The following is a 202,209-nucleotide window of genomic DNA, read 5'->3' as shown; positions in this document are numbered from 1 at the left end:
TAAATCTCACAAGCTTTTTCTAATCTTTTTTTTTGAAAATTTCTTTTCTCTCAATTAGTCTTCTTGTCAGTATTTCTGTGAACGTCTGCGTTGTTGCGGGTGCAAAAGTACACAACAATTCCAGTTGCGCAAGCTTTTTAATCCCCTTTTTTTAATGTTTTTTCTCCCTTTTTCTTAATACTCTGATAACACATACTTTACAGATCACCTTTTTTTGATTCTGTGTACGATTTTTCTTGTCTTAGATGTGATTTTGGTAATTTTTGCCCGTTTTACGGGTGGTGTTTTATGCTTTTTCTCACTTTGCTTCGCTTTATTTAGTGTTTTCGGTTCTTCTCTTCTCTCGTTTTAATCTCGCAAAGGCGCTAAGTCGCTAAGTTTTTCCTTTTCTTTCTTCTGAAAACTCACTCCCTAGCCCCGATAGCAGCGAAATCCTTTTTGTTTTGGGGTTCAAAACAAAAAGATTGAAGTGGATAGCGGGATCTAGCTCCTTATTATTATCAATACTCAATATTAAAATTACAAATTACAAAACATAAAAGGCTTCGACTTCGCTCAGCCGCACATCTTACTCTTATATATTATATATGCATTCAAAAACAAACCCGACAGGTTTTGAAAACCTGTCGGGTTGGAAATGTGTTTTTACTACTATATATACTAGTAAAGAAAAACTATACTACCTATATATTATTAGAACTTCGAACTTCGCTTGGTAAGCTTTCTATACTTATATATAATGTATACTTAAAAACATACTTTCTAAATTCCTTATAACCTATTTTACATCAAACCATAGTTTCGTTGTAAGCAAGTCTTTTCCTTGAACGGATACTGCTGCCTGATAGCTATTACCATTTAATGATTGTTCTGTACCCGGATAAAAGAAACGGGAAGGTATTTGTCCGTCCAGAACTGTAGCTGGACCCGCTTTCAATACTGGATAATCTAATCTTCTCCACTCAACGAAAGCGTCAAGACCTTGTCCGAAGAGAGCTATCCATTTTTGAGTTCCGATAGATTTCGCATAATTTGTTGCGTCATATTTTACAGTTGTCTGATTAAGATAATTAGAAATTATTGTTGCATCTGTTACTCCAAATTGGTTGAACGATGCTGTAATTGCACTTTTATACAATTGTTCTGCATCTCCTGAAATATAACCACGAGCTACTGCTTCTGAAAGATTGAATAATGTTTCAGAATAAGAAACAATTACAGCCGGCGATGTCGAAGTCAGGAAATAAGTCCCCGGTTTTGACGTTTTAGCAAATCCCTGACTATTGGCATCACTATTTGATAATCCATTAGCTCCTCCAACATATTTACCTACACTTGCATCTGATGGTAACTGAGCATAGACTGGCAAACGCGGATCTGATAACTCATTTAATTTATCGACCATTGTTTTTGAAATACGGAAATCATCACGGGTTTCAAACCAAGCCGAAGCCGGGTTTTGCTGAGGAGAACTAATATAAGTAAACTTAAAGGTTTCACTATTACTACTAATTACTCCTGCCGCATCGTTTGTAGCATCAATCGCAGCTTGTTTTGCTAAAGCCGGTTCTTTGTCTGAAATTCTCAATGCTATACGCAAACGAAGTGAATTTACCAGTTTTTTCCACTTTGCAATATCACCCTTGTAAACTAAGTCACCCGTTACAGCACCATTTGCTGAATTTAATAAAGATTGAGCTTGCTTCAAATCTTCAAGTAATCCTGTATATACTTCCTTTTGAGTATTATATGCCGGTGTTACTTTTAGACCTGCTTCTTTATAAGGAATACTTCCATAAGCGTCAGTCAATAATAAGAATGTCCATGAACGTAAAGTAAGTGCAATTCCTTTATAATTTGAATTTGCCTGTGCTTCAGGGAAATTTATAATTGTATTCAAATCTGTAATTAAAGTTGCATATCCTGTATTCCATAAAGAGGTAAAAGAAGTATTAGATACATCATACCTGTCTGGCTCGGTATATTGAATTTTTGCCCAATGCTGAACAAATAACAAAGAAGAGTTAAAATTATTATCTGCTCCCCAATATAAATCGGCTCCTTGCTTTAATGTTCCTGTTAACAGGTAAGGTGCCAATGGCGTTTCAGTTGCATTTGGATTTTTATTAATATCGTCCAGTGTATCATTGCAAGAAGCGAGTGACAATGCAAACAGCGTTATATAGACTATTTTTTTTATCATGATTCTGTGTTTTTAAAATTTAAGATTAACATTAAGGCTAAAATTCCTTGTAGTTGGCAAAGCTAAACTCTCCAAACCTTGTGCATTTCCGGTATTGAAGGCTGTTTCAGGATCAATATTTGGTGCATCTTTATAGATAAAGAATAAGTTACGACCCACTGCCGTAATACTTGCTCCATCTAATCCTAGTTTTTTAGCAAATGATTTATTTAAATTGTATGCCAATTTTATTTCTCTCATTTTTACAAAAGTCGAACTATAGATATAAGCTTCACTGATATTATATGATGCTTTGTAATATTCCTGTGCAGTAATCAACTGAGTATTTGGAGTTCCATCGGCATATACACCTTTAAAAATCATTCCATCATCATATACCGTCACCCCACTTGGAGCAGTTCCTCCTGTTACCAATGTTTTCGGATTAGTAGTATTGTTTGCCGGATAATAGTAACTTAATCCACCATTGGCAGCATCACGTCCTGGCATAGTTTGCTCTAATACACCAGTATAATTTCCTGTTCTATTTGTTCCTGAGAAAAGTTCACCTCCCACGCTTGCATCAATCAGGAATGAAAATTCAAGATTTTTATACGTTAATGTATTGGTCAAACCTGCTAAATAGTCCGGAGTATAATGTCCTAATATTTTCTTTTGCGGATCAGCTTTTGGTAAACCGTTTGCACCTATTACTATATTTCCACTTGCATCACGTTGATATGCTGTTCCGTAAAGTGCTCCGTAAGCCTGACCGACAGATGCCAATACATCAACCCCTCCTGAAGAACCAATTGTATAGTTTTGAATCTGTTTATCATAATCAAGAATTTCTACTTTACTAATATTCTTTGAATAATTCACCGCTACATTCCATTTGAAATCCTGAGTTTGAACAGGGTTTCCGTCCAATTGAATTTCTACACCATGATTGTTTATTTTACCTGCATTGATTAATTGTGTATTGTAACCGCTGGCAGTCGTTGTTTTTATTTCCAGAATCTGATCTAAACTATTGGTTTTATAATAAGCAAAATCAAAATGCAATCTGTTTTTCCAAAAAGAAGTTTCTAATCCAAATTCTGTCGAACGGGTTGTTTCCGGTTTCAGATTCTCATTTAGTTTCTTTTGAGAAGAAGTTTGAATAGGATTTCCGTCGAATGCGGTTTGGAAATTATAAACTGTTGCTAATTGATACGGATCTGCATCATTACCAACTTCAGACCATCCACCACGCAATTTTAAGAAATCCAGCGTATTGCTTTTTAAATTCAAAGCATCAGATAATACTACACTACCATTAACAGAAGGATAAAAATAAGAGCGGTTACTGCTTGGCAAAGTTGACGACCAGTCATTACGAGCAGTCACATTTAAAAAGGCATAATTTTTATACCCAAATTGTGCCGAAGCATAAGCACTATATACTCTTAATCTTGATAATGTATTTGATGATGTTAACGGATCTCGCGAATTGGTCAGTGTATATAAATCAGGCACAGCCAAACGTGGTGCTTTTTGATAATTGTTTGCATCGCTATGATTACGGATGTTAAATCCTGCAAGTGCATCGAGACTAAAGTCATCGTTTAATTTCTTTGTATAAGTAAAAATACCTTCTGTATTTTGCTCATTAACTGTATACGCATCTTCAGCATATGACCCAAATGGAGTTCCATTTGTACCGTACTTAATAGTATACTTTCTACGATCATTATAATAATCAACTCCGGTACGGAATTTAAAATTAAGTCCCTCAGCAAGCTTTGCATCTAAATGGATATCTCCTATTAAACGATTACGCTGCTGACTTGTCGTATTATAATACGCATTCCAATATGGATTGCTATAATAACTATTGTTCCAGTTTCTGTTCCAGTCATTATTAAGTTCATTGATATCTACCTGACGACCGAACCAAAGAAACTGAAGCATTACTCCTGCAGCACGACCACCCGACGGACCACCTGGCAGAGCCGGAGCATTGGTAACTATATAATTTGCATTTACACCAACTTTTACACTTTTAGATATTTCGTAATTCGTACTAATGGTAAAATTTGTTTTGTTTATCTCACTATTTGGTACTGTTCCTGTTTGCTTTTGATTGTTTACTCCTAAACGAAAATCTGATTTCTCATCTGATTTGGCCACAGAAATACTATTATCAAAAGTAAGACCTGTATTAAAAAAGTTTTTTACATTATCCGGATGAGCTACAAAAGGCACTGCCTGACCATTTGAATAAAATTGAGGAATAAGACGACCGTCTAATTTTGGTCCCCAGCTTTCATCAACTCCATCATTAACCCCTCCTCCTTTACCATCTACGTAACTAAATTTTCCGTTTGATCCTTGTCCGAATGAATTTTGGAAAGAAGGCAAAGTAGCTACCTGAGAAAGTGTTATACCAGAACTAAAACTTATGCCAAGTCCTTTTTGACCTTTTCCTGATTTTGTTGTGATCAAAACAACACCATGTGCAGCACGAGAACCATAAAGAGCTGCCGCATTAGGGCCTTTCAATACGGTCAAAGTTTCAATATCCTGCGGATTTAAATCAGCAATTGCATTTCTAAAATCACGAGTAGCTCCACCGGTACTCCCTAATTGTGAGTTATCTACCGGAACTCCATCTACCACAAATAACGGCTGATTATTTCCTGCAATAGAAGTTTCTCCACGAATAATTATACGTGAAGATCCCATATCTCCCTGCGAGTTCGTAATACGTACTCCCGCCAGTTTACCTGTAAGACTATTTAAGAAATTGGATTCTTTTGTATTTACCAAATCTTTATTTTTAAGTGACTGAGTCGTATATCCTAAAGATTTTTTTTCTTTTGAAATACCCAAAGCCGTAACCACTACTTCTGAAAGTGCGTTCTGCTCTTGTGTAAGGCTAATTTTAATTGGATTTTCGTTTACTACAACTTCTGCTTTCTTATACCCAAGATAACTTACTATTAAAGTATAAGGAAGTTTCTGTCCTGTCTGGAAAAAGAATTTCCCATCTAAATCTGTTACAACTCCGTGCGTTGTCCCTTTAATATTTATAGAAGCACCTATAATAGGCTCTTTTGTTACTGCATCAACTACAGTTCCCTCAAGTTTGGACTGGATTAGTGGTTTCGTCTCTTGCGCGCTAACTCCAATGGAAATCAACAAAATACATAACCACGTATATCTTTCTAATTTTTTTTTCATTACTTTGTTTTAGTTTAATAAATAAGGCAAGCCAAAAAAGGATTTCGTCCACTTTTGCTTCCCTTTCAGAGATGTACAATTTATTTAAGCTTCATCATTTCTGTTCCCGCAGAAATGGTTTTTATCTGCTACACATTCGTTTTATCATTTTCATTTATTTTGGATTATTATTATTTGATTTGGTCTTTATAAGATTTCAATTACCATGCTTCATGGATTGGGTTTAGCAAAATTTTCAAGAATTAGAGAGAGAGGATTTTGAACTATAACAAGCCGTAAGTCAAATAATTCCAAAGATCTGCTTGCTTTCACTTGCTTAAATCTTTCATGTTTTTAAATTCTACTAATTTGATAGAACAAAAGTATATTAAAAATATGAACTCAAAAATTTTAATTAATTTTTTTGCAAAAAAAATGTTAACTAAAATTTTTAGCCAACTTTAATTTTCTAAAATTAAGATAGTTACCCTTTTTCAGTTCTTTTCTTAAGATGTAAGAATTTTTCTAAGTCTTAAAGACTGAATTAAAAAATAGACCACTTTTAAACTCTATTGCTTGTAAAAAAAGCTAGATTATCACGGAATCATTTTACAGGATTTTTTCAAAGCTATTCGTCCAGAAAACAGAGTAAGTTTTCACATTTAGCATTCCATTTTTGAATGTATTCTATAAAAAAACGAGTAAATTTGCGCACCTTAAATCCCCAAAAATCATGAATCAAAAAAGAAGTTATCTTCACTTATTCGCCTTACTAATGATGTTGTTTTATACATCGGTTTCTTATTCACAAACGCCAACCATTAAAACTGAAAATCGCTCTAAACTTTTTGAAGAAAGCACCACAGACAGTGAATACTTAATCGCTATCGAAAAAGTAGCAGAAGTATTGGAGTCAGCTGCTAATGATGCCGATTTTGACGGAACTACATTCCATCTTTTTGGTGATATTAAAAGAACGCAAAGCAAACTTGATTTGATTCTGGCAAGTTTAAAAGGAGCTAATCCAAATGTGCGCAATCAACAAATGTATCGTGTTGTTCTGAAAGAAATTGAACAGGAATTAAACGAACAGAATACAGCCATCAATTCTCATAATGCTAATCTTGAAAAAATTAAAAGCAGAATTATTGACCTGCGCAAAGACAAAACTTTATTTACGCTATTAAAGGATACTATTCGCAGAAAGCAATTTAAAACCGAATTAGCTAATCTTAAAAAAACCTATTTAAAAACAGACAGTCTGATGACCAAAAATCAGGGCGTTTTAAATGACAAAAAAAGATTGACTGTTGAACACAAAATTGATGTATCTAATGCTTTGGCAACTGTAGAAACAAAGCTTGAAAAATCGGGAATCAGTATTTTAAAAAAAGAATATCCTTCAATATGGAATGCTGATACAGCTACTAAAAAAGTGGTGTCGCAAAACATTAAGTCAAAAATTATTATTGAAGAAAACATTGCAGCTTATTATTTGAGCTACAAATCCGGAGGCTTAATTACACTCTTATTTTTTATGGGGCTATTGGCCTGGTACATTTATCGTAATTTAAAATACTTAAAGAGTAATGGCCATTTGGAGAATCTTTCGCTTTTTAACTTTAAATATTTAAATAGAGGAGTAATTTTACCTGTAGCCGTTATAGGTTTAAACATAGCGGTTGTAACAAATTTGTATGCTCCTGCTTTATTTCTTGAATTATTACAACTATTACTTCTTGGTGTTTTAACTGTAATTTTTAAAAAGGACTGGTCAGGAAATTCTATGCGAAATTGGATTTTGCTTTTAGGATTGTTTACCGCACTTTGTTTTCTGGATCTTTTTATTGGCGTTGGATTGCTTCAACGTTGTTCTTTTATTGTCATTAATATTTTTGGTATACGATATGGATTGGTTCAGATTAAGAGTATGAAGGATCAATTATATATTAAAGCTTTTTTTAAATGGGCAAGCAACATTTTTATTGTATTGAATGTTTTATCCATTCTTTATAATATTTTTGGAAGAGTCTCTCTTTCAAACATGCTCACTTTAACTGCTTTTATATCTCTTACTCAGATTGTGGCATTAAGTGTTCTTCTTAAAATAATTTTAGAAATTATACTATTACAAATCTATACGACCAGAGTAAAACGCGGTATCGAAAAAATATTTGATTACGAGAGCTTATCCGATACACTAAAAAAACCTTTCATTATTATAATCAGTTATATGTGGCTGGTTGTAATTGCATCCAATTTAAATATTTGGGAATCTTTAAGGACTTCCCTGACTACTTTGCTCGATCGCCCTAATACTGTCGGAAGTATAACCTTTACATTAGGTAATATTGTTTTATTTTTTATAATTATTTGGGCTGCCCATTTATTACAAAAATATGTTGCTTACTTTTTTGGAGAAATTGATGATGAAAATGAAGAAAACATCAACAAAAGACAACATTCTAAATTATTAATCACAAGACTTCTGGTATTAATAGTGGGATATCTTTTAGCGGTTTCAGCTTCGGGAATGCCTTTAGATAAATTAAGTATATTATTAGGCGCTTTGGGTGTGGGTGTTGGACTTGGGCTTCAAAATGTGGTAAACAATTTTGTTTCAGGTATTATTTTGATTTTTGACAAACCAATTCAAATTGGAGACGTGATTGATATCAGTTCAGAATCGGGACGCGTAAAAACTATGGGATTGCGTACTACAAAAATCAATGCTCCAAACGGAGCGGAAATTATTATTCCGAATGGTAATTTATTATCTCAAAATATTACCAACTGGACTTATACTGATAATTATAAACTTGTAGATATTGCTATCGAAATCAATGGCGATGTAAATCCGGATGATATTAATGCCATTATATTATCTGCATTGAATAGTATGGATATGGTAAATAACACAAAAACACCACAAATATATTACAACTCTATTTCTGAAGGTAAATTTAAGCTGCAAATCAAATTTTGGTGTAGTATTTACAAAACAGAAGAAACTGTAAGCACTGCTAAACAAGTTTTGTTTAGTAACTTTAAAGCTAAAGGTCTTACTTTTTTAACCTAATCAACAAAGTAATCTTTAAATGATTTATTGCTAAAATAAAAAATCCAAATTCCAATTTAAACTTGGAATTTGGATTTTAAATATTGAGATTTATAAACGTTTAGTCTAAAACAAAACTTACACTAACATTTGCCGTAATTTCAATTTCTCCAATTGCTAATGTTTCATTTGAAGCTCCCATTGCATCTGAACTTTCTTTCATTCTCATAGCAGCATACATTGGCTGTGGATGATACACTTGCGAATTATCTGAAATTACAAAAGCTTTACCTACTTTTTGACCTAATACAGAAACATAATCATCTGCTTTAGCTTTAGCATCTTTCATCGCTAATTTTCTAGCTTCAGCCTGTAATTGTAATTCTTTAGATGATTCAAAAGATACTCTGTCTATACGGTTAATACCTTGTTGCACTAAACCTTCCATTAATTCGTCATATTTAGACAAATCTTTTACTACAATTTCTACTGTTTGCGTAGCATTATAAGACGTTTTCTTTTTCTCATAATCGTACTGAGGATTCAATGCTACTTGTTTTGTTTTAAAGTCTGCAGTTGGAATATTCATTTTTTTAATGAATTTTAAAACCGCATCCATTTTTTCGTCGTTTTGCTTTTTGACGTCTTTAGCATTATTCCCTTTTGTTTCAACTGTAGCCGAAATACAAACCTGATCAGGTGCTACTTTTACTTTTCCTTCTCCATTAACATTAATTAGAGGTATTTGCTTTGTTTCCTGAGCGTAAGACATAGTCATAAACATGATTGTTAAAAATAATACTACTTTCTTCATTTTTGTTATATTTAAGTTATTTGATAAGCATCTTTCAAAAGTTATGCCAACCTTATAATTTCCCCAATTTAGCCAGAACAAAAAGTATAATTATTGGAATCGCCAACAGAATAACCATCGAACTATGATCTACAATTAAGGATGGCTCTTTTACTAAAGTTATCAAATACCCTCCTATAGCGCCTCCAAAGTGTGCAGTGTGACCAATATTGTCATTTTTGGCTTTCATTCCGTAAATTGAATACAGTAAATATAAAATTCCAAAAAGATATGCCGGTATCGGAATTACGCCAAAAATTCCCAGCGTCATACCCGGTTCTAGTAAAATGGCAGAATACAAAACTCCAGTAACTGCACCGGAAGCACCGACTGCACGATAGCTATAATCGTTTTTATGAAACATTAAAGTAAGAAGATTTCCGAAAATAAGACTTCCAAAATATATTAGAGCAAAAGAAAACTCTCCCATCCATTGTGTAACAACGGGTGCAAAACACCAAAGTGTAAACATATTAAAGATCAAATGCATTATATCAACATGCAAAAAACCAGAAGAAAGCATTCTTACTTGTTCTCCTGAACGAATACTCCCAATATGAAATTCATATTTTCTGAAAAATGCGTAATCATTAAACCCTTTGTAACTTATAAGAGCGTTGGCAACTATAATCCCAATTAAAATGGTATTCATAAAAAATATTTATTGTGAAATGTAAATATAGTCATTCTTAAACACAAGTTAGCAAGAAGCCAAAATATCGCTGGTTATTCATTTTTCTTTTATATTTGTAAAAAAAATTACATGCAATTTCTCGTTTATATTTTAGCCTATCCTTTTCTTTGGCTTATCTCCATACTTCCATTTAGAATATTTTACTGGTTTTCAGATTGCGTATATTTTCTGGTATATCATGTTATTGGCTATCGCAAAAAAGTGGTTCGTGAAAATCTTGCACTTGCGCTACCACACTTAAGTGATCAGGAGAGAAAAGTCGTTGAGAAAAAGTTCTACAGACATATGTGTGATATGTTTTTGGAAATGATAAAAACTATGAGCATTTCTCCTGAGGAAATGGAAAAAAGATTTCATGTTACCAATATCGATTTGGTATTAGATTATGCACAAAAAGGGAAAAGTGTTATTCTTATGGCTTCGCACTATGCGAGTTATGAATGGATTATGACAATTAATCCTAAAGTTGGATTTCAGGGAGTTGCCGTTTATAAAAAAATTGCAAATCCTTATTTTGATAAATTGATTCGAAAGATTCGTTCAAAATACAAAACTGAAATGGTTGAGACCAAAAAAGCAATTCCAACAATGGCTCAAAATCAGCGCGATGGTGTTTTGAGTATGTATGGTTTAGCAAGTGATCAATCGCCAAAATTGGATCGAATTTTTCATTCAGGTAAATTTATGGGTGTTGTAGTTCCGGTGCATACGGGAGCCGAAATGCTGGCAAAAAAATATGATTTGTCTGTTATAATGGTAAAAGTAAAAAAACTAAAAAGAGGATATTATGAAGCAACATTTATTTCTCTTGCTGACGATCCCAAAGAATATAATGATTTTGAAATTACAGAAATGTATTTAAAAGAAGTCGAAAAACAAATACTTGAAGCTCCTGAATATTATTTATGGACGCATAAAAGATGGAAACACAAAGTGGAATAATCTCCTCTTCAAATAACTACAAAAAAAGCCTCTTTCGATATTTTCAAAAGAGGCTTTTGTATTTAAAATCAGTAATTAAATTCCTGCAATTACTTTTATTTCATCAATAATTCGTAATGCTAATTTATCTGCAGCATCTTGCGAAGGCGCTTCAGTATAAATACGAATAATTGGTTCTGTATTTGATTTTCTTAAATGTACCCATTCTGTAGCAAAATCAATCTTTACACCATCAATTGTCGAAATATCTTCGTTTTTGTATTTATCTGTCATTGCTGCTAAAATTGCATCAACATCAATTTGCGGAGTCAATTCAATTTTATTTTTGCTCATATAATATTCCGGGTAAGAAGCTCTCAAAGCAGAAACTGACATTTTTTTATTTGCTAAATGCGTTAAAAATAAAGCCACTCCTACCAAGCTGTCTCTTCCGTAATGCAATTCAGGATAAATAATTCCGCCATTACCTTCCCCTCCAATAATAGCATTATTCTTTTTCATTAATTCCACTACGTTTACTTCTCCAACTGCACTAGCTTCGTAGTTCCCTTTGTGTCCAACAGTTACATCACGCAAAGCACGAGATGATGACATATTCGAAACTGTGTTTCCAGGAGTTTTACTTAAAACATAATCAGCACAAGCAACCAAAGTATATTCTTCTCCAAACATTTCTCCGTCTTCGCTGATGAATGCCAAACGATCAACATCCGGATCAACAACAACTCCTAAATGCGCTTTTTCTTTCACAACCAATTCAGAAATATCAGTTAAATGCTCTTTTAATGGCTCCGGATTGTGAGGAAAATGTCCGTTTGGCTCACAGTACAATTTTACAACTTCTACGCCCATTAATTCTAATAGTTTAGGGATAATAATTCCTCCTGATGAATTTACACCATCAACAACTACTTTAAATTTAGCCGCTTTTACTGCATCAACATCTACTAAAGGTAAATTTAAAACCTCGTCGATATGAATATCCATATAAGCATCATTCAAAGTGATTTCGCCTAAACTGTCAACATCCGAGAAATCGAAAGCTTCTGCTTCTGCAATTTCCAGAATTTTTGCACCGTCGGCACCACTTAAAAACTCTCCTTTTTCATTTAGTAATTTTAAAGCATTCCATTGTTTTGGATTATGAGACGCTGTTAAAATAATCCCTCCGTCAGCTTTTTCCAAGGGAACCGCAACTTCTACCGTTGGAGTTGTAGAAAGTCCTAAATCAATTACATTTATTCCTAAACCAATTAAAGTATTAACCACCAGATTATGAATCATTGGTCCGGAAATTCTTGCATCACGACCAATTACAACCGTTAATTTTTCTTTTTTACTATTGCTTTTCATAAAAGTTCCGTACGCCGATGCAAATTTTACTGCATCTACAGGAGTCAGGTTATCTCCTACTTTACCTCCAATTGTGCCTCTTATACCTGAAATAGATTTTATTAAAGTCATTTTTTTGAGTTATGGTTATTTGAGTTACAAATATAGAAAAGTTACTAAGATACTAAGTAGCTAAGGTTCTAAGATTTTTAAAGATTAAGTTTAAAGCTATCTGTCATTCTCTAAAAACGATGTCAAAAAGTTTTCATACTTTTACTAAAATAAGCTTACAGTCTTGATTGTTTAGTAGGTTAAGAATAAAAAAACACTTTGCTAAAATAACTTAGTCTCTTAGCTACTTAGAACCTCACTAACTTAAAAAAAATGAATTTCTTAGCCCATATATATCTTTCAGGTGATAATGATCTCATAAAAATTGGCAATTTTATGGCTGATGGCATTCGTGGTAAACAATTTGAACATTTTCCTAAAGATGTACAAAAAGGTATACTCCTGCATCGTTTTATTGATACTTATACAGATTCTCACGATGTTTTTAGACAAAGTACCAAGCGTTTACATGAAAAATACCATCATTATGCAGGCGTTATTGTAGATATTGTTTATGATCATTTTTTAGCCAAGAACTGGTCTAAATATTCTGATGAAAATCTGGAAGATTTTGTTAACAGATTTTATAATTCTTTGGATGAAAACTATTCTATTTTAACTGAAAAAACGCAAGGTCTAATGCCTGTTATGACCCGAGAAAACTGGCTTTTTAGTTATAGAACAACAGAAGGAATTCAACATATCCTGACACAAATGGACCGAAGATCAAAAAATATTTCGAAAATGCAGTTTGCCACAGAAGAGCTAAAAGAATTTTATACTGAATTTGAACAGGAATTCACCCTCTTTTTTGAAGATATCCAGAAACAAGCCAAACAAAAATTACTTACCCTTTAGAGTCTACTTGATTTTATCGAACTTAATATTGTGTACTTATGAAGAAAATTACCTTATTATTCGCATTTATCACTATTTCAGGTTTTGCACAGCAATCTGCAACCCCAACAGGATTGGTTGCTTCAAAAGCGATGGTAGTTTCGGCCAGAGCCGAAGCATCAAAAATAGGAGTTGAAATCATGAAAAAAGGCGGAAATGCTTTTGATGCAATGGCGGCAACAGAACTGGCTCTTGCAGTTGCCTATCCGTATGCAGGAAATATTGGTGGAGGTGGTTTTATGGTATACAGAAAAGCAAATGGCGAAGTTGGCTCTCTTGATTATCGTGAGAAAGCACCGCTTGCCGCAACAAAAGATATGTTTTTGGACAAAGACGGAAATGTAATAAAAGGAAAAAGTACAGAAACAGCTTTAGCAATTGGAGTTCCTGGAACAATTGCCGGCGTTTTTGCAGTGCATAAAAAATTAGGTTCCCTGCCAATGTCAGAAATTCTGAAACCTATTATTGCTCTTGCAGAAAAAGGTGTTATTGTAACTCAAAAGCAACAAAAACAACTTGAATCGTATCATGATGCTATTGTAAAAATAAATGGTCCGAATACTTTAATGGCCGGAAGATTTAAAGAAAATGATACTATTAAATATCCTGCACTTGCCCAGACTTTAAAACGAATTCTTAAAAATGGAAAAGATGAATTTTATAAAGGTCAAACTGCAAAAACATTAGTTACTTATCTTCAGAAAAAAGGCGGAATCATTACGCTTAAAGATTTGGCTGCTTATGAGGCAAAATGGAGAAAACCTCTTCAATTTGATTATAAAGATTTAAAAGTTACATCAATGGCACCGCCAAGCAGTGGTGGAATCTGTTTAGCACAAATCATGAAAATGATATCGCCTTTTTATCTTTCAAAAATGGGACATAACTCAGAACAATCAATTCAGGTAATTGTTGAAGCAGAAAGAAGAGCTTATGCCGACAGAAGTCAGTTTTTGGGAGATCCTGATTTTGTAAAAATCCCCGTAAACGGACTTTTATCTGATACCTATTTAAAAGAAAGAATGTCAAATTTCAATCCCGAAAAAGCGAGTCTTTCTTCAGAAATAAAAGAAGGAAAAGTAACTTACAACGAAAGTACAGAGACAACTCATTACTCCATTGTTGATCAATTTGGAAATGCCGTTGCAGCAACTACAACCATTAATGATGGTTTTGGATCAAAATATTATTGTGATGAATTGGGCTTTTTCCTAAATAATGAAATGGATGATTTTAGTGCCAAACCAGGCTCTCCAAATATGTTTGGTTTAGTTGGAAATGAAGCTAACAGCATTGCACCACAAAAAAGAATGCTTAGTTCTATGACCCCAACTATTGTGGAGAAAAATGGCGAATTGTATATGGTTGTTGGTTCACCGGGTGGCTCTACAATTATTACATCGGTTTTGCAAGCTATTTTAAATGTTTATGAATATAATCTGAGCATGCAGGAAGCAGTAAATGCACCACGTTTTCATCATCAATGGTTACCTGACTTAATTACTTTTGAGCCTAATGCTTTTGATAATATTACTATCGATAAACTTAAGGCAAAAGGTTATTTAATTAATGAAAAAACAACTCCGGTAATTGGAAAATTAGACTGTATTTTAGTCTTGCCAAACAAAACTCTTGAAGGTGGCGCGGACTTTAGAGGCGATGATACTGCTGCCGGTTTTTAATTTTTACTAAAGATTTGTACAGAAAATTATACAATTTCGAATGTTAAAACCTAAATTTGCATTATCCCTAACTTTTTACAAACAGAATGCTAAAGAAATATTTTAGAAAACTGGAAAGCATTATTGCTTTGGCTCAGTCTTTAATGACACCAAAGCAGTTTATTTTTTTATCAAGCGTGCTTATCGGAATTTCATGCTCATTGGCGGTAATCGTTTTAAAAACTTTTGCTCACAGCGTTTTTTCTTTCGCAACTTATATAAACGGAATTTTAAAATTAAGTTTCATCAACAGTATTTTACCTATTATTGGTATTGTGCTTACTGTTTTTGTTATTGACAGAGTACTTAACGGAACTATTGAGAAAGGAACTTCACAAATTTTGTATGCTGTTGCAAAAAAGGCCAGTATAATTCCCAGAAAACAAATGTATGCTCAAATTGTAACGAGCTCCTTAACTGTTGGGTTAGGAGGTTCTGCCGGTCTTGAAAGCCCTATTGTTGTTACGGGTGCAGCATTTGGATCTAACTTTGCTCAAAATTATAAATTACAATATAAAGACCGAACTTTACTTATTGGCTGTGGTGTCGCTGCCGGAATTGCAGCTGCTTTTAATGCTCCAATTGCGGGAGTTCTTTTTGCCATAGAAGTTTTACTGGTTGATGTCAGTATTTCTGCTTTTACCCCTATTATGATTTCAGCGGCAACCGGAGCCTTAGTTTCAGCTATTGTTTTAGATGAAACGATTTTATTGTCTTTTAAGAAGCAAGAAACTTTTAATTATCATAACATTCCTTTTTATGTAATTTTAGGAATATTAACTGGTTTTATTGCGGTTTATTACTCCAGAAATTTCCAAAGAGTGGAGCATTATTTTGCTCAGTTAAAAATGGGACCTTATAAAAAAGCATTAATTGGTTCTTCGTTATTAGCACTTCTTATTTTTGTTTTTCCAACCCTTTTTGGTGAGGGTTATGAAAGCATTAAAACACTATCAGAATCAGACCCGGGGCAAATACTTGATAATACATTATTTGGAGATTTCAGAAATAATCAGTGGGTTTTACTTCTATTTGTTGGCTGTACCATGATGGTAAAAGTGTTTGCATCCGGACTAACTATTGGAAGTGGAGGAAACGGAGGTAATTTTGCACCGTCTTTATTTTTGGGTTCTTATTTAGGTTTCTTTTTCTCGAAATTCGTTAGTATGATTGGTTTATCAAAATTACCAATCAGTAATTTTACAATGGTAGGAATGGCCGGAATTTTGAGCGGATTGTTTCATGCTCCGCTAACTGCTATTTTCTTAATCGCAGAGATAACAGGAGGTTACGGACTTATGATTCCTCTTATGATTGTATCTTCAATAAGTTTTGCAATTTCAAAACGTTTCGAAAAATATTCGCTTGATGTTAAAAACCTCGCTAAGAAAGGTCACGCATTTACAAGCAATAAAGATTCTAATATTCTATCTACTTTAGATATTGATTCTATCATTCAATGTGATTACCTAACAGTTCATCCCGAAGAAAACTTAAGTAAATTAGTTGATCTTATTTCACATTCCAATCAGGTTGTTTTTGCTGTCGTTAATAATGAAAAAGATCTTGTTGGTGTAGTACACTTTAATGATATTCGTGAAATTATTTTTAATGCATATCGTGTAAAATATACTCTGATTAAAGATGTTATGAAAACGCCACCGGCAACCATTTCATCGTATGACAGCATGGAAATTGTAATGAGTAAATTCGAAAAATCAAAATCAGCTTTTCTGCCTGTTTTACGAAATGAAAAATATTACGGCTTTATTTCCAAATCAATAGCACTTGAAGCCTACAGAATGAAACTTCGTTCCATGACAATTGAATAACCTTAATATCGGATAAGTTAAAAATTTTATTTATCCGATATTAAGAAGTACCTTTGGGGTCTAATGTGGAATATAGACCTAACATACAGAACAGAATTTCAATCAACATTTGACAGATTGTACCAAAAAAGGCTTGATTTGCAAAACAGCAGACCATTGCCCAATATCGCTTTGCATAAAATCAGAGAAAGTCTATCTCTGGAATGGACTTACAATTCAAATAGTATTGAAGGAAATACTATGAGCTTGCGTGAAACACAAATGGTCATTCAGGAAGGAATTACCATAAAAGGAAAATCACTTCGCGAGCATTTTGAAACCCATAACCATGACAAAGCCATTGATTATTTATATTCAATTGTAGATGATAACTATAAACTTAGAAGCATTGATATACTATCGCTTCATGGTTTGGTATTACGTTCCATTGAAGATGATTTTGCAGGAAGAATAAGAAACGGTGGTGTTCGAATTTCAGGAGCCAATTTTATGCCCCCAAATGCCAATAAAGTATCCGATTATTTAGATGAATTAATTGACTTTATCAATACAAATCCGTTAGGTTTAAATGATATAGAACTGGCAACTATTTATCATCACAAACTCGTTTGGATACATCCATTTTTTGATGGAAATGGCCGTACAGTGCGTTTGAGCATGAATTTGTTATTAATGCGTTGCGGGTTTCCGCCGGCAATTATCCTTAAAAACGACAGGAAAAAATATTATGAAGCGCTCAATCAGGCAAACAATGGCAATTATCAAAAATTAACCCTTTTGATGTGTCAGGCTTTAGAGCGTACTTTAAATATTTATTTAAATGCGATGCCAGGAAGCAATTATGATTTTCAGCCTATCATCAATATTGTAAGTGAACCAGAATCTCCATATAGTCAGGAATATGTTAGTTTACTTGCCAGAACCGGAAAAATAGACGCATACAAAGAAGGACGAAACTGGTTTACAACCAAAGAAGCTATCGAAGAATATATGGCAACCCGAAAAAGAAAACGCTGATAATCATCAGCGTTTTTTGTTACTATTTGTAACATAAACTTTTGCGATCGAGCACAAAAAGAACAAATCAAAGTGGTAACTTTGCGTTTTGCTCAAAATTATGCTAGATAAAGACAATACTATTGAAGTTCTTGGTGCAAGAGTTCATAATCTAAAAAATATCGACATTTCTATTCCGCGTGAAAAACTGGTTGTAATTACTGGTTTATCTGGTTCGGGAAAATCTTCTTTGGCTTTTGATACCATATATGCCGAAGGACAGCGTCGTTATGTTGAAACTTTTTCCGCTTATGCCAGACAATTCCTTGGTGGCTTAGAACGTCCTGATGTAGATAAAATTGACGGACTTTCACCAGTAATTGCAATTGAACAAAAAACAACCAGTAAAAGTCCCCGCTCTACAGTTGGAACAATTACTGAAATTTACGATTTCCTTCGTCTTTTGTACGCTCGTGGTGCAGATGCATACAGTTATAATACAGGCGAAAAAATGGTTTCTTATTCTGATGAGCAAATTAAAGATCTTATCATTCAGGATTATAATGGGAAACGCATTAATATTCTTGCTCCGGTTATTAAAGCCAGAAAAGGCCATTACGCCGAATTATTCCAGCAAATTACCAAACAAGGATTTTTAAAAGTTCGCGTAAATGGTGATGTGCAGGATTTAGTTTCGGGAATGAAACTGGATCGTTATAAAACCCATGATATCGAAATTGTTGTTGACAGAATGCAAATTGAAGATACTGCCGATAATCAAAAAAGATTAGCGGAAAGTATTAATACTGCAATGCATCATGGCGAAAATGTACTGATGATTTTAGATCAGGATACTAATGAAGTGCGTTATTTCAGTAGAAATTTAATGTGTCCTTCAACAGGAATATCGTATCAAAATCCGGAACCGAATTTATTTTCTTTTAACTCACCAAAAGGAGCTTGTCCGCATTGTAATGGATTAGGAACTGTTCATGAAATCAATGTCAAAAAGATTATTCCAAATCCTAAATTATCGATTAAAGCTGGCGGTTTTGCTCCACTAGGCGAATATAAATCTTCATGGATTTTCAAACAATTAGAAACCATTGGAGAAAAATTCGGTTTCAAAATAACCGATCCGATTGAAAAAATTCCGGAAGAAGCCATGACTATGATTTTACATGGCGGAAAAGATAAGTTTACAATTAGTTCTAAAGATCTTGGCGTAGCGAGAGATTACAAAATAGATTTTGAAGGAATTTCGAATTTCATTAAAAATCAATATGACGAAAGTTCTTCTACAGCTTTAAAGCGCTGGGCAAAGGATTTTATGGATGAAATAAATTGTCCCGTTTGCGAAGGTTCACGTCTTAAAAAAGAAGCTTTATTTTTTAGAGTTAATGAAAAAAATATCACCGAATTGTGTGATATGGATATTTCTGATTTAACAGCCTGGTTTCAGGATTTAAATAGTCATTTAACCGATAAACAACTTTTAATTGCTTCTGAAGTTGTAAAAGAAATCAAAGATCGCTTAAACTTCCTGATGAATGTAGGTTTGAATTATCTGGCTTTAAGCCGAAGTTCAAAATCACTTTCCGGAGGTGAGGCACAGCGTATTCGTCTGGCGACACAAATTGGTTCGCAATTGGTTGGTGTTTTATACATTCTGGATGAACCGAGTATTGGTTTACACCAAAGAGATAACGAAAAATTAATTCATTCACTTGAGCAATTACGTGATATCGGAAACTCAGTTATTGTTGTTGAACACGACAAAGACATGATTGAAACCGCAGATTACGTAATTGATATTGGTCCAAAAGCAGGAAAATATGGTGGCGAAATTATTAGTATCGGAAGTCCTGCAGAAACGCTGAAATCGAATACAATTACCGCTCAATATTTGAATGGTAAAATGAAATTAGAGATTCCAAAAGAGAGAAGAAAAGGAAATGGAAAATCATTAAAACTAACCGGAGCAACTGGAAATAACCTGAAAAACGTTTCAATAGAAATCCCTTTAGGCCAATTAACTTGTGTTACGGGAGTTTCAGGTAGCGGAAAATCGACTTTGATTAATGAAACGCTCTACCCTATTTTGAACGCTTATTATTTTAATGGCGTAAAAAAGCCTCAACCTTATAAAAAGATTGAAGGTTTAGAACATATTGATAAAGTAATTGATATCGATCAAAGTCCGATTGGGCGAACTCCACGTTCAAATCCGGCAACTTACACAGAGGTTTTTACTGAAATCCGAAATCTTTTTACGATGACTTCTGAAAGTATGATTCGTGGTTACAAAGCAGGTCGTTTCAGTTTTAATGTTAAAGGCGGACGTTGCGAAACTTGTGAAGGCTCTGGAGTAAGAACAATCGAAATGAACTTTTTACCGGATGTTTATGTAGAATGCGAAACGTGTCAGGGAAAACGTTTTAACAGAGAAACTTTAGAAATTAGATATAAAGGAAAATCTATTTCAGACGTTTTGGATATGACGGTTGATGAAGCGGTTCCGTTTTTTGAAAATATACCTAAGATTTACAGAAAAGTAAAAACCATTCAGGATGTTGGTTTAGGATATATAACACTTGGACAACAAAGTACTACACTTTCTGGAGGTGAAGCGCAACGTATTAAATTAGCTGGAGAATTATCTAAAAAAGATACCGGAAATACATTTTACATCCTTGATGAACCTACAACAGGTTTGCATTTTGAAGATATTCGGGTTTTAATGGACGTAATTAACAAACTTGTTGATAAAGGAAATACAATTCTGGTTATCGAACATAATATGGATGTAATTAAACTTGCCGATTACATTATAGATATTGGTCCAGAAGGAGGAAAAGGTGGCGGACAATTGGTTGCTAAAGGAACTCCAGAAGAAGTAGCAAAAAACAAAAAAAGTTATACGGCTAAGTTTTTGAAAAAAGAACTTGAGTAAAAATTATATAACGGGATAATTTTTCAATTCATCCCGTTATTATTTTAAGAGAATCAACAGTTCTTACTTCTTTTACGTTTTATTTTCGACGGATTGAAATTCGTTGAAGATTTTGGCGTGTCTATAATTAAGTCCCATTGAAACGATACATTTTTTAATAGATTATTCTACTTTTTAATCAATTGATACTGAATCAAAAACTAAAGAACGGTAATAATTGAATGTTACATTTAGATTATAAATTCCCTTTTTTGTAAGAGTTCTGGAAAAAAGAGTTAATTTAGCCCCCGCTTTTTTTACTAAAATTAAAAAAAAGATACTTCAATTAAACTCATTTGTTTAACTGAAACCAACTGCCCTAGCCTTGATGGGAACGGCATCTCACGATTTAGAAAAACAAGGCTTTTTAGCCGTAGTTTTTGTTTATCGGGAATATAGTGGACAGCAGGATTAGCTCCTTAAATCTAACTATACGTAATAATGACAGCTTAATAAAATAATAAATTAAAATACCTAAAATGAGATTAGAAGATTTTGATAATGATGAAGACAAAGTAATTCAGGACAGTTTAAAACAAAAAACCTGGAATGAAATTAGAACCAATGACAGCTGGGCAATTTTTAAAATTATGTCTGAGTTTGTAAACGGTTACGAAAGTATGGGACGTATTGGCCCATGTGTTTCTATTTTTGGATCGGCACGTACAAAACCAGATGATAAATATTACTTACTGGCTGAAAAAATTGCTTTTAAAATTAGTAAAGCAGGATATGGTGTAATTACGGGAGGAGGCCCGGGAATTATGGAAGCTGGAAATAAAGGTGCACATTTAGGTGGCGGAACTTCTGTTGGTTTAAATATCGAATTGCCTTTTGAACAGCATTTTAACCCATATATTGATCATGATAAAAACCTGAATTTTGATTATTTCTTTGTGAGAAAAGTAATGTTTGTAAAGTATTCTCAGGGGTTTGTGGTTATGCCTGGAGGTTTTGGAACTTTAGACGAAATGTTTGAAGCGATTACCTTGATTCAGACTAAGAAAATTGGAAAATTCCCAATTATATTGGTTGGAGTTGAATTTTGGTCAGGTTTATTTGAATGGGTAAAAACAGTTTTGGTTGAAAAAATGCACACTGTAAGTCCTGAAGATTTGAACTTATTTAAAATTGTTGACACAGAAGACGAAGTAGTTGATGTTTTGGATAAATTCTACAAGAAATACGATTTAAGTCCAAATTTCTAAAATACATATTAAACCACGTAAGTGCTTTAAGTAATTTAAATAGAGAGCAAAATAACTTTATTTACAAGTACTTACCTCACTTATATGGTTAAAATTTAAGAGCTGTTTTTTAAAACAGCTTTTTTTATGCTATTTTTACAAAAACCGAATCAATATTTTAATCGTAACTTTAGATAGATTTATAATTTTTTACGCCATTATTTGAAATCAATTTACAAAATTATAATCCTATGCGTTGTTTTATTACACTCAATAAAACAATACGCACAACATCAGTCAAAGATGGATGTGGCGGTAAATCTTGAACTTAAAACATTAAATGTAAAACAAGATATTACCTATTACAATACTTCTAATGACAGCATAGATTCTATTGTTCTGAATGATTGGAACAATGCTTTTTCTAATAAAAATACACCTTTGGCGAAACGTTTTTCTGATGAGTTTTACCGAGGATTTCATTTAGCAAAAGAAACGGAAAGAGGAAATACAACTATTTTAAGTCTGACCGATTCAAATTTCACAGCACTTGAATGGGAAAGAACAGAGAAAAATCCTGATTATATTACCGTAAAATTAAATCGAAAACTGCAACCGGGCGAACAAATCGATTTGCATATTACTTATATTCTGAAAATTCCAAGTGATAAGTTTACCCATTATGGTTTTAATGCAAATGGAATGAACTTAAAAAACTGGTTTTTAAGCCCTGCCCGTTTTGAGGATCACAGTTTTATTAAATACAGTAATTTTAATCTTGATGACATTGCCAATGCCGTAATGGATTATGATGTTGAAATAAAAGTTCCGAACAGCCATTCTGTGACAACAGATTTAAATTCCGTTTCAAAAGACATATCAAATTCAACTTTTACCAATTATTTATTTTCAGGAAAAAACAGAACCGATTTTAGTTTAATCATTGAAAAACAAAATAATTTCAGGAGTTACGACAATGGGACAATTGAAGTTTTATCTGATTTGAAGAATAAAAAAATCAGTGAAATACAAAAAGCAGTTGTTATAGACAGAGTTGCAAAATTTGCTAATGATTTTATCGGTCAATATCCGCATCAGAAAATTACAGTTTCGCAAGCAGATTATGACCGAAATCCATTCTATGGATTAAATCAGCTTCCTTCATTTATCAGTCCATTTTCAGATGAGTTTATGTTTGAAATTACTTTCTTCAAAACGTATCTGAATAATTATCTAAAGAATAGTTTGCGACTGGATCCACGAAAAGACAATTGGGTTTATGACGGGATTCAGATTTTTGCCATGATGAAATATATGGAGGAAAATCATTTGGATGAAAAAATGTTGGGAAGACTTTCTGAAATAAAACTCTTTAAAAGTTATAATATAACCAATCTGACTTTTAATGAGCAATACAGCTATTATTATATGTTAATGGCTCGTAAAAATCTAGATCAGCCTTTGGGAGACCCAAAAAATACTTTGATAAAGTTTAACGAACAAATTGCGAGTAAATATCGTGCAGGTTTAAGTTTAAGCTATCTAGATGATTATTTAAATCATAATATTGTTCCGGAAAGTATTTCTGAATTTTATAATCTGAATAAAACAGAACAGACAAACCGTTATGATTTTGAAAATATTCTAATCAAAAAATCTCCAAAAAACATCGACTGGTTCTTTAAAACTATTATTGATTCACGAGATATTATTGACTACAAATTTGGGCACGTTTCCCGAACGGCTGACAGTGTTCAATTTTCTATAAAAAACAAAACCGGTATTTATGCTCCAATTCCAATTTATGGTGTTAAAAAGAAAGAGGTTGTTTTTAAAAAATGGATTGAGCCAACAAAAGCGGATTCTGTTTATCAATTTGACCGAAAAAATGCAGATAAAATTGTTATTAACTACGATAACGAAGTTCCCGAATTTAACCAGAGAAACAACTGGAAGTCTTTAAAAAGCATTGCAATTACCAATCGTCCGATAAAATTCAATTTTGCAAAAGATTTAGAAGATCCTTATTACAATCAGATATTATACATACCTACATTAACGTATAATTACTATGACGGTTTTACTCCCGGAATTCGTTTTCACAATAAGACGATTCTGGACAAACCTTTTAATTTTGATATCAATCCTGCATATTCAATTAAAGCCGGAACAATATCTGGTTCTTCGGCTTTTTCATGGAGTCAGTATTATCGCAATAGTACACTTTATAATGTAAAATATTCTATTAGTCAAAATTATTACCATTACGCTCCAGATGCTACTTATTTACGTTTAAATCCGATGGTTCAGTTTCGCATTCGCGAAGAAAACTTCAGAGACAATAGAAAGCAGCTTATTTTATTACGACAGGTTATTGTAAACAGAGAAGAAAGTGACTTTATTACTGATAATTCTAAACCTAATTATTCTGTTTTCAATGCCCGCTATTCTAACACAAAAACAGAATTGGTAGATCATTTTAGTTTTATGACTGATGTACAATTTTCCGGTGATTTCGGAAAATTATCCGGTGAAGTAGAATACAGAAGATTATTTGAAAATAACAGAAAATTAAATGTGCGTTTATACGCCGGAAGTTTCTTGTATAATAGCACTAATTCAGATTATTTTAGCTTTGGTTTAGACCGACCAACTGATTATCTTTTTGATTACAATTTTTACGGAAGGTCTGAAAGCACAGGTTTCTTTAGTCAGCAATATATTATGGCCGAAGGAGGTTTTAAATCAAAACTAGAACCAGCATATGCCAATCAATGGATGGCAACTTTAAATGGAAGCTATGCCATTTGGAACTGGATTGAAGTTTATGGCGATGTTGGTTTCTTAAAAAATAAGCATCAAAAAGACTTTTTTGCCTACGACAGCGGAATCCGTTTAAATTTGGTTCAGGATTACTTTGAATTTTATTTTCCGGTTTATTCGAATAACGGATGGGAGATTACTCAAAATAAATACAACGAAAAAATTAGATTTGTTCTCACTTTCTCACCAAAAACATTAGTCAATCTTTTTACTCGAAAATGGCTTTAATCGAATAAATTTTAGAAAAAACCTTGAATTATTCTCAGTAATTTTAAAATTTAAACAACAATAACATAAATAAAATACGTAGTTTTTTGAATTTAAATACAAATAATTAAATTATATTTATTTTAAAGAATTATGATTATTGATTGTTTTTAAGTAATTTCGCAGTCTCAACATGACCCTACAAGATTATGATAAAAGAAAAAAACAATACTACTTTAACATTTGAAGATTTCAAAACTGAGGTATTGAACGACTACAGAATTGCAGTAACTAGCCGTGAATGTAGTCTTTTAGGTCGTAAAGAAGTACTAACTGGTAAAGCCAAGTTTGGAATCTTTGGAGACGGAAAAGAAGTACCGCAGCTTGCCATGGCAAAAGCCTTTAAAAATGGAGATTTCCGTTCCGGATACTATCGTGATCAGACTTTTATGATGGCGATTGGAGAATTGACTCCAAAACAATTTTTTGCTGGTTTATACGGTCACACCGATTTAGATTTTGATCCAATGTCTGCGGGAAGACAAATGGGCGGACACTTTGTAACGCACAGTTTGAACGAAGACGGATCATGGAAAGATTTAACAAAACAAAAAAATTCAAGCTCAGATATATCTCCTACAGCCGGACAAATGCCTAGATTATTAGGTTTGGCTCAGGCTTCAAAAATTTACAGAAACGTTGACGGAATTACCATCAAAGACAAATTTACTGTAAATGGAAACGAAGTTGCATGGGGAACTATAGGAAATGCAAGTACATCTGAAGGTTTGTTTTTTGAAACTATAAATGCTGCCGGAGTTTTACAGGTTCCAATGGTGATGAGTGTTTGGGATGACGAATACGGGATTTCTGTACATGCAAGACACCAGACAACAAAAGAAAACATTTCTGAAATCTTAAAAGGATATCAAAGAGATGAGGATGCAAAAGGTTACGAAATTTTCAGAGTTAAAGGTTGGGATTATGCCGAACTGGTTTCTACTTATGAAAGAGCCGGAGCTATTGCGCGTGAAGAACATATTCCGGTTTTAATTCACGTAAATGAATTAACTCAACCTCAGGGACACTCTACTTCTGGTTCTCACGAACGTTACAAAAATGGAGAAAGACTGGCTTGGGAAAGAGATTTTGATTGTATCCGTCAGATGCGTTTATGGATGATCGCTATCAATATTGCATCTCCTGAAGAACTTGCTGAAATTGATTTTGAATTAAAGAATGAAGTAATGCAGGCTAAAAAAGAGGCCTGGAACTCCTTTATTAATCCAATTATTGAAGATCAAAAAAATCTTCTGGCTTTATTAGAACAAATTGCAGAAGCAAGTATCAACCATAAAGACAGAATTAAAAAATACATTTCTGAATTAAATGCTATTAAAGCGCCTTTAAAAAAGGAGTTACTGGTTTATGCACGTAAGATTTTACGTTTCATCGAAGTTCCAAATAGCAAGACTTTATTAGCGGACTGGATTACCAATTATATTGAAATTACGCAGCCGAAATTCAGCAGTAATTTACACTCTGCTTCAGATAAAAATGTATTTTCTGTAAAAAAAGTACTTCCTGAATATGGTGAAAATACAAAACCAGATTCTGACGGTCGTATGATTCTTCGTGATAACTTTGATGCTTTGTTTTCTAAATATCCTGAAACTTTAATTTTTGGTGAAGATGTTGGAAACATTGGAGATGTTAACCAAGGTCTGGAAGGAATGCAGGAGAAATACGGAGAGCTTCGTGTTGCCGATGTTGGTATTCGTGAAGCAACCATATTAGGTCAGGGAATTGGAATGGCATTAAGAGGTTTACGTCCGATTGCTGAAATTCAATATTTAGATTATCTATTGTATGCTATTCAGATCATGAGTGACGATTTAGCTACATTACAATATAGAACTGTTGGAAAACAAAAAGCACCATTAATCATCAGAACACGCGGACACCGTCTAGAAGGTATCTGGCATTCTGGTTCACCAATGGGAATGATAATCAACGCTATTCGCGGAATTCATGTTTTGGTTCCAAGAGATATGACTCAGGCTGCAGGATTCTACAATACACTTTTAGAGTGTGATGAACCGGCTTTAGTTATTGAATGTTTAAATGGTTACCGCTTAAAAGAAAAAACACCTTTGAACTTTGGTGAATTTAAAACGCCAATTGGTGTTGTTGAAACATTAAAAGAAGGTACCGATATTACTTTAGTTTCTTACGGTTCAACTTTAAGATTGGTACATCAGGCAGCAAATGAACTTTTAGACTTAGGAATTGACTGTGAAGTTATTGATATTCAATCTTTACTTCCTTTTGATGTAAATAAAGATATTGTAAAAAGTATTGCAAAAACAAATCGTCTTTTAGTAATCGACGAAGATGTTCCTGGTGGAGCTTCTGCTTACATCATGCAACAAATTCTTGAAGAACAAGATGCTTACAAATATCTTGACAGTAAACCGCAAACTCTTGCTGCAAAAGCCCACAGACCAGCTTATGGAACTGATGGAGATTATTTCTCTAAACCTTCTGCCGAAGATATTTTTGAAAAAATCTACAGCATGATGAATGAAGTTAATCCTTCTAAATATCCTAGTTTATATTAAGGATTTAGTTCGATTGTAAATATAAAAAAGCTCCAAAATTTGGAGCTTTTTTTGTGATTTAACGCAAAGTTTGTCATTTCGACGTGAGGAGAAATCTAATTATCAAGCATACTAATACTATAAACAAGTTTTTTATCTCTAAAAACAAGCATATCAGTTGAATTCTTTCTCTTCACCAAACTATCTCCTGAACTCAATTCAACATTACTTTTCGGAAAGAAATTTATCATTTCATTTCCATTAGAGAGTTTAACTTTTGGTGTCATATGATTTGACTTATCGATATATTTATCAATTACAATTGTCTCAAATTCTTCATTTAATACTTCATCTATTTTTTGATTTTCAAAATATCCAAAACCATTCAATATAAAAATGAAAGCAAAAACAAAAACCAACATAACAACAATAATAATTTTGTCTTTTTTACCTAAAATTTCCTCCAATCCGTCCATTTTCTAAATTTTGATTAAGACTTAAATTATAAAAATATTGAAAATCTTTGTAGAATTTCTTGCGAAGATTTCTCCTTACGTCGAAATGACACGAAATGCGTTTAATATTAAAAATCCGTTTTAAAACCGCGCTTTCGCGAAAGCGAATCCGTTTAATCCGCGTGCTATTTCACGCAATCTATCTAGAAGCCAAAATAGCCCTCGCCTTTTCTAAATCTTCAACCGTATCAATTCCGATTCCAACGTGCGTTGTTTCAACCATTTTGATGCGTTTTCCGAATTCTAAATAGCGTAATTGCTCTAGCTTTTCAGAAGCTTCCAAAGACTTCATTGGCAGACTGTAGAAATCCAGCAAAGCCTGTTTTCTAAAAGCATAAATTCCGATGTGTTGGAAATATCGAACGCCAACATCTTTATCTCTTGGATACGGAATCACTGATCTTGAAAAATACAAAGCAAACTGTGATTGGTCTACCACAACTTTTACATTATTAGGATTATTGATTTCTTCTTCATTTGTTATTTCACGCATAAGCGAAGCCAAATCAACCTTTTTCTCCTTATCATTTTTAAAAACAGACAAAACTTGTTCTAATGGTGCGGCTTCTGTAAAAGGTTCGTCACCTTGCACATTTACTACAATATCAACATCGAGATTAGCAATTGCTTCTGCAATACGGTCACTTCCTGATTCATGTTCTTTGATACTCATAATTGCTTTTCCGCCATTCGATACAATTTCATCAAAAATCAAATCAGAATCCGTTACAACAAACACATCATCAAATAAATTTGTCGAAACCGCAGCTTCGTATGTTCTTAGAATTACCGTTTTGCCTCCCAAATCCTGCATCAGCTTTGCAGGAAAACGTGTTGAAGCATATCGCGCCGGAATAACCGCTATTATTTTCATTATAAATCAATTTTTAAAGTCAAACAAATGTAAGTATTCAAATCTTAGATAAAAAACATAATTCAAATAGATCGTTACAAAACTGATTGGCAGCATTTTAAAAAATACATTATATTTATAAGAAAAAAGAAGCCATGAAAAAAGCATTGATTTTATTATTGTTTTTAGTGAATTTAGGTTTTAATTATTCGGCTTTAAGCCAAAATAAAAACAAAACAATCAATGCATTCTCAGACAGACTTTTTAGCGGAAAAGGATATCAGCCACTGGCAGATTTAAAATGGAAATTTAAAACCAATGGCAAGATTTTTTCTTCTCCTATTGCTCAAAACGGAATTGTATATATCGGAAGTGAAGACGGTTTCTTTTATGCAATTGATGAGAAATCCGGTAAACAAAAATGGAAGTTTAAAACAAATGGAGCCATTCATAGCTCTGCATCCATTTCTGAAAACATCCTTTATTTCGGAAGTTTTGACGGGTATTATTATGCCGTAAATGCAACAACCGGAAAGCAAATCTGGAAATTCAAAACCAAAGGTGAACACTGGTACAGAGAGGTTGGAATGTGGGGAATGAAACCAAATGACATGCTAATGAACGATTTATGGGATTTTTATTTATCATCTCCTGTTATTTTCAAAAACAACACTACATCCTTGACCATTTTTGGAAGCAGCGACGGAAATATCTATGCAGTAGATTCAAAAAATGGTGCTTTAAAATGGACTTTCAAAACCCATGAACCGATTCATAGTACTCCTGTTATCGAAAAAGAAATTTTTTATTTTGGCGGATGGGACGGGATTTTCTATGCTTTAAATTGTAAAACAGGAAAAGAAAAATGGCGCTATTCAACTGACGTTAAAACTGGTTTTAAAGGCATTCAGGCTTCTGCTGTAGTATCAAATGGAATAGTTTATTTTGGAGCAAGAGATCCTTATTTATTTGCACTTAATGCTGATACCGGAAAATTAGCTTGGAAATACAATGCTGAAAATTCATGGATTTTGAGTTCGGCGGTTGTAAAAGATAATACCATTTATGTTGGAACTTCTGATACATACGCATTATTAGCGCTTGACGCGAAAACAGGAAAGGAAAAATACCGATTTAAAGGAAATGGCTATATCTATTCTTCACCAGCAATATCAGGAAATACAGCCTATTTTGGGGATTTTACTGGTAACTTTTTCGCTTTAAATCTACTTTCAGACGGAAAAGAATCCTCTTTTGTAAGTACTGAGAACCGAGAAAAATATGCTACCGAAATCCTCAATAACAACCATCTTGATTTTGCACATGCTTCTAAAGATGCAGATTTAACGATTTATCCCGAAAACCTTAAAGTAATGGATGAATTTTATAAACTGGGACCAATTGTTTCCTCACCATTTATAAATAACAATACTGCTTATTTTGGTAGTGCAGATGGATATTTGTATGCTTATAATTTGAAAGGTGAATAATTCTATTAGTGAATCTCTGTGGCAGAATTGCTACACAATGTCACGCAAAGATTTTCGCAGAGATTCACTAAGTTATAATTACATTATTTTTACTGAGGTCATACTTTATGAGTCTACTAATAATTTATTATTAAACAAATCTAGCTCATCGGTAAAAACCTTCTTGCCTTATCTATTAAGACAAAAAATTAAGCCAAAACTGTAACACGAAGATAAGTTGCGGGAATTGATGTAGAATTTTTGTCATCACTTTGGTTTTGGCTATTAACTAATCCTTCAAGTTTAGCATACAAATCCGAAGTTTTTCCATTTTGTTCAGCAGCCTCAAAAGCATTCATCGTTGGGCCATAGAAATTTTTTAATCGATTTAGCCACTCCGAAGGTGGAAATGCAGCTTTAAACGTAAAGGTATCTCTTTCAAAAGAAATATTTTCTTTAGGAACACCCGCATTTGTGAATCTTTCAATTACGTTATCCTCAATACCCCAAAGCATTGGACTTACAAAACCTTCAGGAGGCGGAGGTGTAAATTCAGAACTAATTTTCAAAATTTGTGCAATCAACGTTGGATCTCCCGGTATCCAATTACCCATAATAATTTTACCTCCAGGTCGTGTGACACGCACCATTTCTTTAGCAACATCAAAAGGCTTTGGTGCAAACATTGCCCCAAAAATACTCATCGTAACATCGTAAGATTGATTTTTTAGTTCATTTAAATCAGTTGCGTCACCTTCTTGAAATACAATATTAACCAGTCCTTCTTTTTTTACTCGAAGATTACCAGCTTCAACTAAATTTCTTGCTATATCAACGCCTAAAACATTGGCTCCTAATTTTGCTGAAGGTATTGCGGTAGTGCCATCGCCACAGCCGAGATCTAAAACGTTAAGATTTTCTCTAATTCCAATTTTGGCAACCAATTCCGCACCACTTTCTCTCATAGATTCTGCAACGCGCGTAAAATCGCCTTTTTCCCATAATGCTTTGTTTGGATTCATCTTAGTTTTATCAGTGATTATAGTGCTGATGCCGCACTCTTACTTAATTTGTAAACATCTTCTATCAATTTTTAAATTATCACCAGTTAATCACAAAAGGCATTTAAAAAAACTACTTAAAAAGAAGATATAAATCAAACAATCAACTGACAAACAATTACTTATGTAAAAATAAACAAATTTTAACGAAACATTTTACTACCTCACCAAATTTATTTTTTAAACAAATTTTGTAAATTATAAACTTAGACCATTATAACATAAATGGAAAACAATTGGGAAAACTAAAAACAAATACTATTATAGTATTTTTACCGAAGTCATACTCAACGAACCTGCCAAAAGTTTGTCATTAAACAAATCCAATTCATCGGTTTTATCTTTTAAACCTAAAGTATACAAAAGTGGCAAATAATGCTCTGGGGTTGGAACAGCTAATTGAACGGCTTTATTCATTTTTTCGAAATCAATCAAAGGCTGAAAATTTCCATCTAATAAATAATTATTAACGGTTTCGCGTGCTTCTATCGCCCAATCGTAACCATAATTATCTTTATCGAAATTTCTGAAATCTACCATTCTAAGATTATGCACAATATTTCCGCTTCCAATAATCAGAACACCTTTATATCTTAAAGATTGTAATTTCTGCGCCAATTCAAAATGATATTGCCCTGATTTAGTGTAATCAATACTCAACTGAATTACCGGAACATCTGCATTGGGATACAGATGTTTTATAACACTCCACGCACCGTGATCTAAACCCCAATGTTCATCTAAATCAACCAATACAGGATCTAATAACTTTTTAGTTTCCAAAGCCAGTTCTGGACTTCCTTTTGCCGGATATTGTACATCAAAAAGCGCTTGCGGAAAACCTCCAAAATCATGAATGGTTCTTGGCATTGCCATAGATGTAACTTTTGTTCCGTTTGTAAACCAGTGTGCCGAAACACATAATATGGCATTTGGCTGGGGTAAAGTTTTAGCCAAATCTCGAAAACCAGTCACAAACTGATTTTCTTCAATTGCATTCATTGGGCTGCCATGTCCTAAAAACAAGACCGGCATTTTATCTGTATTCGAAAACGAAGATGAAATCGAATGTAAGTCGTTTAGTGTTGTCATTGCTTAAAATATTTTTTTGCCACGAATTTCACGAATCAGCACGAATTTTTTAAGCTTTCAAATTAGTGGAATTTGTGTAATTCGTGGCGAAAAGTCTTATTCCTCAAAACTCTCGTCTTTAAATCCTATCAAATATAACTTATTTTTAGCACGTGTCATAGCAGTATAAAGCCATCTGATGTAATCGCGATCGATTCCGTTTGGCAAATAAGGCTGCTCAATAAAAACCGTATTCCATTGTCCTCCCTGCGATTTATGACAGGTTATTGCATACGAGAATTTAACCTGTAATCCGTTGAAATATTCGTTTTCTTTTACCTTTTGAAATCTCTTATATTTAGTCGGTTCATCTTCATAATCTTTCATCACTTCTTCGTATAAACGATTCGATTCTTCGTACGTTAAAGATGGAGATTCGCTTTTTATAGTATCCAAAAGCAATACCGTTTCAAAAGGTTTTTGATCCGGATAATCGACCATTCTGATTTTTACTTTAGCAAAAGTAAATCCGTATAATTCTCTGATTCCGAACATTTCCAGAACTTCAATAATATCTCCGTTGGCAATAAATCCGGCTTCGTCTGTTTCTTTCAGCCAGAAATAATTATTTTTTACCACCATCAAAAAATCACCAACCGAAAGTTCGCTTTCTTTAAATAAAATTCGGGTTCTGATTTGTTCATTATACTGATTTGCTCTTTTATTAGATCGAACAATAAAAGCAGTGTCTTCAATACTATAATTACTATAGGCTGTATTTATGGCATCCTGAATATCGTATCCATCTGTTAATCGAACAATATCTTTAAACTTTTTTACATTGAATTTAAACTCTGTAATAAAACTTTCTTTCAGCAATTCACGTAATTCTGTTGCATTATATAAAATCCCGGAACTTTCTTCCTGACGCATTACTTCGTCTAGTTCTATATGTTCTATTTCTTTATCATAATGAACTCCAAGTGTCTGAATATCCAACGCCGGACTAATATCTAAATTTACCGGAGGCAACTGAGCTGTATCTCCCAAAAGTATCATTTTACAATTAGTTCCAGAATACACATAATTGATCAGATCATCCAACAAAGAACCACTGTCTAAAGTGCTATCTGAAATCATCGAAGCCTCATCGACGATAAACACCGTATTTTTATGTTTATTAACCTGTTTGGTAAAAGCCACTCCTCCGCCCGATGACTTTTTAGGAAAATAGATCTTTTTATGAATTGTAAATGCCGGTGTATTCGAATAATTGGCAATTACCTTCGCCGCTCGTCCTGTTGGCGCCAGCAAAACAAACTTTTTATTAATATCGCCAAGATTATTTACAATGGTAGAAATGACGGTTGTTTTTCCCGTTCCTGCATATCCTTTCAATACAAAAATCGTATCGTTTTGAGGTTCGGTTAAGAAAATAGCAATTTTTTGAAAAAAAATATCTTGTTTGTAAGTTGGTGCAAAAGGAAATCTTTTCTGTAAAGTGCCGTAAAAAGATGCTGAATTCATAGGATAAAGTTGTGATACAAAGTTCGGCTTTTTTAATGGCAATTACAATTTAGAAAATCAATATCAAATTTCAATGGCAATTTCAAATTTCAAATTTCAATAACAATAACAATTTCAATAACAATTTCAATAACAATTTCAATTTCAATAACAATTTCAATGGCAATGAAAATATCAAAAACCAAATCAAACATAGACGTGATATCAGTTCATTTAATACACACACGTAACTTTAATTACTTACATCACTTATATGGTTTTAAAAAATTAACGCTAACACAACTTCTTGTTAACTTCACTGTAAAATTGTTTTTTGAAATTGCAATTATATTTGTTGCTTTTTAATTTGTAAGTTTGTGGTCGCCTTAAATTCTTTCTTGATTCAAAACAGGTAACGAATTGTAAATCAAATATGTCATTGCAAAATACTAACATCACTTCTAAAAATTACAAAAAGCTTTCCATTCAGGTTTCCCTGACCGGATTTTCATTTTGTTGTTTTGATACTTTAAATAATGTTATTACCTCGTTTAAAGAAATAACTTTTGATACTTCAAATAAAAAAATTGAAGATTTATTTAGTGAAGCTTTCAAAAATAATCCTGAATTAAAAAGCACTTACGACGAAGTACTGGTTATTCACGACAATAATCTTTCCACTTTTGTCCCAACTGCTTTATTTGATGAAGATTATCTCGGAAGTTACTTACAGTATAATACAAAGGTATTTGAAACCGATTTTTTTACTTTTGATCACATTTCCAACTATCAAATGAATTCTGTTTACATTCCGTATGTAAACATCAATAACTTTTTGATTGACAATGTTGGCTCTTTTGATTATAAACACGCCAATAGTATTCTGGTCGAAAAAATTCTGGACAACTCCAGAAATAATGACGAAAAGAAAATGGTTGTCAACTTTAAATCCGGTCATTTTGAAGTGATCGTGGTTCAAAATCAAAAGTTATTATTATTTAATTCTTTTGAATATCAAACTCCCGAAGATTTTATTTACTACCTACTATTTACTGCCGAACAATCGAATTTAAACCCTGAGATTTTTCAACTCGAATTATTGGGCACGATAGACCAAAACGATCCGTTTTATGCCATTGCATACAAATACGTTCGTAATATATCTTTTATGGATATAAGCACTTTACAGCAAAAAAACAGCTTCTCTACTGCAGAAAACAAAAAACATTATATCTTATTCCAATCATGAGAATTATTTCAGGAAAACACAAAGGACGTCGCATTTTTCCACCAAAAAACCTTCCTGTTAGACCCACAACTGATATGAGTAAAGAAGCATTATTTAATGTTTTGAATAATCATTTTAGTTTTGACAGTTTAAAGGTTTTGGATTTATTCTCGGGAACGGGAAACATTAGCTTTGAATTTGCTTCACGTGGAAGTGCACCAATAACCTCTGTTGATGGTGATTTTGGATGCGTGAAATTTATCAAACAAGTTTCATCAGAATATGATTTTGATATTGCTGCAACAAAAAGTGATGTATTTAAATTTCTGGAAAACTGCAAAACAACTTACGATATTATTTTTGCCGATCCGCCTTACGGTTTAGATCAGGCAACGTTTGAAAAAATTGTTCTGACTGTTTTTGAAAGAGATTTACTTGAAGATGATGGAATGATGATCATTGAGCATTCAAAATATACCAAACTGGATCATTTGAGTAATTTTTCATTTCAAAAAAGTTATGGTGGTTCTTATTTTAGTTTCTTCGAATTAAATTCGACAGATGACGATGAAGAATTACCTCATGATGTTTCTAAAAAAGAAAACGAAGAAGATGAAGGATAGTTTTAAAAAACAATTTTTTGAAATTCCAAATTCCAATATTATAAAAATGCAAATCCCAAATTCCTCCCGATGCGTCGGGATTGAAATTTGGGATTTTTTTTATTGCTTTTTTTAATGCAGACCTTAAAAACATAGCCCAAGGTTTCAACCTTGGGTACACAAAGAGAAGAGATAATCGTTGCGAATCCAAGGTTGAAACCTTGGGCTATATTTTAATATTGTGATTTTAAACAGTTACACTGTTTCTATTTTTATCTAATTCTATTTTCATTCTCATCAACCGTTTTCTCTTTAAATTCACTCTCTTTTATTTTTCCGAAAGTATATCGTATTGCAATTGAAATTTCATTGGCATCAACCAAATATCTTGATTTTGAACTTATACCACTTATGGTAAACTTTTCGGCATAAATCGTGTTTTTAAAAACATCATTGTAGTTTAAAGTACAATTCCAATCCTTGCCAAAAGATTTTGCCAGAGACATATCAAAAATAAAATTGGCTCTTCGCTCAAAAACACCTTCTTTTTGTTTTGTCATTCCCCAAAAAGTAAAAGCAAATGTAAAATCTTTAGGAAGCTTAAAAGTGTTGTTTGAATAATAATACAAATAAGGTTTTGAGGAATTATACAATGCAGAATCGTCTTCGATTTTATTCTTTATAAAAATTAAGGAATTTGTTGTTGTCCAGAATTTATACGTGAAAGGCAAAGTAAAATCAATATTTATACCTGTTTCTTTATCAAAATTAAGTTCGGTAAAAGTCATAATATTAGTTTGACTATCATATATAAAATCACCATAAACCGGATTTTTATTTTGATAATAAGTGATTTTCACTGATTTATCATGATACTGAAAAGCCGTAGAAATCTCATCAGTAAATGTTGGATTTAGATTAATATTACTGCCATAAATAAAATAAGGATTTATATAAGTTGCAATCTGGCTTAATGAGGAATAATTTGGCCTTATAATGCTTTTGGCATAATTTACAACAATACTTTTAGTACTGTCGATTGGAAATGTCAACTGCGCTTTCGGAAAAAGATTCGTGTAATTTTTATCGATTGAAGGCAAAATATCCGTCAAAAACTTTCCTTTAGCTTTGGTATTTTCAAGTCGTAATCCAACGGAAAAATCAACTTTTTTAATCTTTCCGGAAAGCTGCGTATAAGCTGCCAGATTTGATTCTTTAAAATCATAATTAAAGCCGGTAGTTTCATTATTTTCAAAATCAAAAATATCAGTATCCGATTTAGAATTGGCTTGTAAATAAAGTCCGCCATATTCGAGATTCATTTCATTTTTAAACTTTTTTTCTAAATCAATTCTTCCGGAAAAAACATCAACATTAAATTTCTGATCCCGATTTTGCGACAATTCAAATTCGGTTTCATTAAAATTATTCTCTACCAAACTCAATAAATGCTGATTGAAATTAGAGTATTGAAAACCTGCGAACAATACAGTATTTATTGATTTTATCTTTTTGGAATAATTCAGAAATGAATTTACAAAATTCTTATTACTAGAATTATCACTAAAAGTAAAAACATTATTTATTTCACTCTGATTTTGATTAAAAGTAAATGTGTTGATATCAAAAGTATCGCTTTGCAGTCTTCCGCTCACATTCACAGAGAAATAATCATCTTCATTAATTTTATAGAACAAACCGCCTCCAAAAACATATTTATTTCTTTTAGTATTGGCCGTAACATCATAATTAGAAACAATTGAGGCTTCCGGAATCTGATACTCAATACTGTGATTTTCCCACGGATTAAGACGATTGTAATTAAAATTGGCTTTCCATTCTAATTTACCTTTTTTAAAACTGGAATTAAATCCCAAGTAATTATTGTAATTCTTCTTAAAAGAAGCCACCTCAGAAATTTCAGTTCTAAAACTGTCTTTTCTGCTTAATTTTCTTGTAATTAAAATCACGGCGCGGCCTTCAGCTTCATATTTAGAAGATGGATTCTGGATAATTTCAATTGTTTTGATATCGGCGACAGCCAAAGCATTTAAATCGTTCATTTCTACTTTTTGACCGTCAATATAAATCAACGGATTTCCTTTTCCGACAATTGAAATTTTTTCACGATCTGAACTAACCAAAACTGTTGGTAATTTTGCAAGTAAATCTAAAGGATTTGGAATTGTATTGTAAACAGAATTGGCGACATCAACTTTGATATTTCCATTTGAGTTTGTAAAAGTCTTTTTATCCTGATTGATTACAACTTCGTTTAATTCATTTGAAATAGAATCTTTTGGAGTCTCATCTTGCGCATTCGAAACAAATGACAAGAACAAGAAAAGTAACGTAAGAAAAAGTTTTGTGGGCAGATAGTTCATATTCTGAAAAGAAATTTTGATTAACAATGCTGCAAAAATGGTTCGAAAAACTAGTTTTGAAAGTTAATTGAAGGTTAATGCAGCGTTAATCTCTATTTTGATCCTTAAAAGCAGTATTTTTGAAGTGGAAATTAATGACAAAAAAGGGCCACAGATTTTACGGATTGAACGGATTTGTGCTGGCTGTTGATTATTTTTTAAATGTAATTGAAAAGTAAGCTGTGCAAATCAGCCTGATCCACGTTATCTGTGAGCTGTAATTTTAAATAAATGAAACAAAGAATCAATTTATTAATCGCATTTTCTGTTGTAGCGCTTGTTGTGTTGACGACGGTACAATGTTACTTGGTAAAAACGACTTACGATTATAAAGTGGCTCAGTTTCATACTCAGATAAAAAATGAAATTGCTCAGATTACTAATAATTACAGTGATATTGATTCAGTATTGGTTGCAAAAAAAGAAGCACTTTACAAGAAACTATCTGAAAACTACATTCTTGGCAAAAACACTAAATCTGACATTAAAAACGGACTTCTTGAAAATGAATATGAAAGTGCACTGACGCAGAAAATTAAGCAAAAATTTGAACGCGATTTACCCAACTTCAAAATTGACTTTGCCATTGTACTTAATAAATTTATTCTGTACAAAAACACAAAAAAAGCCGATACCATTTTCTCCGAAAAACCTTTTATCCAGAATAAATTATACGGCAATCTTATTTCATTAAATCATGCTTTTTTAGTTCGAAATTATGTCGGAACCACAAATGGAAGTTTCGAAAATCAGGATTATAAATTACTCACCGAAGACTCCATGTACGTCTCGGTTATCGATTGGGAAATGATTATTTTGAGGCGAATGACCTTTATTCTGATTCTTTCTCTATTCTCGATTGTAACTTTAATTAGTCTTTTTGTCATCGCCATTAAAGCTTTAATAAAACAGAAAAAAGTTAGTGATGTAAAAACCGATTTCATCAATAATATTACACACGAACTCAAAACGCCTTTGGCTACTTTGGGTATTTCAACTAAGATTTTAGGTCAAAAAAGCATTCGTGACAACGACGACAGTTTTAATGCCATTGTCAATACGATTTCACGCCAGAACAATCGTCTTCAGAATTTGATTGATCAGGTTATGGCAAATTCATTAGCCGAAAACGAAATCGAATTGCAGAAAGAAAAAATTGAAACAGAAGATTTCCTGCTTTCCATTGTAAATGATTTTAAAATTACGTTTCCGAAAATCCATTTAAGAACCGATTTCCAAACTACAAAAACCATTTTAGCACTGGATAAATTCCATCTCACAACAGCTTTTTTGAATGTATTGGAAAATGCTGTAAAATATGGTTCCAAAACAATTACAATCAAAACCAGAATTATTGAGAATCAATTTTCTATTAGTTTTGAAGATGACGGAATTGGTATTCCCAAAAACAAACAATCGTTCCTTTTCGATAAATTCTATCGTGTTGAACAAGGAAATCTTCATAACACAAAAGGCTTAGGTTTAGGATTGTATTATGTTAGTCAGATTGTAAAAGCGCATCAGGGCTCTGTGTATGTTAGCAGTGATTTAGGAAAAGGAGCTCAGTTTACTATTTTATTAAAAGTTTAATTACCTTATTTTGAAAAAATTACTTTTAGCCGAAGACGATTTCGATTTTGCTACCATTTTAAAACAATATTTAGAATTGCACCAATTCGAGGTAATCTGGGCAGAAAATGGCGAAATAGCTTTAGACTATTTTAAAAACCAAACTTTTGATATTTGCATTTTTGATGTAATGATGCCCAAATTGGACGGATTTTCATTGGCCGAAAAAATAATTGACATCAATCCTGACACTCCCTTTATTTTCTTAACAGCAAGAAAGTTAAAAGAAGACAAAATTATTGGTTTAAAACTTGGTGCAGACGATTATATCGCGAAACCTTTTGAAGTCGATGAATTAGTTTTGCGTTTACAGAATATATTAAAGAGAATTGAACAAAAAAGAAGTCTCGAAGGAAATAATATAATCGAAATTGGTTCGTATATTTTTGATAACGAACGTTTAACTTTAAATAATAAAAATCACGTTCAGCAACTCACAGAGAAAGAAGCTACTCTTATTGAATACTTATATCTCAACCATAATCAATTATTAAAGAGAGATCAAATTTTAATGTCTGTCTGGAAAAAAGACGATTATTTCTCAGGAAGAAGTATGGATGTTTTTATCAGCAGACTTCGGAAATATTTTAATTCTGATCCCAAAATTAAAATTGAAAGCGTACGCAATATTGGATTGGAATTTAAAATAGAAAAATAAACTCCTGCAAATCTTATAATTTAGCAAAACAATTGTGTAACAACATTTTGACCGTTCAACAATAAATTTGTTAGAGAAATTTTAAATCTAACAATCATGAACCTAAAAAGATTTTTCGGAGGATTACTTACAATGCTCGGAATAGCAGGACTAATCTATACAGCCGTAATTTTTGCCGGCACATCAGGAGAAACAAGAGATATTAAATCTCTGATTATTTATGGGATTTTAGGAATTGTATTCTTTATGTCCGGAATTAGTTTAGTTCGTGCAACAAAAGACGAATCTTAGTTAACTATTAATCGTCAATTTATCTAAAACCAATTGATACGTTGGCGTTTCAACTTCATATTTAAGACCCTCGTTAACAACAAATTCTGTTAACGATGCTACTTCAATACTACGCCCTGCAAGCAAATCACGATGCATTGATGACGTTGTTTCCGGAGGCGTTTTTTCTAGTTTTAAAATCGTTTGCATTATAATATCTTCAGGAAGCTTCAATCCTTTTACGGCTGCCAGCATTGTAATTTCATTCATTAGTGAAACATATATCTGCCTGCCTTCCTGACTTTCCAGAATTTCACCAATATTATAATTTAAATAACATGTTGCTGAAGCCAGTACAGAAATAAAAACAAACTTTTCCCAAACCGTATCTTCTATATCATCGACCAGATAACTGTCTATCTCTGCATTTTTAAAAATAGCCTGCAAAGCTTTCATTTTGCTCATTGAAGCTATTTCTGAACCAAAAAACAATCGTTGTAATGATCCAACATTATTGATTACTCCTGGCGATTCTATCATTGAAAATATATAAACACAACCTTGCAAAACTTCATTGTCAGGATAAATTGTACTGATACGCTCTGTTGCATCAACACCATTATATAACGGAAGAATAACAGTACTTTTTTTAATGCATTTTGCTAAACCTAAAAGGCTTTCTTCAATATCGTACGTTTTGGTGGCACAAATTAAATAATCTAATTTGCCAATTACATCGGGATCGTTTGAAACAACTTTCGGAAAAACTACAGTTTCAGATACTTTCGTAATTATTTTCAAACCCGATTCTGAAACTATTTTAAGAGTTTCTCCGCGTGCAATAAATACAATTTCTATCTCTTCAGATTCCTGATAGGCTTTCGCCAAAAGTCCGCCAAAAAAACCTCCAACACCTCCAAGACCCAAAATACCAATTCTTGTTTTCATAACCATTTTATATTTTTTTCTAATGAAATCAAAAACACATTACTATGAGTTTTAGTATTCATTATACTAAATTCAGTTTCATAAAAATTAGAGAGAAGAATTATAAAGCATACTAACAAACTTCATAAATACATAAAAAAAGCAGACCTGTAAGCCGGATTCTGTTCTTGTCTCATTTTGCAACGAGACAATACCTTATCATTTATCTAGATTCCGAATTACTTCGGAACTCAAGCTACCTACCCTTCAACAACGGACGAGAAGCCCTTAAATGCTGATATACTTGGTATTTCACCGCATAGAGTTTACCTGGTTTCACTACAGCATTACCTGTACATACTTTCTGTTGCACTTGTCCTTGCCTCATTTCTAAGACCGACGGGTGTTACCCGCTATGCTTCTCTATGGTGTCCGGACTTTCCTCCCTCCCGATGAATCGGGACGACGATAAGGCGGTCTGCGGTGCAAAAGTAAGGTTTTATGAACTAAGAATAATGATTTTAAATTTCCTATTTTATGAGTTTTATCATAACGTTTTAATTTTAAATTAGTTATCTTTAAAATTCTATAATTTTTAAATTCAGTTTATTATGAAAAGAATGTATCATTACGCAACTGTCTCAAAGGCTTTAGATCAATTGAATGAAAAGGGATTTACATGCGATTTTAATCGAAATGCAGATGTAATTAAAAAAAATCCTGAGAAATTTGAAATTGTTCATGTGTATCGATACGAAGGGGATTCGGACCCTGGCGATGAGGCAGTTGTATACGGAATTAAGTCGACTTCTGGCAAGAAAGGAGTTTATGTTGCTGGCTTTTCAGCCGATTCAGATCAGGAAACAGCAAAATTTTTATTTGATTTAAGCATTAGAGGAAGATAATTTTAAGGAGCCGGGAACCTGCTGTCCGCTGTATCTTTTGCAGTCTCGTTAGAAAAAAACGAGACCACAAAAGGATGCCGCTCCCATCAGGGCTAGGGCAATCGGTTTCAAAAGAAATAATCTTTTCCAAAATCAGGTAAAACAAATGAGAACAAAAAATTATTCAATAATCTATGTCATTTCAACAAATTGAAATTTACAGCGTAATCTATTCTTTTGTTGAAATGACATAAAATTAGAATAAAAATTTCTTCACAATGTTGTCCCTCCATCAACAATAATTTTTTCATTTCTTAATACCAGCGATTTGTCCGAAATTAAAAATTCCAAAACAGGTGCAATATCATTCGGTTTTAGAATGCGGCCAATTGGAGAATTTTCAGAGAAATGAGTTAACAAATTTTGAATCGCTTCATCATTCATCCCTGATTTTTGCTGAATTGGACTTTCCGTAACTCCCGGACTTAAAGTATTAACCCGAATTCCTTTTGAAGCCAATTCTATATTAAAAACTTTTGCAACACTTTCAAGTGCCGCTTTACTTGCCGTATAAACACTTGTATCTGCAAAAGCCTTAAATACAACAATTGAAGTATTTAAAACTATACTTGATGGATTATTTAATAATGGAATAAATTTTTGAATCATAAAATAGGAACCTTTAAAATTAATATTCATTGTTTCATCAAAAATTTCCTCTGTAGTATTTTCCAAACTAGCCGATTTAAAAATTCCTGCATTAATAAATAAGCCGTCAATTCTATTAAATCTCACCCTGACTTTTTCTACCAATTCATCGATCTCAGACAAATTAGAAACATCAGAAACTATTCCCGTTGCACGCTGATTTAGTTTTTCTAATGCATTCACCATATTGGTTTGCGACCTTCCTGTAATTATAACTTCATATCCATTATCCAACAAATATTCTGCACAGGCAAAGCCAATTCCAGTTGTTCCTCCGGTAATAACTATAACTTTTTTCATTTCGTTTTTATTAAATTTCGTACAAAACTAATTACTTGTTATCTTTACCACAAGAACGTACCAGAAAGTAAGTTACTTACCAAAACAACGGAATTGCTTCAATCAAAGCTTAAACAAATGGAAAATTTTGAAAAAAAATATGAAAAGGCTACAGAATGTCCCATAACAATTTTTATGGATAAAATTGGAGGAAAATGGAAGCCTGTTATTGTTTGGCTTCTGCTACTAAATGGAACTATGCGTTTTAACGAACTTGATAAAGCCATTAGCGGGATTACTCAAAAAATGCTTTCTCAGCAATTAAAAGATTTAGAAAATGAAAATATTATAAATAGAATTTCTTATCCCACTGTTCCTCCAAAAGTAGAATATACCTTAACAGAAAAAGGAAAAACACTATCTGAACTTTTGCAAGGTATTATGAAATGGAGTAAAAGTAATTTAATATAGATTTTGGGGCTACTGAAAAATGTTCTCAAAAAAAAGCCTGTCATTTTCAGACAGGCTTTCCATAAACAACATAAAAATAAAATTACGCTGTAGGTATTTTCAACTTCCAACCTGGCTGAATCACATCAGGGTTTTTAATAACGTCTTTATTAGCTTCATAAATCGCCTGCCATGAAACTCCGTGTGCTTTTCCGATTTTTGATAATGAATCGCCACTTACAACAGTATAATCAGTCGTAACTCCTTCTGCTACTTCAATATTCATCACAACATCAGCAGATCTAAATTCAGGATCCAGCTTTCCGTAAAGATCCCAAAGTTTTTCTTTATCCTCTGCCGATTTTGCTGTACCATCAATATACAATACATTATCCTGCTCTCTAACCTGCAAATTAGCTACGCCCAAATTAGCAGCTGTATTGGTTAACTCGTTGTATTTATCTTGTAAACTCATAGCCTCTTATTTAATAGTTAATTTGTTTTCAACTTTTTTAGGTTTCAATTCCTGTATGCTTTTGATCAAATTAGGCAATTGGCTTTTTTTGATATCTCCGGTAAGTGTTACAACACCATCTTTAACTGAAGCCGTTACGCCACTGTATGTTTTTACCACCTCGCCTACAGAAGTATTCAAAACACTATCAGCATTAATTTCAACCGGAGCTGTTGTTGCAACAGGTTCAGGAGCCTGAATTTCGCAGTTGTTTACCACAGATTTTACACCTTTAATTCCTTTAGCGATGTTCTCACAACTTTCTTTGCAAGCAGCATCTTTACAAATACCAGAAATAGTGGCAACACCATCCTTCACCGTAACTTCCATTCCGGGCATATCACCCATTTTTGCAGCAATTTCCTTTTGAATATCTGCATCTTTAGGACCACAAGCTACTAATGTTAAAGCAAGGCTCATTCCTAATAAAATTGATTTGATTTTCATAATGATATTTTTTAAATTAATTAATCCTCTAATTTAACGAATAAAACAATTAAATATTACAAAATAATCCTACAATTTTAAATCTTATTAATTTCTTAAAACCAGCGTATAAAAAAACCTTAAACTTTTCAATTTAAGGTTTTAGTAATTATACAGATTTCAAACCATCTGCAAACCATTATTAATGAGGCGAATAATTAACTTTCGTTAAAACCCGATCTTCAATATTCCCCACTACATCACCATATTTTGCTGTGTATTGTTTCTTAATATCTATCCATTCCTGATCTTTTTTAAAATCTTCCCACGCTTTTTTCATTGTGGCTTCATCCTGCCATTCCAGAAAATAGACAAACTCGGTTTTCTTATCTGATTTTGACTCATAAATCGAAATGATCTTAAAGTTATATTTCTTCATAATGCGCATAGCATGATCCCGAAAACGTTCATGAAATTCTTTTTTATTATTCTCAAAAATCTCATAAATACGCAATTGAAACACCGGACTTGTCTGAGTCGCGTTTTGCGCTTTTACAGCAAATGTTGTGAGTAGAACTAAAATTAAAAAACATTTCTTCATAACTTATAATTTTTAACTTCCCATTTTACCATATCGTTGTTGTTCAGAAAAATAAATTATGATCGTTTTGCCATTCTTTTTATAAGGGTAAAACAATTCATAGTTTCCATTATGAGAACTGTATCTGAACTCGTTACTGTTCTTCTCAAAAACAGTATTTAAATATACTCTCTCTTCTTTTGTTGTTTGATAAATATATTCTGCTTTTTCAGGTTTTATAGTATCTTTCAGGTTTTCGCGATAATATTCATTAAACCCTAAATAAACCGGCGATCCCTTTATAGAGTCTTTTACAATTAAAGTTATACTTGGAAAATTTTTATCAGTATCTGATAATACTTTTAAAATTTCAGCAGTTTCTTTGATGTATTCTTTTGTAAAGGAATAATTAACCAGTTTCTCACTGTTGGATTTATTTGATTCGATAATAGATTTTGCCGACTCTACAAGCATCTTTTCTTTTTTGGAAGAGGTTAAATAATTACCGCCAAAAAGAACAATTAATATTAAAGGAAAAATCAAAATCAGCATCACAATTTTAAGTTTACCCGATTTCTGATTTAGCGTTTCCTGATCTTGTTTTTCGGCAATTCGGGTTAAATTGAACATTAAATTAAGAATCAAAGAACCGGTCATTAATGCTAAAATACCAACAACACTGAGATAGAATGTTTCAGTCATATTTTCCCTGAAAACTTTCAATCCAAATACTTCAATTGTGATAAACGTAAATACCCAGTAAACTAATAAAAGTATAGACGTAATTCCAATAATATTACTTAATCTCACAATTTGTTTTGCATTCATTTTCTGTAAATTTCTATTAATTATTTTGAAATAAAACTACTACTTTTTTTCGCAATTCAATCAAAAATATTTTTTTCTTTCTACAATTCAACCAGTTAAAAATCTTTCAATTTTTAAATTTTTAAATCATTAAATTATACTCTATATTTGCTATCGAATAAAACAGAATATGGAACAATTTGTAGTATCGGCTCGTAAGTATCGCCCGCAGACCTTTAAGGATGTTGTGGGTCAGAAAGCCATTACCAACACTTTGTTGAATGCTATCGACAGTAATCACCTTGCTTCGGCTCTTTTATTCACCGGACCGCGTGGAGTTGGTAAAACAACCTGTGCACGTATTCTGGCGAGAAAAATTAATCAACCCGGATATGATGATCCAAATGAAGATTTTGCTTTTAACGTTTTTGAGTTAGACGCTGCTTCAAACAACTCGGTCGATGATATCCGTAACCTTATCGATCAGGTTCGAATCCCGCCACAAACGGGGCAATATAAAGTATATATCATTGACGAGGTTCATATGTTGTCTTCAGCCGCTTTTAATGCGTTTCTGAAAACATTAGAAGAACCACCAAAACATGCTATTTTTATATTAGCAACAACAGAAAAACACAAAATTATTCCGACGATTTTATCTCGTTGTCAAATTTTTGATTTCAAAAGAATTACAGTAAAAGATGCCAAAGAACATTTGGCTGATGTTGCTCAAAGTCAGGGAATCAATTTTGAAGACGATGCACTGCACATTATTGCTCAAAAAGCAGATGGTGCAATGCGTGATGCGTTGTCTATTTTTGACCGTGTGGTTTCGTACTGCGGAACTAATTTAACGCGTCAGGCTGTAACCGAAAACCTGAACGTTTTAGATTACGAAACCTATATTGCGATTACCGATTTACTTTTAGAAAATAAAATCCCGGAACTTTTACTGGCTTACAATGATATTCTTGCCAAAGGTTTTGACGGACATCATTTTATTGCCGGACTGGCTTCTCACTTTAGAGATTTATTAGTAAGCAAAACTCCGGCAACAATCGCTTTGCTTGAAGTTGGAGAACAAGCGCAACAAATGTACGGTGTACAAGCTCAAAAATGTTCGCAGGACTTTTTATTAAAAGGGATTGACATTGCCAATGACTGTGATTTAAAGTACAAATTAAGTCAGAATCAGCGTCTTTTAGTTGAATTATGTTTGATGCAATTGGCCTCTATCAACTTTGATGGAGAAAAAAAAAAGCTGAGCAATTCATAATTCCACCCGTTTACTTTAAAAATGGAAGCTTTTCTATTGTTGAAGTAAAAACTCCCACCTCTAAAACTGAGAATCCAAAAGAAGCAGAAACAACTTCATCAAAACAAGAAATTTCAAATCCTTCATCAGAAACTGGGTCTTCTCAAAAAACTGAAATAGCACCACAAGTTGAAACTCCCGAAACTCCAAGAGTTCAAATTGGCGGTGAAGCAAAGGTTTCAGCATTTTCTTTAGCAAGTATCCGCAAGAAAAAGGAATTGGAAGAACGCGGTAAAACTTACGTTAAACCTACTTCTGAATTGCCTACTGAAGAATTTAATGAAACTGATATGCGTCTTCAATGGAACAAATATGCTGAACGTTTAGGACAAAAAGGATTAAGAATCATGGAGTCTTTACTTTTAATTAACGACCCGACTCTAGATGGAACAAAAATCACTTTAGAACTTCCAAATGAAGGTTCGAAGTTAGATTTTGAAAGTCAGCTTAATGGACTTTTAGGGCACTTAAAAGGACATTTACATAATCACGATATTACTATTGAAATCATTGTAAATGAAACAATTGAAACAAAAAGAAGTTTAAACGATCAGGACAGATATAATCGTTTACTTGAAATCAATCCAAACATTGAGCTTTTACGCGCAACATTTGGACTCGATTTACAAGCTTAATTGTTTTTTTGCTCGAATTTCAACAATTCTAGCAAAATTTATTTACACACTTTTCATCCCTTTTTTTAATTCACAGAATTACTAAACTCGTTCCTCAAACTGGAATACTAAATAAATGACCTTATTTATTTCGAAAGCCAAAATCATACACCTTATCGAGCCATTTTTTCCTTTGGTTTTCATCGGCCGTTTTTATAACCCCTATATAACTAACTTTTACTGGTTTTACACCGCAGAATTCCAAAGTTGACTTTTTTAATTGATTTACGCTTGGTCTCCCAAAAAACAATCTGTAATACCAACCCGGCTGATCTAAAGTAGTAATAATATGTGCGGTTTTTCCTTTGAGTAATTTATCCCACCAAACCGAATTTTCTCTGTATTGAAAAGCCATACCGGGTAAAAATAAACGATCAATAAATCCTTTTGTAATGGCAGGAAGTCCGCCCCACCAAACCGGATGAATCCATACCAAGTGATCGGCATTTTTTATTTTTTGCCAGGAGTCTAGTAAATCTTGTTCTAATTCCGTTCGTTTTTGATATCCATATTGTAAATTCGGATTAAACTTTAAATCGGCTATAGTAATGGTTTCCACTTGTGCTCCAGATGCAATTGCACCATTTTTATACGATGCTGCAATTCCAAAATTAAAACTTGCGGGGTTTGGATGTCCGTTTATAATCAGTATTTTTTTCATAGTACTATTTGCTTATTTTAAGATTGATTGTGCTGTAACTATTTAATGCCTCGTAAATTTCTTCCGGAGAATGTATTTGATGACTAAAATAAATTCCGTCATACAAAATTCCCTCCAGCATTCTTTCAATATGCAAAACAGTAGAAAATGCAGTTAATTCGGCCTGACCTTTTAAACTTTGAAGACTAATTCGCTTGGTTTTATCCTGAGTTTTAATTACCACCTCAAATGCAGTCTGGTCACCGTTTCCACTGGAGCCAAACAACAATTGTCTTTCTCTTAAAAACATGATATTAAAAATCTTAAGCGATTGAAAATAACCCATTAAACAGGTTATAAATTTAGAATTGTATGTCACCTTTACAGAGACGGTTGGTATTTTTTCGATTTGATTTAAAATAAACAAATCCGGAACATCTAAATTATATACCTGACGATATCCGATTTCAAATGAAAAATTAAATCTTTCTGAATTCAAAAAATGTTTGACTTTTTGTGGCCTGTTGTTTTTATAAACAATGAATGGCTTACATACATTTTCGGCTAAAAAATTGGCTGAACTTTTCCCAGCCTGATCTTTTACAGAATAATAGATATAAATATTGGTTTCCTGAATTTTATTTTTTTCCGGTTCAGCAAAATCGACCAAACTACCAACAATACCGCCCATCCAGCCGGAGCTAAAAACAATACGGCTTTCTGCTTTTGGCATTTTTGTTTTAGCAAAATCATATGCAACAGTTAACTCCGGGGTTGGTTTTGTAATATCTATATAATCAAGTTTGTTTTTTATTGCAAACTCTAAAATTTCGTTATTACTATCTTTTGTACATAATACAATCAGGTCAATTTTGTTGGTTGTAATAGTATCAAAAGTTCTTGGATTGGTTACATCAATTACTAAACTGTTAGTAGTTTTTCCCGATTGGCGACTTCCTATAAAAAGATTAAAATCAGGATTTCTTGCTTCAAGAATACGCAATATAACTTTGCCAACTAATCCGGTTCCTCCGATTACTAAAATATTTTTTCTCATTATTATATATTGTTTTCAGCAAAAATAATGAGGTAATAGCTTTAGATAACTGGACAAATGTCCTATAAAATCGCTTTACGAATCCGGCTTAAATGTCTTGGCGTCACGCCTAAATAGGAAGCTAAATATTGCAACGGAATTAACTGCAAATACTTTTGATGGTTTTTATAAAGTTCTTCGTAACGCTGTGTTCCTGATAATTTCTGAAATGAAATCATGCGTTTCTGAAGTGTTACATATTCCATTTCAGTTAATTTACGACCGATTTCCTGCCAGTGTGGTCCCAATTCATAAAGTTTTAGCAAATTTCCACGGCTTAAAACTTCTAATTCTGTATCGGCCAGAGCCTGAATGTTTTCTTCGGCAACATTCTGGGTTATAAAACTTGAGAATGAAGCCATAAATTCGTTTTCGAAAGCAAAACAATTTGTGATTTCATCTCCCTGATGATTGAAAAAACAGGAACGAAGAATTCCTTTTTTAATAAAGTAGATCTCTTTACTAATCTGATTTTCTTTTAGTAAAAGTTCGCCTTTTTTGAGTGTACGGGTTGTAATTAAATCATCTAACTGATCTAATTCGTTTTGAGGTATGATTTGAATAGACTGAAATACAGATTTCATTTTAGGAAGGATTATTCTTTTGAGGCAAAAACGCGTTCGATTCTTTTATCAGGAATAAGCCATAACATTGCTACGGTAAAATAAGCTGCACCCGAAATCCAAACATTATAAAACGAAAACACTATTCCTACTATATACAAAACAGAAGAAGCATTTCCTTTAACATCCTTACCAATTGCTTTAGAAATGACTGAGTTTTTACCTTCGCTAACAATAATTGTTCTTTGCAGAATAAAATAAGTGATTGAACATAAAAGCAATACAAATCCATATAAAGCCATAGAGGCTTTTGCGAAAATATGCTCACCCATCCAACCTGTAGCAACGGGAATTAAAGACAACCAAAATAGCAAATGCAGATTTGCCCAAAGTATTTTTCCGTTGATTTTAGTTAGACTATGAATTAAATAATGATGATTGTTCCAGTAAATTCCAACATAAATAAAACTTAAAACATAACTCAAAAACTTAGGAATAAGCGGTTTTAAATCGCCAAACTCATGTCCCTCGGGCACTTTAATTTCTAAAATCATGATGGTAATAATGATTGCTAAAACACCATCACTAAAGGCTTCGAGTCTGGTTTTATTCATTTATTATTTGTTTTAATTATATATTCATTCAAAAAAGTTAGCCACAAATTTCACAATTCATAAAATTTGCGGCTGAAAATTTAAATTTTACCGTAGTACATTGCTTTTACAATACCATCAGAAAGTCCGATTTTTGGAACATAAATCTGGCGTGCTCCACTCCACTTCATCGCATTCAGATAAATACGTGTAGCGTGAATAATAACGTCAGCACGGTCAGAGTTTAATCCTAATTCGGCAATTCTTTGCTCGTAACTCAATGAGTTTAAGAACGCATATTGCGAATTGATATAAATATATGAAAGTGGTTTTTCCTGTTGTTTTCCGGACATCTTAAATAACTTATTGATGTTTCCTCCAGAACCAATCAGAGTAACCTCATCATAATCTGCTGTGTTGGTTTTAATCCATTTTTCGATTTCATCCCAAACAACATCGCAAACCATATTATTAAGCAAACGAACGGTTCCGGCTTTAAAAGATCTTGAATTAATCATTTTTCCATCAGAAAACAGTGTAAATTCTGTACTTCCGCCACCAACATCAACAAAAAGATAGGTTTCGTCTGTTTTTAATAAATGATGTAAATCTGTAGACGCAATAATAGCGGCTTCTTTTTTCCCATCGATGATCTCGATTTTAATGTCGGCTTTTTTCTTAATCAAAGCCACTACTTCTTTTGCATTATACGCTTCACGCATTGCCGAAGTTGCAAATGCCATGTAACGCTCTACTTTATGTACTTTCATCAAAAGATTAAATGCTTTCATTGCATCTATCATTCGATCTGTATTTTCTGCTGAAATTTCGCCTACTGTAAAGGCGTCTTGTCCCAAACGAATTGGCACACGCACAAGCGAACTTTTATTAAACTGCGGTTCTTTTCCATCCTGTTCTACAACATTGGATATCAGAAGCCTCATGGCATTTGAACCGATATCTATTGCTGCAAACTTCCTTATATTAATCATGCTCACTTATGATTTGAAATTGGTTTTTAATTTTTTACTTTTTGCGGAACCTGTTCCATTATCTCAATCTTATTTTGATAATATTTGTAGGTTTCAAATTGCGCTCTAAATGGGGCATGATGATTTCGAGGCTTATATTTATTATCTAATTTATAAGAATGGTATCTCACTTTAACATTCCCTTTCCATGCAATATTAAAATTGTCTATCAATTCTTTTTTAATTTCATGGTCGTATATCGGGCAGGTTACTTCTACTCTTCCATCAAGATTTCTGGTCATAAAATCGGCAGATGAAATGTAAACTTCGGTTAAACCTGCATTTCCAAAAATATAAACTCTTGAGTGTTCCAGATAATTATCTACAATACTAATTGCTTCGATGTTTTCACTCATTCCTGGTATTCCGGGAATTAAAGAACAAATTCCTCTTACCTGAAGCTGAATTTTTACACCGGCATTACTTGCTTCGTATAATTTATCGATCATTTTAAAATCAGACAAACTATTCATTTTAAGTTTGATATGCGTTTTTCTTCCTGCCAATGCATGAAGAATTTCACGATCAATGAGTTTGATAAATTTAGTTCTTGTATAATGAGGCGATACAATTAAATGTTTGTATCTGTGAACTCTGTAATTGATATCAAAAAATTCAAATATTTTAGATACATCTTTTAAGATTCCCTGATTGCAGGTAAAAAGTGTAACGTCTGTATAAATTTTTGCTGTGGCTTCGTTGAAATTTCCTGTTGAAACAAATCCGTAACGGCGATTCTTACCTTCTTCAAGTCTCTCGATAACACATATTTTACTGTGCACTTTAAGACCTTTAATTCCAAAGATTAACTCAATTCCTTCTGTCTGCATTTGCTCTGCATACGAAATATTTGAAGCTTCATCAAAACGCGCCTGAAGTTCGATCTGTACTACTACTCTTTTACCATTTTTAGCCGCATTAATCAATGAACTGATAATCTGAGAGTTCTTTGCCAGACGATACAATGTAATTTTGATGCTGGTTACTTTTGGATCCAGAGCGGCTTCACGTAAAAACTTAGTTAAATAAGCAAAGGACTGATATGGTGCGTGTAATAAATAATCTTTTTTACTGATTTTTTCCAGAATACTTCCGTCCATACTTAAACCCGGAACTGGTAAAGGTTCGTTTGGTTTATAAAGTAAATCGTAACGTCCTAAATTTGGGAAACTCATATAATCACGTCGGTTGTGATATCTTCCTCCGGGAATTATACTGTCTGAATCAACAATTTTCATTTTATCCAAAAAGAACTGCAATGTATCTTCTTCAATTAAATTATCGTAAATAAAACGAACAGGTTCTCCAATTCTTCGGTCTTTTACAGATGAAGATATTTTCTCCAGCATACTTTTACTTAAATCGCTATCAATATCTAATTGCGCATCTCTTGTAATTTTGATCATATGCGCCGAAACACTTTTAAAATCAAAAATATTGAAGATGTTTTTTAGTTTATAACGAATTACATCATCAATTAAAATAACATACTGTTTGTCATCTTCTGATGGAAGTACAACAAATCTATTGATGGTTTTAGGAATCTCGATTAATGCATAACGAACCTCATCATTTGCGAGTTCCAAACGAACTGCCAAATATCCTAAAGTATCTTTTAAAACGGGAAAAACCGCCAGATCATTCAAAATAATCGTCACTAATTCAGGGCTTAACTTCTGCATATAGAAGTCTTTAAGAAAAGCTTCCTGACTTTTTGTAATTTGATTTTCGTTTATAATGAAGATATTCTCGCCTTCCAGTTCGGCTTCAATATTTCCTAAAATACGTAAACTTTCAGATTGTTGCTGAATTACGATTTCGGTAATATCCTTAATTAACTGATGGGCAGAAATACCTCCTAAATATTTTTCGCCAGAAATACCCGAGAGACTTAATCTTCGAATGGCGGCATATCGAACTCTGAAAAACTCATCTAAATTGTTTGAAAAAATTCCAACAAAACGCAGTCTGTCTAAAAGTGGAACTGTGTTGTCTGCTGCTTCCTGAAGCACTCTTGCATTAAACGCTAACCAACTTTTTTCTCTATCGATATATTTCTGTTCGTACACTTTATTTATTTTAAATCTTTGGGGAAAATTGTTTTATGTGTTTTGCCTTTATTTAATGTGTCCCAGCTCTCCGAATCAAATTGAAGCGATACAAAACCTGAAGTCGGGACGTTTTCTATAAAAACATCCCCAAATTTATTAACAAAATTTGTAATAGCCTCGTTATGTCCAAAAAGAATAACGCTTTCGAAACTATTATCACACGATTTAATAACTTTTTCGAGTTGTTTTTCATCAAACGTATAAAGATCATCTTTGTAAATGATGCTTTCAATGGGGTATGAAATATTTTGGGCAAAAATAAGTGCAGTTTCTGAAGCTCTTGCTGCAGAGCTACTCCATATTATATAGGTTTTAGGAAGATATTTCGAAATATGTGAAGATACTTCATGTGCATCCAGAATACCTCTTTTCATTAAAGGTCTGTCAAAATCTTTTAAAGGAGCTTCCCAACTTGATTTTGCGTGTCGTATTAAAATTAAGTTTTTCATAAAAAGAGATGATTTAAAAATAAGTACACTTGCTGAAAATATTTTCTAAGTTCTAATTTACAAAAGAATTTTTAATACTCCTCATTTTTTTAATTCTGTTAACATTATATGAAAATTTTAACAAGAATATAGAATCCTCAAAAATTTAACAATCTCAAAAAGTCCAAAACCCACTTTTTATAAATTGTGTACTTCATCTATTAAATCTGTCAGTTTGTCGATATTTTGCAAATTTGCAAAATTTTAACCAAATACTTGATTATTAATCATTTACACCCGATTAAAAACTGCGAATTTGATCAAAAAAGGAAGAAAAATGCTTCTTCAATTTTGCAAAAATCGGTCAAAAAAAGTTTTTTTTGAGGCAATATTTAGCAAAAAAAGAGTAGTTAAACGAGTTTTTAGGTTAGTTACAGAGAAAAAAAATCAATTAGGAAAACTCTAATATAATTTTGATTCTGTTAAAATTTCATAAATACTACAAAACTAAATCTTAAGTTATGAAAACTAAATCTACTCTTGAAAAAGCAGTAAAATTTGTAAACAATTGTAAGTACATTTTTTCCTTTAGAAAAAACATCTTTCAAAAAAACATTTTCACCATACTGTTTTGTTTGCTTACAACTGTTTCATTTGCTCAATCTGGTTCCTGTAAGGCTACTTTGGTTGTAGAGAATAATGGAAACATTAGGAATACTCCACCAGACGGAACTTACTACTCTATGATCCTGACCAATAATGGCTCATCGACCGACACTTACGTTTTATCTGCAAAGAATGTTAACAGTACTTGCAGTAATACAGACGGAAGCAGCACTTCGGGAAATATTGTCGTTGGTACCGATTTTATCGATTCAACCAAAAGTACTATCAGCGAGATTACTTTAAATGCAGGTGAATCTGTGAATTTCTACATTCATATTACGATTCCTGCAAGTGCTCCTGTAGAAAAATGGTCTTGTAATCAAATTACTGCAACCTCAAAAAGCTGTACCAACTATTCTGTTGACAGTCTTTTACACACTTTCGTCATTAACCCGGCTAATGATTAACAACAGATTAAGTATTCCCTTAAAATAATTTAAAATGGAAAAACTATTACTCTCTTTCAGCAATAATTTACGAGACATAAAAAAAGTATACTTTGCTGTATTCTTTTTATTTTCGACATCTTTCGTTTTAGGTCAGGCTCCGAGTGTTACTACGAATAAAACAATTACAGCAAATGCGACTAATTGTGGGGTTATAGACGTAAAACTGGATATAACCGGTGCAAATCCTTCTGTACGAAATTCAGATATAATATTGTCAATTGACGTCTCTGGTAGTATGGGGTTTACCATTACTGGTGATATGAAAACATCAATGGATTATGCCAAAGAAGCTGCTCTCGCTTTTGTTGATCAGGCTAAAGCCAATCCGCAAAACAGAATTGCGATTGTGGCTTACAGTACTACTGCTTCACTAAAAATAGGACTTACCTTTCTGGATCTTAATGGCGTAAATGCAGTAAAAGCGCAAATAAACGCTTTGCAACCAACAAACTCAACTAATATTTATGCGGGTATTAAAAGAGCAGAAACGGAACTGGAAGCCAATGGCAGATTTGACTGTAGCACCGGTAGAAGTATTATTCTTCTAACTGATGGGGTTACAAATGTAACCGGTAACAACGGAAACACAGACTGTGATGTTGCTAAAAATTCTCAATGCGTTACAGACGCCATTAATGCAGCAACAGACGCTAAAGTAACTACTAAAAATAGTGTCGTATTCAACAATCAGGTTTTTGCAGTTGGTTTATTTGGAGGTATCTCCGGAAATATTAATACAGAAGGAAGTGACAGAAATGTGGCTAAATATACGCTGGATAAAATTCAGGGAAGTGAAGCTTCTATTACAAACAGCGGTGCCAATTTAACTGCTATTTATAACCAGATTGCGACTCAATTATCCTGGGTGGCTCAAAGTCTGATTGAAAAAGAAACGGTTATTGCCGGCTTTACTATTAGCGGAATTACTACTACCAAAGGAACAGCTTCAGCAGCCGGTCAGGTGATAACCTGGAATACTGACTTCTTAAATGCTGAGAAAATAACGCTAACGTATCAATTAACTCCAACCGGAAGTGCTTGTGGAACTCAAACAGTAAGTACCTCAACTTTAAACTACAAAAACTCATCTTGTAGTGATGCATCAACAGCAATAACTTCTCCAAGTTATTTTGTACCATGTGCTCCAACAGTTACAGGGGTACTTAATGCTTGCGGTACTACAACATTAACAGCAAATACAAATGCTACTTCACCAACTTATGTTTGGTACAAAGATAATGTTGTGATAAATGGTGAAACAAATTCAACATTGGTAGTTACTGTATCTGGCGCTTATAAAGTAAAAGTTAAAAACGGTACTACTAATTGCGAATTAACCTCTGCTCCTGTAAATGTCACCATAAGTCCGGCTGCTGCCCTTGTAGCTCCGCAGGATGCGACCATTGAAGGATGCAGCACTGCAGCTATTACAGGCTTGGCTTTTAAAACTACAGATACAACTATTACACTGGCGCAGTTAACTACTGCCGGAGGTTCAATTTCCAATAGCGCCAACATAGGTAGTTACACACTATCTTACAGCGATGTTGCAACTGGAACCTGTCCAATAGTTGTAACCCGAACTTTTAAAGTGGTAACAAGCTGTGGCACTATAACAAAAACACAAACGATAACAGTTCAGGACAAAACTGCTCCAACCTGGACAACAGGTGCAACTGCTCTTAACGTAACTTTAGAATGTACCGATTCTGCTGGTTTAGCGACCGCTCAGGCAAATGCTCCGGTAGGAACTGATAATTGCGGAGGAACAGTAGCTTATACTAAATCCAGTGGTACGTTTCAGGTTAATGCCAATTGTGCAAGCGCGGGAACATATACCAATACCTGGATTGCAACAGATGTTTGTAATAACTCTTCAGCAACTTTCACTCAGATAATTACTATTCAGGACAAAACAGGTCCTACATGGACAACAGTTGCCGGTGATCTTAATGTAACTTTAGAGTGCACCGATTCTGCAGGACTAACTGCAGCACAAGGTAGTACTCCAGTAGCAACCGATGGCTGTGGAGGAAATGTATCTTATACTAAATCTAGTGGAACATTCGTAGTAAATGCCAATTGCGCAAATGCAGGAACATACACTAATACATGGGTAGCTACAGATCGTTGCAACAACACTTCTACTACTTTTACTCAGGTTATTACAATTGAAGACAAAACAGGGCCTAACTGGACAACTGCCGCAGGTGCGCTTAATGTAACTTTAGAATGTACCAATTCTGCCGGATTAACTGCTGCACAAGGAAGTGCGCCAGTAGCAACCGATGGCTGTGGAGGAAATGTATCTTATACTAAATCTAGTGGAGCATTCGTAGTAAACGCTAACTGTGCAAATGCTGGAACTTACACTAATACATGGGTAGCTACAGATCGTTGTAGCAATACTTCTTCTACTTTTACTCAGGTAATTACAATTGAAGACAAAACCGGGCCTAATTGGACAACAGCTGCAGGTGCGCTTAATGTAACTTTAGAATGTACCAATTCTGCCGGATTAACTGCTGCACAAGGAAGTGCTCCAGTAGCAACCGATGGTTGCGGAGGAAATGTATCTTATACTAAATCTAGCGGAACATTCGTAGTAAATGCTAACTGCGCAAATGCTGGAACGTACACTAATACATGGGTAGCTACAGATCGTTGCAACAATACTTCTACTACTTTTACTCAAGTAATTACAATTGAAGATAAAACTGGCCCTAAATGGACAACTAGTGCAAATGCATTAAATGTAACTTTAGAATGTACTGATTCTGCCGGATTAACTGCTGCACAAGGAGATGCTCCGGTTGCAACTGATGAATGTGGTGGAAATGTATCTTATACTAAATCTAGCGGAACATTCGTAGTAAACGCTAACTGTGCAAATGCGGGAACATACACTAATACATGGGTAGCTACAGATCGTTGTAATAATACTTCTACTACTTTTACTCAGGTAATCACTATTGAAGATAAAACTGGACCTAAATGGACAACAGCTGCCGGTGCACTTAATGTAACTTTAGAATGTACCGATTCTGCCGGATTAACTGCAGCACAAGGAAATTCTCCGGTTGCAACTGATGAATGTGGTGGAAATGTTACTTATACTAAATCTGGCGGAACATTCCAGGCAAGTGCAAATTGCGCAAATGCAGGAACATACACTAATACATGGGTAGCCAAAGATCGTTGTAACAACTCTTCTACTACTTTTACTCAGGTTATTACAATTGAGGATAAAACTGGGCCTAAATGGACAACTAGTGCAAATGCATTAAATGTAACTTTAGAATGCAGCGACACCAACGCATTAAACACTGCACAAGGAAATGCTCCGGTTGCAACTGATGAATGCGGAGGAAATGTATCTTATACTAAATCTAGTGGAACATTCGTAGTAAATGCCAATTGTGCAAATGCGGGAACATACACTAATACATGGGTAGCTACAGATCGTTGTAACAATACTTCTACTACTTTTACTCAGGTAATTACAATTCAGGACACTACTGCTCCAAAATGGACAACAGTTGCCGGTGCTCTTAATGTAACGCTACAATGTAGTGATACAGAGGGATTAGATACTGCACAATCTCAAACTCCTGTTGCAACTGATAATTGCGGAGGAACTGTAACTTATACCAAAACAGCTGGTCTATTACAAAGAGGAGCTTGCGGAAGCACAGGAACTTATACTAATACATGGGTTGCTAAAGATGTTTGTAACAACACTTCAACTGTATTCACACAAGTAATTACAATTCAGGATAGTGCAGCTCCAAAATGGGTTACTATTCCTGGCACTCTTAATGTTACATTACAATGTAATGATACTGTAGGTTTAAATGCCGCTCAAAATCAGGCACCAACTGCAAGTGCAAATTGTACCGTAGTTACTTATACTAAAACAGAAGGTCCATTTGTACCATCACAAAATTGTGCAAATGAAGGAACTTACACCAACAGTTGGATTGCAAAAGACGATTGCGGAAATACCACTTCCTCTTTTACTCAGGTTATAACTATTGAGGACACTATTGCTCCAATATTTACCGGAGATCTTCCATCTGACATTACAGTTTCTTGCGACGCTGTTCCGGCAGCTGCTACACTTCAGGTTTCTGATAATTGCAGTGAAGATTTACCAATTGTATTTTCTGAAGTAAAAAGTGATGTTAAAAACGAATGCGGAACAGAATATACTTTAACTCGTAAATGGACAACCAGCGATTGTGCAGGAAACACTACTACACATACTCAGGTTATTATCGTTAGAGATACAACTCCGCCAACTGGAACTGCTCCGGCTGATGTAGCAAATCTACAAAGCATAGCTGATATTCCACCAGCAAATCCGGCAGACATAACAGATGAAGCCGATAATTGCAACGGAACAGTAAAAGTTACTGTAAGCGACTCTGATAACGGAGCAAGCGGTTGCGACGGAAATGCGTACATCTTAACCAGAACTTATACATTAACAGATTGCGCAGGTAACAAAACAGAACTTGTACAAACCTTTACTGTAGATAACAAAGTTTCTGTGTCTGGAGTTCCAACAAACGTATCTTGTCTTGACGGAACAGACGGTTCAATCTTAGTAACAAGCAGTCCTGGTTCTACAGTTGTAATCACAAATGCTAATAATGAAGTTGTCGGAAACACCAATTTACCAGCAGGAACTTATACACTTACTGCCACATCATCTGTAAACGGTGACGGTCAAACATGTACTGCAACTGCAACAGTAACTATAACGCAACCAAATTATAAAGTTAAAATATCCGGACATATCATTAATGTAGATACTAATACTCCAATTGCAAATGTTCCGGTTACATTAATACCACAAGGTACAACACCTGGTCCAATATTAATTCGTATAACTGGTGCAGATGGAGCTTACAGCTTCTCTGGAATGGTTGCAGGAGATTACTTAGTTCAGGTTCAGGATGCCAACTTAAACAGTGCCTATCAATTATATCCTGTAGACTCAAGTTTATTCTTTACCACACTTGAAGAATGTAAATTCCAGGTACACGATTTCTTATATGGAAAATCAGACCTACCGGTTTTAGGAGATTATGTTTGGTATGACACTAATAGTAACGGAATTCAGGATGAATGGTATGATGCCAATAATGATGGTGTTGTAACTAAAAATATTCCGGACAGCGAAGGCGCTATTAATTACAGTCAATGGGAATGGCTTGACCTTAATGGTGACGGAAGTTACACAGGTCCGCAAAACGCAGGTGAATTAAATGCCGGTGGATTCGGAAATGCACTTAGCCCTAATGTTTTTGTTGATGGTCCAAACGGATATCATGCTGAAGTAATTATTGGAATTCAGGGATTCTGGAGAAACAGACCAGAAAGTGCAAATCCTTATGGCGAATACAAAGTAAAATTGGTTAAAGATGCCAACTTTGATGCTGCTGCAGCTGCTATAGGAGCTACAGGACTAGTTAAAGTATTACCATCAATTACAGATAGAAAAATTACCTCTAAAACGGGTAAAACACAAATGCATACGGTATGTACAGTTACCAGTGCCGACGGATATATTGTAAATGTAACACCAGAAGATTTGGTTCATTTAGATATTGACTTTGGAGTAAATTGTAAAGACTTCAAAGATATTGTTGCCAATGATGACAGTGCAGGGCCATTCCCTGGAGTGAATCATACAACACCAAATGTATTGAATGTATTAACAAATGATACACTTGAAGGCGCACCAATAACAGCACCGGAAGTAATTATAACTACAGTAACTCCAAATGAGTTCTTACAATTAAACCCTGATGGTTCTGTAGATATTTTACCAAATGCTCCTGTCGGAACATTAACAATGGTATATCAAATTTGTGAAGCCGATGCAACTTCAAATTGTGATACAGCAACTGTAACCATCACAATCGAAGCTCCAACAATGACTGTTACTGCAACATCAATTTGTGTTAACGACGTTCCTTACCTTGATTATGTGGTAACTCCGACAAACTTTACTCCAATAAATGGCGTAACAATTGCCTGGGCAGACAGTAACAACAATGTGGTAACCACAATGACAGATTTACCATTAAGCGGTAGAGTATTATGGCCTGGAGCTGTAGTAGATCAGGCAGGAAATGGTGTAGACTGGCCAGGATGGGTATTCCAGGATAATAAATGGATTCAGGCTCCTGATGGATTTGAAGGACTTCGCCCAACAGCAAACGTGACTATTTCTGTTAATCCAAGTGAAACAATAACAGTAAATTACCCACCAGCTGATCCATTCTGTATCGCACGACCAACATTTGAAATTTTAGCCAATGATGATAATGCAGGCCCGGTTTCAGGACTTCCGGGAATACCAAATGTTATAAGTGTATATACTAATGATACCTTAAATGGTGATCCGGTAAATCCAAGTGATTTAACATTAACCACCGTTACACCAGATCCAAAAGGAGCTCTTACTCTGAACCCTGACGGAACGGTATCTGTAGCACCAAACACACCAAACGGTACTTACACACTTACATACCAAATTTGTGAAAATGCCGACGCTGGAAACTGTGACACTGCAATTGTTACCGTAATTGTATCTGATCCTCTTATTGCCGGAGATGACACTTATGATAATATTGGATGCGGAAGATTTGGATTGGTTGGAAATGTTTTAAGCAATGACGTTAAAGGCAACGTTCCGGTAACTCTAGAACTAGTCAACTTTACATTGCTTGTAGCAGCTGAAAACAGCAATACCAAAACAGATCCAAATATAACTGTAGACGCATTAGGAAATGTTAGAGTGCCAAGTTTAACTCCTGCGGGAACTTATAACTACACCTATCAAATCTGTGACAAGTTAAGTCCGGAAAGTTGTGCAATCGGTAAAATTACCATAATTGTAGCACCAAATGCCATTACCAGAGTTCAAAGCACATCATGTACAGACGACTCAACACTGGTTGACTTACTTGCACTGCTACCTGCAGATACACCAAGAACAGGAGTTTGGGTTGATACAAACAATACCAATACAGTGCAAGGAAATGTTTTCAATCCATTTGGACTTGCTCTTGGTACTTATTTACTAGAGTACAGAATAAGTGATGAAAATTGCCCAAGAACTGTAGCTGTAAACATGACTGTAAATGATGACTGTAAAGTATTAGAGTGCGGAAATGTTGTAGTACATAATGCATTCTCTCCTAATGGAGACGGTATAAACGATGTATTCGTAATTGATAGCATCGGTGACCTTACCTGCTACCCTGGTAATACTGTTGAAATCTATAACCGTTGGGGAATATTAGTATTTGAAACTACTGATTACAACAATACAACGAATGCTTTCGACGGAACTTCAAGAGGCAGAACTACTGTAAAACAATCTGACGGATTGCCTACAGGTACGTACTTCTACATTGTTACTTACAAATCTTTAGACGGAAATAATGTAATTCACGAAAACAAAAAAGACGGATACCTCTATCTTTCAAAATAAGTAAAAACTGTAAAGGCTGACATAAGTCTCAATATATCAGCCTGTTACAGAAAAAGAACAAGAAAAATCCTTAAATTTGAGAAACACAAATTTGTAAGATTTTTAGAGGCTTTCATTAATAAATAATCAATAGTAATAATTGAAATAATAAATATCTACTATGAGAACAAAATTATTTTACTTCGTCATTCTGTTTGTAACAATTGCAGGTCATGCGCAGCAAGACGCTCAATATACGCAATACATGTACAACACAATAAACATAAATCCTGCATACGCAGGTTCTCGTGGAGTTTTAAGTGTATTTGGTTTATACCGTACACAATGGGTTGGACTTGATGGCGCACCAGAAACAAGCAGTTTCTCTGTAAATACACCAATAAACAATAGTAATCTGGGTGTAGGAGCTTCATTGGTAAATGACAAAATTGGACCTACAAATGAGAATAATATTTCTGTAGACGTATCTTACACAGTACAAACATCTGCAGATTTCAAACTGTCATTTGGTATCAAAGGAACAGCCAATATATTCAATCTGGACGTAACCAAATTAAACCCTTCAGATCAGGGAGATCCACAATTTCAGGATCTGGACAACAAGTTTACTCCAAATGTTGGAGCCGGGGTTTACTGGCACTCAGACAAAGCATACCTTGGTTTATCTGTACCTAATTTTATCGAAACAAATCGCTACGACGATAATGATGTCGCTATTTACAAAGATAAAATCAATTACTATTTTATGGCTGGTTATGTATTTGATCTTGATAAATATCAATACTATAAATTCAAACCTGCTGTTTTAACTAAAATGGTCGAAGGAGCACCATTACAAGTTGACCTTTCTGCCAATTTTATGTTCTACGATAAATTTATGGTGGGTGTAGCTTACAGATGGAGCGCTTCTTTAAGTGCTATGGTTGGATTTCAAATCACAGACGGTCTTTATTTAGGTTATGGTTACGATCGTGAAACCACAAACTTAAATAATTATAACTCAGGATCTCACGAGATATTCCTGCGCTACGAGTTCTTCAAAAACAATGGTAAAATTACTACTCCTCGTTTCTTCTAAAAATAATTATTATGAAAAATTGTATTTTCCTTTGCCTAACATTTATAAGTGTCTTTTCATTTAAAAGTTATTCGCAGCAATCAAAAATAAATGCTGCCGATAAAAAATATGACAACTACGCTTATGTTGACGCGATAAAAACGTACGAAAAAGTAGCAGAAAAAGGGTATAAATCTGAGGACATGTTTAAAAAACTTGGAAATTCTTACTATTTTAATTCTAATTTTGAAGGTGCTGCAAAATGGTACAACGAACTATTTGCCATGAATACTGAAGTAGAACCTGAATATTATTACAGATATGCTCAGTCCTTAAAATCAATTGGCGACACTTCTAAAGCAAATAAAATTCTTGATGAATTTGATGCCAAGTTCAAAACAGACAATAGAGCAAAACTGTATAAAGAAGATGTAAACTATCTGGATCAGATTAAAGCCAATTCAGGACGCTATAAAATTCAGGATGCAGGCATTAACTCCAAATATTCCGACTATGGTTCCTTTGTATACGACAATAAACTATATTTTGCCTCTGCCAGAGATACAGGGAATTTCTCTCAGAGAAAACACAAATGGACAGGCGAATATTTTACCAATCTTTACTTTGCCGATATCGATCAAAGCACCAATACACCTTCTAAAGTAAATAAAATCAAGAATGCTCTGAACACCAAATTTCATGATGCTTCTCCGGTTTTTACAAAAGATGGTAAAACAATCTACTTTACAAGAAATAATTTTTTAGATGGAAAAAAAGGAAAAGATGATAACAAAGCTACTTTAGTAAAAATATATAAAGCCACCAATGAAAATGGAAAATGGACCAATGTAACGGCGCTTCCATTTACAAGTGATAAATACAGTACAGCACATCCGGCACTTAGTGATGATGAAAAAACACTTTACTTTGCCTCAGATATGCCCGGATCAATTGGACAATCTGACCTTTACAAAGTAAGTATAAACCCGGACGGAAGTTTTGGAACTCCCGAAAATTTAGGAGCTGGCATTAATACCGAAGGAAAAGAAACATTCCCGTATCTTACCAACGATGGCGAAATTTACTTCGCCTCAGATGGTCATCCGGGACTTGGAGGTCTGGACGTTTTCGTAGCAGAGTTTGATCGCAATGGCAAAATAGGCAATATCCAAAACCTTGGTGCCGATATCAATTCTCCTAAAGATGACTTCGCTTATATTATTGACCCTACGACACGACAAGGTTATTTTAGTTCAAATAAAGATGGCGGACTTGGTTCTGATGATATTTATACCTTCCTTGAAACAAGACGTCTGAAATGTATTCAGGAATTAAACGGAACGATTACCGATATTGATACCAAAGAACCGCTGCCGGGAGCAAAAGTTTCGCTTTATGATAATCAGGAAGTTTTGAGCACCACTATTGCTGACGGGTCAGGAAATTATGTTTTACCTGTAGAATGTGGTAAAACCTATAATGTAAGAGCTGAAAAAGAAAATTACGAAACCAAAGAAGTGAGCGTAACCATCGACAAAACTTCAGGAAAAACAACTCAGTCCCTTGCATTGGCTAAAAGCAAATGTCGTGTAACAGTTGGTGATGATCTTGGAAAATGCTTCGGTATAAAAATGATTTACTTCGATCTTGATAAATCAAACATTCGTCGTGAAGCTGCTTTAGACTTAGAAAAAATACTGGCAGTAATGAATGATTATCCTGGAATGAAACTTGATATCCGTTCACACACAGACAGTAGAGCAACACATCAATACAATGAAGCCTTATCTGACAGAAGAGCAAAATCTACTATCAAATGGTTAATAAGCAACGGTATTTCTGCCAATAGATTAACTGGAAAAGGATACGGCGAAACACAACTTGTAAACAGATGTTCTGATGATGTACCGTGTACCGAAGAAGAACATCAAATGAACAGACGAAGTGAATTTATAATCACTGCGCTTTAGTTAATTACACAATCATTATAAACCATAAAAAGCTGTCTCTCAGGGCAGCTTTTTTTATACAAAAAAATCGTTGCATTCCTAAGAATTACAACGATCACTAAAAACCAACCAGTCTTTAAATTAATATCTTAAATTTTGACAAATATATTAGTATAATATTTTTTACCTGTTTTAGCATCAACCGTAACAGATAAACCAAAATGCGTAAAGTCTCCTTCGATATTTTCTTTGTGTCCCGGGCTTTCTAACCAGGCTTTCACAGCAGCTTGAGACGTTTTGTAGTTATAAGCAACATTCTCACCTACTTTTTTGGCACCAAGAACTTTAATCATATTATCAGAACGGGATACAAAATCATTATGATCGACAACATTATTCGCAATCATATAATCGTTATGCTCTTCACATTTAAAAGAAATATGGTTTATTCTTTGCAATGCATTAAGACCAACACTTACGCGGTAATCATTTATTAATTGCATCGTTTCGACCTCAGAATCATTATAAGAATAGTCTTTTACCATAGCTTCAGTTGAAGCAGTATCAGTAGTAGAACCTTCGGCAGTGTCAGCAGAACATGCGTTCATTGCGACTAAAATCGCAATGAACAACATGGTGCGCATAATCTTTTTCATAATCAACAGCATTTTAGCGGTTTAAAGTAAATGTTGGGGCAAATCCTTTAAATTTATTTTTAAATGAATAGTTTTTGTTTTTCTATTTCAAACATATTCATTTTACCGTTAAACTACAAAATTAATCGACGAACTACACGTATTTTTTATTTTAATATAGAATAATCTTACATTTTAAGAAGATAGACGCTCAATCTTCCACGAAAAGTCAGATTGGCTTGTATAACGTATTCTGTCATGCAGTCTGTTTGGCCTTCCCTGCCAAAATTCAACCTGCAATGGAGTCACAATAAATCCTCCCCAGTTTTGTGGTCTCGGAATTGATTTTCCTTCAAATTCAGCTTCCAGCTTCTTTAAGTTTTCTTCTAAAAAATCTCTCGACGGAATCACTTCACTCTGATGCGAAACAATTGCACCTAACTTACTTCCATCCGGACGCGAATCAAAATAACCATCTGAAATATTCTCAGAAGTCTTTTCTGCAATACCTTTAATAATTACCTGACGTTCCATTTCCTGCCAGAAAAAAGACAAACACACATTTGGGTTATTGGCAATCGCTTTTCCTTTTTCTGAATCATAATTGGTGTAAAATATAAAACCTTCCTCAGAAAATTTCTTCAGCAAAACAACACGCGATTTCGGAAAACCATCCAGCCCAATCGTCGAAACTGTCATGGCATTTACTTCACCGCTTCCTCCAAAATCTTCCACTTCGTGAAACCAACGGTTAAAAAGATTAATTGGATCTTCCGGAATATTGGTTTCCAGTAATTCACTTTTCTCGTAAGATCTTCTATAATTGCTTAAATCATTCATTTTTTAGACTTTCTTAGATTGTTAGACTTTCTTAGATTTTTTTGTTTGCTTCGCCAGTTCGGCTTTCAGCCTCGGGTCAGGTTTAAAGTTTCAAGTTTTAGGTTTTTCACGTTGTCATCCTGAGCGATCCAGAGTCTTCGGGAGAAGGACTTTTGTTACAGGATTTAATTTTCAAACGAGGGCTTCGACTACGCTCAGCCTGACAATCCAAAAAAACTTAGAACCTCAGCATCTCAGAACCTTAGTCTCTTTTAAAATCAAAATTCAAAACTCACTCCATCATTTCCTAAAAGTACATTTGGGAAAACTTCCAGAGCTTCTTCTTTAAAACGTTCAATACCGTCATATCGTGTAGAATAATGCCCTAAAACCAAATGCTTTACATTTGCTTTTAATGCTATTCTTGCCGCTTCTTTTGCCGTTGAATGCAATGTTTTTTGTGCCAGTGCAGCTTCCGCTTCCAAAAAAGTAGACTCATGATACAGCACATCCACATCTTTGATTATCGGTAGTACAGCTTCGTGATAAACAGTGTCAGAGCAAAACGCATAACTTTTTGGCTTTTCAGGATCAAAAGTAAGAAGCTCATTTGCAATTACAGTTCCGTTATCTAGTGTAATATCACTTCCGTTTTTTATCTTTTGATAATAAGCAACGTGAATATCATATTTCTGAACTGCTTCAACATTTAGCTTTCTTTCATCCGGTTTTTCTTCAAAAAGATATCCATTAGTATAAACGCGATGTTTCAGCGGAATTGTCTTTACAATCACTTTTTTATCTTCAAAAATAACTTCACTTTCTTTAGACTCTAATTCGTGGAAAAACAAATTATAAGTCGTCCAGGATTCCGTTAATTTTAACTGAAGAAGAATAAGTTCTTTGATTCCTTTTGGCCCATAAATATGCAAATCGGTAGTTCTTCCCAAAAGAGAAAAAGTCGAAATGGTTCCAATTAATCCATACAAATGATCCCCATGAAGATGGGAAATAAAAATGTGGTTAATTTTTGAGAATTTAATTTTGTTCTTTCGAAGCTGAACCTGTGTTCCTTCCCCGCAGTCAATTAAAAATAAACGATTCTTAATTTCTAAAACCTGCGCAGTCGGGTTAGTAATAGTTCTGGGAGTAGCGGCATAACAGCCAAGTATTGTTAGTCTCAATTGTTTATTCGTTTATTTGGTAAATCGTTTAATCGTCTAAAATTAAATCAAATCGATTAAACGGTTGAACGAATAAACAATTAAACCAATATTTAAAATCCGAGGTCTCTTTCTATTTCTTCCATTTCGATAATATCGTGTGCTTCCAAAAGTGACGGAACCACCAGTAATTTATCTGAAATAGCATTAAAATCAAGATCAGAAACAACAATTACAAACGACTTTTTTGCTTTTTTCTGTGCCTTTGAAAGAGGAAGAAAAAGTTTCAAATCTTTTTCTGTCAATGCAGCATCCGAAGATAAATCGATTATAATATTGTGTTTTTCAAAGGTTTTAATTTGTTGCGTTACTTTTTCCAAGAAAGCATTTACATCTCCTTGAGTATCTTTAATAGTAACGGTATGTCCTTTTTGATCTACTTTCATTTTATAATAAGTGGGGCTTATAATTTATACAGCTAATGTACGAAGTTTTTTTATTTGTTGTTTTTAGTTTCAGGTTTAAAGTTTCAGGTTTTGTGTACACACAGTTTGTCATTTCGACGTAAGGAGAAATCTCACTAGAAACTCCGCAAAGTATGAGCCAATCTTTATCGACAAACAAGTGCGATTTCTCCTTACGTCGAAATGACAAACGTTACGCAACTTGAAACCCGAAACTTGAAACAAAAATCTATTGTATTTTCGAAGCCAATAAATAAATTACCGCCATTCTAATCGCTACACCATTTTCAACCTGATTTAAGATTACAGAATGATCAGAATCAGCAACTTCAGAAGTAATCTCTACTCCTCTATTGATTGGTCCCGGGTGCATGATTACAATTTCTTTTCCTAGCGAATCCAAAAGCGGTTTATCTACTCCGTATTGTTGTGCGTATTCACGAGTTGATGGGAAGAAGTTTACATCCATACGTTCGTTTTGTACACGAAGCATATTTGCAACATCACACCATTCTAAGGCCTTTCTTAAATTCGGTTCGACTGTAACACCAAGCGATTCAATATATCTCGGAATCAATGTTTTTGGTCCACAGACTTTTACTTCTGCACCTTGCATTTGCAAAGCATATATATTGGATAAGGCAACTCTAGAATGCAGAATATCACCTACAATAACTACTTTTTTTCCGGCAACATCACCTAGTTTTTCTCTAATAGAATAACTGTCCAATAAAGCCTGAGTTGGATGTTCGTGCGCGCCGTCGCCTGCGTTTACGATACTTGCTTTGACATTTTTAGATAAAAAATAAGCCGCTCCGGGATTGGAGTGGCGCATTACAACCATATCCACTTTCATCGAAAGGATATTATTAACAGTATCAATCAGGGTTTCTCCTTTTTTAACCGATGACTGAGCTGCAGAAAAACTGATCACATCAGCAGATAAACGTTTCTGCGCTAATTCAAAAGAGAGTTTGGTTCTGGTACTGTTTTCGAAGAAAATATTGGCAATGGTAATATCTCGTAATGAAGGAACTTTTTTAATCGGTCTATTAATGACTTCTTTAAAATGATCTGCCGTTTCAAAAATCAGGTTAATATCATTCTCGTTGATATATTTGATTCCTAATAAATGATTTACGCTTAATTCTTTCATCTTGTGTGTTTATATATTTTGTTTAATCGTTTATTTCTAAAATCGTTTAATCGTTTGGTTTTTCCGATTAAACAATTAACCGGTTAACCGATTAAACTAATTTGTCACTAAGTGAACAACATCTTCACCATCATTTTCCTGCCAGCTTACAATTACTTTTTCGCCATTAATAGCATCTACCTGACGACCGCGATAATCGGGCTGAATTGGTAAATGACGGCTAAAACGTCTGTCTATTAAAACTAACAATTCAATTTCTGAAGGTCTTCCAAAAGATTGAATGGCTGTTAACGCAGAACGAATACTTCGACCGGTAAACAATACGTCATCTATAAAAATGACTTTTTTGTCTTCGACTATAAAATTGATTTGAGTTTTGTTGGCTTCAAGTGGTTTTTCTGTACGACGAAAATCATCTCTAAAAAAAGTGATATCCAAATAACCCAAAGAAATCTCCGGAACCTGATATTCGTTTTCTAATATTTGTTTTAAACGTTCTGCCAAAAAAACGCCTCTTGGCTGAATTCCCACTAAAATAGTATTGGAGAAATCAAGATGTTTTTCGATTAACTGACAAGCCAAACGGTGAAGTATAATAGTAACTTCTTTTGAATTAAGTAATACTTTCTGGCTCATAATTAATTGTAATGATTGGTCGGGCAAATATACGGAATCTGATTTTATTTGTTGGGGTGTTGGGGTTGGAAATATTTTTTGATTAATATCGTACTTTTAAGGTTTATTACTAACTTTTTGTAATTTATGAGATTAAAATATATTTTAGCTAAACAAAGAGATGATTTTGCATTTATAAAAAACATTAAATTTAAAACAAATTAATTGTGAACAATCTTTAAACTAATCCAAACATTTCAACGTAATTTTTATGAAACAAATATTACTATTATTACTCATATTTCCCTTTTACTTATCTTTCTCTAACTCAACCCCTAACGTAACAAAAAAAGAAACTACATTACAAAAAGTTGAAATTATTAATAAGTCATTTGACCAATTAGTCGAAAAACTAACTAAAGAAAAAGAAGACAATAATTCCATTTGGAATATTATAGGTCCCTTATTAATCGGATCTGCACTTACATTAGTTACACAGTTATTAATTGATTCATGGAAAAATCGCAAAGAAAAAGTGATAAACCAGCAAAAACTTATTTCTAGAGGACGTGCAAAAACTTATTTAATAGTCCAAATTTTAAAAGATTTGGCAATGTATAAAGTTCATAAGCAATATTACTTAAGGGCGTATCAAATTGGTAATGATGAAGATGATTTTAAAAAACATTATGAAAAAGGGCAACAACAAAGAGAAACGGAAACAAAATTGGATGATAATATTGCTGAATACTTCCAAATTGTTACTGAATATGCAATCTTAACAAAAAACATAGATCACTTTCAAGAACATTTTCAAGACATTTTTAATTTTCACCATGCCAAATCTTCAAAATTTACAAATTGCCAAACATTGACTCAACTTACAGCTGAATTAGAAACTGAAGAAATTAATTTGAATAACAAATATTTAAAACTAATCGAAATATTGGAAAAAATTCAAAAAGCAATGAAATAAATTTCCCCTCTAAATTATATTTCATCTCCAAATCCTAAAACATTTCCCAAAAATTCTGTAACACATTTCCCTGATTCCTGAAGTAATTTTAATACTGAATTTAAAAACTCAGAATCATGCAAAATAAAATACTAAGATTGTTAATGGTATTTGTAATACTGTTTTCATTTACAAGCTGCGAAGTTATAGGAGACATTTTTAAAGCCGGAATGGGATTCGGGATATTTATCGTAATTTTTATTATTGCGATAGTTATTTTCATCATTGCCAAGGTTTTCGGCAGCAAATAATAAAATAAACAAATAAAAAATCCCAAATTCCAATTTAAACTCGGAGTTTGGGATTTTTTTTATGGATGTTGAACTTTGTCAAAGTTTAAAACTTTGACAAAGTTGTAAGATCAAAATTGGAATTTTTGGAATTTGGGATTTTTATAATTGGAATTTTAAATTTTAAAGATTGTACATCTTTTTTCTTTGTTCCTGAATTTTTTCATCATCAAGATATTCATCAAATGTCATGTAACGATCGATAACTCCGTTTGGCGTTAATTCTACAATTCGGTTACCTACAGTTTGAGCAAACTCGTGGTCATGTGTTGTAAAAATCACAGAACCTTTAAAGTTTTTCAAAGAGTTATTGAAAGCTGTAATAGACTCCAAATCTAAGTGATTTGTTGGCTCATCAAGCATTAAAACGTTAGCACGCTCCATCATCATTCTAGACAACATACAACGTACTTTTTCTCCTCCTGATAAAACTCTTGATGTTTTTAAAGCTTCTTCTCCAGAGAAAATCATTTTTCCTAAGAAACCTCTAATAAATACCTCATCACGCTCTTCTTCCGTTTTAGCATATTGACGTAACCAATCTACTAAACTTAAATCATTTTCGAAAAAATCGTGGTTTTCTGCTGGTAAATACGCCTGGTTTGTTGTAATTCCCCAGTCAAAAGTTCCAGAATCTGCTTTTTGTTCGTTGTTTAAGATTTCGTAGAAAGCCGTTGTTGCACGAGAATCTTTAGAGAAAAGAACGATTTTATCGCCTTTTGCCATATTCAAGTTAATATCTTTAAACAAAACTTCTCCATCTACAGATGCAGATAGGTTTTCTACGTTTAAAATTTGATCTCCAGCTTCACGATCCTGATCGAAGATAATCGCAGGGTAACGACGGCTTGAAGGTTTGATTTCAGAAATATTCAATTTAGAAATCATTTTTTTACGAGAAGTTGCTTGCTTCGATTTCGCCACGTTTGCACTAAAACGACGAATAAATTCTTCCAACTCTTGTTTCTTCTCTTCTGCTTTTTTGTTTTGCTGCGCACGTTGTTTTGCCGCCAATTGGCTAGACTCGTACCAGAACGTATAGTTTCCTGAGTAGTGATTGATTTTTCCGAAATCAATATCAGAAATATGTGTACAAACCGCATCTAAAAAGTGACGGTCGTGAGATACCACAATTACAGTATTTTCGTAGTTTGCCAAGAAATTTTCTAACCAAGCGATGGTCTCAAAATCCAAGTCGTTGGTAGGCTCATCCATAATCAATACATCAGGATTTCCGAAAAGTGCCTGTGCCAAAAGCACACGTACTTTCATTTTTCCTTCCATATCAGACATTAATGTATAATGATCTGATTCTGAAATTCCTAAGTTAGACAACATTGCCGCAGCATCAGAATCGGCGTTCCATCCGTTCATTTCTTCAAACTGAACTTGAAGCTCCCCTATTCTATCAGCGTTTTTGTCGTTGTAGTCTAAATAAAGTTCATCCATTTCTTTTTTAACAGCGTACAGAACTTTATTTCCCATCAAAACCGTTTCCAAAACCGTATGTTCATCAAACAAGTTGTGATTTTGGGTTAAAACCGACATACGTTTTCCCGGTTCTAAGTGAATATGCCCGGAAGTTGGGTCCATATCACCTGAAATGATTTTTAGAAAAGTTGATTTTCCAGCACCATTGGCTCCAATAACGCCGTAAATATTTCCGTGAGTGAATGTGGTATTTACTTCGTCAAACAAAATTCGTTTGCCAAATTGAACTGATAAATTATTGACTGTTAACATGAATGTCTTTTTAATTAATTTGGTGCAAAAGTAAGGAAAAAGGTTCAGAGTTGCAAAGGTGCTAAGGTGCTAAGTTTTTTTATTGTTAATAGTGTTTCTCGCAATCCCGATATCTATCGGGAGCGAAAACGCAAAGTTTTTTTTAAGACAAGTATTATCACACAAACTTGTCATCCTGACGAAGGAAGGATCTTCGTAAGTATCTCCGTAATAATAAGCCAATCTTTGTAGAGTTTCTAGTGGAGATTCCTCGTTCCTCGGAATGACAAAAAATGGGGCTACTTTGCCTGAAAACATTGCGATTTTATTCTTAATAGCTATTGAAATAAAAGATTAAAATTCTACTTTATACCTATTATTTTACCCAATCTTGTCATTTCGAGGAACGAGAAATCGCACACGGGATTTCGCAAAGTTTGTCGCCAATCTTTGTAGAGTTTCTAGTGCGATTTCTCCTTCGTCGAAATGACAAAAAACGGGGTTACTTTGCCTAAAAACGTTGAGACTTCATTCTTAATAGCTATAGAAATACAAAATTAAAATTCTGTTTTATAATTATTATTTTACCCAATATTGTCATTTCGACGAAGGAGAAATCTTCGCAAGTGGCTCCCTACAGAAATGTCGCCAATCTTTATGGAGTTTCTCGTGGAGATCCTTCCTTAGTCAGGATGACAAGATTGTGTTGAATTGCAAAATGTAAATACTTTGTCGAGTTTCTCGTGGAGATTTCTCCTTCGTCGAAATGACAAAAATGGGGCTACTTTGCCTGAAAACTTTTCGACTTCATTCTTAATAGCTATCGAAATAAAAGATTAAAATTCTACTTTATACCTATTATTTTACCCAATCTTGTCATTTCGACGAAGGAGGAATCGCACGCGGGATTTCGCAAAGTTTGTCGCCAATCTTTGTAGAGTTTCTAGTGCGATTTCTCCTTCGTCGAAATGACAAAAAATGAGAAAACACCTAACTTTTTGCATCTAACATTTAACTATTTACAACTTACTTTCTTTCGCCAAAGCCACTTCTAAACTTTCAAAATTTGGAAGCACTTTAGAAATCATACCTTCTTTGTTTAAAATAAAATGTGTTGGGAATGAATTCAACTGTAAAGCATTATTCATGTATTCTTTCATGTCTGGAATTACAGAATATGAGAGTGGTTTTCTTGCCAGAAACGTTTTTAACTGCTCTACGGAATCTTCGGCTAAACTCATGAAGACGATATCTTTTCGGTCTTTGTATTCTTCGACTAATTTATTTACCTGCGGAAATTCTCTGATACATGGCGTGCAATGAATGTACCAGCACTTTATAACAATGATTTTTCCTTTCATTGATTCATTCGTAACCAAATTTCCGTTTAAATCTTTAAATGAAAATTGCGGAAATGCCGTCCCTTCCATTTTAAAGTTTTTATAAGCATCAAAACCAATTTGGTTAATGGTTGCTTTTATGCTGGTATCTGTTTTTGGCTGAATTTTGAATAGTTTGTAAACATAAATATTCGGCTCAGATTTTAATCGGACTGGAATGAAGTTTCCGTTTGCAAGCTGATCTAAAAATGTTTCTTTTGAGATTTCTTTTGAAAGAACATCCAACGCCGTAAAATCTCTTGAAAGCATAATGTTTTTGCTTTGATAAACAGACCAATCACTAAAAGTTTTTTGAATTTGAATTGGATCTACTTCGGGATTTCCGAGTTTATTTTGAGCTGTGCTTATTGTGAATATGAAAAGAAGTGTAATTAAACTGATGAATTTCTGCATGGATTCTGAAACAATTGTATTTGAATTCAAAAGTAGTGAAAGTTTTTTTAACCGCTAAGGTGCTAAGGTTTACGCAAAGTTCGCTAAGGTTTTTTCTTTATTTGGATTGAAGACTGAGCAATTCAGTAAGTTCAATATCCAAAGCATTTGCAATTCTAATAAGTGTTTTTATACCAGTGTTTATTTTAGCCCTTTCAATTCTACCAATCTGATTTCTTGGAATACCACAATAATCAGCTAATTTCTGCTGAGATAATCCTTTTTTTTCACGTAATTTCTTAATGTGAATCCCAAGATTTGTAATAAAAACTTCTTCTGAAATATTCATATTTCAAAAGTCATAATATTTTTTTTGAAACATGACACAAATTTGTGTCATAAATAATATATTTGTAAAAAACATAAGATTATGACTACACAAAACCTTTCAAATGAAATTCAGACTAGATTAAACAATCTTTTTACAGATGAAATTGATTGTAAAGAAATGGCAAAAATGATACGCGAAATAAACTACGCGCTTTCATTATCTACCATGCGAGATCATGAAAACATAAAATCTGAAATAAAGAATATTGATGATAATTTTTACTGGCTCAATAAACTTGCAGAAGTTTTAGACCCCTATTTTGAAGTTTAAAATTAGAATTTGTTACAAACAAAAAAAACCCGACAATAAAATTGTCGGGCTTATAATGCGTTCCCCAAGGTGAAAACCAAATAACAAATCACCTCAGTTTGCGCATTTATTCGAAATATAAAATCAGATTAAAAAATAAATAACCAAACTCAATTTTAACCTCCCCAATTTTTTATTTCTAAATTTTGCATTCATCGTACTAAAACCTTAGTTTAAAAAGTTCATTACTTTGAATGATTTTTTGTGTCCTGCTTTGTCAGTTACAATAACTAAAAACAATTGTTTAGTTGAGAAACTTTGATTGTAAAGCACTACTTCTTTATTATTTTGAACGTTTCTGTGACTTGCTACAGATTGTCCGATTGTATTGAATACTTCAACCTGAGCAATATCTTCAGAATCGTTTGTTACAGACAATGCACTTCCTTTAAAGTAAGCTGTTGTAACACTGCTGTTTGAAGAAATATCATCTAGCGCTAATGTTTTTGCTGCTGATTGCGAAGCAAAATAAGCGGCATAGGCTTTAGACAATTCAGATGAATTACCACAAGAAGATGCATCCCAGTTTACCGACCAAGTCATTAAACCTCTTAAAGAAGGATATGGTCCGCCTGGCTGCATTGTGTATGTTCTTCCTGTAAAAGTAGTTCCGGTTCTTAAATAATGCATGGCATTAATTCCTTCTGTCGGAGTTAAATAACCGCTACCTGCTGCACTTGGACATGCTGGTAATGCAATAAGAACTTTTGAAGCTGGTAAGCCATCAAAATGCATTCCTGTTGTACCAATGTTATACCCTTTTATAACCATATCGGTTAGGGCTGTAACCATGTTTGATTTTTTAGCTGAACCATAATATTGGCCATCTAATCCGTTTTCTCCACCTGTATTATACAATTGTACTGCTAACAAATCCATTTCATTACGTAAGTTTTGAATAATTGGCAAGAAAGAACCAAAAGTATCTGTATAAGTAGAATATCCACCTTGTACATATTGTGTTTCCGGAGCTGCAGTTAATAAAAAGCCAGGGCCATAGTATGCTTTTAATTCTTTGAAAGCATCTACTACGTTCTTTAATCTTGGATAAGCAGAAATACCCGCATAAGAAATATCTCTTAAACCTCCTGCATTAAAATTCATCGATCCGCCTTCAAAATCAATATCAACTCCATCAAATTGATACTCGTCAATAATCGCTTTTAAACCATTTACAAAAATATTTTTTTGCGTTACATTGTCTAAAACAACGTGACCGTTTTGACCTCCGATAGAAACAATAACCGGAACTCCACTATCTCTTAATGATTTGATATCATTTTTCAACAATTGCTTATTGAAAACGCCATTGGTCAAATATCTAGTATCATTTGTAGTTAATACTGGTGTATAACCATCACGATTAACAGTTTCTACGAAAGAATAATCAACTACGTTAAACTTACTTCCCACCATTTGAGAAAAATATAAAAATGGTGCACCTGTATTTTCCCAGGAATGTGCGTATCCTAAAAGAACTTTAGATGGAAGCGGAATGAATCTGTTAGTACTTACAGTCGCAATTTTAATTGTATTGTTTAATGTAGTTACGGCAGCTTTATTATCTGTTGCTTTTATTACAACCGGATAATCCTGATAAGCAGTTGGTGTAAAATTATACGAATAAGTATTATTTGTTCCTGCTGTCATATTATATGTACCTCCGTTTATTGTAATTGTAACTCCTGAAACCGTTCCGTCGCTATCAACAGCGGTAACTGAAATTGGCACAACCTGAAAAGTACTTTGGTTTACAGTAGTATTTGATGGTGAATTCCAAGTAATTACTGGTAACGAATTTGGGCAATTTGCACCAGAACAAGTTAATGTAAAACTGTATGTTTTTGAATCTGTTGTTCCGTTTGATGCAGTAGCTGTAACAGTTAACGTATGAGAAAGCGAAAACTGATTTGCAACTGGTGTCCAAACTGATGTATAAGTTCCTGAAGAATTTGTAGCACTTATAGTTTGTCCATCTAAACTAAATACAACAGATGAAATTGTAGTGGCATCTGTAGCACTTAATCCAACACTTGCAACAAAATTAATTGCCGATCCTAAATTTATAGCAATCGCAGATGCTGTTGGCGCTGTAATGGTAACCACTGGTTTAGTCGCAACCACCGCTTCTCTATTAAAATTATAAACTGTTGGAGTTGTTGGAACTGCAAAGTTGGCTAAGTTATTTGGATAATAAGTCACGTCGCCATTTTCCCATCCATTTAGTTTCAAACTTAAAATTTGTGTATAACCCGCTACAACTGAATTATCGAAAGTATAATTTCCTGATGCATCTGTTACTGCCAGAACGCTTTTCCAGTTGTGTGTGCTATCTGTCCAAGGTAAAACGATTTCTACTTTTGCACCAGAAACAGGAGTAGTTCCGTTTTTAACTGTTCCGCTGATTAGGTTTGTCGCTGCCGCTAATGCAACTCTTGCCGTTGAAGTTGTATTAAAATTGTAAACGGTTGGAGTTGACGGAACAGGAAAGTTTGCCAGATTGTTTGGGTAATAATTTACTTCTCCGTTTGACCAAGTGTTTAATTTTAAACTTGTAACAGTAGTATAACCGTCTGTAACAGAATTATCAAAACTGTATTTTCCTTGTGCGTCAGTAGTTGCAATTACACTTTTCCAGTTGTGTGCATTATCTGTCCAAGGTAAAACTAGCTCTACTTTTGCTCCCACAACAGGAGTTGATCCGTTTTTAACCGTTCCGCTAATTTTACTTGTCGTTACAATAACGTCTTGTGCGAAGTTTAGTGTTTTATTAGCATTCAGATTAGAATAAACTGTTGAAGCCGGTGTAAAAGTTTGTCCGCTTAAAGCCGCTGTTACTGTATAATTTCCTGCAGCTGGTAAACTTAATGAATAAGTTCCGCTTGCATTTGTTACAGCAGTAATATTTCCTCCTGTAGAAGATGCTGTAACTGTTACGCCAGAAACCGGAGTTGTAGTATTCAAAACTGTTCCGCTTACTGTATAATAAACTACTGCTGCACCTTGTGTGAAATTCAACGTTTTATTTGCACTAATTGCATTATAAACTGTGGAAGTTGGTGTGTATGAAAATCCTGTTTTTGCAGCAGTAATTGTAAAGTTAAGACCCGCTGTTAAACCTGCAATGCTATAAGCACCACTTGCATTTGAAACCGCAGTTAAAACTGTTGAACCTGATGTTGCAGAAACTGTAACTCCAGATACTGCAGTTGTTCCGTCAAGTACAGTTCCGCTTACGGTGTAAGTTGGCTGTGATCCGTTGATGATAACTGCTGTTTGATTTTGAGTAACATTTATTAATGTTACCGGAGTAAAAGTATAACTCGCTTTTGCAGCTGTAAGATTATAATTTTGTCCAGAAGTTAAATTATTGAAAGTAAAGTTACCAGTTGTTGAAACCACTGTTTGCAATACCGTATTTGCAGCATCACGTAATTCTACTGTAACATCTGTAACTAAAGCTGATCCGTTTTTTACAGAACCAGAAATACTTACTGTTCCCGGAACAACGCTTCCAAATGAAGTATCAACCTGAGTTAATAATGAATTTGGAATTGAACCTCTTGTATCCTGAGACAATTCCCAAATCATACCTCCCCCAAGGTTTTTTGATTTAATGTATTGTACTTTTAAATCCATTGACTGCTTATCTTCATAACTGATAAACTGTTTTAAAGTAGCATTATATAAGTAAGGAACTTTTGTAGTATTGTCAAAATAACGAACCCATCCTGCCGAAGCAGCACTTGCTGTTACCTGCATTGTATTTGGATCTAAGTAAGCATGTGAGTTGGTAACCGGATTTCCGACTAAATCACAAATCTCGATACTTCCCGATTTTTCACAAGCTCCGGCACCATCCCATGTTCCTGTTGGATTTTGTGGATTTGTACATCCTCCAACAATATCTCTTGGAGCCGAAACGAATAATCCGTTTGTTGAGTTAGTAGCAACGTGATCGAATTTTTTTCCATAAAACGGTAATCCCATGATTAATTTATTTGCAGGGAAACCAATTACATTTAAATATTGATTAGTTAATTCGTCCAATGATTCTGATTGTGTTGCACCATACAACGGATCATTTGGATTTCCACTTGCGTATAAAGGAGCATTATAGCATGTTTTGTCATACCAGTTTCCTCCAAAATCATATCCGAAATAAGTGATATAATCGCAGTAAGTGGAAATATCTTCACTCATTCCGTATTGTGCTCTGTTATTTGGTCCTAAATACTGTTTAGAAACATTTCTAACATTGTTTCCTGCAGCAATAGTGATTAATTTATTTGGCATTGCCTGACGCATTGCTTTCAATAAAAGCACTAAATTTTTGTTGTCATCCGGACTGTATTTTTGTGGAGGAACAGGTGCTCCATTCACAATTTCAGTACCGTCGGTTCCGCCAGAAAGAGGATATTCCCAATCTATGTCGAAACCATCAATAAAAGGATAAGTAACAATAAAGTTTGCCATATCTGCTGCCAAAGCTGCTCTTGCAACCGGGCTTGCTGCGATCGGAGAAAGATCTTGGCCTTTTGTCCATCCGCCTACAGAAATTAAAACTTTTAAATGTGGATACTTTTCTTTTAATTTTTTCAAATCATAAAAGTTACCTTTAACAGGAGCATCCCAAGGAATTCCACCTTCCATATGCTCAAAATCGGCATAGGTATCCAGGCATTTTAACTTTGTATTCTCGGGATGAGCGGGATCGTAAGTTGTCCCGTAAAAAGAATAATTTAGATGCGTCAATTTACTTCCATCTATCTTCGGAACATTGAAATCCCGGGCATAAATAGACCATTGAGCATAATACCCCACTACTTTTTTTCCGTGAGCCGGCTGGGCTAACGCGAGTAAGGGAAACAGTAACAAAAAGAGCAATCTGTAATAATGTTTCATAATTAATAAATATTGGTTAATAGAAAATAAATAATTGGGCCACAGCTGCTAAAAAAGCAACCGGGTTTCGCTCAATCGCAAATTGGAAGTCTGCAATCGACTGGAAATAAACTCAAATTACATTCTATAGATAAATATTACTATTACTAACTAGTCATAATCAATAGCAAATAGTCTTGGTTAAATATTTATTTATAATTTTTTCAAAAAATTAATATAAAATACGCAAGCAGATAAATTTGGGGATAACTCATCAATCTTAAATACTTTTTTTGTCATGTTTTTTTATTCTTTCTATTTGGTTTTAAAGGGTTATTACTATGGTTATTTGTGTTCTAAAATTATTTTTTCTTTTAAAATCGGGTTTGATTTTTTTTGTGTTTTGTTAAAATTATCTCTACCAAAAAACTCTGGTAGAGATAAATTAAATTCAGATAATCTAATCACAAAACTTACTAAACATCACTAACTCAAACCAAATTTTATAATAGTTTTTTCAGGCTTTTATAAACTGCCAACTCAACATCTGCATGCTCTTTTGTATTGCATTCTTCAATTAAGTTTTTCAAATCATCAACTTTTAAAGTTGTTTTATTGTCTAAAACCAGTAGCATTTGTTCTGATGCATTACTTATTTTTTTTGCTAATGGAAGAACTGGCTGTACAAGCGGTGCATTTGCACTTAATTCATTTAATTCTTTATTTAAAGCAATCCACTTATTGAAAAATGCTGCTACTTTAGCTTTATTTTCCGGCGTTTTACTGCTTAAATATTGTGCTACTGCATCATCAAAAGCAAGTGCATCTTTTGCATCTGGTCCGCAGGCATCAGCAAAAAGTGTTAATGGAGAATACATTTGATATTCTGTTCCGCCTTTGTTACGCGTATATCCTTTTAATGGTTCGCAAACATTTGAAAATTCTTCTAAGGCATTAATCTTTTGGTTATTTGCAATATTTCTTAAAATCACTGCTTTATTACGAATATGTGTTAATCCCAATTCCTCCAATCTGAATGAATTATAATCCATACGTTTACGCATACTGGCAATATCAGTAATATCTTCTGCCGACCAAAGTCTTTCTGCAATTGCAGCGGTTCTTGGCCAAACTCTTGAATCTATCGTTGTTGATGATGCAAGCTCTGTCCACATTGTAGCTTCTCCGCCTAAAATTCTAGCCTTTTCTTCAGCTGATAAAGTAGCTCCTTTTGGCATTGGGTCATTTAAATAATGACTTTCAACCGGATACATTAAATCAATATAATAACCGTTTGACAGTACTGTTTTATACCCTTTTTTCACTGCATCAACCAACGATTGTCCTGCAACAACTCCTTCATTTGGTCCTCTCCATGAATGGATAATAGCATCTTTTGACATGTTTTTTGTCAAAATCTCTTCCCATCCCATTAATTGTTTTCCGTGTTTTTTAAGCATCGGCACCAATTGCATCGTAAAATAAGTCTGCAATTCGTGGTTTGTAGTTAAATTATTTTTCTTTTTAAACTCCTGAATTTTTGGATTTGCATCCCAGTCTTTTCCTTCGTTTTCATCTCCACCAATATGGAAATAAGCTCCGGTAAATAATGGACAAACCTCATCAAAAATTTCGCTTAGCAATTGATATGTTTTAGGATTTGAAGGATCTAATGTTGGCGAAAAAATACCTGCATTTCTTTCAATTCCATAGGTAGATATTGCTGTACCCTGAATATTTTTTTCGGAAGTTCCTCCAGTCAATGTAATTACTTTACTTCCGATTTCCGGATATGCTGTAAGTATTGCCGAACCGTGACCAGGAACATCTATTTCGGGAACTATTAAAATACCGCGCTCATCGGCATATTTTACGATATTTTTAATTTCCTCTTGTGTATAATACATTCCATCAGACGCTAATTGGATTAGCTTCGGATGCTTTTTCATTTCAATTCTCCATCCCTGATCATCTACTAAATGCCAGTGAAAAACATTCATTTTCATTGCTGACAGTCCGTCAATGTTTCTTTTGATAACATCAATTGGCTGAAAATGTCTTGAAGCATCAATCATTAAACCTCTCCAGGTAAATCTTGGAAAATCTGAAATTTGAGAAACCGGAAAATAAAATGATGTATTGTTATTCTGCAACATTTGCAATAAGGTTTCAAGACCGTGTAAAGCCCCTAAATCGCTCGTTGCATTTATTGTAATTTTGTTTTGTTTAATATCTAAATGATAACTTTCATCTTCATATAGACCAATTTTTCCGCTTTTAGTACAGTTAATCTGAAGTTCTGCTGTTGGTACTTCATTTAATTTTTCGATAAAACCTTGTTCAAAAAATATACCTGTCCTGCCATCTAAGCGACGTAAAAAACGAGTTACTCCTCCATAAATTCTTGGATTTGGGTTTCCGGTAATGTTAACTTTAAAATTTTTGGTTAAAGCAAAATTCCCATCGTTTAAAACAACACTTTGAGGCCACGGCATAAGATTTAATTGCTCTTTTTGAATTTGAGCATTAGATGTTAAACCCGCTAATAGTAGGACAAATAAATATTTCATTTTAGTTTTTTTGTAATGATGTTATCCTGAGACAACATTAATAAATAGATAAAAGAAACTCAGAATGATCTCTAGTGATTCCTCACTAATCGCTATAAATCAATCTGAATTTTGCATATGATTCGCCTCTAACCCCGAATCATAAAATTATTTTAGTAATCAAAACGTTTAAAGGCTTCGATTGCTTCGTATTCTGCAAGACCTAATTCATCATACAGAATTGCAGTATTTTTATTTCGGTCTTCTGCACGTACCCAAAATTCTCTTGAATCATTTCCTTGAAACATCACTCTGTCTTTTTGAGACTGGTGGTATAAAATTGCATGACGTTTTAGTAATACTTCTGATGGAGAAAGCGGCACTGCCATATCAATTTCATTAATATCCCATTCCTGCCATGCTCCACGGTACAGCCACAACCAACAGTCATCCATGTATTTTTCATGCTTCAATTCTCCCATTGCTGCGAAAATTGCATTCAGACAAACTTCATGTGTTCCGTGCGGATCTGCAAGATCTCCTGCTGCAAATACCTGATGTGGTTTTATTTTAGCAATAATATCTTTTACAATTGCAATATCTTCCGGTCCTAAAGGATTTTTCTTCACCTGTCCGGTTTCATAAAACGGAAGATCTAAAAAATGTGTTTTTTCATCTGTTAATCCAATGTATCGGGTCGCCGCATAAGATTCTCTTCTTCTGATAAGTCCTTTTAATTTTCGAACTTCTAAAGAATCAATCTGGTTTCCTGATTTATTGTTTAAGAATTTAATTACTGATTTGAAGTTAATATCTGCCACAGCTTCGCCAACAAAATCGTTGCTTACTTCTGCAAATTTTAATGCCTCATCATCTGTAACTGCTATATTTCCGGAGGTCTGATATACTACATGTACATCGTGCCCTTGTTTTATCAATTTTGAAAAAGTTCCTCCCATAGAGATAACATCATCATCTGGGTGCGGACTAAAAAGAATGATTCTTTTTTTAGCAGGATTGGCTCTTTCCGGACGATGCGAATCGTCAGTGTTTGGTTTTCCACCCGGCCATCCTGTAATGGTATGCTGCAATACGTTGAACATATTAATATTCAAATCATAGGCAGAACCTTCTTGTGCCAAAAGATCAGACATTCCATTGTTGTTGTAATCTCTGTCTGTTAATTTTAATATCGCTTGTTTTGTTTTTTGGCACAACCAAACAATCGCTTTACTTTTTAATTCTTGTGTCCAAATGCATTCTCCTACTAACCAAGGTGTTTTAAAACGTGTTAATTCTGACGCTGCAGACTGGTCTAAAACAAAAGTTGCATTAGGATGATTTTGTAAAAATGTTGCGGGAACTTCTGAGCTTATATCTCCCTGAACGGTTCTTTTAATAATTTCTGCTTTGTTTTGTCCCCATGCCATCAATACAATCCTTTTGGATCTCATAATGGTAGAAACTCCCATTGTAATGGCTCTTTTAGGAACGTTGTCTATACCATTAAAATCTGATGAAGCATCTACTCTTGTAATATGATCTAGAGTAATAATGCGAGTACCTGAGTTAATGTGCGATCCAGGTTCGTTGAAACCTACGTGACCTGTACGACCGATTCCTAATAACTGAAAATCTAATCCTCCTGCACTTTTAATATTCATTTCGTAATCGATACAATATTGATTCAATTCATCAATAGAAACTGTACCATCAGGAATATTAACGTTTTCAGGTTTAATATCAATGTGATTAAAAAGATGCTGATGCATGAAATAATGATAGCTCTGATTGTTTTCTTTTGACATTGGATAATATTCATCCAAATTAAAAGTAATTACATTGCTAAAGCTCAACCCTTCTTCTTTGTGCATTCTAACTAATTCTGCATATACTTTTATTGGTGAAGAACCCGTTGCTAAACCTAATACGCAAGATTTGTTTTTCTCTTGTTTAGATCTGATCAATTGCGCAATTTCCTGTGCTACAATTACTGAAGCTTCGGCAGAATTTTTAAAGATTTCATTATGAATTTTTTCAAATCTGGTCTCTTCAAATTTTCCAGCGCTCTTATAACTAATATCAGGTTTTATTTCTAAAGCACTTTTCATTTCTTTTTGGTTTTTTGGTATGTACAATTTTGGTTTTTTAAAATGGTATAAGCAATTTGCACTGCTTATACCATTTACTAACCAAACTTAAATATTCTTGTAATCTCTCTATTATTAGAATTTATTAACTCCAGTATCCCACCAAAGTCTTGTTGCTCCAGTATCAACTCCTCCTAAAAGACTCACACCTTGTGCATAGCCTGCTGGGTTTGAAGTTTTCTCATTTACATAGAAATTCAATCTTCTAACAAATGTACCATCTGGAATTTTTCCTCCAGAGAAGTTATTTGCAGGTAAAAATAATTTTGGATATCCAGTTCTTCTTGTTTCAGCCCACGCTTCTTGTCCGTCAGGGAAAATAGCAATCCATTTTTGAGTAATAATTTTTTGCAATTTCACTTCGTTAGACGCAGCATCAGACCATTTTACTGTTACCAAATTTTGTGCAGCAATATTATTTGTAGCATTTAATGGGTCTGTAAAAGCAGCTGGTAATGCAACATCATCATTAGTATAAGTTGATGCGCTTCCTGCACCAAGTTGTGCAAATGAAGTTGCAATTCCTGACTCATAAAATGATTGAGCAGATCCACCAACATTCCATCCCTTTAATGCTGCTTCAGCTTTCAGGAAGTGAGATTCAGATGCATTAAACCAAGGAATCATGTCATTTTCTACAATAGGTCCAACTTTAGAGAATAAATCTGCTTTAGCTGTTCTATAATCGGCATCAACAATAGATCCCATTCTAATACCTTGGTAAATACCTCCGGTACCTGTGTGAAAGAAAGTTGCTCTTCTTGGATCATTATAACCATTCATAATAGAAGTAATTGCTCCACCTGCGTTGATATCTGCCCAAGGACCTGTATAAGTTTTAACAGGGTGTTCAGCTAAATAAGCCATATTCTCAAGATTTGTTGTAATTACACCATAACCTGCAAGAGCTGCTTCACCTTCTGCTTTTGCTTTAGCCGGGTCTACGTTAGAAATTCGCATTGCTAAACGCAAACGTAAAGAGTTAGCAAATTTTAACCAATTCAATACTTTACCTTTAGCTGTAGTACCATCTGTTGGATCATTAATATCTGTGAAGAAAGTTACGTTTTCAGCTTTCTTATCTGGATCTGCAGCAAGTTCTGCAGCAATTTTAGTATTTAAAATATCTACAGCTGTTTTTAATTCAACAAAAAATTGATCATAAACTGCTTTTTGAGAATCGTAAGGAGTTGTTCCGTCAGGGTTTCCAAAACCGGAATATACAATTGGTCCGTAATAATCAGTTGTTTTATGCATTGCATATACTTTTAAGATTAAAGACCAGGCATAAAACTGAGGATATTTTTCTTTTGTTAATTTCTCAAGATTATAAGCATTTACCATTTCTCTTTGATACTTCTGAACCCATTCAGCACCATTCCAACCATCTAGTAAAGCATAGGTAGAGTTGTTTGCATTACCTTCAAAATCATGAGGCGTCCCCATATATCCCGAAAAGATATCTGCATTTAAGTTAAACTGAATATCTCCCTGCCAATCATCTGCAACCAGGATATACATTCCTCTTTGCATTGTTTTAAGAGGCGCCTTTACCTGATTAAAATCCTGTTCTATCTGACCGTTACTAAAACCAGTCTCGTTAGTATTTATATCCTCAAAGTTACTTGTACAGCTGGCAAATGCAAGAGCTAAAGCTGAACCAAATATTAATAATTTATTTTTCATCTGTGAATTTTTATCGTTAATTAAAATCATTTTTATTGATTTATAAGCCAACCCATTTAGGGCTAAATTGTTTGTTGTTTTACATTTTTCTACATTCAATCAACAAACAAGATTCTCTTACAACAACCAAAAGGTTTTGTCCTTTTATTATATTATTTAGAAAGTTAAATTTAAATTAACACCAATACTTCTTGTTGATGGAGCACCAAAAATATCAACACCTTGTAATCCTTCTCCAGAACTTAATGTTACGTTTGGATCAAACGGAGCATCTTTGTAGAAGAAAAATAAGTTTTTACCAACAAGTGCAAGATTCACTGATTTAAAGATTGTTTCTTTACTGAAGTCGAAAGTATATCCTAATGAAAGCTCACCTAATTTAACATTTGTTGCTTTGTACATATACTCTCCAGTAGCACCAGCTCTATCTCCAACTGAACCGTAGTACTTTTCTGCAGTCATTACAGTTACCGGATTTCCTTTATCATCAATTGCGTTTACTTTAACTCCTCCAGCATCTCTTGCATCACCTGACGCTTTAGATACACCATAAGAATCCATCATAGCCTCAGTTAAACTCATTACATTACCACCAAATCTACCATCAATAAGTACATTTAAAGTTAATTTTTTGTATTTGAAAGAGTTTGAAAAACCTAACATGAAATCAGGGTTTGAACTTCCCATGTCTACCCAGTCCGTTTTTTGAGCTACAGCTGCAGCTCCAGTACCAGCAAGTAGCATTTGACCTTGTTCATTTCTCAAAATATTCTTCCCTTGAATTGTCCCGAATGGTTGTCCTTGTTTCATAACATATCTGTAACTATTTGGATCTCCATTAGTCAAGATAACTGTACTAACATCTCCATTTGCACCTGTACCTAAATCAAGTACTGTATTTTTGTTTGAAGCATAATTTAATCCTAGATCCCAAGAGAAGTTATCATTTGCAATTGCTTTAGCAGTTACAGAAATCTCAAAACCTTTATTTTCGATACTACCAGCATTAAATGCATAGTTTTGATATCCAGTAGTATTAGGAATTGGAGCCGGAGCAGTAATTAATTGATTTTTAGTTTCATTTCTGTAGTAAGTAAAATCAAATCCTATTCTATTATTCAAGAATCTCCACTCTGTACCAAATTCGTAAGAGTTTTGCATTTCCGGTTTTATAGAAGTTCCTGGTTTTGGACCAACATTTGGAGCTGTCACAATACCACCAACCAAAGTATTTACTGGTGTAGTTAAAAAAGGAGCAACATCATTACCAACCTCAGCATAAGAACCTCTTACTTTTGCATAACTTATTGCCTCTGGGAATGTTACCATTTGACTTAAAATAGCTGACAAACCTACAGAAGGATAAAAGAAGCTTAAATTATCTGTATTAACCAATGTTGATGACCAGTCATTTCTTCCTGTTACATCAAGATAAACCATATCTTTATAACCAATAGTTGCACTTGCAAAAACAGACTGAACTTCTTTTTTACCACCAATTGTGTGTGCATTTCTTTCAGCAGATACAAAGTTACCAGTATTAAACCAGTTTGCATTTACTAGGCCATTTTTTTGACCTGAATCACTTACAAAAGCATCATTAATTGTAGATTTTGTTAAACTCGTACCAACCGTAGCACTGAATGAGAAATCATCGTTGAATTTTGTATTAATAGTAGCGATTAAATCACCATATAACTGATAACTTTCACTATCTGAATAGATGTATCTACCTGTAGACGGAGCCAATGTTTCATTTGTTCCTGCATACATTCTTTTATCAAATGTATTATACAATCTGTTATAACCTCCTCTGGCTTTTACATTTAACCAGTTGTTTGCTTTATATGTAATAGCAGCAGAAGTAATTAATGATTGATTTTTATCGATAGAAGCGTTTCTGTTTAAAATCCAGCCTGGATTTTGAATAATATCTGAAGTCGCTGATGGCCATCTTTGAGTCATTAAGTTTCTAGAAGGATCAAACACTTCATAATTCTTGTAGTAATCATTAAAATCGTTACCTCTTGGAAACAAATAAACTCCTGTTAATGGGTTAAAATATAATCCATTTGTTGGCTTATTATTGATCTTTTGTTCAGCATAAGATAATGAAGCATCAACAGTTACTTTATCATCAAACAATTTAACACTTTGACGAAGTGCAATATTATTTTTCTTAAACTCGTTTGTTGGTATTACTCCATCAACGTTAGTGTTTGCGTAAGTAAGGCTAGTTGTTGCTTTCTCATTACCACCATTTATTGAGACAGAGTTAATCATTGTTACCCCAGTATTATAAAAACCTTTAACATGATCAGGAGAATTTTTTGCTGCTCCCCAAGATTTATCAGATGCGCCATCTGCACCATAATTAGTTTGAAATTCCGGTAAAGAAACTACATTATCTACAAATACACTTGCATTATAATTAGCTGTTACTTTTCCTTCTTTACCTTTTTTAGTTGTTATTAAGATAACACCATTTGCTCCCTGAGAACCATATAACGCAGAAGCAGAAGCTCCTTTAAGTACTGTCATAGATTCAATATCATCTGGATTCATCATTGAGATTGCATCTCCACCATCTCTGTTACCTCCGGCTGTATCACCAAAAACCTGGTTTGCCATAGCAGAAGTAGAGTTTAATAACGGAATTCCGTCAACAACATATAATGGCTGATTGTTTGTAGCAGATGAGTTACCACGAATAGTTACTTTTACTGCACCACCAGCTCCAGCAGAACTTTTTCCAACAATTAAACCTGCAACTTTTCCAGATAAACTATTCATTAAGTTGGCATCTTTAACTCTTGTTACCTCTTCACCTTTTACTTCTTGCGCAGCATAAGTAAGCGTCTTTTTTGATCTTTTAAGACCTAAAGAAGTTACAACAACTTCATTTAATGCATTAGATGCTGCCGGAATCATTTTTACATTAATTGTAGTAGCATCTCCTACAACTATAGATTGTGACTCAAGACCTACATAAGAGAAAACCAATGTTTGTCCTTTTTGTGCCTCGATTGTGAACAATCCGTCAAAATCAGTACTAGCCCCTTTTTGACTTCCTTGTACCGCAACAGATGCGCCTGGCAACGGCATCCCATCAGAACCTGTAATCACACCTTTAACATTCTTTACCTGAGCAAGCGAAACCTGCGCAGTAAAAACAATCATAAAGATTAAGAAAATTTTTTTCATGTTTATTTATTTTGTTAGTTATGGTGTAAATTTATTCTTAAGGGATTGTTAAAAAAAATAATTTATACAAACAGCTTCAAACTTTAAACAAACGACATAAAACATTCAATAATGCGCGTTACGAAAACGTTTTCAAATCGATATATTTTTATTTTTTAAGCATTATTCAATATTATATTCAACAAATCCACTTATTTAGTGAATATAATAAAATTTCACAACTACTTACAAAACAACCTTTTAGCAAAATAAAAAGCATCAATAAACGCTTTTAAATGATTATTTTAACAAAACATTAGTTCTATACTCCTTTTAACTTTTGCAGATTATTTAAAAATAAATGTCGTTGGTTTAAATATTAATTATTGCAGAGGCCTGTAGTTTTAATTTTCATCGAATTAAATTTTTTATGAATAACTTCTAAAAGAGAATATTCATCAAAAGAATCCTGAGCGAGTTCCCAAATCATAATTCCTCCGGTATTTTGTACTGCATATTCTACCTTTTTAGAAATTGTTGGTCTTCCGTTATAATATATCTTTCCTAATTCATCAAGATCAGCAAATTGTTTTCCTATTTCTACAATTTGTCCGTAAGTTGAACTTGTAACATCAGGAAATGTGAAATTATAACCATAAAATGGTACACCAAGCGTCAGTTTTTCACTGGGAACGTTTTGCATTTTGTGCCAAAAATCAATTCCATTAACGGCAAAATCAAAAGAGCTATGCTGGCCAGGGTTGTTTGGTGTCCAGGGCCCAGTGCTGTCATAAGCCATAATATTTAAAAAATCAAATGCATCCAAAGCTGTTGTACTGATGTTTTCAAATCTGGTAGTATTAGGCAATGCCGCCGTCATAATTTTTTTATGTTCTGAAAGACTTTTTTTTAATTCAATTACAAAATCACTATAACCAATTGTTACGGCATTCCATTCAAGATCTATATCAACACCATCTAAATGATGAAGCGCAACAAAATTTATAATATTCTGAATTAAAACTGGTCTGTTTTCTGGTTGATCTATAAGCCAAGACCAATTTGAGGCCTGTTCTTCTGAAATTACGCCTCCTGCCAAAGAAATACTTATTATAATATTAGGATTGGCCGATCTAGCATATTTAACAAGAGCATCAATATCTCCCGTAAAAATGATATTTCCATTTTTATCAGGATTTGCAAAAGCAATATTGAGATGTGTTAATTTGCAAAACTGAATTGAAGTCATTTTACTAAAATTATCCACCGATAAATACCCCACTATTCTAGCCGTTTTTGGCTTTAAATCTGTAACATCATTTCCTTTTTTAGCAGGACTACTGTAAACTGATAATAGCGAATTTATAAAGAAAAGAATGCCTAATAAGGCCTTATTACTGATCATAATTTTTAATTTTAATTAGATTGAAATAATACCGTATTAGGCATAGCTTTATTTTGAGATTTTACGTTAGTTTACATCCCACCAAACTTTATTTGTCCATTCATTCTTACCTCCCATTCTATCTAAAGCTTCCTGGAAATTCGCTCCATTTTTCTGCGCTTCATCATTTGGATAGTATAAACGTGTTGGAACAACTCCGCCTGTTTCTGAATCAGGATTTGTTATTGGTAATAATTTAGGGAATCCTGTTCTTCTCCAGTTTGAATATGCTTCGATACTGTTTAACAAATAAGTAACCCAAAGCTGCGTTGCAATTTGTTCTTTTTCTTGTCCGGCAACTAAAGGTTTGCTGTTTAAATAAGTATCTATTGCTCCTTGAGTTGGCAAAGCTGCCCCATAAATTACAAGTTGTCTGATCCCCGCTTCAACTCCTTTTTTATAATAATCGGCTGCAGAACCTGTAACCCATCCTCTATAGGCAGCTTCAGCCAACAATAATTGTGATTCTGAATAACTAACATGTAAAAAAGGAGTTGTTTTTAATTTTAAATATGGCTGAATTCCTGAAATTGCAGTAGATCCACCTTGCATTTCCCATTGAAAAACTCCGGGAGTATTTCCAACATATAATTCCTCTCCAGGAGCAGGAGCTCCTCCATTTGCTCCTCCTGTTTTAGGAGTTGCAAGCATTGTTAATCTAGGATCGCCATTGTTTCTTAAAAAATCGATCATCAGCGAACTGAAGTGATCTCCATTTTCGTTTCCGATAAAAGCATAGGATAATCCGTTTCCTCTAAAATCAAGTGCTCCCGGAGTATCATTAAAAGGATAATCCAGACATTTCATCAAACAGTTATCAGCATTACTTTCAAAAACACCATTTTGAAAGGCAGCTTTTGCTTGCTTTTCAGCTTCTGCCGGACTTACTTCTGAAATTCTCATAGCAAGACGCAAGCGCAAAGTATTGGCCAGTTTTTTCCATTTTGAAATATCCCCATTATAAAACTGATCTCCTTTTACCGTACCGCCACCATCATTTAGTTGAACAAACGCTTCTTCCAACTCTTTAAAGAAGGCATTGTAAATATCTTGCTGCTTGTCATATTTAGGGGTTACAATTCCTTTTGAGAAACCTAAACCAGCTTCGGAATAAGGAACATCTCCATACAAATCTGTAATACGCTGTGCAATCATCACCTTCATGATTTTTGCTACGGCATTCATGTTTACAAGAGCCGGATCTTTAGATGTATTTTCAATAATATCAACTGCGCTTTTTAGTTCATTAGCATATCCATTTCTCCATAAAGCGGTAGCATAATCATCATTTTTTTTGAATTTACTTCCAAATTCTGTCACGTTCCATGCTCCGGCATAATGTTGCACAAATCCTCCGGAATAAATCAAATTAGCTCTCCATTGATAATATCCATCACCAGACAAACACAATTGGGTAAAGGTTAGTTGTCCTGCAGGATTCGCAGATAACGCAACCGGATCTTTCTCCAGTGCATCAAAGTTTTCTGTACAGCCTGATAACGTAAGAACTACTAATGAGGCTATTATAATTTCTTTAAATTTCATAATTTCTTTTTTTAGAATGTAATTTTAAGATTAAAACCATATGATCTTCTAAATGGCAACGAACCATATTCAAAACCTTGTCCATTTCCTGAGGTATACATAGACTCCGGATCAATGTTTGGTAAATCTTTATTGATAGTGAATAAGTTTCTGGCAAATACCGACATATATATGGAGTTGATTTTTGCTCCCTCAAAAACACTTTTTGGTATTTGGTATCCTAAACTTACTTCTCTCAATTTCACATAAGATGCATCATAAATAAATGGTGCCGGTGTATTGTTAAATACAGAATTCCAATAATCTTGCGGATTTACAGGAGTTGTATTTTTTACATACACAGGATTAGCTTCTGTTCCTGTATTTACTACTCCGTTTGCCACGTAACCCGCTGTAGGAATCCAGGTTGCCTGACTGAAATTAGGATCATTTGCAACAGCCTGTGCTCTTGCTTCATTGTAGGCATCTCTTCCTTCTGTAGTAACATCAAGAAGTCCTTTTTGTGCAGCTAAAGAGTTTGTCATAGAAAAAACATCCATTCCAAATTTCATGTCAATTAAAAATTGAAGCGTGATGCCTTTATAAGAGAAACGGTTTGTTAAACCTGCTGCCCAATCCGGAAGACCTTTTCCTAAAGCCACTTTTGTATCTGTGTAAACAGGAAGTCCATTTGCTCCAACAATCATTTCTCCAGAAGGCGATTTTTGAAAATCTTTACCTATAATAGTTCCGTATTGTCCTCCAACTTGCGCAACAATCGCCGCACCAGCCCAACGAGCTTCAGAAATAGTATAAGTATCAATTTGCGGATGCAATGAAAGAATCGAGTTTTTATTTTTAGAAAAGTTCAAATCAATTCCCCATTCAAAATCTTTTGTTTTGATTGGTGTTCCTGATAAAAAGATCTCAATACCTTCATTACGAAGTTTACCCGCATTTACAGAAATAAACTCATATCCGGAAGTTGCAGAAGATGGTAAATCGATTGTCTGATCTGAAGTATCTTCACGATAAACTGTAATATCTGCTTTTAATCTGTTTTTGAAGAAAGCGGTCTCCAATCCAAACTCAATTCCGGTTTTTGACTGATAAGTTAAATTAGGGTTTGGTGCCGAAGTATTTTTAATGTTTACAACACTACCTCCATTATAAGAAGAGTATGTGGTATAATTTAAAGCATTTTTATACGCTCCCGGTGCATTTGAAACTTCTGCCCATGATGCTCTGAATTTTCCATAAGAAAAAGTATCGCTTTTGATATTAAATGCATCAGAGAAGATAAAACCTAATGAAGCTGCCGGATAAAATGCATCTTTATTAATTACACTAAACCAATCATTTCTTCCTGTAAATTCTGCATACAAATAACCTTTATAATCAAATTTTGCAGAACCATAAACTGAATTTGTTCTTGTTCTGGTATCTTGTGGTGCATTTTCTGTCTGATTAGAAAAATTACTGATATACTCCGTTCCCGGCTCGATAATATTGGTTCCGAATCTTGAACTTTGCTCTCTTCTAAAATCTCTTCTGCTTGCTCCTAATATTCCTGAAAATGTAACATCCTCAGACAATTTAATACCTGAAAATGTTGCAATCAAGTCCGTATTCATTTCAGAAACCTTAATATCTTCAAGTCCAAGATAACCACTGTCTCTTCCTGGCCATGTATTTCCCCAAGCCATAAAATCCTTAGAACCAAAATTATAAGTATCTAAACCTGTTCTAAACGTCAAAGCAACCCAATTTTTTAGCTGATAAGTTCCTGCAACATTTCCTGTAAAACGATTTTTTCTGCTTGAATTATGATTCTCATTTACAACCCAATACGGATTCAATGAATATACATTGTTATTCCATGGGTACATTGAACCATCTTCAGGATTAACAGAGTTTTTAAGCCATGCCTGATCAATATTTGGCGCCAAACCACTTAAAGAATATCCAACATTATTTGGCGAATCTCCTAAACCTGGTCGGTTATCTGTGTTTTCAACCATATAATTTACGTTTGCATCCAAAGTAAATTTCTCAGATTTAATAGTCGCATTCAAACTGGCATTGTTTCTTTCTAAACCTGATTCTGGAATTACGTCATCATTTTTAAGATTATTAAATCCAAAGCGAACAATTGCATTCTCACTTCCTGCAGAAAGAGAAATCCCGTTTGATGTCGTAAAGCCTGTTCTAAAGAAATCCTGAATATTGTTATTTACTTTAGCATAAGGCCTCATAGAACCATCAAATATTTTTACTTGCTGACCAACGGCATCTGAAAATTTAGGTCCCCATGCACTTGTAGTATATTGATAAACTTCGGCAGGAGCTTTATTAGGATCTGGTAAAATTCCGTTTGATCCTGTTCCGTATTCTGTCTGGTAGTCATTGTATTTGGCGTTTACTCTGTCAAAACTTACACCGCTGGTTAATTCGACCTGTAATTTTCCTTTGCTTCCTTTTTTAGTTGTAATTAAGATTACACCATTTAACGCTCTGGAACCATATAATGCTGCCGCTGCTGCACCTTTAAGAACCGTAAGACTTTCAATATCATTTGGATTAATACTCGAAATACCATCTCCGCTATCTCTTCCATCAAACCATTTACTTGTTGCTGCATTATCATTAGACAAACCTGAATTATCAATAGGAACACCATCAACAATATAAAGTGGCTGGTTACTCTCACCTATACTTGATATACCTCTAATAATAACTCTTGTACTTCCTCCTACTCCTGTTGCAGGAATCGATACATCAACACCGGCAACTTTACCTGATAACGCCGTTGCTACATTGGTTGTGATTACTTTATTCAGCTGATCTCCTTTAACATCCTGAACCGCATAACCCAGTTCTTTCTTTTGTCTCTTGATACCTAAAGCAGTAACTACTACTTCGTTTAGATTTTGAGTATCTTGTGACAATACAACATTCAAGGTAGTTGAACCTGCCACAGTTACAGCTTTAGTTTTAATTCCAATATACGAAAATACAAGCACATCTCCTGTAGAGGCCTGAATCGTATAGACTCCGTCAAAATCAGATTGGGTAACCGTTTTTGTACCTTGTTTTAGTACACTAACTCCTGGCAACGGTAATCCGTTTTCATCGCTTACCAAACCTTTGATCGTTTTCACCTGTGCATTCAAGTGCGAGGCGAGAAAAATCATAAAGATTAATACAATTTGTTTCATTATTTTATGTTTTTTTTTAGTTATGTGATAAATATATTGTTAATATTATCCTAAATAAAACAATTTATACAAACAGCAAAAAACTATAAACCAACAACACAAATCATTCAACATTATGTTTTACGAAAACGTTATTTTCAAAAAATAAACCATAATTTCACTTTTTTTGTATTTTTTTATTCAAAAGAATTGCGTTTTAACCGCTAATTGTTTAAAGTTGCACAATATTTAAAGCATATTACCCCAAAAAAAAGCTAAAAACCAGTAAACCAAGTTGAACGAAATTCAAAAACTAAAATTCAATATTAAACTTCAAAATCATGTTTGGTTTTGGGGTAGTTATTTTACTTTAAATTTTTTAAGGTGGGGAGCTTACTTTAACGATTATGCTTATTCATTCAAATCAAACCTGATCGAATTTTCTCTGCATATCCCTTTAGTCTATTTCAATCTTTTTGTTTTAGTTCCCAAATATGTATTAAAACAGAAATACAAAACCTATACATTTTCACTTTTACTCAGTCTGTTTGCTATTTATTTAATTAAAACAGCACTTACCTTTTATATTATATCCGAAAATATCTGGCCGGAAGCTAATCGCGAATACCATCCCTTTGAGATTAATCATATAGTAGCTGTTTGTATTGGAGAATTGTATGTTCTGGCAATGGCATCTTCTGTTTATCTTACTTTGACATGGTTAAGAGAAAGAGAACGAAATCGCTCATTGAGAGAAAACCAATTTAAAATCAAACTGAAATATCTGGAAAATCAAATCCAGCCACATTTCTTCTTTAACACCTTAAATAATCTATACGCTTTATCTCTGGAATCATCAGACAAAGTTCCTGATGTAATCATCAAACTTTCAAACTTGATGGAATATGTATTGTATGATGTAAAAGGAACAAAGTTTGTTCCGCTTATTAAAGAGATTGATTACATCCAGAATTATATTGAAATAGAGAAACTTCGTTTTACTAATGTCGAAGCGAGAATTAATGTAGAATCAAGCATTGAAGATATTGTAGTGCCCCCGCTGATTTTTATTTCACTTGTTGAAAACGCCTTTAAACACGGTGGATTAAACAATCAAAACTTAAAAATAAAAATCAATTGTAAAGTTATTGACAATAAACTGTTAGATTTTGAAATCCTAAATAATTTTGTAATTTCACAAAATCTTAATTCAAAAGGTGGAATTGGATTAGTCAATACAAAAAAAAGATTGAAATTAATTTACAAAAATAATTTTAGCTTAAAATCCAGTACTAAATTAAATTACTATATAATCCGTTTGCAAATACCTATTCATAATGAAGATTAAATGCGTATTGATTGATGACGAACCTTTAGCTATCAAAGTCCTGCAAAATTACTTTGTGAATTTTACAGATTTTGAAGTTGTTGCCACATTCAATAATTCTTTAGAAGCACTTGATTTCTTAAACAGCACTCCTGTAGACGCTGTCTTTTTGGATATCAACATGCCTATGATGACAGGTTTTGAACTGATTAGCTTAATCGAAAACAAAACTAAAATTATTATTACAACTGCTTTTAGAGAATTTGCTGCAGAAAGTTATGATCTCGATGTTTTAGATTATTTAGTAAAACCAATCCCACTGCCAAGATTTATAAAATGTATTAATAAAATTACCACAGAATTTAATCTCAAAAACAATATAAAAGTTGAAACTGCCAAAGGTGATTCTCATATTTTTATCAAAGTAGATAAAAAGATGATGAAAATTAATATTGAAGAAATTTTATTTATCGAAGGAATGAAAGAATACATAAAAGTAGTTACTCCCGATAAAACCTATATCACACATAAATCTTTAACTTCTCTATCTGAAGAATTGCCAGCCGATCGTTTTTTACGCATTCATAAATCTTATGTGATTGCCCTGAATAAGGTAAAATCAATAGAAGGAAACCGCATTCAGATACAATCGTACACTATTCCGATAGGCAGAAACTACAGCAAGGATGTAAAAAATAAAATTCTGGAATAACCCTCGTCGATAATCCCATTTTCTAACTAAGTTAAAACTAACACATTGTTGAAAAAATAATGTCGTTGGTTTAAATTTAACATTATTTGTGCCTTTTTATTTTTTTTTGATATTCGTAACAAATATATTTACGGTCTTCAAAAAACAATAAAATTAAAAAATTAACCTTATTACAATTATGAGTTCAGAAAATGTACAAACCAAATGGGGGCAGTTTATCTCCTTGATAATCGTCTTCTTTTTTTGGGGTTTTGTTGGTTCTGCCAATGATATCCTGATTCCAGTATTCAAAAAAGTATTTACTTTATCACAAGTACAATCACAATTAGTAGCCTGGGCATTTTATGCGGCATACTTTGTAGGGTCAATTATATTCTTTTTAATATCTCTAAAATCAGACGTTTTACAAAAATTCGGATACAAAAAAACACTTTCTGCCGGATTACTTCTTTCTTCGCTTGGTTCGTTTTTATTCGTTCCTGCTGCGACAATGGAAAGCTTCCCATTCTTCTTAACAGCTTTATTTACTGTAGGTTTAGGGTTTTCTATTCAGCAAATTGTTGCTAACCCGCTAGCCATTAAAATGGGAAGTCCAAATACCGGAGCTCACCGTTTAACTTTAGCCGGAGGTGTAAACTCTTTCGGAACTACTATCGGCGCAATCTTATTAGGAATTGCATTATTTGGAATGGGCGACAACAAAAAAACAAACCTTTCTTTAGAAGACATCAAATTACCTTTTATCATTTTAGGTCTTGCGTTTATTGTAGTGGCAATCTTCATGTATTTTTCTAAAATTGAAGATCCTGCAAAAGCAGATGAGGAAGAAGCTCAAATAGAGCACAAACACAATAAATTCAGCATTTTAGATTACCCGCAACTTTATTTAGGTATGTTAGGAATCTTTATCTATGTTGGAACCGAAGTTACAATCATTAGTAATTTACCTGCTTTATTACACACAAATGAATTTGGAAACGTTTTAGAAGATGCTATTGCTCCTTTTATCGCTTTATACTGGGGAAGTTTAATGATTGGCCGTTGGAATGGTGGTGTTAACGTTTTCAACACTTCAAACCTGATCAATACAGCTTTAAAATTCATTGTACCAGCTGTAGCATTTGGAGTAATTATTGGAGCTAATATTTTTGCTGCACATGATGTTCGATCATTCTACATTTACCCAATCTGGATTTTATTATTCATTGCAGTAAGTTTTGTAGGCGGAAAAAATGCTGGGAAAACTTTAATGCTTTTCGGAATATCAGGTTTAGTAATGATGGTTGCCGGATTAGTTTATCCAAATCCTGAAATTGCTAAATTCTTCTTTATCTCTGGAGGTTTATTCTTATCTATCATGTGGCCTTCTATCTTCGATTTAGCAATTGCTGGTTTAGGAAAAAACACAGGAAAAGCATCATCTTTCTTAATTATGATGATTCTTGGAGGTGGAGTTATTCCGTTAATCCAGGGAAGTATCTGTGATATCGACTCAACAAGTCCGGGTGGAATATTCGGAATTAGCTGGACTCACTTTTCTTACATCGTACCACTTCTTGGTTTTGCTTACTTAGGATTCTACGGTTTCTATTGCCCTAAAATCTTAAAAAGACAAGGAATAAGTCACGTAGAAAGCGAAGGCGGCGGACACTAAAAATAAAACATAAAAAAAACTCCCATTTAATAAATGGGAGTTTTTTTTTATAAGTAGACCATCTAAAAACTTAGCTCCTTAGCATCTTAGAATCTTAGCGACTTTACTTAGCCTCAATAATATTACTCAAATTCTTCTTAAAAACAGCCCTGTTTTGATCCGAAATCTTATAAACAACTTCTTTGTCAGCATGAACAACGACTTTGTCAATATTAGCTTCTAATAAAGCTTTGGGATCTTTTATTTTTAAAGTACACGCTCCATCAAAAAAACCGTCATCTTCAATTATTTTTCGCGCTTCAATAACAGTTCCATCTGTCAAAACAGCAGAAATCTTCATGGAATCATTTAAAGTTTTAGAATAAAAACCATCCATTACCAGTAACAAACGGTAATTATTTTTCATTTCCGGCCCCTTAAACTCATGGCGCGTAATATTATATCGCAACCCTTTTGCCAAAGTTTGAAATTTCACGGTGCAATCCAGCTCGTAAGTAGCCACATCACCAGCATCATTTACACTTGTCAAAATCTTGGCCGCTTGTGCATTTATAGACAGACTTGCAGCGAAAAACGAAACTAAAACCAATATAATTTTCATAAGCTTTTTTTTTACGTTCACATAAAAGTAAAAAAAAAATCGTCTTTTTTCAATAAAAAAAAGACGATTTGAAATTATAATAACTTGATTCTTATTTATTTCCTTTTTCAAAGTCAGCAACAAACTGTGCTAAACCGATATCAGTCAAAGGATGTTTTAATAAACCATAAATAGCAGAAAGTGGCCCTGTCATAACATCTGCACCAATTTTAGCACAGTTTACAATATGCATAGTATGACGTACAGAAGCTGCTAAAATTTGAGTCTCATAACCGTAGTTATCATAGATCTCTCTAATTTCCTGGATTAAGTTTAAACCATCTGTAGAAACATCATCTAAACGACCAATAAAAGGAGAAACATAAGTTGCACCCGCTTTTGCAGCCAATAAAGCTTGTCCTGCAGAAAACACAAGAGTTACGTTTGTTTTAATTCCTTTGTCTGAAAAATATTTCGCAGCCATTACACCTTCTTTCGTCATAGGTAATTTTACAACGATTTGGTCGTGCAATTCAGCCAACTCCTCACCTTCTTTAATCATTCCATCAAAATCCAAAGCATTCACTTCAGCACTTACATCACCTTCTACCAGATTACAGATATCAACGTAATGCTTCAAAATGTTGTTTTTTCCGGTAATTCCTTCTTTTGCCATCAATGATGGATTAGTGGTTACACCATCTAAAACACCTAAAGCCTGCGCTTCTTTAATTTGAGCTAAATTAGCTGTATCAATAAAAAATTTCATAATCTATATATTTAATTGTGTGTTGAAAAAATTCGGTGCAAAATTACAAAATCAATACCAATAACAATTTCAAAATCTAAAGCATTTTGACAATTATGTGTAAAATCTTGTTATTGACACCATTTTTAAAGTTTATAATGATTCATTAACATTTTCTCGTACATTTTATCCGGCAGCGCACGCTTTAAAACAATTGAAAATTTCTGCATAAAAGCACCCACTTTATAATGCACTTTTGGTTTATTGGTCTCAATAATTTTAAAAACAGCTTCAGCCATTTCGTTCGGGTTACTTCCTGCATCAACATGATCATTCATGGTAGCCAAAACATCACCGTAAACCTTTTCATAAGCCGAATCTTTAATAACTGGCGCATGATAACGTCCAGCCGCAATATTCGTTGCAAAATCCCCTGGCGCTACATTTGTAATTTCAATACCAAAAGATTTAACTTCCATTCTTAATGCTTCAGTAATTAACTCCAAAGCCCCTTTTGATGCTGAGTAAACACTTCTGTAAGGAAGCCCCATATAACCGGCAATTGACGTGATATTAATTATTAAGCCCGATTTTTGATTACGCATTTGTGGTAAAACCGCTTTCATAACCTCGATTGGTCCAAAAAAATTGGTTTCAAAATTATTCCTGATTTCCTCTGTCGGAATTTCTTCCAAAGGTCCTGTAATTCCTACCCCGGCATTATTAATAACAATATCTAATCTACCGGAAGTTGTAATAATTTTTGCAACCGCATTTTTGATAGATTCAGCGTCTCGGACATCTAAAGCAACTAAAGGAAAAACTGAATTTAAAACTTTCTCCGGATTTCTACTTGTTCCGTAAACAACAAAACCTTTCTGATGCAAAAATTCGCCAATAGATTTTCCAATTCCTGAAGATCCTCCGGTAATTAAAACGACTTTACTCATTCTTTTTAGTTATAAGTTATAGGTGATGAGTTATAAGTTCTTGGGGATAATTTTATTTTTGAGCAGAACACTCAATTTGCAACTTCTAACCAATAACATTTAACTTCTGATAAGTCCAAAAATAAAAAAATCTCCCCGAAGGAAGACTACTTTTATATGAATTCTAAAAAAAGAATTTATGTAACAAAAAAAAAAAAAAAAAAAAATGGCAAGCGACCTACATCGCACCGCTCAACCACGTACCCTTGCTATGTTCCCATCCTGGGGGAGTCTGCAGGAGCTGGTCGTGTAGGACTTGCCGGTGCAAATATACAATCTTTTTATATTTTTGCAAGACCTTTGTTGCAATTAAAATATCGTCGTATATTGGCTTATTCAAATTTTACACTATGAAAAAACATAACTTCTTAGCTTTCATTTTATTAGGAATTACATTAATTGGATGTGGAGATAAAAATAAAGGTGAAAATTCTTTATTTACTATAGATGATTCTGCTTTTCCTGCCCATCTTACGCAAAAAGAAGTGCTTTCAATCGGAATTTTAAACCCAAATTCGAAAGAAATCGACAGCGTTGTCTACTTCGTAAACGATCAAAGAGCCGGAAGCACAAAAGGCGCTCAAGATTTTAGATTTGAATTATTAGATCAAAAATTAGGTTATCAATACATAAAAGCTTCTGTTTATTTTGGCGGAGATTCTTCTGATGCTACTAAAAGAATTGAAGTGGTTTCGGATATTGAACCTAAATTATTAAAGTATAAAGTTGTAAACACGTTTGCTCACGACAAAAAAGCTTTTACAGAAGGACTGGAATTTTACAATGACACATTATATGAGAGTACCGGACAGGAAGGCGCTTCGTTTATAAAAAAATACGATTATAAAACTGGTAAAGTTTTCAAGCAAATTGACCTTGATCAGCAATACTTTGGAGAAGGAATTACATTTATTAATGGTAAATTATTCCAGTTAACTTATAAAAACAAAAAAGGTTTTATCTACGATGCAAAAACATTAAAACTTGAAAAAACCTTTGATTTTGAAAAAGATATCGAAGGATGGGGAATGACAAATGACGGAAAACACATTTACCAGACTGATGGTACTGAAAAAATCTGGAAAGTAAACCCTTCTACTCAAAAAATGATTGATTATATCAATGTTTACTCTGGAGCTTCAAAAATTAAAGCAGTTAATGAAATCGAATGGATTAATGGTAAAATTTATGCTAATGTATGGTTTAAAGATGCTATTGCAGTTGTAAATCCGGAGTCTGGTGCTGTTGAAGGAATTTTAGATCTGTCTGGTTTACGAAAATCCATGACTGACATTACAAAAGATGATGTTTTAAATGGAATTGCTTACAACCCAAAAACAAAAACCATTTTTGTAACTGGTAAAAACTGGAGCAAGATGTTTGAAATTACCGTTTCAGAATAAATCAAAAACAAATAATTTTACGAATTTCACAAGTTTCACATAATATTACGTGATAATTTGTGAAATTTGTGTTTTTAAACCTATCTCATAAAATAATGATTACTTTAATTACCAACATACAAGAATTGCTTCAGGTTCGTGAAACATCAATTCCTAAAGTTTCAGGATCAGAAATGGCCGTGCTTCCAACGATAAAAAATGCTTTTTTAATTTTAGAAGATGATTTAATTGCTGATTTTGGCTCGATGGACAATCTTCCAAAAATAAATGCCGATAAAATTATTGATGCAACTGGTCGGGTAGTACTTCCAACATGGTGCGACAGCCATACTCATATTGTGTACGCGGGAAATCGTGAACAGGAATTTGTAGACCGAATTAATGGTTTTACTTATGAGGAAATTGCTAATCGCGGTGGTGGAATTTTAAACTCTGCCAAGAAACTAAACGAAACATCTGAAGAAGAAATTTACGAGCAATCTAAATTGAGACTAGAAGAAGTTATGCATCTGGGAACCGGAGCCGTAGAAATAAAATCAGGCTACGGATTGACTATTGAAGGCGAAATGAAAATGTTGCGCGTTATTAAAAAACTGGCAGAAAATTATCCAATCTCGATTAAAGCTACTTTTCTTGGTGCACATGCTTTCCCTACACACTACAAAGAAAATAAAACAGGATATATTGATGAAATTATAACTCAAATGATTCCTGAAATAGCAAAAAACAATTTAGCTGAATATATAGATGTTTTCTGCGAAAGCGGCTATTTTTCTGTAGAAGAAACAGAAAAAATCATGCACGCAGGAATTGAAGCTGGTTTAAAACCAAAAATTCACGTGAATCAATTCAATTCTATTGGCGGAATTCAGTCCGGAGTTAAATTTAAAGCTCTTTCTGTTGATCATTTAGAAATTATGACACCGGAAGATATTCAAGCCTTAAAAGGATCAGAAACAATGCCTGTTGCATTACCTTCTTGTTCCTATTTCTTAAGTATTCCATATACACCGGCACGAGAAATGATAAAAGCAGGTTTACCTTTAGCTTTGGCAACAGATTTTAACCCTGGCTCTACTCCATCGGGCAATATGAACTTTGTTGTTGCTACAGCTTGTATCAAAATGAAAATGACTCCTGAGGAAGCTATTAATGCAGCCACAATAAATGGCGCGTATGCTATGGGAATTTCAGCAACTCATGGAAGTATTACAAAAGGAAAAAAGGCCAATTTAATCCTAACTAAACCTATTTCTTCTTACTATCAAATTCCTTATGCTTTTGGAAGCAATTTAATTGAAAGTGTTTTTATTGAAGGAGAAATTTTAAAATAAACAAAAACATATATTCATAAAAAAAGGTCTGTGAGAAAATCACAGACCTTTAATATCAAAGTGGTATTATTATCCTTTTGGCACTACTTATCTTAAGCTGAAACTAGTTTTAGAAACTACTTCATCATTATCAAAAACATTGATATAATAAGTTCCTTTTTCGAAATCTTTACCAATTAAATCTTCTGAAACATTTACAGATTTGTTTTCATATTTAACTGTAGTTTTAAAACTGTAAGTTAACGTATTATCACCAAAAGTTTCCGTTTTCTTGTCACCTAAGACATTGTTTTTGCTATCGATAACCTGTACATAATACGTTTTATCTCCAGATTTAGCAATTTGGTTTTCAGCAATTGTAAAACTTACTTTCAAGACATCAGCACGACTTGCTTTATCTGTTTCAATTTGCTTTCCTGAACCTTTTACTTTGTAAGCTATAGTTTTAGTATTTAAAACTGATAACTTAGACCCTTTTTCTACTGTTTTTGCCAGCTCTTCGTTTTGACCTACTAATACTTCATTGTATTTTTTAGACTCTCCTAAAACTACAATAGTACTATCTCTCTGAACTGTTAAAACTCCATTTTGTTTTTTCAATTCGTCGTTTTCAGCCACTAACGTTTTCATTTTACCCTGCATCGCCTGAACTTGAGATCTGTATTTAGATACATCTCCTTTTGATTTGTTCAAATCATCCATTAAAGCCACTACTTTATCTCTTTCCTGAATCAATTCATCAGACATTGAAGTATTTTCAGCAATTGCAGCATCATAAGTTGCTTTTAATTCCTGCAAATCTTTCATAACAGATTCTTTTTCTGTCATTGTTGTTGTCAGTTCAGTTTTAACCACTTCTGTATCAGAAGATAATTTAAAAATATACACTAAGCTACCAATCAGTAGGACTGCTAAAACGGCAATTATAGCCTTTAGACTTGAGTTGTTGTTCTTTGGGTTTTCCATATTGAATAATTTTCTTTAAAAACAAATTTAAGAATTAATATATCCTAATAACGTAAGTTGTTACAATTATATTATTTTTGAGCAATAATTTTTTTTTATGGATAAACTGATCCCTTTTACTGTAAATGATTTAGCAAAAGTTACCAATCACAGAAGTGGTGAAATAAAGTTTGGTGAGAAAATGATTGTCATTCCTAAAGGAGCCGACAAAATCAAATTCTTAACCGAAAGTGAGGCTAAATACGTGCTCTTAGGAATTCCTGAAGATATTGGCGTGCGTGCCAATTACGGAAGACCTGGCGCTGCATCGGCATGGGAAAGCGCTATAAAGAGCATTGCCAACATTCAGCATAATCGTTTTTCAAAAGGAAGTCAGATTATAGTTTTAGGACAAATCAATGTATCTCAAGAAATGAAAGATGTCGAAAATCTTGACTTTAATGACATTGATGATCGTTCTAAATTAAGCCAATTGGTTGAAAAAATTGACAAAGAAGTTTCTCATATTATCTTTACTATTATAAAAGCAGGAAAAACACCTATAATTATTGGCGGAGGTCATAATAATGCCTACGGAAATATTAAAGGATCTGCACTTGCCAAAGGAAAACCTATAAATGCCATTAATTTTGATGCGCATTCTGATTTTAGGATCCTAGAAGGACGCCACAGCGGAAACGGCTTTTCATACGCTTATGAAGAAGGTTTTTTAAAAAAGTACTTCATCTTCGGTTTACATGAAAACTACACATCAAAAAGCGTTTTAGATATTATTAAAAAGCTTGAAGATCGCGTTCGTTACAATACATACGATAGCGTAAACATCCGTAAAGAAAAAGATTTTGACAGAGAAATGGCTCTGGCTTTAGAGTTTATAAGAAGTGATTCTTTTGGAATTGAAATTGATCTGGACGCTATTCCTAATATTGCCAGCAGCGCCATGACTATTAGCGGTTTTTCTGTAGAAGAATTACGTCAGTTTATATCCTTTTTCGGACAGCACAAAAATGCCACCTATTTACATATTTGCGAAGGGGCACCAGATTTAGCGGATTCTCCAAACAATAATTTAATTGGAAAATTAATTGGATATCTGGTAACGGATTTTATTAAAGCCAACAACGAAAAGGTTTAACTACATTAAAACACAAGAGACTGAAAATCAATAGTTTTTCTAAATAAACTAAATTTCAATTAAAGGATTAACCGAATAAACCTATCTTTGCACAGAATTTTAGTACTTAAAACTAAATTCTTAATTCCTAAGATATGTTATTCGAAGATTTATCACTTTCAAAAAGTATACAAAAAGCTGTATTTGAAGAAGGCTACTTAAACCCCACTCCAATTCAGGAACAATCTATTCCGATCATTTTATCGGGCAGAGACTTAATTGGTTGTGCACAAACGGGTACCGGAAAAACTGCTGCATTTGCAATTCCAATTATACACCAGTTACACCGAATTGTAGGTTCGTCAAAAAAAGCAAAACAAATTCGTGCACTTGTTGTAACACCAACACGCGAACTTGCGGTACAAATTGGAGAAAGTTTTGACACTTATGGTAAATATACCAATTTAACGCAGTTGACCATTTTTGGAGGTGTTTCTCAAAATCCTCAGGTTGAAACCTTAAAAAAAGGAGTAGATATTCTAGTGGCAACACCAGGAAGATTACTTGATTTACACAAACAAGGATTTCTTGATTTTGACCACTTGCATACTTTAGTTTTAGACGAAGCCGATCAAATGCTTGATATGGGATTCATCAACGATGTAAAAAAGATCGTAAAGCTAACACCAAAAAACCGTCAGACTTTATTATTTTCTGCAACTATGCCAATTGCTATTCGCGAACTGGCTGAAATGTTTTTAAAAGATCCTGAAAAAGTTGAAGTTTCTCCAGTATCCTCAACAGCAGAAAATGTAGAACAACGCATTTATTTTGTAGATAAAACAGAAAAAAGAAACCTGCTTTATCATTTGATTAAAGAAGAAAATCTATCAAACGTTTTGGTTTTTTCAAGAACAAAACATGGAGCAGATAATGTTGTAAAAGCACTTCGTAAAAAAGATATTCCGGCTGAGGCAATTCACGGAGACAAATCACAAAACGCAAGACAACGTGTTTTAGACGCGTTCAAAAATAAAGAAGTTGGTGTTCTGGTCGCTACAGATATCGCAGCAAGAGGAATTGACATTGAACAATTACCTTATGTAATCAATTTTGATTTACCAAATATTCCGGAAACCTATGTACACCGTATTGGCCGTACAGGACGTGCAGGAAATGGTGGTATTGCAATTTCTTTTTGTGGAAAAGATGAACATCCTTACTGGAAAGACATTCAAAAACTAATAAAAGTGGATGTAAAAACTATTACAGATCATCCTTATCAATGGCATCAGGGAAGTCCGGAAGCCGGAGAGAAACCTAAAAGCTCAAACAGAAGCGGTGGCGCTCATAAATCGAGAAAATCAAATGCTTCTAAACAAAATAAAAAACGCTGGTATTAACCAGCGTTTTTTGCTTCTTCTATGAGGTAGCTTATAATTTTAAACAACTTAACCGGCTCAAATGGTTTAATGATAATATCATTTATTCCCGAGGAAATGGCTTCGTCTGTAATTTCATCTTTATCAAAAGCTGTCAATGCTACAATTGGAGTTTTAATTCCATTAAGACGAATTCTTTTTGTGGTTTCAAATCCATTCATTAAAGGCATATTTATATCCATTAAAATAAGATCAAAATGCTCCTTTTCCAGAATTTTTAATGCTCCGTAACCATCATCAACAACCTTACAGATATAATTATTTTTCTCAATAATTTTTTTTGTTACTAATTGATTAATGAGATTATCTTCGACAATTAAAATTTTATGAACTTCATTTGAAGTCAGATCAACTTCAATTTCATCTATAATTTTTTTAGTTCTCGCAGGGTCGTGTTCAAAAGGAATAACAAACGAAAATGAGGTTCCCTGACCCAAATCACTTTCAAGGGTAATTGTACTTCCAAAAAGCCCTAACAATCTCTTTACAATACTTAATCCCAGTCCGGTTCCCTGATAATCTTCATCTTTTCTGCCAACCTGAACAAATTTTTCAAAAATCTTCCCCTGATCTACAATTGCAATTCCCACTCCATTATCCTTAATCAAAAAATCAAGATAATGATTTTTCCCTACTACATGACTAAGAACGACCTTTACTTCAACTTCGCCGTCTTTTGTGAATTTCAGTGCATTACTAACTAAATTCATCAAAATCTGAGCTAACCTGAGTTTATCTCCGATCAGATATTCAGGAATTTCCGGATCGACATAAACATTCATTTTATTATTATTCTTCTGAGATAAAAATGAAAGTGAATTTTTGATCATCGTAATTTCATCTGAAATATTAAAAGTCAGATTTTCCAGAACAACTTTATTTTCTTCTATTTTATTAATCTGTAAAATATCATTGACAAGTGACAATAAATATCTTGCAGAAAATTTCAATGAACTCAGATGCGGACTTCTTGATAACTCTTTATGCTCCTCAAGCAACATATTTGTTATTCCGACCACACCATACAAAGGCGTACGCAATTCATGACTTATAGTCGAAATAAACTGCGTTTTAAGCAATGAGGCTTCCTCTGCTATTTCTTTTGCCTTTAGCAGCTCTAAATTGTGTTTCTTTTTAAATCTGATATTCTTGATTAGGGTTACAATCAAAAACAAAAGAATAAGTGAAATAAGAATAAACAGAATTACAATAATTCTTGATTTTTTTAAACTTTGATATTGCGAAATTTTCTCGTTCTCAATTTTATCAAGCTGTCTTTTATATTCATCAAGTTCAAGGTTAAAACCGGCTGTTGATGCTTTTTTTATTTTTTCGAGATTATATAATTCTTCTGTAATCCTGTTATAATCAGTAAGATTCTGATAGGCTTCCTTATACTTTTTAATTTTGGTCAGGAATTTAGAATATTCCAGATGCGCATAAGACAAGTCCGATTTTTCATCGCCACTATTACCTGCTGCAATTGCATTCAAAAAATAAGTATTGGCTTTATCATTTTCGTTCAGATAACTCGCATACATACCATTAAGCATCTGCACAATAACTTTTGTAGAGTCTCCACCATATTTTTCACTATTGCTGGTAATAAATTTTAAATAAGGATATCCTTCTTTAAAATTCCCAACATCAAAATAGGCCCAGGCAATATTTACGTTTGTAAAAAAAACCTGGCTCGGGTCATTAATTTTCAGACCGTATGCAATCGATTTTTTATAATAATGAATACCAATGTCAAATTGTTTCTTTTCAAAACAATACATGTTCCCCAGATTATTATAAATATTATATTTTATCGAATCATTGTCTGTCTTATTAGCATAGATTAAACTTTTCTGATAAAAAAAGATGGCTTTATCAACTTCAATTAATTCGTTGTAATTAGCCGCAATAATGGTATAGGCGCGCGAAATTAAAGCATTTGCTTTGATAGCTGTAGCAGAGTTTAAAGCTACACGGGAAGTAATTAGGGATTTTTCATAGTACGCCTCGCGATACTCTTGTAATGCCTGTTTTACAAGCTTGTCCACTTTACCTTCAGATAATTTTTCAGACTGCGCTGTGGCCGAATTGAAGTAACAATTCAGAACTATGAATAATAGAAAAAAAATCCGCATTCGGGGCATAAATCGGGAAATTTCTCAAATATACACTTAAAAATAAAAAGAAGCTGTATTTCATTTAAAAATACAGCTTCTTTAGCATTTGTTTATTCTTTTCAACCTAATACAAATCAATCAGATGACTTATATTAATTATATCTATTCCTGTATTTCGGTATTAATCTCTTTATCATTCTCCCATTGACCAACAACCGAAGTCGCCAAAGCATTACCTAAAACATTGGTTGCACTCCTAAACATATCACAAAAATGGTCAATTGGTAAAATTAGCGCAATTCCTTCAACCGGAATATCAAACATACCACAAGTAGCTGCAACAACAACCAAACTTGCTCTTGGCACCCCTGCAATACCTTTACTCGTTAACATTAAAACCAAAAGCATTACCATTTGAGTACCTATATCAAGGTGAACACCATAAAATTGTGCAATAAAAATACTGGCAAACGTCATGTACATCATACTTCCATCAAGGTTAAATGAATATCCTAATGGCAACATAAATGATACAATTTTATCTTTTACACCAAATTCTTCTAATTCCTCAGTCAATTTAGGAAAAACCGCTTCACTACTTGTTGTTCCAAAGGCAATTGCCAATGGTCCAGTGATACGTCTTAATAATTCAGTCATTCTTCCTTTTAAGAAAATATATCCAACTGCAATTAAAACCACCCATAATGTACTAATTCCAACTAAAAATGAACCGAAAAATTTAAAGTACGTAATAACCAATTCCTCTGCATCTCTAATAGCAAAAACACCTGCAATGGCTCCAAATACTCCAATTGGAGCGAAGTTCATTACATAGTTTACCATTTTTAAGACAATATGCGAGGCTTTATCTAAAGCATTAATAACTGGTTTAACCGGACTTCCTAATGAAGCTGCAGCCAATCCAAAAAAGATAGAAAAAATTACAATTTGTAAAATCTCATTGGTTGCCATTGCTTCAAAAATACTTTTAGGAACAATATGCTCTACAAAGTTTTCTACAGAAAGCGTTTTGGTTTTTGCAGTCACTTCAGATGCAGCAGCCATGTCAACATGATCTAATTTCAGACCTACTCCGGGCTGTAAAATATTCACATAAAACAAACCAATTAATAATGATATAAATGATGCAGTAAAAAACCAGCCTAAAGCTTTTCCTCCAATTCTACCTACTGTTTTTATATCTCCAAGTTTGGCAATTCCAACAACTAACGTAGTGAATACTAAAGGAGAAATAATCATTTGAACCAATCGGATAAAAATGGTTGCCAGCATTTTTATTTTATTACTAAACGATTGTGCTGCCTCCGGCGAAATATAATTATGTAATATGATTCCTAAAGTGGCACCAAGGACCATAGCGATAATAATCTGGCCTGTTAATCCTGAAAGAAATGATTTTTTTTTGGTTTCTGTAACTTGCATTAATTTTCTGTTTTAAATTAAAATATTAAGACCCTCACTGTCTTAATTTTTATTAATATGTTTTGTTGATTAAATAAAAATCAGCCAAAACAATCGCTGCCATTGCTTCAACAATTGGCACTGCGCGAGGTACTACACATGGATCATGACGACCTTTACCCGTCATTGGTGTAATATTTCCTTTATTATCTAATGAATCCTGAGTCTGCATAATAGTTGCAACAGGTTTAAAGGCTACTCTAAAATAAATATCCATTCCGTTGCTTATTCCACCCTGAATTCCTCCTGAAAGATTTGTTTTAGTAGTCCCGTCAGGATTATATAAATCATTATGTTCACTTCCTTTCATTTCAGAACCAGAAAAACCACTTCCGTATTCAAACCCTTTTACGGCATTAATAGAAAGCATTGCTTTTCCTAATTCGGCATGTAATTTATCAAAAACAGGTTCGCCTAAACCAACCGGAACATTTTGAATAACGCATGAAACAACACCACCAACAGTATCTCCCTGTTTGCGGATATCACGAATATATTCTTCCATAATCGCAGCCGATTTTTCGTCAGGACAACGAACCGGATTACTTTCTATTTTTGAAAAATCTAATTCCTGATAAGGAGTATCTAAATGAATTGGACCAACAGAAGAAACGTAGGCATTAATTTTAATTTCTGGCAGCATTTGTTTTGCAATTGCGCCTGCTACTACTCTGCTTGCTGTTTCGCGTGCAGAACTTCTTCCTCCACCTCTATAGTCGCGGAAACCATATTTCTGATCATACACATAATCAGCGTGGCTTGGTCTGTAATTGTCTTTAATATGAGAATAATCGTCAGACTTTTGATTGGTATTTGGAATAATAAACCCAATTGGAGTACCGGTTGTTTTTCCTTCAAAAATCCCAGATAAAAACTGAACCGCATCCGGTTCTTTTCTTTGGGTTACAATTGCTGATTGTCCCGGTTTTCTTCGGGACATTTCAACTTCAATCGCTTCTAAATCAAGTTGTATTCCTGATGGACAACCGTCTATAATTCCGCCTAAAGCTTCACCATGAGATTCTCCGAATGTTGTAACTCTATATAATGTGCCGTAGCTATTTCCCGCCATGTTATTTGTTTTAGCAAATGTAAGTTTTATGAATTAAATTAAAAAATATAAAATTGTGATTATTAATTAAAGCTTAAACAGTTCAAAAATCATAATTTATTAAAATTGAGCGCAAATTGATAACCATTTGATAAAATAAATCTGAAAGGAGTTTCATTCATTTGCTAAACTTCAAATCAGTAAAAATTGAAAAAAAGAAACGTCGAGTTGGTCATTCTTTCAGATGTTCACTTAGGGACCTACGGAAGCCATGCCAAAGAACTAAACAACTACCTATCAAGCATTAAACCTAAAACATTAGTTTTAAATGGCGACATAATTGATGCCTGGCAATTTCGAAAATCTTATTTCCCAAAGGCTCATTTACGCGTTATACAACGCATCATCGGAATGGCATCTAAAGGAACAAAAGTCTATTATATTACCGGAAACCACGATGAGATTCTCCGAAAATTCAGCGATATGAATCTTGGGAATTTTTCACTTGTTGATAAATTAGTTTTAGAATTAGACGATAAAAAAGCCTGGATTTTTCACGGAGACGTCTTTGACGCTTCTGTACAACACTCCAAATGGATTGCAAAATTGGGTGGTTTAGGCTACGATTACTTAATATTATCCAACCGATTTGCAAACTGGTGCCTTTCTAAATTAGGACGCGAACCTTATTCTTTTTCTAAAAAAATAAAAGCCAGCGTAAAAAAAGCGGTAAAATTTATTTCTGATTTTGAGACCACAGCAACAGATCTTGCCATCGAAAAAAAATACGATTATGTAATTTGCGGTCATATTCATGAACCAAAAATTATTACCAAAGAAAACAAATACGGATCAACCTTATATCTGAATTCAGGTGACTGGGTTGAAAATTTAACTGCTTTAGAATACCACAAAAAGCGCTGGAAACTATATTCTTATGCTGAAAGTAATTTTACCGAAGAAGAAAATTTATTTGAAATGGAAGATAATCTAACCTCTCAACTACTTACTTCAATTATAGCAAAAAACAAATTATAATTCAACTGAAAGCCCTGAGCGCCAGATTTTATAGGATTTAGTCGATTTTTTTCTACTTAGAAATGTGAATTATATAACAATTTTCAAAAATTTTATACGTTATATACATAACTGTAATAATACATTTGAAAAAAATTAATTTAACCATTTTTATGAAGAAGATAATAGTATCTGCCATTATGCTTTTTGGTTTTGCATTTACGGCACAATCACAAGAAATTTCAAAAAACGCTTTAGGATTACGTTTAGGAGACAACAACGGATTTGGGGGTGAAGTATCATACCAATTAGGACTGAACCAAAAAAACAGACTTGAATTTGATTTAGGCTGGAGAAACAGCAGCGACGTTGACGCAATTAAAGCTGTTGCACTTTACCAATGGGTTTGGAACATTGACGGAGGATTTAACTGGTACGCTGGTGTTGGGGGTGGTTTAGCTGCCTGGGATCACGATTATTACAACAATAATTACAAATACAACGATAGCGGAACTTACGTTTTTGCTGCTGGAGATATTGGTATCGAATATAGATTTAAAGAAGTGCCAATTACACTTTCATTGGATGCAAGACCTGAAATTGGTTCTGGATATTATGATGATGACAATTTTGGATTTGACGTCGGATTTGGAGTTAAATTCAGATTCTAAATAAAAATAAAAAATAATTGTAAAAGAAAACCTGTCGCAATAACGACAGGTTTTTTTTTATCTAATTTAAGGAATTACTTAATAATAATCTCTTTTTTAGAATGTATTCTAACCACTGTATACGGATAAGTAATCACCTGCATTACCATTGCATCTGCAGCGGGATTGTTTTCTTTAACCGTAATAATAATATTCTTATCTGTTTCTTCAACTTTTTCTATACCAATAGTATAACCACCGGTATTTTTTTCGCCCATATTCAAAATAACATAATTAGAATTACTTATGTTATCCTGTTTCATTTTGTCGGCCAAAAGCGGGTCGTTTTCAAGCATTTTGATTTCATTTGGTTCTGTCAAAATCTCAAAAAACTTAATATTTCCTCCACCATCAGTTTGCTCTGTCAAAACTTCATACAAAGCAGTAGAACTAGTTGTTTTCTTAGCTCCGCAGGAAACCAAAACAAAAACTATTAAGATCGAAATTAATTTCTTCATTTAGATAAAATTTAAAAAATTATGATTTTAGTTTTTGTAGTCATCAATTGCTCTTTGATACAATGCCTCATACTTTGGAAGTATATTCTTAATATCAAACTTCTTGGCAACTTCTAATGCGTTTCTTTTAAATTCAAGCAAAGTTTCATCGTCTTTCAGAATTTTAATTGCGTTTGCAGCCATTTCTTCAACGTTTCCTACATTGCTTAAATACCCCGAAACACCATCAAAATTAACCTCCGGCAAACCACCTGAATTACTTGAAATCACAGGAACACCAAGCGCCATCGCTTCTAAAGCTGCCAAACCAAAACTTTCCGTTTCAGAAGGAAGCAGGAATAAATCAGTCATGCATAAAATCTTATCGATTTCATTACTGTTACCAAAGAAAATTACCTTGTCGTAAATCCCTAATTCCATACATAAAATTTCTGCCTTTTCTTTTTCCGGACCATCACCTACCATCATTAACTTAGCCGGCATTTCTTTCTGGATATTATAAAAAATCTTAATAATATCCGGAATACGTTTTACCTTTCTAAAATTACTGATATGAGTAATAATGCGTTCATTTTCTTTCGCCATCACATAACGATGACAAGGAGTATCTACATCTTTCTTAACTTTATCAAGCTCGATAAAATTCGGAATCACCTTAATTTTATTCTTGATTTTAAACAACTTCAAAGTATCATCTTTCAAACTTTGAGAAACCGAAGTCACATAATCTGATTTATTGATACTAAAAGTTACTGCAGGCTTATAAAAAGGATGATTTCCTACCAGCGTAATATCGGTACCATGAAGCGTCGTAATCATCGGAAGATCTATTCCTTCATTTTTCAGCATTTGCTTCGCCATATAACCCGCATAAGCGTGCGGAATTGCATAATGCACATGAAGTACTTCAATCTTATATAATTTCACCATATCAACCAATTTGCTCGATAAAGCCAATTCATAAGGCTGATAATGAAAAAGAGGATATTCAGGAACGTTTACTTCGTGATAATGAACATTTGGATTCAAAAGTGCCAACCTAACCGGCTGACTATAAGTAATAAAATGTATTTCGTGTCCGCGTCTGGCTAATTCAAGGCCTAACTCAGTGGCTACTACCCCACTACCACCAAACGTTGGATAACAAACTATAGCTATTTTCATGGATTAAATTTAATCTTACGAAAATACTCAAAAATCGTGGTTAAATAACCCTTTAAATTGTTAGATTTTTGTAAATATTGGATTCATCAGAGTATTAGATTGTTAGAATTCGAAACAAAAAATATTCTAACTTTTTATAAGGAGCACAAAAATCTGTTTTCAAAAGAAGTTCCGTCCCGCTGTCCGCTATATCTTTTATGGTCTCGTTAAAGAAACGAGACCATAAAAGGATGCCGCTTCCATCGGGGCTAGATAAGAAGATTTTATTTTCAAAAGTGAGTTTTTCTTGTTCTTTGTCATTCCGAGGAACGAGGAATCGCACTCGCTTATCGACAAAGAGAAGCACCAATCTTTGTCGAGTTTCTGGTGCGATTTCTCCTTACGTCGAAATGACAAGATTGCCATAAAACCAGAAACAATACAACCAAAAAGGACGCGAACGTAAATCCTATAACGTTCCTCTTTTTTCTAATTTTTTCACACATAACAAACCTGACAGGTTTTAAAAACCTGTCAGGTTTCAGACGTAAAAATTGAAACTTGAAACCTGAAACAAAACAAAAAAGGCATAAAACCTAAGTTTCATGCCTTTCAATTATACTAAAAATTTCTCTTAGAAAAATCTGCTGTGCCAACTATCGGCAGCAGGAACTTCCCACGATTCATTAAATTCCTCAATATTGTTTACAAGATTATTAAAAACAATCGTATTCTCAGATACCGATTTATCTTTAACCATCTTTTTAAAATCAATTAATGGCTTATGTGCAATATGCTCACCAAGTTTAAAAGTAACGTTCATTTTATCCAACAAATCAACATCATACTTTTTCTCCAAACTCTGAATAAATTCTACTGAACTATCAATAGAACATCCAGTTGCAGCCTGTACTTCCTGATTTACAGCTAATATTATAAAACGGTTGTATTTCAACAAAAACGAAGCTTCAAGACTTGTTCCGTGAGCCGCCCATTCTTCAACAAAAGCTTTTAAATCATTTTCAATTTCAGAAAATTCCCCATCAGAAAACTTTCTGTTCGATTGGTAAATCCAAATTCTTGATTCACCAGGTAAATTTTCAAAAGGTATATACATTTTATTTTTTTGTTTTTTTTTGTTTCAGGTTTAAAGTTTCAAGTTAAAAAACTCTGAACCTTTTCATCTTTGTTACTTTAAACCTCAGATTATAAATCTTGTGCGTTTGCAATTAATTCTGCGATATCCATTACTTTAACAGAGCCTTCTTTTTCCTGATGTTTAATACCATCGGTTAACATCGTATTACAGAACGGACAACCTGCAGCAATAATATCCGGTTTTACTTCCAGTGCATCTTCTGTACGAAGTACGTTTACTTCTTTATTTCCAGGTTCTGCATCTTTAAACATTTGTGCTCCTCCGGCTCCACAGCATAAACCGTTTGCTTTAGAACGTTTCATTTCAACTAACTCAACATCCAGTTTCTGAATTAAATCTCTTGGAGCTTCGTACACTTTATTTGCACGTCCTAAATAGCAAGGGTCGTGAAAAGTAATTTTTTTACCTTTAAACTGTCCGCCTTCTACAGTCAGTCTTCCATCATCAATCAATGATTTCAAAAATTCTGTATGATGAATAACTTCATAATGTCCACCTAATTCAGGATACTCATTTTTTAAAGTATTAAAACAATGCGGACAAGCCGTAACAATCTTTTTAGCCTCATATGCATTTAATACCTCGATGTTCATCATGGCCTGCATTTGAAACAAAAATTCATTTCCGGCACGTTTTGCAGGATCTCCGGTACAACTCTCTTCAGTACCTAAAACCGCAAATGAAACATTGGTACGATTTAAAATACGTACAAATGCTTTAGTAATTTTTTTTGCTCTATCATCAAAACTTCCGGCGCAACCAACCCAAAATAAAACTTCCGGTTGTACTCCCTGGGCTAGCATTTCAGCCATTGTTGGCACTACTAAACTTTCTGACATTTCTCTCACTTTTGTTAAATCGGCAATCGTTTTTTATCAAAGAAGAACAAAAACCAAAACCGAAATTATTTTTATTTAATCGATTAAACGGTTAAGCAACTAACCAATTAAACTTTTTTAATTCTCGTTTTTCCAGTTTAAACGGTCTTGTTGGCTGTATTGCCAAGGCGCTCCGTTATTTTCAATATTAGTCATCATTGCATTTAGTGACATAGGAGCAGCACTTTGTTCCATCACCAAATAACGACGCATATCCATAATAATAGACAACGGACTAATATTTACAGGACATTCTTCTACACAGGCATTACAAGATGTACAAGCCCACAATTCTTCTGGTGTAATATAGTCGTTTAATAATGTTTTATTATCCGGAACAAAAACACCTTTATTGGTATCAATATTTTTTCCAACTTCAGTCAGACGATCTCTTGTATCCATCATAATTTTACGAGGAGACAATTTCTTTCCTGTTTGATTTGCCGGACATGAAGACGTACAACGTCCACATTCTGTACAAGTATAAGCATTTAATAACTGAACCCAGTTTAAATCCTGAACATCGCTTGCTCCAAACTTAGCCGGTGCAGCATTTTCATCTGCTGGCGGAGCAGCAGCAAAAGGATCTGCATTTGGATCCATCATTAATTTCACTTCTTTGGTAACTGACTCCAAATTATCAAACTGACCTTCCGGTTTCAGGTTTGCAAAATAAGTATTCGGGAACGCTAAAAGAATATGCAAGTGCTTTGAAAAATATAAGTAGTTCATAAAAACTAAAATACCTACAATATGCAACCACCAAAATACTTCAAATAAAAGTCCAACTAATTCACTAGAGGTACCATTAAAAATTGGCGCCAAAAATTGACTTATTGGATAACTTCCCGCTTTATGAAAATGAGAATATCCGCCTGGAACATTTTGTAAATGCAAATCAGATGCATTCATTAATAAAAACAAAATCATCAAAACGGTTTCGAAATACAAAATATAATTTGCATCACTTCTCGGGAATCCGTCTAAGTCTTTATTAATAAAACGCTTTAGTCTTATTACATTTCTTCTAATCCAGAAAACAACTACAGCAAAAATTACCAGAATTGCCAATACTTCAAAAGAAGCAATCAGAATATCATAAACTACACCCAGATAAGGTGCGAAAATTCTATGCGTTCCGAACAATCCATCAATAATGATTTCAAGTAGTTCAATATTAATAATTACAAAACCTACATATACAAAGATATGTAGTATTCCGGCAACAGGGCGTCTCACCATTTTTGATTGTCCTAGAGCAATCAATGCCATGTTTTTCCAACGAGCTTTCGGATTATCTTTTCTATCAACATCAACTCCCAAATTAACGTTTCGGATGATTTTTTTTACGCTCGCTGCAAAAAAACCAAAACCTACTACAAGAAGTATGGCGAATAAAATATTATCTAAATAACTCATTCTTATTATTTTTTAGTATTTGAATTAGTATCTTCTGCAGGTGCTACATAAGGTTTGTTTTTCTTTCCGAAAAGCGAAACGTTTACATAACGAGTTGGATAAAGACGAACATCCTGCAATAATAACTCTAATTCTTTTGAAGTCTTAGCCAGATTATTATATAAAGCATCGTCATTTAATAATTTTCCTGCTGTACCTTTTCCTGAATTCAGATTAGTCATTAAACCATCAACTTTAGCTAAAGTCTGGTTTAAACTACGTACTGTTTTTCCTAAATCGGCTTTGTTTAAAGAATCAGATATTTTATTAAAATTACCCGTCATTTTATTCAGGTTTGTCACTGCGCTATTAATCTGACCTTTATTAGTATCTAAAATAGAATTTAAACTACCTGAAGCTTTATGGAATTGCTCCATTGTCTGACTCAACTCAGCTATCGTTTTCTTTAAGTTTTCCTGTGTATTCTTATCCAGTGTATTGTTTAATCCCGTAACAAGATTATCAATATTTAATAGCATTTTATCCAGTTTTTGCTGAATTGGCTCAATTTTACCTCCTAAAGATTCTGTTAATCCAAGTTCAACAGATCCTGCTAATGTCTGACCATCAACTATAGGGTCTTTATCTGCAAGATTTGGTATAATTTTAATTTGTTTCCCTCCAATTAAGCTTGGAGAATATAAAGCAGCCGTACTTGTTTTTGAGATTGGAAAATCTGTTTTTAACTGAAGTTCAACTAATAATTTACCTGTAGTTTCATTAATTGTAATCTTATTAACCTTACCAATTGACAATCCGTTTATGGTAACCGGTGCCGAAGATCCTAAATCTTCAACATTATCGTATTCTACATATAATGTTTTATAATTTGTAAAAAGGTCTCTGCCTTTTAAAAAACTATAGCCCCAAATAAATAATAAAATTGCCGCGATGACTAAAATAGCCGTTTTAATTTCTCTTGTTAGTTTCAAAATTCTAAGTGTTTGTACAAAAATAATATAAATATTCGAACTTGTGACTTTTATTTAGTCGCGTCCTGGATACTGATTTTTTCTCCATCTTTAGTTGCAATTAAAAATGCAGCACCATATCCTTTACCTTTAGCTTCTTGCAAATATTTCTTTGCTGCTTCGTAATCTGAAGTTTCCTGATAGAAATATTTATAAATATTATTCTCATAAAGCATCGTTACGTTTTTTAAACCTTTGAAGTTTTTTGGGTCCAAAGGGGTTTTCTTGATACTTGCAATAAGCTGTACTTTAAAAAACGTTCCTTTTACAGCATTTTTAGCTGCTGTTGTCGGCTCTGTAGCTTTTGGCTTTTTAGGAGTTGATGTATCTTTTGCTGGTCTTACATCTGCCAATTCCGGAACTCCTGAACCAAAATATTCGCTTTTATAACTTAAAATAGCCTCAGCAATAGCTTTTGCGATATCATCTTGTCCTTCTTCCGAATTCAGAATATTTCCTTCCGTTGGATTTGAAACAAACCCTGTTTCAACTAAAACCCTAGGCATATAAGCTTTATGAAGTACCATAAACGGTGCTTGCTTTACTCCGCCATGTCTCAATTTTTTCCCAAGTTTATCAAAGTTCTCCTCAATTTTACTTGCCAAAGAAATACTGTTATCTAAATACTCCTCCTGCATTAAAGTCATTCCAATCATTGATTCCGGAGAATTTGGATCGTAACCTTCATATTTACGTTTATAATCTTTCTCTAAAGTAATAACCGAGTTCTCTTTTTTCGCTGCTTCAAGATTCGATGCAACTTTACTCAAACCCATTACATATGTTTCTGTTCCGTCTGCTGCCGTATTTTTATTAGCATTACAATGTATTGACACGAAAATATTCGAATTTGCACGGTTAGCAATGTTGGCTCTTTCGACCAAATCAATAAAAACATCTGTTTTACGAGTGTAAATAACATTAACATTTGGACTAGCTTCCAATATTTTTCCCACTTTAAGTACAATTGCTAAGGCAATATTTTTTTCAATCCTGCCACTATAAACTGCTCCAAAATCGTGATCTCCGTGTCCCGCATCAAGTGTTACTTTAAAAACATTCCCCTGACTATAAGCACAAAAAGAAATTATCGTTAGAAAAAAACTAAAGAATAGCCTAGTTTTGTTAAATATGTTCATAAATCTAAAAGTTAATTTTAATAAAATGCAACTGCTATAATTTTTGCAATTGATTATTTTTGCCAAAAAATTATATGTAAGTTTGACATGTCAAAAAACAAGCCATACTTTTACAAAAATAGCATTTAAACCTTTGCATACAAACTTATTTAATATCGTTTTGTTATCATTTTTCCTAACTCTAGGATGTGGTAATGTATATTCGCAAGAGATAAAACCTAAAAAAAAGCCTTTATCAACTGTAAAACAATCAGATAAACAAAAAACTGCTACAGTTGACACTATTAAAGTAGACAGCATCAAACCTACTAAGACTTTTCTTGACGGAAAAGTAAAATACAAAGCTAAAGATTACGCTAAAATTGATCAGAAGAAAAAACTGATCACCTTATATAATGAAGCCGAGCTATATTATAAGGATGTAGAGCTAAAATCGGGTATAATTGTATTGGATTATGACAAAGATGAAGTTTATGCGGGAAGAATAAAGGATTCTGCCGGAGTTCTTGTTCAGTATCCAAATTTTAAACAAGGAGCCAGTGAAGTACAACCGGATTCTATTCGTTTTAACTTTAAAACAAAAAAAGCCTTAATATACAATTCAAGAACTGAACAAGGAGAATTTAAAATTAAAGCAGCTGTTACCAAAAAAGAAAATGACTCTGTTTATTTTTTAAGAGGAGCACGTTTTACAACTTCTAAAGATGTTGATAATCCGGAATATTATTTCCAGACTAACAGGGTAAAATTTGTTCCCGGAAAGAAAGTTGTTACCGGTTTAACCAATATGGTTATTGCTGACGTTCCTACTCCGCTTGCGCTTCCGTTTGCTTATTTTCCAATGAGTGAAGAAAAAAGTGTTTCCGGAATTATTATACCTAGTTATAATGACTCTAACACAAGAGGTTTTTCTTTACAAAATGGAGGTTACTATTTTGCTTTAAGCGATAATTATGACTTAACCGTTTTGGGGGATTATTATACAAATGGTAGTTACGCAATGCGTTTTGAATCTGCTTATGCGGCACGATATAAATACAGAGGTAACGTAAATATTCGTTTTGAAAATTTGATCAACAGCGAAAGAGGTTATCCGGATTATTCGAAACAAAACATTTACAACATTCAGTGGACACACTCTAAAGACACTAAATCAAGTCCGAATTCAAGTTTCTCTGCTTCCGTGAATATGGGTAGTAGTAAATACTTTAAGCAGTCTATTAATCAGGCCAACGTTGGATCTAACTTAAACAATACTTTAAGTTCCTCTATCTCATACAACAAAACCTTTAATACTATCCCGCAGGCAAGGATTTCCTTAACAGCAACACACTCACAAAATACCCAAACCGAAGTCATTAACATGACGCTTCCATCGCTTCAGGCAAGTATCGACCGTGTATATCCTTTTGTTGGAAAAGATGGTGTAAAAAAAGGGTTTATTAAAAACATCAACTTACAATATAATTTAAGTGGTAAAAACAATTTTATAACAACAGATTCTTTGTTCTTTAAACCTCAAATGTTTAGAGATGCACAAATTGGGATGCAACATACAATTCCGTTGAGTACAAACTTTAAATTATTCAAATATTTCAGTGCAGGAGCCTCTACCAACTATCAGGAAACGTGGGTTACCAAAACAATCGAAAAAAATTATGACGAAAGCGTAAACAAGGTAGTTACTACAACTGTGAATGGTTTTGACGCTTTTAGAACATACAATTTCAGCACCAATTTAGGAACCACAATTTATGGTACTTTTAATTTTGGTGATGACAAAAAAATTCAATCGATTCGTCACGTTATGCGTCCTTCTGTTACGTATGCCTATACGCCTAGTTTCGAAAAATACTACAACAGTTACGCTGTTGACGCTTCAGGACGAATTACCACAGAATACACTCGATTTGAAGGTGGTATTTATGGAGCGCCTGGAAAAGAAAACTCAAACATTGTTGGTTTTGCTTTAAGCAATACTTTTGAAGCAAAGGTCAGAGACAGCGACAGTACTAAAACTGAACCTAAGAAAATGATGTTGTTAAACAACTTAAATTTTAGTACCAGTTATAACTTTAATGCAGACGGAAAACAAGTTTTAGCATGGCAACCCTTACTTGTAAGTGGTGGAACTCAGTTTTTTGACAATAAAATGAATGTGAATTTTGGTGCTGTATTAGATCCTTATGCAATTGACAACTCAGGAACTAAAATAGACAAATTTAATATTGACAATGGTGGAAGTTTATTCAGAATGACGAGTGCCAATGTAACTTTAAATTACTCTTTCAGCAATAAGGGAACCAAGGATAAAGATCAAAAGAACACTCAAAGCCAACGGAACGGTGGACGTAATGATGATTTATTCGGAACAAATACAGATCTTAACGATAGCCGAAACAGTCAGTTTGCCAATGAGAAAGACGATGATACAGACGTTATAAGCGAGTTTTTTAGCTCGAAGCTTCCATGGGACATGACAATGGCTTACTCGCTAACCTACTCTAACGTAAACAGGGAGAATAAAATCACCGGAAACTCTATTATGATTTCTGCCAATATGGATATTACTCCAAAATGGAAAGGTGGAATTTCAACCGGTTACGACTTTGTACAAAAAGGAGTTACTTTTACACAATTCCGTTTTGAAAGAGACTTATTAAGCTGGAGAATGGCTTTTAACTGGACTCCTCTGGGAACAAACTCAAACTGGAACTTCTTTATTGGAATTAAATCTGGTGTCTTAAGTGATATCAAATGGAATAAACGAAGCACTTCTAATCGATAAACTACTTTCGAATAAAAATAATTCATTATGAAAAAAATCATCTTTACCGAAAAAGCCCCGGCTCCTATCGGTCCATACAATCAGGCTGTATTATCAGGAAATACGCTTTATGCTTCTGGACAAATCGCTATAAATCCAGCTTCTGGTGAGCTTGTAACGGATAACATCAACGACGAAACAAAACAAGTTATGGAAAACATTGCGGCAATTCTGGAAGCTGCAGACATGACTTTTGAAAACGTAGTTAAAGCAACAATCTTTATTATGGATATGAATAATTTTGGTGCAATAAATACGGTTTACGGATCTTTTTTTAACGAAAAAACCGCTCCAGCTCGTGAAACGGTTCAAGTGGCTTGTTTGCCAAAAAATGTAAATGTAGAGATCTCTATAATTGCAGTGCAATAGCATCTAATAATAATTGTGCCGTTGCTTCGTTTGTTGCCAGCGGCACATTATGTACATCGCAAACGCGAATTAACATATTAATATCAGCTTCATGTGGATGACTCGATAAAGGGTCTTTAAAAAAGAACACCATCTGAGTTATTCCCTCTGCCACTCTTCCGGCAATTTGTGCATCACCACCTAAAGGCCCCGAAAGCATTCTTTGCGTTTTAAATCCCGCTGCTTCCGCTTTTCCTCCGGTTGTTCCTGTACCAATAAGTTTAATCTTTTCATTATGCAGTACATCTGCATTTTTGATCAAAAAATCAATCAGATCAGCTTTTTTACCATCATGTGCAATGATCGCAATTTCCATAAATCCAGAACTATTGATTGGCAACATGGTACGCAATTAAACCATCAATTGGTCTTCTTAAAACATTTCCTAATTTAAGCTCATACTTATCAAAAGTCTCCTGCAATTCATCTTTTAGATAAAACGCAATAGAACCTACAAAATGAACTGGAATTTCTTTACAATTATCAAACTGCTTGATGTAGTTTTTAACGAAAGACTTCATTCCTTTGAAAATTATTTTTCTACAGAATTCTGTGTCTTTATGTTTGATTAAAAACTTAGCATAAGTTGCTAAATAAGCATTTGGATTTGGCTCTTTGTATAATTTGTTTTTAATAAAATCAGGATCAACGTCATACTCTTTTTCAAGTTCAACAGCCAATTCTTTAGGCATTTTATTAAAATAGTATTTTCTGATTAATTCTTTTCCAAAAACATTCCCGCTGCAATCATCCATTACGATATATCCTAATGATTGTACTTTTTGATGCAATACTTTACCATCAAAATAGCTGCAGTTAGAACCTGTTCCTAAGATTGATACAATTGCTTCTTCTCCTTTTGGAGTTGTAGCATATACAGCTGCATATGTATCTTCCTGAACATCTATAATTGCATTTGTAAAATAATCCTGGAAGATTATCTTTAAAGCTTGCTTCATACGATCAGTTCCACAACCAGCTCCGTAAAAAAACAAATGCGTTGCTTCTTTTTTATTTTGCAGAATATCAAAACGGTCGTTTAATCTTTCGATAATTTCCGGTCCGTCAAGAATTTCCGGGTTTAACCCTAAAGTTTGCGTGGTAAATAATACTTTTCCATTATCATCAATTGCAATCCAATCGGCTTTAGTAGATCCACTATCAACTATTAATTTCATTTTTATTTTAGTTTTTGGATTAGTTTTTCTTCATACAAAATAAAAAGTGTACTTTCTACATTAATTAAAGAAACAACAAAATAAGAAAAATCCCGTCACTTTTAAATAACGGGATTTTGCAAAAATATATAATATTATTTTAAACTTGCGATATGAACAGACAAATCAATTAATTTACTTGAATATCCGTACTCATTATCATACCAAGATACTAATTTAAAGAAAGTTGAATTTAAACCAATTCCTGCAGTAGCATCGATGATAGAAGTTCTTTTATCAGAAATAAAATCCTGAGAAACAACAGCATCTTCAGTATATCCTAAAATACCTTTTAATGAAGTTTCAGAAGCATTTTTCAACACAGCCATAATTTCTTCATAAGAAGTTTCTTTAGCCACTTTCACAGTTAAATCTACAGTAGAAACGTCAGCTGTAGGAACACGGAAAGCCATACCAGTTAATTTCCCGTTTAATTCAGGAATAACTTTTCCAACCGCTTTAGCAGCTCCTGTTGAAGAAGGAATGATATTGATTGCAGCAGCACGTCCACCTCTCCAGTCTTTTCTAGAAGGTCCGTCAGCAGTCATTTGAGTTGAAGTTGTAGCGTGAACTGTAGTCATTAAAGCCTCAACAATTCCGAAGTTATCATTGATAACTTTAGCTAAAGGTGCTAAACAGTTTGTAGTACAAGAAGCATTAGAAACAACTAAATCAGAAGCTTTTGCAGTTTCGTGGTTCACTCCCATTACAAACATTGGAGCATCTGCAGAAGGAGCAGAAATAATTACTTTTTTTGCACCACCTTTAATGTGCTCACTTGCAGTTTCGATAGTTGTGAAAATACCAGTACATTCAGCAACAACATCTACATCTACTTCATTCCATTTTAAGTCAGCAGGATTTCTTTCTGCAGTGATACGGATATTTCTTCCGTTTACATAAAGTTTTCCTTCTTTTACTTCTACAGTTCCATCAAAACGACCGTGAACTGAATCATATTTTAATAAATAAGCTAAGTGATCTACGTCTAATAAATCATTGATTGCAACAACCTCTACATTATCTCTATTGAAAGACTCTCTAAAAACGATTCTTCCGATACGTCCAAATCCGTTTATTCCTAATTTTACTTTTGACATTTTACTAATTTTTTGCTTTTGTTTTTATTATACTAATTCAAAGTCTAATTTCCTCACAATAAACTTCTCCCTTTTTAAACTTTTATATTTATATATATTATGTCGACATAATGTCAGACACTCTCAACAATTCTCTATCAATTTCAGATTTCCCTTTAATTGCTTGCTCAAGCGGAGTTAAAACCACTTTATCTTCTTTAAGTCCAACCATATAATTTGATTTTCCTTCAATTAAAGACTCAACTGCTTTTACACCCAAACGACTTGCTAAAACACGATCAAAACAAGATGGTGAACCACCACGCTGCATGTGTCCTAAAACAGAAACTCTAACGTCATATTCAGGCAAATTAGCCTCAACGTAATCCTTTAATTCGAATACGTTTTTACCAATTTTATCACCTTCAGCGATAACTACTATACTTGATGATTTTCCTGAAGCTTTACTTTTTTGAAGTGAGTCCAGTAATCTGTCCAGACCTAAATCTTCTTCAGGAATAAGGATTTCTTCGGCACCAGCACCAATACCAGCATTAAGAGCTATATGCCCTGCATCTCTACCCATAACCTCTACAAAAAACAGACGATTATGTGAACTTGCAGTATCTCTAATTTTATCAATACAATCCACAACAGTATTTAAGGCAGTATCATACCCAAGGGTAAAACTTGTTCCAAAAATATCATTATCAATTGTACCCGGAATTCCCATTACCGGGAAACCGAATTCTGAATTAAATAGTAATCCTCCGGTAAAACTTCCGTCTCCTCCAATAACAACAAGAGCATCAACTCCTGCTTTTAAAAGATTTTCGTGTGCTTTTTTTCTACCTTCCGGGGTTCTAAACTCAACAGAACGAGCCGATTTTAAGATCGTTCCACCTTTGTTTACAATATTATTAACGCTTCGAGGGCCCATTTCTTTAAAATCTCCTTCGATCATTCCTTGATACCCTCTATAAATTCCTATGCATTCTATATTATGATAAGCGCATGTTCGAACAACTGATCGTATTGCGGCATTCATTCCTGGGGAGTCTCCTCCTGATGTAAGAACACCAACTTTTTTTATTGTTTTTGGCATTATTTAAGTATTAAGTTGTAAAATTAGCAAACATTCACCACTTTTCGGGTTCTGATTATAATAAATTAATAAAATATGTTAAATTCAAACGTTTTCGTTAATAAGTTTTTCTGTAGCAAAAAATTCAGATAAAATAATAAAAGGAGCTTATTTTAATTAAATCCTTAAAATTAACAATACATAAATGAAGTGTTATAAAATTGTGAGGAAGTCTTCATTTCGCAAAAAAAGTTCAAACATCTAAAATTAGCACAAAAAAAACCATTATGAGAATAATGGTTTTAGATTTACTACTTTTTTAACAATTGCTTAAAAATCGTCGTTATCAGGAATCAGACCCTGATTATTTTGTGGAACAGGCTTTTTCTCCTCTTCTTTCTTTTCAGGAGTCTTTTTATCCTTGTCTTTGTCTTTTTTACTACTGAAGTTAATATAGTCAGGATTTAAATTAGAATCTTGTATATCATCTGTTGATTTCTTGATCGTTCTTTCTAATTTATGGCTTTTAAAGAGTTTATTTACCAGTTCACTGAAAGTATCAAAATCGACTTCATACGAAATACCAACTCCTTGTGTATAACCAACTCCTTGTCCTATATAATTAATATCATTTTCTTTATTAAACAATCTAAGGTTCATCGATCCGTCTTCGTTTACACGATATAATATCTCGATATCTCCAACGATGGCTGATTCATTAACTCCTCCAACCGGAACACCCACTTTCCCGTTGATAGATATCTTTTCATTAATCTGAGAGGAAATATTAGCCACAAACTGACCATCGGCTTCCTGACCAATTCTCTTATCTGCAGATATAAAGTTCAAATCGATATTAAACTTATCACTGTCTGACTTTATAATACCTCCTAATAAGCTAGCTGCGGTCTCGGCAAATGTTCCGGACAAGTCACTTTGATTAAATCCATCAGGACTCATAAACGAACCTGTAGAAAGCAAATACAAAGCTTGTGTCTGACGAACATCTTTATCATCCAGTTTATATTGAATTTCAGACTTTAAAACATTACTTACAGATGGAAACTGAATATCAAAATTAGGATCAGGACTGGTTAAATCTCCGCGCAAACCAATAACCACTTCAACCGGAACCTTTTTATTAAATGAAGAATTCTCCAGAAGTACGGCAGGATTTGCAGAAGTTTTATAAATGGCTTCCAAATTCAGCTGCGCTTTCATTGGGTTTCCTTCCCAAATAATAGATCCCCCTTTTTTTACTGCAAATTTCTTATCGATTAATCCGCCGTATTTAAAGTTATAAGTTCCTTCATATGCCTGGAAATCTCCCCACATATTAAACTTACCTAATGTATTAATTTTAAATAGCAATGAACCATACCCTTTACCTTTCATACCGTGACCCGAATTACGATCCAGGATAACTTCCACTTCGGCATCCGGGGTAATATCAAAATCAAACTCTAACTCAAGTCCATTGTAATTTCTGGTTTTTTCGACAATACCGTTTTCTAAATTATATTTTTCTTTTGGTGTCACAAAATGAATCCAGCTACTTTCCCCAACACTTTGGGCATTATTAATAGGAATCTTAACTTCTGTACCTTTCTCGGATTTTGCATCAACCTTAATAAACAAACCATCAGTTGGTCCTTTAATACTTGCAGTACCGTTGATAAACGCAGTACCAAAATAAGCTGCATCTTCACTGTCCTTGGTATCCAGTGCCAATAATCGTTTAGAAGTGATATTTAAATCGAGTTTCCAGTCGCCAAAATTATGATGCTCAATAGTTCCGTTCAATAATCCTTTTGTACCGTATTTAGTATCCGTTAACTGATTATTTCTAAATAAGAATTTTTCATCCGTTAAATCAATAACAGTTCGGTCGCTTAATTCATAATCCGTATTCAGGTACGGAATCGTCATTCCGGCTTTCTCAACATATAACCTTCCGTTAATTTCAGGTTTTTTGATATTCCCGACAACCGCTGCATTACCGGAAACAGAACCTCTTACATTCGATATAACCTCTCCTCCAACAGTGCCTAAAGTTGCCAGATTAAATCCTTCGAGCTTTAAATTCAGATCCAGGAATGTTTCTTTATTTTCTATAGCAAAAGTTCCGTTTGCTTTAAATGATTCTGTAAACCCGTTTTGAATTGAAGAGTTTATCGTAAACTTTTTAAAACTTTCATCACCTGAAATATCAAAATTTAAAGTTCCTAATTCGGTTTTATTCATAACAAGATGATCAATTACTACTGACGCAGTTGGTTGATATACATCTTTATTTTGTTTGTAATTTACATTTCCGTTCAAATTACCATCAAAAACAAACTTGGAATTTACAGGCGTAATTTTATTAATATCTACATTTTCAAAATTAAGGACGAGATCTTTATAATCTTTTCCTTTTATTACCCCATTCAAATCAATTTTCTGATCCTCATGCGATAAAACAATATTATCTATGGTGAAATTTTTAAAGAACTGGTCAAAAACAATTTGATTGTCTTTTTCTGCATTTTCATTTAAATACCATAAATAATCTTTAAACTTCATCTCCGATTTTTTAATCCCGACGATATTATTCTTGTTTTTATCTATAGTGTGAAATAAATCGAGATTGAAATAATCTTCCCCTTTGTCTCCTCCTTTAAATTCAGAACGAACATACAAGGTATCATTTGCCGTTACGTTAATTAAATTAAAATCCCTTATTTTATAATAGGGAGTTTTAATACTATCTAATTCTACATAAGCATTATATAGCGTATTTTTATTATCGATATTAATACGGATATTATCAAATGTATTCTTTGCTGCCGTTATTTTCTGAGAATTAAATCTAAACTTAAACTCTTGTAAATCTGAATCTATTTTTCCACGAACAACAGTTGACGAGTCAATATTGATTTCCGGATAAAGCATTTCGACAACTTTATCGTAAACATGAAAATTAAAGCGAAGAAACTGCCCTTTTTTGACTTTATAAGGTTTGTAGTTGGTATAAAGACTTCCAACGGAATTCATTACCAACTTATCCAATTGATCAAAGCGGAATTTCCCAACAATGTTCCCCTTTACAACATCCGCAGAACTTATTGTAATGGTACGTAATCGATCTTCGTCAAAATTTGAATTAATTGTAATTTCATCAAAAGCGTAAGTTGATTTTGGATTTTGATAAACCGCATCTTTAATATAAATATTCCCCTGAAGGTTCTCAATTGAGTTTCCGGATACCTGAACAACCGCATCTCCGTTAAAATGAGAAATCGAATCATTTATGAATTTCAGTTTACGTAAATCGGCATTTTCTACATTAATATGAAAATCATATTTGCTTTCGCGTTTGCTTAAATCTACCAGACCATCAAAAGTCAGACTTAAATTTGGGTCGTTTACAGAAACCTGACCTTTATAATAAGGTAATTTAAAATTCCCGTTAACTACTATATTATTATAGGTGTAATTATTATAATCTAATTTAGCTATATCCCCTTTTATAATTGTGTTCAGATATTTTTCGGTAAAACCAACACCATCAACATCTATATTTAATGTTGTTTTTCCAATATCTTTTCTTCCTAATAAAGCTCCTACATTAAAATTATCCAGAATAATATTCCCCGAATAAGAAGCCTTGTCAATAAAATCCATATTATTTAAATGAACATCAGCCTCTCCGTTACCTAAATCGGTTTGCATTTTAAAAACTGCTTCCAACGCAGTTACAGAAACTTTTGCTTTACCGGCCATATTAAACTTCCCAATTTTCTGAAGTTCTTTTGGAAGTTTCTTGCCCAAAACATTTGGCAATAAAACAACCAGATTATCATAACTGGAAACAAGTTTATCAAACTTTCCTTCCATCGAGAACTTTTGCGTTTTATCCCCAAGAAGATTCTTGAAGTTAATATTCCCGACAATTCTTGAACCATTGGTATCACTTAATCTTAAACTATGCAAGTTTAGATTATTTAACGGCCCTTTTAATTTAGTTTTGATTTTAAAATGCTGATTTTTACCTAATCCGTCATAAAAATATCGTATATCGTTTGATGCGATTGAAGCCGAATCAAGAGCAACATCAAATTTTACTTTATCTGTAAAATGAAGAAAATCTTCTACTTTATAATTTAAGATTGCATAACCATAGATTGAAGATCTTTTGGTTTTAATAGCCAAATTTTCAACTTTAATTTGCTTTTTGGTATAACTGAATTTTCCGGCAAAATTAGAAACATAAAGACCACGGTGATCCTGAAATGAAAATCGGTGAATGGTCGTATTTACATCAGGCCCATAAAGTTTAAATTCACTTATATAAGCATTTAACTTTGTAAACTCCAGAAATTTAGGCGTTGTTTTATTTTCATCAACAACAGAAAAGAATCCTTTTGAAATATACGCATTTCGCGCAGTCAGTAAAAAATGTTTCTTTGATTTAGATGGTTTTCCCGTTTCAAACAATTTAACAAACTTATTAATATTGTTTTCGTCTTCGTTTTTATAGGTTTTTAAATTAAAGATCAAGCCCGTTAAACGAAGATCCCCAAAAATCAAATCGCCATCCATTAATCTTTTAAAACTCAAGATATCTGTATTAATAATCTCAGACGCTATCATCACTTTTTTATGATGATCAAGAATCAATACGTCTTTTAGTTTTACACCACCAAAAATATTGATGGCCACTTTACCTACTGTAATGTTAGCATTAAAATCTTCTCGAAGCGAGTCTGTAGCGTATCGCGCAATCTTTGTCTGAACGACAGGCAAAGACAGTATGATAGCAAGAGCTAACAAAAGTAAAATTAACCCAATTAAGGTTCTGGATACTATTTTCTTTACTTTTCTGATAGCTGCTTTATTTTAGTTTTCTTTTATAATAATTTTGAACAGGCAAAGAACGCCTGTTTTTGATAAAAATTCTTTAATTTTGGCTTCTCTTTACAATCAAATAAATGTAATAATTTGATTTGTCAAATATAATTCAAAATTTGTGCCTTTATATGCAAAATTCAGAGGTTTTTATTCTTGCCATCGAAAGTTCCTGCGACGACACTGCCGCCGCGGTTTTACATAACGACAAAGTACTCTCAAATGTTGTAGCCAATCAGTTAATTCATAATCAATATGGAGGTGTTGTTCCGGAATTAGCTTCCAGAGCACATCAGCAAAATATTGTTCCTGTAATTGATGCGGCACTTCGCAAAGCAAATGTACAAAAAGAACAGCTAACTGCCATTGCTTTTACGCAAGGTCCAGGCTTAATGGGCTCTTTATTGGTAGGAAGTTCTTTTAGTAAATCGTTATCGCTTGCCTTAAAGATTCCGCTTATTGCTGTAAATCACATGCATGCACATATTTTAGCTCATTTTATAGATGAAGAAGGTTTTGACAAACCTGAATTTCCTTTTTTAGCTTTAACAATTAGTGGCGGACATACTCAAATCGTAAAAGTAAACAGCTTTTTTGATATGGAAATTATTGGTGAAACCACTGATGATGCGGTTGGAGAAGCTTTTGATAAAAGTGCCAAAATTCTGGGACTTCCTTATCCCGGAGGTCCACTGATTGATAAACATGCAAAAGAAGGAAATCCGAAAGCTTTTACCTTTACAAAACCTAAAGTTCCAGGGTTGGATTTTAGTTTCTCAGGATTAAAAACTGCCATTTTATATTTCATTCAGAAGAATAAACTAGAGAATCCAAATTTCATCGAAGAAAACCTGAATGATATTTGTGCTTCTATTCAATATACTATTATTGAAATTTTGATGGATAAATTAAAACTGGCCGTCAAAGAAACCGGAATTAAACAAATTGCCATTGGCGGAGGAGTTTCTGCAAATTCAGGCATCAGAACCCGACTGAAAGAAAGCGAAGGCAAATTTGGCTGGAAAACTTTTGTTCCTAAGTTTGAATACACTACAGATAATGCTGCAATGATAGGAATTGTGGGTTATCAGAAATATTTATCAAGTCGTTTTGAAGATTCTTCTGTAGTTTCTAAAGCGCGAATTCAATTTTAATTTATGCAGTTATTTTACAATCCCGATATAGACGAAACTACCGAAACTTTTTCTTTTGATAAAGAAGAAAGCCGTCATATAATAAAAGTTTTACGCAAAAAAGACTCTGATATTTTACATGTTACAAATGGTTTAGGGCTATTGTTTGAAACTGAAATTACATTGGCTTCAGACAATAAATGTATTGTTAGAATACTTTCTATTACAAAATCGCCTGAACCAAAATTCCGCTTGCATCTGGCTGTTGCACCAACCAAAATGAATGATCGTTTTGAATGGTTTCTGGAAAAAGCAACTGAAATTGGAATTCAGGAAATAACACCTATTTTCTGCGACAGATCGGAACGAAAAGTAATCAATGCTGACCGTTTTGAAAAAATCATATTGTCGGCAATGAAACAATCTAATGAAACTTTCCTTCCAAAATTAAATGAAGCAATTTCGTTTAAAGAATTCATTAAACAAAAAAACGAAGGTTTACAGTTAATCGCGCATTGCGAAGAAACAGATAAAAAATCATTGAAAGAAGTTTTAAAGCCTAACGAAAATGTTACCTTATTAATTGGCCCTGAAGGTGATTTCTCTGAAAAAGAAATTGCTCTTGCCTTAGAAAATAATTTTCAGCCGGTAACTTTAGGGAATACACGTTTACGAACAGAAACTGCGGCAGTTGTAGCTTGCCATAGCGTTGTTTTTTTTAATGAAACATCAAACTAGTTTATAAGCTTTGTCAAAGTTTTAAACTTTGACAAAGCTTGATATTGATAACGGAATTACTATTGCGGTTTCTCCTTACGTCGAAATGACAAAACATTGATTATGAAAAAAATATTCTATTTGTTTTTATTGCTTTCTGTTTCTTCTTTTTCACAAGAAATCGCTTTACTAAAATACAGCGGTGGCGGTGACTGGTATGCAAATCCAACTTCATTGCCCAACTTAATTCGTTTTTGCAATTCGAATATCAATACCCGAATTAAAGCAAAACCATCAACAGTTGAGCCAAGTAATCCTGATTTACTTTCGTATCCTTTTGTACATATGACGGGACACGGAAATGTTGTTTTCAGTGATTCTGATGTTACCAATCTAAGAAATTATCTTACTGCGGGAGGTTTTCTTCATATTGATGATAATTATGGAATGGATCAATATATTCGAAAAGAGATTAAAAAAATATTTCCTAATAATAACTTAATCGAAATTCCTGCCAATCATCCTATTTTTCAAAAACCGTATCCTTTTCCAAACGGATTACCGAAAATTCACGAACACGACGGTACGCGTGCTCAGGCATTCGGAATTTTTGTAGAAAACAAATTGGTTCTTTTATATACGTACGAATGCGATTTGGGTGATGGCTGGGAAGATCCGGAAGTTCACAACGATCCTGTGAATGTAAGAGACAGAGCCTTAAAAATGGGCGCCAATATTATCAATTATATTTTTACCAATTAATAACGACCAAAGTGCAGCTTACTCACGACGAAAATCAATTTGAAAGAAAAACTTTTCCAATAACTCTGGTTTGCGATCACATTTACTTTCAGCAAAATATTGGTTCAATATTTAGAATAAGTGAAGCTTTTGGAGTTGAAAATATTATCTTTTTCGGAAAAGATATTCCGCTGACACCCAGAAAAATTAACAAAACCTCACGCAGTACGCATCTTCATGTACCGCACACTATTATTGAAGAAACTTCTGATGTTGTATCTTATCTGCAAGATAACAACTTTGAAGTTATTGCCCTTGAAATTGCAAGTAACAGCAAACCTTTAAAAGAAGTTATTATTCCCGAAAACAAAAAAATCGCCCTTGTACTTGGAAGCGAGATTAATGGAATATCTGAAGAACTGCTAAAACTTTCACATCAAATAGTGCATATCAATATGTTTGGCAAAAACAGCAGTATGAATGTGGTTCAAGCCGCGAGTATTGCACTTTATGAGATTACATCTTTGTAAAAGCACTTTTAAAACCGTTTATTTTCATTTACACGACCAATTTATTGATTCAGCTGACACAAAAAAATCGATAAACTACAAATAATCAAGACGTAATGCATTAAAAAAAACAATAAGAAAGAAAAAACTTATTAATATTTTTTAGTCAATTTTTGTAGGAATCAATGTTTGTAAGGGATTGTAAAATTTCTCACAAAATAATCTTTGTAATATTTTTCTACAAAATATTTTTGTTATAAAATTGCCACATAATTAACCAATTATAATTTTTTATAACAAAAACCCAAATTATTATGAAAAAAATTTTTATTACCGCATTTACAGCATTAGTGCTGTTTTCTTGTCAAAACGACCAAACAGACGGTTCAAACTCTGAAGCAGCCGCAAAAGCAACTCTCCGTACTTGCGCAAGCCAGGATGTTTTAGAAGCTCAATTAAAAGCTGATCCAATGTTGGCAATCAGAATGAATGAAATTGAAGCTTTTACAAATAAACAACTGATGACAGGTCGTTTAGTAAACGGTAAAATTGAAATTCCGGTTGTTGTAAACGTTTTGTACAAAACAACAGCAGAGAATATCTCAAACGCACAAATTCAATCTCAGATTGATGTTTTAAACAAAGATTTTAATGCCCTAAATTCTGATTACAATAGTGTTCCGGCACTTTTTGCAGGTGTAAAAGCTAATGTTGGAATTACATTTGTACTAGATCAGGTAATTAGAAAATCGACTACAAAAACTTCTTGGGGAACAAATGATGCCATGAAAAAAACGGCACAAGGTGGTCTAGCACCAACTTCTCCTACTACTAAGCTTAACATGTGGGCTTGTACTATTGGAGGTGGAATTTTAGGTTATGCTCAATTTCCTGGAGGAGCTTCTGCGACAGATGGAGTTGTAATTGACTCTAAATACTTTGGTTTGTCTGGTTCTGCAAGTGCTCCTTACAACTTAGGAAGAACTGCTACTCACGAAGTGGGTCACTGGATGAATTTACGTCACATTTGGGGAGATGCAACTTGCGGAAGCGATTTAGTAGCTGATACTCCAACTCATAATACTGCTAACTATGGTGTACCAGCTTATCCTCACTACAGTACTTGTTCAGGAACTCCGGTTGAAATGACAATGAACTATATGGATTATGTAGACGACAATGCAATGTACATGTTCTCAAACGGTCAAAAAAGCAGAATTTCTGCAATTTTTACAAGTGGAGGCGCAAGATATTCTTTTGCTCAATAACAGCTAGAGAAATCCATATAAAAGCGAGATGTTAAACATCTCGCTTTTTTTTGTTTGAATAAAAATTTTCAAAGCTTTTTCCTATATTTATGCTCTAAAACTAAAATATGATAACTTCGAAAATTATTTCAAACGGAATTTTAAGAGCTTTAGCTTCAATACTTGTTATCGCAATCATTTTATATTTTCTGTATGAAATACAAACCGTGATCGTTTACTTGTGTATCTCACTAATACTGTGTTTGATCGCGAATCCTTTAGTACAGTTTTTAAAAAATAAATTAAAATTCAGTAATTCGCTGGCGGCTACAACGGCACTTATCTTGTTTATATTTGCAATAGTTGGGTTTATACTATTATTTGTGCCCTTAATAATTTCTCAGGCTAATAACTTATCTTTATTGGACACCAATAATTTACAAAATCAATTTATTCAGACAGAACGTAGTATTGAAACTTATTTCAATATTCAGCATGTCGATTTAAATAAAGTTTTAAAAGATTCTAAGATCACTTCTATAATAGATTTCACTTATTTTACCGGTTTTCTAAACTCAATCTTAGGTTTTATGGCTGATATGGGAATGGGATTAGTTTCTGTTTTCTTTATCACTTTTTTCTTCATTAAAGATCAGGACTCCTTTAAAGTAAGTGCGAGAAAAATTCTTCCCGATACCAACGAGGATAAAATTTTAAACTCAATTGCCAAGATAAATCATTTCTTAACCCGCTATTTTATAGGCTTACTTTTACAATTAACCGTAGTTTTTATTCTATATCTAATTGTCTTAATGATTTTTGGAAATCAAAATGCTTTTGTGATTGCCTTTTTGTGTGCCATCTTAAACGTTATACCTTATATTGGTCCAATTATCGGAACTATATTAGCTGGGATTTTAACGATGATTAGTTTAATTGGTAAAGATTTTCAATCAGAAATTTTACCTACGACAATTTATGTAATCATTGGATTTTTATTGGTACAGGCAATTGATAATAATATTAGTCAGCCAATAATTTCATCAAAAAGTGTAAATTCGCACCCGTTAGAAATATTCTTAGTTACTTTAATCAGTGGTATAACCTTTGGAATTGTGGGAATGATTATTGCCATTCCGGTTTTTACAATGGTGAAAGTAATTTTAAAAGAATTTTTTCCTGACAACAAAATTGTCTCCGTATTAACCGAAAGAATTTAACATTGAACACTTCAATTCTGCACCAGAATATTCAGGATTTTATCTCTCAAAATTGTGGTGCATCAATTACAAAATTAGCGCTTCAGAAAAATCCTTTTCCCGAAGTAGACTGGATTTTGATTTTAAATCAGATTGAAGCCAAAGCAAAGGCAAAAGAGAAACTGCCAACCTGGTTTTCTACTGAGAATATTATTTATCCAAGTAAAATTTCTGTTGAACAAACCTCATCTGAAAAAACGGCGGCTTACAAATCTTCCTTAATTGAAGGTGAAACCTTAATTGACCTTACGGGAGGTTTTGGAGTAGATGATTATTACTTTTCTAAAAAGTTTAAAACCGTTGCGCATTGTGAAATCAATGAAGATTTATCTTCGATTGTAAAGCATAATTTACAGCAACTGAATGTAAAAAACTGTTTTTGTTATGCCGGTGATTCTGCCAATATTCTAAAAGAATCTGAAATAAAATGGGATTGGATTTATATTGATCCGTCCAGAAGAAACGATGCAAAAGGCAAAGTTTTTATGCTAAAAGACTGTTTGCCGAATGTTCCTGATTCTTTAGATTTTTATTTTGAAAAAACGAATTCCATTTTAATAAAAACCGCTCCTTTATTGGACATTTCTGCAGGTTTATCTGAATTGAAGTTCGTTAAAAACATTCATATTATTGCGCTGGAAAATGAAGTAAAAGAATTGCTTTTTGAAATCCATAAAGATTATAAAGGCATAATTACCTTAAAAACAGCCAATATTCTAAAAGAAAAAACGGAGACTTTTGATTTTGTTCTGGATAATGAAAGTGAATTTCCATCGTATCATTTGCCTCAGAAATATCTTTATGAACCTAATGCTGCCATCATGAAATCCGGTGGGTTTGACGAAGTCAGTTCGGGTTTCAAAATAAATAAACTTCATAAACATTCTCATTTATATACTTCAGAAGATTTAATTGATTTTCCGGGAAGAGTTTTTGAAATCGAAAAGAGGATTGCGTTTAGTAAAAACGAGATGAAAACCGAGCTCTTAAACAAGCAAGCCAATATTACGACCCGAAATTTTCCTGAAACGGTAGAAAACATCCGAAAAAAGTGGAAAATAAAAAATGGAGGAAATATTTATTGTTTTTTTACAACTGATAAAAATGATAACAAAATAGTTTTAATTTGCAGAAAAATAACTTAAAAATGAAACAACTAATTACGCTAACCTTTTTTCTATTAACGCTTACCGCATTTTCGCAAAAACCATGTGAATACAGTACCAATGTAACTGACTCTATTGGTAGTTACAAAATAACAAACGAATACTTAATGAGTGAGAAAAACTTTGGAGCAACTTCAAATTATATCTTTTTTTCACTGGCGCAAACAGATGGTTTGCCAACATTAAATTTACAGCTTATCCAAAAAAGCAAAGATTTTATAAAAGCGAAATGTTTTGACAAAAATTCAAGAGTCTTTTTGCAATTACAAAACGGAAAAGTAGTAACCTTAATGCACATTAATCAGGAAAACTGCGGAACTCTAATACACAATGGGGAATTTGATAATCGTGTAAATACAGGAATCTTCATGTTTATGAAAGATAATTTTGAAGAACTTAAAAAGTCTCCAATATCGCTTATGCGAATTAAATACCTTACCGATATTGAAGATTATATCGTTAAAAATGAATTAACTTCTGAAATGAACGGAAAAGTAACCAATCCTGATACTTATTTTATTCAGAATATCAGATGTGTTGAATAATTATTCGCATTTCCATTTTTGATTGGAAACTTTATCTTTTAAACCTGTTTTTAAGTTGTAGTGCCACCATTCAGAATCAAAAGAATTAAAACCGTTTTCGATCATTATTTTCTTTAGAAACTTTCTGTTTGATTTTACTTCTTTTGAAAGATTTGTATAATTATGACTGGCTTTACTTCCGAAGAAATCAAAAGCGGTTCCCATATCCACTTCTTTACCATTACGATCTACTAAAGAAATATCTACGGCTCCTCCTCTATTATGGATGGAGCCTTTTTTTGGATCTGCCACGTATTCAGGATTAGATACAATCTCCCACATTTTTTTCTGTATTGACAATGGTCGGTAACAATCGTACAATTTTATTTTAAATCCTTTTTTCTTAAAATCATTATTTGCCGCAATCAATGCCTGAACCGTTTTTAAACGCAAAAAACATTCCGCACAGTCATACACTTTAGCTTTTAAAAAATTATCTTCGGTCGCATATTTCATATCATATATAAAATCTGAGCTATAATCTTTTAAATTGACAAAGGTTGTATCTGAAATTGTTTGTTTTACCGGACTTGTATACGCTTCATTCTGCGCATTTAAAAGATTGATACAGAAAAGAGAAACTAAAAGAAATGTGGTCTTGAAAAATTGTAACATAAGATGGTTCATTTGAAAATTGAAATTAATCAAAAAAATGCAATCTCTTATTTTATATTTCGCCATTTTTAAAATACTTGATACGTTTTTCGCTAAAAAAAGACATTCTTTTTTCGCAATTACATCTTAATTCCCTTTTGTTTTCACACCATAAATTGATGTTTTTTCATTAAATTAGCTTAATAAGAATTTATAAATCAAATATTTAATTCAAAAATTCAGATCTTATGAAGAAAAGAACGAAACATTTATTTATAGCTGCATTGAGTCTTTTTATGTTTTCTTCCTGTAAAAAAGATGCCATTAAGAGTGTTCCAACAACTGATTCAACATCGATTATTACCGAATCGCTAAAATCAGATTCTACTATAACTCATCCTTTAGATACACTTAGTACTTTGGTAGGTAAAAGTGTGGTTGGAAGTAACTTTTTATCAAAAAGCAGTGTTACACCAAGATTAAAAACATTGCTGGGTTCTGATTATGACGAAATGGTTAAAAACTGGAATACTGAAACCCCTTTTACCAAACAAGGGGATATTTTGCATGCCAGTGGTTGCAAACAACACGATTGCAGTACTTACTCTTATGATTTGTTTATTGATACCAAAAACAACAAAATCAATATCTACAAATTCAGTGAAGCTAAACTAACTGTTTTTGCTGAAGATAATTTTAAAATTGTGCTGAAAGACTCTCTTCTGCTAGATTTAAATACTAAAATGAGTAATGCAAAGATTCCGGAAGAAAAAGAAATAAGTAAGAAGTAAAAAGTGAGATGTGAGATAAAAAAAGCGGTCTTTTACCGCTTTTTCATGTTTATATTTCTCCCATTGCCATGATATTCTCCTGAACTCCTTTGTCTCTAAGCATTCTGAAATGCGAGCGTACGGCATGATAAAATGGATATGAGGTGTACGGAAGATCATATTCTTCTGCATAGCGCATAATTATTGGAGTGATATAAGGATAATAGGTATGAGCAACACCTGGAAAAAGATGATGTGCAACGTGATGCGTAAAACCTCCGTATAAAAAATTTGCCAGTTTACTGTTAGTACTAAAATCTTTTGTTACAATCATTTGGTGCAATGCCCATGTAGCAGAAAGATGTCCTTCTTCATCTGTTCCGGGAAAATGTGCATCTTCGTCTACATGTGTCGATACCAGCGCCACAACACCCAAAGCACTTCCGCACAAATGCATGGCAAACCAGGCTCCTAAAATCATATACCAAGGCTGATTTAAAAACCACATCGGTATAAAAAGCATATAACCCAGATTTATAATTTTTGCAGCAAACAATTTATAAACTTCAATTGTAGGGATTTTGTCTACGACTTTTTTTACGTAGTTATTTTTCTTTCCAAAGAAGTCTTTAAAATCACGAATATAAATCCAATTCAAACTGTATAACGGGTAGATCATCCACATATAAATGTGTTGATATTTGTGATAATTAAACAGCGGACTATTTGGAAAAATCCTGATTACATCACTTTGTTTAATATCAATATCCCAATCTGGTACATTTGGATAGGCATGATGAAGATTAATATGTCTGCGGGTCCAAAGCCAATGATTACCTCCAAAAAGCTCCAGAATATACATAAACCGCTCATTATACACTGCTTTTTTAAAAAGTGCCCCATGTGCAGCATCATGAAAGGCATTTATAAAAAGCACAATCATGGTAATACCACAGAGAATATAAAAAAGAAATAATAACGGAGTACTGTTTCCGAACAGTAAAATACAGGAGTAAAATAAAAAATAGAGAATTACAAGTCCTAGAGACTTAATAATGTTCAACAGGTACAAGGATGAATTTTGTAAAACAGTCTCGTTCACTTCTGTGCGCAACTTTTTAAAAAAATCATCGGTACCAGCTTTTACGTAAACTGGGCGTTTTAATTTTTCCATGCTATTTGGTTTTGCTAGAAATTCTTATATCAAATTTAACAAAAAAAAGCTAAAACACATGGTTACAAAAGATTAGATAATAAAAAAATATTTTCTTACTTTTAATCTTTTAAGGAAAACGCTAAGATCCCAAAACATTAATCTATTCTGTAAAATTTTTATTTTCCAGCTGTACTCGTATTTTGTGAATACGCTCTTCGATTTCTTGTAAATCGTTAAGAATGTTTTTTTTCTCATACACTGCAGCAGGTTCATTAAGTGTATCTTGTCCATTTTCCGGAGCAAACATGTCGTTTAAATCTACATCAGGAAAGTTTCTGCTTAAACTCAATAAAAATTCAGATCCGATACTGGCAGTTCCGTGAAAATATCTCCCAATCATAGCTGGGCTAAATCCTAAAATCTCACCAACCTCCTTTTGCTTCAATCCTTTAGCTCTAAAGAATGTGCTTAATTTTTCGTTATATGTCATTATTTGAAATCATTATAAAGTGTATTCAGGATACATCATTTAACATTAAAATACGTTTAAAATATAATATTTTTCCTACATTTACATTAATAATAGAAAGATTAAATTATAAATAGCAAATATATGTCAAAATTAATCAAAAATAACAATTTAAAGGAAGATAATTCTCACAATACAAAAGCATATGAGTTTATCGACCAGCACTTACCCGCCACATACGTCGACTTAACTATTTGCTACTTACAAAAAAAGGGACAAACAGCACCAAACAAAGCTTTAATCCGGAATGTAAGAAACAAAACCATTTTTAGAAATGACATTCTGCTAGCTTTGGTTGAAGTGGCCCTTGAAAATAAAGAGGCGATTGAAAGAATTAAGCTTTTAACTTCTTTTGAGAAAGAATGAAACATTACCGAATCAATTCATCATTTTATGCTTCGTAAAAAATAAAAAAATGCAAAAGAAAAACAGATTGAAAAAGCATAGACCACAGACCAAATCAAAAATAACAAATGTAATTGCCAGTACTCTGTTTTCTAAGTATGGAATGACTCTGGAAGAGTACAAAGAGGGAGTTGCAATTCATGCCAAATGCTTTGATCAAATAAAAAAAGTAAAACCAATATTCTAAATTAAAATAAGAATGGTCAGTTTAAATACTGACCATTCTTATTCATTATCCCACTAATTACCAATGCATCAAAACTTTAACTTCATTCAATCTTGAGGGCATACCAACCAAAGGTGCGTAATCTTATTTTAAAGAATGAATCCGGCATTATTTGATCTACTTTTATCCATGCATTTTCCATTAGTTCTTGTGCTTCTTTCCGGCATGCATCAATGGCTCCGCAATCTTGCAACAAACCAATTACAGATGCTATCACGTTTTGTTCTTTAGGTAATGTTTGAATTGTTGTCCATACATATTCGCGTTTCTCAAGAGGCAATAAACTCATTGCTTTAGCCACTGGCATGGTTATTTTTCCGGCAGTAATATCTTCTCCTTTATCTTTAAGATTACCATCATAACCTTCTAAATTCAAAACATCATCCATAATCTGATAAGCAACACCAATAGCTTCAAAAAAATCACCTAACGCTTCTATTTCTTCTGGTTTTCCACCTCCTATTATTCCTCCCATTTTTGCCAATGTACAGGCCGGTGCTGCCGTTTTTAAACGATGTGTCGTATAAATTCTTTTTTCAAGTACACTACTATCTCCACTTTTTACTGCATCTGGCATGAGCAAATGAAATCCGCTAATATCCAGTGCCTGACCTGCATGGGCTACACGCATCATTTCAAAATAAAGTTCGTATACTTTTAATCTAATGTTTTCTGGCAGTTGTGGTTCTTGCGTAAACAACTCTCCAATAAAATAACAAATATTACCAGTATTAATGGCCAGGGCTTCCCCATAAATATGGTGCAGTGCAACGCCTCCTCTACGTGTATCGGACTTATCCTGTACATCATCTACAATTAATGACCCCGTATGTATTAATTCTGGCATTGAAAGCCAGTCTATAAATGGTTGCGAGTTACCACCAACAATATCTATGCAGGCCAGAAAAACATAAGATCTCCATGCTTTTTTGCTTCGATCTACAACTTCTCTAATAGGAATAATTACAGAAGAAATATATTGTTCTTTATCTGCCTCACTAAAAAAAGAAACCCCCATTGAACTATTAACAAGTCTGTTAAACTGTTGATTATTGGGTTCTAAAGGAAGTAAAGATTCTATCGATTTCTGCGTGGTTTTACCAATTGCTTTTAAAAAACTTTCGATACTTTCCTTGGTATTAAAACCATTTCTCTCAATATAGCCCACTCCGGAGACTTCAGAATGGTCAAAACTTCCTGTCACATTTACGCTGCCTTCCCATATTGCAGGAGCAGACAGAATGGTAATAAATTCCTGTTCCGGAAAACTAGCCGTAATAGAAAGGGAAATATCCAGTCGGGGAATTTCTAATTTCCACGATACAGGATAAGATACAAAGGTTTTGGTGCTTGTCCAGTAATCTTTGGGACTAAATGAAAAATCTTCTGCACTAACTTTATTTCCTTCGGGATCAATTATAATCATTACACCACCAGCAGGACTTCCGTTATTTGTATTATCAAAAAGATCATATCCCGAAACCTGATAACCATTCTCTAATTGCAATGCAACCCAATTCCAGGCCATATCACGATTAAATTCAAATGTGGTATCTTCATCTGCCGGTCTGCTAAATTCGTGATCATACCAGCCATTTCCTTTTACTTCATAAACTTCATTATCAATATGAATCTCACCAGTCACTTCACATTTCGGAATGAAATAATAAAACATATCCTCGTTTCTAACTCCTCTTACCATTCCGTCATTTCCATGTCTGATTGGTTTTATTAAAGGATTAAAATCAAGTATACAAACAATATCGTTTAACGGATTTTCGAGCTTTAAATGATAATGCTCTTTCTCTCCTTTCTTAAAAGAATTCTCATCATACTCCAGTGAAAGATTTTTCACTCCTATATGAGCGGGTTGTTTCAGAAGTCGGTCGGGCAGCGGTACATTTCCTTTTTCATAAACCTCTTTTAATGCACGCCGTATTAATTTATTTCCAACATTTTTCTCAGTATTTTTCGCTATCATTTTTAATGCTTCGGCAGGCATCAAAGGATCTACCAGAGAATCCATATAATATTTTTCGTTGGAAATATCAGATAATGACCAAATTACTGAATGAGTATAAATACTATTATCCGGTTCACCATCTTTTGCTATAGCTAATCTAAAAAAAGAAGCAAAAAGCGAGAACCTTTTACCTTCTTTTGAAACAACATGGCAGTTTTGATACCACCATTCAATTACTGATCCTTTATGAGGCAGATCATGAAGTTCTAAATCAATAGGTCCGTCTTGTGGCCACGTTGAAGGATAATCATCTAAAATAACATTTAAATTCGCTTGTTGTGCATTGGTTTCTTTTTCCATAATGTCGCTATTAATTATTAACAATACTTTACTTTTTAACCCGCCTTCTGCTTCTAAGAGTTATAAAACTTATCTCACTCAGCCCTATTTCATATTTATATCAAATAAATTCCATACTTAGAAAATCTAGTAAAAATAGTACAAATAATTCTTTCACCTTTCTTTAAATTAAATTTTAACAAGCTGAATAACAATAAATTAAACTTCAAATAATATTTTATCCTATTATTCTATTTCATCTAAAAAAAAACCGTCTAAATTTTTACATCAAGACGGTTTTTCTTTAAAAATAATATTTATCTAAACTTATTATCATTTCTGCATTTATAGACAGAATTTATTAATTTCTTATCTCCCTGTAAATTTTCCTTTTTTTTGCCAGATAAATCTAATCCCGCAATGTGAATATTTTTTCCAATTCAATTATTGAGGTGCCATCAGGCAATACGTTTGGCGCTTTTGCTAATTTTTCAGCCAAAAGATCGGTTGGTAATGGCTTAAAATTACTAAACAGACCTATTGCATTCAGCCCTTTTAGAACAGAACCGGAAATTTTCTCTGCAAATCGATCTGTACCTTCTCTTAAGAGCAAACCTGGCCGAAAGATAATATACTGTTCAAAATTAAGCTGTGCAATCTTATCCTCGAGTTTACCTTTTATTTGAGAATAAAAAACACTGCTTTGTGCTGAAGCTCCGTACGCAGATAACAAGACAACTGAAGAAACTCCATTTTCACGGGCTAACGAAGCAAAAGCAGAAGGAATTTCATAATCTATCTTCCATTGGTTTTCCTTAGAACCCGCAGCTTTTAATGTAGTTCCTAAACAAGAAAAGAAAACATCTCCAACAATCAAATCCTTATAAATCTCAATATTTGAAAAATCAATAACATGCTCCGTGAGTTTCGGATTTTGCTTTCCTGTTGGCTTTCGCACAAAAATTGTAACTGATGTATAATATTTGTCCAGAAGAAGTTCATCAACCAAAAAATCTCCTGTTGCGCCTGTCGCTCCAATAACCAGTGCTTTCATACTACTATTTTATAAATAATCATTCTTAAATAATACATACGGAATTTAAGCATTAAAAATCAACTTACATAATAAATGATTTTGATAGTGATGAAAAATTATCTTCTTCACTATCAAATCATATTTACATCTTCCTATCTATGAATTTTAATTACTTTTTAAGCAACCAGTTTTCAACAGCTTTAGAAAAATCTGCTACATCTATAGAATGTCTGCTTGTTATTATATTTCCATCTGTCACAACAGGTGCCTCTACTATAGTTGCTCCCGCATTTTTCAAATCTACCTGAATATTCCAGTAACCGGTTAGTTTTCTTCCTTTTAAAATATCAGCCGATGCTAAAACTACCGGTGCGTGACAAATAGCCGCTATTAGTTTTCCCGATTTGTTAAAATCCTGAACAAACTTGATAATATCTTTATCATTTCGAAGATTATCCGGATTCCAAGCTCCACCCGGAATAAATACAGCATCATAATCATTTACCTTAATCTGATCTGCAGTTCGGTCAAATTTTATCCAGCCTACAGGTTGCAAGTACTGGATGAAAGATTCATGAAGAAACTAAAGTTGTGTAAAACAAAAAAGCCACTCAAATTGAGTGGCTTTTGTTGTGATCCCAGAAGGATTCGAACCTTCGACCTACGCATTAGAAGTGCGTTGCTCTATCCAGCTGAGCTATGGAACCATTTTTTTTAAAACTTATGGTAAAGTTTAGTCGGGGTGGCAGGATTCGAACCTGCGGCCTCCTGCTCCCAAAGCAGGCGCGATAACCGGGCTACGCTACACCCCGAGGCAAAATTTAAGCGGAGAGACAGGGACTCGAACCCTGGCGACGGTTACCCGTCGACAGATTAGCAATCTGCTCCATTACCGCTCTGGCACCTCTCCAAGCTCAAGAAACGTGTTCTGTTTTGCGAGTGCAAATGTAAGACAACATTCCATATCTCACAACTATTTTCAAGCTTTTTTTCATCTTTTTTTAAAAGTTTTTTCAAAATACTTCACAATCAAACAAATAGAAATAATAAAAATTTCATCTAAATTTAAAATAAACACGTTTCAATACAAAATTTGAATTTATTCAAATAAACAGTAAATTTGCTAGATTAACTATTATAAACAGAAAATGAACAAAAGAGTTGTTATCGTTTCTGCCGTTAGAACACCTATCGGAAGTTTCATGGGAGGTTTATCTACCGTACCCGCACCAAAATTAGGCGCTGCCGCTATAAAAGGAGCCCTTCAAAAAATTAACCTGGACCCAAAATTAGTTGATGAAGTTTTCATGGGTAACGTAATTCAGGCTGGAGTTGGACAAGCTCCTGCACGTCAGGCGGCACTTTTTGCCGGTCTGTCTGAAGAAGTTGCTGCGACAACAGTAAACAAAGTTTGTGCTTCGGGAATGAAAGCTGTGATGTTTGCCGCGCAGGCAATTGCATGCGGAGACGCTGAAATTGTAGTTGCGGGTGGAATGGAAAGTATGAGCTTGATTCCACATTACGTACAAATGCGTGCCGGAAATAAGTTTGGTCCTGCAACTATGCTTGACGGAATGCAGAAGGATGGTTTGACAGATGCTTACGATAATAACGCAATGGGAGTTTGCGCTGATTTATGTGCAACTGAATATAACATCAGCCGTGAAGAACAGGATGCTTTCGCTATTCAGTCTTATGAAAGAAGTGCAAAAGCATGGGATGCCGGAAAATTTGATAATGAAGTTGTTCCTGTCGAAGTTCCTCAAAGACGTGGTGAACCTGTTATCTTTTCAAAAGATGAAGAATATACTAATGTGAAATTAGATAAAATTCCTTCTTTAGGCGCTGTTTTTACAAAAGACGGAACTGTTACTGCTGCAAATGCTTCTACTATTAATGACGGAGCTGCTGCATTAATTTTAATGTCTGAAGAAAAAGCTACAGCATTAGGTTTAAAACCTCTTGCCTACATAAAAGGTTATGCTGATGCTGCACAGGAACCAAAATGGTTTACTACTAGCCCTGCCAAAGCATTACCAAAAGCGTTGGATAAAGCTGGAATCTCTATTTCAGATGTTGATTATTTCGAATTCAATGAGGCTTTTTCTGTAGTTGGCTTAGCTAATTCAAAAATCTTAAATCTTGATAACGATAAAGTAAACGTAAACGGTGGTGCTGTTTCTTTAGGACATCCGCTTGGTTGTTCGGGAGCAAGAATTATCGTAACTTTAATCAATGTTCTGGAACAAAACAATGCAAAAACCGGAGCTGCTGCAATCTGTAATGGTGGTGGTGGTGCTTCTGCAATTGTTATCGAAAGAGCTTAAACAATATCATACTAAATCAGGAGTTATTAGAAATTAATTACTCCTGATTTTCAACTAATAAATTACCCTAAATGTTCGGAATTTGCAATCTAGCCATAGTACCCGTTCGATCTGAACCAAGTGACAGAAGTGAAATCGTTACGCAATTGTTGTTTGGCGAACATATCGAAATTTTAGAGCGCCAGAATCAATGGGCACGTATAAAAATTCAATTTGATGACTACGTAGGCTGGGTAGATTCTAAACAATATCAGATAATTTCTGAGGCACAGTATAAACAATTAAGTAATGAAGCGATTATACTAAACGCTGATTTAATTGATTATATCACTGCACCGGATAATTTATTACTTCCAATTCCATTAGGAGCTTCACTATCATTTTTAAACAACAGCGAAATCAATACTTCAAATTTTGATTTTGAAGGAACAAAAACCAGCGGTATTAAACCAAAAAATGCTCTTATAAGTACTGCGTTCATGTATTTGAATGCGCCTTATTTATGGGGAGGTAAAACACCATTCGGAATTGATTGTTCCGGTTTTACACAAATGGTTTACAAACTAAATGGTTACAAAATTCACCGCGACGCTTCGCAACAAGCTCTTGAAGGAGACCCGTTAAGTTTTATTGAAGAAAGTGAACCGGGAGATTTGGCCTTTTTTGATAATGACGAAGGAAACATTATTCACGTTGGTATTATAATGGAAAACAATTACATCATTCACGCAAGTGGAAAAGTACGTATTGACCGTTTAGACCATACGGGAATTTACAATCCGGAAATAAATAAGCATACACACAAACTTCGTGTGATTAAGAAGATTATCTAACTTTTTCAAATAACCTAAATATGGGATTTTTTGATTTTCTCCAAAAAACAAAAACAAGCGAGTCAAAAGATTTAATATCCCAAAGCTTTTCAAATTCAGTTGAAAAATCAATCCTTCTTATGAGTTCTTCAGAAGATTTTTTTGATGAAGATAGTTTGTATGAAAAAATATGTGGGATTTGTGAAAACGTTTTTGAAGCTCAAGAAATTTACATCTTTCTCCCGATAGCCTTTGTTCGACTATTTCTTCCAAAAATAAATTGGAGTCCAACCTATAATGAAATTTATTCAAACAAAAAAGAAACAAAAAAGAGTTTTAAAAACACTCAATCATATCAAATAATATTTCACATCTCAGAAAAGCGCTTTAACAACCTATCTCACGAAAGCATCATAAAAATAGCTGGAAGAAGTGCAGAATTTAGTGCAATAAATCAGTTACTACTTAGCAACAAAAACGCAAAACCAGAAGATATTAAACTAACAGAAACTACGATAGTTAGATAAAAATCCATTCAAATCAGCGTCATCTCGAGCCATTTTAAGCACTCAATCGAATTGTTTTCCTAAACTCCGAAGGACTATTCCCTTTTTGTTTTTTAAAGAATTTATTAAAGTGGCTTTCATCCGTAAAACCAAATTCATAAGCAATTTCATTGATACGTTTATCACTAAACTGCAAGCGATGCTCAATTAGTTTAGTTTTGTAGTTACTAATATATTGCTGCATAGTTTCGCTGGCATGTTTCTTAAAATAACGTCCTAAATACGTATTAGAAATTCCGAAATATTCACTAATTGATTCTGCTTTAATCTTTTCAGGATAATAAATATTATTCTGAATATATTGTAAAATATCCATTGCTTTTGCCTCACAACCAATACTTACCTGCTCGGGAAGATATTTAGCAATATTTCTGGCCACGATAATTATAAGAGTATTTACCAATTGCTGAATCAATTCCTGATTATAAACATCTTTATCCTCGTATTCGCGAATAACGGCTTCTACCATCACTTTTACCAGACATTTATCGGCCTCATTTTTCAGGATACAACCCGGCTGATGATTGGCATTTTGTAAAATATATTCTAATCGCTGAATGTTTTCATTCTGTAGACTCGAATTTTTCAAATAAATATCATTGAATCTCAAAAAGAAAAACTTTGTTTTAGTCTCGATGGTAAAATTATGACAATCTTCAGGCGTTAATAAAAACATATGTCCGGCATCGTATTCAAAAATATTTTTATTGATACACTGCCTTCCAGTTCCTTCCAAAATATAAACTAACTCAAAAAAATTATGGCGATCGCCTACATCCGGATATTCATCCAGCGTTTCAAAAGAAACTGTAAAAGGCTCGTATAAATTTTCTTTTTTCATTTTTACAAAAATTAATTTAAAATGCAAATATACCTAAAAAAGACAAATATATACCAAATACAACTCGTAAAAACAGTATAATTTTGCCCTATAAAATTAAAACAGAAAAAATTACAACCATGGAATATAGAAAATTAGGTAATTCAGAACTTCAATTATCAACAATTACTTACGGTGCTTTTGCTATTGGCGGAAACATGTGGGGCGGAAATGAAAAGAAAGATTCTATCGACTCTATTCATGCATCAATCGATCATGGAGTTACTACAATTGACACCGCTCCTTTTTACGGATTTGGCTTAAGCGAAGAAATGATCGGAGAAGCTCTTAAAACTCAGGATCGTTCTAAAGTTCAGTTATTAACCAAATTTGGTCTGGTTTGGGACGGAAGCAACAACGGAAAAGGCGATTTCTTTTTTGATGCCGATGATAACGGCAAGAAAATTCCGGTTTACAAATATTCATCAAAAGCTAGTGTTATAAAAGAAATTGAAGAAAGCTTAAAACGCCTTCAAACCGATTATATTGATTTATTACAAATTCACTGGCCAGACTCCACTACTCCAATTTCTGAAACAATGGAAGCTGTTGAAACTTTAATTCAACAAGGAAAAATCAGAGCATTTGGAGTAAGTAATTATAGTATTCCTCAAATTCAGGAAGCACAAAAAACAGTTCAGATTGCTTCAAATCAGGTTGCTTACAGTATGCTGAATCGTAAAATAGAAGCTGATTTACTTCCATTCACCATCGCTGAAAATATCGGAATCATAGCTTACAGTCCAATGGAAAGAGGTTTATTAACCGGAAAGTATTTTACAGACAGTAAATTAAAAGAAAACGATCACCGTAATGGTTATTTCGGGCAGTTTGATCTTCAAAAGGTAAAAACTTTAATCGAAGAATTAAGCGCTTTGGCAAATTCTAAACACATTTCGATTTCTCAATTGGTTCTTCGCTGGACTACTTTACAAAAAGGAATTTCGATAGTTCTGGCAGGAGCAAGAAATGCAGAACAAGCGATTTCAAACGCCAAAACAATGGATTTCGATTTATCAGCTTCAGAATTAGAGTTTATCAATCAGGCAATTGCTAAAATAAAATAAATATTTAAACACATAGAAACATTCCCGATAGCCATCGGGATTAAAAGCTTTAAAAAGGCGTTTCACTTGCAAAAAAAAAAAACAAACATAGTTTATACAATATTGTCATTTCGACGTAAGGAGACCCGAGCGATAGCGAACAGGCGAAGCAAATCACACGCGGGTTTCCATAACGTTTGCCGCCAATCTTTGTAGCGTTACTCGCGAAGATTCCTCGTTCCTCGGAATGACAAACTTTGAAAACTATGTGTTAGAAACTAGTTTCTTTCAGTTCCCTTTTTGAGAAAGAAAAAATCTATGTTTCTATGTGTTAAAAACAAATAAAAACTTAAAAATGAAAAAAGTATTTATAATCAACGGCGGACAAAAATTCGCACATTCAGGAGGTCAGTTCAATCAAACCGTTCAGGACTGGACAACTGAATTCTTTTCTAAAAACAACAATTACGAAATAAAAACAACACATATCGAAAACGAAATCGACCTTCAGGAAGAAGTGGAAAAATTCGTTTGGGCAGATTTAATTATTTATCATACGCCGGTTTGGTGGTTTCAAATTCCGAATCTTTTCAAAAAATATATTGATGATGTTTTTACTCAAGGACATAGCAACGGAATTTATAAAAACGATGGTAGAAGCCGCGTAAATCCCGATATCAATTATGGAACTGGCGGACTTTTACACGGACGCAAATATATGCTGACTACAAGCTGGAATGCTCCAAAAACTGCTTTTACACTTCCGGGAGAATTCTTTGAAGAAACTTCTGTTGATGATGGCGTAATGTTTGGCTTTCATAAAATGAATAAATTCACCGGAATGGAAAGAATAGACGGTTTTCATTTTCATGATGTCGAAAAAGGGGCAACACCAGAAAATATCGTTATCTTTAAAGATGAATATACCAAACACTTAGAAGAAACTTTTAAAACTTTATAATTATGATCTCTATCACCGCAATTATTAAAAGCAAGAAAGAACATCTGACCGAAATTCAGAATATGATCACACATCTGGTTACTGAAACCAGAAAAGAAGCTGCGTGCGTACGTTATGATCTTCATAATACCGAAAATATTTTTATTATTTGGGAAGAATGGAAAGATCAGGACGGACTGGATTTACACAATAGTCAGCCTTATTTAGTTGATTTTATAGCAAAAGGCGAAGCCTTTTTAGCTGCTCCTGTTCAGGTTTACAAAACGGTTCAAATTTTATAAAGCAATGAAAGCATTATTCACCAATACATACGAATCGGATTTTGTAACTACAGAAACTGAAAAACCAACTCCAAAAAAAGGAGAAGTTCTGGTAAAAATTCATGCAAGCGGCGTAAATCCAATCGATAATAAAATACGTTTAGGACTTTCTCCTTATGCATCACCTGTATTACCGGCAATTTTAGGTACTGATTTAGCCGGAGTTATTGAAGAAATCGGAGAGGGAATTACTGATTTTACCATTGGAGATGAAGTTTACGGACTTGCGGGAGGTGTTCTCGGACTTCAGGGAACTTTAGCCGAATATACTGCAGTAGATGCTTCTTTATTGGCAAAAAAGCCTAAAAACTTAAGCATGAAAGAAGCCGCAGGAGTTCCTTTAGTATTATTAACTGCCTGGGAAGGTTTAATTGATCGTGCAAAAGTAGCAGAAGGCGATAAAGTTCTTGTACATGCAGGAGCCGGCGGCGTTGGCCATATGGTAGTACAACTTGCTAAAATTTTTGGGGCTGATGTATTTGCAACTGTTTCTTCTCAAAAAACGGATATTGTAAAATCGTATGGAGCAACTCCTATTGATTATAAGACAACAACTGTCGAAGAATATGTAAATCAATATACAGACGGAAAAGGATTTGATATTATTTATGATACTGTTGGTGGTCAGTCATTTGATGATTCATTAAAAGCGATTCGTCATTACGGACAAATTAGCAGCTGTTATGCTTTTGGTACACATACACTGGCGCCGGGATCTCTTCGTAATGCAAGTATACATGGCGTTTTTGTTTTGCGACCAATGATTGGTGGCGAAGGAAGACAACACCACGGAGAAATCCTTAAAGAAGCTGCAAAACTAATTGAAGATGGAAAACTAAAACCAATTATTGATTCCAGAAAATTTACTCTGGACAACGCGATAGATGCTCACAAAGCGGTTAGCGATGGATCTGCAAACGGAAAAATTGTTATAGATATAATTTAATAGATATAACCCGTTGGGTGTAACTATATTTAAAATGCTCCTTTGAATAAAATAGCACGCGGATAAAACGGATTTACTTCGTAAAAACGCGGACAAAAACGGATTTTTAAAAATTCTTTAAACCAATCCGTTTTTGTCCGCGTTTTCGTGATAACGAATCTGTCTAATCCGCGTCAAAATTTATACTATTTTAATTACACCGAACGGGCAGATATAATATAATCTATAAAATAAGTTGTTCAAAAAAGGCTAACTTGCCTCCTATTCAAAAACATACAAATATGAGCAATTATCATCTAGCCGAAATTAATATTGCCAGAATGAAAGGAGTCGACATCAACGATCCTATCATGAAAGAGTTTGTAGATAATTTAGAGCTTGTAAATACTTTAGCCGAAAACAGCGAAGGTTTCGTCTGGAGATTAAAAGATGACAGTTATAATGCCACAAATCTGAATCCGTACAATGATGAACAAGTTATCATTAATGTATCTGTTTGGGAAAACGTGGAGACATTAGAACATTACATGTACAAAACTTTTCACAGCGAGTTTTTAAAACGACGCAAAGAGTGGTTTCTTAAATTCGGAAAAGCCCATACTGCAATGTGGTGGATTCCAAAAGGACATATTCCAACGATGGAAGAAGCAGTGGAAAAATTGGATTACCTGCAACAAAACGGTGTTTCAGAACTGGTTTTTGATTTAAAAAATAAGTTCGCTCCACCGAAGTTAAAAAACGTTTCAGAAATAGAATAACACTACATAAAAAGAGAGACTGCATCAATGAAGATACAGTCTCTCTTTTTCAATTATTCTAAAATTATTTTTTTATAATTTTCTGATTATAAGTTTTCTTTCCCGAAGATGTTACATTAAGAAAATATACTCCTCGTGCTTTTCCGGATAAATTAATCGCTTTATCTGTATTAGCTTCTCCTTTAAACGTTTCTGTATAAATCATTTTTCCGGCTGCATTGTGAACTGTAACTGTATAATTATCTGTAGAACCCGGAGTTAATAAGTAAAACACATTCTCAGACGGATTTGGATAAACCTGAACTCCCTCTAAATTAATTACTTTGTTCGATTTTGCTACTCCTAAATTCGGTCCATTATCAATTTTTAAATTATCAAACCAAATACGGGTTCCATATCCTGATGTGTTTTTAAACTTAACCAAAACATTCTTTTGATTTTTTACAATACCTAAATCAATCTTTTCAGTTCTCCAATCCGAATTCTGAGTCGGAATCCAATCGTTGGTTTCATTAGCAGCAGTTGTTGCAGGATCATCCTGAATTGCCGGTGAAACAGTCTGTAATTGTATTTGATTTTTAGAATATACATTTGTCCAAGTTACTCCACAATCTGAAGACACCAATATATCTATTTTATCCGGAGCCGGAGTCGGATCAACCGCATTTAAATATTGTGTATAAGCCAAGTCGAAGTACAAAAATGGAGTTGCAGAAGAAGAAAAATCCATTGATTTTAAAATCAACTCATCAATCTTCCCAGTAGGATTATCGGCATTATTAATTACTAGACAAGACAAATCTCCCTTACCAGCATCAGAACGTTTCTCCCATGCAATAGCATCATCGTCAGGATTAATAACTTCCCAGTCCTGAACAGGAAAACTTCCTTCAAAATTTTCTAAAAACGGAACACTATTTTTACTTTTTACAACCACTACACCTGTTTTTTGCATAACAGATCCGGTTCCGTATGAATTGGAAGCAGTTAAAGTTACATTATAAGTTCCCGGCGTATTATAGATTACAGCAGGTGTTTTACTTGTAGAATTAGCAGGTGTTCCCCCCGGAAATGACCAGTTCCATGAAGTTGGTTCTCCTGTTGAATTATCTTTAAATGCAATTGGCAAATCGCTGCAAATTCTATCGCTTTCTATTACAAATTCTGAAATTGGAGTTGCTTTACTATCAAAAGTAAATTTGATATTATCAATCCATATTCTTGATCCATAACCTGAAGTGTTTTTAAATTTAAATAATACATTCGACGAACCTTTAAATTGTGACAATAAAACTCTTTCTGTTCTCCAATGTGAATCTGTACTCGGAACCCAATTATTTGGATCTGTACTTACAAATGTTTCCAATTGCATATGTGTTTTTAAATAAACACTTTCCCAGGTAACTCCACAATCTTTTGATGCCAGAATTTCAAGAACGTCAGGACTTACGGCATCAAATTTAGCGTAAGCAACATCAAAAGAAAAATCAGTTACACCAACAGATAAATCAACCGGTTTTAAAATTATTTCGTCAATTGCGCCTACTTTATCATTATCTGCATTATTCATTATCATACAGGAAGAAGAATTGTGACCAACATTAGCTCTTTTTTCCCAAGTTAATTTATTATCCGGATTAACGATTTCCCACTCTGCAGGAGGAAACGAATTCTCAAAACCTTCTGTATAAGAAACCTTATCAGGATTTACAATTGTTATAAAATTATTTTTGGTAACTGTTGTTCCTGCACCATTTGCATTTGTAGTAGAAAGTGTTACCGCATAAGATCCAGGAGAAACATATGTTACTACCGGATTTTTCTCTGTAGAACTAGAAGGTATTCCGCCTGGAAACGACCAGTTCCATGAAGTAGGATTTCCTGTTGAAACATCTAAAAAAGGAACTACAATACTTGTACATCTTGTACCTCTAACATTTGAAGCAAAATCAGAAACAGGAGTTGCAGCTTGAGTAACGGCAACATTTACGTTATCGATCCAGATTCTGGTTCCGTAACCCGAAACATTTGCAAAACGAATAGAGACATTATTATTTCCCTGATATGCAGTAAGATCTACAACTTCTTTTCTCCAGTTGGCATCTGTAGTCGGAATCCAATTATTTGCCAAAGCTGTAGGCACTTGAGTCGTCTGTAAAACAGTATGTGTCTTAGAATAAACATCAGTCCAGTTCTGTCCGCAATCTGTAGAAACCTGTACTTTTAAAACATCAGGACTTACATCATCAAATTTGGTATAAGCAACATCAAAAAACAATTGACTGTTTTGTCCCGCAGTCAAATCAAAATAGGGCAAACGAATATAATCTAAAGCTCCTGATACCGCATTATCGGCATTATTCATAATCATACAGGAAGTATCATTATGTCCAATACCTTTTCGTTTTTCCCATGCCAATCCATTATCAGGATTTGTAATTTCCCATCCCAAAGGAGGAAAAACACCTGTAAAACTTTCAACCAGATTTGTTGTAGCTTTTTGATCTACTTCAATATAATTTATAAGCTGTTTTGTACTTGTTCCCAGAGAATTGGTTACTTCTAATGTTACTTTAAATTTTCCTGAAGTATTGTAAACAACTGTTGGACTTAAATCTGTAGAAGTAGCCGGAGAACCACCTTCAAATGTCCAAACGCGGGAATCAGGTAAACCTAAAGAACGATCTTTAAAAACAATTGATTTACCGGAACATATTGATGTTGTACTAGAATTAAAATCGGCAATAGGAGAAGATTTAATTATTCCAACCGCCACAAGATTACTATCCTGCCATAAAACCCCACGCGGGTAACTTGCTACAGAAGTATCATCAAGCCAATATGTCATTGCATTAGTCTGATCTTTGGTAAACATATTCTGGCAGTCTGTATTATAATCCATATGATTTTCTGCATTCGGATAAACGCCACAGCTGTTTAATACATTTCTGGCACAACCTTCGGCCATTTTTGTTGGAGGAGTATCTGCCATTCCATCATTTACAGGATCACAATCATCCTGGAAAGTATGTTTTAAACCAAAATAATGACCAAATTCATGCGTCATCACTTTTGCAAAAGTAGCGCTGGCGTGAGATCCACATGTACTTCCAATATATCTGTGGTTATAGGCAACACGCGGAATTGCATCCTGAATAGGTAAAAAGGCATGCCCAGAACCAAGAGATCCTTGTCCGGTATTTGGCTCATCAACCACCAAAACATCAAGATAATATCTGTTGTTTTTACCAAACCATATATAATCAAAAATCTTATTGTCGTAACCATCCACAATATGCGCTTCTGGATGCCAGTCTAAACCTGGAATTTCTAACGGATTTCCATCCGGATCAACAGTTGCCAGAACAAACTGAATATTCAGTTTACTTTTAACACTATTGAAACGCGGATCTGTTGTAGCATATTCCGGAAACAACCCATTAAAATCTTTGTTTACGGTAACTAATGCATCATCAATTCTGCATTTCATTTGCTCTTTTGTAAAAGCATTATTAATATTAGTACCGTCAGCGAGAATGTGAAATACCACCGGAATAATATAAGGAGCTGAAGTCATTTTACTTGTACTCGCTTTTTTCCATGTTTTAATTTTTGATAGTGATTTCACAAAAGCAGCTTCCTCCTTTTGAGATAATCGGGTTCCACATCCCGTTTGGTTCTGTGCAAAGATCACACAACAATGCAGCAGAAAAACTGCAGTAAAAAAATAGTTTTTTTTCAAAATAATAGTTTTTTAGATTAGTTGTTTTGTCAGTCCATATAAATTCTGTTAAAAGATTTCGTTTTTCACTATCTTTTATTAAATTTTATATGAAACACTTTTTTTCATAAAACTATTTAACTAACCTGCAAGTAATTGATATTATATTATTGTAAAATAATTATATATTAGCTACTTTCAAACCTTTACATTAAACCTAAAGCATAATAAAAGCGGTCTGTAAAGACCGCTTTATCTTAAAAATCCTATATAATTAAAAACATCACTTTATTGCTCCAAAAGCACCAAAACACATGTTTTTATGCAAAATTTCAACTTTTGAAAAACCTACTTTTTTCATCAAATCCAATTGGTAATTCATAGATCTCGGAGAATCTTCTTTTTCAATATAATCCAAAACTTTCTGGCGATACTCGGCCCCTCCTATTCCTTCTAAATAATCACCATAACGCTGCCAGGTGTATTCATTTAATAATTCAGTATCCTGAGTAATCAAATCAGAAATCATAAAACAACCGCCTGGCTTCAATAATTTAAACATTTTTTCAAAAGTCGTTTCCCAATCCTGATCATCTCTCAAATGATGCAAAACCGCGCCTGCCAAAATAATATCAAAACTGTTTTCTTCTAAATCTACTTCCCGTATATCGCCTTGTTTTATCTCTACTTTTCCATTTGTTTCGTTTGCAACTCTTTCAAAAGCACGATCCAGCATTGGCAAACTCAAATCGACCAAAGTGCAATTTAAGTTCGGCACTTTAGACAACATCATTAAAGTATAATTCCCTACTCCACAGCCAACATCCAAAACGTTTTTAGCATTTGGAACAATTCGTTTTGAAGCTTCGGTAATTAATTCTAAAGAAATTGTAGCATCGATAGTTGCGACTTGTCCTGTCTCTAAATTTGAAAATCGTTCGACATCATTGTCAAATCGTTCTTTGATCTCTGTGATAGTTGATTTTTTCATGGCATTTGTTTTTTGCTTCTTTTATTCTCTCGCAGATCGGGCAGATAAAGTGAATCTTTTTGCTATTATATGATCGGGAAATTATTATGATTAAGATGATTTATCTAAATTAATAATCTGCTGAATCTGCTTAAATCTGCGAGAGGTTTATTTTTATATTTCAAAACTACCTCTTTCATAAATACTTTAAAAATACTATTTTTATCAATTAATAATACTTTAAAAGTATCATGGAATTACGTCACTTAAAATATTTTCTGGCTGTAGCCGAAGAACTGAACTTTACCAAAGCCGCAGAAAAACTCTTTATTTCTCAACCGCCATTAAGTAGGCAAATTGCAGAATTAGAAGAAGAAATTCATGCAAAGCTTTTCATTAGAAATAATAAAAAAGTTGAACTTACGGAAGCCGGAAAATATTTTGAGAAAGAAGTTAGAGAAATTTTTCAGCATATGGAACGTATTTCTCTGCAAACAAAAAAGATTGCAGAAAACATTTCCGGCGAATTCAGAATCGCTTATATCAGTTCGATTAATTCCTCTGTTATTTCCGATCTGATAAAACATCTGAAAGCACAGTTTCCATACGTCAATTTCAAACTATTCGAAATTTCAACCACAAAACAAATTGATGCTTTAGAACAAGGTAAAATTGAAATGGGAATCATCAGATCGCCCATACATTCGCCCAAAATAAAATCACACTTATGGTTTAAAGATGGATTTTCGTTGGTTTACAATAAAAAAACGATTCAAATAAAATCGGAAAATGAGATTTTAAAACTAAAAGAGGAAACTTTTATATTCTTCAATAAAGATTACGCTCCGCATTATCATGAAGTACTATTAGAGCTTTGCGCCTTTTATGGTTTTACGCCACAGATTATCCACGAAGCAAACAATATTAATTCGATAGTACAATTGGTTAAAAACGGTTTAGGCGTTTCGATTGTTCCATCGAATATTGCAAAAAACAATCAGGATCCTGAAATTGGTTTTATTGAATTGAAGAAGGTTAATTTATTTACCAATGTTTCATTAATTACTTCAAAAGAAGATCATTCAGAAATCACGCAAGCTGCTGTTGATTTTTTGTTAGCGAAAAAACGATGAGTTTTTTTGTCATTTCGACGAAGGAGAAATCTCCACAAGTAACTCCGCACAGAGAATCCAATCTTTGTAGAGTTTCTCGCGAGGATTTCTCCTTCGTCGAAATGACAAACTATGCGAAAAAATCTGTGAAATCTGTATAGATCATTTAAAATCTGCGTGAAAAAAAAATTCGTGACCCGAGCGATAGCGAATAGGCGAAGCAATTCGTGGCTATAATAAAAAATCGTTACAATTTAGTACAGTAATCCACATCGTAAAAACAGAACTTTTAAATATCTTAGCAAATTATAATTGCATCTAATAAAATCAACAAAAAATGGCTGAACAATCATCAATTCAGTGCCCGAATTGCGGAACTCCTATCGACGTTAATGATGTTTTAAAACATCAATTGGAAGATAGTATCCGTAAGGAATTTCAACAAAAAGCGAATCTTCAAAATAAAGAACTGGAACTTAAAAATGAACAATTTGAAAAAGCCAAAGCTGAATTTGAAGTAAAGAAGAAACAAGAAAATGAGCTTTTTATTGAACGTCTTGAAAAAGAGAAAAAAGCAGCAGAAAAAGAGATATCTGAAAAGCTAAAAGCCAAATTAGAGGAAGAAAATAAAGATCGTCTCTTATTGATGGAGAAAGAACTCTCTGAAAAATCGGAAAAGATTCGTGAACTAAATAAAATGGAAGGTGAAATTGCAAAACTACAGCGTGAAAAACTGGAAATGAAAGAAGCAATCGAAGCCGAAGCCCAAAAGCAACTTAATGCTACTTTAGTTCTTGAGAGAGATAAAATTCGTAAACAGGAAGAAGAAAAAAACGAGCTTAAAATAAAAGAATACCAAAAGCAATCTGACGATCAGAAAAAGCTGATTGAAGAAATGAAGCGCAAGCAGGAACAAGGTTCTATGCAATTGCAGGGAGAAGTTATGGAATTGGCAATTGAAGAATGGCTTGCAAATAATTTCCCTCTTGACAGCATCGATGAAATTAAAAAAGGTGCAAATGGTGCAGACTGTCTTCAGATTGTAAACACACGCGAATTGCAGAACTGTGGTTCTATTTACTACGAAAGTAAAAGAACAAAAGCTTTTCAACCAACCTGGATCGAAAAATTTAAAAATGATATTAGAACCAAAAGAGCCAATATTGGTGTTTTAGTTACCGAAGTTATGCCTTCCGGAATGGAAAGAATGGGAATGCGCGACGGAATCTGGATTTGCACCTACGAAGAATTTAAAGGTTTAAGCGCTGTTTTGCGTCAATCTTTAATTCAGGTAAGTCAGGCAGTTCAGGCACAGGAAAATAAAGGAGATAAAATGTCGATGTTATATGACTTCCTCACAAGCAATGAATTCCGTTTACAAATTGAAGGAATTGTAGAAGGCTTTACTCAAATGCAAAGCGACTTGGATTCTGAAAAAAGAGCCATGCAGAGAATTTGGAAACAACGCGAAAAACAAATTGAAAAAGTAGTTCACAATACATTAGGAATGTACGGCTCAATTCGTGGCATTGCAGGAAATGCGGTTCAGAGTGTAAGAGCTTTAGAATTGGATTTTATAGAAGGAGAGGAAAACGAAGATCCAAAGGAACTAACAGAATAAATATAGTAACCTGAAAAACAAAAGGCTTCAACAATGTTGAAGCCTTTTTTGAATTAATTACCTTTTTTAAAAGTCATAGTTGGTCCAAATTGATTGATAAGCGTAAGCTTATTATTTGCAATAGAATACCCGGATGTTGTTCTTAGCAACTGTAAAAATTCGCCTTCTTTTTTTGCTTCGCATTTTTTAGTTTCTGCTGTAAGATTTGGAAACTGAAGTTTACCTGCATCTTTTGACACCAAACTTCCTTTTATTGCATTACACCCTGTTGAACCTGAAAAACTAGATGAAGACATCTGGATCTTTGGAAAGCTTGAAAAATCTTTTTCAGTAATTACTTTTCCGTTTAAGTTTTCTAAAATCCAGGTTTGTTGTAATTTCTTTTCAATTGAGTTTTCGGTTGCTGTAACAGAATTCCCAGTTTTACTCGATTTGCAACTGTAGGTTATCGCTACTGCAATAAATAGCACTAAAATCCTTTTCATGTAAAATAAATATTATAAGTTTTATTTTACAAAAATATCCCGGACTTAATATCAACATATATTACTAGACGTCATTTTTAAACTATTATAAGACATTTTTAGAATTCAGGAATTAATCGACTTTTCTAAAAACTAAAAGCTTAGCAGAAGGATTAGATAACGTCAATCTATTATTCTCAATAGAGTATTTTGTAGCGCTTTGCAATGCTTTTAAAAATTCCCCTTCTTTATTTCCGGAGGGACAAGCCATTAAAGTTGAAACTACTTTAGTGAAACGCAAAAGATCTTTCTCAAAAAAGATTTGTCCGGTTACAGAGTTACAACCGCCATATCCCATAAATCTATTTTCGGCTGCATTAATTTCAATACGTGGAAATTCCTTTTGAAAATCGGTTACAAAAACCTTGTAGCCATTTAATTCTTCCAGAACCCAAATATCATGAAGTCGATAATCCGTCAAATATTTTCCGCAGCCATTTAGTTTTTCTGCTTGTAATTCCGAATTGTTTTTAATCTCAACCTTTACACTATAAGGAGAAATCACTCCGGACATCGAATCCTGACAATCCAATTGCTGAATCGTAATAGTTCCTGAAGCCGTTTCGTTACTCACTTTATACATTCTTACATTCGCATCCATCGCCTTAATCGGTTCAACAGCCGGAAAAATGATATTCTCTTTCCCTGTTATTAATGATGTAAAAACAATTTGCTCATTCCCTATTTTGATTCCCCAAAAAGGTTCGTTTCCTGTTGCTTTAAAATAATATTTTAAATCTTCTTCGGTAGAACTTCCGGATGATGTTCCCCCAGAATCCTTACCTGCAACAGATTTACAGCCTGTTGCCCAAACAGACAACAACAATATTAAAAGTATTTTTTTCATAAGATTTCTGTTTAAAAATGTTCTTCACTAGAAAAAACACTATAAAATTCTTATGAATTTACGATATTTTTTTGAAACGCTTATTTAGAATCTTTTCAAATTTAAAAAAATTGAAGACCACCAAATTCATTCCAAACCCGCACTACGTAAAAGATTAAGCAAAATACTTAGAAACAAAAATCTATTGCTTAGATAAAAAATAAATAATTTACGTATATAAATAAGTATAAATACTTATATTTGCGTAGTAATACTTAATTAAAGAAATCATGATTAGAGTAATAGTAGTTGGAAACGGCATGGTTGGTTATAAATTTTGCGAAAAGTTTGTTGCAAAATCAGGACAGGAAAAGTATCAGGTAACTGTATTTGGCGAAGAGCCAAGACGCGCCTACGATCGTGTTCACTTAAGTGAATACTTTGGAGGAAAAACAGCAGATGATTTATCATTATCAACAACTAACTGGTATTCAGAAAACAATATTATTCTAAACACATCTGAATTAATTACAGATATTAATCGTGATGAGAAAACAATACATACACATTTAGGCAAAACACATACGTACGACTACTTAGTTTTAGCAACCGGCTCTTCTGCTTTTGTCCCACCAATTGAAGGCGTAGAAAAAGAAGGTGTTTTTGTATACAGAACCATCGAAGATCTTGATGCAATCATGGCTTTCGCTAAAAAAATAAAACAAAAAGGCGCTACAGAAGCCGCTGTTTTAGGAGGTGGTTTATTAGGACTTGAAGCTGCAAAAGCAGTTCGTGATTTAGGATTGAATCCGCATGTTGTGGAATTCGCTCCACGTTTGATGCCAAGACAACTGGATCAGGGCGCAAGCGATATGCTTCAGTCAAAAATCGAAGAATTAAATATCGGAATTCATCTTAACAAAGCAACGCAATATATTGACGGAAAAGAAAGTATAACGGGAATGATGTTTGCTAACGACGAATTGTTAAAAGTAGACATGTTGGTTATATCTGCCGGAATTAAACCTCGCGACGAACTAGCAAGAGTTTCAGGACTTGAAGTGGGCGTAAGAGGCGGAATTGTGGTAAACAATCAAATGCAGACATCAGATCCTTCTATTTTTGCCATAGGTGAAGCAGCACTTTATAATCATAACATTTACGGACTTGTTGCGCCAGGTTACGAAATGGCCGATGTTGCTGCTGAGCAAATCTTAAATGGTGATAAAACCATGAGAGAAACCATCGATATGTCAACACAATTGAAATTAATTGGTGTTGAAGTTGCGAGTTTTGGTGATCCTTTTATCGAAAATGAAGAAGTAACTGCTATTATTTATGAGAATAAATTAAGCGGAGTTTACAAAAGAATCAACGTTACAAAAGATTCAAAAACACTTCTTGGCGGAATTTTAGTTGGTGATTCCAGCGATTACAATTCCCTTTTTCAGATTTACAATAACGCAATGGCTTTGCCTAAAAATCCGGAAGATCTTATTTTAGGCTCTCGAGATGGTTCTGAAGGTTCTTCCCTTGGAAGCGTAATGGATTTGCCGGACACTGCTGTAATCTGTTCTTGCGAAAATGTTACTAAAGGTGCGATATGTTGTAAAATCCTGGACGAATCTTGTGCTACACTTCCAGATGTAGTTAAAGCAACAAAAGCAACTTCTGGTTGTGGAGGTTGTAAACCAATGGTTTCAGATTTAGTAAAAGCAACTCAGAAATCTTTAGGAAAAGAAGTAAAAGAAGTCATCTGCGAACATTTTAGTTATACACGTCAGGAATTATTCGATTTGGTAAAAATCAATAAATACGAGAATTTCTACGATGTTCTCGATCATCACGGAAAAGGTGATGGATGCGAAGTTTGTAAACCTGTTGTAGCTTCAATTTTCTCTAGTATTTATAATGACACTGCTAATAAACACGTAACTACGCAAGATACAAACGATAGATTTTTGGCTAATATTCAGCGAAACGGAACTTATTCTGTTGTTCCAAGAGTTGCAGGAGGAGAAATTACGGCTGAGAAATTAATTGTAATTGGTGAGGTAGCCAAACAATTCGATTTGTACACTAAAATTACCGGAGCACAAAGAGTTGATTTATTTGGAGCGCACTTAAGTGATTTGCCAAAAATCTGGAAAGTTTTAATTGATAATGGTTTTGAAAGCGGTCACGCTTACGGAAAATCACTTCGTGCTGTAAAAAGCTGTGTTGGAAACGCCTGGTGCCGTTACGGAATGGATGACAGCGCCGGATTTGCTATCGAATTAGAAAACAGATACAAAGGAATTCGTTCTCCTCATAAACTAAAAGGTGGAGTTTCTGCCTGCATTCGCGAATGCGCCGAAGCCCGCGGAAAAGATTTCGGATTAATCGCTGTTGAAGGCGGTTGGAATTTATACATCGCAGGAAATGGCGGAGCAAATCCAAAACACGCTGTTTTATTGGCTGAGAAAATCGACAAAGAAACTGTAATCAAATACATGGATCGTTTCTTAATGTATTACATCCGTACGGCTGGTCCGCTGATTAGAACTTCAACCTGGTTAGAAAAACTAGACGGCGGTTTAGACTATCTAAAAGAAGTAATTATCGAAGACAGCTTAGGAATCTGCGAAACTCTTGAAGCCGAAATGCAAACGATGGTAAACACTTTTGAATGCGAATGGAAACAAGTACTGGAAAAACCAAGATTATTAAAACGCTTTAGCCATTTTGTTAACTCTGAAGAGAAAGATGATAACATTGCTTTTGTACCACTAAGAGATCAAAAAATGCCAAAAGCATGGTCATAAAAAATATTTAAACACATAGAATCATAGATTTTGAAGACTTAACAAAAGTCGTTTCACTTACATACAATCACATAGCTATGTTTTAGAAACTAGTTTCTTTTAATTTTCTTTTTCTCAAACAAAAAAATCTATGTCTCTATGTGTTTAAAAAATTAAGCTCCAAAAAAAGAAAAAAAAATCATTAAACGTTTGCTGTCCTTCTTACCCTCTTTTTTACTGCGCCATCATAACTCTCATGATTGTAAAAAGAGGGCTAAGAAACAGGAATAAAAAACTTAATCAAAATGGAAGAAATCTTAAGTCAATACGAAACTGTACACGCAAGTGATGCAACAATTTGGTTCAAAGCAGGTAAAGTAGAAGATTTTCCAACCAACCGCGGCGGCTGCATTAAATACAAAAACAAACAAATCGCGATTTTCAATTTTGCGCGCCGTAACGAATGGTACGCTTGCCAAAACGCTTGCCCGCATAAAATGGAAATGGTACTTTCAAGAGGAATGACGGGTTCTGCAGACGAAATTCCGAAAATTGCCTGCCCAATGCATAAAAAAACATTTTCTCTTGTTGACGGCTCAAACCTAAACGGTGAAGAATACAGCATTGCAACCTACCCGATTAAAATTGTTGAAAATGAGGTTTTTGTTGGTTTCATAGACTAAGTTCACACAATCTTGTCATCTTCGACGAAGGAGAAATCTCCACGAGAAACTCTACAAAGATTGACACCTTACTTTATGGAGCTACTTGCGGAGATTTCTCCTTCGTCGAAATGACAAAACTGGAGTGATTCTTTGTGTAAAAACTCTTTTTCTGCCACGAATTCACGAATCATTGTGTTCAATTTGTGTCATTAATTTCACTAATATAATTCGCTTTAATTCGTGAATTCGTGGCTAAAAAACTTTAATATGCGGCAAAAAACAAAACAATGATTCGTGAATTCGTGGCGAAAAAAAACTTTAATTCCCTATCTTTGAAATCTATCACCTAACCAAAAAAATGAATACACCTTTTCAAAAAGCAAGTGAATGGATTGATGCCGAAAACGCACAGGATCCGAACATCGAATTAGATCAAAACACCGAATATCCAAAAGAATTACTATATTCAAACAGGATGTACGAAAAACTTTTACAGTTTGAACCAAACGCTTCAGAAGAAGTTCAGATTGCCTCAAAAGCACAGCATATTTGCAGATGGAAAGTAGCCCGCGAATCTTATCCTATGGATCGTGTTGGCTATTTGAAATGGAGAGAAGAACTGAAAAAATTCCACGCAAAAACTACTGCAACAATTTTAGAAAAAGCAGGTTACGAACAAACTTTCATTGATCGCGTTTCGTTTTTAATTGAAAAGAAATTACTAAAAAAAGATGCCGAAACGCAATTACTTGAAGATGTCATTTGTCTGGTCTTTTTAGACTATTACTTAGAGCCTTTCGTTCAGAAACACGATGAAGAAAAGCTGAAAAACATCATCAAAAAAACCTGGGATAAAATGTCTGAGAAAGGACATCAGGAAGCTTTAAAAATCAATTATTCCGAAGAAAATTTAAACCTAATAAAAGCTTCTTTAGGATTGTAAATAAAATATGAAGAAAAGCAATCAGGAAGCTGCAGAAAAAATCACTTTCAAAAATTTACGACGACTGTATTTTTTTGCGCTTCTTACTATTGCCTTAACCATAATTATAAGTCAGTTTCTAGTGCAGTACAATCTGAATCAGCAATTAAGCGATTCTAAAATCATTAATTTTTCCGGTAAGCAAAGAATGCTGAGCCAGAAAATCGTCAAAGAAGTTCTGATTTTACATTACGTTTCAGATTCGGCTACAGCCAAAAAAACTTCGCATTTAGAAGAAGTTCTAGCGCTGTGGAAAAAAAACCAAAATGCGCTCGAAAACGGAAATGACAGTCTCGCTTTTCCAAAAGAAAAAAGCGAAACACTCAATAGATTATATCTTGAAATAAATCCGATTTTTAGTAAAATTGCGGAAACAACGGATTTATTTCTGCTGAATTTACAGCAAAAAAAACATACTTCTGAAAATCAAAAACTGGTTCAGATAATTTTAGAAAACGAAGGCATTTTCCTTTCTAAAATGAATCAAATCGTAACACAATACGATCTTGAAGCACACGAAAAAGTAACAGAACAACGCCGAATAGAATACTGGATTTTTGGTTTCACATTACTCGTATTGCTTTTAGAATTCTTCTTCATTTTCAAACCAACCAATAAGAAAATAGAAAAGCTAATTGCCAAACTTTTATCTTCAGAAAAGAAAGCTTTAAAACTCGCTTACGACACTGAAATCATAAGCGAAATCAAAGAAAACTCGGTAAAAGAATTAAAATCGCTTAATTATGCGATGGAAAACACTTTGTTGTATTGTCGAATTTCACCAGACGGTTCGATTATTCATATTGGAGAAAAATTTGCTAAACTTTTAAATTACACCAAGTTTTCATCTAATAAAAAATTCTCAGAAGTACTTACAACTGATGAAAAAGAACAAGTCAATTTTGATCGCTTAATTTTCGAAAAGCAGCGAAGCGGATGGCAGGGTGAAATGAAGATTTTAAACAAAGATGAAAAAGAAATCTGGCTCGATTTATCGATGGTTCCTGTAATGATCAAAAAAGATGAGCTCGAACTTTTAATCGTTTGTTTCAACATTACAGAACGTAAAAAAGCACAGCGCGAAGTCGAACGTTTAAACCTTGAAAATACAACAGAAAAAATCAATCAACAGAAGATTATTTCGAGCAAAATTGTTGAAAATCAAGAAAACGAACAAAACCGAATCGCCAAAGAAATTCACGATGGAATTGGTCAAATGCTAACGGGTTTAAAATTCAGTTTAGAAAGCATCAATCTCGATGACAGAGAAAAATCAGAACAAAAAATTGAGTACTTAAAGAAACTTTCTTTGGATATTATCAAAGGGGTTCGTACAGCAACTTTCAACCTGATGCCTCCGGAATTAAGCGATCATGGAATCGTTTCATCGCTTTCAAAACTAACACAGGAACTTTCCAAATTAACCGGAAAAGAAATTCTCTTCTACAACAAAACCGATTTTGACCAGCGCTTAGACTCGTTAATCGAAATCAATATTTATCGCTTGACGCAAGAAGCCATCAACAACGCCATAAAATACGCTGAATCGTCGCATATTATTGTGCAACTTTCTCACAGCGAAACACTTTTAAGCATCATCGTAGACGACAACGGAAAAGGTTTTGACGTTAATTCAGTCGACAAAAAACGAAACAGCGAATCGGGAATGGGACTTTTATTCATGAAAGAAAGAATCCAATACATTAATGGTCGCGTTTTCATGAACTCCATTCCAGGTGAAGGAACGAGGATTACTTTTAATATTCCGATTCTAAAATAAATTCCAAATTTTTAAAATTCCAAATTCCAATTTTGCGCACTTTTGTCATCTCGACGAAGGAGAGATCACACTAAAAATTCCGCAAAGGAAACCGCAAATCTGTGTCAAATTCCGCGTGAGATCCTTCGTTCCTCAGGATGACAAACTGGGTGGTCAAATAATTTTCTAATTGACACATTCTCTAATTATCTAATTAATAATGGTGAGCCACCATCCCAATAAGAGGGCTAATATACGTTATCTTTATTCGCCCTCTTATCGGGATGCTGTCGGGCTATCCGCGCTACTTCGGTAGCCAGCTCCTATCCCTCTCGCGGGTAAACGGTTTCAGAAGAAGTTTAGAATTTATCCGTACTTAAATAAGTAAAAAAAACAATCAATTGCCTCCAGCTTTAGCTGGAGGTATCTAAAATAAGTCCTAAAAAGGGCTTTAGCCAAACTTATGCATTTGGCTAAAGCCCTTTAATTCATCTACAAAACCTCCAGCTAAAGCTGGAGGCAATTGAAAACCAAACTTTGACAAAGTTGAGTATAAACTCAACACAATCTTGTCATCTCGACGAAGGAGACCCGAGCGATAGCGAACAGGCGAAGCAGATCTTCACAAGGAACTCCGCAATCTAAATCACCAATCTTTGTAGAATCCCGCGTGCGATCTCTCCTTCGTCGAGATGACAAACTAGAGGGGTAAAAACTTTGTCAAAATTTCAAAATTTGACAAAGTTGAAACACTTCTATTGTCTTCCTGAGCGAAGTCGAAGGACCGCACAATAAATCGACAAAGATTGTGAAGTCTCTTTGCATGGGCTTCGACTTCGCTCAGCCTGACAAACGTTTGACTTTTACGATTTCGAATTGACATTGTCATTGCTATTGAAATTGCCTCTTTTTCTAATGATTTTTTAATCTTGGAATTTGGAATTTATTTTTAAAAAAGTACGTATATTAGCGTCTTCTTTTTAGATGAATATACGTAAAAATCCAGAATCAAAATTAAGTAAACTATGAGTAATATCATTCGTGTAGTGCTGGCAGATGACCATGTTTTTGTTAGAGACGGAATCAAATCTTTATTAGAAAACGAAGCAAACATCGAGGTTGCAGGCGAAGCAATTGACGGTGCAGATGCGCTGGAAGTTGTTGCAGCAACTAAACCTGATTTACTTATAGTAGATATTCGTATGCCAAACTTAACCGGTATCGAGGTAGTAGAAAAACTTAGAAGCGAAGGTAACAACGTAAAAATCATTATGCTTTCGATGCACGAATCAGAAGAATATGTCTTAAAATCTATCAAAGCCGGAGCCGATGGTTATTTACTTAAAGGTTCAAGCAAAGAAGAATTCTTGAAAGCACTACATATCGTTTCTGCTGGAGGAAAATATTTCAGTGGCGATATTTCTTCTATTTTAATTGGTCAACTTACAAATTCAGCAACATCATTAGAACCTAAACAAACTTTAGGCGAAGAAATGATGATTACCAAAAGAGAAAAAGAAATTCTTACTCTTTTATTATCTGGAAAAGGAAATAAAGAAATCGCCGAAGCTCTTGATATCAGTAAACGAACTGCCGAAGTGCACCGATTTAACCTGATGAAAAAACTGAAAGTAAAAAACTTAATGGAACTTTCTAATAAAGCGGCTGAGTATTCATTGATTTAAAAAATACGTATAAATACGTAATTATTTTTCAAAAACTGCGTTTTAGCAGGTTTTAACTAAGTTGTTGTACTTATTTTTACATAAAAATATAAGTACTATGAAAAATACAAACTCACTATCGCAATCACACAAAATTTTATTTTTGAACACATTGGCTTTTACAGTGTGTTTTGCCTGTTGGACTTTAAATGGGGTTTTAGTAACCTTTCTAGTCGATAACGGAATTTTCCACTGGGATGTTATTCAGGTTGGATGGCTTCTTGGAATTCCGATTTTGACAGGATCTATAATGCGCTTGCCAATTGGAATCTTAACAGATAAATTTGGCGGAAAATATGTTTTCTCTCTTTTATTATTACTCAGTTCAATTCCGTTATTCCTCCTTCCCTACGCTGACAGCTTTTTTATGTTTGCTGTACTTAGTTTCTTCTTCGGAATGGTCGGCACTAGTTTTGCAGTCGGAATTGGCTACACTTCTATCTGGTATCCAAAAGAATGGCAAGGGCGCGCATTAGGAATCTTCGGAATGGGAAATGCCGGAGCCGCAATTACTACATTCTTAGCTCCTTCCTTATTAAATCATTTTTCAATAAACGATCCGCAAAATGGATGGAAAATACTTCCTGTAATTTATGCTGTTTCTTTAGTTGTAATTGGCATTGCCTTTTTAATTTTCGCTAAAAACAAAAAATTAGAAAACAATACCAAAACTATTTCCCAAATGCTTACACCGCTTAAATCAGAAAGAGTTTGGCGCTTTGGAGCTTATTATTTCTTAGTTTTCGGATGCTTTGTCGCGTATTCTCAATGGTTGTTACCAAACTTTATGAATGTTTACCAAACGAGTTTAGTTATGGGCGGTTTATTTGCAACCATGTTCAGCTTGCCTTCTGGTGTAATCAGAGCTTTTGGAGGATATTTATCTGATAAGTTCGGAGCCCGAAAAGTTATGTATTGGGTATTGAGTTCTTCCGTTGTTTTAAGTGCTTTATTAGCAATTCCAAAAATGGAAATTATGACTTCGGGGCCGGGAATATTAGCGGCTAAAAAAGGAGTTGTAAATCAAATTAGTGATAAAACCGTAAAAGTTGGAGACAAAGAATATCCAATTGCGCAAAAGAAAATAAACTCAAGCGAAAACACCATTTTTCCAACAACTTCAAGCTGGCAGGATGTGGTTGTAGCAAACAATCAAAATGTGGCAAAAAAAGAATTGATCGCAAAAGGTGTAACCGTTATAAAATTTGACGCCAATATGTGGGTATTCCTGATTTTAGTAATTCTGATCGGAATCTCATGGGGAATTGGAAAAGCAGCGGTTTACAAACATATTCCGGAATACTTCCCTACAGAAGTTGGTGTTGTAGGTGGAATGGTTGGAATGATTGGCGGTTTAGGAGGTTTCTTTGGCCCAATTATTTTCGGATATTTACTTACTGCAACCGGAATCTGGTCAAGCTCATGGATTTTTATTCTCCTGTTTTCAACTATTTGTCTGGTTTGGATGCACTATACTATTTTAAAAATGGCACCAAAAAAACAACCTGAATTGGTTTTAGCACTGGATGCACAATAAATAACAACAATATGATTTTAATCACATTTTTAAAGGAAAAAATCTTATAAATTTGCCTCATAATTAAAACCATGAATCATGAATAAACTGAAATTAATTATTTTATTACTTGTCGGAATCAGCTTTGAACTTCAGGCACAGGAATTAGATGTAAATCTGCAAATAAGGCCTCGATTTGAATACAGAAATGGCTACAAACAACCTTTACTTTATGGCCAGGAAGGTACATCGCAAATTTCACAACGTTCGCGTTTAAATTTCAACTACAAACAAGACGATTTTATTGTAAAATTAACTTTTCAAAACACCAGAACCTGGGGCGATGTAGCTCCCGCAACAACTGCCGATAAAAATGGTGTTGCCGTTTTTGAAGCCTGGGCACAATATAACTTCACAGAAAAATGGAGTGCCAGAATGGGGCGTCAGGTTCTTTCTTATGACAACCAGCGTATTCTAGGTGAAATGGACTGGGCACAACAAGGTCAAAGCCATGATGCCTTAACTGTTTCTTACCATAGCGAAAAACAAAAATTAGATTTTGGAGGTGCCTATAATTCAAATGCAGAAAACGTTGTACAGACACCTTACACCGTTGCTAATTATAAAGCAATGCAATATGCATGGTACCACAATCAATTCAACAGCGATTTTGGTTTAAGCTTTTTAGCACTTAATACAGGTTACGAATATACTAATCTTGCTAATAAATTATTGGTCGATTATACACAAACCTTCGGACCTTATTTAACTTATAAAAAAGGTAAAATCGATACTAACTTCTGGCTCTACGGACAAACCGGAAAAAGCACCGATTTACAAGTTAGTGCCTATAATATCGCAGCAAATTTTGGATACAATATTACTGATAGTTTTAAAGCTGGTTTAGGTTATGAATTCTTATCTGGAAAAGATTCTAATGACGGAAGTACAGTAATAAAATCATTTAACCCTATTTTCGGAACCAACCACGGATTCAATGGTTACATGGATTATTTTTATGTTGGAAACCACTTAAAAAATGTTGGTTTACAAGACGCTTTCATTAAACTGAATTACAATGTAAACAAATGGCAATTTGCTTTAATTCCGCATGTATTCTTATCAGCTGCAGATGTTGTTACACCTCTAAATGAAAAAATGGATTCGTATTTAGGAACGGAGATTGATGCTACATTTGGATATAATTTCAAAAAGAATATTACGCTTTCCGGAGGTTATTCTCAAATGTTTGGTTCAAAAACTATGGAAATTGTTAAAGGCGGAGATACCAGTCATTCTAACAACTGGGCTTGGTTAATGATCTCTGTAGATCCTAGAATTTTCACTTATAAGAAATAGAAATTTCATCTATATAAAATTTTAAAAACACCCTTTTTCGCATTTTGAAAAAGGGTGTTTTTTTGCTTTTAAATAGGTATATTTGATGAGTCATTTTCAATTAATTTGATTTCTCAAAAGACAATTAAATATGAAACTCATCGCTTGGAATTGCAACATGGCATTCAGAAAAAAAGCTCAGTATCTTCAAGCTTTCAATCCTGATATTGCTGTAATTTCTGAGTGTGAAAGTCCTGATAAACTCAAATTTCCGGACAACACAAAATTACCTTTAGATATTCTTTGGTATGGAACAAATCCGCATAAAGGACTTGGCGTTTTTTCTTATAGTGATTATCGATTTCAGTTAATGGATTGTCATAATCCGGATTTTAAAAACATTCTTCCAATTGCTGTAACTGGCGGAAAAATTGATTTTACTTTATTTGCTGTTTGGGCAAATAATCCATCAGACAAAGATGGGGCTTACGTAACTCAGGTTTGGAAAGCAATTAATTATTATGACAATTTAATCCAAGAAAACAAAACCATTTTAATTGGAGATTTCAACAGCAATACCATTTGGGATAAACCGAGAAGAGAAGGAAATCATACGACAGTAGTAAATAAATTGGCAGAAAAAAATATTTTTAGTACCTATCATAAATACTTCAATCAAATTCAAGGTAAAGAACAGCATCCGACCTGGTATCTGTATCACCATGAAAACAAACCGTATCATCTTGATTATTGCTTTGCCTCAAATGATTTTATAGAAAGATTAGAAAATGTCGAAATCGGAAATTATCAAGACTGGACGATGCACAGCGATCACAAACCTTTAATAATCAAATTTAATATATAAACTAAATGAACAACTGGACTCAAAGATGGGACGACCGTTACAAAACTGAAGAGTTTGCTTACGGCGAAGAACCTAACAATTACCTAAAACAACAAATTGAAAAACTAGAAACCGGAACCATTCTTTTCCCTGCAGAAGGCGAAGGAAGAAATGCCATTTTTGCAGCAAAATCAGGCTGGGAAGCTTCTGCTTTTGATATTAGTGAAGAAGGCAGAAACAAAGCACTTCGCCTCGCAGAAAGCAACAATGTTTCGATTGATTACCAAGTTGGCGAATTAGAAGTTTTAGACTTTTATGAAGAACAATTTGATGTGATCGCTTTAATTTATGCGCATTTCCCGGCAGCAATAAAATCGGATATTCATAAACAATTGGATAAACTTTTACGAAAAGACGGTATTATTATTTTTGAAGCTTTCAGTAAAAAGCATTTGGAATACGTTACCAAAAATGAAAAAGTAGGCGGACCAAAAGACATCGAATCTTTATTTTCAATAGAAGAAATAAAAGCAGATTTTCCTAACTACGAAATCATCGAACTGGAAGAAAAAGAAATCGAACTCAGTGAAGGTTTATTCCATAACGGAACCGGTTCTGTAATTCGATTTGTGGGAAGAAAAAAATAAAACCCACCCGACGTAGAGACGCACTGCAGTGCGTCTCTACAATAAATGTACTTAAAGAATACACAGCAAAACCTAAGCCTCTTAGAATCTTAGCAACTTAGAACCTTAAAAATATTTATGCTCCATAATTTCAGTTCTCAACTCTGAAATTCCCAAAATCCCAACACGTTTTCCTTCTGCTTTGATCAATCCTTCTTTTTTTAGACTTGATAAAATACGAATTGCTTGTTCTTCTGTAGTTCCGGCAAAATCTGCAATTTCCTTTCGCGAAAGCTCAATATCAATTAAACCGTTAATTTGCCCAAATTTTCGATGAATATAAAGCAGCAAATCAATCACACGTTCGCGGACATTCATATGTGCAATTTTTCGAATATTGTTTTCACTTTTATTTAATTCTTCAGCATAAAACAACATTAAAGCATAGGTAAACTCGGGAACGTGCTGTAAAATTTCCATCATGGTTTCATTACTGAAATTACACAAAACAGTATCCTCCAACGCGTAAGCACCAATCAAATAACGTTTACTCGTTCCGAATCCGCGAAAACCTATTGTATCACCATTTGTAGTTAAACGCACAATTTGTTCACGACCGTTAATTCCGGTTTTTACCGTTTTTACTTTTCCTGAACAAATAAAATAAAGTCCCTGCAACGGCGCACCTTCCGTAATAAATTGCTGCGATTTTTTGCAAACAAAACTATGCTTCTTCAAAACATATTGTTTCATTTGCTCCAAATGCAGATGCTTTTTAATGAAACAATTTTCATTAGTGCAACTATAACAAATAGCTTGTTCTTCTTTCATGAGTTCAATTTTTCAGCATTAAACGTATTTGTTGTTCCTCATTTCTTTTCATCAAAAATAAAAAAATAAATTCAAAAATTAAGTATTAATACGTAAATAATACTTATTTTTGTTTTGAGTTAAGTACGTGATTTATTTAAAATCAAAACTCATTTAGTAAAATAGTATCCAAAACCAAACTATAATGCAAAGTACCAAAATCAAAACTACCTGTTCCTATTGTGGCGTTGGCTGCGGAATAATCGTAACCAACGATGCTAAAAATGGTGTAATGGTTGAAGGCGACAAAGATCATCCGGTAAATAAAGGAATGTTATGTTCTAAAGGAATGAATTTGCACTACGTAGTTAACGATACTTCAGACCGAATTTTATATCCTGAAATGCGCGGAAGCAAAAATTACCCGCTCGAACGCGTAAGCTGGGACACCGCACTTGACCGTGCAGCGGCTGTTTTTTCATCCATCATAAAAAAACACGGACCAGACAGTGTTGGTTTTTATATTTCAGGACAATGTTTAACCGAGGAATATTATTTGGTCAATAAATTGGTAAAAGGTTTTCTGAAAACAAACAACATCGATACCAATTCCAGACTTTGCATGAGTTCTGCCGTTGTCGGTTATAAAAAGACTTTCGGAGAAGATTCTGTTCCAATTGCTTACGATGATATCGAATTGGCGGATACTTTTTTAATCACAGGCGCAAATCCTGCCTGGTGCCACCCTATTCTTTTCAGAAGATTAGAAAAACACAAAGAGAAAAATCCGAAAATAAAAGTAATTGTAATTGATCCCAGACGCACCGATACAGCAGCTTTCGCCGATTTACATTTACAAATTATTCCGGGCTCTGACATTATTTTATACCACGCCATTGCCAGACGCATTATAGAAAAAGGACATGTAGATCATGATTTTGTAAAAAACAATGCAGAGAATTTCAAACAATATAAAGATTTAGTTTTAGGCACTTCTTTAGAAAAAGCTTCTAAACTTTGCGGAATTTCGGTAAACGATATTAAACTAGCTGCCGATATTATCGGAAAAGCCAAAGGATTTATTTCGCTTTGGGCAATGGGATTAAATCAAAGTGCCGTTGGCGTAGATAAAAATACCGCTTTATTAAATTTGTCTTTATTAACCGGACAAGTAGGAAAACCAGGTTCCGGACCCTTTTCACTTACCGGTCAACCAAATGCAATGGGTGGACGCGAAGTGGGCGGAATGGCAACACTTCTAGCTGCACACAAAGACATAGCAAATCCTACGCACCGAAAAGAAGTTGCTGATTTTTGGGGCGTTGACGAGATTTCAGACAAACCAGGGTTAACTGCAACAGAAATGTTTGAAGCCTTAGAATCCGGAAAAATGAAAGCCGTTTGGATTATCTGTACCAATCCTTTAGTGAGTTTACCCGATTCAAGAAGAATTGAAAAAGCACTTCAAAATGCTAAATTCGTTGTCGTTCAGGATATTTCGCATAATGCAGATACAGCTAAATTTGCCGATCTGTTACTTCCGGCTGCCGGATGGCTGGAAAAAGAAGGAACAATGACCAATTCAGAGCGTCGTATTTCGTATTTGCCCAAAGGAATTAACGCGCCGGGCGAAGCACTTCCGGACATCGAAATTTTAATTCGCTTTGCTAAAAAAATGAATTTCAACGGGTTCAATTTCAACAGTGCCGAAGAAATTTATAAAGAACACTGCGCACTCACCAAAAACACCAATATTGATATTTCATTTTTAAATTATAATCGTTTAAAAACCGAAGGAACTTTTCAGTGGCCAGTTCCTGATTACGGACACCCGGGAACTCCAAGATTATTTACAGACAAAAAATTCTATACGCCATCTGGAAAAGCAATTTTCAATCTGCCTGTTTCTATCGAAAATACATCGGTTCAACCCAATGCCGAATTTCCTTTTATTTTAACCACAGGAAGAATTCGCGATCAATGGCATACGATGACCAAAACAGGAAAAGTATCGAGATTATTAACCCATATACCAAGTCCGGTTTTAGAAATAAATCCGATTGATGCTTACAAAAATGAAATTAAAAACGGAGATATTGTTACGGTAACCAGTAAAAACGGCGAAGTTCGTGTAAAAGCAAAAGTTACAGATTCTATCAAAGAAAAAGTGCTCTTCTTACCAATGCATTGGGGAAAACAGCTCGAAAATGATTTAAACAGAACGAATAATTTAACGAACACTGTTGTTGATCCAGTTTCAAAAGAACCGGATTTTAAATACACAACCGTTTCGATTACCAAATATGTAAAACCATTTCAGAAAATTGCTATTGTTGGCGCCGGAGCGGCTTCATTCCGATTTATTCAGAACTATCGTGAATTCAATACCACCGACGAGATTATCGTTTTTTCAAATGAAATGAATCCGTTTTACAATCGCGTTTTACTTCCTGAATATATGACGGGAGAATTTAGCTGGGAACAACTTTTAAAAGTAAAAGACGGCGAAGCTTTCAGTAAACTAAAAATTACCATGAAAGCCGGAGTTGCAATTGAGAAATTAGATCCAAAACAAAAAACAATCATCGACAGTGAAGGACAATTTCACACTTTTGATTCCTTGATTTTAGCTACCGGAAGCCGTCCTTTCGTTCCCGAAAATGCACAGTTACATCTTCCTGGCCGATTTACGGTTAGAAAAAAAGAGGATGCTGATCGATTAAAAAAACATTTGGACAGCACCAATCTTCCGCCAGAAGAACAGCATGTGGTCATTATTGGCGGTGGATTATTAGGTTTGGAATTAGCTGCGGCTTTAAAACATAAAAAAGTAAAAACCACTATAGTTCAAAGAGCTTCGCGTTTAATGGAGCGTCAATTGGACTTGATTTCAAGCAAACTTCTGGCCGAAGAAGTACAACTTCGTGATATTCAAATTTACTTTGATAATGAAGTTAGTACCGTTTTTGAAACTGATAATCCAAACGAAATTGAAATTGCTTTAAAAAGCGGAAAAATCATTACGGCAAATGCAATTGTATACACAATCGGAACAATTCCAAATATCGAAATTGCCCGAGAAAGCGGTTTGTCTTGCGGACGAGGCGTTAAAGTAAACCAGTATTTACAAACCTCAAATCCAGATATTTTTGCGATTGGAGAAATAGCTGAATTCAATAATAAGTTATTCGGAATCACTTCTGCCGCCGAAGAACAAGCTGATATTCTGGCGAACTTTTTAGCGGGTGACATCAGCAGTTATTACAAAGGTTCGATTTTAATGAATATCCTAAAACTAGAAGACATTAATCTTTGTAGTATTGGCGATATTGAAATTCCGGAAAACGACGATTCTTACGAGGAAATTATTTTCTCGGATCTCAAAAAACGCTATTACAAAAAATGCATCGTAAAAGATGATCTTTTGGTCGGAGCGATTTTAATGGGCGATAAAAACGAGTTTGCCGAATTCAAAACCATGATCGAAAGCAAAATCGAATTATCTGACAAACGAAATTTATTACTTCGAGGAAGCTCAACAGCAAAACCTGTTTTAGGAAAATTGGTTTGCTCATGTAGTCAGGTCGGAGCCGGAAATATAGAAGAAACAATAAAAAGCGGTGTAAACGATTTCACCGATTTATGCAAAAACACAGGCGCAGGTTTAGGCTGCGGAAGCTGTAAAACAGAAGTAAAAGAGATACTCGCTAAGTGTAAATAGTTTCTTTTGTTTCAGGTTTCACGTTTCAAGTTGTTGGAACGTGAAACCTGAAACAAAGAAAACCTGAAACAAAATAAACAAATGGAGTTAACAAGATTAATAGTAAAAGGAGGCGTTATTTCACCAGGAGAATTACGTGAGGTAGTTAATATTGCTTTAGAAGAAGGTCTCGAGTCGATTTCGTTTGGTTCAAGACAAGATATTATTTTCCCTCAAGGTTTTAAATCTTTGGACAAAACTACTTTAGGTAAACATCATTTTGTTTATCCCGACCAAAAAAGCGGTAATAATATCGTTTCCTCTTATGTTTCAACCGATATTTTCAGAAATACAAACTGGCTTACCGGAAATCGTTTTTTATATATTTTAGAAGAATTTAAAGAACAGCCAAAACTTAAAGTCAACATAACTGACCCAAAACAGCAGTTGGTTCCTTTGTTTACGGGGCAATTGAATTTTATCGCTTCAGAACACGAAGATTATTGGTATTTATACATTCGCCTCCCAAAATGGGAAAAAATGGAAATGTATCCTGTTTTGATTTACAGCTGGGATTTAGCCAAAATCTATTACGAAATTGAGAAAATTGCCAAAGATGATGCTGTAGATATCGAATTGCTTTTTTCAATGGTAAGTGAAATTTTAGATACTAATAACAGAACAATCGACAAACCTCTTAATATTCCGTTTTATCCATTTCCGTATTACGAAGGAATGAACCGAATGGGAATCGATCAATATTGGTTGGGTTTGTATTGGCGTAATAATCTCTATGATTTAGATTTTCTGAAAGAAATGTGCGATTTGTGTTTTGAATGCAAAATTGGGAAAATCTGTATTACGCCCTGGAAATCATTTATCATAAAAGGAATCCCAAAAGACCGAAAACTCGAATGGGAAAAATTCTTAGGTAAACGCGGAATCAATGTTCGTCATTCTTTACTGGAATTAAATTGGCATTTACCTGTTGCAATGGAATGGGCTTTGAACCTGAAAACATTTCTGGTTCGAACTTTAGATCAATTCGACATCAGTACATACGGATTAAATTTCGGGATTTCAGAATACAATCGCGATGGACATTATTTCACTTCGATTGTCATCGAAAAAAACGAACTTCCGGCGGCTTTAGAATCCATTAAAATCAGAGATACTTACAATGTTTTGTTTGCGAAGAATTTCGACCCAAACACGCGCGAATACATTGTGCATTCACAAGACATTGATAAGCTGGAACTTCCGACGATTTTAATTGAATTAAGCCGTAAATATTTCGACGAACTCGGAAATGCTGCATTAGAAACAACAGAAAGTCCGCAGAAAAAAGAAAAACCACAATTAGATATTTACCAATGTCAGGAATGCTTATCGCTTTATAACCCGGAATACGGAGACGAAAGCCAGGGAATTCCAAAAGGCCTTCTATTCACCGATTTATCCGACACTTATTGCTGTTCTCTTTGTGAAGCCCCAAAAAGCAATTTCAGAATTTTGGAATTGGTAAAAAGTTAATCACAACATTTAGAATATTTATTAGGAGCTATTCCCGCTGTCCGCTGTATCTTTTGTTTTTTAAAGAAAAAAACAAAAGGATGTCGCTTCCATCGGGGCTATGGCATCCATTTTCAAAAGAAATAATTCGTCTATCCCTTTTTTATTATACAGCAAATTCTTCCATTTTTTCATGTAGAATTGTTAAGAGATTTCAGTTTAAAAATTCAGAAAAAATGCTAAACATTTAGACATCAGTTATTTAATTTGAAAAATAACCGAAAAACTTAACATTGAGAAGCTTGTTTTATATTTATCTTTACTTAACTGAGAATTAACAATTTAGTTACATTGCTAGTAAAATACTTATCAAAAGCACTTTTATATGGAAAATAAACCCGAAGAAACTACTCCTGAGAAAATCGATTCTCCGGCAGCAGAAACTGCAAAGCCAGTTACCGAAAAACCTGTAAATACAGCTCCTGCAAAAACACCTGTTCGTAAACCTGCGGCTGCCAAACCTGTAACAACAGCAAAACCCGCAGCTACAAAATCTACAACTTCAACTACTGCAAAGCCAACCGCAACAAAAGCACCGGCAAAACCAGTTACAAAAGCAGCAGCTCCGGCAGCAACAGTAAAACCGACAGTAAGCAGAACTCCTGCAAAAAAAGTAACAGCTCCTGTAGTAAAGCCAGCAGTTATTGAACCAATTGTTGAAATAAAAGAAACTACAACGGAAGTTATTGCAACTGAAGAAAAAGCTAAAAATAAGTCTAACGATAAAAAGAAGAAAAAAGTGAAAGACAAGGAAAAAGAAAAAGCCAAAAAGAAAGCAGCAAAGAAAAAAGATAAAGCTAAAAAAGATAAACAGAAAGAAAAAGCTAAAAAAGCAAAACTAAAAGCTGCAGCAAAGAAAAAAGAGAAAGCGAAAAAAGCAAAGGAAAAAGCTAAAGCTAAGAAAATTGCAAAAAAGAAAGCAAAGTCTAAAAAGAAAGCAAAAGCTAAAAAGAAAAAATAATATTAAGAAAGGTTTGACGTAAAGTTGAGCCTTTTTTGTTTTTTGTCATTGCTGAGAAACTAGGAATCGCACAATCCCGAAGCTTTGGGACGCAAAGAGCATCCCCATTTTTGTCATCCTAACAAACTATACGCTTATCTTTGTCAAAGTTTAAAACTTTGACAAAGATTTTTAAAGACAAAATCTATCCCCCAATCGCAATCATACTACGATTATCAAAATGAAGTGCCGGATCATCCATTTCATCAATAGTAACCATTCCAGCGCGGACTTTCTTTTTATTTTGAATAGAATCTGAAATCAAGTTTTCAATAGATTCACCATTTCTAAAAGCCGTCAATAAATCGGTTTCAGAATTCGAGAAAAGGCAATTTTTTATTTTTCCGTCTGCTGTAAGTCTGATGCGGTTGCAACTGTCACAAAACGGATTGGTAATAGAACTTATAATTCCGAAATTACCCTGAAAACCTTTTACTTTATAGGTTCTTGCTGTAAAGTTTTTTTCATCTTCTAATTTCTGAATTTCATTTGATGAAAATTCTGTTTCAACTAAAGACAAAATCTCTTGCTGAGAAACCATTTTACTCCTATCCCACTCATTTCCTGCAAAAGGCATAAATTCAATAAAACGAACCGAAATTGGAAGAAACTGTGTCAGTTTTACAAAATCGATGATTTCGTTATCATTAAAACCTTTCATTAAAACCACATTCACTTTTACTTCAAAATCATTATTCAAAAGCAAGTGTAGATTATCAATAACCTTCTCAAACTGATTTCTAAGCGTTATAGAATGAAATTTTGACGAAATAAGTGTATCTAAACTCAAATTGATCTTTTTGACTTTAAACTGCTTTAAAACGTCTATATGACGATCAATTAAAATTCCGTTTGTAGTTATAGAAAGAGAAATTCCTAATGCTGATAATTTAGAAACGATTTCTGGGAAATCTTTTCGAAGCAAAGGTTCGCCTCCAGTTAATCGTATTTTGTCAACACCATTTTCTGCGAAAGTTTGAGCAATTGCAAAAATCTCATCAGCCGTCATTAAACTGGCTTTTGGAGAAAGCGCGATTCCGTCAGCAGGCATGCAGTACGTACAACGCAGGTTGCATTTTTCCAGCAGCGAAATGCGCAAATAATTGTGTTTGCGCCCAAAACCATCCGTTAAAATAGTGTTAGAGACTGTCATGATTTTTTCCTTTTAAAATATGAAAAACGTGCAACAAATGCGGAAAAACAGCATCCATAGATTCTCTTGCTCCGTTTGTTGATCCCGGCAAAGCTAAAACTACTGTTTTGCCCAAAGTTCCTGCAACCGTTCGTGATAACATGGCATACGGCATTCTTTGCTGCCCGTAATTACGAATTGCTTCTTCAATTCCCGGAATTCGGCTTTCTAATAATGGTGCCAAAGCTTCCGGCGTAACATCTCTTGGAGACAATCCAGTTCCGCCCGTAAAAATCACTAATTGATTTTCTTTAGCTAAAGCTTTTGTTTTTTCCTGAATAATGTCCAATTCATCAGGAATAATTTCATAATGAGAAGTTTCAACTCCATAAGAGTCCAATTTCTCTACTATCACTTTTCCTGATCTGTCTTCTTTATCTCCTGCAAAAATGGAATCGGAACAAACAAAAACAGCCGCTTTAATTGCATTCGGAAATTTATTTTTGAAAGACGATTTTCCGCCTTCTTTGTTAATCAATTTTATCGTCGAAATTTCGATTTCTTTATCAATCGGTTTCAACATGTCGTACATTGTCAATGCCACGATCGATGCACCATGCATGGCTTCAACCTCAACTCCAGTTTTATAAACCGTTTTTACTTTGAAAATAATATGAATTTCCAGACCTTCGATATTATATTCAACCGAAGTAAATTCAATAGGAAGCGGATGACAATCGGGAATAGATAAATGTGTGTTTTTAACCGCAAACAATCCCGCGGTTTTTGCCATTTCCAGCACATTCCCTTTTGGCACTAAATTGTTTACAACAGCATCAATTGTTTCTTGTTTACTGACTTTTACAATTGCAGTTGCAGTTGCGACTCTTAAAGTGCTTATTTTATGCGTAATATCTACCATTTTTATTTATTAGGTATTTTGTTTCCAGGTGAATGTATCGTTTTCAAACATTTCTTTACCAAAAATTGGCACATCGGTTTTTATCCAGTTTACAATGGCTTCTGTCGCTTCATAAACTTGTTTGCGACGTGTTGCCGAAACGAAAACAAACAAACAGATTTCGCCTGCTTTTACAACTCCTAAACTGTGGTAAATGTGCATGCAGGTCAAGTCGAATTTAGCAAAAGCTTTTTCTCTAATTGTATGCAACGCTTCATTTGCCATATCTGTGTAAGCTGAATAATCAATCGCAACAACGGTATTGTCATGAATTACATCGGCACGAACTTGTCCCAGAAAAATATTATGTGCGCCAATCGTGTGTTTAGATTGGTGTTTTGCAATCGACTCTGCTATAAATTCAGGAGAAATCGGCCCTTCTACAAATACATTTTTACTCATTTTTTTATGTTTTTTTTCCGCCACTCCCGATAGCTATCGGGATCACGAATTATTTCTCTCGCAGATTTTGCAGATTGAGCAGATTTTCATTTGCTTTTGTCCGGCTGAGCGGAGTCGAAGCCTGAAGCCAATTGGAACGCCCTTCGACTCCGCTCAGGGTGACAACCTCACTTAAATCCTTTTAATCTGTGTAATCTGCTGCTATATTTTTTCTTCTTTTAATAATTGCTTCATTTCTAAAACTCCACCCAAAATACTTTTTACTTTTTGAAATTGATTTTTCTGGAGCAATTCAACTGCAATTTTACTTCTTATTCCGGATTGACAGAAAACAAAAATCAGTTGGTTTTTATTTAGCTTTCCCAATTCATTTTCCAAATTTAAAAGCGGAATCTGAATACTGTTTTTGAATTTAATTTTCGGAACTTCATCTTCATTTCTAACATCTAAAAACAAAACTTCATCGTTATTGATTTCATCTAAAATAGACTCAAAATATATTTCTTGAATTTGATTTTCCTCTGAATTATATTTTCTTTCGAAATCTTCTTTTGTTAATTGAAGATTTGAATTTTTATCAAAATCATATTTCTGTTGTTCGTTTTTCAGAATATTGTAAACTAATATTTTTCCGCTTAAAACCTCTCCAATTCCGAGAATCATTTTTATGACTTCATTGGCCTGAAGCATTCCAATAATTCCAACCGAAATTCCGATTACACCAGCGTCTTCACAATTTAGAACGTTCGTGTTTTCATCGGGATATAAACATCTGTATGTTGGTCCGTTTTGGTAGTTGAAAACCGAAACTTGTCCCTGAAACCTAAAAATTGATCCGTAAACCATTGGCTTATTCGTAACCAAACATGCATCATTTATCAAATATTTTATCGAAATATTATCTGTTGCGTCAACAATAATATCATATTTTTCGAATAACGAAAGGGCGTTTTTTCCTGATAATTTCTCAAAAAAAGTATTGATTTTTATTTCCGGATTTAATTCTGAAAGCATCACTTTAGCCTCTTCTGCCTTAGATTTTCCAACAGCCGAAGTTTTATAAATAACCTGACGATGTAAATTCGAAACTTCGATTACATCATCATCGACAATTCCGATTTCGCCAACTCCGGCCGCAGCTAAATATGGTAAAATTGATGCGCCCAAACCTCCTGCACCAATCACCAAAACTTTTGATTTTGCTAATTTTTGCTGACCTTCATCCCCTATTTCAGGAAGAATTGTTTGTCGGTTATATCTCGTTGATTCTTTCATTACTATTTTAATTATCCCGCTAAGTATAATTCATTCTAACACATAGGAACATAGCTTTTTGTAGCTTTAAAAAAGGCGTTTCACTAATTTAAATGCACATAGCTATCTATGTGTGGAAACTTGTTTCTTCTACTCTCTTTTTTCGAATCAAAAAACTATGTTTCTATGTGTTAAAATATTTTTTTTCAAATTTCAACTTAACCGCCTGCAAACGGTGGTAATAAAGCGACAATATCACTTGTTTGTAAAGTGTAATCAGCTGCTTTTGAAACTATTTTTTGATTTACTGCAACGCTAAAAGTCAGTGATTCGAACTCGTATTTTTCGTTTAAATCCTGCAAAAGTTTCTGCAATGATAGTTCTTCAGAAAAAGATAGTTTCTCGAATTCGCATTTTGTTTTTTCAGCGACAGCCCCAAAATATTTAACCTCGATCATTTTTATAAATTTAAATTTTGAAAAATGAATTCATCTTCAAAATGTTCCTGAAAATACGAAATCCAACTTGAAGTATTTCTAACAACTTCGCCAATTACAATTATTGCCGGAGATGAAATATTCTTTTCGGATACCAATTTAGTAATTGTGTTTATAGTTCCAATCACTTTTTGCTCTGAATTTTTTGTTCCGTTTTGAATAATAGCAATTGGTAAATCGTCATTTCTGTTTTCCTGATAGATGGAAATGATTTCGTTTAATTTATGCATTCCCATTAAAATCACCACAGTCGCTGCCGATTTTGAAGCCAATTGAACGTCTTTTGATAATTTATGTTCAGAAGTTGTTCCTGTAATAACCCAGAAACTTTCGGCAACTTTTCGTTGTGTCAAACTAATTCCAACTGAAGCTGGAACTCCTAAAGCAGATGAGATTCCGGGAACAATTGCTGTTTCGATTCCATGTTCTTCTGCAAATTCAATTTCTTCGCTTCCTCTTCCAAAAACAAACGGATCACCACCCTTTAAACGCACAACATGTCCGTAGCTTTTTGCCATTGAAACAATCAAATCGTTAATCTGATCTTGTGTGTAGGCGTGGCAGCCTAAGCGTTTTCCAACAAAAACAATTTCAGCATTTACCGCGTATTCTAACAATTCTTCGTTTACCAAAGCATCGTATAAAACGACATCTGCATTTTCTAAAGCTTTTATCGCTTTTAGTGTAATCAATTCAACGTCACCCGGACCTGCGCCTACGATCGTTAATTTTGGTGTTTTTAAACTTTGCATACTCTTTTAACTTAAATTGATATTCAGATCGTTTAATTCGTCAGCCGAATTAATATTGGTTAAATGAAAGTTTTCACTTTCTTCAATATGGATGATTTGATGCGGAATATTCGCAAGCAAGTTCATCATTTTCAAATCGTCGTTATCAATTGCGCTTTTGATAACAGGCAACACTTTTTTAGAATAAATCCCAATTAAAGGATGTAATCTGCTTTCTGAAGCAAAAACCGTGATTTGGGCTTCTGTATTATGTTTTGAAATTAATTCCTGTAATAATTCGGTTGAAATTAACGGAATATCACAGCTTAAAATCAAATTAAATTCGGTTTCAGAATTTGATAATGCAGTGTAAATTCCGCCCAACGGACCTTTATCTACAATCAAATCCGGTATTTTTTCATATGCCAGATAATCATATTCTTTTGATGCTGTAATCAGCTTTATGTTATCTGTAATAGGTAAAATCGCCTGAATTATATGTTCTATAAACGGTTTTTCCTGAAACAAAACCAATCCTTTTTCAGATTGCATTCTGGTGCTTTTTCCTCCACAAAGAATAAATACTGTTGTTTTCATTTTGTTTTTGTTTCAGGTTTCAAGTTTCAAAGTTTCAAAGTTTCAAGTTTTTCTCATCTTGCGTTCCAATGGTTGAAACCAGTGGCTATGTTCATAACATTTCGTTTTCGATTTTAATATAACCCAAGGTTTCAACCTTGGGTACGCAATGCTTGTCATTCTTTAATCTAAATTATTTAAGGAAAAATCAATTTAATGCTTGCCATTAAAATAACTGTTCCTAAAACCATTTTTAATGTTTTATTTGAAAAAGAGCCGCTTCCGTAAAATCCTCCCAACATTCCTCCTACAACTGCAATTGGAACTAAATAAAAACTTTCTATCGGAATTATTTTTCCTCCCAATAAAAATCCTAACATTCCGGCAAATGAATTCACAAAAATGAATAAACTCGAAATTGCCGCCGATTCTTTAACTGATGCCCATCCTAAAAATAATAAAAATGGACTTAATATAATTCCACCGCCAATTCCCAACATTCCTGATAATAATCCGATAACGAAACCAATTGTCAAGGCAAACGGAAGATTGATTTTTACTTCTTCTTTTTCTTTAAAATTAAAAACTCCAAATAATCTTAATGCTGCAAAAACTAATACAATCCCTAAAATTATTTTATAAATCGTATTGTCCAATGTTATAAAACCGCCAATAAATGCTGCCGGAATTGATGCTATCGCAAAAGGATAAAACAGTTTGGGTTTGAAATAATTTTTACGATAATAAAATAAGAACGAAATACTCGAAACAAACAAATTCAACAATAAAGCCGATGGTTTCATCACCGAAATCGGGAAAGCAAAAATGCTCATCAAAGCCAAATATCCAGATGCTCCGCCGTGTCCTACGCTTGAATATAAAAATGCAATGACAATTAAGGCAAAACTGAATAGGATTATATTTTCGGAACTTAGGAGATTCATTTTTTATTTATTTGTTTTTTTGTTTCAGGTTTAAAGTTTCAAGTTGCTTAGCTATATGTTTTTATTTATACAGCGCTTTTCATCATTTACCTTAAAATTCTATTCTCTTTACTCTTTATTCTATTTTCTTAAAGATCTCAAAATCTAACAATCTCAAGATCTAAATTCTAATCAATCGGCAGTAACGTTACTAACTCGCCTTTTTTATAATTTTCAACATTTTCCGGAACAATCAATAAGCTGTTGGCAATTGCAAATGTGTTTAGCATTGCGGAACTTTGGCTGTCTAAAACAGTAACATTTGTTTCGTCGTATTTTGCTTTTAGAAACAATGTTTTTCCGGTACTGTTTTTAATTTCTGAATTTAATTTTCGAACTACTTTTGGCTTATAAATTTCTGCAAACCCCATTCTGTTCTTTACTGCCGGTGCGACATAAATGTAAAAATTAGTCAGTGATGAAGCCGGATTTCCCGGAAGTGCAAAAACTAACGTTTCATTTTTAGAGCCAAAAAACATTGGTTTCCCGGGTTTCTGATTAATTTTATAAAAAAGCTCTTTTACATCGTTTTGCAATAATGCTTCTTTTACAAAATCATAATCTCCAACTGAAATTCCACCTGAAATAAGAACGATATCGAATTTTTTTAAAATATCCTTTAAAGCTTTTTTCGTTGCTTTCAGATTATCTTTAACTCTGTAAACTTTCGTTTTTTTAATTCCAATTGTTTGAAGCGCTGCCTCAAGCATAACGGAATTACTTTCGAAAATTTTTCCTTTTTTTAGCTTCTTCCCAGGCTGAACTAATTCATTTCCGGTTACTAAAATCGCAACTTTTGGTTTTTTATAAACCTCAACTTCTGTAATTCCTAAGCAAGCTAAAAATCCGATTGCTGCAGGAGTTATAAAAGTATTGGCCTCAAAAACTATATCATCTTTGCCAATTTGCTCTCCTTTTGGACGAACATTTGCCATTTTTTCCGGCATGCTGGCAATCAAAATTGAATCTTTATTTGCCATTACATGTTCCTGCATTACTACTGTATCCGCATCATCAGGAACGTAAGCGCCTGTGAAAATTCGGATCGCTTCAGTTGCTTCTAATTTTATATTTGAATGATCTCCTGCCTGAGAAATCCCAACAATGTCATATTGATGTCGAACGCTGTGCGTAAACGCATATCCATCCATCGCTGACTGACGAAAGGGCGGCATATCAATAGGCGAAATCACTTTCTCTGCCAAAACGTATCCTAAAGCTTTACTAACAGCAATACGTTTTGTTGGCATTTTTGTACTGTTCGCTTCAATAATTGCTATGGCTTCTTCAACTTTAATCATTACCGGTATATATTAAAAGCAAAAAATACTTATTACAAATATAAGTATTTTTACTTAGTCAAAATCATTAATAAACTTAATTCTTTAAAAAATATAAATTTAGTACAATTAATACAAATAGATTCAGAAAAAACCAAAATAGCTTTTTGAAATTAACGATTTGATTTTATTTCTTTCTGAAATTTCCCTTCGGAAGATAATAAAGCCATGCAAAACCTATAAAAAACAGGACAGCAGAAGCTATAAAAGCTGGAATTAAAATTTCTTTATTATTATCTAATGCATTATTCAAGGAAGCATATAAAAGCCATATCTGAATGCTGACGTTTAAAATTAAAATAAAGATCAGTGTTGAAAGTATATTATTCAACTTATTAGGATTTGCGCGATTTTGACTTCGTCTAAAAGTACTCATAATTCTACGTTTAAATTAGCTTTCTTTTTTCTCAATTAATGCTTTTACAAAAACAGCATTTTCTTTAAATATTACTTCTAATTGTGGTAAAGCACGCGGCGGTGGCCCGGCAATCACATCGCCTGTCATAGCATCGAAAGAACCTTCGTGACAAGGGCAATGTATAATTCCGGTTCCGGGTTTATAAAATACAGAGCAGGAAAGATGTGTACACTTTTGTTCGTATGCTCTAAATTCTCCACTCTCAAGATGTATTAAAATATACGGAATTGTGCTTCCTTCTAAAACAAAACCTCTCGTTCCGCCAACAGGAACATCTTCTTTATTACAAATAAAATGTTCGCCCTGAACTTCTTCTTTTGGTAATAAGAAGGCTTTTGCAGTTACAAATCCACTTCCTACCATTAAACCTCCGGAAACAAACGTTAGGAATTTAGCAAAATCGCGTCGGCTTACCTGAGTTGATTCTTGTTTTTTTATGGGGAAATCTTTTTTCCAGTTTTGATTTAAATTATCTTCTTTAGACATGACTCGGCATTTAATAAATTCGTAATTCTGTACTTCCTTTCGGCATCATAATATTGACCTTTGTTTTTACTTTTTCTTTTCCAAAGATGAAATTATTGATTGGTGTACTGTTTGGTCTCATTTCTTCGATTTGTTCTCTTGTACCGTAAAATAAAGCTCCACTTGGACAAACTGTTGCACACATTGGTTTTTTACCTACGCTTGTTCTATCGTAACACATGGTACATTTCATCATCAAATCGTATTCTTCGACTTTTTTTGGTACTCCAAAAGGACAAGCCATTACACAGTTGGAACAACCAATACATCTTTCTGTACTTGCGGTGTGCACAACTCCAAATTCATCCTGAGAAATAGCATCTGCCGGGCAAACATTGGCACAAACCGGATCTTCGCAATGCATACAAACCTGAACGGTAGTTTGTATCGTTGCTGCACGATCTACATAATTCACACTGATTAAAGTTTGCTGACCGTTTGTTTCACATTCGGCGCAGGCCATTTCACATGCTTTACAGCCAATGCAGCGCTGCATGTCTACAAAAAATTCTTCACTTGTATTAAAATTGGTTAAATTCATAAGGTCCTTTTTTTATAGATTAAACACTTGCATAAGCTTCAGATTCTTTGGATGACGGTGCAATATCTCCTTGCGGAAATAATTGGCATGCACATACTTTAAACTCCGGAATTTTAGAAATTGGATCTAAAGTTCCCGGTGTTAATTGATTGGCTGATTTATGTCCGGGCCAGTGATACGGAATAAATACAGTATCTTTTCTAATGGTTTCAACAATATTGGCCGGAAAAATTCCTTCTCCCCTTCTGGTCACCACTTTTACCAATTCTCGTTGTTTGATTTTATAATGTGCCGCCATTTCGGGATGAATCTCCACCATTGGTTCCGGAAACTGATCGACTAATTTTCCGATTCTTCGGGTTTGAGTTCCACTTAAATATTGTGAAACTACACGTCCGGTTGTTAATGTTATCGGATATTCTTCGTCTGTAACTTCTCCAGGTAATTTGTATGGGGCGGGATTAAAGTGGGCTTTTCCATCAGGAGTTTTAAACTTTTTATCTTCCCATAATCTTGGAGTTCCCGGATGATCTTCTGTTGGACAAGGCCAGAAAACACCCATATTTTCTTCTACTTTTTGATAAGTAATTCCGAAATAATCTGCTGTTCCTCCTTTTGAAGCAACGCGCAATTCATTAAAAATTTCCTCGCTGGTATCGTAAGTAAATTTATCTTCTTCTCCTAATCTTTTGGCAAGCTCCAATAATATCGAAGTATCTGTTCTCGCTTCTTCCGGAGGTGTAACGGCTTGTCTAATACGGATTACACGACCTTCTGCAGAAGTTGTTGTTCCTTCTTCTTCTTCCTGTAAAGATCCTGCCAAAACAATATCGGCATGTCTTGCAGTTTCATTCAAAAAGAAATCAATGCAAACGTAGAACTCTAATTTCTCGAGCGCAGAACGCACATAATTATTATTTGGAAGTGAAACCAACGGATTAAAACAAATGGAGATTAATCCTTTTATTTCGTCTCTGTGAATGGCTTCGATTATTTCATAAGCTGTAAGCCCTTTTCCAGGCATATCTTTTTCATCGATTCCCCATACTTCAGAAATATATTTACGATGTTCCGGATTTTCGATATCTCTGTTTCCAGGCAATTGATCGCATTTGTGTCCGTGCTCTCTTCCTCCCTGACCATTTCCTTGTCCGGTAATGGTTCCGTAACCACAATAAGGTCTACCGATTCTTCCTGTAGCCAAAACAAGATTAATACAGCCTAAAACATTATCAACACCTTTTGAGTGATGTTCGATACCACGCGCATGCAGTAAAAAGCTTGTTTTTGCTTTTCCCCATAATTCGGCTGCGGCTTTTATTTTTTCTTTATCAATTCCGGTAATTTCTTCTGCCCATTCTAAAGTATACTCTTTTACGGCATCTATAGTTTCCTGAAATCCTGAAGTATAATTGTCGATAAAATCATGATCAAGCATATCGTGGTCTACTAAATATTTTAGCATAGCACCATAAAGAGCAGAGTCTGTTCCGGGTTTTACATCCAGATGAACATCAGCCGTTCTTGCCAGCGGAATCATTCTTGGATCAATTACAATCAATTTGGCGCCGCGATCCCTTGCTTTCCAAATCCAGTGTGTCAAGGTTGGAAAAGTTTCACTAACATTTGCTCCCGTTACGATAATAACTTCTGCATATTCTAAATCTGAATAATTATTGGAAGCACGGTCTAAACCAAAGGCCTTTTTATTTCCGGCTCCTGCACTTACCATACAAAGCCTTCCGTTGTAATCCAGATTTCTTGTTTTTAAAGCTACACGGGCAAATTTTCCAACTAAATAACTTTTCTCATTGGTCAATGAAACTCCCGATAACATCGAAAAAGCATGTTTACCATATTTTTCCTGAATTCTTTTTATTTCAGAAACGGTTTTATCCATTGCATCATCCCAGGAAACTTTTTCAAAACCTTTTCCTTCTACTCTTTGTATCGGATGCAAAAGTCTATCAGGGTGATTATTTTGTAAATAGCGTTGTACTCCTTTTGGACATAAACGACCTTCATTAAAAGGAAATTCCATCCAGGGCTCAAAACCAACTACTTTGTTTTCTTTTACCATTAATTGAATTCCGCATTGCATTCCGCAGAAACAACAGTGCGTTTTTACTACCTCATCCGGTTCATCTCTTCCGTCATAACCATCAACTGGCGCATAGTTTTTGTGTGGTCCAAAATCTTCAATAATTTTTTCGATTGATACGGGTAGTTTTGCCATGCTTTTTTTTGTTTTTTTGTTTCATGTTCCAAGTTTCAAGTTATTTGAAGAACTTGAAACCTGGAATGTGAAACTTGAGACTATATTTTTGTTTAATGTTTCAAGTTATTCGCAGAACTTGAAACTTTTTTTCTTTTGCGTTTGAGTGAGAACTTGAAACTTGAAACCTGAAACCTGAAACGTAAAACATGATACTTGAAACTTTTAAAAATTATCCAAATAAATTTCCGCCTTCTAGTCTGGCTTTTAAATGTGCTTGTGCCAGGCGTGATCTTTTTCCTTCGGGACTTAAATCAAGGTGCGATGTTCCATCTTCGTGTGTAAAATCAAAACCTAATTGTTTGGTTACGGTTTTTAGATCATCTATATGAAGTTTTGTTGCGAACTCTTCTCCTGTATGCGGACAAACCGCCATTCCTTTTTTGATTCCCTCTTGTTTATAGATATGTGCTCCAATTTGCGCAGGACGCTGAATGATATGGAAGAATTTTCCAAACGGAATCCAAATCAAAAACATAATAACCGTTACGGCATGAATTACGGCTAAGAAATCATATGCAAATCCTTTCATGAACTGATAAGAATAAGTCAGACATAATCCTGTTACTGATATGGCAATCAATAAAATTAGCGGCAATAAATCACCTTCAAATGTTTGTGTTGCAATTAATCCCGGATTGGTTAATCTTCTTCTTAAATAATAAACTGAACCTATTATCACCAGCCATGAAGACCAGTTTAAAGCATGAAATATCAGGAAGGCCAAAAACGACCCAATTTCGAAATCCATCATTTTGAATCCGAAGAAATGCGCTTCGTAGATTGAAATTGAATTTGGTGCCAGTGAAAAGTGAATCCATCCAAACGTAAGCGGAATGGTGATTGCAAAAGCAGATAAACATCCCAAAGCAATACAAAAATGGGCAAACCAGCGGTATTTACTTCTGGGATAAATGAATTTCTGCAACGCAATATTTTGTACTGATTCTTTTCCTAAGAACCATAAATGAGAAAACACTTTTCCTGTAAAAAGAAATTTAATACTTCTTTTAAAATACATCCATGTTGGTGGTCGCTGTAACCAGACTGTGTATCGATACACAATTCCGAAGAAAGCGAAAAGAGTTCCGAATAAATAGGTAATCAGTGCTGCATCAAAGTTTTGAAGTTGTCTGGAACCTAAAAACACAAATAAAATTGTAAGTACAGAAACTAATGTAGCAATAAGAAGGGCCTTGGTATTATATGTTTTGTTTTTCATCCTGGATTTAAATTCAATGATTACTTATTTAACTTGGTTTCTCACAATTCTTACGATTATAGAACCACCAATTGATACCTGTAGCTAATATAGTAAAAAAAGCAACACCAATAAAGAATTGATTTACAGTTCCGTTAGCAGAAATGTTATTTCCTATTAATTTAGAAAAGATAAAAGGACCAAAAGCGGCAATTGCAGCAGTCCAACCAATAACTCCGGCAGCCTGACGTGCATTTTCTTTAAAAATAATCGGATATTGTCTAAATGTACCTGCATTACCAATTCCGGTAAAAAAGAACATTGCTAAAATCACGGTTACAAAAAGCGGAAACTGCTCCATACTTGTTGGCGCTACCAATCCCTCAGTTACCAATAGTATAGATCCTGCTAAAATTCCCAAACCTGTAATAGTTGTTAAGATAGCTCCACCAACTTTGTCAGCAACAAATCCGAAAGCAATTCTGCTTGCTGAACCAATTAATGGGCCGTAAAATGCATATACCAAAGGATCTGGTGCATTTGGGAAATCTCCGTATAGAAATTTAATCATTAAAGGAAAAGCAGCTGATAATCCGGCAAAAGTTCCAAAAGTCATAACATACGTAATAGTACAATACCAGGTATGTTTATTAGAGAAGATATCTAATTGTTCTTTTACTGAAGCTTTCATTGGGATGCTTCGCAAATAAAACCAGCTTACAAAAGCCATAATGATTAGGAACGGTGCAAACCAAAATGCTGCCGACTGCAGGTAAATTGGTTTGTTTTTTACTGCTGTGTTTTCGGCGCTGATGTTATTTATTATTTTTTCAGCCAATTTTGGATTTGCATTAGCAATTGCTTTGGCTTTTGCTTTAACCGGAAGCGAAGTAAACAGCACTACATTATCTTTAGAGTTTACGGCTGTGCTTACAGAATCAATTACATTTTTCTTTACGTTAGAAAGTATTTTGGTTTGAACATCGGTGTCAAGGGCAGCAAAAACTTCTTTTTGTTTTTCGATTGATGAATTTTGAAAAACAACCAAAGTCTCTTTAGGGTCGATACTTGTAAATACAGTTGATGCTCCAAAAATTCCAACACTAATAATTAAAGGAGTAACAAATTGTGCCAGAGAAACTCCAAAATTTCCAATTCCTGCTTGTATGCCTAAGGCGGTTCCTTTTAATCTCTGTGGAAAAAACAAACTTGTACTTGGCATATAAGACGAGAAATCTCCTCCACCAAAACCTGTCGTAAAAGCCAAAACTGCAAAAACCCAGAATGGTGTATTTACATCCATAATTGCAAAACCAATCCCAATTACAGGAATTAATTTTATTGCCGTTGCAAATGATATAATATGTCGTGTTCCAAATATTGGAAGCAGAAACGTGTGAATGATTCTTAAAAAACCAGCCGCTAATCCTGGAATAGCTGTTAACCAAAAAAGCTGATCTTTACTGAAATTAAACCCTAATCCTGGTAATTTAACAGCTATAACACTCATCATAAACCAAGACGCGAATGATAATACTAGTGTAATTGTTGTAATTATTAAGGTTCTCCAGGCAATTTTACTTCCGTCAGAATTCCAATATGCATCATCTTCAGGATTCCATTTATCTAACCAAGTTTTCATATCTATTTTATTTAATTATTTGTCTTCTATTTCTCTTGTAAAATCAGGCGTTTTACTTCGCATTGCATTTATGATTGTTCTGTGCATCCATATTAAACAAAGTACAGACACGACGAATATGAATATCCATGAACTGGTCCAGAGTCCGGTATAATTAAGGAGATACCCAAAGATTATCGGTCCAAAGAATCCGCCTAATCCGCCAATCAATCCAACCATACCTCCTACTACACCTACTTCATTAGGAAAATATTCCGGAATATGTTTGTAGACCGCTGCTTTTCCAATTCCCCATGAGATTCCTATCAGGATTACCAAAACCACATAAACCCAGAGATTAGCGCTGAAGTTGATTTGCGTAATCCCGTGTGCCAACAGTTCTTTCTTTTTAACTTCCTGATTTTGTTTGACCACAACTTCCTGCCAGGATTGTTTTACAGGAAAAACAGATTCTTTGTTATCCTGAATTTCTTTTTTGGAATTGATTTGATGTACTTTACCATTTACAAATACTTTATCTGCCGAAATTTCTGTAACTACACCATTGGTTGCAGACATTACTCCCGAACCTGCTGTGAAGATTTCCATCTTAGGAAACATTAATAAAAAGCTTATAATGATGGAGGAACCCAAAACCCAGTACATGACCTTTCTGGCACCAAATTTATCTGAGAGATAACCTCCAAAGGCTCGGATAACACCTGATGGCAAGCTAAACATGGTGGCAAACATTCCGCCCATTACCAGAGTTGTCTTGTAAACATTCATGAAATTAGGAAGAAGCCATTGTGAGTAGGCCACAAAAAAACCGAAGACTAAAAAATAATAAGCTCCAAAACGCCAAACCCTCATTTTTTTAAGCGGTGACATTAATTGACCCATCGTTTTTGAAACGCCCTGATTGGTTTTGTTTTTTGCGAAAACGATAAAAAGTATACCAATAACAACAAGAGTAACAGCGTAGATGACTGGAAGCATTTTCCATCCGTTTAGCGGATCTTTTTCTGATAGATTATTTAATAAAGTAGGTGCAATAAAAGTGGTAATAGCTGCACCGGCATTTCCCATTCCGAAAATTCCGAGTGCTCGTCCCTGCCATTCTTTAGGATACCATATAGAAGTATAACCGATTCCAACTGCAAAACTGGTTCCTACCAATCCGAAGAAAAAGCTTAAAACGGCAAAACTCCAGAATGAACTTGCAAAAGGCAGTAAAAAAAGTGGAACTGAACATAATAAAAGTAAGATAGAAAATACAATTTTCCCTCCATATTTATCGGTTAAAATACCTATAGGAAGTCTGAATACAGAACCTGAAAGAATAGGAATTCCTAAAAGCCAGCCAATTTCTACAACATTAAAACTGAATATTCCTTTGTCGGCCAGAAAAGTAATTAAAACACCGTTGAGTGTCCAGCAGGCAAAACATATTGTAAAAGCAAGCGTGTTAAGAAATAAGATTCGGTGAGATTGAGATAAGGAACTCATAAAAAACCATTTAAGATTACTTGTATATATTGAGAATATATTCTCTCAATTATCCAAGCAAAATTATAGTCTTAAATTCCTACAAAGAATGATATATATCATGTAAAGACTTTTTTATCTTTAATCTAAATTTAAATACATTCTTTTTTGAAGAAAATCGTAATCTAAGAATCTAATTTGGCGTTTTTTATGCTTTTAAAGCTTTAATTCTTATGTCCTAAATTATTACAAGTAAGGAAATTAAATGAAAAATAGTACATTT

The 202,209-nt window shown here is 33.9% G+C and carries 159 protein-coding genes, 3 tRNA genes and 2 other RNA genes; 70 read left to right on the top strand and 94 right to left on the bottom strand.

The genetic code is table 11. The features are described from left to right. Window positions 1-778: 778 nt before the first annotated feature. Both KHA98_RS13135 and KHA98_RS13130 read right to left on the bottom strand, forming a co-directional pair. Entirely contained in the window at window positions 779-2,203 is a 1,425-nt protein-coding gene (locus tag KHA98_RS13135; RefSeq protein ID WP_213258383.1) for a SusD/RagB family nutrient-binding outer membrane lipoprotein, read from the bottom strand. A 12-nt stretch (window positions 2,204-2,215) separates the two neighbouring features. Continuing rightward, complete coding sequence (locus tag KHA98_RS13130; protein ID WP_213258382.1) at window positions 2,216-5,407, bottom strand: SusC/RagA family TonB-linked outer membrane protein; 3,192 nt, start codon at window positions 5,405-5,407, stop codon at window positions 2,216-2,218. A gap of 712 nt (window positions 5,408-6,119) precedes the next feature. On the opposite strand from KHA98_RS13130, the gene KHA98_RS13125 reads away from it, so the two are divergent. Then, window positions 6,120-8,465, top strand: coding sequence for a mechanosensitive ion channel family protein (locus tag KHA98_RS13125; RefSeq protein WP_213258381.1), 2,346 nt, complete (start codon window positions 6,120-6,122; stop codon window positions 8,463-8,465). 100 nt (window positions 8,466-8,565) lie between these two features. On the opposite strand, the gene KHA98_RS13120 is transcribed toward KHA98_RS13125, so the two are convergent. Together KHA98_RS13120 and KHA98_RS13115 are read right to left on the bottom strand one after the other, a co-directional pair. Beyond that, window positions 8,566-9,258, bottom strand: a complete 693-nt coding sequence (locus KHA98_RS13120) for an SIMPL domain-containing protein (RefSeq protein WP_213258380.1) — start codon at window positions 9,256-9,258, stop codon at window positions 8,566-8,568. Between the two features lie 52 nt (window positions 9,259-9,310). After that, window positions 9,311-9,949 carry a rhomboid family intramembrane serine protease gene (locus tag KHA98_RS13115; RefSeq protein ID WP_213258379.1) on the bottom strand — a complete coding sequence of 213 codons (639 nt, stop codon included), beginning with the start codon at window positions 9,947-9,949 and terminating at the stop codon, window positions 9,311-9,313. A 111-nt stretch (window positions 9,950-10,060) separates the two neighbouring features. Between KHA98_RS13115 and KHA98_RS13110 the strand changes: the two genes are divergently transcribed. Beyond that, window positions 10,061-10,933, top strand: coding sequence for a lysophospholipid acyltransferase family protein (locus tag KHA98_RS13110; protein ID WP_213258378.1), 873 nt, complete (start codon window positions 10,061-10,063; stop codon window positions 10,931-10,933). Window positions 10,934-11,008: 75 nt separating this feature from the next. On the opposite strand, the gene glmM is transcribed toward KHA98_RS13110, so the two are convergent. Next, complete coding sequence (gene glmM / locus KHA98_RS13105; protein WP_213258377.1) at window positions 11,009-12,397, bottom strand: phosphoglucosamine mutase; 1,389 nt, start codon at window positions 12,395-12,397, stop codon at window positions 11,009-11,011. A gap of 252 nt (window positions 12,398-12,649) precedes the next feature. Here glmM and KHA98_RS13100 point away from each other — a divergent pair, with 252 nt between their 5' ends. From KHA98_RS13100 to KHA98_RS13065, 8 genes are all read left to right on the top strand, one after another. After that, the gene (locus KHA98_RS13100; RefSeq protein ID WP_213258376.1) at window positions 12,650-13,234 is read left to right on the top strand and encodes an acyl carrier protein phosphodiesterase; all 585 of its coding nucleotides are present in this window, start codon (window positions 12,650-12,652) and stop codon (window positions 13,232-13,234) included. 38 nt (window positions 13,235-13,272) lie between these two features. After that, a complete protein-coding gene (gene ggt, locus KHA98_RS13095; RefSeq protein ID WP_213258375.1) occupies window positions 13,273-14,955 on the top strand; it encodes a gamma-glutamyltransferase in 1,683 nt (560 codons plus the stop codon). 86 nt (window positions 14,956-15,041) lie between these two features. Continuing rightward, window positions 15,042-16,826, top strand: a complete 1,785-nt coding sequence (locus KHA98_RS13090) for a chloride channel protein (RefSeq protein WP_213258374.1) — start codon at window positions 15,042-15,044, stop codon at window positions 16,824-16,826. A 63-nt stretch (window positions 16,827-16,889) separates the two neighbouring features. Then, entirely contained in the window at window positions 16,890-17,843 is a 954-nt protein-coding gene (locus tag KHA98_RS13085) for a Fic family protein (RefSeq protein WP_213258373.1), read from the top strand. A 100-nt stretch (window positions 17,844-17,943) separates the two neighbouring features. Continuing rightward, window positions 17,944-20,775 (top strand): excinuclease ABC subunit UvrA, encoded by a 2,832-nt coding sequence (uvrA, locus tag KHA98_RS13080; RefSeq protein ID WP_213258372.1) that lies wholly within the window; start codon window positions 17,944-17,946, stop codon window positions 20,773-20,775. 518 nt (window positions 20,776-21,293) lie between these two features. Then, window positions 21,294-22,022, top strand: coding sequence for an LOG family protein (locus tag KHA98_RS13075; RefSeq protein WP_213258371.1), 729 nt, complete (start codon window positions 21,294-21,296; stop codon window positions 22,020-22,022). Between the two features lie 282 nt (window positions 22,023-22,304). Then, window positions 22,305-25,052, top strand: coding sequence for a gluzincin family metallopeptidase (locus KHA98_RS13070; protein ID WP_213258370.1), 2,748 nt, complete (start codon window positions 22,305-22,307; stop codon window positions 25,050-25,052). Window positions 25,053-25,240: 188 nt separating this feature from the next. After that, window positions 25,241-27,652 carry an alpha-ketoacid dehydrogenase subunit alpha/beta gene (locus KHA98_RS13065; protein WP_213258369.1) on the top strand — a complete coding sequence of 804 codons (2,412 nt, stop codon included), beginning with the start codon at window positions 25,241-25,243 and terminating at the stop codon, window positions 27,650-27,652. 95 nt (window positions 27,653-27,747) lie between these two features. On the opposite strand, the gene KHA98_RS13060 is transcribed toward KHA98_RS13065, so the two are convergent. Together KHA98_RS13060 and kdsB are read right to left on the bottom strand one after the other, a co-directional pair. After that, the gene (locus tag KHA98_RS13060) at window positions 27,748-28,107 is read right to left on the bottom strand and encodes a hypothetical protein (protein WP_213258368.1); all 360 of its coding nucleotides are present in this window, start codon (window positions 28,105-28,107) and stop codon (window positions 27,748-27,750) included. 178 nt (window positions 28,108-28,285) lie between these two features. Further along, complete coding sequence (gene kdsB / locus KHA98_RS13055) at window positions 28,286-29,020, bottom strand: 3-deoxy-manno-octulosonate cytidylyltransferase (RefSeq protein ID WP_213258367.1); 735 nt, start codon at window positions 29,018-29,020, stop codon at window positions 28,286-28,288. 134 nt (window positions 29,021-29,154) lie between these two features. Here kdsB and KHA98_RS13050 point away from each other — a divergent pair, with 134 nt between their 5' ends. After that, window positions 29,155-30,489: an outer membrane protein assembly factor BamB family protein gene (locus KHA98_RS13050; RefSeq protein WP_213258366.1), complete on the top strand. Its 1,335-nt coding sequence runs from the start codon at window positions 29,155-29,157 to the stop codon at window positions 30,487-30,489. 188 nt (window positions 30,490-30,677) lie between these two features. On the opposite strand, the gene KHA98_RS13045 is transcribed toward KHA98_RS13050, so the two are convergent. The 3 genes from KHA98_RS13045 to KHA98_RS13035 all read right to left on the bottom strand — a co-directional run bounded on the left by KHA98_RS13045 (window position 30,678) and on the right by KHA98_RS13035 (window position 34,127). Further along, entirely contained in the window at window positions 30,678-31,490 is an 813-nt protein-coding gene (locus KHA98_RS13045; RefSeq protein ID WP_213258365.1) for a class I SAM-dependent methyltransferase, read from the bottom strand. A 300-nt stretch (window positions 31,491-31,790) separates the two neighbouring features. Continuing rightward, window positions 31,791-32,621 carry a 4,5-DOPA-extradiol-dioxygenase gene (gene ygiD / locus KHA98_RS13040; RefSeq protein WP_213258364.1) on the bottom strand — a complete coding sequence of 277 codons (831 nt, stop codon included), beginning with the start codon at window positions 32,619-32,621 and terminating at the stop codon, window positions 31,791-31,793. A 96-nt stretch (window positions 32,622-32,717) separates the two neighbouring features. Further along, window positions 32,718-34,127, bottom strand: coding sequence for an ATP-dependent DNA helicase (locus KHA98_RS13035; protein ID WP_213258363.1), 1,410 nt, complete (start codon window positions 34,125-34,127; stop codon window positions 32,718-32,720). 412 nt (window positions 34,128-34,539) lie between these two features. On the opposite strand from KHA98_RS13035, the gene KHA98_RS13030 reads away from it, so the two are divergent. After that, a complete protein-coding gene (locus KHA98_RS13030) occupies window positions 34,540-35,355 on the top strand; it encodes a DUF3822 family protein (RefSeq protein WP_213258362.1) in 816 nt (271 codons plus the stop codon). Continuing rightward, window positions 35,352-35,957 (top strand): RsmD family RNA methyltransferase, encoded by a 606-nt coding sequence (locus tag KHA98_RS13025; protein WP_213258361.1) that lies wholly within the window; start codon window positions 35,352-35,354, stop codon window positions 35,955-35,957. The genes KHA98_RS13030 and KHA98_RS13025 overlap by 4 nt, the downstream gene beginning before the upstream one ends. A 251-nt stretch (window positions 35,958-36,208) precedes the next feature. On the opposite strand, the gene KHA98_RS13020 is transcribed toward KHA98_RS13025, so the two are convergent. Next, window positions 36,209-38,320, bottom strand: a complete 2,112-nt coding sequence (locus tag KHA98_RS13020; protein ID WP_213258360.1) for an outer membrane beta-barrel family protein — start codon at window positions 38,318-38,320, stop codon at window positions 36,209-36,211. A gap of 270 nt (window positions 38,321-38,590) precedes the next feature. Between KHA98_RS13020 and KHA98_RS13015 the strand changes: the two genes are divergently transcribed. The 3 genes from KHA98_RS13015 (at window position 38,591) to KHA98_RS13005 (ending at window position 40,937) form a co-directional block, all read left to right on the top strand. Beyond that, window positions 38,591-39,949 (top strand): sensor histidine kinase, encoded by a 1,359-nt coding sequence (locus tag KHA98_RS13015; RefSeq protein ID WP_213258359.1) that lies wholly within the window; start codon window positions 38,591-38,593, stop codon window positions 39,947-39,949. A 10-nt stretch (window positions 39,950-39,959) separates the two neighbouring features. Further along, window positions 39,960-40,646 carry a response regulator transcription factor gene (locus tag KHA98_RS13010; RefSeq protein ID WP_213258358.1) on the top strand — a complete coding sequence of 229 codons (687 nt, stop codon included), beginning with the start codon at window positions 39,960-39,962 and terminating at the stop codon, window positions 40,644-40,646. A gap of 96 nt (window positions 40,647-40,742) precedes the next feature. Further along, the gene (locus KHA98_RS13005; RefSeq protein WP_213258357.1) at window positions 40,743-40,937 is read left to right on the top strand and encodes a hypothetical protein; all 195 of its coding nucleotides are present in this window, start codon (window positions 40,743-40,745) and stop codon (window positions 40,935-40,937) included. Here KHA98_RS13005 and KHA98_RS13000 read toward each other — a convergent pair whose 3' ends face one another. Then, window positions 40,938-41,864, bottom strand: a complete 927-nt coding sequence (locus tag KHA98_RS13000) for a ketopantoate reductase family protein (protein WP_213258356.1) — start codon at window positions 41,862-41,864, stop codon at window positions 40,938-40,940. It abuts the gene before it with no gap. Window positions 41,865-41,998: 134 nt separating this feature from the next. Beyond that, an RNA gene (gene rnpB, locus KHA98_RS12995) (RNase P RNA component class A) lies at window positions 41,999-42,328 on the bottom strand. 126 nt (window positions 42,329-42,454) lie between these two features. On the opposite strand from rnpB, the gene KHA98_RS12990 reads away from it, so the two are divergent. Further along, window positions 42,455-42,748 (top strand): SH3 domain-containing protein, encoded by a 294-nt coding sequence (locus KHA98_RS12990; protein WP_213258355.1) that lies wholly within the window; start codon window positions 42,455-42,457, stop codon window positions 42,746-42,748. Between the two features lie 252 nt (window positions 42,749-43,000). Here KHA98_RS12990 and KHA98_RS12985 read toward each other — a convergent pair whose 3' ends face one another. Then, window positions 43,001-43,735, bottom strand: coding sequence for an SDR family oxidoreductase (locus tag KHA98_RS12985; protein ID WP_213258354.1), 735 nt, complete (start codon window positions 43,733-43,735; stop codon window positions 43,001-43,003). A gap of 117 nt (window positions 43,736-43,852) precedes the next feature. Between KHA98_RS12985 and KHA98_RS12980 the strand changes: the two genes are divergently transcribed. Next, window positions 43,853-44,185, top strand: coding sequence for a winged helix-turn-helix transcriptional regulator (locus KHA98_RS12980; RefSeq protein WP_213258353.1), 333 nt, complete (start codon window positions 43,853-43,855; stop codon window positions 44,183-44,185). 82 nt (window positions 44,186-44,267) lie between these two features. On the opposite strand, the gene KHA98_RS12975 is transcribed toward KHA98_RS12980, so the two are convergent. The 4 genes from KHA98_RS12975 to KHA98_RS12960 all read right to left on the bottom strand — a co-directional run bounded on the left by KHA98_RS12975 (window position 44,268) and on the right by KHA98_RS12960 (window position 46,512). Beyond that, on the bottom strand, window positions 44,268-44,639 hold the full coding sequence (locus KHA98_RS12975; RefSeq protein ID WP_213258352.1) for a LysM peptidoglycan-binding domain-containing protein: 372 nt from the start codon (window positions 44,637-44,639) through the stop codon (window positions 44,268-44,270). Between the two features lie 6 nt (window positions 44,640-44,645). Further along, the gene (locus KHA98_RS12970) at window positions 44,646-45,125 is read right to left on the bottom strand and encodes a BON domain-containing protein (protein WP_213258351.1); all 480 of its coding nucleotides are present in this window, start codon (window positions 45,123-45,125) and stop codon (window positions 44,646-44,648) included. 181 nt (window positions 45,126-45,306) lie between these two features. Further along, window positions 45,307-45,705 carry an NIPSNAP family protein gene (locus KHA98_RS12965; RefSeq protein ID WP_213258350.1) on the bottom strand — a complete coding sequence of 133 codons (399 nt, stop codon included), beginning with the start codon at window positions 45,703-45,705 and terminating at the stop codon, window positions 45,307-45,309. A 12-nt stretch (window positions 45,706-45,717) separates the two neighbouring features. Continuing rightward, window positions 45,718-46,512: a hypothetical protein gene (locus KHA98_RS12960; protein WP_213258349.1), complete on the bottom strand. Its 795-nt coding sequence runs from the start codon at window positions 46,510-46,512 to the stop codon at window positions 45,718-45,720. Window positions 46,513-46,681: 169 nt separating this feature from the next. Between KHA98_RS12960 and dnaX the strand changes: the two genes are divergently transcribed. Continuing rightward, window positions 46,682-47,767, top strand: coding sequence for a DNA polymerase III subunit gamma/tau (gene dnaX, locus KHA98_RS12955; protein WP_213258348.1), 1,086 nt, complete (start codon window positions 46,682-46,684; stop codon window positions 47,765-47,767). Window positions 47,768-48,024: 257 nt separating this feature from the next. After that, window positions 48,025-48,441, top strand: coding sequence for a DNA polymerase III subunit gamma/tau (locus KHA98_RS12950; protein WP_213258347.1), 417 nt, complete (start codon window positions 48,025-48,027; stop codon window positions 48,439-48,441). 121 nt (window positions 48,442-48,562) lie between these two features. Here KHA98_RS12950 and KHA98_RS12945 read toward each other — a convergent pair whose 3' ends face one another. The 7 genes from KHA98_RS12945 to KHA98_RS12915 all read right to left on the bottom strand — a co-directional run bounded on the left by KHA98_RS12945 (window position 48,563) and on the right by KHA98_RS12915 (window position 54,963). Then, a complete protein-coding gene (locus tag KHA98_RS12945; protein WP_213258346.1) occupies window positions 48,563-49,141 on the bottom strand; it encodes an NAD(P)H-dependent oxidoreductase in 579 nt (192 codons plus the stop codon). 4 nt (window positions 49,142-49,145) lie between these two features. Further along, window positions 49,146-50,177 (bottom strand): saccharopine dehydrogenase family protein, encoded by a 1,032-nt coding sequence (locus tag KHA98_RS12940; RefSeq protein WP_213258345.1) that lies wholly within the window; start codon window positions 50,175-50,177, stop codon window positions 49,146-49,148. A 62-nt stretch (window positions 50,178-50,239) separates the two neighbouring features. Beyond that, the gene (locus tag KHA98_RS12935; protein ID WP_213258344.1) at window positions 50,240-50,800 is read right to left on the bottom strand and encodes a Crp/Fnr family transcriptional regulator; all 561 of its coding nucleotides are present in this window, start codon (window positions 50,798-50,800) and stop codon (window positions 50,240-50,242) included. Between the two features lie 11 nt (window positions 50,801-50,811). Continuing rightward, window positions 50,812-51,393 carry a TMEM175 family protein gene (locus KHA98_RS12930; protein ID WP_213258343.1) on the bottom strand — a complete coding sequence of 194 codons (582 nt, stop codon included), beginning with the start codon at window positions 51,391-51,393 and terminating at the stop codon, window positions 50,812-50,814. 80 nt (window positions 51,394-51,473) lie between these two features. Then, window positions 51,474-52,364, bottom strand: a complete 891-nt coding sequence (locus KHA98_RS12925) for a Ppx/GppA phosphatase family protein (protein ID WP_213258342.1) — start codon at window positions 52,362-52,364, stop codon at window positions 51,474-51,476. Window positions 52,365-52,390: 26 nt separating this feature from the next. Further along, window positions 52,391-54,472, bottom strand: a complete 2,082-nt coding sequence (gene ppk1 / locus KHA98_RS12920; protein ID WP_213258341.1) for a polyphosphate kinase 1 — start codon at window positions 54,470-54,472, stop codon at window positions 52,391-52,393. A gap of 5 nt (window positions 54,473-54,477) precedes the next feature. Next, on the bottom strand, window positions 54,478-54,963 hold the full coding sequence (locus KHA98_RS12915; protein ID WP_213258340.1) for a SixA phosphatase family protein: 486 nt from the start codon (window positions 54,961-54,963) through the stop codon (window positions 54,478-54,480). Between the two features lie 500 nt (window positions 54,964-55,463). Between KHA98_RS12915 and KHA98_RS12910 the strand changes: the two genes are divergently transcribed. From KHA98_RS12910 to KHA98_RS12895, 4 genes are all read left to right on the top strand, one after another. Continuing rightward, window positions 55,464-56,015 (top strand): hypothetical protein, encoded by a 552-nt coding sequence (locus tag KHA98_RS12910; protein WP_213258339.1) that lies wholly within the window; start codon window positions 55,464-55,466, stop codon window positions 56,013-56,015. Window positions 56,016-56,049: 34 nt separating this feature from the next. Next, window positions 56,050-63,567, top strand: a complete 7,518-nt coding sequence (locus tag KHA98_RS12905; RefSeq protein WP_213258338.1) for an HYR-like domain-containing protein — start codon at window positions 56,050-56,052, stop codon at window positions 63,565-63,567. 160 nt (window positions 63,568-63,727) lie between these two features. Then, window positions 63,728-64,645: a PorP/SprF family type IX secretion system membrane protein gene (locus KHA98_RS12900; protein ID WP_213258337.1), complete on the top strand. Its 918-nt coding sequence runs from the start codon at window positions 63,728-63,730 to the stop codon at window positions 64,643-64,645. 11 nt (window positions 64,646-64,656) lie between these two features. Then, window positions 64,657-66,594 carry an OmpA family protein gene (locus tag KHA98_RS12895; RefSeq protein ID WP_213258336.1) on the top strand — a complete coding sequence of 646 codons (1,938 nt, stop codon included), beginning with the start codon at window positions 64,657-64,659 and terminating at the stop codon, window positions 66,592-66,594. Between the two features lie 128 nt (window positions 66,595-66,722). Here KHA98_RS12895 and KHA98_RS12890 read toward each other — a convergent pair whose 3' ends face one another. From KHA98_RS12890 to pyrR, 6 genes are all read right to left on the bottom strand, one after another. Next, the gene (locus KHA98_RS12890) at window positions 66,723-67,229 is read right to left on the bottom strand and encodes a CAP domain-containing protein (protein WP_213258335.1); all 507 of its coding nucleotides are present in this window, start codon (window positions 67,227-67,229) and stop codon (window positions 66,723-66,725) included. A 174-nt stretch (window positions 67,230-67,403) separates the two neighbouring features. Continuing rightward, the gene (gene pdxH, locus KHA98_RS12885) at window positions 67,404-68,048 is read right to left on the bottom strand and encodes a pyridoxamine 5'-phosphate oxidase (protein WP_213258334.1); all 645 of its coding nucleotides are present in this window, start codon (window positions 68,046-68,048) and stop codon (window positions 67,404-67,406) included. A gap of 257 nt (window positions 68,049-68,305) precedes the next feature. Continuing rightward, window positions 68,306-69,211 (bottom strand): ribonuclease Z, encoded by a 906-nt coding sequence (locus KHA98_RS12880; protein ID WP_213258333.1) that lies wholly within the window; start codon window positions 69,209-69,211, stop codon window positions 68,306-68,308. A gap of 92 nt (window positions 69,212-69,303) precedes the next feature. After that, window positions 69,304-69,636, bottom strand: coding sequence for a ribonuclease Z (locus KHA98_RS12875; protein WP_213258332.1), 333 nt, complete (start codon window positions 69,634-69,636; stop codon window positions 69,304-69,306). Between the two features lie 247 nt (window positions 69,637-69,883). Then, entirely contained in the window at window positions 69,884-70,810 is a 927-nt protein-coding gene (locus KHA98_RS12870; protein WP_029273654.1) for an aspartate carbamoyltransferase catalytic subunit, read from the bottom strand. 96 nt (window positions 70,811-70,906) lie between these two features. Beyond that, on the bottom strand, window positions 70,907-71,446 hold the full coding sequence (pyrR, locus tag KHA98_RS12865; protein ID WP_125722863.1) for a bifunctional pyr operon transcriptional regulator/uracil phosphoribosyltransferase PyrR: 540 nt from the start codon (window positions 71,444-71,446) through the stop codon (window positions 70,907-70,909). Window positions 71,447-71,696: 250 nt separating this feature from the next. Between pyrR and KHA98_RS12860 the strand changes: the two genes are divergently transcribed. Beyond that, window positions 71,697-72,401 (top strand): hypothetical protein, encoded by a 705-nt coding sequence (locus KHA98_RS12860; RefSeq protein WP_213258331.1) that lies wholly within the window; start codon window positions 71,697-71,699, stop codon window positions 72,399-72,401. Window positions 72,402-72,501: 100 nt separating this feature from the next. On the opposite strand, the gene KHA98_RS12855 is transcribed toward KHA98_RS12860, so the two are convergent. The 4 genes from KHA98_RS12855 to KHA98_RS12840 form a co-directional block, all read right to left on the bottom strand. Beyond that, on the bottom strand, window positions 72,502-72,666 hold the full coding sequence (locus tag KHA98_RS12855) for a hypothetical protein (protein WP_213258330.1): 165 nt from the start codon (window positions 72,664-72,666) through the stop codon (window positions 72,502-72,504). A gap of 187 nt (window positions 72,667-72,853) precedes the next feature. Further along, on the bottom strand, window positions 72,854-74,473 hold the full coding sequence (locus tag KHA98_RS12850) for an ABC-F family ATP-binding cassette domain-containing protein (RefSeq protein WP_213258329.1): 1,620 nt from the start codon (window positions 74,471-74,473) through the stop codon (window positions 72,854-72,856). 998 nt (window positions 74,474-75,471) lie between these two features. Further along, window positions 75,472-76,275: a TlpA family protein disulfide reductase gene (locus KHA98_RS12845; RefSeq protein WP_246522314.1), complete on the bottom strand. Its 804-nt coding sequence runs from the start codon at window positions 76,273-76,275 to the stop codon at window positions 75,472-75,474. Between the two features lie 67 nt (window positions 76,276-76,342). Next, on the bottom strand, window positions 76,343-76,573 hold the full coding sequence (locus tag KHA98_RS12840; protein WP_213258328.1) for a helix-turn-helix domain-containing protein: 231 nt from the start codon (window positions 76,571-76,573) through the stop codon (window positions 76,343-76,345). 81 nt (window positions 76,574-76,654) lie between these two features. On the opposite strand from KHA98_RS12840, the gene KHA98_RS12835 reads away from it, so the two are divergent. Continuing rightward, window positions 76,655-76,885 (top strand): hypothetical protein, encoded by a 231-nt coding sequence (locus KHA98_RS12835; protein ID WP_213258327.1) that lies wholly within the window; start codon window positions 76,655-76,657, stop codon window positions 76,883-76,885. 207 nt (window positions 76,886-77,092) lie between these two features. Here KHA98_RS12835 and chiA read toward each other — a convergent pair whose 3' ends face one another. The 8 genes from chiA to KHA98_RS12795 all read right to left on the bottom strand — a co-directional run bounded on the left by chiA (window position 77,093) and on the right by KHA98_RS12795 (window position 97,562). Beyond that, window positions 77,093-81,829 (bottom strand): T9SS-translocated chitinase ChiA, encoded by a 4,737-nt coding sequence (gene chiA, locus KHA98_RS12830; protein ID WP_213258326.1) that lies wholly within the window; start codon window positions 81,827-81,829, stop codon window positions 77,093-77,095. 482 nt (window positions 81,830-82,311) lie between these two features. Further along, window positions 82,312-84,378 carry a beta-N-acetylhexosaminidase gene (locus KHA98_RS12825; RefSeq protein ID WP_213258325.1) on the bottom strand — a complete coding sequence of 689 codons (2,067 nt, stop codon included), beginning with the start codon at window positions 84,376-84,378 and terminating at the stop codon, window positions 82,312-82,314. A 152-nt stretch (window positions 84,379-84,530) separates the two neighbouring features. After that, on the bottom strand, window positions 84,531-86,468 hold the full coding sequence (nagB, locus tag KHA98_RS12820) for a glucosamine-6-phosphate deaminase (protein WP_213258324.1): 1,938 nt from the start codon (window positions 86,466-86,468) through the stop codon (window positions 84,531-84,533). A gap of 114 nt (window positions 86,469-86,582) precedes the next feature. Beyond that, the gene (locus KHA98_RS12815) at window positions 86,583-88,193 is read right to left on the bottom strand and encodes a SusD/RagB family nutrient-binding outer membrane lipoprotein (protein WP_213258323.1); all 1,611 of its coding nucleotides are present in this window, start codon (window positions 88,191-88,193) and stop codon (window positions 86,583-86,585) included. A 156-nt stretch (window positions 88,194-88,349) separates the two neighbouring features. Next, window positions 88,350-91,397, bottom strand: coding sequence for a SusC/RagA family TonB-linked outer membrane protein (locus tag KHA98_RS12810; RefSeq protein ID WP_213258322.1), 3,048 nt, complete (start codon window positions 91,395-91,397; stop codon window positions 88,350-88,352). A gap of 358 nt (window positions 91,398-91,755) precedes the next feature. Then, complete coding sequence (locus KHA98_RS12805; RefSeq protein WP_213258321.1) at window positions 91,756-92,781, bottom strand: glycosyl hydrolase family 18 protein; 1,026 nt, start codon at window positions 92,779-92,781, stop codon at window positions 91,756-91,758. A gap of 66 nt (window positions 92,782-92,847) precedes the next feature. Continuing rightward, window positions 92,848-94,365 carry a SusD/RagB family nutrient-binding outer membrane lipoprotein gene (locus tag KHA98_RS12800; protein WP_213258320.1) on the bottom strand — a complete coding sequence of 506 codons (1,518 nt, stop codon included), beginning with the start codon at window positions 94,363-94,365 and terminating at the stop codon, window positions 92,848-92,850. An 11-nt stretch (window positions 94,366-94,376) separates the two neighbouring features. Next, entirely contained in the window at window positions 94,377-97,562 is a 3,186-nt protein-coding gene (locus KHA98_RS12795; protein ID WP_213258319.1) for a SusC/RagA family TonB-linked outer membrane protein, read from the bottom strand. A 274-nt stretch (window positions 97,563-97,836) separates the two neighbouring features. Here KHA98_RS12795 and KHA98_RS12790 point away from each other — a divergent pair, with 274 nt between their 5' ends. The 3 genes from KHA98_RS12790 (at window position 97,837) to KHA98_RS12780 (ending at window position 101,234) form a co-directional block, all read left to right on the top strand. After that, on the top strand, window positions 97,837-98,889 hold the full coding sequence (locus KHA98_RS12790; protein WP_213258318.1) for a sensor histidine kinase: 1,053 nt from the start codon (window positions 97,837-97,839) through the stop codon (window positions 98,887-98,889). Further along, window positions 98,879-99,580, top strand: coding sequence for a LytR/AlgR family response regulator transcription factor (locus KHA98_RS12785; RefSeq protein ID WP_213258317.1), 702 nt, complete (start codon window positions 98,879-98,881; stop codon window positions 99,578-99,580). The genes KHA98_RS12790 and KHA98_RS12785 overlap by 11 nt, the downstream gene beginning before the upstream one ends. 178 nt (window positions 99,581-99,758) lie before the next feature. Further along, window positions 99,759-101,234: an MFS transporter gene (locus KHA98_RS12780; RefSeq protein WP_213258316.1), complete on the top strand. Its 1,476-nt coding sequence runs from the start codon at window positions 99,759-99,761 to the stop codon at window positions 101,232-101,234. A 103-nt stretch (window positions 101,235-101,337) separates the two neighbouring features. On the opposite strand, the gene KHA98_RS12775 is transcribed toward KHA98_RS12780, so the two are convergent. From KHA98_RS12775 to ffs, 4 genes are all read right to left on the bottom strand, one after another. Beyond that, the gene (locus tag KHA98_RS12775; RefSeq protein ID WP_213258315.1) at window positions 101,338-101,835 is read right to left on the bottom strand and encodes a hypothetical protein; all 498 of its coding nucleotides are present in this window, start codon (window positions 101,833-101,835) and stop codon (window positions 101,338-101,340) included. Between the two features lie 91 nt (window positions 101,836-101,926). Further along, window positions 101,927-102,583 (bottom strand): fructose-6-phosphate aldolase, encoded by a 657-nt coding sequence (gene fsa / locus KHA98_RS12770; RefSeq protein WP_213258314.1) that lies wholly within the window; start codon window positions 102,581-102,583, stop codon window positions 101,927-101,929. A 125-nt stretch (window positions 102,584-102,708) separates the two neighbouring features. After that, window positions 102,709-103,512 (bottom strand): SDR family oxidoreductase, encoded by an 804-nt coding sequence (locus KHA98_RS12765; RefSeq protein ID WP_213258313.1) that lies wholly within the window; start codon window positions 103,510-103,512, stop codon window positions 102,709-102,711. A gap of 203 nt (window positions 103,513-103,715) precedes the next feature. Beyond that, window positions 103,716-103,813: signal recognition particle sRNA small type (gene ffs, locus KHA98_RS12760), an RNA gene on the bottom strand. 88 nt (window positions 103,814-103,901) lie between these two features. On the opposite strand from ffs, the gene KHA98_RS12755 reads away from it, so the two are divergent. Both KHA98_RS12755 and hutI read left to right on the top strand, forming a co-directional pair. Further along, the gene (locus KHA98_RS12755) at window positions 103,902-104,954 is read left to right on the top strand and encodes a glutaminyl-peptide cyclotransferase (protein ID WP_213258312.1); all 1,053 of its coding nucleotides are present in this window, start codon (window positions 103,902-103,904) and stop codon (window positions 104,952-104,954) included. A 95-nt stretch (window positions 104,955-105,049) separates the two neighbouring features. After that, window positions 105,050-106,288 carry an imidazolonepropionase gene (gene hutI, locus KHA98_RS12750; protein WP_213258311.1) on the top strand — a complete coding sequence of 413 codons (1,239 nt, stop codon included), beginning with the start codon at window positions 105,050-105,052 and terminating at the stop codon, window positions 106,286-106,288. Between the two features lie 87 nt (window positions 106,289-106,375). Here the strand turns inward: hutI and KHA98_RS12745 are convergent, their stop codons facing one another. Further along, the gene (locus KHA98_RS12745; protein ID WP_213258310.1) at window positions 106,376-107,254 is read right to left on the bottom strand and encodes a hypothetical protein; all 879 of its coding nucleotides are present in this window, start codon (window positions 107,252-107,254) and stop codon (window positions 106,376-106,378) included. Between the two features lie 97 nt (window positions 107,255-107,351). Between KHA98_RS12745 and KHA98_RS12740 the strand changes: the two genes are divergently transcribed. Continuing rightward, entirely contained in the window at window positions 107,352-108,389 is a 1,038-nt protein-coding gene (locus KHA98_RS12740; protein ID WP_213258309.1) for a formimidoylglutamase, read from the top strand. A 134-nt stretch (window positions 108,390-108,523) separates the two neighbouring features. Continuing rightward, window positions 108,524-109,771: a DEAD/DEAH box helicase gene (locus KHA98_RS12735; protein WP_213258308.1), complete on the top strand. Its 1,248-nt coding sequence runs from the start codon at window positions 108,524-108,526 to the stop codon at window positions 109,769-109,771. On the opposite strand, the gene KHA98_RS12730 is transcribed toward KHA98_RS12735, so the two are convergent. The 3 genes from KHA98_RS12730 to aroC form a co-directional block, all read right to left on the bottom strand. Further along, on the bottom strand, window positions 109,768-111,858 hold the full coding sequence (locus KHA98_RS12730) for a response regulator (protein WP_317192576.1): 2,091 nt from the start codon (window positions 111,856-111,858) through the stop codon (window positions 109,768-109,770). The two genes, KHA98_RS12735 and KHA98_RS12730, sit on opposite strands and share 4 nt — an antisense overlap. A 231-nt stretch (window positions 111,859-112,089) precedes the next feature. Beyond that, a complete protein-coding gene (locus tag KHA98_RS12725; protein WP_213258306.1) occupies window positions 112,090-113,370 on the bottom strand; it encodes a dicarboxylate/amino acid:cation symporter in 1,281 nt (426 codons plus the stop codon). A 52-nt stretch (window positions 113,371-113,422) separates the two neighbouring features. Then, entirely contained in the window at window positions 113,423-114,481 is a 1,059-nt protein-coding gene (aroC, locus tag KHA98_RS12720; protein WP_213258305.1) for a chorismate synthase, read from the bottom strand. Window positions 114,482-114,667: 186 nt separating this feature from the next. Here aroC and KHA98_RS12715 point away from each other — a divergent pair, with 186 nt between their 5' ends. Both KHA98_RS12715 and KHA98_RS12710 read left to right on the top strand, forming a co-directional pair. Continuing rightward, window positions 114,668-115,498, top strand: a complete 831-nt coding sequence (locus tag KHA98_RS12715) for a UDP-2,3-diacylglucosamine diphosphatase (RefSeq protein ID WP_213258304.1) — start codon at window positions 114,668-114,670, stop codon at window positions 115,496-115,498. A gap of 152 nt (window positions 115,499-115,650) precedes the next feature. Continuing rightward, the gene (locus KHA98_RS12710) at window positions 115,651-116,148 is read left to right on the top strand and encodes a hypothetical protein (protein WP_213258303.1); all 498 of its coding nucleotides are present in this window, start codon (window positions 115,651-115,653) and stop codon (window positions 116,146-116,148) included. A 74-nt stretch (window positions 116,149-116,222) separates the two neighbouring features. Here the strand turns inward: KHA98_RS12710 and KHA98_RS12705 are convergent, their stop codons facing one another. From KHA98_RS12705 to KHA98_RS12675, 7 genes are all read right to left on the bottom strand, one after another. Continuing rightward, window positions 116,223-116,645, bottom strand: a complete 423-nt coding sequence (locus KHA98_RS12705; protein WP_213258302.1) for a protease complex subunit PrcB family protein — start codon at window positions 116,643-116,645, stop codon at window positions 116,223-116,225. Window positions 116,646-116,672: 27 nt separating this feature from the next. Next, window positions 116,673-117,809, bottom strand: coding sequence for an N-acetyl-alpha-D-glucosaminyl L-malate synthase BshA (gene bshA / locus KHA98_RS12700; RefSeq protein ID WP_213258301.1), 1,137 nt, complete (start codon window positions 117,807-117,809; stop codon window positions 116,673-116,675). Window positions 117,810-118,422: 613 nt separating this feature from the next. After that, on the bottom strand, window positions 118,423-118,905 hold the full coding sequence (locus KHA98_RS12695) for an ABC transporter ATPase (protein ID WP_213258300.1): 483 nt from the start codon (window positions 118,903-118,905) through the stop codon (window positions 118,423-118,425). A gap of 89 nt (window positions 118,906-118,994) precedes the next feature. Then, window positions 118,995-119,786 (bottom strand): (Fe-S)-binding protein, encoded by a 792-nt coding sequence (locus KHA98_RS12690; RefSeq protein ID WP_213258299.1) that lies wholly within the window; start codon window positions 119,784-119,786, stop codon window positions 118,995-118,997. Between the two features lie 117 nt (window positions 119,787-119,903). After that, window positions 119,904-121,244 carry a (Fe-S)-binding protein gene (locus KHA98_RS12685; RefSeq protein WP_213258298.1) on the bottom strand — a complete coding sequence of 447 codons (1,341 nt, stop codon included), beginning with the start codon at window positions 121,242-121,244 and terminating at the stop codon, window positions 119,904-119,906. A 5-nt stretch (window positions 121,245-121,249) separates the two neighbouring features. Further along, window positions 121,250-122,215, bottom strand: coding sequence for an MlaD family protein (locus KHA98_RS12680; RefSeq protein ID WP_213258297.1), 966 nt, complete (start codon window positions 122,213-122,215; stop codon window positions 121,250-121,252). Between the two features lie 50 nt (window positions 122,216-122,265). Further along, entirely contained in the window at window positions 122,266-123,393 is a 1,128-nt protein-coding gene (locus KHA98_RS12675) for an N-acetylmuramoyl-L-alanine amidase family protein (protein WP_213258296.1), read from the bottom strand. 82 nt (window positions 123,394-123,475) lie between these two features. Between KHA98_RS12675 and KHA98_RS12670 the strand changes: the two genes are divergently transcribed. Next, window positions 123,476-126,181, top strand: a complete 2,706-nt coding sequence (locus tag KHA98_RS12670; protein ID WP_213258295.1) for a putative LPS assembly protein LptD — start codon at window positions 123,476-123,478, stop codon at window positions 126,179-126,181. A 27-nt stretch (window positions 126,182-126,208) separates the two neighbouring features. Continuing rightward, a complete protein-coding gene (locus KHA98_RS12665) occupies window positions 126,209-126,589 on the top strand; it encodes a Rid family detoxifying hydrolase (protein WP_213258294.1) in 381 nt (126 codons plus the stop codon). Here the strand turns inward: KHA98_RS12665 and KHA98_RS12660 are convergent. The 5 genes from KHA98_RS12660 to KHA98_RS12640 form a co-directional block, all read right to left on the bottom strand. Continuing rightward, window positions 126,570-126,944 carry a methylglyoxal synthase gene (locus KHA98_RS12660; RefSeq protein ID WP_213258393.1) on the bottom strand — a complete coding sequence of 125 codons (375 nt, stop codon included), beginning with the start codon at window positions 126,942-126,944 and terminating at the stop codon, window positions 126,570-126,572. The genes KHA98_RS12665 and KHA98_RS12660 overlap by 20 nt on opposite strands. 10 nt (window positions 126,945-126,954) lie before the next feature. After that, window positions 126,955-127,806: an N-acetylglucosamine kinase gene (locus KHA98_RS12655; RefSeq protein WP_213258293.1), complete on the bottom strand. Its 852-nt coding sequence runs from the start codon at window positions 127,804-127,806 to the stop codon at window positions 126,955-126,957. A 134-nt stretch (window positions 127,807-127,940) separates the two neighbouring features. Continuing rightward, the gene (gene gap, locus KHA98_RS12650; protein WP_213258292.1) at window positions 127,941-128,945 is read right to left on the bottom strand and encodes a type I glyceraldehyde-3-phosphate dehydrogenase; all 1,005 of its coding nucleotides are present in this window, start codon (window positions 128,943-128,945) and stop codon (window positions 127,941-127,943) included. 97 nt (window positions 128,946-129,042) lie between these two features. After that, complete coding sequence (gene pfkA / locus KHA98_RS12645) at window positions 129,043-130,029, bottom strand: 6-phosphofructokinase (RefSeq protein WP_213258291.1); 987 nt, start codon at window positions 130,027-130,029, stop codon at window positions 129,043-129,045. Window positions 130,030-130,338: 309 nt separating this feature from the next. Further along, window positions 130,339-134,823, bottom strand: a complete 4,485-nt coding sequence (locus KHA98_RS12640; RefSeq protein WP_246522310.1) for a translocation/assembly module TamB domain-containing protein — start codon at window positions 134,821-134,823, stop codon at window positions 130,339-130,341. Between the two features lie 206 nt (window positions 134,824-135,029). On the opposite strand from KHA98_RS12640, the gene tsaD reads away from it, so the two are divergent. From tsaD to KHA98_RS12600, 8 genes are all read left to right on the top strand, one after another. Then, window positions 135,030-136,052, top strand: coding sequence for a tRNA (adenosine(37)-N6)-threonylcarbamoyltransferase complex transferase subunit TsaD (gene tsaD, locus KHA98_RS12635; RefSeq protein ID WP_213258290.1), 1,023 nt, complete (start codon window positions 135,030-135,032; stop codon window positions 136,050-136,052). A gap of 3 nt (window positions 136,053-136,055) precedes the next feature. Then, window positions 136,056-136,769, top strand: coding sequence for a 16S rRNA (uracil(1498)-N(3))-methyltransferase (locus KHA98_RS12630; protein ID WP_213258289.1), 714 nt, complete (start codon window positions 136,056-136,058; stop codon window positions 136,767-136,769). A gap of 102 nt (window positions 136,770-136,871) precedes the next feature. Beyond that, a complete protein-coding gene (locus KHA98_RS12625) occupies window positions 136,872-137,510 on the top strand; it encodes a DUF4159 domain-containing protein (protein WP_213258288.1) in 639 nt (212 codons plus the stop codon). Between the two features lie 11 nt (window positions 137,511-137,521). Then, on the top strand, window positions 137,522-138,019 hold the full coding sequence (locus KHA98_RS12620) for a TrmH family RNA methyltransferase (RefSeq protein WP_213258287.1): 498 nt from the start codon (window positions 137,522-137,524) through the stop codon (window positions 138,017-138,019). A gap of 293 nt (window positions 138,020-138,312) precedes the next feature. Then, a complete protein-coding gene (locus tag KHA98_RS12615) occupies window positions 138,313-139,266 on the top strand; it encodes a zinc metalloprotease (RefSeq protein ID WP_213258286.1) in 954 nt (317 codons plus the stop codon). Between the two features lie 107 nt (window positions 139,267-139,373). Next, window positions 139,374-140,465 (top strand): AI-2E family transporter, encoded by a 1,092-nt coding sequence (locus KHA98_RS12610; protein ID WP_213258285.1) that lies wholly within the window; start codon window positions 139,374-139,376, stop codon window positions 140,463-140,465. Between the two features lie 2 nt (window positions 140,466-140,467). Further along, window positions 140,468-141,649: a THUMP-like domain-containing protein gene (locus KHA98_RS12605; protein ID WP_213258284.1), complete on the top strand. Its 1,182-nt coding sequence runs from the start codon at window positions 140,468-140,470 to the stop codon at window positions 141,647-141,649. Between the two features lie 2 nt (window positions 141,650-141,651). Beyond that, the gene (locus KHA98_RS12600) at window positions 141,652-142,215 is read left to right on the top strand and encodes a hypothetical protein (RefSeq protein ID WP_213258283.1); all 564 of its coding nucleotides are present in this window, start codon (window positions 141,652-141,654) and stop codon (window positions 142,213-142,215) included. Here the strand turns inward: KHA98_RS12600 and KHA98_RS12595 are convergent, their stop codons facing one another. Next, on the bottom strand, window positions 142,216-142,869 hold the full coding sequence (locus tag KHA98_RS12595) for a M15 family metallopeptidase (RefSeq protein ID WP_213258282.1): 654 nt from the start codon (window positions 142,867-142,869) through the stop codon (window positions 142,216-142,218). Window positions 142,870-143,096: 227 nt separating this feature from the next. Here KHA98_RS12595 and KHA98_RS12590 point away from each other — a divergent pair, with 227 nt between their 5' ends. After that, window positions 143,097-143,639, top strand: a complete 543-nt coding sequence (locus tag KHA98_RS12590) for a hypothetical protein (protein ID WP_213258281.1) — start codon at window positions 143,097-143,099, stop codon at window positions 143,637-143,639. A gap of 49 nt (window positions 143,640-143,688) precedes the next feature. Here KHA98_RS12590 and KHA98_RS12585 read toward each other — a convergent pair whose 3' ends face one another. Further along, entirely contained in the window at window positions 143,689-144,792 is a 1,104-nt protein-coding gene (locus KHA98_RS12585; RefSeq protein WP_213258280.1) for a fatty acid desaturase family protein, read from the bottom strand. 142 nt (window positions 144,793-144,934) lie between these two features. Continuing rightward, the gene (locus KHA98_RS12580) at window positions 144,935-145,264 is read right to left on the bottom strand and encodes a helix-turn-helix domain-containing protein (protein ID WP_213258279.1); all 330 of its coding nucleotides are present in this window, start codon (window positions 145,262-145,264) and stop codon (window positions 144,935-144,937) included. Between the two features lie 123 nt (window positions 145,265-145,387). Between KHA98_RS12580 and KHA98_RS12575 the strand changes: the two genes are divergently transcribed. Together KHA98_RS12575 and KHA98_RS12570 are read left to right on the top strand one after the other, a co-directional pair. After that, window positions 145,388-145,669 carry a hypothetical protein gene (locus KHA98_RS12575; RefSeq protein WP_213258278.1) on the top strand — a complete coding sequence of 94 codons (282 nt, stop codon included), beginning with the start codon at window positions 145,388-145,390 and terminating at the stop codon, window positions 145,667-145,669. Window positions 145,670-145,718: 49 nt separating this feature from the next. Beyond that, on the top strand, window positions 145,719-145,895 hold the full coding sequence (locus tag KHA98_RS12570; RefSeq protein WP_213258277.1) for a hypothetical protein: 177 nt from the start codon (window positions 145,719-145,721) through the stop codon (window positions 145,893-145,895). A gap of 82 nt (window positions 145,896-145,977) precedes the next feature. Here KHA98_RS12570 and KHA98_RS12565 read toward each other — a convergent pair whose 3' ends face one another. The 6 genes from KHA98_RS12565 to KHA98_RS12540 all read right to left on the bottom strand — a co-directional run bounded on the left by KHA98_RS12565 (window position 145,978) and on the right by KHA98_RS12540 (window position 150,182). After that, window positions 145,978-148,257 carry a polyprenyl synthetase family protein gene (locus KHA98_RS12565; RefSeq protein ID WP_213258276.1) on the bottom strand — a complete coding sequence of 760 codons (2,280 nt, stop codon included), beginning with the start codon at window positions 148,255-148,257 and terminating at the stop codon, window positions 145,978-145,980. A 388-nt stretch (window positions 148,258-148,645) separates the two neighbouring features. Then, window positions 148,646-149,290: an NAD(P)H-binding protein gene (locus KHA98_RS12560; RefSeq protein ID WP_213258275.1), complete on the bottom strand. Its 645-nt coding sequence runs from the start codon at window positions 149,288-149,290 to the stop codon at window positions 148,646-148,648. Between the two features lie 151 nt (window positions 149,291-149,441). Then, window positions 149,442-149,828, bottom strand: a complete 387-nt coding sequence (locus tag KHA98_RS12555) for a DJ-1/PfpI family protein (protein WP_213258274.1) — start codon at window positions 149,826-149,828, stop codon at window positions 149,442-149,444. 77 nt (window positions 149,829-149,905) lie between these two features. After that, a tRNA-Arg gene (locus KHA98_RS12550) sits at window positions 149,906-149,979 on the bottom strand. Between the two features lie 30 nt (window positions 149,980-150,009). After that, window positions 150,010-150,084 (bottom strand) — tRNA-Pro (locus KHA98_RS12545). 14 nt (window positions 150,085-150,098) lie between these two features. After that, window positions 150,099-150,182 (bottom strand) — tRNA-Ser (locus tag KHA98_RS12540). A gap of 238 nt (window positions 150,183-150,420) precedes the next feature. Between KHA98_RS12540 and KHA98_RS12535 the strand changes: the two genes are divergently transcribed. The 3 genes from KHA98_RS12535 to KHA98_RS12525 all read left to right on the top strand — a co-directional run bounded on the left by KHA98_RS12535 (window position 150,421) and on the right by KHA98_RS12525 (window position 152,938). Further along, window positions 150,421-151,599: an acetyl-CoA C-acyltransferase gene (locus KHA98_RS12535; RefSeq protein ID WP_213258273.1), complete on the top strand. Its 1,179-nt coding sequence runs from the start codon at window positions 150,421-150,423 to the stop codon at window positions 151,597-151,599. Window positions 151,600-151,670: 71 nt separating this feature from the next. Further along, a complete protein-coding gene (locus KHA98_RS12530) occupies window positions 151,671-152,432 on the top strand; it encodes a C40 family peptidase (protein ID WP_213258272.1) in 762 nt (253 codons plus the stop codon). A gap of 20 nt (window positions 152,433-152,452) precedes the next feature. Further along, window positions 152,453-152,938 (top strand): hypothetical protein, encoded by a 486-nt coding sequence (locus KHA98_RS12525; protein ID WP_213258271.1) that lies wholly within the window; start codon window positions 152,453-152,455, stop codon window positions 152,936-152,938. Window positions 152,939-152,972: 34 nt separating this feature from the next. On the opposite strand, the gene KHA98_RS12520 is transcribed toward KHA98_RS12525, so the two are convergent. Continuing rightward, window positions 152,973-153,818 (bottom strand): AraC family transcriptional regulator, encoded by an 846-nt coding sequence (locus KHA98_RS12520; RefSeq protein ID WP_213258270.1) that lies wholly within the window; start codon window positions 153,816-153,818, stop codon window positions 152,973-152,975. Window positions 153,819-153,937: 119 nt separating this feature from the next. Between KHA98_RS12520 and KHA98_RS12515 the strand changes: the two genes are divergently transcribed. The 5 genes from KHA98_RS12515 (at window position 153,938) to KHA98_RS12495 (ending at window position 157,888) form a co-directional block, all read left to right on the top strand. Beyond that, the gene (locus KHA98_RS12515; protein WP_213258269.1) at window positions 153,938-154,924 is read left to right on the top strand and encodes an aldo/keto reductase; all 987 of its coding nucleotides are present in this window, start codon (window positions 153,938-153,940) and stop codon (window positions 154,922-154,924) included. Window positions 154,925-155,258: 334 nt separating this feature from the next. After that, window positions 155,259-155,864 (top strand): NAD(P)H-dependent oxidoreductase, encoded by a 606-nt coding sequence (locus KHA98_RS12510; RefSeq protein WP_213258268.1) that lies wholly within the window; start codon window positions 155,259-155,261, stop codon window positions 155,862-155,864. Between the two features lie 2 nt (window positions 155,865-155,866). Further along, window positions 155,867-156,145 carry a putative quinol monooxygenase gene (locus tag KHA98_RS12505; RefSeq protein WP_213258267.1) on the top strand — a complete coding sequence of 93 codons (279 nt, stop codon included), beginning with the start codon at window positions 155,867-155,869 and terminating at the stop codon, window positions 156,143-156,145. A gap of 4 nt (window positions 156,146-156,149) precedes the next feature. Further along, window positions 156,150-157,130 carry a zinc-dependent alcohol dehydrogenase family protein gene (locus KHA98_RS12500; RefSeq protein ID WP_213258266.1) on the top strand — a complete coding sequence of 327 codons (981 nt, stop codon included), beginning with the start codon at window positions 156,150-156,152 and terminating at the stop codon, window positions 157,128-157,130. A 281-nt stretch (window positions 157,131-157,411) separates the two neighbouring features. Then, window positions 157,412-157,888, top strand: a complete 477-nt coding sequence (locus KHA98_RS12495; protein ID WP_213258265.1) for a DUF3291 domain-containing protein — start codon at window positions 157,412-157,414, stop codon at window positions 157,886-157,888. Between the two features lie 64 nt (window positions 157,889-157,952). Here the strand turns inward: KHA98_RS12495 and KHA98_RS12490 are convergent, their stop codons facing one another. Both KHA98_RS12490 and KHA98_RS12485 read right to left on the bottom strand, forming a co-directional pair. Beyond that, entirely contained in the window at window positions 157,953-161,630 is a 3,678-nt protein-coding gene (locus KHA98_RS12490) for a PKD domain-containing protein (RefSeq protein WP_213258264.1), read from the bottom strand. A gap of 262 nt (window positions 161,631-161,892) precedes the next feature. Next, entirely contained in the window at window positions 161,893-162,600 is a 708-nt protein-coding gene (locus KHA98_RS12485; protein WP_213258263.1) for a class I SAM-dependent methyltransferase, read from the bottom strand. 230 nt (window positions 162,601-162,830) lie between these two features. Here KHA98_RS12485 and KHA98_RS12480 point away from each other — a divergent pair, with 230 nt between their 5' ends. Then, window positions 162,831-163,712 carry a LysR family transcriptional regulator gene (locus KHA98_RS12480; protein ID WP_213258262.1) on the top strand — a complete coding sequence of 294 codons (882 nt, stop codon included), beginning with the start codon at window positions 162,831-162,833 and terminating at the stop codon, window positions 163,710-163,712. Window positions 163,713-164,028: 316 nt separating this feature from the next. After that, the gene (locus KHA98_RS12475; RefSeq protein WP_213258261.1) at window positions 164,029-165,312 is read left to right on the top strand and encodes a DUF2130 domain-containing protein; all 1,284 of its coding nucleotides are present in this window, start codon (window positions 164,029-164,031) and stop codon (window positions 165,310-165,312) included. Between the two features lie 53 nt (window positions 165,313-165,365). Here the strand turns inward: KHA98_RS12475 and KHA98_RS12470 are convergent, their stop codons facing one another. Further along, window positions 165,366-165,797: an META domain-containing protein gene (locus KHA98_RS12470; RefSeq protein WP_213258260.1), complete on the bottom strand. Its 432-nt coding sequence runs from the start codon at window positions 165,795-165,797 to the stop codon at window positions 165,366-165,368. A 112-nt stretch (window positions 165,798-165,909) separates the two neighbouring features. After that, on the bottom strand, window positions 165,910-166,683 hold the full coding sequence (locus KHA98_RS12465) for an META domain-containing protein (RefSeq protein WP_213258259.1): 774 nt from the start codon (window positions 166,681-166,683) through the stop codon (window positions 165,910-165,912). Window positions 166,684-166,952: 269 nt separating this feature from the next. Here KHA98_RS12465 and nirB point away from each other — a divergent pair, with 269 nt between their 5' ends. The 9 genes from nirB to KHA98_RS12420 all read left to right on the top strand — a co-directional run bounded on the left by nirB (window position 166,953) and on the right by KHA98_RS12420 (window position 178,920). Next, window positions 166,953-169,466 carry a nitrite reductase large subunit NirB gene (gene nirB / locus KHA98_RS12460; RefSeq protein ID WP_213258258.1) on the top strand — a complete coding sequence of 838 codons (2,514 nt, stop codon included), beginning with the start codon at window positions 166,953-166,955 and terminating at the stop codon, window positions 169,464-169,466. A 284-nt stretch (window positions 169,467-169,750) separates the two neighbouring features. Then, window positions 169,751-170,128: a nitrite reductase small subunit NirD gene (nirD, locus tag KHA98_RS12455; RefSeq protein ID WP_213258257.1), complete on the top strand. Its 378-nt coding sequence runs from the start codon at window positions 169,751-169,753 to the stop codon at window positions 170,126-170,128. Between the two features lie 340 nt (window positions 170,129-170,468). Continuing rightward, window positions 170,469-171,053 carry a DUF4202 domain-containing protein gene (locus KHA98_RS12450; RefSeq protein ID WP_213258256.1) on the top strand — a complete coding sequence of 195 codons (585 nt, stop codon included), beginning with the start codon at window positions 170,469-170,471 and terminating at the stop codon, window positions 171,051-171,053. A 7-nt stretch (window positions 171,054-171,060) separates the two neighbouring features. Further along, window positions 171,061-172,872: a PAS domain-containing sensor histidine kinase gene (locus KHA98_RS12445; RefSeq protein ID WP_213258255.1), complete on the top strand. Its 1,812-nt coding sequence runs from the start codon at window positions 171,061-171,063 to the stop codon at window positions 172,870-172,872. Window positions 172,873-173,876: 1,004 nt separating this feature from the next. Beyond that, window positions 173,877-174,536 (top strand): response regulator transcription factor, encoded by a 660-nt coding sequence (locus KHA98_RS12440; RefSeq protein ID WP_213258254.1) that lies wholly within the window; start codon window positions 173,877-173,879, stop codon window positions 174,534-174,536. Window positions 174,537-174,633: 97 nt separating this feature from the next. Beyond that, a complete protein-coding gene (locus KHA98_RS12435) occupies window positions 174,634-176,112 on the top strand; it encodes an MFS transporter (protein ID WP_213258253.1) in 1,479 nt (492 codons plus the stop codon). A gap of 78 nt (window positions 176,113-176,190) precedes the next feature. Then, complete coding sequence (locus KHA98_RS12430) at window positions 176,191-177,450, top strand: alginate export family protein (RefSeq protein WP_213258252.1); 1,260 nt, start codon at window positions 176,191-176,193, stop codon at window positions 177,448-177,450. 130 nt (window positions 177,451-177,580) lie between these two features. Next, window positions 177,581-178,294, top strand: coding sequence for an exonuclease/endonuclease/phosphatase family protein (locus KHA98_RS12425; RefSeq protein WP_213258251.1), 714 nt, complete (start codon window positions 177,581-177,583; stop codon window positions 178,292-178,294). A gap of 5 nt (window positions 178,295-178,299) precedes the next feature. Next, entirely contained in the window at window positions 178,300-178,920 is a 621-nt protein-coding gene (locus KHA98_RS12420; RefSeq protein ID WP_213258250.1) for a class I SAM-dependent methyltransferase, read from the top strand. Window positions 178,921-179,025: 105 nt separating this feature from the next. Here KHA98_RS12420 and KHA98_RS12415 read toward each other — a convergent pair whose 3' ends face one another. Beyond that, window positions 179,026-179,730 carry a Crp/Fnr family transcriptional regulator gene (locus tag KHA98_RS12415; protein WP_213258249.1) on the bottom strand — a complete coding sequence of 235 codons (705 nt, stop codon included), beginning with the start codon at window positions 179,728-179,730 and terminating at the stop codon, window positions 179,026-179,028. 184 nt (window positions 179,731-179,914) lie between these two features. Between KHA98_RS12415 and KHA98_RS12410 the strand changes: the two genes are divergently transcribed. The 3 genes from KHA98_RS12410 to KHA98_RS12400 all read left to right on the top strand — a co-directional run bounded on the left by KHA98_RS12410 (window position 179,915) and on the right by KHA98_RS12400 (window position 185,942). After that, window positions 179,915-183,430, top strand: coding sequence for a nitrate reductase (locus KHA98_RS12410; protein WP_213258248.1), 3,516 nt, complete (start codon window positions 179,915-179,917; stop codon window positions 183,428-183,430). A gap of 81 nt (window positions 183,431-183,511) precedes the next feature. After that, complete coding sequence (locus KHA98_RS12405; protein ID WP_213258247.1) at window positions 183,512-184,942, top strand: rubredoxin; 1,431 nt, start codon at window positions 183,512-183,514, stop codon at window positions 184,940-184,942. A 364-nt stretch (window positions 184,943-185,306) separates the two neighbouring features. Further along, on the top strand, window positions 185,307-185,942 hold the full coding sequence (locus KHA98_RS12400; protein WP_213258246.1) for a hypothetical protein: 636 nt from the start codon (window positions 185,307-185,309) through the stop codon (window positions 185,940-185,942). A gap of 184 nt (window positions 185,943-186,126) precedes the next feature. Here the strand turns inward: KHA98_RS12400 and moaA are convergent, their stop codons facing one another. From moaA to KHA98_RS12320, 16 genes are all read right to left on the bottom strand, one after another. After that, entirely contained in the window at window positions 186,127-187,134 is a 1,008-nt protein-coding gene (gene moaA / locus KHA98_RS12395; protein WP_213258245.1) for a GTP 3',8-cyclase MoaA, read from the bottom strand. After that, a complete protein-coding gene (gene moaCB / locus KHA98_RS12390; RefSeq protein ID WP_213258244.1) occupies window positions 187,121-188,035 on the bottom strand; it encodes a bifunctional molybdenum cofactor biosynthesis protein MoaC/MoaB in 915 nt (304 codons plus the stop codon). Before moaCB ends, moaA begins: the two co-directional genes overlap by 14 nt. A gap of 9 nt (window positions 188,036-188,044) precedes the next feature. Beyond that, window positions 188,045-188,476: a molybdenum cofactor biosynthesis protein MoaE gene (locus KHA98_RS12385; RefSeq protein WP_007807486.1), complete on the bottom strand. Its 432-nt coding sequence runs from the start codon at window positions 188,474-188,476 to the stop codon at window positions 188,045-188,047. Window positions 188,477-188,677: 201 nt separating this feature from the next. Then, window positions 188,678-189,751 carry a HesA/MoeB/ThiF family protein gene (gene moeB, locus KHA98_RS12380; RefSeq protein WP_213258243.1) on the bottom strand — a complete coding sequence of 358 codons (1,074 nt, stop codon included), beginning with the start codon at window positions 189,749-189,751 and terminating at the stop codon, window positions 188,678-188,680. Between the two features lie 197 nt (window positions 189,752-189,948). Further along, window positions 189,949-190,188, bottom strand: a complete 240-nt coding sequence (locus KHA98_RS12375) for a MoaD/ThiS family protein (RefSeq protein ID WP_213258242.1) — start codon at window positions 190,186-190,188, stop codon at window positions 189,949-189,951. Window positions 190,189-190,190: 2 nt separating this feature from the next. Further along, the gene (gene cobA / locus KHA98_RS12370; RefSeq protein ID WP_213258241.1) at window positions 190,191-190,979 is read right to left on the bottom strand and encodes a uroporphyrinogen-III C-methyltransferase; all 789 of its coding nucleotides are present in this window, start codon (window positions 190,977-190,979) and stop codon (window positions 190,191-190,193) included. 6 nt (window positions 190,980-190,985) lie between these two features. Continuing rightward, entirely contained in the window at window positions 190,986-191,555 is a 570-nt protein-coding gene (locus KHA98_RS12365) for a molybdenum cofactor guanylyltransferase (RefSeq protein WP_213258240.1), read from the bottom strand. Between the two features lie 176 nt (window positions 191,556-191,731). After that, window positions 191,732-192,478, bottom strand: a complete 747-nt coding sequence (locus KHA98_RS12360; protein ID WP_213258239.1) for a sulfite exporter TauE/SafE family protein — start codon at window positions 192,476-192,478, stop codon at window positions 191,732-191,734. 167 nt (window positions 192,479-192,645) lie between these two features. Then, window positions 192,646-193,818 (bottom strand): molybdopterin molybdotransferase MoeA, encoded by a 1,173-nt coding sequence (locus KHA98_RS12355; RefSeq protein ID WP_213258238.1) that lies wholly within the window; start codon window positions 193,816-193,818, stop codon window positions 192,646-192,648. A 166-nt stretch (window positions 193,819-193,984) separates the two neighbouring features. Then, window positions 193,985-194,233, bottom strand: coding sequence for a DUF6755 family protein (locus KHA98_RS12350; protein ID WP_116750722.1), 249 nt, complete (start codon window positions 194,231-194,233; stop codon window positions 193,985-193,987). A 15-nt stretch (window positions 194,234-194,248) separates the two neighbouring features. Continuing rightward, window positions 194,249-194,761 carry a QcrA and Rieske domain-containing protein gene (locus KHA98_RS12345; RefSeq protein ID WP_213258237.1) on the bottom strand — a complete coding sequence of 171 codons (513 nt, stop codon included), beginning with the start codon at window positions 194,759-194,761 and terminating at the stop codon, window positions 194,249-194,251. A gap of 10 nt (window positions 194,762-194,771) precedes the next feature. Continuing rightward, window positions 194,772-195,341, bottom strand: coding sequence for a 4Fe-4S dicluster domain-containing protein (locus KHA98_RS12340; RefSeq protein ID WP_111285404.1), 570 nt, complete (start codon window positions 195,339-195,341; stop codon window positions 194,772-194,774). A 19-nt stretch (window positions 195,342-195,360) separates the two neighbouring features. After that, window positions 195,361-197,577, bottom strand: coding sequence for a molybdopterin oxidoreductase family protein (locus KHA98_RS12335; RefSeq protein WP_213258236.1), 2,217 nt, complete (start codon window positions 197,575-197,577; stop codon window positions 195,361-195,363). Between the two features lie 211 nt (window positions 197,578-197,788). Further along, window positions 197,789-198,838, bottom strand: a complete 1,050-nt coding sequence (locus tag KHA98_RS12330) for an MFS transporter (protein WP_213258235.1) — start codon at window positions 198,836-198,838, stop codon at window positions 197,789-197,791. 28 nt (window positions 198,839-198,866) lie between these two features. Continuing rightward, window positions 198,867-200,459 (bottom strand): magnesium transporter MgtE N-terminal domain-containing protein, encoded by a 1,593-nt coding sequence (locus KHA98_RS12325; RefSeq protein WP_213258234.1) that lies wholly within the window; start codon window positions 200,457-200,459, stop codon window positions 198,867-198,869. Between the two features lie 15 nt (window positions 200,460-200,474). Continuing rightward, on the bottom strand, window positions 200,475-201,947 hold the full coding sequence (locus KHA98_RS12320) for an MFS transporter (protein WP_213258233.1): 1,473 nt from the start codon (window positions 201,945-201,947) through the stop codon (window positions 200,475-200,477). Window positions 201,948-202,209 lie beyond the last annotated feature (262 nt).

This window comes from Flavobacterium branchiicola (assembly GCF_018383905.1).
Lineage (GTDB): Bacteria > Bacteroidota > Bacteroidia > Flavobacteriales > Flavobacteriaceae > Flavobacterium > Flavobacterium branchiicola.
Note: the sequence above shows the minus strand (reverse complement) of the source record. Positions and strands in the feature narration are given on the sequence as shown.

Excerpts from the sequence above, each read along its gene's own strand:
- KHA98_RS12425 (WP_213258251.1), top strand. The coding sequence starts at position 177,581 with ATGAAACTCATCGCTTGGAATTGCAACATGGCATTCAGAAAAAAAGCT.
- bshA (WP_213258301.1), bottom strand. The coding sequence starts at position 117,809 with ATGAAAATAGCTATAGTTTGTTATCCAACGTTTGGTGGTAGTGGGGTA.
- KHA98_RS12450 (WP_213258256.1), top strand. The coding sequence starts at position 170,469 with ATGAATACACCTTTTCAAAAAGCAAGTGAATGGATTGATGCCGAAAAC.
- KHA98_RS12565 (WP_213258276.1), bottom strand. The coding sequence starts at position 148,257 with ATGGAAAAAGAAACCAATGCACAACAAGCGAATTTAAATGTTATTTTA.
- KHA98_RS12520 (WP_213258270.1), bottom strand. The coding sequence starts at position 153,818 with ATGAAAAAAGAAAATTTATACGAGCCTTTTACAGTTTCTTTTGAAACG.
- KHA98_RS12960 (WP_213258349.1), bottom strand. The coding sequence starts at position 46,512 with ATGAATGCAAAACAAATTGTGAGATTAAGTAATATTATTGGAATTACG.
- KHA98_RS12410 (WP_213258248.1), top strand. The coding sequence starts at position 179,915 with ATGCAAAGTACCAAAATCAAAACTACCTGTTCCTATTGTGGCGTTGGC.
- KHA98_RS12510 (WP_213258268.1), top strand. The coding sequence starts at position 155,259 with ATGAAAAAAGTATTTATAATCAACGGCGGACAAAAATTCGCACATTCA.
- KHA98_RS12595 (WP_213258282.1), bottom strand. The coding sequence starts at position 142,869 with ATGTTACAATTTTTCAAGACCACATTTCTTTTAGTTTCTCTTTTCTGT.
- glmM (WP_213258377.1), bottom strand. The coding sequence starts at position 12,397 with ATGACTTTAATAAAATCTATTTCAGGTATAAGAGGCACAATTGGAGGT.
- KHA98_RS12840 (WP_213258328.1), bottom strand. The coding sequence starts at position 76,573 with ATGAATATTTCAGAAGAAGTTTTTATTACAAATCTTGGGATTCACATT.
- KHA98_RS12895 (WP_213258336.1), top strand. The coding sequence starts at position 64,657 with ATGAAAAATTGTATTTTCCTTTGCCTAACATTTATAAGTGTCTTTTCA.
- KHA98_RS12345 (WP_213258237.1), bottom strand. The coding sequence starts at position 194,761 with ATGTCTAAAGAAGATAATTTAAATCAAAACTGGAAAAAAGATTTCCCC.
- chiA (WP_213258326.1), bottom strand. The coding sequence starts at position 81,829 with ATGAAACATTATTACAGATTGCTCTTTTTGTTACTGTTTCCCTTACTC.
- KHA98_RS12965 (WP_213258350.1), bottom strand. The coding sequence starts at position 45,705 with ATGAAGAAATGTTTTTTAATTTTAGTTCTACTCACAACATTTGCTGTA.
- KHA98_RS12385 (WP_007807486.1), bottom strand. The coding sequence starts at position 188,476 with ATGAGTAAAAATGTATTTGTAGAAGGGCCGATTTCTCCTGAATTTATA.
- KHA98_RS13075 (WP_213258371.1), top strand. The coding sequence starts at position 21,294 with ATGAGATTAGAAGATTTTGATAATGATGAAGACAAAGTAATTCAGGAC.
- moeB (WP_213258243.1), bottom strand. The coding sequence starts at position 189,751 with ATGAAAGAATCAACGAGATATAACCGACAAACAATTCTTCCTGAAATA.
- KHA98_RS12470 (WP_213258260.1), bottom strand. The coding sequence starts at position 165,797 with ATGAAAAGGATTTTAGTGCTATTTATTGCAGTAGCGATAACCTACAGT.
- pyrR (WP_125722863.1), bottom strand. The coding sequence starts at position 71,446 with ATGAGCCAGAAAGTATTACTTAATTCAAAAGAAGTTACTATTATACTT.
- pfkA (WP_213258291.1), bottom strand. The coding sequence starts at position 130,029 with ATGCCAAAAACAATAAAAAAAGTTGGTGTTCTTACATCAGGAGGAGAC.
- KHA98_RS13135 (WP_213258383.1), bottom strand. The coding sequence starts at position 2,203 with ATGATAAAAAAAATAGTCTATATAACGCTGTTTGCATTGTCACTCGCT.
- cobA (WP_213258241.1), bottom strand. The coding sequence starts at position 190,979 with ATGCAAAGTTTAAAAACACCAAAATTAACGATCGTAGGCGCAGGTCCG.
- KHA98_RS12665 (WP_213258294.1), top strand. The coding sequence starts at position 126,209 with ATGAAAAAAATCATCTTTACCGAAAAAGCCCCGGCTCCTATCGGTCCA.
- dnaX (WP_213258348.1), top strand. The coding sequence starts at position 46,682 with ATGGAACAATTTGTAGTATCGGCTCGTAAGTATCGCCCGCAGACCTTT.
- KHA98_RS12405 (WP_213258247.1), top strand. The coding sequence starts at position 183,512 with ATGGAGTTAACAAGATTAATAGTAAAAGGAGGCGTTATTTCACCAGGA.
- KHA98_RS12375 (WP_213258242.1), bottom strand. The coding sequence starts at position 190,188 with ATGATCGAGGTTAAATATTTTGGGGCTGTCGCTGAAAAAACAAAATGC.
- KHA98_RS12795 (WP_213258319.1), bottom strand. The coding sequence starts at position 97,562 with ATGAAACAAATTGTATTAATCTTTATGATTTTTCTCGCCTCGCACTTG.
- KHA98_RS13020 (WP_213258360.1), bottom strand. The coding sequence starts at position 38,320 with ATGAACTATCTGCCCACAAAACTTTTTCTTACGTTACTTTTCTTGTTC.
- KHA98_RS12900 (WP_213258337.1), top strand. The coding sequence starts at position 63,728 with ATGAGAACAAAATTATTTTACTTCGTCATTCTGTTTGTAACAATTGCA.
- KHA98_RS12765 (WP_213258313.1), bottom strand. The coding sequence starts at position 103,512 with ATGAGTAAAGTCGTTTTAATTACCGGAGGATCTTCAGGAATTGGAAAA.
- KHA98_RS12740 (WP_213258309.1), top strand. The coding sequence starts at position 107,352 with ATGGATAAACTGATCCCTTTTACTGTAAATGATTTAGCAAAAGTTACC.
- KHA98_RS13090 (WP_213258374.1), top strand. The coding sequence starts at position 15,042 with ATGCTAAAGAAATATTTTAGAAAACTGGAAAGCATTATTGCTTTGGCT.
- KHA98_RS12710 (WP_213258303.1), top strand. The coding sequence starts at position 115,651 with ATGAAGAAGATAATAGTATCTGCCATTATGCTTTTTGGTTTTGCATTT.
- KHA98_RS12930 (WP_213258343.1), bottom strand. The coding sequence starts at position 51,393 with ATGAATAAAACCAGACTCGAAGCCTTTAGTGATGGTGTTTTAGCAATC.
- gap (WP_213258292.1), bottom strand. The coding sequence starts at position 128,945 with ATGTCAAAAGTAAAATTAGGAATAAACGGATTTGGACGTATCGGAAGA.
- KHA98_RS13070 (WP_213258370.1), top strand. The coding sequence starts at position 22,305 with ATGGATGTGGCGGTAAATCTTGAACTTAAAACATTAAATGTAAAACAA.
- KHA98_RS13125 (WP_213258381.1), top strand. The coding sequence starts at position 6,120 with ATGAATCAAAAAAGAAGTTATCTTCACTTATTCGCCTTACTAATGATG.
- KHA98_RS12970 (WP_213258351.1), bottom strand. The coding sequence starts at position 45,125 with ATGAAAATCAAATCAATTTTATTAGGAATGAGCCTTGCTTTAACATTA.
- KHA98_RS12935 (WP_213258344.1), bottom strand. The coding sequence starts at position 50,800 with ATGAAATCTGTATTTCAGTCTATTCAAATCATACCTCAAAACGAATTA.
- pdxH (WP_213258334.1), bottom strand. The coding sequence starts at position 68,048 with ATGAATGATTTAAGCAATTATAGAAGATCTTACGAGAAAAGTGAATTA.
- aroC (WP_213258305.1), bottom strand. The coding sequence starts at position 114,481 with ATGGCGGGAAATAGCTACGGCACATTATATAGAGTTACAACATTCGGA.
- KHA98_RS12420 (WP_213258250.1), top strand. The coding sequence starts at position 178,300 with ATGAACAACTGGACTCAAAGATGGGACGACCGTTACAAAACTGAAGAG.
- KHA98_RS12875 (WP_213258332.1), bottom strand. The coding sequence starts at position 69,636 with ATGAAAGTAGATCAAAAAGGACATACCGTTACTATTAAAGATACTCAA.
- KHA98_RS12475 (WP_213258261.1), top strand. The coding sequence starts at position 164,029 with ATGGCTGAACAATCATCAATTCAGTGCCCGAATTGCGGAACTCCTATC.
- KHA98_RS12430 (WP_213258252.1), top strand. The coding sequence starts at position 176,191 with ATGAATAAACTGAAATTAATTATTTTATTACTTGTCGGAATCAGCTTT.
- KHA98_RS12500 (WP_213258266.1), top strand. The coding sequence starts at position 156,150 with ATGAAAGCATTATTCACCAATACATACGAATCGGATTTTGTAACTACA.
- KHA98_RS12480 (WP_213258262.1), top strand. The coding sequence starts at position 162,831 with ATGGAATTACGTCACTTAAAATATTTTCTGGCTGTAGCCGAAGAACTG.
- KHA98_RS12855 (WP_213258330.1), bottom strand. The coding sequence starts at position 72,666 with ATGATGAAAATAACTATCGCAATAATAAAAATTACGATAAATATCCCG.
- KHA98_RS12355 (WP_213258238.1), bottom strand. The coding sequence starts at position 193,818 with ATGATTAAAGTTGAAGAAGCCATAGCAATTATTGAAGCGAACAGTACA.
- KHA98_RS12745 (WP_213258310.1), bottom strand. The coding sequence starts at position 107,254 with ATGGAAAACCCAAAGAACAACAACTCAAGTCTAAAGGCTATAATTGCC.
- KHA98_RS12735 (WP_213258308.1), top strand. The coding sequence starts at position 108,524 with ATGTTATTCGAAGATTTATCACTTTCAAAAAGTATACAAAAAGCTGTA.
- KHA98_RS12465 (WP_213258259.1), bottom strand. The coding sequence starts at position 166,683 with ATGAAAAAAATACTTTTAATATTGTTGTTGTCTGTTTGGGCAACAGGC.
- KHA98_RS13000 (WP_213258356.1), bottom strand. The coding sequence starts at position 41,864 with ATGAAAACAAGAATTGGTATTTTGGGTCTTGGAGGTGTTGGAGGTTTT.
- KHA98_RS13130 (WP_213258382.1), bottom strand. The coding sequence starts at position 5,407 with ATGAAAAAAAAATTAGAAAGATATACGTGGTTATGTATTTTGTTGATT.
- KHA98_RS12925 (WP_213258342.1), bottom strand. The coding sequence starts at position 52,364 with ATGATTAATATAAGGAAGTTTGCAGCAATAGATATCGGTTCAAATGCC.
- KHA98_RS12400 (WP_213258246.1), top strand. The coding sequence starts at position 185,307 with ATGGAAAATAAACCCGAAGAAACTACTCCTGAGAAAATCGATTCTCCG.
- KHA98_RS12825 (WP_213258325.1), bottom strand. The coding sequence starts at position 84,378 with ATGAAATATTTATTTGTCCTACTATTAGCGGGTTTAACATCTAATGCT.
- KHA98_RS12655 (WP_213258293.1), bottom strand. The coding sequence starts at position 127,806 with ATGAAATTAATAGTTGATAGTGGATCTACTAAAGCCGATTGGATTGCA.
- ggt (WP_213258375.1), top strand. The coding sequence starts at position 13,273 with ATGAAGAAAATTACCTTATTATTCGCATTTATCACTATTTCAGGTTTT.
- KHA98_RS12360 (WP_213258239.1), bottom strand. The coding sequence starts at position 192,478 with ATGAATCTCCTAAGTTCCGAAAATATAATCCTATTCAGTTTTGCCTTA.
- KHA98_RS12815 (WP_213258323.1), bottom strand. The coding sequence starts at position 88,193 with ATGAAAAATAAATTATTAATATTTGGTTCAGCTTTAGCTCTTGCATTT.
- KHA98_RS12350 (WP_116750722.1), bottom strand. The coding sequence starts at position 194,233 with ATGAGTACTTTTAGACGAAGTCAAAATCGCGCAAATCCTAATAAGTTG.
- KHA98_RS12945 (WP_213258346.1), bottom strand. The coding sequence starts at position 49,141 with ATGAAAAAAATACTGATTATAAACGGACATCCAAACCCCGCAAGTTTT.
- KHA98_RS12580 (WP_213258279.1), bottom strand. The coding sequence starts at position 145,264 with ATGACATATAACGAAAAATTAAGCACATTCTTTAGAGCTAAAGGATTG.
- KHA98_RS12835 (WP_213258327.1), top strand. The coding sequence starts at position 76,655 with ATGACTACACAAAACCTTTCAAATGAAATTCAGACTAGATTAAACAAT.
- KHA98_RS12975 (WP_213258352.1), bottom strand. The coding sequence starts at position 44,639 with ATGAGTTTACAAGATAAATACAACGAGTTAACCAATACAGCTGCTAAT.
- KHA98_RS12725 (WP_213258306.1), bottom strand. The coding sequence starts at position 113,370 with ATGCAAGTTACAGAAACCAAAAAAAAATCATTTCTTTCAGGATTAACA.
- KHA98_RS13115 (WP_213258379.1), bottom strand. The coding sequence starts at position 9,949 with ATGAATACCATTTTAATTGGGATTATAGTTGCCAACGCTCTTATAAGT.
- nirB (WP_213258258.1), top strand. The coding sequence starts at position 166,953 with ATGATTAGAGTAATAGTAGTTGGAAACGGCATGGTTGGTTATAAATTT.
- KHA98_RS12785 (WP_213258317.1), top strand. The coding sequence starts at position 98,879 with ATGAAGATTAAATGCGTATTGATTGATGACGAACCTTTAGCTATCAAA.
- KHA98_RS13065 (WP_213258369.1), top strand. The coding sequence starts at position 25,241 with ATGATAAAAGAAAAAAACAATACTACTTTAACATTTGAAGATTTCAAA.
- KHA98_RS12365 (WP_213258240.1), bottom strand. The coding sequence starts at position 191,555 with ATGAAAACAACAGTATTTATTCTTTGTGGAGGAAAAAGCACCAGAATG.
- KHA98_RS13050 (WP_213258366.1), top strand. The coding sequence starts at position 29,155 with ATGAAAAAAGCATTGATTTTATTATTGTTTTTAGTGAATTTAGGTTTT.
- kdsB (WP_213258367.1), bottom strand. The coding sequence starts at position 29,020 with ATGAAAATAATAGCGGTTATTCCGGCGCGATATGCTTCAACACGTTTT.
- KHA98_RS12445 (WP_213258255.1), top strand. The coding sequence starts at position 171,061 with ATGAAGAAAAGCAATCAGGAAGCTGCAGAAAAAATCACTTTCAAAAAT.
- KHA98_RS12695 (WP_213258300.1), bottom strand. The coding sequence starts at position 118,905 with ATGTATATACCTTTTGAAAATTTACCTGGTGAATCAAGAATTTGGATT.
- KHA98_RS12615 (WP_213258286.1), top strand. The coding sequence starts at position 138,313 with ATGAAAAAAATTTTTATTACCGCATTTACAGCATTAGTGCTGTTTTCT.
- KHA98_RS12985 (WP_213258354.1), bottom strand. The coding sequence starts at position 43,735 with ATGAAAAAAGTTATAGTTATTACCGGAGGAACAACTGGAATTGGCTTT.
- KHA98_RS12980 (WP_213258353.1), top strand. The coding sequence starts at position 43,853 with ATGGAAAATTTTGAAAAAAAATATGAAAAGGCTACAGAATGTCCCATA.
- KHA98_RS12685 (WP_213258298.1), bottom strand. The coding sequence starts at position 121,244 with ATGAGTTATTTAGATAATATTTTATTCGCCATACTTCTTGTAGTAGGT.
- fsa (WP_213258314.1), bottom strand. The coding sequence starts at position 102,583 with ATGAAATTTTTTATTGATACAGCTAATTTAGCTCAAATTAAAGAAGCG.
- ygiD (WP_213258364.1), bottom strand. The coding sequence starts at position 32,621 with ATGACAACACTAAACGACTTACATTCGATTTCATCTTCGTTTTCGAAT.
- KHA98_RS12335 (WP_213258236.1), bottom strand. The coding sequence starts at position 197,577 with ATGGCAAAACTACCCGTATCAATCGAAAAAATTATTGAAGATTTTGGA.
- KHA98_RS12940 (WP_213258345.1), bottom strand. The coding sequence starts at position 50,177 with ATGAGAAAAAATATTTTAGTAATCGGAGGAACCGGATTAGTTGGCAAA.
- KHA98_RS12610 (WP_213258285.1), top strand. The coding sequence starts at position 139,374 with ATGATAACTTCGAAAATTATTTCAAACGGAATTTTAAGAGCTTTAGCT.
- KHA98_RS12780 (WP_213258316.1), top strand. The coding sequence starts at position 99,759 with ATGAGTTCAGAAAATGTACAAACCAAATGGGGGCAGTTTATCTCCTTG.
- KHA98_RS12890 (WP_213258335.1), bottom strand. The coding sequence starts at position 67,229 with ATGAAAAAGATTATGCGCACCATGTTGTTCATTGCGATTTTAGTCGCA.
- KHA98_RS12630 (WP_213258289.1), top strand. The coding sequence starts at position 136,056 with ATGCAGTTATTTTACAATCCCGATATAGACGAAACTACCGAAACTTTT.
- KHA98_RS12990 (WP_213258355.1), top strand. The coding sequence starts at position 42,455 with ATGAAAAGAATGTATCATTACGCAACTGTCTCAAAGGCTTTAGATCAA.
- KHA98_RS12525 (WP_213258271.1), top strand. The coding sequence starts at position 152,453 with ATGGGATTTTTTGATTTTCTCCAAAAAACAAAAACAAGCGAGTCAAAA.
- KHA98_RS12810 (WP_213258322.1), bottom strand. The coding sequence starts at position 91,397 with ATGAAAAAAATTTTCTTAATCTTTATGATTGTTTTTACTGCGCAGGTT.
- KHA98_RS12660 (WP_213258393.1), bottom strand. The coding sequence starts at position 126,944 with ATGGAAATTGCGATCATTGCACATGATGGTAAAAAAGCTGATCTGATT.
- KHA98_RS13030 (WP_213258362.1), top strand. The coding sequence starts at position 34,540 with ATGTCATTGCAAAATACTAACATCACTTCTAAAAATTACAAAAAGCTT.
- KHA98_RS12440 (WP_213258254.1), top strand. The coding sequence starts at position 173,877 with ATGAGTAATATCATTCGTGTAGTGCTGGCAGATGACCATGTTTTTGTT.
- KHA98_RS12600 (WP_213258283.1), top strand. The coding sequence starts at position 141,652 with ATGAAACAACTAATTACGCTAACCTTTTTTCTATTAACGCTTACCGCA.
- KHA98_RS12515 (WP_213258269.1), top strand. The coding sequence starts at position 153,938 with ATGGAATATAGAAAATTAGGTAATTCAGAACTTCAATTATCAACAATT.
- uvrA (WP_213258372.1), top strand. The coding sequence starts at position 17,944 with ATGCTAGATAAAGACAATACTATTGAAGTTCTTGGTGCAAGAGTTCAT.
- KHA98_RS12330 (WP_213258235.1), bottom strand. The coding sequence starts at position 198,838 with ATGAAAAACAAAACATATAATACCAAGGCCCTTCTTATTGCTACATTA.
- KHA98_RS12870 (WP_029273654.1), bottom strand. The coding sequence starts at position 70,810 with ATGAAAGAATTAAGCGTAAATCATTTATTAGGAATCAAATATATCAAC.
- KHA98_RS12705 (WP_213258302.1), bottom strand. The coding sequence starts at position 116,645 with ATGAAGAAATTAATTTCGATCTTAATAGTTTTTGTTTTGGTTTCCTGC.
- KHA98_RS12675 (WP_213258296.1), bottom strand. The coding sequence starts at position 123,393 with ATGAACATATTTAACAAAACTAGGCTATTCTTTAGTTTTTTTCTAACG.
- KHA98_RS12485 (WP_213258263.1), bottom strand. The coding sequence starts at position 162,600 with ATGAAAAAATCAACTATCACAGAGATCAAAGAACGATTTGACAATGAT.
- KHA98_RS12625 (WP_213258288.1), top strand. The coding sequence starts at position 136,872 with ATGAAAAAAATATTCTATTTGTTTTTATTGCTTTCTGTTTCTTCTTTT.
- KHA98_RS12755 (WP_213258312.1), top strand. The coding sequence starts at position 103,902 with ATGAAAAAACATAACTTCTTAGCTTTCATTTTATTAGGAATTACATTA.
- KHA98_RS12535 (WP_213258273.1), top strand. The coding sequence starts at position 150,421 with ATGAACAAAAGAGTTGTTATCGTTTCTGCCGTTAGAACACCTATCGGA.
- KHA98_RS12775 (WP_213258315.1), bottom strand. The coding sequence starts at position 101,835 with ATGAAAATTATATTGGTTTTAGTTTCGTTTTTCGCTGCAAGTCTGTCT.
- KHA98_RS12590 (WP_213258281.1), top strand. The coding sequence starts at position 143,097 with ATGAAGAAAAGAACGAAACATTTATTTATAGCTGCATTGAGTCTTTTT.
- hutI (WP_213258311.1), top strand. The coding sequence starts at position 105,050 with ATGATTACTTTAATTACCAACATACAAGAATTGCTTCAGGTTCGTGAA.
- KHA98_RS12910 (WP_213258339.1), top strand. The coding sequence starts at position 55,464 with ATGAAAACTAAATCTACTCTTGAAAAAGCAGTAAAATTTGTAAACAAT.
- KHA98_RS12850 (WP_213258329.1), bottom strand. The coding sequence starts at position 74,473 with ATGTTAACAGTCAATAATTTATCAGTTCAATTTGGCAAACGAATTTTG.
- KHA98_RS13085 (WP_213258373.1), top strand. The coding sequence starts at position 16,890 with ATGTGGAATATAGACCTAACATACAGAACAGAATTTCAATCAACATTT.
- KHA98_RS12585 (WP_213258280.1), bottom strand. The coding sequence starts at position 144,792 with ATGGAAAAATTAAAACGCCCAGTTTACGTAAAAGCTGGTACCGATGAT.
- KHA98_RS12690 (WP_213258299.1), bottom strand. The coding sequence starts at position 119,786 with ATGTCAGAAAGTTTAGTAGTGCCAACAATGGCTGAAATGCTAGCCCAG.
- KHA98_RS12530 (WP_213258272.1), top strand. The coding sequence starts at position 151,671 with ATGTTCGGAATTTGCAATCTAGCCATAGTACCCGTTCGATCTGAACCA.
- KHA98_RS13120 (WP_213258380.1), bottom strand. The coding sequence starts at position 9,258 with ATGAAGAAAGTAGTATTATTTTTAACAATCATGTTTATGACTATGTCT.
- KHA98_RS12495 (WP_213258265.1), top strand. The coding sequence starts at position 157,412 with ATGAGCAATTATCATCTAGCCGAAATTAATATTGCCAGAATGAAAGGA.
- KHA98_RS12805 (WP_213258321.1), bottom strand. The coding sequence starts at position 92,781 with ATGATCAGTAATAAGGCCTTATTAGGCATTCTTTTCTTTATAAATTCG.
- tsaD (WP_213258290.1), top strand. The coding sequence starts at position 135,030 with ATGCAAAATTCAGAGGTTTTTATTCTTGCCATCGAAAGTTCCTGCGAC.
- nagB (WP_213258324.1), bottom strand. The coding sequence starts at position 86,468 with ATGAAAAGTGCTTTAGAAATAAAACCTGATATTAGTTATAAGAGCGCT.
- moaCB (WP_213258244.1), bottom strand. The coding sequence starts at position 188,035 with ATGGTAGATATTACGCATAAAATAAGCACTTTAAGAGTCGCAACTGCA.
- KHA98_RS13100 (WP_213258376.1), top strand. The coding sequence starts at position 12,650 with ATGAATTTCTTAGCCCATATATATCTTTCAGGTGATAATGATCTCATA.
- KHA98_RS12905 (WP_213258338.1), top strand. The coding sequence starts at position 56,050 with ATGGAAAAACTATTACTCTCTTTCAGCAATAATTTACGAGACATAAAA.
- KHA98_RS13015 (WP_213258359.1), top strand. The coding sequence starts at position 38,591 with ATGAAACAAAGAATCAATTTATTAATCGCATTTTCTGTTGTAGCGCTT.
- KHA98_RS12320 (WP_213258233.1), bottom strand. The coding sequence starts at position 201,947 with ATGAGTTCCTTATCTCAATCTCACCGAATCTTATTTCTTAACACGCTT.
- KHA98_RS13060 (WP_213258368.1), bottom strand. The coding sequence starts at position 28,107 with ATGGACGGATTGGAGGAAATTTTAGGTAAAAAAGACAAAATTATTATT.
- KHA98_RS13035 (WP_213258363.1), bottom strand. The coding sequence starts at position 34,127 with ATGAATTCAGCATCTTTTTACGGCACTTTACAGAAAAGATTTCCTTTT.
- KHA98_RS12915 (WP_213258340.1), bottom strand. The coding sequence starts at position 54,963 with ATGAAAAACTTAATTTTAATACGACACGCAAAATCAAGTTGGGAAGCT.
- KHA98_RS12505 (WP_213258267.1), top strand. The coding sequence starts at position 155,867 with ATGATCTCTATCACCGCAATTATTAAAAGCAAGAAAGAACATCTGACC.
- KHA98_RS13045 (WP_213258365.1), bottom strand. The coding sequence starts at position 31,490 with ATGAATCCAAACAAAGCATTATGGGAAAAAGGCGATTTTACGCGCGTT.
- KHA98_RS12560 (WP_213258275.1), bottom strand. The coding sequence starts at position 149,290 with ATGAAAGCACTGGTTATTGGAGCGACAGGCGCAACAGGAGATTTTTTG.
- KHA98_RS12570 (WP_213258277.1), top strand. The coding sequence starts at position 145,719 with ATGCAAAAGAAAAACAGATTGAAAAAGCATAGACCACAGACCAAATCA.
- KHA98_RS12860 (WP_213258331.1), top strand. The coding sequence starts at position 71,697 with ATGAAACAAATATTACTATTATTACTCATATTTCCCTTTTACTTATCT.
- KHA98_RS12435 (WP_213258253.1), top strand. The coding sequence starts at position 174,634 with ATGAAAAATACAAACTCACTATCGCAATCACACAAAATTTTATTTTTG.
- KHA98_RS13110 (WP_213258378.1), top strand. The coding sequence starts at position 10,061 with ATGCAATTTCTCGTTTATATTTTAGCCTATCCTTTTCTTTGGCTTATC.
- KHA98_RS13005 (WP_213258357.1), top strand. The coding sequence starts at position 40,743 with ATGAACCTAAAAAGATTTTTCGGAGGATTACTTACAATGCTCGGAATA.
- KHA98_RS12415 (WP_213258249.1), bottom strand. The coding sequence starts at position 179,730 with ATGAAAGAAGAACAAGCTATTTGTTATAGTTGCACTAATGAAAATTGT.
- nirD (WP_213258257.1), top strand. The coding sequence starts at position 169,751 with ATGGAAGAAATCTTAAGTCAATACGAAACTGTACACGCAAGTGATGCA.
- KHA98_RS12800 (WP_213258320.1), bottom strand. The coding sequence starts at position 94,365 with ATGAAATTTAAAGAAATTATAATAGCCTCATTAGTAGTTCTTACGTTA.
- KHA98_RS13025 (WP_213258361.1), top strand. The coding sequence starts at position 35,352 with ATGAGAATTATTTCAGGAAAACACAAAGGACGTCGCATTTTTCCACCA.
- KHA98_RS12575 (WP_213258278.1), top strand. The coding sequence starts at position 145,388 with ATGTCAAAATTAATCAAAAATAACAATTTAAAGGAAGATAATTCTCAC.
- KHA98_RS12340 (WP_111285404.1), bottom strand. The coding sequence starts at position 195,341 with ATGAATTTAACCAATTTTAATACAAGTGAAGAATTTTTTGTAGACATG.
- moaA (WP_213258245.1), bottom strand. The coding sequence starts at position 187,134 with ATGACAGTCTCTAACACTATTTTAACGGATGGTTTTGGGCGCAAACAC.
- KHA98_RS12325 (WP_213258234.1), bottom strand. The coding sequence starts at position 200,459 with ATGAAAACTTGGTTAGATAAATGGAATCCTGAAGATGATGCATATTGG.